This window comes from Streptomyces sp. NPDC048623, from assembly GCF_040650755.1.
Taxonomy (GTDB): Bacteria; Actinomycetota; Actinomycetes; order Streptomycetales; family Streptomycetaceae; genus Streptomyces.
Genome location: NZ_JBEZHV010000013.1, coordinates 1 through 223325, shown reverse-complemented (window position 1 = coordinate 223325; position 223325 = coordinate 1). Strand labels below are relative to the sequence as shown.

Sequence of the window (223325 nt, the reverse complement as noted above, 5' to 3'; positions counted from 1 at the left end):
AGCGCCTCCTGCGGGAACCGGCCCTCCTCGTCCACCGCAGCCGCGAACGGAGCGATCTTCGCCTCCGCCAGCGCACGCACCGTCTCCCGGAGCATCTCGTGCTCCTCGGCAGGCCGGTACAGGTCGAAATCAGTCGATCCCGCCACGCTCACTCACTCCCAGGCTTGCTGCTTGCTAACTACCGTTAAGTAACAGAAATGGTAGGGCGAGACCGGGCGCCGATCCAGGGCGCCACAGCGCACGACTATGCTCGGGCAGGCATTCGCCCGACCTCGACTCCTCACTGGAGACCGCATGGCCCTGAAGATCACCGTGATCGGCACCGGCTACCTCGGCGCCACGCACGCCGCGGCCATGGCGGAGCTCGGCTTCGAGGTGCTCGGCCTCGACGTGGTCCCCGAGAAGATCGAGATGCTCGCGAGCGGCCGGGTCCCGATGTACGAGCCGGGTCTCGAGGAGCTGCTCGCGCGGCACATCGAGGGGATCGAGGGCTCCAGCGGGCGGCTGCGCTTCACGACCTCCTGGGAGGAGGTCGGCGCCTTCGGCGACGTGCACTTCGTCTGCGTCAACACCCCGCAGAAGCACGGCGAGTACGCGTGCGACATGAGTTACGTCGACGCCGCCTTCGCCTCCCTCGCCGGGGTCGTACGGGACGGGGCCCTGGTCGTCGGCAAGTCGACCGTGCCGGTCGGCTCGGCGCAGCGGCTCGCGGGTGTGCTGCCGGAGGGCGTGGAGCTGGCCTGGAACCCGGAGTTCCTGCGCGAGGGTTTCGCCGTGCAGGACACCCTGCACCCGGACCGGATCGTCGTCGGCGTGCCGGACGGCGCGCGCGGCGAGCGGGCCGAGAAGGTGCTGCGCGAGGTGTACGCGGTGCCGGTGGCGGAGGGCTCGCCGCTGGTGGTGACGGACTATCCGACCGCCGAACTGGTGAAGACCGCCGCGAACTCCTTCCTCGCCACCAAGATCTCCTTCATCAACGCGATGGCGGAGGTGTGCGAGGCGGCCGGCGGTGACGTGGCGAAGCTCGCGGAGGCGATCGGGCACGACGAGCGGATCGGCAACAAGTTCCTGCGGGCCGGGATCGGCTTCGGCGGCGGCTGCCTGCCGAAGGACATCCGCGCCTTCATGGCGCGGGCCGGTGAGCTGGGCGCCGACCAGGCGCTGACCTTCCTGCGCGAGATCGACTCCATCAACATGCGGCGCCGGGCGTCGATGGTGGAGATGGCGCGGGAGGCGCTCGGGGGCGGCTTCCTGGGCAGGCGGGTCGCCGTGCTCGGCGCGACCTTCAAGCCGGACTCGGACGACGTCCGCGACTCGCCCGCGCTGAACGTGGCCGGCCAGATCCACCTCCAGGGCGGGCAGGTCACGGTCTACGACCCCAAGGGCATGGACAACGCGCGCCGTCTCTTCCCGACCCTCGGCTACGCGCCGACCGCGCTCGACGCGGTGCGGGGCGCGGACGTGGTCCTCCACCTGACCGAGTGGCGCGAGTTCCGCGACGCGCTGAACCCGGCGGAACTGGCCTCCGTCGTCGCGTCCCCCGTCATCCTCGACGGCCGCAACGCGCTGGACGCGGAGCGGTGGCGCGAGGCCGGCTGGACGTACCGCGCGATGGGCCGCCCGCGCGCCTGAGTACGACTGAGGGGCCCGGTGCCACAGGCACCGGGCCCCTCCGCGTTTCCGGGCCCCCCGCGCGTTTCCGTCAGGCCGCCGCCTTCAACCGCGTCGCCCTAGACCTGAACTCCGTCTCCCGCAGCGCTCGCGTGATGTTGCCGTGGGCCAGGGACACCAGGTCCGGGGCCTGCCAGTCGCGGTGGAGGAGTTCGGTGAAGAGGGGGACGTAGCCCGTGGGCGGGTGTTCGGCGTGGGAGAGGCCGAGGGCGCGGGGGCCCGCGAGGGCGCGGAGGCGGTCGAGGGTGTCGGCCGTGGCCGAGGCGTCCCGGGTGACCGGGATCATGCAGACGCCGCCCTTCTCACCGAGCAGCCGCAGGACGTCGTCCGGCAGGGCCTCCGGGTCCGCGCGGGTGAGCAGGACCGGGGCCCGGCTCACCGCGAGGGTCTGGCGGACGGTGTCCGTGTCGGCGCCCGCCAGGTCGATCGCCAGCCCGAGCCGGTTCATCTCCCGGACCGCCTCGCGGGCGAAGCGGTCGTAGCGGGTCAGGCCGACCGCCCGTACACCGAGCGCGTGGTACGCCCGGAGCGTGGCCGGCGAGCCGCCGACCGCCGCCCAGCTCACCGCGCCGAGGACGACGGCGACCCGGCCGCAGTTGCGGGCGTGCTCCATCTCCGAGGTGGTGTGCGCGAGGCGCAGGTCCTCGGGGCAGGCCGCCACGAGCGCGCGGACCGCGTCGATCCGGCGCAGCGTGCCGAGGACGCCCTCGTCGGCGTCCACACGCAGCGACCAGAGCTGTGCTCCCGCCTCCGCGGCCCGTACCGGCGGAAGGTCCTCCGGGTCGGTGACGGGCGGCGGTTCCGTGTGCCCCTCGACGACCGGCTGCGCGGCGAGCAGCGCGCGTGCCCGGGTCGACTCGTCGAGGGGCCGGGGATGTTCGGGGGGATCGGCGTCGCCCGCCGAGACGGCGTGGGCGACGGTGAAGGTGGTGGTGGGATCGTCGAGCAGATCTGCCATGGGTGGCTCAACTCCGTACTGCTGCACTGCTGTACTCACTGCCGCACTACCGGGCAGTACGGCAACCGTCCCACCGGCCCCCGCGCCGGGCGCGCCGTACTAGGCCGTCCGGGGGACGCGGCCCCGGGTACGACGAAGGCCCCCGCCGGAGCGGGGGCCTCGCTGACGCCACGTCAACTCAGCTTCGGCTTCAGCCGGCGTAGCCGCCGATCGTCGCGATCGACGCGCCCCGCAGCGCCTGCTGCTCGCGCGCCACCGCCTCCGCGTCCCGCAGCACCCGTACCGCGTTCGACCACGTCAGCTTCGCCAGGTCCGCAGGCGACCAGCCGCGCACGAGGAGCTCCGCGACCAGGTTCGGGTAGCCGGCGACGTCGTCGAGGCCGGACGGGGTGAAGGCCGTGCCGTCGTAGTCGCCGCCGATGCCGATGTGGTCGATGCCGGCGACCTCGCGCATGTGGTCGAGGTGGTCGGCGACCGTCGCGGCCGTGGCGACCGGGCGCGGGTTCTCCGCCTCGAAGGCGCGGTGGATCGCCATCGCGTCGGCGGTGGTGGCCAGGTGGTGCAGGCCGTGGGCGCGCATGTTCTCGTCCGCGCGGTTGGTCCACTCGACCGCCGCGGGCAGGATGAACTTCGGCACGAACGTCGCCATTGCCACACCGCCGTTGGCGGGCAGCCGCTCCAGGACGTCGTCCGGGATGTTGCGCGGGTGGTCGCAGACCGCCCGGGACGAGGAGTGCGAGAAGATCACCGGCGCGGCGCTGGTGTCCAGCGCGTCCCGCATGGTCGTCGCCGCCACGTGCGAGAGGTCGACGAGCATGCCGGTCCGGTTCATCTCCCGGACCACCTCGCGGCCGAAGGCGGTGAGCCCGTCGTGCCGCGGGGCGTCGGTGGCCGAGTCCGCCCAGTCGTTGTTCTCGTTGTGGGTAAGCGTCATGTAGCGCACGCCCAGGGTGTGCAGGGCGCGCAGCGTGGCAAGGGAGTTGTTGATCGAGTGGCCGCCCTCGGCGCCCTTGAGCGACGCGATCCGGCCCTCCTTACGGGCCGTCTCCATGTCGTCGGCGGTCAGCGCGGGCGCGAGGTCCGCCGCGTACCGCTCGACCAGACGGTCGACCGCGTCGATCTGCTCCAGGGTGGCGCTGACCGCGTGGTCCCCGGTCAGCCGGCCCGGCACGTACACCGACCAGAACTGGGCGCCGACGCCGCCGGCCCGCAGCCGGGCGAGGTCGGTGTGGAGGGAGGCGGACTGGTCGCCGGCGATGTCGAGCTTGTCGAGGTCGTAGCCGCAGTGCTCGCGCAGCGCCCAGGGCAGGTCGTTGTGCCCGTCCACGACCGGGGTCACGGCGAGCAGCTCCCGCGCCTCCGCGAGCCGGTCGGCGGCCTGAGGCCCGGCGGTCACTTGGCGAATCCGAACGCGCCCACGCCCTCGACCTTCTGCCGGAGCCGCCTGCCCTTCTCCGTCGCCTGGTCGTTGAGCTCCTGCTGGAACTCCTTCATCCGGGCGAGCAGTTCCGGGTCGTGCGCGGCGAGCATCCGGGCCGCGAGCAGGCCCGCGTTGCGCGCGCCGCCGACCGAGACGGTGGCGACCGGCACACCGGCCGGCATCTGCACGATGGAGAGCAGCGAGTCCATGCCGTCGAGGTACTTCAGCGGCACCGGCACGCCGATGACCGGCAGCGGGGTGACCGAGGCGAGCATGCCCGGCAGGTGGGCCGCGCCGCCGGCGCCCGCGATGATCGCCTTGAGGCCGCGGCCGGCGGCCTCCTCGCCGTACGCGATCATCTCGCGGGGCATGCGGTGCGCGGAGACGACGTCGACCTCGTACGGGATCTCGAACTCGTCCAGGGCCTGCGCGGCGGCCTCCATGACGGGCCAGTCCGAGTCGGACCCCATCACGATGCCGACCAGCGGGTTCGCGTTCTCGTTCGACGCGGCCGGATTACTCAACGATCGTCCCTCGCAGGTAGTCGGCGGCGTGGCGGGCGCGCTCCAGCACGTCGTCCAGGTCGTCGCCGTAGGTGTTGACGTGGCCCACCTTGCGGCCGGGCTTCACGTCCTTGCCGTACATGTGGATCTTGAGCTGCGGATCGCGGGCCATGCAGTGCAGGTACGCCGAGTACATGTCCGGGAAATCGCCACCCAGAACATTGCACATCACGGTCCACTTCGCGCGCGGGCGCGGATCGCCCAGCGGAAGGTCGAGCACGGCCCGGACGTGGTTGGCGAACTGCGAGGTGACCGCGCCGTCCTGGGTCCAGTGGCCGGAGTTGTGCGGGCGCATGGCCAGCTCGTTGACGAGGATCCGGCCGTCGCGGGTCTCGAACAGCTCGACGGCCAGGTGGCCGACCACGTCAAGCTCCTTGGCGATCCGCAGCGCCAGCTCCTGCGCCTGCCCGGCCAGCTCGTCGTCGAGCTCGGGCGCGGGCGCGATCACGGTGTCGCAGACGCCGTCGACCTGGCGGGACTCCACCACCGGGTACGCCACGGCCTGGCCGTGCGGGGAGCGGACGATGTTCGCGGCGAGCTCGCGCGCGAAGTCGACCTTCTCCTCGGCGAGCACCGCGACACCGGCCTTGAAGGCGTCGTGGGCGTCCGCCTCGGAACGTACGAACCAGACGCCCTTGCCGTCGTAGCCGCCGCGCACCGTCTTCAGGATGATCGGGAAGCCGTCGCCCCCGCCCTCGCCCACGCCCTCGGCGGCGAAGGCCACCGCGTCGGCCGGGTCGGCCACGATGCGGTGGCGCGGGCTGGGCGCGCCGATCGCGTCGAGCCTCGCCCGCATCACCCCCTTGTCCTGGGCGTGCGCGAGGGCCGCGCGCCCGGGGCGGACGACGATGCCGTCCGCCTCCAGGGTCGCGAGGTGCTCCGCGGGCACGTGCTCGTGGTCGAAGGTGATCACGTCACAGCCGCGCGCGAAGTCACGCAGCGTGTCCAGGTCGCGATAGTCGCCGACGACGACCTCGCTCACCACCTGGGCCGCCGAGTCCTGCGGGGTGTCACTGAGGAGCTTGAACTGGATGCCGAGCGGGATGCCTGCCTCGTGCGTCATACGCGCGAGCTGACCGCCGCCGACCATGCCGACTACCGGGAACGTCACCCTCTTAGGGTATCCGCACAAGTTCCGGGGCCCTGTCGGGCTGTGTCTTGTCACAGCGGGAGTGGGCTCGCACACGGATCGCGCACGGATCGCGCGCATCCCGGGCGTACGCCCGGGGGGCTGGTTAGCATGGCTGGGTTGACGCCGTCCCGGCGTCGGCCGAACGCATCCGGAACGGACGGGACAGAGCGATCACGATGAGCGATCACGATGAGTGAACCCGGCGCGCTGCGCACGCGAGTGGACCGGCTCGTCCGCGAGGTCGCCAAATTCGGCGTGGTCGGCGGTCTCGGCGTCCTGGTGAACCTGGGCGTCTTCAACCTGGTGCGCCATGTCACCGAGCTCCCGGTGGTGCGGGCGAGCATCATCGCCACCGTCGTGGCGATCCTCTTCAACTACGTGGGGTTCCGGTACTTCACGTACCGCGACCGCGACAAGTCCGGCCGTACGAAGGAACTGGTGCTGTTCCTGCTGTTCAGCGTGGTCGGCCTGGTGATCGAGAACGGCGTGCTCTACACGGCGACGTACGGCTTCGGCTGGGACACCCCGCTGCAGAGCAACTTCTTCAAGTTCTTCGGCATCGGCGTCGCGACCCTGTTCCGCTTCTGGTCGTACCGCACCTGGGTGTTCCAGGCGCTGCCGGCGAAGGAGGCGGTGCACACCGCCGAATCGTTCCTGGAGCAGGCGCCGCGCCAGGCCACGCGCAAGCAGCCCGACCGGGTCTGAACCCGGTCTCGCAGTCCTGAAAGGCCCTACCGGACCGGGCGCTCCGGTTCCGTACGGCTCCTGACCTCGCGGCTCAGGAAGAGCGCGAACACCGGCGGATGCTGCTGGAGCAGTTCGAGCCGCCCGCCGTCCGCCTCCGCGAGGTCGCGGGCCACCGCGAGGCCGATCCCGGTGGAGGAGCGGCCGCTGACCGCCCGCTCGAAGATCCGCGCGCCGAGGTCCACGGGCACGCCCGGGCCCTCGTCCGTCACCTCGATGACCGACTGGTTGCCGGTCACGCGGGTGCGCAGGGCGACCGTGCCGCCGCCGTGCATCAGGGAGTTCTCGATCAGCGCGGCGAGCACCTGGGCGACCGCGCCCGGGGTGCCGACGGCCCGCATGCCCTGTTTGCCGGAGCGGACGATGGCCCGGCCCGCGCTGCGGTAGGCCGGCCGCCACTCCTCCAGCTGCTGCTTGATCACCTCGTCCAGGTCGAAGGCGACCGCGGAGCCGGTGCGCGGGTCGCGCGAGTTGGTGAGCAGCCGCTCGACCACGTCGGTGAGCCGCTCCACCTGGGTGAGCGCGATCGTCGCCTCCTCGCGCACCGTCTCCAGGTCGTCGGCGAAGGCGACCTCCTCAAGGCGCATGGACAGCGCGGTCAGCGGCGTACGGAGCTGGTGGGAGGCGTCGGCGGCGAGCCGGCGCTCGGCGGTGAGCATCCGCGCGATCCGCTCGGCGGAGGCGTCGAGGACGTCCGCGACCCGGTCGAGCTCGGGCACCCCGTACCGCTTGTGCCGGGGCCGCGGGTCGCCGGAGCCGAGCCGCTCGGCGGTCTCGGCGAGGTCGGTGAGCGGGGACGCCAGCTTGTTGGCCTGCCGTACGGCGAGGAGGACGGCGGCCACCACGCACAGCAGCGCCACCCCCAGGATGATCAGGAGCGTGCGGCCGACCTCGCCCATGACGACCGAACGGGCCTCCTCGACGACCACGGTCTCGCCGCGCTCGCCCTCGGCGAAGCCGCGGATCACACTGCCGTCGGGCCGTGAGCCGATCTCGATGGGCTCGCGGCCGGGGATGCGGATGACCGCGTGCCGCCGGGCGCCGCTCCGGTCGGCCAGGATGCCGGGCAGCACGTCGGGGTTGACCGGCTCGCCGCCGAACAGCCGGCTGTCGACGATGGCGGCGATCCGCACCGCCTCGGTGTCCACCTTCTCCTGCGCGCCGGCGGAGGCCGTGCGGGTCTCGACGATCACCAGCGAGCCGCCGAAGACGGCGATGACGACGAGCACCACGGCGAGTGTGGAGTTGATCAGACGGCGGCGCACGAGCGGCTGTACCTAGCTCTTCTCGGGGTGTTCTCGACCATGAGCGGGGAGCGGGTCAGCTCTTCTCGAAGCGGAAGCCCACGCCCCGGACGGTGGCGATGTAGCGCGGGTTGGCCGCGTCGTCGCCGAGCTTCTTGCGCAGCCAGGAGATGTGCATGTCGAGGGTCTTGGTGGAGGACCACCAGGTGGTGTCCCAGACCTCGCGCATCAGCTGGTCGCGGGTGACCACCCGGCCCGCGTCGCGGACCAGGACGCGCAGCAGGTCGAACTCCTTGGCGGTGAGCTGGAGCTCCTCGTCGCCCATCCAGGCGCGGTGCGACTCGACGTCGATCCGTACGCCGTGGGTGGCGGGGGCCGCGGCCGGCTCGGCGGCGCCGCGCCGCAGCAGGGCCCGGACCCGGGCGAGCAGCTCGGCGAGCCGGAACGGCTTGGTCACGTAGTCGTCGGCGCCGGCGTCCAGGCCGACCACCGTGTCGACCTCGTCGGCGCGGGCGGTGAGCACCAGGATCGGCACCGTGTGCCCGTCCGCGCGCAGCCGCCGGGCGACCTCGAGTCCGTCCATGCCGGGCAGGCCCAGGTCGAGCACGACCAGGTCGACTCCGCCCTGGAGTCCGGCGTCGAGCGCGGTCGGGCCGTCCTCCCTGACCTCGACCTCGTACCCCTCCCGCCGCAGGGCGCGGGCCAGCGGTTCCGAGATGGAGGCGTCGTCCTCGGCGAGCAGTACACGGGTCATGAGGTGATGGTAGTCCGCACGGGCGCACCGCCGGGGCGTGATCCACAGGGGCGGGACACCCCCACCGGACCCTCCTTGGATCTTGGTCTGGAATTTGCTCATGACCTTGGAATGAAGGAAGTTGGTTCCATCGTCACCTGTGATCCATCTCTCAAGTCCTTCCATATCCGGCAGTGTCGTGTCGTATGGTGGCGAGAGTTCTGTAGCGGTAAACGGGGACCTTTGGCCGGATGTACGCCAAGGGTCTCTTTTCTGCACGAGGCAGCCGTCGGCGGTCTCGAGGACGTGAATGACCTGTGGGCCGGGTCCCGGTGCGATGCAGCACCTGGGCGTGGATCCCGGCAGAGCGCCACCGCGCTCCCGCCGGTGCCGGCTCCCCCACCGGGCGCCCCCGCTCACGAAGCGCGCGTCCCGACAGAGCAAGGATCGACATGGCGTCCAGCCTCGCGACGGCTTCCTCCGGAACCTCCGGTTCCGAGAAGACGTTCTTCGGCCACCCCCGCGGCCTGGCCACCCTCTTCATGACCGAGATGTGGGAGCGCTTCTCCTACTACGGCATGCGGGCCCTTCTGGTCCTCTACCTGGTCTCCGGTGGCGTCGACGCCGCCAAGGGCGGCCAGGGCGGCGGCCTCGCCATGACGGCGGCCACGGCCACGGCGATCTACTCCGTGTACGTGTCGATGGTCTACCTCATGGCCATGCCCGGCGGCTGGTTCGGTGACCGCGTCTGGGGTGCCCGCAAGACGGTCACCATCGCCGGTTTCGTGATCATGGCGGGCCACACCGCGCTGGCGATCCCGGGCCAGGCGGCGTTCTTCGCCGGCCTCGCGCTCGTCGCCGCCGGTTCCGGTCTGCTCAAGGCCAACATCTCCACGATGGTGGGTCACCTCTACGACGGCCCGGACGACCCGCGCCGTGACGGTGGCTTCACGCTCTTCTACATCGGCATCAACGTCGGTGCCTTCCTCGCGCCGCTGGTCATCGGCACCGTCGGTGAGAGCTACAACTGGCACCTGGGCTTCCTGCTCGCGGCCGTCGGCATGGCGATCGGCCTGGCCCAGTTCCTCTTCGGCACCCGCCACCTGAGCGAGAAGAGCAGCCTGGTCCCGAACCCGCTCTCCGCCGCCGAGCGCAAGGCGGTCATCGTCAAGGTCGCCGTGGTCCTGGTCGTCGCCGCCGTCTTCTACGGCGCGGTCGTCGCCCTCGGCATGTACACCCTGAACTGGGCCCTGGTCCCGATCACCCTCGCCGGTCTGATCATCCCGATCGCCGTCCTCGTCCGCATCAAGCGCGACAAGGACCTCGACAAGGCCGAGCAGTCGAAGGTCTCCGGCTACATCTGGTTCTTCGTGGCCGCCGCCGTCTTCTGGATGATCTACGACCAGGGCGGTTCGACGCTGTCCCTCTTCGCGGACAGCAAGACCAGCGACCACATCGGCCCGCTGAGCTTCCCGGCGACCTGGTTCCAGTCGCTCAACCCGCTCTTCGTGATGGCCCTCGCTCCGGTCTTCGCCTGGCTGTGGCTGTGGCTCTCCCGCCGTAACGGGGAGCCGAGCACCATCGTGAAGTTCTCGCTGGGTCTGCTGGGCATCGGCATCTCGTTCTTCGTCTTCCTCGCCCCGATCGGCATGGCCGGCGGCGACGCCAAGGTCAGCCCGATGTGGCTGGTCGGGATCTACATGATCCAGACGATCGCGGAGCTGTGCCTTTCTCCGGTCGGCCTCTCCGTCACCACGAAGATGGCGCCGCAGAAGTACGCCTCCCAGATGCTGGGTGTCTGGTTCCTCGCCGTCACCGCCGGTGACTGCACCACGGGTCTGCTCTCCCTCGCGGGCGTGGACCTGAACGGCACCGGGATCATCGCCCTGCAGGCCGCGGCCGCCACCGTCGCCGCCGTCGCGGTCTTCATGTACCGCAAGAAGGTCAAGGCGCTCATGGGCGACGTCCACTGACGGGCGTACCCGCCTGACGTACGTACGGAGGGCCGCCGCACCGGGTTCGGTGCGGCGGCCCTCCGCCGTTTCCACGCCGTGTCAGCGCCGGAGCCGCGCCCACGGGGTGAAGGTGAACACCGCGCCGCCGAGCAGGATCACGGTGCCCGCGACCAGGGCGAGGGCGCGCAGGGCGCCGCCGTCCTCGGCGCCGGTCTCGGCGAGGTTGCCGCCGCCCGAGGCGCCGCCGGACGTGGTGGCCGAGCCGCTGTCACCGCTGCCGCCCGCGGCGCCGCCGGCCTGCTTCTCGGTGTCCAGGGTCAGCGAGGCCTGTACGGCGCCCTTGACCCCGCACGGGATGACGATCGGGGAGCCGCCGAGCGACACGCTGATGGTCAGCTTGCCGGGGCTGAGTGTGGCCTTGCCGCTCGCGCCCGGCTTGTACGTGCCCGTCATGTCCGTCAGGTCGACCGGCTTGCCCGCCTCCAGCGGCTCGGGGTTGGGCGCGCCGGTGACGGTGACCGTGCCGCTGTCCGCGCCGCCGATCTTCACGGCCATGGACGGCTTGAGGGCGCCCTTGGGGAGGGCGGCCGGGCTGTTCATGACGCCCTTGGCGGTCCTGACGGTGAGGGCGTACGAACCGCCGCTCTTCCTGGCATTGATGGTCACCTTGGAGCTGATGGAGGCCGGTCCGGGGGCCTGGCAGGCGAAGGCGACGGAGACTTCCTTGCCGGGGAAGTCGGTCTGACCTCCGCCCCCGCCGCCGGTCGAGGACGAGCCGCCGGAGGTGCCGCCGGACGTGGTCGTGCCGCCCGAGGCGGTCGCACCGCCACTGGTCGTCGTACCCCCGCTCGTCGTCGTACCGCCGCCGGCCGTCGTACCCCCGCTCGTGGTCGTACCACCGGACGAGGTGCCCCCTCCGGACGAGGTGCCGCCACCGGACGAGGTGCCGCCACCGCCGGCCGTCACCTTGATGGTGGCGGCGACCGCGACCGTCTCCTTCGGGGAGCACGTGGTGTCCGTCGACATCGGCTTGGAGACGTTGATCGTGTACGCGTCCGGCGTCAGCGTGATCTCGCCCGCCTTGTCGAGCTTCAGCCTGCCCTTCATGTCCGGCAGGACCATCGGGCTGTTCTTGGGGATCGGCGGGTTCTGGCGCGGGCCCTCCACGGCGAGGGTGCCGCTCGCCGCGCCGCCGATCTTGATGACGCCGGTCGGCTTCACCGTGTCCTTGTCGAGGTCGAGGATGTCCGGGTTCCTGGACGCGGCCTCGACCGTCTTCCAGACCACCTCGACCTCGTCGCCGACCTTGGCCTCCGCGGGCGCGGTGACCTGCACCTTGGTGGTGCCCTGCACCGGCGGCAGGCCGGAGATGGCGGGCGGGATGCACTCGGTCCTGTACGAGACCTCCGCCGCCAGGGCGGGGGCGGCGGTCAGCAGGATCCCCGCGCCGCCGAGCATCAGCGCGACACCCGTCGCACCGATCCTCCGTGTCGTCGTGCGTGTCGTACTCACGCCTGTCCCTTCGTCGTCGGGCTGGTCTCTGACGGTGCGGAGTCAGGTACGGAGTCAGGGGTGAACCACGGCAGGACCGCGGTCGGTTCGTCGGACACGGGAGCGGGTGTACGGCCCCGGGCACGCGGGCGCCGGGGGGTACGGGCCTCCGGGCGGACCCGGTCGACGACCGCCATGCCGATACGGAAGAGGGCGGCCGGGACGACGACCGCGAGCAGCACCCAGAAGACCGTCACGCCCCACGGGCGGCCGACGCCCCAGGGCTGTTCGACGAGGACCTTCCCGCCGTACCGCACGGACACCTGGTAGTCCCCGTGCGCGCCCGCGGTCAGTTCGACGGGCAGCTTCACCAGGGCCTTGCGGCCCGGTTCGATGGCGCCGCGCCACTGCCGTTCCTCGTACTGCGGCGCGAACACCCCGTGGCTGGTGCCGACCTCGAAGACGGGGTCCCTGACGGTGGTCTGGCCGAGGTTGCCGAGGGTCACCACGATCTCGCGCCGGGCCGGGGCGCCGAACCAGACGAGGACCCCGCTGGAGCCCTCCAGGCGGGCCGAGGTGAGCACCACGAGCCTGCCCGTGCCGGAGGCCTCGGGCAGCGGGGCGGTGGGGTGGCCCGCGACGGTGAACGCGGCGTCCACGGAGTCCTGTTGGCCGGTCACCCCGGCGACGTGCACCACGCAGGGACAGGGCACGGGCGGCTCGGCGACCGGCAGTTTCCGGCTGAAGGCGCCCTTGGCGTCAACCGTTGCCGCCCGGCCGTCGGTGTTGGCGCAGGAGTTGGTGCCGCCGATGACGCCCTTGCCGGGCGCCGCCTGTCCGCAGATCAGCAGCATGAGCAGGGCGCCCGGCTTCCAGCCGGAGCCGCTGACGGTGATCTCGCCGCCCTTGCCTCCCTCGGTCCGCGAGAGCGCGACCCGCGGCGCCTCCGCGGCCGTGGCGGCAGCGACGGCGGTGGCGGTGGCCGGCGGCAGGGCGAGCAGCAGCGCGGCGAGCAGCGCGCCCGCCGCCGTACGCAGGTGCGTCATCGTCTCCTCCGTCGTATCGCGGGGATCGCGTACGCGGTCGTGCCGGCCGCCGCGAGGAGGGCGGCCGCCAGGACGCCGACGCCCGCCCGGGAGGCGAGGAAGACGTCCGCGCGGGCGGTCGCGGGGGCCGCGCCGGGGGCGGCGGCCGTCAGGCGCACGGTGACCGAGTCGAGCGCGGGCGGGTCGGGCCAGGGGTCGGTGCGGGTGAGGCGCTCGCCGGGGCGCAGGGTGACCGGCAGCGCCCGCTCGGGGCGGTCGAGGACGGCGCCGAAGAGGCCCTCGGCGCGTACGGCGAGGCGCGGGGCGAGCACGGTGTTGCCGCGGTTGACCAGGGTGTAGCGCAGGGCGCCGGAGCGCTCGACGCGCACGTCCTCGACGGTGAGCGCGGAGAGCTGGGGCCCGCTCACCCGCAGGTGCAGCGGGACGACGGTGGCGCGCCCGGCGGCCTCGGCCCGTACCGCGCCGCGGTGGTCTCCGGGCGGGGTGTCGGCGGTGACGGTGACGGCGAAGGGCACGTCCGCGCGGGTGCGGGCGGGCACGGTCACGGTACGGGCGGCGAAGGCGACGGGCGTACCGCCCTGGCCCGTGAGGCGGACGGTGAGGGGCTCGGTGGTGGGGTTGGTGACGGAGAGGGTGTCCTGGAGGACGCTGCCGGCGGCACCCTCCAGGTAGACGTACGGGCGGCCGGCGGCGGGCGCGGCGGTCCAGGAGGGCCCCGGGGCGGCCTGTGCGGGGGCCACCGCGGCCGCGCCGAGGAGGACGACGGCCCCGAGCCCGCCCCGTACCGCCCGTACCGCCCGCATCAGCGGGCCGTGTGCCGTGCCGGGCGCCGGGTGAGCCAGAGCACTCCGGCCGCGCCGGTCAGCAGGACGGTGCCGCCGAGGGTGCCGAGCGCGGTGGCGGAGTCGAGGGGCCCGGTCTTGGGCAGTTGCCCGCCGGAGCCCGTACCGCCGGAGCCCGTACCGCCGGAATCGCTGGAGCCGGCAGCCGTCACGTCCAACTCCAGGGACGGCTTGGGGCTGTTGGTGGGCTTGCAGGTGGCGGCGTCCATGCCGAGCGCGTGGACGACGAGGGTGCCGGCCGTGAAGGTGACCTTCCCACTCTTCCTCGGCGTGTACGTCCCCGTCAGCTTCCCTATCTTGATGGGGGTGTTGGGCGGAATCGCGACCGCGTTCGGCACACCCTTCACCTGCACCCTGCCGCTGTCCGCGCCGCCGACGACCAGCTCGGCGCGCGGGGTCATGACCCCCTTGGGCAGCTCGACCGGGCTGTCCGAGACGCCCTTGTCGAAGGACATCGTGATCGTGTACGAGCCGCCGTTCTTCTCGGCCTTGATGTCGACCGGCGAGACCGCGCTCTTCGGCCCGATCTTCGTCTCGCAGGCGTAGTCGACGTCGACGACGGCGGCATGGGCGGCGGGTGCCGAGAGCAGCACGGCCGAGCCGGCCACCGCCGTCGCCGCCGTCAGCCCCCAGGCAGTTCTCCTCCGGTACGGCACCTCAAGCACCCCTCACCGCAACGCGACGTTACTGACGGTCTATCAGATGGGCCGTCAAGGTACGCCCGAGCCCTTGTGGAGGGAAGAGAGAGGGGTGTGAAAGTCCTATGCGGGGGCGGCAAGTTCGGCCCAGACCGTCTTGCCGGGGGCGCCCGAAACCCGGTCGATGCCCCAGGTGCGGCAGAGCCGCTGGACGATGAACATGCCGTGTCCGCCGGGGCGGCCGGCCCGGTGCGGGGTGCGGGGCGCGGGCTGCCCGGCGCCGCGGTCGGCGACTTCGAGGCGCAGCACCTCGGCGAGGCGCAGCACGCGCAGGCTCTCCGGGCCCTCGGCGTGCAGGCAGGCGTTGGTGACCAGTTCGGAGACGACGAGCAGGACGTCCTCGGCGGCGGCCCGGCGGTCCGCGGTGGCGGCCGGCAGCCAGCCCCATTCGTGGAGCAACGCCCTGGTGAAGTCGCGGGCGAGCGGCACGGTGCCACTGGTCGAACCGAGGGCGAGGGTGTGGACCTCGGGGTCGCCGGAGGCGGTCTCCTTCAACGCTTCACCTCTCACCGTTCAACCGATCAACCGATGGACGAGTTCAGGACAGGGCCGGGCGGGCGCCAGAGGTACGGGGGGCGCTCAGGGTGCTCAGGATGCGCTCAGCCGGGGTGCGGGAGCGCGGTGTCGAGCGAGTCGTGGAGGGTGAAGACCGCCTCCGCGCCGGTGATCTCGAAGACCCGCGCCACCGGTGGCCGCATCGCGGCCAGATGGACCCCACCGCCGCCGGCGTCCGCCCGGAGCCGGGCGGCCAGCAGGACGTTGAGGCCGGTGGAGTCGCAGAACTCGAGGCGTGAGCAGTCGAGTACGAGATGTGTGCGGCCCTCGTCGAGCGCGTGGTCGAGTGGCGCACGCAACAGTTCGGCGGTGTGGTGATCGAGCTCACCCACCGGGGTGAGCACCTCGCTCGCCCCCACGGTCCGGACCTCGACCCGAAACCGCTCGGGTGCGCTGCCGATGTGCTGCCGGTACATGCGTCGAACCATACAAGCGCACCCCCGCGCACCGCACACAAGCTCCACCTCGAAACGTAACAAAGCAGACAATTGCCACTTGCAACCATCAGGGTCGAGCAGGTAGGGCTAGAGGACCACCTGTCCCACGGCCGGCTTCGGAGGCGCCGCAAACCGCAGCAAGAGACAACCCTGGAGGAGACCCATGTCCCCCCGCCTCGACGTACCCCTCGACACAGCTCCCGGGGTGCCGGAACGCGCGGAACTCCCGCGTATCCCGCCCGTCGACGAGATCGCGCCGTACGACGCGCGCGCCCTGTCGAAGACCCTCTTCGCCCGCCTGGGCGACCTGGAGGAGGGCACCCACGAGTACGCGTACGTCCGCAACACCCTGATCGAACTCAACCTGGCCCTGGTCAAGTTCGCGGCCTCACGGTTCCGCACCCGCAGCGAACCGATGGAGGACATCGTCCAGGTCGGCACGATCGGCCTGATCAAGGCGATCGACCGCTTCGAACTGGCCCGCGGCGTCGAGTTCCCCACCTTCGCGATGCCGACGATCATCGGCGAGATCAAGCGCTTCTTCCGCGACACCTCGTGGTCGGTGCACGTCCCGCGCAGGTTGCAGGAGCTCCGCCTCGACCTGGCCAAGGCCGGCGACGAACTCGCCCAGCGCCTGGACCGGGCGCCCACCGTCGACGAGCTGGCCCGTGAACTGGGCATCGGCGCGGACGAGGTGGTCGAGGGCATGGCCGCGGCCAACGCGTACACCGCGAGCTCGCTCGACGCCCCGCCGGAGGAGACGGACACGGACGGCGTCACGCTCGCCGACCGCCTCGGCTACGAGGACCACGGCATCGAGGGCATCGAGTACGTCGAGTCCCTGAAGCCGCTGATCGCCTCCCTTCCGGCACGCGAACGCCGCATACTGTCGCTGCGGTTCACGGCCGGCCTGACCCAGTCGGAGATCGGCGAGGAGCTGGGCATCTCGCAGATGCACGTGTCGCGGCTGCTCTCGCGGACGCTGGCGCGACTGCGCAGGGGCCTGACGGCGGAGGAGTGACGGGTGGCACGCGCGCGCGTGATCGGTACGGGCCGTTCGGCCGACGTGTACGAGGCGGGCGAGGGCTGGGTGCTGCGGCGCTACCGGGACGGGACCGACGCCGCCCGGGAGGCCAGGATCATGCGGGCCCTCGCCGCCCACGGCTTCCCGGTGCCGCGCGTGGCCCGCGCCGAGGGCCCCGACCTGGTCATGGAACGCCTCACCGGGCCCACCCTCCTGGAGGCGGCCATGACCGGCACGACCACCCCGGAGGCCGCCGGCGCCCTGCTCGCCGACCTCCTCGTCCGCCTCCACGCCACCCCGTGGATCCACCTGGACCTGCACCCGGACAACGTGATGCTCACCCCGGCGGGCCCCGTCGTCATCGACTGGCTCACCGCCCGCGAGGGCCCGCCCGGCCTGGATCGCGCGATGTCCGCCCTCCTCCTCGCGGAAGCCGCCCTCTCCCCCGCTCCCTACGCCCTCGGTGCCCGCGCCGCCCTGGCCTCCCTCCTCGCCCACCTCACGTCCCCGGTCACCCCGCACCTCCCGGAGGCGACGACCCTCCGCGCGTCGAACCCCCACCTGTCGGAGGCGGAACGGGCCGGGGTGGGGGCGGCGGGAGAACTGGTCAGCTCCCTGGCGGGCTAGGAATTCCTCGGGAGCACCGTGCATTGCACCCGCCCGATCCCGCGGCCGACCGGGTCGAGGCTCGCCGCCCCCTCTGACAGGACCGGCCCCTACCACCCGATGCGCGCCTCGCCGAGCAGCTCGCACCCGGCGAGTACGGCCAACTCCCGGACCCGCTCGGGCGGGCAGCGCTTGTCGACGTGCAGGAAGACGGTGTGCGTGGCGGCCGGCCGCTCCGCCGCCGGCTCCACATCGTCACTGTGGAACGACACCTGCACCCCGTCGTACTGCCTTGCCCCGTACGGCCCCGACCAGCGCCCACCCCAGCCCATCGCCGCCGGGTCGTCCCCGACGGCCCGCAGGAACGGCAACTCCACGTCCGCATGGGCACGTTCCTCAAGCGCCGACACCGGAAACCGCGCCACCGCCCGGCGCTCGCCCCAGGGGTCGTACCTCTCTCCGTCGGCGTCCGCGAGCCAGATGCCCGGCACCACCTGCGCGACACTCCACACCCGCTCCGGCGTCCCGAGCTCCGCCTGCACCCACATCTCGCCCTCGACCACCTCCAGCCCGCCGCACAACTCCTTGCCCCGCGCGTACGCCTCGTCGGCGTCGACGCTCCTGAAGACGGGATAAGCCCGCGAGTGCCCCATGCCGCCAATCTCGCACGCGACCGGTCACCGCCGCTCCGGTCTGTGGCTGGCGTGAGCACTCGGCTCACCGCGGGCGCGGCGGCGTGCCCTCGTGGGTCTGGGAGCCCTTGAGGGCGAGGCCCACGACCGCCGGGTCCGCCGTGGCCAGGCGGACGAACTCCTCGTACGTCCCGTACGTCGTCACAAGGGTCAAGCCAGCCGCGCCCTCAGACCGTCCGCACGCCCTTTCGCCACACCTCCGCGACCAGCGGCACGCCCGGGCGGTACGCCAGGTGCACGTGGGACGGGGCGTCCAGGACGATCAGGTCGGCGCGGGCGCCGGGGGTGAGGCGGCCGATGTCGGTGCGGCGGAGGGCCGCCGCGCCGCCGGCGGTGGCGGACCACAGCGCCTCGTCGGGGGTCATCAGCATGTCGCGGACCGCGAGCGCGATGCAGAACGGCATCGAGGATGTGAAGGAGGAGCCGGGGTTGCAGTCCGTGGAGAGGGCGACGGTGACGCCCACGTCGAGCAGCCGCCGCGCGTCCGGCCACACCGCGCGGGTGGAGAACTCGGCGCCCGGCAGCAGCGTCGCCACCGTGTCGCCCTGGGCGAGCGCGTCGATGTCGGCGTTCGTCAGGTGGGTGCAGTGGTCGGCGCTCGCCGCGTCGAGCTCGACGGCGAGCTGCACGCCTGGGCCGTACGACAGCTGGTTCGCGTGCACCCGCGCCTGCAGGCCCTTCGCCTTGCCCGCGGTGAGGATCGCCCGCGCCTGGTCGCCGTCGAAGGCGCCCTTCTCGCAGAAGACGTCGACCCAGCGGGCGTACGGCGCGCACGCGTCCAGCATCTCGCCGGTCACCAGCTTCACGTACCCGGCCGGGTCGTCCGCGTAGTCCGGCGACACGATGTGCGCGCCGAGGTAGGTGACCTCCTCGGTGTGCTCGGCGGCGATGCGCAGCGCGCGGGCCTCGTCCTCGACGGTCAGGCCGTAGCCGGACTTGGTCTCGAAGGTCGTGGTGCCCTGGCGCAGCGCCTCCCACATGTAGCGGGCGACGTTGGCGGAGAGTTCGGCGTCGGTGGCGGCGCGGGTGGCGGCGACGGTGGTGCGGATGCCGCCCGCCTTGTACGCCTGCCCGGACATGCGGGCGTTGAACTCGGCGGTCCGGTCGCCCGCGAAGACGAGGTGGGAGTGGGAGTCGACGAAGCCCGGGACGACCGCCCGGCCGCCGACGTCGACCCGGTTGTCAGTGGCCGGTGCTTTGCTTGTCTCACCGACCCAGACGACGCGGTCGCCGTCCACGACGACGGCCGCGTCCTGGATCAGACCGAGTGGCGAACCATCACCGAGGGAGGGGTCGTTGGTGACGAGACTGGCAATGTTGGTGATCACCGTGGCGGTCGTCGCCACGGCGCTGTTCGCGCTCGTGGGGCCGGAGCTCGCCGCCGGGTTGTTCGTCGCCGCGGGGCCCTTGTTCATGGTCAGGGGTCTCTCTTTCAGCCGCGCAGGGCGGCGATCGAATCCGCGAGGGCCTGCGCCACGTCGGGGACGGATCCGTGGACCCCGTCCCGGACGACCTGGCGTCCGCCCACGATCGTGTGCCGTACGTCCGCGGCCGACGCTGCGAATACCGCCGTCTCGGCTGCCAGACGCGGTACCGGCCCCGCTGTCCTGACGGAGTCGAGCGCGATCGTCGTGAAGTCGGCGAGCGCGCCCGCCTCCAGGCGGCCGGCGTCGGTCCAGCCGAGGGCGGCGTGGCCGTCCACGGTGGCGGCCCGGAGCAGCGCCGCCGCCGTCCAGTGGCCGCGGGTGCGGGTGCGCAGGCGCTCGTCGAGCTCCATGGCCCGCGCCTCTTCCAGAAGGTCGATGACGGCGTGGCTGTCGCTGCCGAGGGAGAGCGGGGAGCCGGCCCGCTGGAGGGCGACGGCCGGGCCGATGCCGTCGGCCAGGTCGCGCTCGGTCGTCGGGCACATGCAGGTGCCGGTGGCGGACCCGCCGATGAGGGCGATGTCGGCGTCCGTCAGGTGCGTGTTGTGGACGCCCGTCGTCCGCGCGCCGAGCACGCCGTGGTCGGCGAGCAGCTGGGTCGGGGTGCGGCCGTGGGCCGCCTGGCAGGCGTCGTTCTCGGCGGTCTGCTCGGAGAGGTGGACGTGGAGGGGGGCCTCGCGGTCCTGGGCCCAGCGGGCCACGGTGGACAGCTGGGCGGCCGGGACGGCGCGCACGGAGTGGACGGCGGCGCCGATCCGTACGCCCTCGCGCTCCTTGAGCGCCGAGACCCGCTCGGCCCAGGCGTCGGCCGTGCCGTCGGAGAAGCGGAGCTGGTGCGGCTCGGGCGCCGCGCCGAAACCGGAGGAGAGGTAGGCGGTGTCGAGGAGGGTGATACGGATGCCGGCGTCGGCAGCGGCCGCGATCAGGGCCTCGCCCATGGCGTTGGGGTCGGCGTAGGGCGTGCCGCCTGGGGCGTGGTGGAGGTAGTGGAACTCGCCGACGGAGGTGATGCCGGCCAGGGCCATCTCCGCGTACACGGCCCGGGCGAGGGCGAAGTAGCTGTCGGGGGTGAGCCGTTGGGCGACGCCGTACATGACCTCGCGCCAGGTCCAGAAGGTGCCGGAGCCGACCTGGACGGTGCCGCGCAGGGCGCGGTGGAAGGCGTGGCTGTGGGCGTTGGCGAGGCCGGGGATGGTGAAGCCGCGCAGGACGACGGCGCCGGGCGGCGGGGCCTCGACCCCCGTCCGTACGGCGGTGATCCGGCCGTCGGCCACTTCGAGCAGCACGCCCGGCTCGACGTGGGTGTCGAGCCAGGCATGCTCCAGCCAGTACGTCACCTGCACGCGAGGCCCTCCAGTACGTCGGCGAGTGCGCGGACGCCCGCCACGCAGTCGTCCTCGGCCGCGAACTCGGCCGGGGAGTGCGAGACGCCCGTGGGGTTGCGTACGAACAGCATGGCGGTCGGGATCGAGGCGGACAGAATACCCGCGTCGTGTCCGGCGCCGGTGCCGAGGACCGGGACCTTGGCGCCGGTGCTGTCGCCCAGGATGCGGCCGATCTCCTCGCGCAGGGCGTGCCCGAACTCGACGATCGGCGTGAAGGATTCGCGTACGACGGCGAGGTCGACGCCCCGGCTCGCGGCGTGGTCGCGGGCGGCGGCCTCGATGCCGGCGACCACGGCGTCCAGGGCCTCCTGGTCGGCGGCGCGGGCGTCGAGCCAGCCGCGGACGAGCGACGGGATGGCGTTGACGCCGTTGGGCTCGACCGCGATCTTGCCGAAGGTGGCGACGGCGCCCGCGAGTTCGGCCTCGCGGCGGGCCGCGAGGACGGTCTCGGCGTACGGCAGCATGGGGTCGCGCCGGTCGACGAGCCGGGTGGTGCCCGCGTGGTTGGCCTCGCCGTGGAAGTCGTACCGCCAGCGGCCGTGCGGCCAGATGGCGGAGGCGATGCCGACGGGGTCGCCGGACAGGTCGAGGGCGCGGCCCTGCTCGACGTGGAGCTCCACGAAGGCGCCGATGCGGGCGAGCCGCTCGGGGTCGTGGCCGATGGCCTCGGGGTCGTAGCCGGCGGCCTCCATGGCCTGCGGGAGGCTGATGCCGTCGGCGTCGCGCAGTTCGAAGGCCTTCTCCTTGGTCAGCTGTCCGGAGGTGAGCCGGGAGCCGACGCAGGCGAGCCCGAAGCGGGCGCCCTCCTCGTCGCCGAAGTTGACGATGGCGAGGGGCCGCTTGAACGAGACGCCGCGGGCGCGGAGTTCGTCGAGGGCGGCGAAGGAGGACACGACGCCGAGCGGGCCGTCGAAGGCGCCGCCGTCGGGGACGGAGTCCAGGTGGGAGCCGGTGACGACGGCGTCGCCCGCGGTGGGGTCGCCGAGCCAGGCCCACTGGTTGCCGTTGCGGTCGGTCTCGACGTCGAGCCGGCGCGCCTCGGCCTGCATCCGGAACCAGAGACGGCAGTCGGCGTCGGCGCCGGTCCAGGAGTAGCGGCGGTAGCCGCCGGAGGCCGCGTTGCGGCCGATTCCGTGGAGGCTGCGCCACATGGCGTGGAACGAGGGGGAGTCCCCCCGCCCCGCCGAGGCGGCCCGGACGGAGCCGCGGGGCGCCTCGGCGGGGGCGTCGTGGGACGAGGTCACGCGTCGTCACCCTCGCGCATCGGGACGCGGACGCCCTTCTCGTCGGCGACCCGCTCGGCGATCTCGTAGCCGGCGTCGACGTGGCGGATGACGCCCATGCCCGGGTCGTTCGTCAGCACGCGGCGGATCTTCTCGCCGGCGAGCTTGGTGCCGTCGGCCACCGAGACCTGGCCGGCGTGGATGGAGCGGCCCATGCCGACGCCGCCGCCGTGGTGGATGGAGACCCAGGAGGCGCCGGAGGCGACGTTGACCATGGCGTTGAGCAGCGGCCAGTCCGCGATGGCGTCGGAGCCGTCGCGCATGGCCTCGGTCTCGCGGTACGGGGAGGCCACCGAGCCGCAGTCGAGGTGGTCGCGGCCGATGGCCAGCGGGGCGGCGAGGGTGCCGTCGGCGACCATGTCGTTGAACATGGCACCGGCCTTGTCGCGCTCGCCCTGGCCGAGCCAGCAGATGCGGGCGGGCAGGCCCTGGAAGTGGACGCGCTCGCCGGCCATCTTGATCCAGCGGTGCAGGGACTCGTTCTCGGGGAAGAGGTCGAGGATCGCCTTGTCCGTCTTGTGGATGTCGGAGGCCTCGCCGGACAGGGCGGCCCAGCGGAACGGGCCCTTGCCCTCGCAGAACAGCGGGCGGATGTAGGCAGGGACGAAGCCGGGGAAGGCGAAGGCGCGGTCGTAGCCGGCCAGCTGGGCCTCGCCGCGGATCGAGTTGCCGTAGTCGAAGACCTCGGCGCCGGCGTCCATGAAGCCGACCATGGCCTCGACGTGCCTGGCCATCGACTCGCGGGAGCGCTGTGTGAAGCCGGCCGGGTCCTTGGCGGCGGCGTCGGCCATGTCCTCGAAGGCCAAGCCGACGGGGAGGTACGACAGCGGGTCGTGGGCGGAGGTCTGGTCCGTCACGATGTCGATCGGCGCGCCCTCGGCGAGCATCTGCGGGAGCAGCTCGGCGGCGTTGCCGAGGAGGCCGATGGAGAGCGGGCGGCGGGCGTCGCGGGCCTCGGTGGCGAGCTGGAGGGCGTGGGCCAGGTTGTCGGCCTTGACGTCCAGGTAGCGGTGCTCGATGCGGCGCTCGATGGCGCGCGGGTCGCAGTCGATGCAGATGGCGACGCCGTCGTTCATGGTGACGGCGAGCGGCTGGGCGCCGCCCATGCCGCCGAGGCCGGCGGTGAGGGTGATCGTCCCGGCCAGGGTGCCGTTGAACTTCTTCGCGGCGACGGCGGCGAAGGTCTCGTAGGTGCCCTGGAGGATGCCCTGGGTGCCGATGTAGATCCAGGAGCCGGCGGTCATCTGGCCGTACATGGTGAGGCCGAGGGCCTCAAGGCGCCGGAACTCCTCCCAGTTGGCCCAGTCGCCGACCAGGTTGGAGTTGGCGATGAGGACGCGCGGGGCCCACTCGTGGGTCTGCATGACGCCGACCGGGCGGCCGGACTGGACCAGCATGGTCTCGTCCTGCTTGAGGGTCTTCAGCGTGCGGACCATGGCGTCGAAGGAGCGCCAGTCGCGGGCGGCCTTGCCGGTGCCGCCGTAGACGACGAGCTTGTCGGGGTGCTCGGCGACCTCGGGGTCGAGGTTGTTCTGGAGCATCCGGAGGGCGGCTTCCTGCTGCCATCCCAGGGCGCTCAGTTCCGTACCGCGCGGTGCCCGTACGGGTCGGGGTCCTGACATGGCGGTGCCTCCTCGAATGTGGTTCAGATATTCACATCCTGACCGGCTGAATAGTCTTAGTCAACAGCTGCGCCGGTCTCCCACCCGATGGTGGGATGGATTCATGGTTGGACCCATGGCTTCCACCCCTCGGGAACAGGCGCGTGACCGGGCCGTCCGCGCCGCCGTCGAGCAGGGCCTCCTCTCCCCCGCCGAGCCCGTCACCGCGCTCCTCGACACCACCGGCATCCGCGCCTCCGCCGCCGCCCTGACCAGTGCTTTCGCCGCCGTCACCGACGCGCCCGTGCTGCACGCCTTCGCCGTCAAGGCCTGCCCGCTCGTCCCCGTACTCCGGCTCCTGTACGAGGCGGGACTCGGCGTCGAGGTGGCCAGCCCCGGCGAACTGGCCCTGGCCCGCGCCGCCGGGGTCCCCCCGTCCCGTACCGTCCTCGACTCCCCCGCCAAGACCCCCGCCGAACTGCGCCAGGCCCTCGCCCTCGGCATCGCCGTCAACGCCGACAACCTCCAGGAACTGGCCCGGCTCGACACCCTCGTCCGCTCCGCGCCCACCGCCTCGTCGCTCGGACTGCGGGTGAATCCGCAGGTCGGCGCCGGTTCCATCGGCGCGCTCTCCACCGCGACCCCGACCTCCAAGTTCGGCGTGGCGCTGCGCGACGAAGGCGCCCGCGAGGCCGTCGTCCAGGCGTACCTCGACCGTCCCTGGCTCACCCGCCTGCACACCCACACCGGCTCCCAGGGCATCCCGCTCGCCCTGATGGCCGAGGGCGTCGGGGCGGTGTACGCGCTCGCCGAGGAGATCAACACCAAGGCCGGCCGGCAGCAGATCGACACCCTCGACCTCGGCGGCGGCCTGCCGGTCAACTTCGCCTCCGACGAGGAGACCCCCACCTACGCCGAGTACGCGGAACTGCTCGCCGCCACCGTGCCCGGACTGCTCGACGGGCGGTACGCGCTGGTCACCGAGTTCGGGCGCTCGCTGCTCGCCAAGCACGGCACCGTCCTCGCCCGCGTCGAGTACACCAAGACCTCCGGCGGCCGCCCCATCGCCGTCACCCACGCCGGCGTCCAGCTCGCCACCCGCACCGTCTACGCCCCCGAGTCCTGGCCGCTGCGGATCCTCGCGTACGACGCCGAGGGCCGCCCCCGCACCGGCGAACCGGCCGTCGTCCAGGACGTCGCCGGGCCCGCCTGCTTCGCCGGGGACCTGCTCGCCACCGGCCGCGCCCTGCCGCCGCTGCGCCCCGGCGACGTGGTGGCCGTGCCGGACACCGGCGCGTACTACTTCGCCCACCACTACGCGTACAACAGCCTGCCCCGCCCCGCCGTGCACGGATTCACCCCGACGGACGACGGCGGCATCGTCTTCGCGACCGTGCGCACCGCCCAGACCCTCGACGAGATCGTGGCCGAGTCCGGCGGCGCCCGGGCCGACGCGCTCGTACGCGAACCGGTGCACGGAGCCGTGCGCGAACCAGTACGCGAATCGGCGTGCGAACCGATGCGCGGACCGGCGCCGGATGCTCCCATGGAGCCATGACAGCCGGCAGCACCTCCGTCGTCGTGGAACGCCGTGTGGCCGCATCGCCCGGCCGCGTCTGGGAGTCGATCACCGATCTGCCCGAGCTGCCGCGGCTGCTCTCGGGCGTCGAGAAGGTCGAGGTGCTCACCGAGGGCGGCTTCGCGGTGGGCACCCGCTGGCGCGAGACCCGGCGGATGCTGGGCAGGACCGCCACCGAGGAGATGACGGTCACCGTCTGCGAACCGCCCGAGCGGTACGTCACGGTCGCCGACTCGCACGGCATGCACTACGTCTCCGAGCTCACCCTGCGCCCCGAGGGCCCGGCGGCCGCCGCCACCGCGACCGTGCTCCGGATGACCTTCACGGCCCGCCCCGCCCTCGACCGCAGACCGGGAGCGCTCACGCGGCTTCTCGCCCGCTTCGGCGGGCGGGCGGTGGCGCGGGCGCTCGGCAAGGACCTGGACGATCTGGCGCGGGCGGTCGAGAGCCGCTCCTGAGGCCCGAAGGCCGCCAGGAAGGCACCTGGGAGGCCCCGTACGGGGTTCCTGGTCCTGGTCCTGGTCCTAGTCCACGAAGAGGCCGCGCGCCGCCGCCTTGGCGTCGAACTCCTCCAGGCGCGCCTGCGCGTCCGGCAGCTCGTCCGCCATGGCCTCCAGGAGCACCCGGCCGAGCAGCATGGGCCCGCACGCGGTGTCGAAGGCCAGACCGGTGCCGACGGCGGCCGGGATGAGCAGGTCGCTGTGGACGGCGACGGGCGCGAACGCGGACTCCGCGACGGTCACCACCGTCAGACCGGCCGCACGCGCGTGTGCGAGGGCGTCGACGACCTCGCGCGGGTGCCGGGGCAGCGCGAAGCACAGCAGCGCCGAGGCCCCGGCCCGTACGGCCGCGTCGATGCGGTCCTCCAGCATCGTGCCGCCCTCGTCGAGCAGCCGGACGTCGGGGTGCACCTTGCCGGCGAAGTACGCGAAGCCGCGGGCCTGCGAGGAGGCGGCGCGCAGCCCGAGGACGGGCAGCGGACGCGAGGCGGCGAGGAGGCGGCCGGCCCGCTCGACCGGGGTGGGGTCGGCGAGCAGCTCGGCGAGGTGCCTGAGGTTCTCGATCTCGCCGAGCACGGCCTGCTGGTACTCGTTGTGGGCGGCGTGCTCCTCGGCGACCGCGGGCACGCTGTCGCGCAGGTGCTTGCGCAGCGCCGGGTAGCCGTCGAAGCCGAGGGCCACGGCGAAGCGGGTCACGGAGGGCTGGCTGACGCCGGCGAGCTCGGCCAGCTCGACGCTGGACAGGAACGGCACGTCGGCGGCGCGCCGCACCATGCAGTGCGCGATGCGCCGCTGGGTGGGTGTCAGCCGGTGCCCTTCGAAGAGCGCCTGCAGCCGTCCGGCCGGGCTGTCGCTCATGCCTGCCGTCCCCCTTCCGCCTGTCCGTCTATTCACTCACCTGGAACTCTGCATGAAGATATGCAGACAGGCAAGGAGAGGGACCACGGAAGGAGATCACGGGAAGAGGATTGCGCGGGGACCGCCGCACCCCCGAAACCGGGGGGCGGGACGACGGCGGTCCCCGCGAGGGACACGGGCCCGGGTCAGGGCCGGTCCGCGTCCGACGGCGTTGCCTGGAGGTCCGGGAGCCGCTCCGGAGGTCCGTGACGCCGATGGGTCATACTCTGCAGCCCTCTTGTTAAGGGGGTGCTGCGGGTACGTGTCGCGCTCGTACCGTTTGCGCGAACGTACCCGCGCGCACCCGCGCACCTGGCCGGCCCGGCGGGGCCGGCAGGTCCCCGCAGGTCAGCGGGCCGACAGGTCAGCGGGCCGGCAGGTCAGCGGGCCGGCAGGTCAGCGGGTCAGTGCTGCTGCTTGGTGCCGCCGCTCGCGGCGAGGAAGGCCAGCAGGTCCTGGCGGCTGACCACACCGGTCGGCTTGCCCTCGACCAGGACGATCGCGGCGTCCGCGTCGCCAAGCACCGACATGAGGTCGGCCACCGGCTCGCCCGAGCCGACCTGCGGCAGCGGGGCGGACATGTGGTCCTCCAGCGGGTCGTCCAGGGCGGCCTTCTGGGTGAAGAGCGCGCTCAGCAGCTCGCGCTCGACGACGGAGCCGACGACCTCGGCAGCCATCACGTCGGGGTGGCCGGCGCCCGGCTTCACGATCGGCATCTGGGAAACGCCGTACTCGCGCAGCACCTCGATGGCCTGGCCGACGGTCTCGTCCGGGTGCATGTGGACGAGCGAGGGAACGTCGCCCGACTTGTGGACGAGGACGTCGGCGACGGTGGCGGAGGAGGTGTCCTCCAGGAAGCCGTAGTCGGCCATCCACTCGTCGTTGAAGATCTTCGACAGGTAGCCGCGGCCGGAGTCCGGCAGCAGCACGACCACGACGTCCTCGGGGCCGAGGTCCTTGGCGACCTCCAGGGCCGCGACGACCGCCATGCCGCAGGAGCCGCCGACGAGCAGGCCCTCCTCCTTGGCGAGGCGGCGGGTCATCTGGAAGGAGTCCTTGTCGGAGACCGCGACGATCCGGTCGGCGACGGTGCGGTCGTAGGCGGTGGGCCAGAAGTCCTCACCGACGCCCTCGACCAGGTACGGACGGCCCGAGCCGCCGGAGTAGACCGAGCCCTCGGGGTCGGCGCCGATGACCTGGACACGCCCCTCGGAGGCGTCCTTCAGGTAGCGGCCGGTGCCGGAGATGGTGCCGCCGGTGCCGACGCCCGCGACGAAGTGGGTGATCTTCCCCTCCGTCTGCTCCCACAGCTCGGGACCGGTGGACTCGTAGTGCGAGCGCGGGTTGTTCGGGTTCGAGTACTGGTCGGGCTTCCAGGCGCCCGGGGTCTCGCGGACGAGCCGGTCCGACACGTTGTAGTACGAGTCCGGGTGCTCCGGGTCGACGGCCGTCGGGCAGACGACGACCTCGGCACCGTAGGCACGCAGCACGTTGATCTTGTCCGTGGACACCTTGTCCGGGCAGACGAAGATGCACTTGTAGCCCTTCTGCTGGGCCACGATCGCCAGGCCGACGCCGGTGTTGCCGGACGTGGGCTCGACGATGGTGCCGCCGGGCTTGAGCTCACCGCTCTCCTCGGCCGCCTCGATCATGCGCAGGGCGATGCGGTCCTTGACCGACCCGCCCGGGTTGAAGTACTCGACCTTGGCCAGGACGGTCGCCTGGATGCCGGCCGTGACGCTGTTGAGCTTCACCAGCGGGGTGTTGCCGACGAGGCTGATCATCGAGTCGTGGAATTGCACCGTAATCTCCGGGGTCTCCGTAATGGTGCTGCCAGCGTATTCCGTGGAATGCGTAGCCGGAGCCGGTTACGGGGCAGGAGTAACCGAGACGGCTCGGATACGGCCTGAAGGGGACGTCCCGAGCCGGACGCCTGAAGCCTGAAGGAGGTGGCGGCCCGGATGTCCAGGGCGAGGGTGGCGCGGCGGATCGCGGCGGGTGCGGCGTACGGCGGCGGGAGCATCGGCCTGCTCGGTGTGGCGGCCGTCGGGGTGCTCCTGGCCGAGGTCGCACTGGCCAAGAAGTCGGTCGGGGGCGGGGTGGCGCCGCTGCCGCCCGGATCGGACGGACGGTACGGGCGGGAGTACGGCTCCGAGGAGCCGCTGCGACTGGCCCTTCTGGGTGATTCCACGGCGGCCGGGCAGGGGGTGCGGCGCGCCGGGCAGACCCCGGGGGCGCTGATCGCCTCGGGGCTCGCGGCGGTGACGGAGCGCCCGGTGGACCTGCGGAACGTGGCCCTGTCCGGGGCGCGCTCGGACGACCTGGAGCGGCAGGTGTCGCTGCTGCTCGCGGCGCCGGCCGGGCCGCCGGACGTATGCGTGATCATGATCGGCGCGAACGACGTCACCCACCGGATGCCGGCGACCCAGTCGGTGCGCTGCCTGGCCGCGGCGGTGCGGCGGCTGCGCACGGCGGGAACGGAGGTGGTGGTCGGCACCTGCCCTGATCTCGGCACGATCGAGCCGGTCTACCAGCCGCTGCGCTGGCTGGCCCGGCGGGCCTCGCGCCAGCTCGCGGCGGCGCAGACGATCGTGGTGGTCGAGCAGGGCGGACGGACGGTGTCGCTCGGCGACCTGCTCGGCCCGGAGTTCGCGGAGAACCCGCGCGAGATGTTCGGCATCGACAACTTCCACCCCTCGGCCGAGGGGTACGCGACGGCGGCGATGGCGGTGCTTCCGACGGTCTGCGCGGCGCTCGGGGTGTGGCCGGAGGCCGACCGTCTCGACGTGGCGCGGCACGAGAACATGCTGCCGGTGGCGAAGGCGGCGGCCGAGGCGGCGAAGGAGGCCGGCACCGAGGTCACGGCGGCCCGGGCGCCGTGGGCGCTGCTCAAGCACCGCAGGCGGCGGAGGCTGCCGGTGCCGGGGGCGTCCGCGACACCGGGAGTGGAGCCGGGGACGGAACCGGGGGCGGAACCGGCGGCGGAACCGGGGGCGGAGCCCGTACTGCCGGAGGAACGCGGGCAGGACAATGGACAGCGGGACACCTCCGCGCCACTCCCTCAGGACTGAGCGGGCGCTTAGAAAAGAGGCCCGCATCACACACCGTGGGCGGTGACCCGCGCGGTACGTGCAGGTAACTTCCCTTTCTGTCCGCCCTCTCCGCCCCCTCCGCACCTCCTGGAGCCGTGATGCCCGAAGCCGTCATCGTCTCGACCGCCCGCTCGCCGATCGGCCGGGCCTTCAAGGGCTCCCTGAAGGACCTGCGGCCCGACGACCTGACCGCCACGATCATCCAGGCCGCCCTCGCCAAGGTCCCCGAGCTGGACCCGCGCGACATCGACGACCTGATGCTCGGCTGCGGTCTGCCCGGCGGTGAGCAGGGCAACAACCTGGGCCGCATCGTGGCCGTGCAGATGGGCATGGACCACCTCCCCGGCTGCACCGTCACCCGCTACTGCTCCTCCTCGCTGCAGACCTCCCGCATGGCCATGCACGCGATCAAGGCGGGCGAGGGCGACGTCTTCCTCTCGGCCGGTGTCGAGATGGTGTCCCGCTTCGTGAAGGGCAACTCGGACTCGCTGCCCGACACGCACAACCCGCTCTTCGCCGAGGCCGAGGCCCGCACCGCCGAGGTCGCCGCCTCCGAGGGCTCCACCTGGCACGACCCGCGCGAGGACGGCCTGGTCCCCGACGCGTACATCGCCATGGGCCAGACCGCCGAGAACCTGGCGCGCTGGAAGGGCATCACCCGCCAGGACATGGACGAGTTCGGCGTCCGCTCGCAGAACCTGGCCGAGCAGGCCATCAAGAACGGCTTCTGGGAGCGCGAGATCACCCCGGTGACGCTCCCGGACGGCACGGTCGTGTCGAAGGACGACGGCCCGCGCGCCGGCGTCACCCTGGAGGGCGTCTCCGGCCTCAAGCCGGTCTTCCGCCCCGACGGCCTGGTCACCGCCGCCAACTGCTGCCCGCTGAACGACGGCGCCGCCGCGCTCGTGATCATGTCCGACACCAAGGCGCGCGAGCTCGGCCTGACGCCGCTGGCCCGGATCGTCTCCACCGGCGTCTCCGGCCTCTCCCCCGAGATCATGGGCCTCGGCCCGGTCGAGGCGTCGAACCAGGCCCTCAAGCGCGCCGGTCTCACCGCGAGCGACATCGACCTGGTCGAGATCAACGAGGCCTTCGCCGCGCAGGTCATCCCGTCCTACCGCGACCTCGGCTTCGACCTGGACAAGGTCAACGTCAACGGTGGCGCCATCGCCGTCGGCCACCCCTTCGGCATGACCGGTGCCCGCCTGACCGGCACCCTGATCAACAGCCTCCAGTTCCACGACAAGCAGTTCGGTCTGGAGACCATGTGCGTGGGCGGCGGCCAGGGCATGGCCATGGTCATCGAGCGCCTGAGCTAACCCCTCGCGTCCAAGCCGTGACCGAATCTCCCCCAGGATGTGACATACATCCCGGGGGAGAGTCGTTTTCCCAGGTCACAGGGGTTCTGGTGCTAAACGTCGAGTGGAAATACCTGTCCATTTCGTGACGTAATGCACTGACAGCCCGCACCACCTCAGGTCACTCTGATGTAGGAAGTCGGGGGATCGACTCGAATCGGGAGTACGTCAGTGAGCGCTCTGTCTCTTGCCCTGCTGGTGACCACCGCCGCTGCCACGGCCGTGGGCGCCGCGGCCCTGCACTCCGCGCACGCCCTCCGTAAGCAGATCATCGCACTGCGTGGCGATATCGCAAGCGCGCAGGGTGCGGCGACCGTTCCCCAGGCCCGTCAGACGCCCGCCGCCGAGATACGGGCCGCGGTCGCCGAGGCGCTGGCCGAGGAGCGCGAGCGGGAGCTGGCCGAGGCGCGCGCCTTCTGGGCCGCGCAGGAGGCCCGGGACGCCGCCGACGCCCCGTCGCTGCTCGGCGGCGTGGCCGGCCCGGCCGAGGAGGGCCCGTACTTCGTCCCGCGGCAGGCCGACTTCGTGGGCCTGGAGGCGATGGCCCTGGAGGCCATGGAGGCGGAGGCCGCCGCGCTCGACGGCCGGGAGGTCCCGGGCGGCGTCGGGCAGGACCCGCTGGACGTCTTCGACACGTTCGACACCTTCGGCGCGCTCGACGAGTTCCCCGAGCTGACCGCCGCCGGTGAGCGCGCCGGCGAGCTCACCGGGGCCGGCGACCACCCGGAGGACTCCCCCGAGCTGGCCGCGGCCCGCCGCCGCCACCCGTCGCACCCCGACTTCGTGCCGGTCCGCACGCCCGTGGTCACCGACCACGAGCGCACGGTGGCGCGCCTGGAGGAGCTGGCCGACACCCGTACGGCGCTCACCGACGTGCGTCCGGGCCCGCTGGGCACCCTCGACGTGTACGTCTTCGCCGACGGCACCACGCTGTGCATGACCCCGGGCCACCGCGAGACCGCCGAGCGCCTCGCCGAGGCCCTGCGCACCGGCCGCACCCCGGTCCTCCTCGGCGGCTCGGGCGTCTCCGGCGCCTACGCCCTGACCTTCTCGTGCGGCGAGGCCCCCGAGGACAACGTGTACATCCTCGCGGACCGCGTGATCGCCAGCATGTGACCCCGGCGGGCGGAAGCGGGGGCGCCTGACGGCGGTCCCGCGAGCCTCAGCACGGGCCCGATGGCGGGCACGGGAATGCCTGACGGCGGTCCGGCGAGCCCCAGGCCGCGAACCCGGCCCGGCCCCGCCTGCGGCGCCGAAGGCCGCCGCGAGCCGCGGCGGGCGTCAGAGCCCCGACCGCGCCTCCGCCGCCCGTACGAGTTCCACGGCCTCGTCCAGGTCCCCGCCCGGGGCTCCTGCCGGGGCCGTACGCATGCTTTCGGCCAGATCCGCGGCGGCGACCGCGAGTTGGTCGGCGACCGCGAACACGCCCGCGTCGGGCATGATCCGCGGCTCCCGTTCCGGGTTCTCGAGACGCTGCGCCCGGGCGGCCAACTCCCTGGCCAGAGCGAGCCCTTCGGCGGCCGCGCCGCGCTGGAGGCGGCTCTGCGGGGCGGCGCGCAGCCGGTCGGCGAAGCGCTCGGCGGCGGCGGTCAGTTCGGTCGTATCGCGCACTCCGCGACCCTACGCGCCGTCCGGGGACCATTGCCAACAGGCGAACGCTCGGGCACGGTGGCGTGAAGGAGCACAGGCACAACGCGTCCGGAGGCGCCGATGTCCCACGCATTCTCCGAAGAGACCCATCGCAATCTGCTGGCCCGCATCCCCCGTTGCACCGGTCGTGAGATCTCCGACTGGCTGAAGGCCGTCGAGGACGGCCCCTCGCTCGTCCGCTTCGAAGAGAAGGTCAGCTGGCTGCGCGGCGAGCACGGGCTCGCCTACGGGCACGCCAAGGCGATCATCCACGAGTACGACCTGCGGAGAGCCGCCCGCCGCATGCTGTAGACCGTGGCGGCGGAACCGCAGCGGCTCACTTCCCGACGTGCCGGCCGAGGAAGTCGCGGACCAGCTCCGCGATCTCCTCGCCGTGCGTCTCCAGGGCGAAGTGCCCGGCGTCGAGGAGATGGATCTCGGCGTCCGGCAGGTCGCGGGCGAAGGCCTCGGCGCCGGCCGGGCCGAAGATCTCGTCGTGGCGGCCCCAGGCGGCGAGCAGCGGGGGCCGGTGGGTGCGGAAGTACTCCTGGAAGGCCGGGTAGCCGTCCAGGTTGAACTGGTAGTCCCAGAACAGCTGGAGCTGGATCTCCTGGTTGCCCGGCCGGTCGAGGCCCGCCTGGTCGAGGGTCCAGGTCTCCGGGCCGATCCGGTCGAGCCGGGCGGCCGGGACGCCGTGGGTGTACTGCCAGCGGGTGGCCTCGGGCGTGAGCAGCGCCCGTACGCCGTCCTCGTTGGCCTTCCGGTCCTTGGCGTGGGCGAACAGGACGTCCCAGAAGGGCGTGAAGCCCTCCAGGTAGGCGTTGCCGCTCTGGGTGACGATCGCGGTGATCCGCTCGGGGTGCCGGGCGGCGATGCGCAGGCCGATGGGCGCGCCGTAGTCCTGGATGTAGAGCGCGAAGCGGTCCGCGCCGATCCGGTCGAGCAGCTTCAGGGTGATCTCGGTGAGCTGGTCGAAGCTGTAGTCGAAGGCGTCCACGGCGGGCGCGGCGGAGGCGCCGAAGCCGATGTGGTCGGGCGCGATGAGGTGGTACGAGTCGGCGAGCGCGGCCATCAGGCCCCGGTACATGTGCGAGCTGCTCGGGAAGCCGTGCAGCAGCACCAGGGTGGGCCTGGACGGGTCGCCGGCCTCCCGGTAGAAGACCTCCAGACCGTCGACGGTCTCGGTGCGGGCGCGCAGGGCGAATGCGGACATGGGACCTCCCCGGTCGAGGGAGAACGATCGTTCTCCCCATGCCCTGTAGAGTAGGAGAACGATGGTTCTCCATGCAAGCCGCCTTCCGAGGAGTGATCGGTGATGGACGCGGACACCGCGGAGCTGAAGCTCCTGGAGACGGCCGAGAAGCTGTTCGACGAGAAAGGCGTCCAGGCCGTCGGCATGGACGCCATCCGCAGCGCCTCAGGGATCTCCCTCAAGCGCCTCTACCAGCTCTTCCCGTCCAAGGACCACCTGGTCTGGGCGGTGCTCAAACGCCGCGACACGGCGGTGCGCGAGGCCATCGCCGCCCATGGCGCCACCCACGCCACCAACCCGTACCAGCGCGCGCTCGCGGTCTTCGACTACCTCGGCGCCTGGTTCGCCGACCCCGCCTTCCGGGGCTGCGCCTTCATCAACACCTTCGGCGAGATGGGCGGCATCTCCCCCGACATCGCCGAGATCGCCCGCGGCCACAAGGCGGCCCTGCGGGACTACTTCGCCGAGCAGACCAAGGCCATGAACGCCCCGCCCGCCCTCGCCGACCAGCTGGCCCTGCTCGCCAACGGCGCGATGGTGGTGGCCGGCATCAACGGCACCTCGGAGCCTGCCTCCCAGGCCAAGGACGCTGCCCGGGTCCTGCTCGACGCGTACGTGGACTGAGGCCATCCCACTCAAAACGCGGAAGGGCCCGCCCGGCGGATGCCGGACGGGCCCTTCCCAGGTCGTGCGATGCGTCAGTCGTCGCCCTGAAGGATCGACAGCAGACGCAGGAACTCCATGTAGATCCACACCAGGGTCATGGTGAGGCCGAAGGCCGCCAGCCAGGACTCCTCGCGCGGAGCGCCGTACGTGATGCCGTCCTCGACCTGCTTGAAGTCCAGGGCCAGGAAGCAGGCGCCCAGGATGATGCCGATGACACCGAACGCGATGCCGAGGCCGCCGCTGCGGAAGCCGAGGCCGTCACCGCCGCCGATGACGGCGAACAGCAGGTTGACCGCCATCAGCAGCACGAAGCCGATCGCGGCCGCGATCACGAAGCCGTAGAAACGGCGGGTGACACGGATCCAGCCCATCTTGTACGCGATCAGCACACCGGCGAAGACCGCCATGGTGCCGAGCACCGCCTGGGCGACCACGCCGTCCGCGATGTACGTCGAGACGGCGGCGGAGATCACACCGAGGAAGACGCCCTCGAAGGCCGCGTAGGCCAGGATCAGCGCCGGGACCGGCTTGCGCTTGAAGGACTGGATGAGCGACAGGACGAGCGCCACCAGACCCGCGCCGACGCCGATGGCGTACGACTTGTTCACGTTCGCCGGGTCGACCGGCAGCAGCAGCCAGGACAGCACGGCGGTCACGACGACGGTGCCGAGCGTCATCGCCGTACGGCTGACCACGTCGTCGATCGTCATCACATTGCCGCGCACCTGCTGCGGCGCGCCGAACTGGGCGTCCTGCGGCGCGTACGGGTTGGTCGCGTACGGGTTCGCCGCACCCTGCTGGGGCTGGGCGTAGGGGTTGCCGGTCGCGTACGGGTTGCCCCCGGCCTGCGGCTGCTGCGCGCCCGCGTAGGCGTTGTCGCGGCTGAACCCCCGTCGCGAGAAGACCGGGTTGCTGCTCCTCATCTCACTCCTCCATGGCCGCACAGCGCGGCCTTGCGACAAGAGTAATAGGAAGGCAAAAGGAACTCCCTCGTGCTCGGGGAGGATCTTTATACGATCGTGTCGCACGCGGCGACGAGCGGGAGCCTGCCGAGACGTGCCGCCAGAAGTGCCCGGAACCGGATTCGAACCGGTACGGCCCGAAGGCCAGCGAGGTTTAAGCTCGCCGTGTCTGCATTCCACCATCCGGGCGTGCGCGAAGCTCCGCGTTGGCACAGGAGCCTATCGGGGCCCGTCGCCCGTTCAGTCGAACGATGGCTCGATGTTGTCTTATTTTATTGACGCCTGAGGGTGTGTCAGCGCAGGTGGGGGCCATGTGACGAAGTGTGACCTGGGTCGCGCCGGCAAAGACGCGGGGGGTGGATTGACGAAAACTCGCCGCCGTCGCGGCCCGACTCCGTCACCTCCACGGCGGCCCTGCGGCGCCCCCGCGGTGGGCCCGTAAGCGGGTCCCCGACCGGGCCCCCGACCGGCTCCGCCCTCCCTCTCCCGTCTCAGGGTCGCGGTCATACCTCAGGATGACGGGGCGGTATCCCGGTCCGACTCCAGAGGGCCACTCGAACGGGCACGTGGACGGACGTCCCGGGCTTCAACGCCCGACACGATGGAGTGGTTCCCGATTCGTCGCAGTGACAGGAGTCGCCCTCGTGACCACCACCCCCACCGTGCACCGCTCGACCGCGGTGGCCGCCCGCGCCACCGACCTCAGCAAGGTCTACGGACAGGGCGAGACCCAGGTGGTCGCCCTCGACCGGGTCAGCGTCGCCTTCGGACAGGGCGAGTTCACCGCGATCATGGGCCCGTCCGGCTCCGGCAAGTCGACCCTGATGCACTGCGTCGCGGGCCTCGACTCCTTCTCCTCCGGCTCGGTCCGGATCGGTGACACCGAGCTCGGCACCCTCAGGGACAAGCAGCTCACCCAGCTGCGCCGGGACAAGATCGGCTTCATCTTCCAGGCGTTCAACCTGCTGCCGACGCTGACGGCCCTGGAGAACATCACGCTGCCGATGGACATCGCGGGCCGCAGGCCCGACAAGCAGTGGGTGCAGCAGGTCATCGACATGATCGGCCTGTCCGGCCGGCTCAGCCACCGCCCGGCGCAGCTCTCCGGCGGCCAGCAGCAGCGGGTGGCCGTGGCCCGCGCGCTCGCCTCCAAGCCCGAGATCATCTTCGGTGACGAGCCGACCGGAAACCTCGACTCGCGCTCCGGCGCCGAGGTCCTCGGCTTCCTGCGCAACTCGGTGCGCGAACTCGGCCAGACCGTGGTGATGGTGACCCACGACCCGGTCGCCGCCTCCTACGCGGACCGCGTGATCTTCCTGGCGGACGGCCGGGTCGTCGACGAGATGCTCCACCCGACGGCGGACGGCGTGCTCGACCGCATGAAGGCCTTCGACGCGAAGGGCCGTACGAGCTGAGCCGAGGCGGCCGCGCCGCCTCGCCCACCTCCGGGGCTCCGCCCCCGACCCCCGCGAGCCCGGCCCCCGCGATCCCGTCGGCCGCGGCCGGAACCGGATCCGAACCGGTACGGCCGGCGCCGCCACGCGCCCGCACCCACGCCCACGGGCCGTACCGCCCTCGCTCTTCCGACCCCTCCCGCGCGCCGCGCGCCTCAGGCGCCGCCCGGGACACACCCCAGGACCCGTCATGTTCCGTACCGCCCTGCGCAATGTGCTCGCGCACAAGGCCAGGCTGCTGATGACCGTGCTCGCCGTCATGCTCGGCGTGGCCTTCGTCTCCGGCACCCTGGTCTTCACCGACACCCTCTCCAACGCCTTCCGCAACCAGTCGGCCAAGAGTTACGACGACGTCGCCGTGGCCGTCACCGCCGCGCCGAACCAGAAGGACCCGAACGCCACGCCCGGCCTGTCCGAGCAGACCCGGCAGAAGATCGCCGCGCTCGACGGCGTCGCCTCCGCCACCGGTCGCGTGAGCGGCTTCGCCGGCGTGCCGGACAAGGACGGCAAGCTGATCGGCGCCGGCTGGTCCAACAAGGGCACCAACTTCTCGCCCGGCAAGGACGGCAAGGACGCCGCGTACACCTTCACCGCCGGCGACGGCCCGGCGAAGGACGACGAGATCGCGCTCGACAAGGAGACCGCCGGCAAGGGCGGCTACCAGGTCGGCGACCAGGTCCGGGTGGCCACCAACGGCCCCGTCGAGACGTACACCCTCGCCGGTGTCTTCACCACCGAGGACGGCGCCGTCAACGCGGGCGGCAGCCTGGTCCTGTTCGACACCGCGGTCGCGCAGAAGCGGTACCTGAAGCCGGGGCACTTCCTCGACATCACCGTGACCGCGAAGCCGGGCGCCGACGCCGACAAGATCCTCGCCGCCGTGAAGCCGGTCGTCGGCGACACCGCGGACGCCCAGACCGGCAAGCAGCTCGCCGACGAGCAGGCGAAGGACATCGAGAACGGTCTGAGCGACATCAAGAAGATGCTGCTCGGGTTCGCCGCCATCTCGCTCTTCGTCGGCATCTTCCTGATCTCCAACACCTTCACGATGCTGGTCGCCCAGCGCACCAAGGAACTCGCGCTGATGCGCGCCGTCGGCGCCTCGCGCAAGCAGATCATCTACTCCGTGCTCATGGAGGCCGGTCTGGTCGGCCTGGTCGCCTCGGCCGTCGGCTTCGTGCTCGGCATCGGACTCGCCGCCGGACTGCGCTCCGGCATGGACGCCTTCGATCTCAAGGTCCCCGCCGGTGACCTGGTCGTCGGCGCCACCCCGCTGATCTCGGCGCTCGTCGTCGGCGTCTTCGTCACGATGCTGGCCGCCTTCGTGCCGGCCGGTCGCGCCGCGAAGATCCCGCCGGTCGCCGCGATGGGCAGCGTCCACGCGGTCGCCACCACCAAGTCCCTGGTCGTGCGCAACACCGTCGGCGGGATCATCACCGCCCTCGGCGGGGGAGCCATCGCCTTCGGCGCCTCCCAGGGCGGCGACAACGGCCGGATGGTGATCGCCGGCGGTGCCTTCCTGGCCCTCATCGGCGTGATCGTGCTGATCCCGCTGCTCGCCCGCCCCGTGATCGCCCTGTCCCGCCCGGTCCTCAAGGCCTTCGGCGTGGCCGGCACGCTGGCCGGCCAGAACGCGGTCCGCAACCCGCGCCGCACCGGCGCCACCGGCTCCGCGCTCGCCATCGGCCTCACCCTGGTCACCGGTCTCTCGGTGCTCGGCGTCTCGGTCGGCGCGGCCGTCGACCGGATGACGACGGACCAGATCAAGGCCGACTACCTGATCACCATGGCGAGCGGCGAGGGCCTCAGCCAGGCCGCGCTCGACGCGGTGCGGAAGGCCCCGGGCGCCACCGCGGTCTCCCCGCAGCAGGCCGGCTGGCTCGACATGCAGGGCCACTTCGCCTCCGTCTCCGGCGTCACCCCCGGCGACGTCGAGAAGGTCCTCAACCTCAAGGTCGTCGACGGCTCGCTCGCCACCCTCGCCGAGGGCAAGGTCGCGGTCGACGACAAGACCTCCGCGAAGCGGGGCTGGAAGGTCGGCTCGACGCTGCCGGTGGAGTTCACCGACAAGAAGAAGGGCACGCTGACGGTCGGCGCGGTCTACGAGGCCGGCGAGTTCGTCTCGCCGCTCCTCCTGGACACCAAGGTGCTGAACGCGCACGACCCCAAGCCGTACATCCCGCAGATCTTCGTGAAGATGGACGGCGGCCCGTCGGCCGCGGCCGAGAAGGCCGTGATGAAGTCGCTCGGCGACAACCCGGCCATCACGGTGATGGACCAGAAGGACATCCGCGACATGTTCGGCGGCGCCATCAACATGATGCTGAACATCATGTACGGCCTGCTCGCGATGGCCCTGATCATCGCGGTGCTCGGTGTCGTCAACACGCTGGCGATGTCGGTGTTCGAGCGGCAGCAGGAGATCGGCATGCTGCGGGCGATCGGTCTCGACCGGCGCCGGGTGAAGCGGATGGTGCGTCTGGAGGCCGTGGTCATCTCGCTGTTCGGCGCGGTGGTCGGCATCGCCCTCGGCTCGTTCCTGGGCTGGGCGATCGGCGAGACCCTGAAGAGCAGCCTGCCGGACTACGCGCTGGTCCTGCCCTGGGGCCGGATCGGGATCTTCGTGCTCCTCGCCGGACTGGTCGGCGTCCTCGCCTCGCTGTGGCCGGCGCGCAGCGCGGCGAAGCTGAACATGCTGGCCGCGATCAAGGCCGAGTAGCGCACGCGTGGTGCGCCGAGGGCCGGGCTCCCCTGGGGGAGCCCGGCCCTCCCGCGTACGCCGTCCTACGCCTCCGTCCACTCCCGCGACCGCAGCGGCAGCCCGCTCGCGCCCGAGACCGGGGTCTTCACCGCCAGGAACTGGTTGACGCCGATCCGGTTGCGCTCGAAGGAGACCGCCGAGGCCGCCATGTACAGGCGCCAGATCCTCGCCCGGCCGGGCGAGGTCAGCCGGACCGCCTCGTCCCAGTGCGCCTCCAGGTTGGCGACCCAGCGGCGCAGCGTCAGCGCGTAGTGCTCGCGGAGCACGTCGACGTCCCGCACCTCGAACCCGGCTTCCTCCAGGGTCGTCAGGGTGCGGCCCATCGGGGCCAGTTCGCCGTCCGGGAACACGTACGCGTCGATGAACGGGTCCACGTGGTACGCGTCCTCGTCGGCCTCCGGGCGGCGGGCGATCTGGTGGTTGAGCAGCCGCCCGCCCGGCTTCAGGAGCCGGTGCAGTATGTCCGCGTACTCCCGGTACTGCACCGCCCCGACGTGCTCGGCCATGCCGATCGAGGAGATCGCGTCGAACGGCCCGTCGGTGACGTCCCGGTAGTCCTGGACCCGGATCTCGATCCGGTCGGTCAGGCCCTCGTCGGCGATCCGCTTGCGGGCGTACGCGGCCTGCTCGCGGGAGAGGGTGATGCCGACGACCCGCGCGCCGTACTCCTTCGCCGCGTGGATGGCCATCGAGCCCCAGCCGCAGCCCACGTCGAGCAGCCGGTCGCCCTCCTTGAGGCCCAGCTTGCGGGCGATCAGGTCGAGCTTGTCGCGCTGGGCGTCCTCAAGGGTGCCCGTGTCCGTCCAGTAGGCGCACGAGTAGACCATCGACGGGCCGAGGACCAGCGCGTAGAACTCGTTGCCCACGTCGTAGTGGTGGCTGATCGCCTGTTTGTCGCGGCGCCTGCTGTGCCGGGCGCCGCTGCGGCCGCGGATCTCCTCTGCCGGCGGCTTCGGCGGCGGGAACGGGCCCGCCAGCCTGAGCATCGCCTTCGCGGCCGCCCTGACCTTCGGGTCGCGTACGGTCTCCAGGGCGCCGCGGGTCTCATCGGTGCGCTCCCACAGGAGCCCGGCGAGCCGGTCCAGGACCGCGTAGAGGTCGCCTTCGACATCGATCTCGCCGGCCACCCAGGCCCGGGCGAGCCCCAGCTCGCCCGGCTTCCACAGCAGCCGCCGCAGCGCACGGCGCTCGCGCACGATCAGTACGGGGCCGTCCGCGGGCCCAGCTTCGCTGCCGTCCCAGGCCCGCAGCCGCACCGGGAGCCTCGCTCCCAGGACGTCCTCGGCAAGGGCGGTCAGCCGCGACGCGGCGTCGGCCATGGTGCAACACCTCCGTGATCTCGTGCCCCAGAAATGCCTGTCACCAGGAGAACACCGTCGGTAGGCGAAGCCATCCCCACACATGCGTAAACACCGTGAAAAACACGCGAAGGGCCGTCCGCACCACGGATGGCGGACGGCCCTTTTACGGCCTTGCGTGTACTACGGGTACTTCTGTGGGGTACTGCTGTGGGGACCTACGAGGTCAGGAGGCCTTGGCCTTCTCCGGGGCCGGGGCCGCGGCGGCGGGCGCCGGGGCGGGCTTGGCCGCCTCGTAGAACTCCTCGCGCGGGGTCTCCATGGCACCGAGGGAGACGACCTCACGCTTGAGGAACATGCCCAGGGTCCAGTCGGCGAAGATGCGGATCTTGCGGTTCCAGGTCGGCATGGCCATGCCGTGGTAGCCACGGTGCATGTACCAGGCGAGCCGGCCCTTGAGCTTGATCTTCATCTTGCCCATGACGATCATCGCGACGCCCTTGTGCAGGCCGAGACCCGCGACGGCGCCCTTGTTGGAGTGCGAGTACTCCTTCTGCGGGAAGCCGCGCATGCCGGCCACCACGTTGTCGCCGAGGACCTTCGCCTGACGCAGCGCGTGCTGGGCGTTCGGCGGGCACCAGGCGCGCTCGGCCGGGACGCCGGCCTTGATCGCGGCCACGTCCGGGACCTGGGCGTTGTCGCCCGCGGCCCAGACGTAGTCCATGCCCTGGACCTGGAGCTTCTCGTTGGTGTCCACGTGGCCGCGGGGGCCGAGCGGCAGACCGAAACGGGCGAGCGCCGGGTTCGGCTTCACACCGGCGGTCCAGACGATCGTGTTGGAGTCGACCTCAAGGCCGTTCTTCAGCACGACGTGGCCGTCGACGCAGGAGTCCATCGACGTCGAGAGGTAGATCTCGATGCCGCGGCCCTCAAGGTGCTCCTTGCCGTACTGGCCGAGCTTCGGGCCGACCTCGGGAAGGATCTTGTCGGCGGCGTCGACCAGGATGAAGCGCATGTCCTCGCGCTTCACGTTGGTGTAGTACTTCGCCGCGTCGCGGGCCATGTCCTCGACCTCGCCGATGGTCTCCGCGCCGGCGAAGCCGCCGCCCACGAAGACGAAGGTCAGCGCCTTGCGGCGGACCTCCTCGTCGGTCGTCGAGTCGGCCTTGTCGAGCTGCTCGAGGACGTGGTTGCGCAGGCCGATGGCCTCCTCGATGCCCTTCATGCCGATGCCCTGCTCGGCGAGACCGGGGATCGGGAAGGTGCGGGAGACGGCACCCATCGCAATGACCAGGTAGTCGAACGGCAGCTCGTACGCCTCGCCGACGAGCGGCGCGATCGTGGCGACCTTGCGGTCCTGGTCGATGGTGGTGACCCGGCCGGTGAGCACCTCCGCTCCGCGCACGACGCGTCGCAGCGGGACGACGACGTGACGCGGGGAGATGCTGCCGGCGGCGGCTTCGGGGAGGAAGGGCTGGTAGGTCATGTACGACCGCGGGTCGACGACCGTGACGGTCGCCTCCGCATAGCGCATCTTCTTGAGGATGCGCCGAGCTGCGTACAGGCCTACGTACCCGCCGCCTACTACGAGGATCCTGGGACGCTCCGTGGTGCTCATGCATCCGAGTATCCACCCCCTCCGAGGGGGTGGCTCGTGCGCCCCTTCACAAGGTTCCGGGATACCAGTGTTACACTCCGCCGCCCACGTGACCGAGATCATGATCCAGCAAAGGAACCACAGTGCACTGGGGAACGTTGTTCACCCCTTGTGAACTGGTCCGGAGAGCCTTCCTTAACGCTGAACCGCAGGGCACGTTCACACGAAGGAAACATCGAGCGAATCGCCGCCCACGCCTGCGAAAGGGCCCTGAGGACCCCCTCGGAGGGACCAAAGACCCTCAGACGGCTCCCACAGGGCCCATTTCCTTGTGAAGAACTTCACGAACCTTTTCCCGAAGGGGTCCCCAGGGGCCCGTCCAGGGGTCCTTCCGGACCCCTGGCAGGCCTCTCACAGGGGCTCATAGCCGACCGCTATGCGACGGATAGCGCGATCCCATCGAGGATGTCGTGCTCGCTGACCACGACCTCCGCCGCTCCGGTGCGCTCCATGATCTCGGCGAGGACCAGGGCTCCGGCGACGATCACGTCGACCCGCCCGGGGTGGATGACCGGGATCGCGGCGCGCTCGTCGTGGGTGGAGCCGAGCAGCCGGGCGACCACCTCGTCGACCTGCGCGCGGGAGATACGGGAGTGGTGGACGCGCTCGGAGTCGTACTCCGGCAGCCCGAGGGCGATGGCGGCGACCGTGGTCACCGAACCGGCCAGGCCCACCAGGGTCTCGGCCTCGGTGATCGGCACGGTCCCGGCGGCCAGGTCCATCGCGGCGCGCACATCGGCGCGGATCGCGGCGATCTCCTCGGCCGTCGGCGGGTCGTGCCGGACGTGCCGCTCGGTGAGGCGGACGCAGCCGATGTCGACGGAGCGAGCCGCCTCGACGTGCTTGTTGCCGACCACGAACTCGGTCGAGCCGCCGCCGATGTCCACCACCAGACGCCGGTCGGCGCCGTGCAGCTCACCGGTGGCGCCGGTGAAGGAGAACTCGGCCTCCTGGTCGCCGGTGATCACCTCGGGCTCGACGCCCAGGATCCCGACGACGCCCTTGACGAAGTCCTCGCGGTTCTCGGCGTCGCGGGAGGCGGAGGTCGCGACGAAGCGCAGCCGCTCCGGGCCGACCCCCAGCTCCCTGACGACCTCGGCGTACTCGCGGCAGGCGGCGAAGGTCCGCTCCAGGGCCTCGGGCGCGAGCCGGCCGGTCTTGTCGACGCCCTGGCCGAGCCGGACGATCGTCATCCGCCGGTCGAGCTCGATCAGCTCGCCCGTCTCAGGGTGCACGTCGGCGACGAGGAGGCGGATGGAGTTCGTACCGCAGTCGATTCCGGCGACCCGGGTCACTTCTCGTCCCCTTCTTCCTCTTCTTCCTCCGCCTTGTCGGCACACGGGGTGACGCACGGCCCCTTCGCCCACCACTCCGGCAGCATCGCGAGCGCCTCGTCGCCGAACGGGTTCACGCCCGGTCCCGCCACCAGCGAGTGGCCGACCAGCACATGCAGGCACTTGACCCGGTCGGGCATGCCGCCGGCACTGGGGAAGCCCTCCAGGACCTCGATCGCGTCGCGGCGCGCGATGTAGTCCTCGTGCGCGGCCCGGTAGGCGGCGGCGAGCTCCGGGTCGGTGGCGAGCCGGGCCTGCATCTCCTTCATGACCCCGTTGGCCTCCAGGGTGCCGATGGCGGAGGCGGCGCGCGGACACGTCAGGTAGTACGTGGTCGGGAACGGCGTGCCGTCGGGCAGCCGCGGCGCGGTCTCGACGACGTCCGGGTTGCCGCACGGGCAGCGGTGCGCGATGGCGCGCAGGCCGCGCGGCGGCCGCCCGAGCTGGGCCTCGAACGCGGCGACGTCCGCGTCGGTGGGCTCGGTGCGTTCGGTCTGCGGAGGGGGCGTTTCCATCATCGATCCTGGTTGCTCAGTGGCGGTCGGCGTTGTCGACGCCGTCCCACAGGTTGTCGTACCAGGGGCGGTCGTCCGCCGCCTCCTGGTCGGCGCGGGGCCGCTGCTCCGCGTCGGGGTCGTTCACGGTGAAGCCGGTCTCGCCGGGCATCACGTAGTGCAGGTGCTCACGGGCGAGGCGCCGGACGTAGGCGGGGTCCTGGAGGCGGGCCTTCTCGTCCCGCAGCTCCTCGACCCGGCGGGCGGCCTCGGCGGCCTTGCGCTCCTGGTCGGCGATCTCGCCCTGCTGGGAGACGTACTGCCGCATCGGGTAGGCGAGCGCCACCACGAGCGAGCAGACCACGAGGGCCAGGAAGGCCGCGCGTCCGGTGAGCCGGGAGCGGCGGGCCTGACGGCGGGTCTGGGAGCGGTAGACACGGGCGGCGGTCTGCTCGCCGAGCAGCCTGATCCGGGTAGCGGTCGAGAACCGGTCCCGGTTCTTCACGGCCATGTCCTGCGCCTCCCCTGGTCAAACGTGCGTCCCCGCACACGGTACGGGACCGAGTGCGGGGACGTACGGAAGCTGCCTTACGGAAAGGCTCAGCCCTTGAAGCGCGGGAAGGCGCTGCGGCCGGCGTAGACCGCGGCGTCGTCGAGGATCTCCTCGATGCGCAGCAGCTGGTTGTACTTGGCGACGCGCTCGGAGCGGGCCGGGGCGCCGGTCTTGATCTGGCCGCAGTTGGTGGCGACGGCGAGGTCGGCGATGGTGACGTCCTCGGTCTCGCCGGAGCGGTGCGACATCATGCACTTGAAGCCGCTGCGCTGGGCCAGCTCGACGGCGTCCAGGGTCTCGGTCAGCGAGCCGATCTGGTTGACCTTGACCAGGAGGGCGTTCGCGGAGCCCTCCTCGATGCCGCGGGCGAGGCGCTCCGGGTTGGTGACGAAGAGGTCGTCGCCGACGAGCTGCACCTTGCCGCCGAGCTTGTCGGTGATGACCTTCCAGCCGGCCCAGTCGTCCTCGAACAGCGGGTCCTCGATGGAGACGAGCGGGTACGAGGCGACGAGCTCCTCGTAGTACTCGGTCATCTCGGCGGCGGAGCGGGACTTGCCCTCGAACTCGTACAGGCCGTCCTTGTAGAACTCGGAGGCGGCGCAGTCGAGCGCGAGCGCGATGTCCTTGCCCGGGACGTAGCCGGCCTGCTTGATGGCCTCCAGGATGAGGTCGAGCGCGGCGCGGTTGGACTCCAGGTTCGGGGCGAACCCGCCCTCGTCGCCGAGACCGGTGGAGAGGCCCTTGCCCTTCAGGACGGACTTGAGGGTGTGGTAGACCTCGGTGCCCCAGCGGAGGGCCTCGGAGAAGGACTCGGCGCCGATCGGCGCGATCATGAACTCCTGGATGTCCACGTTGGAGTCGGCGTGCGAGCCGCCGTTCAGGATGTTCATCATCGGAACGGGCAGCAGGTGCGCGTTCGGGCCGCCGAGGTAGCGGAAGAGCGGCAGGTCGGAGGCCTCGGAGGCGGCGTGCGCCACGGCGAGGGAGACACCGAGGATGGCGTTGGCGCCGAGCGAGGACTTGTCCGGGGTGGCGTCCAGGTCGAACATCGCCTGGTCGATCAGGCGCTGCTCGGTGGCGTCGTAGCCGACGAGCTCCGGGCCGATCTGCTCGATGACGGCGAGAACGGCCTTCTCGACACCCTTGCCCTGGTAGCGGTTGGGGTCACCGTCGCGAAGCTCGAGGGCCTCGAACGCACCGGTGGAGGCACCGGACGGAACGGCAGCACGACCGGTGCTGCCGTCGTCGAGGCCGACCTCGACCTCGACCGTGGGGTTGCCTCGGGAGTCCAGGATTTCCCGGGCTACGACGACGTCGATGGACGGCACGAGCATCTCCTTCTGGGATGTGACGCTGGGTGTGACGCATGCGGCAAGGTCTCGTTCGCCTTGCGACAAGAGCCTAACCGGCTCGGGGGCTCCAGCCAGCCGGGCGCCCGCCCCCTGGGACGAAAAAGGACCCAACGGCAGGCATACAAGGACGAAAGACCTGGCTACCGGCGGGTACGAAACCGGCCCGGAGCGGGATGCTCCGGGCCGGTCTCCCGGTCACCGCGGGGAGGGCGAGGAGGGAGGGGAGGGAGTGGACGGCCGCCGGACCGTCCTCTCGTTCCTTCCTTCCTTGCTTCCTTACTTCAGGTGAAGCTGCTGACCCGGGTAGATCAGGTCGGCGTCCTGGACGATGTCCTTGTTCAGCTGGAAGAGCTTCTCCCAGCCACCCTTGACGTGGTGCGCCTGGGCGATCTTGCTCAGGGTGTCGCCGGAGACGACCTTGTACTCGCCGTCGCCCTTCTTGACCTTCTTGCCGGTCGGGGTGGTGACGGTCTTGGCCGCGGGCTTCGGCGCGGTGCGCTTCTCGCTGCGGGTGGCCGGCTGCTCGGCGGCGCGCTGGGTGGTGGCCTTCGGCGCGGCCGGCTTCGGGGCCGGGGCCGGAGCCTCGGCGGCACCGCCGTCGTACGAGGCGCTGGAGAGACCCACGCCACAGCTCGGCCAGGCACCCTTGCCCTGGCCCGCGAGGACCTTCTCGGCGATGGCGATCTGCTGGGACTTCGAGGCGAGGTCCGCGCGCGGTGCGTAGGCGGTGCCACCGAACGCGGCCCAGGTGGAGTTGGTGAACTGCAGGCCGCCGTAGAAGCCGTTGCCGGTGTTGATGGACCAGTTGCCGCCGGACTCGCACTGGGCGACGGCGTCCCACTCGGAGCTGGTGGCGGCCGAGGCGGAGCCCGCGGTCAGCAGCGGGGCGGCGACGGCGACACCGGCGACGCCGGCGAGTGCGACGAAGCGGGTGGCCTTGGCGGCACGACGGTGTTTGCCCTTGCCGGAAAGCAGCATGGAAGTTCTCCTCACCGACGCCTGCGAGGTGAGCTGTCGGGTTCGGGCGAGTGAGTTGCCCGGCCGCGTGTCCTTGCACGCGGCTTCACCCCAAGCCGGTCGTCGGCCGTCTGTCTCAACGGCCGGGACCGGCACTTACCTTGGGTCCCCCGCTCCTGCCTTCGGCGCTTGCGCGACGACTGTTCCCATCGGATCGGCGGCAGGACTCGGCGTTCCGGTCGACGGGGCCCGCGGTGGCGAGCGGTCCTGACCGTAGACACAGACCCGGGGGAAGTTCAAAGACCCTCAACCCGGAAAAATCGCCCTTACTTGCACTCCGTCAGGCCCTGTTTGCGCAGGTCGGGAGTGCGGTGAGCAAAGTTTGCGGGCGTGACACGCCAGTTCGGCAAGAGAGACTCATGTCTCACTGGAGCAGAACCGGACATTCAGTCCCGAACTACCCCTGGGAGTCGCTTGCGCCGAGCCCCAACTCAAGGCTCTGACCAGGGAGGATGAGGTCGGGGTCGGCCCCGACCGTCTCCTTGTTGGCGTCATAGAGGGCCGCCCAGCCGCCGTGCAGACCGTTGTCCTGTGCAATGTCCGACAGGCTGTCACCCGGCTTGACGGTGTATTCGTCCGCCTTGTCCGTCTTGTCTGCCGTGACGGAGCCCTCGGCCGCACCGGCCGCGCTCCCGCCGCCGGTTGCGTCGCCCGCCACCCCGTCGGACGGGGCGGCGTGACGTCCGGATTCGCGCGCGGTGTCCGAGTTGCCGGTTTCATCCGTCGCGGCGTCACCACGGTGCTTGCCCGCGCCGGTCGCATCGGTGACACCAGGAGTGCCGGGGAGGGTCTCGGACACATCGGGCGTACCCGGCGTTACGGGCATTCCGGGCGTGGTGGAGGTGCCGGGGGCCGTCGGGGTGACGGTGGCGCTCGGGGACGCCGGAGTGGAGGAGGAGGCGGACGGCGAGGGGGACGCGGGGGTCTGGGTGACACCCCGGAACAGGCCCTGGGCGTCGCCGCCCTCGGTGGCGCCGGTGGTGGGCAGGCCGTCGGTGCGGTTCGACTCCGGCCGGGGGCCGGTGGACTCCTTGGGCGTGACGCCGGGGCCCGGGTCGACGCCGGGGGTCTTGCCGTCCTTCTTCAGGCCGGCGATCGGCGCGCAGGTGGCCCACTGGGTGTCACCGGCGGCGAAGGCCTTGTCCGCGACGACGATCTGCTGGGAGCGGCTCGCGAGGTCCGCGCTCGGCGCGTAGGCCAGGCCGCCGTGCTTCTCCCAGCCCTCCTGGGTGAACTGGAGGCCGCCGTAGAGCCCGTTGCCGAAGTTGGCGCTCCACGCGCCCCCCGACTCGCACTCGGCCACCCGGTCCCAGGTCTGGGCGTCGGCGGCGGAGGCGGAACCGGTGGCGAGCAGCGGCAGCGCCATGGCCGATCCGGTCACACCCGCTGCGACGACGAGCGCGGGGGCCTGGCGGGGTCTGCGGTGACGTCCGTTCCCGGAGCGCATACGGAGTGCCTTTCGCGTGACTGCTGAGACTGCCGGTGAAAGTAGCGGCATTCGAACGCACATCACAAGTCGATGCAGCGGGGATCACGCGAAGATCACAGTATTGACGGTCCGTCAGCCACGGGCGCCTTTGTGGGAAACATTGAACTCCACCGGAAGCGTGCGCAGGCCACGCATGATCAGCCCACCGCGCCACCGCAGTTCCGCCGGATCGGCCCCAAGTCGCAGGTCCGGCGGGAGGTTCAGGGGCGACAAATCGTCCGGACCAGGGGGTCGTCCCTGAGCCGACCAGTCACGAACAGCTGCGGGAGGGTCGGCCGCCGGTACGCGGGCACACCCCGCTCCTTGGCATGGAGCACCTCCATGACCACAGGCCACACCCCCCGCTTCCACCAGGCCAGCTGCCGCTCGCGCACCGCGCCGGCTGGTCCCCAGGTGTCCGGCATCTCGGCCCAGGACAGGCCGTGACGGAGGCGATGAAGCATCCCTTTGAACTGCTCGTGGATGTCGTACTTGCTCGTGAAGTGCCTGGCTGCGAAGCGAGGCTTCACCACCGCGACAACCGACTGCCACTCCTCGTCCGTGGGGTCTGGCGGCACGAGCACGTCGTTGTCCCAGTGCCAGGCGGTCACCTGGCACTGGAGGCCGGGCTTCTGAAGGTGGGTGACATCTCCGAAGGTGACGCGGATGTCGAGCATGTCGAACACCTCCTTCTTCTCCTCCAGCGTCATGCCGTCGAACCGGCCCTCGGCGCCGGTCACGAGCGCGGCCAGGTTGCGGGCCCGCCCCTCCAGCTCTTTGTAGTTGTCCAACCACTCCTTGGCGATCTTGCGCTGCTCCTCCATGTCATCCATCTCGTCCTGGAGTCTCCGCGTAGCGGCGGTGGCAACGGCGGGATCCATGCCGGCCTGGATGTACTTCGGGACTTCGGTGCGGATCAGCAGTTCCTGCTCATTGATCTCGCGCTCCAGCTCGTGCACACGGGCGGCGTACCTCTCCTTGTCGCCGGGCAGGCTGAGCACCCACTTCTTCACCGCGGCGTGGAAACGGATCTCGTCCTTGAGGAACGTCCCCAGTTCGTCCCAGACCGCCTTCTCGATCGCTTCGGCATTGAAGTACGGCTCGGCGCAGGACTTGGCCGTGGTCCCCGTCTCCTTGCCCTTCCTCGGGGTGAGACCTTGGCAGCGGTAGCCGCGGTGCGCTTCGGAGCCTTGGTTGCTTCCGGTGAAGACGAGTCCACAGTGCCCCTGGATGCGACCACTGAGCGGGTAGACACGGTCCTTGTTGCGGCCGTTCCGGAAGCCGATCTCGGACATGGCCGCCGCGAGGGCTTCGGCACGCTCGGCGGTGACGATACGGGGGACACCGATCTTGACCTGGTCACCATGGACCGGCGTGCCGTCGTGATGGCGGAGGGTGGTGTTCCTGCCCTTGCCGCGATCGGTCCTGCGGTAGAGCACGTAGCCGTCATGCAGACTTTCATGGCGGAGGCGGCTTCGCAGGTTGGCGGCGCTCCAGGGGACGCCACTGCGAGTGAGGAAGCCGCAACGGTTGAGCTTCCCGGCGGCTTCAGTGAAGTTCATGCCGTCGTCGACGATGAACCTGATCGCCAAGGAGAGAGTCATGGCTTCGCGGTCGTCGGAGACGAGAACGGACATCTTCTTGCGCCCGATGCCGCTGCTCTCGTCATTCGCGATCCGATAGCCGTACGGGGCGGGGCCACCGGGCCAGCCGCCGTAGCTGATCTTGAGTTCCCTTCCGGCAGACGTGCGCTCCTTGATCCGGCGCCATTCCATCTCAGCGAACTGCACGTACTGGGCGAACATCTGCCAGCCTTCGTCAGTGCTGGTGTCGATGCCCTCCTTGGCCGAGATGAAGTGGATGCCGATGTCTCCCATCTGCCAGGCCCAGTTGAAGGCGGTGCGGGCGGTACGACCCACGCGGTCGACGGAGGGGACGAGGATGCGGTTGAAGCCGCCTTCGGCAGCATCGGAGACGAGGTGGTCCATGCCCGGGCGGGATTCGAGGGTGCCGGACACGGCTTCGTCCGCATAGTCACCGAAGACGACTGCTTCGGGGTTGCGGGTGAGCCAGTCGTTACAGAGTGCGTACTGGACTTCGAGGCCGAATCCGTCGAGCTGATCCGCTGTCGAGACTCGTCGGTACACGGCGACGGTGATCGCCGCTGCCGCATGCGGGCGCGGGCGTGCCAGAATGGGCATGTCACTCCCTCCAGAGTGGCCGTACCTCGGGGTGGTCAGAGACCCGCGAGGCAGGTTGAGGCCCCTGCGCTGCCGGCGCGGGGCCTTGATCGTTTCAGGGAGTGTATGCCGCCAGGCAGGCCCCTGAGGAGAAAACGGCGAAAGAGGAAACCAAGGCCGAATCGGGCGATCGCCGGCGTCGGGATACGGTCGAAGCCATGCATGACCGATCAGTCCCCGAGCCGCCGGACCTCTTCAGCTGGGAGTTCGCCGCCGATCCGTACCCCGCGTACGCCTGGTTGCGCGAGCACGCGCCCGTGCATCGGACCAGACTGCCCAGCGGGGTCGACGCTTGGCTCGTGACACGGTACGCGGACGCCCGCCAGGCTCTTGCCGACCAGCGGCTGTCGAAGAATCCGGTACACCACGCCGAACCCGGCAAGACCGGGATCCCGGGCGAGCGCAGCGCCGGCCTGATGACGCATCTGCTCAACATCGACCCACCGGACCACACCCGTCTGCGCCGGCTGGTGTCGAAGGCCTTCACCCCGCGCCGAATCGCCGAGTTCGCACCCCGGGTGCAGGAGCTGACGGACCGACTCATCGACGGCTTCGAGAAACGGGGAAGCGCGGACCTCATCCACGAGTTCGCCTTCCCACTGCCCATCTACGCGATCTGCGACCTGCTCGGCGTGCCTCCTGAGGACCAGGACGACTTCCGCGACTGGGCCGGAATGATGATCCGCCACGGCGGCGGGCCGCGCGGCGGGGTGGCCCGTTCCGTGAAGAAGATCCGCGGCTATCTTGCCGAGCTGATCCACAGGAAGCGGGAGCATCTCGGTGACGACCTGATCTCCGGGCTCATCCGCGCTTCGGACCACGGCGACCATCTCACCGAGAACGAGGCCACGGCCATGTGCTTCGTGCTCTTGTTCGCCGGTTTCGAGACGACCATCAATCTCCTCGGCAACGGCGCCTACACACTGCTCCGCAACCCAGGACAGCTCGCGCGGCTGCGAGCGTCCCTGGCAGCCGGAGAGACCGGTCTACTCGAAACAGGCATCGAGGAACTGATCCGCTACGAAGGGCCGGTGGAGCTGGCGACCTGGCGGTACGCGACCACGGGCCTCACCATCGGTGGGCAGGACATCCCCGCCGGCGATCCGGTCCTCGTCGTGCTCGCCGCCGCCGACCGGGACCCGGCACGCTTCGACGGACCGGACACTCTCGACCTCGCACGGCGCGACAACCAGCACCTCGGTTACGGACACGGCATCCACTACTGTCTCGGGGCCCCTCTCGCGCGCCTCGAAGGCCAGATAGGGCTCCGCACGCTCCTGACCCGGCTTCCAGATCTGCAGCTCGCGGTGGACCCCTCGGACTTGCGCTGGCGGGGCGGGCTCATCATGCGGGGGCTGCGGGAGCTCCCCGTCCGGTTCTAGGTCGCCATGACCACGAACAAGGTGCTCTCCGCCGACGGCTCACTCGTTCGGCGGACCCTCTCGCGTTCCTGGTGGGTACGCTTACCGTACGCGCCAGACTCCGTCGCATGGGAGCGCTGATGAGTGCCGCAGCCGATGATGAGCGGGTAGAGCAGTACGTATTTCCGACGCCGCCGGCCGGTGGGTGGACTGCGGACGACCTCGACCGGATTCCGGGTCTCCCGCCGCACACCGAGCTGATCGACGGAGGACTGTTCTTCGTGAGTCCGCAGACCTACTTCCACATGGCCACGACAGACCTGTTGGTGAGCACGCTACGGGCGCAGGCGCCAGCGGATCTCGATGTCGTGCGGGAGATGACCACCAAACTGGGGGATCGGGACCGGCCGGAACCCGATCTGATGGTCGTCCGCCTCGGCGCGGATGACCCCGATCAGACCTGGTTCAAGCCCGAGGACATCGTCCTGGCCGTGGAGATCGTGTCCACCGAATCTCTCGAACGTGACCGGGAGATCAAGCCCCGTAAGTACGCCGCTGCGCGCATCCCGCACTTCTGGCGGGTGGAGAGGAACGACGGACAGCCCATCGTGTTCGTGTACGAGCTCGACCCCGCGACCAACATGTACGCGGTCACCGGCATCCACCACGACCGGCTCAAGGTCACCCTTCCGTTCGAGATCGACATCGATCTCACCGCCGTGAACCGGCGGCGGGGCGCTCAGGCCTGAGCCCCGGTGCCCGGGAGCTCGCCGCCGCGGCCACCCGACGCACGAAGCTGACATACGACGGGCCGACCGCGCCGGAGAATCACGAAGTCCGCACGTGCGGTGACACTGTGTGGCTTAGATTCACGGCGTGGATGCCCAGTTGCTCAGGAGTGTGTTCGCGGTCGTCGAACGGCGGGCCGAGCACGCCGTCGCGTTCTTCTACTCGCACCTCTTCTGGCACAACCCCGGCGTGCGCGAGCTGTTCCCCGAGGACCTGGCGCCCCAGCGGGACCGGCTGTTCGCCGCGCTCACCCATGTGGTCACGCGCCTGGAGGACCCGGAGCTCGCGCACTACCTGGGGCAACTGGGCCGGGACCACCGCAAGTTCCTCGCAACGCCCGCGCTCTACAGCGTGGTCGGCACCAGCCTGCTCGCCGCGTTCGCGCACACCGCCGGCGCCGCCTGGACGATCGAGGCGGAGAAGGAGTGGACCGAGGCGTACGGGCGGGTCGCCGAGCTGATGCTGGCCGGCGCCCAGGAATCGGTCACGGCCGGGGAGCCCGCGTGGTGGGACGCGGACGTCGTCGCACACGAGCGGTACGGGGAGGACCTGACGCTGCTCACCCTGCGCCCGCGCCGCCCGTACCCGTACGCCCCCGGGCAGTACGTCAGCGTCAGCACCCTCCATGTGCCCCGGGTCTGGCGCACCTACTCCCTGGCCAACGCGCCGCGCCCGGACGGCACCCTCGACCTGCACGTGAGCCGGATACGCGGCGGGCTGATGAGCACGGCCCTGACCGAGCGCCTACGGGTCGGCGAGACGCTGCGCCTGAGCTCCCCCGGCGGCGCTCTGACGGCCCGCACCCCGCCCGGCAAACCCCGCACCTACATAGCCGGCGGCACCGGCTGGGCACCCGTGCGGGCCCTGCTCGAAGAGGCGGCCCGGGACGAACCCGGCCTTGAGGGGCGCCTGTTCATGGTGGCGCGGGCCAAGGAGTACCTGTACGGGCGGGCCGAGGCGCAGCGCCTGTGCGGGCTGCTCCCCGGTCTGCGCGTCACCTGCATCACCGCGGCCCCCGGCCGCCCCCGCGACCAGGCCACCGACCGCCTGGTCCAGGCCCTGCGGGCGGGCGTGAACTGGCCCGCCCACGACGTCTACCTGGCCGGCCCGCCGGGCCTCCTCGGCGAGGTCACCGAGGAGCTGGCCGCACTCGGCACGGACCCGGCGCGTATCTTCCACGACCTCCTGCCGCCCGCCGCCCGCTTCCCGACCCGCCCCGCCACCCGCGCGGAGTGGCTGATCGACCCGCCGCGGCTCCACTGGCACAACCCCGAGGCCCGCGCCCCGCGCGAGCCCTAAAGGGGGTCCACGCCCTCCGCCGCGCGGATCGCGTCCCGGTAGATCCGGCCCGCCGCGCGCAGCGCCGCCTCCGGGTCGACCCCGGCGGCCTCCGCCCGTACCGCCAGGGCGAGCAGCTCGTACCCGATGCCGTCACCGGCCGGCAGCGGCACCTCCAGACCCGCGGTCCGTACCCGGCCCGCGAGCTTCGACGCGAGCGCGAGGCCCGGCTGGCCGAGCGGGACGCCGTCCGTCACCGACTCGCGCTGCTTCTCCGCCGCCTTGGTGCGCAGCCAGTGCTCCTTGACGTCCTCGGGGGTCTCGGCGGTCGCGTCGCCGAAGACATGCGGATGCCGGTGGATCAGCTTCGCCACGATGGTCCCGGCCACGTCGTCGACCGAGAACGGCTCCTCGGTGTCCTCCTCCGCGATCCGGGCGTGGAAGACCACCTGGAGCAGCACGTCGCCGAGCTCCTCGCGCAGCGCGTCGCGGTCGCCGTCCTCGATGGCCTCGACCATCTCGTAGGCCTCCTCGATGCCGTACTTGGCGAGGCCCTCGTGGGTCTGGCGCGAGGACCACGGGCACTCGCGCCGGATGCGGTCCATGACCTGGACGAGGTCGAGCAGACGGGCGCCGGGCAGGTCGTACGAGCCGGGCAGCAGCTCCAGGTCGGGCATGGTGACCCGGCCGGAGCCGGCGAGCCGGGCGAGGCCGTCGGTGAGCGCCTGGTCGCCCTCGCCGGAGGGCAGCACGAGCACCGTGCGGCCCCCGGCGCAGGCCTCGACCAGTTCCTCGGCGGCGGGCCGCAGGACTTCGACCGCGACCCCGGCCTCCTTCAGATAGGGCAGCTGGGGGTGGTCCGCGTCCGGGCAGAGCACCCGGTCCGCCGCGTGCAGCGCCTGCCAGGCCGGCCAGGAGAGCAGCCCGGGCGCCACCCGGTGGCTGGCGGTGAGCAGGACGATACGACCAGGGTTCTCAGCGTTCACCCCTCGACCCTACGTCGTCGCCGACGGTCGCCGAGGAGCGCCGAGGGCCGACGAGGGAGCGCGGTCAGGCGCCGGCCTCCACGGCAGCCGGCCTGCTGATCTGCCGGACCCACGGCGCCGTGTACGTACCGAGCTGGATCTTCTCGTCGTCCCAGCTGCCGTAGCGCGGGTTCACATCGATCCTCAGCTCCTTGGACGCCTTGCTGAAGGCCTCCTGGAGCTTCTTCTGGCCCTCGGCGGTGTTCGTGACGCCGAGCGTGGCCGCGATCTTGTTCATGAGCACGGCGCGGCGGGCGACGTCGTCGATCTGGCCGGGCGCCACGCCGCGCTGCTGGAGCAGGGCGGTCGCCATCTGCTCCTCGCCGCCGCTCTGCCGGACGAAGTCGCTGCGGGCCTGCTGGACCTCGGCGCGGCTGACGGTGACCCCGTTGTTCTCGGCGACCTTCTCCGCCACCTTGTCGAAGATCATGTCGTGCAGCTTCTGGCGGCTGAGGTCGCCGGTCTGGTTGATCAGCTGCGCCGCGTTCGGCGAGGCCTGCTGCGCCGAGCGCACGTCCTTGACCTGGGCCTGGAGGCTGGACACCTCGATCCGCTGCCCGCCGACGACGGCCGCCGCGCCCGGGTGGGCGTCACTGCCGCAGGCGGTGAGGAGCGGGGCCACGGCCAGCAGAGCGGCGGCGGCGGAGACGGAGAGCGCTGTGCGGCGGTGCAAAGGAGCCTCCCGGCGTGGGTCGTGCGTCAGTGGAACGACCGTGCGGTGATCGATGTTAGGCAGTCGCCGCGGCCCGGGCCACTCCTTCGCCCTACTTCGCGACGACTGGCTCGGTCGATTCGGTCGCTTCAGTCGATTCGGTCGACTCGGTCAACGACTCACGTGTTCGGGTGGTGTCGGGTCCCAGCATGATCGTCCGGGAGAGAACGAAGGTGACGGGGATCGCGGCCGCGGCGGCGAGCAGCGGCGCGTAGGTGCTGTCGACGTCCATGAGGTCGACCAGGACGTAGACGCCGACCGTGGTGATGACGAAGTTCGCCGCGTTGGTCAGCGGGAACAGCAGGAACTTCTTCCAGGTGGGGCGGGTGCGGTAGGTGAAGTACGAGGTGAGGAAGAAGGAGCCGACCATGGACAGCGCGAAGGCGAGGACATGGGCGGCGATGTACGGCACCCACAGCCCGAAGAGCAGGTAGAGCCCGTAGTACGTGCCGGTGTTGACGACGCCGACCAGTCCGAACCGCACCACCTGCCAGGTCGTCTTCATCGTCTTCACCGTCTTCACCGACCTCATCGACCTCATCGACCTCATCGGCGCAGAAGCTCCTTGTCGCCGGTACGCGCGCGCGGCACGGCCGTGTTGGTCGCCTTCACCAGGTAGTGCGGGCGCCGCTTGACCTCGTAGTAGATGCGGCCGACGTATTCGCCGACGAGCCCGAGCATCACCATCTGGACGCCGGCGAGCGCCGTGACCGTCACGAGCAGGGTGACATAACCGGGTGTGTCCACGCCGTTCACCAGGGCGACACCGACGATCCAGGCGGCGTACGCGAATGCCACGGAGACCAGGGTCATTCCGAGATAGACGGCGGCCCGGAGCGGCTTGTTGTTGAAGGAGAGAAGACCGTCGAGGCCGTAGTTGAGCAGCTTTCCGAACGTCCATTTCGAACGTCCCTGCTCACGCACCGCATTCTCGTACTCGAAGGTCGTGGACTTGAATCCGACCCAGGCGAAGAGTCCCTTGGAGAAACGGTTGTATTCGGTCAGTCCGAGAATGGCGTCGACTGTACGGCGGGAGAGCAGCCGGAAGTCGCCGACGCCGTCGACCAGCTCGACGTCCACCAGGCGGTTGATCGCCCAGTAGTACGCGCGGGCGGTCAGGGTGCGGGTGACCCGGTCGCCGGTGCGGGTGCGCCGGGCGATGACCTGGTCGTATCCCTCGGTGTGCAGCGCCAGCATGCGGTGCACGAGCTCCGGCGGGTGCTGGAGGTCGGCGTCCATGATCACGACGGCGTCGCCGGCCGCGTGCTGGAGGCCGGCCAGCATGGCGGCCTCCTTGCCGAAGTTTCGACTGAAGGAGACATAGCGCGCCCGGGGATCGCCTTCGGCGATCCCTTCGAGAAGGAGGAGCGTCCGGTCACGGCTTCCGTCGTCCACGTAGACGATCTCGAATTCTCCGTCGAAGCGGGAGAGTTCGGCCGTCACATGGTCATGGAAGCGACCGATGATCTCTTCTTCGTTGAAGCACGGAACCACGATCGAGAGCAGCACGGACCACACGACAACCGGTCCGGATGTCGCCGCCGGATTCCACCGGTGACGACGAGGCGACCATTGAATGAACTGCCCGGCGCCGTGGACGATTTCGTGATCGGCCCTGTCATATTCGACACCACGATGAACATCAGGAACAGGATCAGGGAGAGCCGCGCTGGTGCGCCCGGCCTGGCGGCGCTTCTCGCCGTCGTCGCCGTGTGCGCGGGGGACGCGGTCGCCACCACCTTCCCGTTCGGGCACCACCGGCGCGCGGTCAACGACCTGGGCAACCAGTTCCTGCCGTTCCACGCGCGCCTGTGGGACCTGCTGCACGGGCGGGCCGACGGCGGGCTCCTTCTCAACTGGCAGTCGGGCTGGGGCACCAGCTTCCTGCCCGATCTGGCCACGTATCTGACCAGCCCGTTCGCGCCGCTCGTGGCCCTGGCGCCGCGCGCGGACCTGGCGTACGCGCTGTACGCGATCACGCTCCTCAAGACGGCGACGGCGGCCGCGGCGATGGCCTTCCTGCTGCCCCGGCTCCAGCCGGCGTCGCGTCCGGTGAGCGGCGGCCGGGCGCCCTGGTGGGCGGCGGGGGTGCTCGGCGCGGCGTACGGCCTGTGCGGCTGGGCGATCCTGGAGGCCGTCTACAACCCCATGTGGATGGACGGCCTGATCTCGTTCCCGCTCCTGTGCCTGGTGGGTGTGTGGGTACGGGAGGGGCGGCGGCCACTGCTCGGCCCGCTGGTCGTCGCGGTCTGCTGGACCGCCAACTTCTACACCGCGTACATGGCGACGCTCGGCGCGGCCCTGGTCCTGATCGTGACGGCCCCGCGATGGCGGGTGATCCTGCGCGGCGCGCTGACCGTGCTCCTCGGCGTCGGTCTCGCGACGCCGGTCCTGGTGCCGGTGTTCCTGGGGACGCGGTACGCGTACCCCGGCGTCGTCCGGGACTTCGCACCGGCCGGCGGCGCGGACCTGGCGGCCCGCCTGATGCCCGCCACGTACGGCTTCTCCACCCCGGCTCTCTTCGTGTTCACGGCGGTCCCGGTGCTCGCCGCCTCTCTCCTCTTCCGGCGCCGGTGGCTGTGGCCCGCGGTGGTGGCGGGGGTCGCGCTGTCGTTCCAGTTCGGGCCGACGCACCTGGTGTGGCATGTCTTCGCGACGCCGAACGGCAGCCCGTACCGCCAGACCTTCGTCCTCGCGGGTGTGCTGGTGATCGCCGCGTGGACGGCGGTCGCGGACGGCCTGCCGGACCGGCGGTCGGTGCTGGGCGGCGTGGCCGTGGTCGGGGTGCTCGCGCTCGCGGCGCTCGGCAGCGGGGAGGCGACGCCGTGGGGCTGGATCCTGTTCGCGGCGGGCCTCGCGGTCGTGCTCGTCCTCGTACGGCATCGGCGGCTGGCCCTGCCCCTGCTCGCGGCCGTCCTCGTGGCGCAGGCCGCGGCGACGACGGCGTGGGGTGACAAGGAGCGGCTGCGGCGGCTCGACGACTACCCGCCGTGGAGCGCGGCCGACACCCGGCGGTACGACGCGCTCGCCGGGGCGGACGGCTGGCCCGCGTACCGCGTGGACTCCGGCCGCCCGCAGACCACCGGCAACGAGCCGATGATGCTCGGCGGCCAGGGCGGCTCCTACTACAGCAGCCTCACGCCCGACGTCCTGACCCGGACCATGGCGGCGCTCGGCGTCGGCTGGACCTCCCGCGGCCGCAACCTCCAGAGCCTCGACAACCCGGTCACGGACGCCCTGTTCGCGGTCGGCGCGCGCCTGCGGGACGGCGCCCTCGTGCGTACGGGCCCGGCGGCCCCGCTGGTGACGGTACGGCCCCCGGGCCCGCCCCCGGTCTACGGCCCCTCCCCCTTCCGCAACCAGGAACTCCTCCTGGGCGCCCGGGTGTACGAGCCCCCGACGGCCTCCGGCGCCTGCCGCGTCGGCACCGAGGTCTTCCTCTGGTCCCCCGACCACACGGGCCCGGCCGCCCTCGGTGACCGCACGGTGAAGATGCGCGGCCAGCTGCCCAAGTGGCGCGCGGCGCTGGTGTCCCTGGGCACCCAGAAGGTGCCCGGCCTCCGCCCCTCGATCCCCCCGAAGAGCGAACTCGCCTGCCTGGACCACGCGCGCCTCGCCGCCGCCGTCGCCTCCCTCCGCGCCACGGCCCCGACGGCGATCGACGTCACCTCCACCGGCTTCCACGCCACCCTCCGTCCCGGCACGACCGGCACCCTCGTCCTCTCCGCCCCGCGCATCCCCGGCTGGCGCTGCGACGGCGCCCCGGCGCTGTCGTACGGCGGCCTGGTCGCCGCCCCGGTGACCGCGGACCAGCACGAGGTGACCTGCGACTTCCGGCCCCCGGGCCTGCGGCTGGGGCTGGCGGGGGCGGGCGCGTCGGTGCTGGCGCTCGCGGGATGGGTGCTGTGGGACCGGCGTCGGCGGCGGAACCCGGGGCGGGAGGGCGAGCCCGCGGAGGCGCCGAGGCCGCACGAGAGGGAAGCGACGCCGGTCCAGCGCGGCCTCGGGTGATCGACGAGTCCGGTCGCTACAGCTCGTAGTCCTGGGCCAGCTCCTCCCACCGAATGCCGCGAAGCCCAGGATCAGCGTCCTCACCCGCCGGTACCACCGGCGCCGGCTGAAACCAGGTGACGACGAGGGTGGAACCGTCCATCGCCGGGTCGAGCGCCATGGAGTCGAAGACACCGACGCAGGCCACGGCGGGCAGCACCTCAACGGGACCGAAGGCGCCGGCGGACTCGTCCGGGTGCTCGCGGGAGGGCGGGACACAATGCACCGGCAGGGAGGGATACGCGCGCTCCGCCAGCCGCTGGAACCAATCGATCTTCCGGTCGTTGACGCGCTGGCACGGGTAGCCCTCCAGCATCCCCGCGTAGGTCGAAGACATCCGCAGCTCGGTGAGCCGGATCGAACGACCGGAGGTGAGGACTATGCGACCCAGTGACATGCCGAAACCCTATGCGCACGTCTCACCTCCGATACACGGCCTGGCGGTCTGGCGCAGCCCGACGGCCCCGGATCTATGATCTCCGCGTCGGGAAAGCGCGCGACGACACGCCTCTCCACCGGCAGCGTCGCACCAGGGGGGAGCGGCCATGGCTGCGGGAACGAACGACGACGCGCCTTCGCGTGGAGGGCGGATCGGCTGCATGCTGCTCATGGGCGGGGCGGCCGTGGTCCTGATCGGCTCGGTCACCGCCGGATGCCTCGCCCTCACGGGCCGCTTCCCGGGCGATTCGATGGACATCGCGTGGGAGACTCCCGCGGACAGCAAGGACTCCGAGCACGGCAACGGGGCCTGGCTGGCCGGTGACACCCTGGTGCGCAGCCGCTTCGACGCGGTGACCGGCTACGACCCCGGTACCGGCAAGCGGGTCTGGGAGTACCGGCCGCCCGGCCGTTCCGAGATCTGTACCGCCGAGGCCGACACCGACAACGCCATCCTGCTCGTCGCACGCGACGACGAGAAGCGGCCCGCCTCCGCCAAGCGCGAACTGTGCACCACCGCCGCCGCGATCGACATGAAGAACGGTCGCGAGATCTGGCACGTCCCGATCCCCGCCGACTCCGACAACGGCCGCCTCCATCAGGCCCCGGTGACCGCGGGAGGCGGTCTGGCCGTGCTCGCCGACAAGGGCCTGCGGGCCGTGGACGTGCGCACCGGCAGGTCCCGCTGGACGGCGGCCGTCCCCAAGAACTGCGTCCCGGGCGAAGCCGCGCCCGCCGAGCGACACGTCGCCGCCCTCCTCGCCTGCGGCCCCGGGAAGCCGCGGAGCAACGGCATACCCGAGGACGCCGAACTGCACGCGGCCGCCTTCGACCCGGCTACCGGCGCGCTCCTGTGGTCCACCCCGCTCGGCGACCGCGAGGCGGTCAGGTGGGACGTGCGCGCGTCCGTCGTCTCGGCCGACCCGCTGGTCGTCTCCGCCTCGTACTCCGGCGACTCGGAGATCGGGGCGTACTACTCCTTCGGCGAAGACGGCCGGCCCCATCCGCCCATCGACTATCGCGGCGACTACGGCGACCTCAACGACAAGATGTCCGTGGCGGCGGTGGACGACACCAGGCTCTACTCTCTGGCCGGCTACTACAAGAAGGGCGGCACCCGCCACCGCGCGGTCGCCTTCGACCTGGCCACCGGCCAGTTGGCGTGGAGAACCGACCTCGACGACCAACCGGGCCTCGGCCTGACCCTTCAGGACGGCACGATCACGGTGCTGGCCAGGGGCAGCGCGACGTCGCCGGTCCCGGACGAGGACCTGTACGTCTTCGACGCCGCCACCGGCAAGGAACGCGACGTCCGTGACTTCCACGACGACGTGTCGGCGGAAACGATCTTCGAGTACCAGGGCCTGCTCATCGCCGCCCGCCCTGGTTACGCGTCGGACCCTCCCTTCACCGCGTACGAACGCTCGTGACGCGGTGGGCCGTGCTTCAGGGGGTGTTCAGTTTCTGCGTGGTGGTGTTGCCGGCGCCGGGGCTGTTGATGTTGTTGCTGGTGCTGATGTTGTTGAACATCGGGAGGATGCCGCTGAGGTTGATGGGCAGGATCGAGCCGGAGCCGTTGCCTCCCCCGTTGTTCCCTCCCGCCTGCTCGTAGGTGATGGTCACCGAGGCCGGACCGGTGGCGGGTCCGGAGGTACCGCCCGCCGGGACGCGGTTGGACCCGCCACCGCCGCCTCCGGGCCCATAGGTCCCATCGCCAATCGCGTTGCAGCCGCCGCCACCCCCGCCGCCGAACCAGCCGGCTCCGCCGCCTCCGGCGGAGTAGGGGTCACCGCCATTGCCGCCGGTACCGGCGCCACCGGGGGCGCCGGGTGTGCTGGTCACGGGGCCGACGTAGGCGCATGCGGCTCCACCCGCGCCGGGGGTCGTCTGGGTTCCGCCGCCTCCCCCTCCGCCGCCGTTGGGCCTGCTGCCACCCGTCTGGCCGGTGACTCCGGCGTCTCCTCCGGTCGCCTCGGGGGCGGGGTACAGGTCATTGCCGGCTCCTCCGCCTCCTCCGCCGCCCGCGACGATCAGCCGGGGGTCGGTGGCCGTGTTGCCGGTGAGGAAGCAGCTGGGGTTGGTGGAGTCGCAGGTGCGCACGTCGCTGGCTCCCCCGCCGGCGCCGCCCTCCTGGAACGAGCCGCCCGCTGTGCCTCCGCCCGTGTCGACGTTGACGTAGAGGGTGGTGGTGCCCGACGGCACGTTGACGGTGCCGGTGACGGTGGAGCCGGCGCCGCCCACGCCTCCGGTGGTCCCGTTCTGCCCCGCGGCGCCAGTGGCGGTGATGGTCAGCTGGGTGACACCGGAGGGGACGGTGAAGGGCTGGTTGGCGCCAGGGGTGAAGGTGACGCTCACGGGCGCCGCCTCTGCGGGCGTGGCCAGGGGCCCCACCAACGCCGCCGGCAGCACCGCCGTCGCGAGCAGGACGGCGCTGCGCCGGACAGGATGCCGCAGCCGTTCGGCTGTGGTCCCGGCGCCACGTCGTGGGGATACCGCATGATGCATGGTCAGTCTCACGCTCGGGACTCCTCGACGGGGGATGCCGAATGGGGTGGACGTTCCGGCCCCTGCCCGGGACCGCGCCCAACGATCAAGCCACAGCGGGCCGGTGCCGGTCAGGCGGACACACCGACGCGTCACTCCGCGACGAATAGTCCTCAAGTCGGAGAAACTCGCCGCTGAGCGCCGCCTCCAGACCGAGCCGGAGCAGCCGGCCTTCCAGCAGCACGTCGCGCGCTTCCCATCCGCCTCCGCCACATGGCCCAGGCCCTTCCCCCCGCGCCACGACCGGTGTCATGATCACGCCGTCGGCGGGCACGGGCCCGCCGCCCAGGGGGAGAAACCATGAACCTGTACCTCGCCATACCGCTCGTCCTCGCGGCCCTGCTCTTCGTCGCCTCCGGCATCGCCGCCGTCACCCGCGGCTGGGTGCTTCCCATGAACCGCCGCCATGTCCGCAACACCCGCGTCTACGGCTGGGGCCAGCTCGTCGTGGCCTTCGCATTCTGCTGGCAGCTGGTCTTCGGGCTGGTGATCAGCGATTCCGCCGCCAAGGCGTCGGGAACCGTGATCGGCGGCGTGCTTCTCCTCGCCGGCCTCGTCACCATGCTGGTGGGCCAGCTCTCCCGTGGTGACGGCGGCCGCTCCACCACGTGACCCAGGTCACATCGGAGGCTGTCACACACGCTCCGGCCATCTCGTCATAGGGGTGTAGCGACGATGAGAACGGCACAAAGGAGCCCATCATGGAACCCCGCGTCAACCCCTTCACCAGCCCGACCGCCGGCAAGCTCATCAAGCACCTCGCAGCCGCCGGCAACGCCGTCACCGCGTCCGGCGTGCCCGTCTCGACGCAGGAACTGGTGAAGATCCGCGCCAGCCAGATCAACGGCTGCGCCTTCTGCCTCGACATGCACACCAAGGAGGCCGAGGCGGCCGGTGAGACCACGCAGCGGCTGATCATGGTCGGTGCCTGGCGCGAGGCCAACGTCTTCACCGACGCCGAGCGCGCCGCGCTCGAACTGGCCGAGCTCGGCACCCGTATCGCCGACGGCACCGGCATCCCGGACGACGTCTGGCAGAACGCCGCCAAGTACTACGACGAGGAGCAGCTCCTCGGCCTCGTCGGCCTGATCGCCCTCATCAACGCGTTCAACCGCATGAACGTCCTGCTCCAGGTCCCCGGCGGCGACTACCGGGTCGGCCAGTTCGCCTGACCCTCGCCCGCGCCCGCGTGCTCCTTCGCCAGATGCCGGCGAAGGAGCACGTTCGCGTCCGCCTCCGCGCTCCCGTCGTACGCCACCCTGGCCGCCCGCCGTCGCCCGTCAAGCCCGTCACACTCCGCACACCCCGGTACGGGCTCGGGCGGCGGCGGCAACTGCACATCGAGCAACGCCACCGCCGCCGCCCGCGCCCGCTCGTTCACCGCCCGCACCCCGGCACTCAGCCGCTCGTCCAACGTCGCGAGCCGGATGTACGCGGGGTCAGCCTGCCACTCGCGCCCGCCACCGATGGGCCGGAGCATCACGTAGGGTCCGGCGTGGCCCCGGAACTCCCCTACCACACAAGCGACTTCGTCGTACACAAAAGCGCCGCACTCCATGACAACTGCTCCTGTTGTTGGACTACCCTCCGTGATGGGGCATGTCGAGGATGGACCCGGGGCAGGTTGGGGAAGCCGGTTTCGCGGCCGTAGTTCCCCGTCGAAGTTCCGGTACTTCCACACCTTCCGGTAAGGAGTGCTGATGCCACCGAGACGAGTGGTCACCGGCCGCAGCCAGGAGCCGCGCAAGCGTTTCACGGAGGAGCTGCGACATCTGAGGCTGGAACGCAAGCTGAGCTTCCGGGCGTTGGGGTCGGCGCTTGGCTGGGACGCGACACTGTTCTCGAAGATGGAGAAGGGCGAGACGCTGGGCGGCCCGGAGGTCGTCCAGGGCTTGGACACGTATTACGGGACGCCGAACCTGTTACTGGTGCTGTGGGAGCTGGCGGCGGGCGACCAGTCGCAGTTCAAGGAGCGGTATCGGCGGTACATGGCGCTGGAGGCCGAGGCACTGAGCCTGTGGCACTACGCGGTGAGCATCGTGCCCGGCTTGCTGCAGACCGAGGCCTACGCGCGCGACGTACTCGCGCTGGGCGGCGCGAGCGGCGACGCCTTGACCCGCGAGGTCGACGCCCGCATAGGGCGTCGCGAGTTGCTGGTCGGGGACGCCGCTCCGACGTTCCGCTCCATCCTGTGCGAGACCGTCCTGCGCACGCCCCTGGGCGACCGAAAGGAATGGCGCGAACAGCTGGAGCATCTGCTGGAGATGGGCGAACGCCGCAATGTGACGATCCAGGTCCTGCGGCATTCCGCAGGGCTGCCTGCCCTGACCAACACGCAAAGCATGTTCCTGAAGCTCACGGACGGCCGCACCGTGGCATGGGTGGAGACCGCGCACTCGGGCGATCTGGTCGAGGAAACGGCCTCGGTCGAGCGACTTCAGCTCGCGTACGATCAGGTCCGTGATCTGGCCCTTTCCCCGGCAGAATCACGGAAGTTCATCATGCAGATGTTGGAGGAAGCAGCGTGCGATCCGTCGACCTGAGCAACGTCACGTGGCGCAAGAGCTCCTACAGCAACCCTGACGGCGGCGAATGCCTGGAGGTCGCCGACCCCGGCACCGCCGCTCTCCCCCTCGTCCCCGTCCGCGACAGCAAGAACCCCACCGGCCCCGCCCTCCTCTTCGCGGCCCCCGCCTGGTCCGCCTTCGTCAGCGGGGTCAAGGCGAGGCACTGAGGGAGGCGCAGGTCACCGCGCCACGCCGCGGCAACCATGCGGCGGCCGGCGCGGAGGCGTTGCATGCTCGTTGATCATTGAGACGAGCGGCCGGGGGGCGCCATGTGGTCGAGGTTGTCATCGGGAGCACTCCCACCGCGAGAGCGGTTCGACTGGTTCTCGGACCTCGTCTCGCGGGAGGTGATCCCCACCGCGCTCAGCTCCGAGTGCCCCGCCGACTTCGAGGCGGAGGCGGCCGTGCTGGCGCTGGGGGAGGACGTCAGGGTGGCGAGGTTCGCGTTCTCGCCGCTGCGGTCGAGACGCACGCCGGCCCTGATCCGGCGAGGTGACCCCGAGCAGTACCAGCTGGGGCTGATCCGCGCGGGTGCGGCGTCCTTCTCCCAGCACCGCAACGACTGCGGTGTGACGGCCGGGGACTTCGTGTTCTGGGACACCTCGCGGCCGTCCGAGGCGGTGATACCCGTACGCGCCCGCTCGGTCGAGCTGCTGATGCTCCAACTGCCCCGGCACGTCCTTCCGTTGGGCGCACACCACACCGACCGCCTGCTGGCCCGCCGCATACCGGGCGATCGCGGCACGGCGGCGGTCCTGGCCGGCTTCCTGCGGTCCCTGGAAGCACACGCCGCCGAGTGCGCGTCGCAGCGGGAGCTGGGGCGGCTCGGTTCGATCGCCGTCGACCTGCTGGCGGCCGGCCTGGCGCAGCACCTGGACGTCGAGGAACAGCTCCCCGCCGAGGCGCGCACGCAGGCACTCCTCCGGCGCATCCACACCTTCGTCGACGACCACCTCGGCGATCCGGACCTCTCCCCCGCCACGATCGCGGCCGGGCACAACATCTCGGTCCGTACGCTCCACCAGCTCTTCCAAGGGACGGGGGAGACCGTCCAGGCCCGCATCCGGCGGCGCCGCCTGGAGCGGTGCCAGGCCGACCTCGGCAAGGCCGGTCTCCTTGAGCATCCGATCGCGGTGATCGCCGCCCGCTGGGGGTTCAGCGGCCCGGCCGTGTTCAGCCGTGCCTTCCGGGAGGCCTACGGAATGAGCCCGACCGAGTTCCGCGCGCTCAGCGTCAAGGAGGCCCGCACTCGCCGCACAGTCCGGTGCTCGCCCGCTGCCTAGTCTCCTTTCGCGAGCTCGTCACCGCGGCCCGGCCCGGCCCGTTCCGGCCCGGCCGCCACGACCCGCGTCAGCCGACCACATCGCAAGGGGGACTCCGTATGTTCTCGTCGCTCCGCTCCCGAACCGGCGCGGCCGCCGTCTCCGTCGCCGGTGCCGCTCTGGCACTCGTGGCGACCGCGACACCCGCCTCCGCAGGCACCAACGGCCAGCAGATCGAGTTCTTCGACCGTCAGTCGTCCGTCTACTCGATCTGGATCAACGGCTTCAACCAGTACGGCCAGCAGGTCACCCACTGCGTCAACACCCCCGGTGAAACCACCTGGGTGTCCGGCTGGTGGTGGAAGGGCCAGAACTCCGTCGTCGGCTTCAACCGGTCCGACTGCAACGGCGATGCCATCTGGTCCACCCGCAACGACATCCCCGTCAGCCAGCCGTCCGACTGGTACCTCGTCAGCGACTGACCCACTCCATCCGAGCACAGGACACCGACAAATCATGTCCCTGCGAGTCACCATCGCACGCGGCATCACCACAGCCGCCTTCGCCGCCGTCCTCGCCACCGGCTTCGCCGCCCCGGCCTCCGCCGGAACCAACGGCCAGCAGATCCTCTTCACCGACGACCGCGGCGACACCTACTCGGTCCTGATCTCAGGCCACAACCAGGACGGCCAGCAGGTCAGCCACTGCTTCAGCACCCCCGCAACCGACAACTACCTGTCCGGTTGGTGGTGGAAGGGAACCGTCGCCGTCACCGGCTACGCCGGCTCGGCCTGCTCCGCGGAGCTGTACAACTTCGGCTTCACCGTCCCCACCAACTGGTCCAGCGACTACTACCAGGTATGGGACTGACCGTGATCCGCAACCTCACCAAGGCAGGCGCCGCACTCGCACTGGGCGCCGGCGCTCTCCTCCTCGCCTCCGCCCCCGCCTCCGCCGGGACCAACGGCCAGCAGATCCGCTTCTACGACCAGCGCGGCGACGTCTACTCGGTGTTCCTGTACGGCACCAACCAGGACGGCCACACGGTCGCCGGGTGCTTCGACACCCCCAAGACGGACAACTACATCAGCGGCTACTGGTGGAAGTACGACCTCTCGGTCACCTGGTATCCGCAGTCCGGCTGCAACGGAACCGCCATCGAGCCCAGCCCCGAGACCTTCAGCATCCCCGTGTCCCAGTCCTCCGACTGGTACACCATCTACGACCTCTGAGAGCCCCGGTGAACCTTCGCAGGACCACAGCAGCGATAGGCGGGGCGCTCGCCACCGCCACCGCCCTCACCGCCCTGACCGCCGCGCCCGCGTTCGCCGGCACCAACGGGCAGCAGATCGCCTTCAACGACCGCCAGGGCACCGTCTACTCCGTCCAGATCTCCGGACAGAACCAGAACGGCGACTGGACCGTGCACTGCTTCAACACCCCCAGCACGAACAACTACCTGTCCGGCTGGTGGTGGAAGGGCACCACGCACATCGTCGCCAACACCGACGGCAACTGCGGAGCGGACGGCGGCGTGGAGAAGGCCAACTTCTACACCGACGTTCCGTTCTCCCAGTCCGGCGACTGGTGGTGGGTCAGCGACTGATGCGCGCCCTCGGCCCGACCATCTTCAGCGACTGACCTCCAGCACACCCACCGCAACCAGAAGGAACCTCTGCCATGAGCATCAAGACGAAGATCGCCAAGCTCGGCGCGGTCGTCGCCACCGGAGCCGCCCTCACCGTCCTCGGCTCCGGCGCCGCGTTCGCCGGGTCCAACGGCCAGCAGCTGAAGTTCTACGACCACCAGGGCGACACCTACTCCATCTCCGTCGCCGGGTACAACCAGAACGGCCAGTGGACCACCGCCTGCTTCAACACCCCCAACACCGACAACTACATCGGCGGCTGGTGGTGGAAGGGTGACCTGACCTGGACCGGCCACAGCCAGAGCAGCTGCTCCGGCTACGACACCACCCCGCAGAAGTGGACCACCGTCCCCGTGTCCCAGTCCTCCGACTGGTGGGGCATCACCCAGTAGTCACGATGCGGTTCGCGGCGTCGTGCACCGCCGTGCGGTGCGCGATGCCGCTGCCGAAGCAGCGCCGGGCGAAGACGGATCGCGTCAACCTACGGGTGTCAGAACCCGGTGTAGCGCCCCGGCCGGTGGTTGAGCGCCAGGACGACGTTGAGGACGATGGCGCCGACGGCGGAGATGAGGACCTGGAGCGGGGAGACGACCGCGAGGGACGCCGCCACGACGAGGACGTCGAGGACCATCTGGACGTAACCGGCGCGCACACCGAAGCGTTCCTGCATGATCAGGGCGAGGATGTTGAAGCCGCCGAGGCTGGACCGGTGCCGGAACAGGACGAGGAGGCCGACGCCGGCGAGCAGGTTGCCGACGAGCGCGGCATAGACCGGGTCGATGTCGATCTCGGCGATCTCGGCGGGGTGGAGGGACGCCAGCAGAGAGACGAGGCCGACCGACAGCGCGGTGCGGATCGTGAAGTCCCACCCCTTCTTCCGTACGGCGAGTGCGAAGAAGGGCAGGTTGACCGCGAGGAAGATCACCCCGAACGGGACGTCGACCGCGTAGCTGAGCAGGAGCGCGAGGCCGGCGGTGCCGCCCGTGACGGTCCCGCTGGTCCGCAGGAGGAACAGCCCGAGCGACGCGATGAAGGTTCCCGTGAGGATCCCCACGACGTCCTCGACCCGGCTGTGCTTCACCGGACCGGCGGCGGCCACGGTGGTCGGGGTGGCGGGGGTGGCGGGGGTACTCGGTATCGCGGTCGCGGTCGTGGCTGCATCGGTCATAACGGCCATACTCGAAGCGAACCGGGCGGAATCACAAGCTCCGGGCTCCGGACTGGGACGGATGCACGCCTGAAGGAAGAATTCCGGGCAGAATGACAAGCGTGACGACGATCGACCCGCTTGATGCCCGGATCCTGCTCGCCCTGGACGATCACCCGAGCGCGACGATCCTGCAGCTGGCGAAGGTGCTCGGGGTGTCCCGCAACACCGTGCACGCGCGCCTCCAGCGGATGGAGCGCGCGGGGACGCTGCTCGGTTTCAGCCAGCGCGTGTCGCCGGCGTCCATGGGCTACACCCTCGTCGCGTTCGTGTCGCTCGCGATCAGCCAGAGCGAGGGGACCAGCGCGATGACCCTGCTTGAGGACATTCCGGAGGTCGTCGAGGTGCACGCGACCACCGGCGAGGCCGATCTGCTCGCCAAGGTCGTCGCGCGGGACACGGCGGACCTGCACCGCATCAACCAGACCATCCTCCGCATCGACGGGGTGGTCCGCTCCAGCACCGCCGTCTCCCTCTGGGAGGCCATGCCCAACCGGACCCGGGCCCTGCTGGAGTCGGTCGCGCACGGCCCGGCCGACTCGTAGAGCCGACCGGGCCACGCCATCTCGAACGCGTCGCGTCAGCCGACGAGCATCGCGCTGAAGCGCGACTCGACCGCGTCGTACTCGGTCACGCGCACGCGCACGGTCGCGCCGACCGCGGCACGACCACCACGGACGAGCCCCGGCACACCGGAATCGGACTCGATCAAGAGCCCGAACGGCTTGGCGGACGTGACGGCGGCATCGACCTCGTCACCGGCCTTCAGGAGGGTTCCGGACATACGGCTCACCCCCTCTCCACATCCTCGGGGTGCGTCGGCCAGCGGTGCGCACGCGGCCCCAGGTTCCTTCTGTCGCGGGGCGGCGCGGGCGCCGGACTCTGCCCGGACGTCACAGAGCGGATGGTACAGGCCGAGGTGCGGCGAGGGTCTTCTCCCGCAGGGTGAAGGACTTCGGCGGGCCACCTGGCTGCGGCTTGCCCGCCACGCTGCCGACGGCGCGGTAACCGGCGTCCTGGTAGTAGGCGTTGAGGGGCGCGTTGTCGGCCAGGCAGTCGAGACGGACACGGGTGCGGCCGGTCGCGGCGACGCGGTGTTCGGCGGCGGCCAGGAGGAGGCGGCCCGTGCCGGGTGCGGCGGTCGTCCGGTCGACCATGAGCCGGTGCACGTACCCGGCCACGGGCGGCTGCACACCCCACGCGGCCTCGTCGTCCCACCACAACTCCCAGGCCCCGGCGACCCCGCCCTGCTCCGTCTCCGCGATCCACACCTCGCCGCCGCCGGCCATCACGCGACGGAAGTGTTCCTCCTTCAGCTCCCCCGGCCGCCACTGGCCGGTGACGCCACGCGCCAGCATCCATCGGGCGGCGTCGTCCCGAAGCCGTACGAGGGTGGGAAGGTCGGCCTCGGCCGCGAGCCGCACGCGAAGATCGTTCACGCGGGGGATGCTCGCACATCCGCGCGGTCGGGTAGCCGGGGTTCAGTCGTCCACTCCTCGCCACCGGGAGTGATCAGCGGGGCATGCATCCCGACCCTAAGACCGCCATCAGTCGCCGAGTCGGGCCCCAGCCACCCCATTTCACCTCGGCGCACCCCTAAACGGCGGGGAAGTGGTCCTCAGGCAGCAACCGCGAACCGAGCCCCCACCCACCGGGCAGCAGAACGCCCCCGGCGCGGAGCACTCGGAAAGAGGGCGGCCGCACCAGAGACCCACGCAGGACGACAGGCCCTCTGCTCCCCGTCACGCGGCGTGCTCCGCCATCAGGCAGCGCCACTCGCCGCACAGGCCCCGTTCCGGGGCCCGGAAGGCCCGCTCGCAGATCTCGCACGACTGGTACGGGTGGAGGGGCGGAGGCGGGGCGGGGAGTGGGGGTGGGATCAGGCGGGTGAGGCGGTGGCGGAGAAAGCCGGCCGGGTACTTCAGCGGGTCCGGGAGGGAGTCCGTGAGGGCGCGGCGTACGGCGTCCGGCTTGCAGCCGCGGTCGAACCAGTCCTCCACGAGGGGCACCAGGCGGTGGACGTCCCGTACGGACAGCAGCAGGCCGGGGTGGCAGGAGCGCAGGCCGAGCAGCAGATCGGCGGCCGGGCCCGTAGGGGGCTCCTCCGGGGACGTCTCCGGCGGGGTCGCTTCCCGTACGCGTACGGGCTCGGGGGCCGGCAGCCGTACGGGCTCGGGCGCACCGCCACCCGACGGCGGCCCCGGATCGGGGTCAGGGTCAGAGTCGGGGTCGGGCTCCGGGTCCCACCCCGGGTCGGGCTCAGGCGCCGGCCCAAGGCCCGCCTCCGACTCCGACTCCCGCTCCGGCTCGGCGGCGGAGTCCAGCGGCATCCAGCGGGCGTCCGGGTGGTTGTACGAGGTCGTCTGCGTGACCACCCGGCCGTTGGGGAGGCGCACCCGGGTGCGCTCTAGGTAGCCGTACTCCTCCAGCTCCCGCAACGCGGCGGCGATGCGGATATGGCCCTCCTCGGGGGAGGCGGCGGCAAGTGCGCGGATGGAGACGTCGGAGCCCTCGGGCAGCGACTGGATGTAGGCGGAGAGCGATCTGGCGAGGAACGACAACCGCCGGTCCTGGATCAGCTCGTTCTCGATGATCGTGAAGCCACGGCTCCGCTTGATTTTCATGTGTCCAACACCGGATCGGGTGGTAGTCCGGGGAGTCCCGGGCGCGGCGCAGCGGCGACCGCTAAGGTTCTTGTCATCCATCAGGAAGGTCTCGCTTCCTCGTTGGTCAGGCCCTCGCCGGGAGTGCTAGTCCCGGACGGGGGCCGAACTTTTTTCTGGCTCGCCGTGAGCATATGCCAGGCAACACGCCCCGAATCCAGCCCAGTTGGATCAATTCGCTCATGTGGGTGACAGGCGACATTTGTGTTGCCGAGGGGGTCTGCAGACGCAGGGGGCGGGGGGTGGGTTGGGTGGGTTGGTTCTTTCCCAAGTACTTGGTCTTTGATCGCCAAACCCACCGGATCCGGGCCCGCCACGATTCGGCCGCAATGGTTCCGGCGGTTCCGGGAAGACGCAAAACCCGCAGGTCAGCCGCCCGGCCGTGCACCGGCACGTACGACCGGCACGCAGCCGCCCACGATCCGGCTCGCACTGGCACATACGTAAGGGGCCGGTCCCATAGGACCGGCCCCTTACCGACGTCTCGCGGCGAAGACTTACTTCGCGGAGACCTCCTCAAGGCAGAGCACGAACTTGTCCGGGCCGTACTGCTGTGCCAGCGCCCCGTACTTGTTCTCGTCGCACTTGTTCAGATCGAAGGTGCCCTTGTGCACCTGGGCGACCTTGAACAGGTCCGGCTTGCCCGAGGAGCAGTCCTGGGTGTCGACCTTGGGCTTGTCGTCCGGGCCGGTCACGGTGACACAGTCGCCGACCTCGGCGTGGACCGGGGTCTTGCCGGCGAGGAAGTCGAGGCCGAAGCGCGCGCCGTACGCCACGCCGACCTTCACGATGCCGATGACCACGAGGAGCACGACGAAGACGATGATCGCCTTCAGCTTGCCGCCCTTCTTCTGCGCGGGCTGCTCGGGCTGGGGCGCGGGCTGGCCGGGCGCGGCGGCGAACGGGTCGGACGGCTGAGGCGTGGTCATCTCGGGATCCTTGAACGGCGTGGACATGATCGAACGCGCACGTTACACAGCGCAAAATCACCAAATCGGACCAATCGCTTCCGTTTCCCATTCCGGTACGCACTCGTGACCCTGCCGCACTGTCAGAAAACCGCCACAAGATCATCTATTTCGTCCCTGAAAAGGGCCGAACGGCCCTTCCCACCAGGGACTTTCGACAGCACACAGGGGCCGGTCGCCCCGGGGCTCCACGTGAACATCGCGTGATCGGATCGCGAAGGAGAACTGTCCACCGGCATTCAGGGAGACACGGAGCTGTGGGGATGAGCGGGCACCAGGACGACTACCACGCCTTGCTCGCGCGGCACGAGGCGATGCGGCTGCGCAACCAGCTGCGGTCGTCCGGCCGCGCCGACGACGGCGGGCGGCGGCCTGCGGTGAGAGCGACCGTAGCGGCAACGGCCGCGGGAGTCGAGAGTTATGACGGAGCTGCCGATCAGGCGCTCATCGGGAGGCACCTGGCGGCCGTCACCCCGTTCGGGGATCTGATCGACCGGCTCTACGCGGCGCTGTTCGGCCGCCACCCCTACCTCAGGCGCCTGTTCCCCGACTCGATGGAGTTCCAGCGCTCCCATCTGGAGCGTGCCTTCTGGTACATGATCGACCACCTCGACCGGCCCTCCGAACTGGCCGCCGAGTTCGCCCGCCTGGGGCGTGAGCACCGCAAGCTGGGCGTGCTGCCGGTGCACTACGAGGTGTTCGAGGCCTCCCTGGTCGACGCGCTGCGCCGGACCGCGGGCGGCGCGTGGAACGCGGAGGCGGAGGGGGCCTGGATACGCATGCACCGGTTCGTCGCCGCGTCCATGGTGGCGGGCGCCGACGACGCCCTGGGCGAGCCCGTCGCCTGGAACGCCACCGTCACCGGGCACGAGCGGATCGGCGCCGACCTGGCGATCCTGCGGGTGCGGCCCGCCGAGCCGTACCCGTACCGCGCCGGGCAGCACGCGCGCGTGGAGACGCCGCTGCTGCCGCACACCTGGCGGCCGTACACCCCGGCCTGTGTGCCCGGCGAGGAGCTGGAGTTCCATGTGCGGCGCACCGGGCCCGGCGGGGTCAGCGACGCGCTGGTCACGCACACCGGCGTCGGGGACGTGCTGAAGCTCGGCGCGGCGCAGGGCACCGCCACGCTGGAGGAGGACCCGGTCCACGACGTCCTGATCGTCGCGGGCGGCACCGGCTGGGCGCACGCCAAGGCGCTCCTCGACGAGCTCTCCCGGCGCCGCCCGGCGGGCGTGACGGCCCGTCTCTTCCTGGGCGCCCGCGACGCCTCGGAGTTCTACGACCAGGCGGCGCTCGAACGCCTTGAGGCCCGCAGCCCGTGGCTGGAGGTGACGCGGGTGGCCGAGGCCCCCGGGGGCGGCACGGCGGGCGCGGAGGGCCGCAGCGCGCTCCTGGACGCCGTCCTCGGCTCCCGTACGGACTGGTCGAAGCACCTCGCGTACGTCAGCGGCCCCACCGGCCTCGTCGCCGCGGCGGCCTGGCACCTCACGGAGGCGGGCCTGCCGCCCTCGCAGCTGCGCCACGACCCGATGCCGGTCGCGTCCACGGCGGCGCACGCCCTCCAGGTGTAAGGGGCGCGGCGGGCGATCAGCCGTAGTAGCCCGTCCCGTGGGCGCCCCGCGGGTCCATCTGCCGCTGCCGGTCGAGCACGCGCCGCAGGTCGGCGGCGAGCGGGTGGTACGGGCCCTGGTCGCGCTCCACGTCGTAGAGCAGCGCGGTCAGGTGGGACACGGCGGCGGGCTGCTCGCCGGTGGCGAGCATGAGCAGACCGATGCGGTGGCGGATGTCGAAGGCCCGCTGCCGCAGTTCGGGGTCCGCGGCGGCGCCCTGCTCGTGGTACGGCAGAAGCGCGCGGAACTCGGTGAGCGCCGCCGCCGGGTCGCCGAGCTGCTCCAGGCACAGCGCCGCGTCGTAACGGAAGCGCAGGGTCTGCGGGTCGTACGGGCCGGCCTCGGCCACCCGGTCCTCGGCGAGGCGGCGCAGCTCGGGCAGCGCCCGGCGGTACTGGCCGTCGTCCATCAGCGTCGTCGCGTACTGCTTGCGCAGGATGCGGACGACCGGCGAGCGCTCGCCGTGCTCGGCCGCGGCGGCCGGGAGGATGGCGCCGAGGACGTCCACGGCCTGGGTGATCGAGCCCTCGCCGAGGAGCCGCTTCACCTCGTCGACGGCGGCGGCCACGTCCGGCCGGGCGCCGGGCGCCGGGGGCACCGTCGGCGGCGCGGGCACGGGCACGGGCGAGGGCGCCGGGATGGCCGCCCGGTCGGGCCACGGCGCGTGCGGGCGGCGGAAGGGGCGGGTCGGGTCGAGCGGCCCAGTGGAAGGGCTGCCGGACAGGCCGCCGGACAGGCCACCGGACGAGCCGAAGGCGGGGCCCGGCATGCCCGGCACCCCCGGCGCAGGCAGCAGCGGAAGCAGTCCCTCGTACACCTCCTGGGCGCCGGACGGGCGCGCCTGCGGGTCCTTGGCGAGCAGCCGGAGCACCAGCGCCTCCAGGGCCTCCGGCACCTCGGGACGCACCTGGCGGACCGGCACCGGCGCGTCGTGGAGGTGGCGGTGGAGCACGCCGAGGGCGGTGGAGCCGGCGAACGGCACGTTGCCGCTGAGGAGTTCGTGGAGCAGCACGCCGAGCGCGTAGAGGTCGGTGTACGGGCCGACGACGCCGCCCATGGCCTGCTCGGGCGCCATGTACGCGGGCGTGCCGATGGGTGAGCCGGTGTGGGTGAGGCGGGTGGTGTCGGTGTCGAGGACGGACGCGACGCCGAGGTCGAGGACGGTGACGGTGCCGTCGGGGCGGACCATCACGTTCCGCGGCTTGAGGTCGCGGTGCACGATCGGCACCGCGTGCACGGCGGCGAGCACCGCGCACAGCTGGGCGGCGACGGACACCGCCCACGGCCAGGGGTACGGGTCGTGCTCGGCGAGGTGGTCCGCGAGGTCGGCGCCCTCCACGTACTGCATGACCAGATACAGCTCGTCGCCGTCGCTGCCCGCGTCGTGGACGGTGACGAGGCCCGGGTGGTCGACCTGTGCGGTCACCCGGCACTCGCGCACGAAGCGGCGGCGCAGCTCGTCGGCTGCGGTCGCGGGGCCGCTGATGGCGGTCGGGCTGAGCAGCTTGACCGCGACCCGGCGGTCGAGGCGTCCGTCGTACGCCGTCCACACCTGGCCCATGCCGCCCTGGCCGATGAGGGTGGCCAGCTCGTAGCGCCCGCCGACGACCCGGCCGTTCATCTACTGCCGTCCCGGGGGTCCTTGCGAAGGAGGTCGCTGAGCTCGTCGAGCTCGGCGCGGACCTGGTCGATGCGGGGGCTGGGAGGCGTGAGGGGCTGCGGCTGGGGCGTGGGCTGCGGCTGGACGGGCGGGAAGCCGTAACCCTGCTGAGGCTGCTTGGCCTGCTGGGACTGCTGGGGGACCTGGTGCTGGTGCCGCGGCATGGTGGGCGCGTACGGGTTGTACGGGGCGGGCGGCGGGACGGGGCCGCGCAGGCGTATCCGGTCGTGGCGGATGTCCACCACCAGGTAGTACGCGGTGAACGCCGCCGCGGTCAGCAGGATCGTCGCCACGACGATGTCGGCCTGGGTCGTCTCGATGTCCTCGCCCTCCGGCATCAGCACGATGCAGGCGCCGAGCACCACGATCGAGACGCCGAACAGGATCCAGTCGATCACCCGCCGGGTCAGCAGGGCGATGCGCAGCGCCGTCGCCCAGGTGAGGAAACCGATGCTGAACAGCGGCAGCAGGGTGAACAGCACCCTCAGCACGATGACCGACGCCGGCACGCCCTGCCGCTGCGGCGGCGTGGCGGGCGGCGGGTACCCCTGGCCGTACATTCCTGCTCCTGGTGACCTGAAAAGCCCGACTGTCGGAGATGAGCGTATACACCGACTCCGACAGGCACCCAGGGGTTGTGCATAACCGTGTTCGGGCCGTTGTTCAGGGCGCGACCGTGCCGTCCGCGAGGCCGTCGTACATGCCCTGCACCAGCTGTTCGCCGAGCCGTCCGGCGAGCCGCAGCGCCTCCTCGAACTCGGCGAGCGCGCGGAACCGGGCGCCGTAGCGCCGCTGTTCGGCGAGCGGCAGGCGCGGCAGCTGGAGGCGCCGTACGTCGAGCCGGGTGGCGGTCGAGGCGTACGAGCTGGCCTGCCGCTTGTTGGCGGTGGCGCGCAGGAAGCCGGCCAGGAACCAGGGGTCGACGGCGGCCGGGTCGGGACGCAGGAGGTGCACGTTGCGGCCGAGGGCGGCGCCCGCGGTGGCCGCGTCGACGACCCGGGCGACGGCGCCGCCGCCGAGGACGGGGACGACGACGTCGCCGGCGGCGAGCAGCACCGGTTCCTCGGCGGGCTCGCCGGGCGGGGCCTCGGGGAGGGTGCCGGAGGGCGGCTGGGCGGCGAGGACGTCGGTGTCGGTGAGGACGGGGACGCGGACGGGGGTGCCCGCGGCGGCCGAGCCGGTGCCGCCGGCGTGGAGGGTGAGCGCGCCCGCGCGGGCGAGTTCGCCGACGGTCGTCGCGGTCCGGTGGACGCCGAGGGCGCCGACCGCGCCGTCGATGTCGGTGGCGGGCGGCGGGGTCAGCTCGCGGGTGCGGCGCAGGGTGGCCGTGAGGCGGTCGCGTACGCCGTCGAGCTGGGCCGCGCCCTCGGCGGCGGCGGGCGGCGGGAGATGTCGGGCGGGGGCCAGGTCGACGTCGTCGTCGAGGAGTTCGATGACGGGCACGGAGCGGCTCGCGCCGGGGGTCTCGGCGAGCGTGCCTTCCTGGTCGAAGGGGTGCCAGGCGGCGAGGACGGCGGTCTCGACGGCGGGCCAGTCGAGCCGGTCGCGGCCGGTGGCTCCGCCGGCACCTCCGGCGCTGCTTTCGGGCGCCGTGTCGACGAGGAGCAGCTCGGCGGGCGGGCGTTCGCCGGGGACGGGCTTGCGCAGCACCCAGAGGTGGAGCGGGATGCCGTACGGGGGTGCCGCGCCGGCCGGCAGGGCGACGACGGCCCGCAGCGCGCCGCGGCGCAGCAGGTCGGCCCGGATGCGGCGGCCGGAGCGGCGGGAGGCGGCGGCGGGCGGCATGAGGAGGACGGCGGTGCCGCCGGGGCGCAGCCGGGCCAGGGCGTGCTGGACCCAGGCCAGCTCGGACTCCGTACGGGCCGGGAAGCCGTACTCCCAGCGCGGGTCGTAGGCGAGCTCGTCGTGGCCCCAGTTGCGCTCGTTGAACGGCGGGTGGCAGACGACGGCGTCGGCGGCGAGGGCGGGGAAGGCGTCGGCGCGGAGGGTGTCGCCGGGGAGGACGTGGACGGCGGGACCCTTGCCTGCCTTGCCGGTCCTGCCGGCCCGGCTCGCTCTGCCTGTCTCGCCGCCGAGGGCGAGGCGGAGAGCGGTGAGGGCGGCGAGGTCGGGGTCGGCGTCCTGGCCGTAGAGGGCGGCTGCGGGGCTCCCGCTGTCGGCGCGGGTGGCCGCGCGGAGGAGGGCGCCGGTGCCGCAGGCGGGGTCGAGGACGGTGGCGGCGGGGCCGGCGAGGGCGGCCATGAGGGCGGCGGGGCCGGGCGGGGTGAGCGTGTACTGGCGCGGGTTGGCGTCCAGGTGACGCCCGAGCAGGAACTCGAAGGCGTCGCCGGGGCTCGTCTCGGCGACCAGTTCGGCGGCGCCGCGCAGGAGGGGGACGGACGGGACGAGCTCGTGGGCGGCCGGGGTGCGGACGGAACGGGTGGCCCCGAGGCGCTCGGTCAGCGTCTCCTCCAGGGGTACGGGGAGGAGTTCGGCGAGGCGGGCGTCGGGCGCCGCGGCGAGGGTGGGCCAGGCGCCGGCCCGGTCGCGGACGAGGAGCAGCGCGCAGCCCGCGTGCACGAGGGCGGTGACGGCGCCGGCGGGGTGGCCGGCGACCTGCTGCCAGACCCGCTCGCCGAGCGGGACCTCGGCGAGCTTGCCCTGGGCGCGCAGCCAGGACTCGACGTCGCCGAGGGCGAAGGACGGGCTGGTCTCGGTGCCGCCGACCGGCTTGGGGAAGTCGGCGTGGCGGCGGCGCCAGTTGCTCACGGCCGCCCGGCCGACTCCCGCGAGGCGGGCGATGCCCGCGGCGGTCACCTCAGCTGCGCTCTCCGGCACGTGCCTCATCTCCCCGTCCGTGGGTCCCTGGCTCCAGTGTGACGCCGATCTTACGCGCGAACACCCGATTCACTACTTCACAGTGTGAGCCGATCAGTTTTTTGTGAACCGTGTTGACTCGGTTCACAGTCTCTGCTGTGATTGACCCATCGCAAACGGAGTTCACAGCAGCCCCGGAAGGTGCCTCAGTCATGTCTCAGAACACGAACGGCCAGCAGGAGCAGCGCAACTGGTTCGCCCGCCACAAGGTGCTCACCGCGGTCGGCGCGGTCGTCGCCGTCATCGTGATCGGCTCGGCGGTGGGTGCCGGCGGCGGCAGCGGTGACAGCGACTCCCCGAAGGCCGGCGGTCAGCAGGAGCCGGCGAAGAAGGGCGCGGACAAGAAGGACGGCGCCACGGGCGGTGCCGGGAAGACCGAGGAGAAGAAGGCCGTCACGGTCGACGGCGACGGCGACCACGAGGTCGGCAAGGACGTGAAGCCCGGCCTCTACCGCTCCACCGGGAACGGTGACGACGCTGGCTGCTACTGGGAGCGCGCCAAGGACTCCTCGGGCGAGACCGACTCGATCCTCGCCAACGACAACGTGACGGGCACCAGCTACGTCCAGGTGGCGGCCACGGACAAGATCTTCAAGTCCTCCGGCTGCAAGTCCTGGGAGGCCGTGGACCCGAAGGCCACCGGCACCCCGAAGAACGAGCTCAAGGGCAACGGCGGCATGTTCAAGGTGGGCGTCGACATCGCCCCCGGCACGTACAAGTCGACCGGCAACAAGGACGACGCGTGCTACTGGGAGCGCGCGAAGGACGCCAGCCACAGCACGGACGCGATCCTCGCCAACGACAACGTCTCGGGCACGGCGATCGTCAAGGTCTCCGCCTCCGACGCCTACTTCAAGTCCACGGGCTGCGGCGACTGGGTCAAGACCGGCTGACCCGGCGCGCCCCCGCGCCCGGCGGGGGCCGGCCGGCCCGGGGCCCCGCACCTCTCCCCCCGTACCCCTCTGACACCCGCACTCCCCCGCACTCCCCCGTAACCCCCGTACTCCCCCGTACGACCCCCATCCCCCCTCGGAGAACCGAACCGTCATGTCTGCCACCGTCCGCGCCCGCCGGGCCGCCCTCGCCGCCACCCTCTGCGCCGTCGTCACGCTCGGCGCGACCGCCTGCGGCCCCTTCTCGGACTCCACGCCGCCCAAGGCCTCCGGCCCCTTCGGGGAGCTGACCGGCCCGCAGATCGTCGACAAGGCGATCGCGGCGACGAAGACCGCGAAGTCGCTGAGCATGGACCTCGACCTCAAGACCTCGGACGGCCCCCTGAAGGGGTTCGTGTCCACCGACGTCCAGGGGCAGTGCGCGGGGACGCTGACGATCGGCACGACGGGCACCGCCGAGCTGATACGCCCCGCGGACAAGGCGGTCTACCTCCGCTTCGACGAGGCCTTCCTCAAGGAGCAGTCGAAGGGCGAGTCGGCCGACGTGCAGGCGGCCGTGCTCAAGGAGATGAAGGGGCGCTGGGTGAAGACCGACGCCAAGGACCCCGACGCCAAGGACATGCTCGACCTGTGCGACCTGAAGGCGCTGCTCGCCGACTTCGAGCAGGACACGGCCGGCACAGTGCAGGGCGAGGAGACGACGGTCGGCGGCGCGAAGGCGCTGACGCTGACGCAGACGTACCAGGGCGGCGAGAAGGACACGTTCTACGTGGCCACGGAGGGGAAGCCGTACCTGCTGAAGATCGTCACGACGGGCGGGGACGAGCCGGGCACGATCGTCCTGTCCGGCTACGACAAGCCGGTCACGGCGAAGGCGCCGGCGAAGAAGGACGTGGTGGTCACGGACTGACTCCGAAGCGAGTCAGCCGGCAGGAACGCGAAAGGCGTGACGGCCTCCGGAGGGGGGCGGCCGTCACGCCTTTCGCCTGCGTGGGCCGGGGTCAGAGCACGTGCCGGACCCAGATGTTCGGCTCGACGTAGACCGCGTAGCCGCGGGCGGTGTCGCAGTGCACCGGCACCAGGGCGCCGGGGACCTCGACCGGCCCGTCGGTGTCGAAGGCCAGCCCCGTCCAGGACCGCCACTGCTCCACGGACCCGCCGATCGTCATCGACGCCGGCGCCACCTTGACGACGCTGCCGCCCGCGCGCACGTGCACGCGCAGCCACGGGTCGTGCGGCAGCCCGTCCGACTCGCGGGTGCGGTGGGCGTACTCGTGGATGGAGGCGGCGGCCTCCAGGTGCTTGCCGTTCGGGCGGAGCGGGGCGACGAGCTCGGCGTGCCCGAGGCGGCGGGCGTTGTCGCGCATCGCCGAGAGCATGCGGTGCGACAGACCCTGGCCGAGCGCGCCGGTGTCCACGGTGATCTCGATCGCGCTCACCGTGTCCGGCGTCCGCCCGTGCCGCAGATCCGAGAACGCCCACAGCAGCACCTGGTCCCACCCGGTGTCCGGCAGCTCCCCGCGCCCCTCGGCCTTCAGCGCGAACGGCACGCTGAACCCGCGCGCCACGACGTCCTCGCCGTCGGGCCCGTCGGTGGCGACGAGCACGTACTCCGGGAACTCGGCCACGATGCGCCCGATGTGGCTCCAGCCCACCGGGTCGTACATCATGAACTCCGGCCAGAGGTCCTTCATCTGCCACAACTTCCCGGCGAGAGCGGGCCGCTCGGCGAGGGTGGTGATGTACACGTCCATGCCGGTGAGGCTAACCGCCCTCCGCCGCCTCGTCGTCAGGTTTTCGCCGCGGAACGGGACGCCCGGCACCCGCTCGACGCGGGTCCAGCCCCTCCAACCACGCGTTTCGCCTCCGGACTGCTCGGTTCCGGCGGAGGTGCGGGTTCCGCTCAACTCTCCGACAATGAAAGGGAATAGCCCGGGTCGATCACGCCTTGTCCCTGTCACACGCAGTCACGCCGGCAACGGCGGCAGCAACGACAACGGGGGACCGGACATGACCAGCCGCACCACGCTTCGGAGCGCAGGGCTCGCCCTGCTCGCCGCACTGACCCTCACGAGCACCCTCACCGGCACGCCCGCCGCCGCGGCGCAGCCTGCCGGGCAGGGTGGCGCCTGGCAGGGCGCCTGGGCCACCTCGCCGCAGGCTCCCACGGCCCCGTTCGGCCCGAACTGGTCCACGCAGGGCTTCGCCGACCAGACCGTGCGCCAGGTCGTGCGGGTCACGTCGGGCGGCACCAGGGCCCGGATCGAGCTGAGCAACCGCTACGGCGGCGCCCCGCTGCGGATCACCGGTGCCACGGTCGCCAAGACCGCCGGCGGAGGTGCCGTGCAGCCCGGTTCGGTGCGCGCGCTGACCTTCGGCGGCGGCCGCGGCTCCGTCACGATCCCCGCGGGCGGCACCCTGGTCAGCGACGGCGTGCCGTTCAGGACAAGCGCCCTGGAGTCGGTGACCGTCACCCTCTACCTCGCCGGGCCGACCGGCCCCGCCACCTTCCACCACTTCGCGGGTGCCACGAGCTACCGCGCGACCGGCGACCACCGGTCCGACGCGTCCGGAGCGGCCTTCACCGAGCGCAGCGCCTCCTGGTACTACCTGTCCGGCGTCGAGGTCTCCGGCGGCCCGCGGGGCCACCGGGACCGCGACGGCATCGTCGCCTTCGGCGACTCCATCACCGACGGCGTCGGCGCCGCCCCCGACGCCGACAACCGCTACCCCGACGAGCTCGCCGAGCGCCTCGCCGACACCGGCCGCCCGCGCCCCGTCCTCAACCACGGCATCGGCGGCAACCAGGTCACCAACGACGTCACCTGGGCGGGCGAGGCCGCCACCGCCCGCTTCCGGAAGGACGTGCTGACGGAGAAGGGCGTCGGCACGGTGATCCTCCTCGAAGGCATCAACGACATCGGCGGCAGCGGCCCCGCCTTCCCGGGAGGCCCCACCCCCGAGGTCTCCGTGAACCGTCTCATCGAGGGCCACCGCACCCTCATACGCCAGGCCCACGCCCACGGCATCAAGGTCGTCGGCGCGACCCTCACCCCGATCAAGGGCTCGTTCTACGACACCCCGGAGAACGAGGCCAAGCGGGACGCGTTCAACGCGTGGGTCCGCACCTCGGGCGCGTACGACGCGGTCGTCGACTTCGACCGGGCCGTCGCCGACCCCGCCGACCCGGACCGCATCCTGCCCGCCTACGACTCCGGCGACCACCTCCACCCGGGCGACGCGGGCTACACCGCGATGGCCGGGGCGCTGGACCTCGACGAGCTGTAGGCCCGACCGTGCCGGTGCGGCACCCCGTACGCCCTCACGGGGCGGGGTGCCGCACCAGCCACTCCTGGAACTCACGGTGGCGGAACTGGTAGACGGCGCCGGAGGTACGCATGAGCCCCGCGGCGACGGACCAGTCGAGGAAGCGGACGAGGCGGAGCGGCAATCGGTGCACGTTGCGCAGACGGAACAGGCCGTAGGCGAGGAGCCTGGCCATGAACACCATGCTCAGAAGAACCAGCGCGGGAACGAGGGTGAGATCCTCCGGCGACAACGAGCCCCCGGAGGGCAGCAGGTACACGAAGGCCGGGACGGCGCCGGCCAACAGCAGCAACATGAGGAACTGGCCGCGGAGTTCAGCGACCGGACCCGCAGTCGCGCGGTCGACCTCCTCCAGGGTCGCGTAGCCGAGGACGAGGGCGAGCCCCAGCGTCGTGACCCCCACCAGCAGCGCGATCTCTTCACCGCCGAGCTCCCCCGTTCCGAGCTGCCACACCGAGACCAGCACGACGGTCAGCATCGCGAAGCCCCGGAAGCTCCGGGTCAGCCTGCGCACCGCCTGCCGCAGACTCAACCACCACTGCCGGCTGCCGAGCCGGGGCACGGCAAGGAACCGGGGCGCCTCCGCCCCGCTGCTGAGAAGCACCCCCACACCGGCCCCGCCCGCCATCAGCACACCGGCGCACATCGCCACCGACCGGAGGGCCATGCCCAGCTCGGCCTGCCAGAGGGACAGCACCAGCCACAGCCACACCGAACACACCGCCCCGACCAGCGGGACGCGCACCGCCCACCTCGGCACCCGGTTCCCGAGGTCGAGCAGCACCAGATCCGTCCGCGCCGCGCTCCCCTCCCCCAGCAGCTCCGCCAGCGTCCGCAGCCCCCGGTGTATCCGCTCCGGCGCGTAACGCCCGGCGCCCACCAGGGTGTTCGCGGACGAGGCGGCGATGAAACGGGAGAGCAGCAGGTCCCCCGCCTCCGCCTCCGTACCGGCGCGCAGCAGTTCGCCCGGGTCGCCGTCCCAGTCGTACGCCACCGCCGCGAGCGTCAGCCGCCACGGCGTGGACAGGGTCCGGGCGAGCACGCCGCCGGGGCGGTCGCGCAGTTCGTCGAGGAGCGGCTGCCACAGGGCGGGACGGCGGGCCGCGCCGCGGGCGGCGAGGAAGTCGCGGGCCCGGTCCGCGGTGACAGGATCGATCGCGATGCGGGCCGCGTCGAGGACATGGCCGCCTCCCGTCTCCTGGGCGTCGTAGGCACGGGTACGGCAGGTCAGGACGAACGGCGCGGGTTCGGTGCCGTCCTGGTGGCGGGCCAGGACCTCCAGGGCGCGGCCGGCCCGGGAATCGGCCCTGGTGACGCCCTCCTCGCCCTCCTCGTCCATCTCGTCGAGGCCGTCGAGCACGGGCAGCACCATGCGGGCCGCGACGACCTGCCCGGCGGACTTCGCCGACAGCCCGTAGTCCCGCCGCAGGCGCCGGGTCAGCCAGTCCCGCAGCGGTTCACGCGTGTCCCAGTCCGCGAGGGAGACCAGGACGGGCACGGGTTCGTCCTCGGCCCGCACCCGGTTGAGCTCCATGACGAACTTGCGCGCCAGGACGGTCTTCCCGGCGCCCGGTTCCCCGGTGATCACGAGACGCCGTGGCCGTAGCCGCCGGAAGTCCTCCACGACCTTCTCCAGCCGGCCCTCCGGGCTCGCCGGCAGCCGCGCCGCCCGGGCGCTCGCGTACCGGCGGAAGGTGAAGGTGACGTCGATGGCCCTGAGGTCACCGCCGAGCGAACTCATCCACTGCGGCTCACCGGCCGCCTTCACCTCGCGGGCGAGCCGCGCGACGGCCGCCGCCTCGCCGGACTCGCTCCGCGGCCACACCGCGACGGCCAGGACCACGGCGGCCACGCCCGCCGCCATCGCGACGAGGTCGGTCCGGTCCCCCAGGCCCAGGGCGTCCTCCTCCCGGCCCGCCAGGGCCCAGAACACCGTCGGCACGACCAGGACCGCCACCGCGATCCCGGTCAGCCACGCCCGTCTCGTCGCGCTCCCGCGCCCCCCGTCCGACATGGACGCCATGCTGCCGGACGGGGACCGCGCGACGCATCAGGATCCGAGGATGTCCGCCAGGAACTCGCCCGTCCACGCGAGCAGTTCGCGCCCCACCACCGGCTTGCCGCCGATCTTGCCCGTCGTCGGGCGCGGGACCAGGATCTGGTGGACGGCCGGCTTGATGACCGTGCGCGGGTGGAGGCGCTTCAGGCGCAGTTCCTGGGACTCGCGGAGTTCCACCGGGGCGAAGCGGATGTTGGGGCCCTGGAGGACGATCTCGCCGACGCCGCAGGCGCGGGCCAGCATGCGCAGGCCCGCCACGAGGAGGAGGTTCTCAACGGGCTCGGGCAACTTGCCGTAGCGGTCGGTGAGTTCCTCGCGTACGGCCTTGATGTCGGCCTCCGAGTTGGCGGAGGCGATGGCGCGGTAGGCCTGGAGGCGCAGGCGCTCGCCGGGGGCGTAGTCGTGGGGGACGTGGGCGTCGACCGGGAGCTCGATCTTGACCTCCAGCGGGGCTTCTTCCTCCTCGCCGCCCTCCATCTGCGCCCGGTAGTCGGCGACGGCCTCGCCGACCATGCGGACGTAGAGGTCGAAGCCGACGCCCGCGATGTGGCCGGACTGCTCGCCGCCGAGCAGGTTGCCCGCGCCGCGGATCTCCAGGTCCTTCATCGCCACGTACATGCCCGCGCCCATCTCGGTGTGCTGGGCGATCGTCGCCAGGCGCTCGTGGGCGGTCTCCGTGAGCGGCTTCTCCGGCGGGTAGAGGAAGTACGCGTAGCCCCGCTCGCGGCCCCGTCCGACGCGGCCGCGCAGCTGGTGCAGCTGGCTGAGGCCGAAGTTGTCGCCGCGCTCCACGATCAGCGTGTTCGCGTTGGAGATGTCGATGCCGGACTCGACGATCGTCGTCGAGACGAGCACGTCGAACTTCTTCTCCCAGAAGTCGACCACGACCTGTTCCAGGGCCTGCTCCGACATCTGGCCGTGCGCGGTCGCGATCCGCGCCTCGGGCACGATCTCGCGCAGGCGGGCGGCGGCCCGGTCGATGGACTCGACACGGTTGTGGATGTAGAAGACCTGGCCCTCGCGCAGGAGTTCGCGGCGGACGGCCGCGCCGATCTGCTTCTCCTCGTACGGGCCGACGAAGGTGAGGACCGGGTGCCGCTCCTCCGGCGGGGTGGTGATCGTCGACATCTCGCGGATGCCGGTGACCGCCATTTCGAGCGTACGGGGAATGGGGGTGGCCGACATGGTCAGGACGTCGACGTTGGCCCGGAGCTTCTTCAGCTGCTCCTTGTGCTCGACGCCGAAGCGCTGCTCCTCGTCGACGATGACCAGGCCCAGGTCCTTGAACTTCGTCTCGGAGGAGAACAGGCGGTGGGTGCCGATGACGACGTCCACCGCGCCGTCCTTCAGGCCCTCCAGGGTCGCCTTCGCCTCGGCGTCCGTCTGGAAGCGGGACAGTGCCTTCACGCTGACCGGGAACTGGCCGTACCGCTCGGAGAAGGTGCCGAAGTGCTGCTGAACGAGCAGCGTCGTCGGGACGAGGACGGCGACCTGCTTGCCGTCCTGGACGGCCTTGAAGGCGGCCCGTACGGCGATCTCGGTCTTGCCGTAGCCGACGTCGCCGCAGATCAGGCGGTCCATCGGGACCGTCTTCTCCATGTCCTCCTTGACCTCGGCGATGGTCGACAGCTGGTCGGGCGTCTCCGCGTACGGGAAGGCGTCCTCCAGCTCGCGCTGCCAGGGGGTGTCGGGGGCGAAGGCGTGGCCGGGCGCCGCCATCCGGGCGCTGTAGAGCTTGATGAGGTCCGCGGCGATCTCCTTGACCGCCTTCTTCGCGCGCGCCTTGGTCTTCGTCCAGTCCGCGCCGCCGAGCCGGTGCAGTGTCGGCGCCTCGCCGCCCACGTACTTGGTGACCTGCTCCAGCTGGTCGGTGGGGATGTAGAGGCGGTCGCCGGGCTGGCCGCGCTTGGCGGGGGCGTACTCCACGAGCAGGTACTCGCGGGTCGCGCCCTGGACCGTGCGCTGGACCATCTCGATGTAGCGGCCGACGCCGTGCTGCTCGTGGACGATGTAGTCGCCGGCCTCCAGGGTCAGCGGGTCGATCGTCTTGCGGCGCTTGGCCGGCATCCGCTGGCCGTCCTTGCCGGCCGCCTTCTGGCCGGACAGGTCGGTCTCGGTCAGGACGGCGAGCTTGAGCGCCGGGTCGACGAAGCCGTAGTCGATCGAGCCGCACGCCACGTGCACGACGGACGGGGCGATCTCGGCGAGGTCCGCGTCGAGGCGGGCGGCGATGCCCTCGCCGCCGAGCACCTCGACGGTACGGGAGGCCGGGCCGTGCGCCTCCGTCACGTACACCGTGCGCCAGCCGTCGGCCAGCCAGCCCTTGGTGTCGGCGAGCGCGCGGGCGGTGTCGCCGCGGTACGTCTCCGGGGCGTGCATGCCCAGCTTGAGCGTGTCCTTGTCGAGGTCGGCGTCCGCCGCGAACGGCGACACCGACCACCACATCATCCCCAGCTCGCGCGCCCGGTCCCGGACGTCCGCGATCCCCCACAGCGAGGCCGCGCCGACGTCGATCGGGGCCTCTCCCCCGCCGGCCGTCGCCGCCCACGAGGCCTGCAGGAACTCCTGGCTGGTGGCCACCAGGTCGGCGGCCCGGGTGCGGACCCGCTCGGGGTCGCAGACCACGGCCATCGAGCCCTTGGGAAGGACGTCGAGCAGCAGCTCCATGTCGTCGACGAGGACCGGGGCGAGGGACTCCATGCCCTCGACCGCGATGCCCTCGGCGATCTTGTTGAGCAGCTCGCCGAGCTCCGGGTGCTGCTCGGCGAGGGCCGCGGCCCGCTCCCGTACGGAATCGGTGAGGAGCAGTTCACGGCAGGGCGGCGCCCACAGACCGTGCTCGGCGACTTCGAGCGAGCGCTGGTCGGCGACCTTGAAGTAACGGATCTCCTCGACGTCGTCGCCCCAGAACTCGATCCGGAGCGGGTGCTCCTCGGTGGGCGGGAAGACGTCCAGGATGCCGCCGCGCACGGCGAACTCGCCGCGCTTCTCGACCAGCTCGACCCGGGAGTACGCGGCGGCCGCGAGGCCCTCGATGATGCCGTTCAGGTCCGCGGTCTGCCCGGTGCGCAGCGCCACGGGCTCCAGGTCGCCGAGGCCCTTGACCTGCGGCTGGAGCACGGAGCGGATGGGCGCGACGACGACGCTGACCGGGCCGGCGGCCGGGTCGTCGGCGGACGGGTGGGCGAGGCGGCGCAGCACGGCGAGGCGGCGGCCGACCGTGTCGGAGCGGGGGGACAGGCGCTCGTGCGGGAGGGTCTCCCAGGACGGGTAGTCGACGACCCGGTCCGGGTCGAGGAGCGAGCGCAGGGCCGCGGCCAGGTCCTCGGCCTCGCGCCCGGTCGCGGTGACGGCGAGCACGGGCCGGCCGGCCTCGCGGGCGAGCGCGGCGATCGCGAAGGGGCGGACGGCGGGCGGGCCGACCAGGTCGACGTGCATGCGGTTGCCGTCCGTGGCGGCCTTGACCGCTTCTGTGAGTGCGGCGTCCTTGACGACGGCGTCCAGCAGACCGTGCAGGCTCATGAAGGGTCCATCCCGGCGAAGGTGGGCAACGCGAACGACCCGACACGTCTCACGGGCCGGGGGCTCCCAGCCTACGACGCGCCACGGACACCCGCCGCCGAGCCGGGGCCGTACAGACGCGGGCCCGGCCCCGCCCCGTACGCCACTCGGGCGGGTACGGGGCGGGGCCGGGACCGGGACCGGGACCGGGAGCGCGGGCTGCGGGCGGGACGGCGGCGTACCGCCGGACAGGCCCTAGTCCGTCGCGATCGCGTTCAGGACGTTCATCCGGCCCGCGCGGAACGCCGGGACCAGGGCCGCGAAGAGGCCCACGAAGGCCGAGCCGACGAAGACCGCCGCGATCGTCGGCCACGGGATCTCCAGGACGCCGAGGCCCTCCAGGGCGAGCAGCTTCTGGGCCGCCGTGCCCCAGCCCATGCCGAGGCCCAGGCCGAGCAGGGCGCCGAAGAGGGCGATGACCACCGACTCCAGGCGGATCATGCGGCGCAGCTGGCGGCGGGAGAGGCCGATGGCGCGCATGAGGCCGATCTCGCGGGTGCGCTCGACGACCGACAGGGCGAGGGTGTTCACCACGCCGAGCACGGCCACGACGATCGCGAGGGCGAGGAGCCCGTACACGATGTTGAGGAGCTGGCCGACCTGGTCCTGGAGGTCCTTCTTGTAGTCGGCCTGGTCGGCGACCTTGTACTGCGGGTACGGCTTGAGCGCGTCCTTGAGGGACTGGTAGGCGGCCTCCTCCTGGCCGTTCTTCGCCGTGGCGAAGACGATCATGCTGCGGGGCAGCTTCTCCGCCGGGACGTACTGCGCGGCGGTGGTGACGCTGGTGTACTTCACGCCCTTGTCGATGTTGTTGTCGTCGGACGTGATCGCCGCGACCCGCAGCGTCGCCCGCCGGCCGCCGGCGAAGGCGACGGTGAGCCGGTCGCCGAGCTTCACGCCGTGCTCGTCGGCGTACGTGCTGCCGACGGACATGGCGCCCGGCCCGTACGCGTCGGAGAGGGTGCCGGCGGTGGTGTCGCGGCGCACGTCCTGGGCGTACGAGGGGTCGGCGGCGACCAGGCCGGTCTTGTCGCTCCTCCCCTTCGGGTCGGTCACGGTGGCCTCGACCCACTTGTACTCGGTGACGTGGTCGAGTCCGGCCGCCTTCTCGACGGCGGCCTGCGCCTGCGGGACGACCGGCTGTCCGTTGGTGGACTGCACGATGAAGTCGGCGCCGACGGAACGGTCGAGTTCCTCGGTCGCGGAGGCGACCATGGAGGAGTCGACCACGGACAGGCACGCGACGAGCGCGAGGCCGATCATCAGGGCGGCACCGGTGGCGCCGGTGCGGCGCGGGTTGCGCAGGGCGTTGCGCTCGGCCATCCGGCCGACCGGCCCGAAGATCCGCAGGACGAGGACGCCGAGGACGCGGACGACGACGCCGGAGAGCAGCGGTCCGACGACGACGAAGCCGAGCAGCGAGAGGACCACGCCGAGGCCCAGCCACATCGAGCCGGGGCCGGCCTCGTCGGCACGGGTCGCGGCGAACAGCGCGGCGGCGCCGGCGGCGGTCAGGACGAGCCCGAGGGCGCCGCGCACCCGGCCCGCCCTGGCGTCGGCGGGGGTGCCCGCGTCGCGCAGGGCGGCCATCGGGGAGACCTTGGCGGCCCGGCGGGCGGGCACGAAGGCGGCGAGGAGGGTGACGACGACTCCGAGGACGATGCCGACGACCGGGGTGGTCCAGCGGACGGTGAGGTCCTGGGTGGACAGCTCCATGCCCATCTGCGACATCAGGTTCATCAGGCCGACGGCGAGGCCGACGCCGGCGGCGACACCGGCCGCCGAGCCGACGAGGCCGAGGAGCAGTGCCTCGACGAGGACGGAGCGGTTGATCTGGCGGCGGCCGGCGCCGATGGCCCGCATGAGGCCGATCTCGCGGGTGCGCTGGGCGACCAGCATCGAGAAGGTGTTGACGATGAGGAAGATGCCGACGAGGAAGGCGATTCCGGCGAAGCCGAGCATCGCGTACTTCATGACGTCGAGGAAGCCGGCCATGCTCTCGCGGCCGGCGTCGGTGGCCTCGGCAGCGGTCTGCAGCTTGTAGTGCTCGCCCTTGGGGTCGCCCAGCTTCGCGGCGACGGCGGCCTTCAGCGTCTCGTCGCTCACGCCGTCCGCCGCGTCGACGGTGATCTGGGTGAACAGGCCTTCCTTGCCGAGGAGTTCGCGCTGGGCGGTGACGGTGTCGTAGTAGACGAGGGTGGCGCCGGGGTTGGTGACCTTGAACTCGACGATGCCGGAGATCTTCGCGGTGAAGTCGCCGGTGACGGCGATGGTGCGCAGCTCGTCGCCGATCTTCAGGTGGTGCTTGTCGGCGGTGCCGGAGTCGACGAGGACCTCGGTGGGGCCGCGCGGCGCGTGGCCGGAGGCGATGTCGACCGAACGCAGTTCGACGGGCGTCCAGTTGGCGGCGATGGTGGGGGCGCCGGAGGTCGGACCGACGTTCTCGCCGTCGGCGTCGACGACGGTGACGGACATCGAGATGACCGAGCCCTGGACGTTGCGGGCGCCCTGGACGCCCTTGATCTGCTCGACGAGCGAGGCGGGCAGGGTGGCGGGGCGGCCGCTCTGCGGGATCTCGTCGTTCGCGGTGGCGTCCTTGGGGTTGACGCTGACGTCGGAGGCGGTGGTGGCGAAGAGCTTGTCGAAGGTGGTGTTCATGGTGTCGGTGAACACCAGGGTGCCGCAGACGAACGCGACGGAGAGGAGGACGGCGACGGCGGAGAGCGCCATGCGGCCCTTGTGCACGAAGAAGTTGCGCAGCGAGGTCTTGAGGACGGTGCCGCTCATGAGGTCCGCCCGCGCGCGTCGAAATCCTTCATGCGGTCGAGGACCTGGTCGGCGCTCGGGGAGCGCATCTCGTCGACGATGCGTCCGTCGGCGAGGTAGAGGACGCGGTCGGCGTAGGAGGCGGCGACGGGGTCGTGGGTGACCATGACGATGGTCTGGCCGAGCTCGTCGACGGACTGCCGCAGGAAGCCCAACACCTCCGCTCCGGCACGGGAGTCGAGGTTTCCGGTCGGCTCGTCGCCGAAGATGATCTCGGGCCGGGCGGCGAGCGCGCGGGCCACGGCGACGCGCTGCTGCTGGCCGCCGGACAGCTGGTTGGGCCGGTGCGCGAGGCGCCCGGCGAGGCCGACGGTGTCGACGACCCGGTCGAGCCACGCCCGGTCGGGTCTGCGGCCCGCGACGTCCATGGGCAGCGTGATGTTCTCCAGCGCGCTGAGCGTGGGCAGCAGGTTGAAGGCCTGGAAGATGAACCCGATCCGGTCGCGCCGGAGCCGGGTGAGCTTCTTGTCCTTCAGGCCGGTGATCTCGGTCTCGTCGAGGAAGATCTGCCCGGCGGTCACGGTGTCGAGCCCGGCCAGGCAGTGCATGAGCGTGGACTTGCCGGAGCCGGACGGCCCCATGATCGCGGTGAACCGCCCGCGCTCGATGTCCACGTCGACATGGTCGAGCGCGACGACCCGGGTCTCCCCGGAGCCGTAGGCCTTGACGACCTGCCGCGCCCGAGCGGCGACGGCCGTCCCCCCACCCGTATCCCCGTGCCTGGGGATGGTCACAGCCGAAGTCACGGTATGTCTCCTATGTCTGCTGTCTGCGTATACGCGTCGGTGTTCCGCGTTCGAGTCTGGCCGGGGAGCGGGGGCCGGAGCACTGGTGCCAGGCGCACTCTTCGCCCTGGGGTTATCCGCAGGGCCGAAGGGGCGCTTCCCGTAAGAACAAGCTAAGGAGGGAAGGGGCCCCGGCTCGTCCTCCGCCGGGACGAAGCGTCCCTGGGCTGCATGGGGGAGGAGCCCCTAGGGGTTTCTCCACCCCTGGTCGGGGTGAGAGGCTGATCCGGGCGCACTTAGATGTACGAAGCATCCGTCTTGCGCAGGGGCGGGAGAGGGGACGTGGTGTCCGAGGCGACCACGAGACAGACGGCGGCAGCAGGAGGAGGGGGAGGAACGGGAGCGGGAAGCGCGGACGGGACCCGGCGCGGGCCGGTCGTCGCGGCGCTGATGCTGGCCATGGCGCTCGCCTCGCTCGACGGGACGGTCGTGTCGACCGCCGTGCCGCAGATCGTCGGCGACCTCGGCGGGCTCTCCGTCTTCTCCTGGCTGTTCTCCGGCTATCTGCTCGCCGTGACCGTGACCCTCCCGGTGTACGGCAAGCTCAGCGACACCTTCGGCCGCAAGCCGGTCCTCATCGCCGGCATCGTGCTGTTCCTGATCGGCTCGGTGCTGTGCGCGTCCGCGTGGAACATGGGCTCCCTGATCGCCTTCCGGGTCGTCCAGGGCCTCGGCGGCGGCGCGCTCCAGGGCACGGTGCAGACGATCGCCGCCGACCTCTACCCGCTGAAGGAACGCCCCCGTATCCAGGCCCGGTTGTCCTCCGTGTGGGCCACCTCCGCCGTCGCGGGACCGGCGGCCGGCGGGCTGCTCGCCGGGTACGCGGACTGGCGCTGGATCTTCCTGGTCAACCTGCCCGTGGGCGCGGCGGCGCTGTGGCTGATCGCCCGCTATCTGGTGGAGCCGGGGGCGCCGGCGGTACGGGCCGGGGCCGGCGCGCAGGGTGACGGCGGACGCGGTGGCGGCGAGCCCGGGGCCGGCGGACGCGGGCGCGCGCGGGTGTCCGTCGACTGGGCCGGGGCGCTCGCCATCTTCGGCGCGGGCACGCTGCTGCTCACCGCCCTGGTGCAGGGCGGGGTGGCCTGGCCGTGGCTCTCGGTGCCGTCGCTCGGCCTGTTCGCCGGGTCGGCGCTGCTCACCGCCCTGACCGTCGTCATCGAACGGCGGGCCGCCGAGCCGATCATCCCCGGCTGGGTGTGGCGTCGGCGCACCATCGCCGCCGTCAACCTCGCCCTCGGCGCGCTCGGGCTCCTGATGGTCGCGCCGACCGTCTTCCTGCCCACGTACGCGCAGGCCGTCCTCGGCCTCGGTCCGATCGCGGCGGGGTTCGTGCTCTCCGCGATGACCCTGAGCTGGCCGGTCAGCGCCGCCTTCTCCAACCGGGTCTACACCCGCATCGGCTTCCGCCAGACCGCGGTCCTCGGCATGGGCCTCGCGCTCCTGGTCCTGCTCGCCTTCCCGCTGCTTCCCTTCCCCGGCGAACCCTGGCAGCCCGCGCTCCTGATGCTCGCGCTCGGCGCCGCGCTCGGCTTCTTCCAGCTGCCGCTGGTCGTCGGGGTGCAGTCGACCGTCCCGTACGAGGAGCGCGGCACGGCCACCGCGTCCGTGCTGTTCGTCCGCCAGGTCGGACAGAGCGTCGGCGCCGCGCTGTTCGGCGCCGTGGCCAACGGCGTCCTCGCGGCGCGCCTCGGCGGCGGGGTCGGCGGCGCCGGGGGCGGCGGGGGCGGCGATCTGGACGGTCTGATCAGCGCCCTGGAGACCCCGGGCGCCCTGACCGGCCCTGCCGCCGACCAGGTGCGCCGCGCGGTCGACGCGGCCGTCGACTACGTCCACCTCGGCGCGGCGGGCGCGGCCGCCCTCGCGCTCCTCGCCCTGCTCACGATCGCGCCGCGCCGCTTCCCGGTCCTGAAGGAACAGGAGGCACAGGAGGCACAGGCGGAGGAGCAGGAGCCGACCGCGAAGACCTGAGCGCGTTATCGCCTTGCCGCGCCGGTGAGGTCCCGTGGATGCTGGGCCGATGCCAGGGCAACGGAAGAGAAAGCGGCAGCGGGAGAGGGCGCGGCAGACCGCCGCGCGCCTCGCACAGCAGACCGGCACCTGGGACGTACGGTTCGTGACCCAGGACCCAGAGGAATTCCACGCCTACGTACGCCAGTTGCGGGAGTCGGAGCCGAACCTGGACTGGGAGACGGTGCGCCTCGACCACTTCTGCGGGCGTCTGGTGCACCCGAACACGTACCGGCTGAGCGTGTTCGTGCCGGACTCCCCGTAGGGGAGCCCGCGCGGACCCGTAGGGGGAGCCCCTAAGGCTTCACGCCGTCTCCTCCCCGGGATCGGGCTCGGGCTTCGGGCCGGTCACCCGGCCCGTCAGGGCCGCGAGGGACGAGCGGATGTGGTCCATGTGGGAATGGATCTGGTCGCGGGCCCGCTCGTGCTCCCGCAGCACCCGCTCCGTCGCCCGCTCGATCCGCTCCTGATCGAGGCGCGCCGCGGCCAGGAGTTCCGCCGCCCGGGCCGCCGCGTCCTCCTCCCGGTGGCGGGCGTCCTCCCGGGTCCCGGCGAGGTGCCGGTCGGCCTCGGCCCGTACGCCCTCGGCGCGTTCGTCGAGCTCGGCGTGGCGGGCCTGCTGCTCGGCGAGCCGGGCCGCCGCCGCGCGCTCGGCCTCCTCCCGTACCGCCGTCTGCTCCTCGTCCTGCCGCGCGAGCAGCTCCGCGGCCTCGCGCTCGGTGGCCTCGAAGGCGGTACGGGCCTCCTCCCGCTGCTCCTCGGCGTCGCGGCGGGCGGCATCGGTCAGCTCCGCGGCGCGCTCGCCGGCCGCCTTCAGGGTCGCGCGGGCCGTCGCGTCGGCCGCCGAGCGGACCCCTTCCGCGTACGCCTCCGCCGCCTCGGCCGCCTCCCGGGCCGCCGCGTCCGCCGCCTCGGCGAGCGCTTGGGCCGCGGCCTCCGCGTCCCGTACCAGCGTCTCGCCCTCGGCCTCCGCGAGCTCCAGGATCTTCCGGGCCCGCGCCCCCAGGGACTCGTAACGCTGCGGGGCGAGCCCGGCGACGGTCTCGCGCAGCCGGGCCGCCTCCGCCGCCCTCTCCTCGGCCAGGACGCTGAGCCGCGCCGCCCGCTCCCCCGCCTCGTCGCACTCGGCGGACAGCGCGGCCAGGAAGCGGTCGACCTGCTCGGGCCGGTAACAGCGCCCGCGCCCGAAACCTCCGGAGAATCCGACCGAGAAACTCATCCCTGACGCCCCTTCGACGCTGCGATGCCGCGACGCTTCGACTCCCTTATGTCCTCAAACATCAAGGATGCGGCATCAGAACGGACAAAAGGCGCCTGATGTGGATACACATCGAGCGCCCTTCGTCACATTGCGTCCATGCTCCTCGCTACAGCAGGCCGTCCCACATCTGTTCGAGCAGCACCGACCACCAGCTCTCCGGCGACGACAGCGCCGCCGGGTCCAGCATCGCCAGCTGCGCCTGGAAATCGGTCGTCCAGCGGCCCGCCTGCTCCGGGTTGAGCCCGAACCGCAGCCGCCACATGCGCCCGAGCAGCGCCAGACAGCGCACGAACTCCGGAAGCCCGGTGTTCACGAACTGCGGCGGCACCGACTGCCCACCAGGACCGGCCTCCACCGGTACGGCCACGATGTTCGCCGTCCCGTACTGGACACAGATCGCCCGGCCGAAGTCCGAACCGAGCACCAGGTACGAGCTCGCGTCCGGCGCCGGCTGCACCTGCCGCTGCGCCGCCAGCTCCGCGAGCGTCGGCACCACCGGCATCGCCGGCTGCGCCCAGAAGAACGGACCGAAGTCGGCCGGCAGGCCCGCCCACACGAGCGTCACCGCCACCAGCTCCGGCACGCCCTGCCGCGACACCGCGCGCTGGTCGAAGCGCAGGATGCCCGGGCCGAACGCCCCGGCCAGCTCCTGCGCCACGCCGTCCGGCGGCAGCGGCGGCGCCGGCTGCACCTGCGGCAGCGGCGCCCGCACCGGCGCGGGCCGCGCCGGGCCGTCCGCGACCTGGTGCAACTCGCCCTGGTGGGTGAGCAGTTGCCGCATGCCCTGCTGGCGTCCGGCGTGATCCCGGCCGTACGGCGCGATGTTGGTGATCCGCGCCTGCGGCCAGGTCTCCCGGATCATCCGGGCGCAGTAACCGCCCGGCAGCTCGCAGGACTCCAACTCCGTGTGCAGTTCCAGCACTTGCTGCGGCGGCACGTTCATGGCGCGCAGCTCGTGCAGGATCTGCCACTCGGGGTGCGGGGTGCCCGGCGCGGAGCGGCGGATGAGCTGCTGCTCCGAACCGTCGGGCGCGCGGTAGCGCAGCACGGCCTGGTAGCCGGGGCCGACGGTCGGCACACCGGCCGGCATGCCCGGCTGGGGGTAGCCGTACGCGCCACCGGGGCCGGGGCCCTGCTGCGGACCGGGGCCCTGCTGCGCGAGCGGCGCGGGCGCCGGTCCCGGCGGCGGGGGCGGCCCGGCCTGACCACCCATCTGGCTCGGCTGCGCCAGCATCGTCGCGGCATGCGCGATACCGCCCGGAGGCGTACCGCCACCACCGCCCGGGACACCCGGCGGCGGGGGCGGGGGCGGCGGCGTACCCGGACCGCCCGGACCCATCTGGTCAGGGTGCGCCAGCATCGTCGCCGCGTGCGAGACCCCGCCCGGAGGCGTACCGCCACCGCCACCCGGAACACCCGGCGGCGGGGGCGGAGGCGGCGGCGTACCCGGACCGCCCGGACCCATCTGATCGGGGTGCGCCAGCATCGTCGCCGCGTGGTGCACGGCCGGCGGCGGGGTCGGCGGACCGGGCGGCGCCGGCGGGCCGTCGGGCAGCTGCGACACCAGCTGGGTGCGCACGTAACCGCCGGGCGGCGGCGTGGCCTTGCTCGTCGCGGCATCGGCGATGTCCGCCGCACCGGCGGGCCCGGGCGGGGGCCCCGGCGGCTGCGAGGGCGGGGCGACCTGGCCGCCCTGGCCGAAGGTGCCGTCCGCGTTCAGGCGCGGCGCGATGGCGGTCGCCGGCAGCGCGCTCCCGCCCTTCATCAGCGCGGTCGGCGCGTCCGCACCCACCACGGGCCGCGGCGCATCCTCGTCATCCGCCCCCGAAAGCGGCGGCGCGAACACCGTCGCCGGCAGCGGTACGGCCCCGTCGGCCCCGCCCGCACTCGCGTTGGCGTCGGCCCAGGGGCTCTGGCTCTGCGGGGGGATGGGGGCGGGGGGCGTACCGGGCGCCGAAGAAGCACCCGGCCACGCGGGCGCGACCGCGTCCGAGGCCTCCTCGGACGGAGCCGACGCCGGAGCCGCGGACGCGGCGGGCGGCGTGGCGCCGACGGGCGCAGCAGGCGAGGCGGGGGCGGGCTGCCCGGCGGTCTGCGCCGAGCCGGGCGCCGAAGAAGCACCCGGCCAGGCGGGCGCGACCGCGTCCGAGGCCTCCTCGGACGTGGCCGACGCGGGAGCCGCGGAGGCGGCGGGCGGCGCCCCGGTCGGCAGGCCCGTCGTCGGCATCGACGAAGAAGGCACCGGCCCGGCGTTCGGTCCAGCGGCGGCGCCGGCCAGCGGCGCAGCGGTCCCCGCGCCGGCACCCGGCTGACCGGCCTCCGGGGTCGGCGACGCGGAACCCGGCGCTGCCCCGGTCGGCTCGGCGCCGGCCAGCGGCGTGGACGACGACGATGAACCGGGCCCGGCGTCCGGCCCGGCGGCAGCCGGCGTCCCGGTCGAAACCCCTGCCGCAGGGGTCGCCGACGCAGGAGTCGTCCCCGCGGCGGCACCCGCCGCCGGCGTCGACGACGAAGAACCCGGCGTGACAGCCGACGGCCCGGTCGGCTGGCCAGCCGCCGGGGTCGACGGAGAACCGGACGCGCCGCCCGGCGCCCCGGCACCCGCCGACGGCCCGGTCTGCGCCGCGCCCGCAGGCGCCCCGCCACCCGGCACCCCAGCGGATCCGTCGGCCGCGGCGGCAGCCGACGGCATGCCCGGCGCCGCACCGGCACCCGGCCCGGCCGGTGCCGCACCCGGCACACCTGGCGCCCCAGCCGGCCCAGCGGTCGCAGCAGCGGCCGACGGCACGCTCGGCGCCCCGCCCGGCACACCCGCCACCGGCGTCGACGGCCCGGCCGACGCGGCACCAGCACCCGGCCCGGTCGGCACCGCACCCGCCGGAGCGGCACCCGGCGCACCCGGCCCGGCCGGCGCCTCACCCGGCACACCCGCCGCCGGCGTCGACGGCCCGGCCGACGCGGCACCAGCGCCCGGCCCGGCCGGCACCGCACCCGCCGGAGCGGCACCGGGCGCACCCGGCCCACCCGCCGACCCCGTCGGCAGACCCGCCGCCGGGGTCGGCGACGCGCCCTCCGGTGACGCGTCCGCCGACGCCTGCGACACGTTCGACTCCACCGGCGGCAGGCCGATCTTGTCCGCGGCCTCCTGGAGCCACTCCGGCGGGCTCAGCAGGAAGGACGTCTGGTTCAGGTCGATCCGGGCCGACGGGGCCGGCACCGGGGCGGCCGCCTGCGCGGCGGCGCCGTACTCCTCCTCGTAACGGCGGATCACCTCACCCACCGGCAGTCCCGGCCAGAGCGTCGCCTCGCCGCTGTCCCGCGCGATGACCAGGCGCTGCCGGCCCCCGTCCGGGGTCGGCGCCTCCTCCCGGTCCTCCGCCCAGACCACGAAACCGAGCCCGAACTCCCGTACCCGCACCTCTCGGTGCAGATACGCCGGCACATCGCCGTTGATCCACTCCTCGGCGCGCTCCTGCGCCTGCGCGAACGTCACCACAGCCAGTTCACTCCCCCACCGGGACCACGGGCACGGCGCGCGCGAAGCCGCCGTCCACCATCAGGTTCGCCACCGTCTCCAGCTCCGGCGGACTGCCCGCGAGCCGCAGCAGGAACGCGTCGAAATCCGCGCCGCAGGGCAGCAACAGGCGCTCCACCCGCTCGTTCACCGTCCACGCGGCCGCCAACTCGCCGCCGTCGCGGGCGTCGTCGTACGGGCAGAACCACACCGAACCGGTCGCCTCGCCCCGTACCTTCACCGCGAGCAGACCGCCCTGCACGAACGCGACGCCCAGATAGTCCTTCGTCAGATGGTCGCGCAGGCACTTGTTGACGTAGACCAGGTCGTTGATCCCCGCCTCCTCGCGCAGCGTGAAGAACGGCTGGTCCACGAGCAGTCCCAGCTCCGCGTCGAGCGCCGTGCCCACCGGGGCGCAGCCGCCCGCCGCCTTCAGGAACGCGCGGTACGCCCCCGGCAGCCGGTAGCCCAGGTCCTCCTCCACGCCCTGCACCTGCTGCTCCGACACCGCGGCCGCGCGCTTCGGCAGCCCGAAGTGCACCGGCCGGGTCTCCTGCAGCGGCCGCGTGCCGCGCTTGGCCTGGTCCACGCCCTGGGCCGTCGCGACCCCGCCGTGGTGCCGCAGCAGCGCCTTCACCTCGACCGGGACGAGTTCGAGCCGCCGGGTGCCCGCCACGTGGTGCCACGTCCAGCCGTGCGGCGTCGCCACCGCCGGGATCGTGTCCCACAGCTCGTGGCCGGTCGCGGCGAGCGCCGCGTTCGCCGACACGTAGTCCGTCAGACGCAGCTCGTCGACGCCGAAACCCTCCGGCGGATCGGCGATCTCCGCCGCCGCACGCGCGTACGGGGAGAAGTCCGGATAGCCGCGCTCGTCCACCCGCACCCCTCTCGGATGACGGGAGGCCCGGACCGGGTCCGGGAAGTGCACGACCTGCCCGGCGTACGCCGCGTTCGGCGGCGGCGCGATGTGCTGGCCGAGCCGACCTGTCGTCATGGCGGTTGCCCCCTGAGTGGCTGTGCCTGCTACTGCGTGGCTGCTTCTGGTTTTCCTGGCTGGTCCGCACAGCCTAAGCGCTGCCCGTGACTGCCGACCCGGCCCGCCCCGGCCCCGGACCGGTCCTCCCCCGCTCCTGCCCGTAACCCACCCCGGATCAGCGCCGGATCAGTGCCGGATCGGTGCCGCACGGTGACCAAGTGTCACGACGGCATGACAGCCGCACCATGATCGCGACACACCGAAAGGACGTTTCCGCGCCCCAGCTTCCCCATCGGGCAGCGTGTTTGGCAGGCTGTTCACGCAACTCGGGGGATTGCAGGAGGGGAAGACCAGCACCATGCACGCAAGCACCACATCAGCACCAGCGCCCACGCAGGGTGACCCACGCCTCAACTGGGGCCATGACGCGGACACCCACCGCGCCCCCTTACTGCGTCACCGCCGCGACGGCATCCTGCCCACCGTCGGCGCCGCCCTCTCCGTCCGCGGCGAGACGACCCTCACCTGTACCGCCTCCCGCGGCGAGACGGCGCCCACGCTCCACCCGCTCGTCCAGGACTTCCTCGACACGCTCACCAGCGGCCAGCGCGAACGCTTCACCGGGCGCTGCCCCGAGGCCATCCTGCTGTCCCGGCATCTCACCGCCGCCGAGGGCACCCGTTCCAAGCGCGCCCAGCGCAAGCCGCTCACCCACAGCGAGGCCCGCCGCTCCCTGAAGTACGCCAAGCTCACCGCCCGCCGCATCCGCGAGGACGGCGACCCGCTGCACGGCAGCTACGCCGCGCCGTGCCGCTCCTGCACCGCGATGCTCGCGCACTTCGGAGTCCGTACGGTCGACCCGACCGCCACCACCGCCACCACCGCCTAGAACAGCTGACCGCCATCCCATGCCCGATCTCAGCAGCACCCGATTCCCCGTCAACGTCGACGCCGCACTGCGCGAAGCCGGCTGGCAGCCCGGCCGGTGGGACATGAAGCTCGCCGAACAGTGGGCCGACACCCTGCGCGGCCATGTCTCGCCCGGCGGCGACCGGCACGCCGTGTTCCCCGCCGTCGTCGAGGCCTGGGCCGAGTTCGGCGGCCTGCGGATCACCGCGCCCGGCCACGGGCGGCAGATAGCCCCCGCCACCGTCCGCTTCGACCCGCTCGCCGGCCTCCACCTCGCCCGCACGCTCGGCGACCTCGGCCGCGCGCTCGGCACGGAGCTGGCGCCGCTGGGCGAGGAGGGGGACGACAGCGAACAGCGGGCCGTCCTCGCGATGGACATGGAGGGACGGGTGTACAGCGTCGACCACACCGGGGACTGGTACCTGGGCCGGGACATCGACGCGGCGCTGGGGACGCTGGTCACGGGGACGCTGCCGACGCGGCTGGTGACGGGCGACTGACGGCCTCGGGGTCACGGGCGGGGCTACGGGTTCCGGGTCGGGGCTACGGGCCAGGGGCTACGGGTCCGGGTTACGTGTTCCGGGCCGGGGTTCCGGCTACGGGTCCGGGGGCCGGGGCTACGGGTTCCGGCTCCAGGTCGGGGCTACGGAGAGGGGCGCGGGGCGCGGCTAGGCGAGCCGCTGCCGTACGACCCCGGCCGCCCCGGCCGCCCCGGTCCCCTCGGCGGCGCCGACACCCCCGGCGTCCTCCGTACTTTCCATCACCGGCAGCACCGCGCTCACGCGGAAACCGCCCGCGTCCGTCGGCCCGGACACGAACACACCGCCGAGCCGGGTCACCCGCTCCCGCATCCCCACGAGCCCGTTGCCGCCGCTCGGCAGATGCGCGTCCGCCGCGGCGGCGTCCGATGGACCGTTCTCCACCTGCACGGCAACCTCGGCCTCGCGGTGCGCGAGCCGCACCACGACCTCGGCACCGGCCGCGTGCTTGTGGACGTTCGTCAACGCCTCCTGCACCACGCGGTACGCCGTCTGCTCGACCTCGGCGCCGTACGCGCGGGCCTCGCCCATCACCACGAACTCCACGACCGCACCGGCCTGCCGGGACTGCTCGACCAGATCCGGGAGCGCGTCCAGACAGGGCCCGCCCGCACCGTCGCCGTCCTGCGCGGCCGCCTCGGCCGCCGCGGCGGCGGCACGGCCGACGGCGGCGAGCGGCGCCGCGACGGAGGCCGCGGGCGCGGCGGGCGCCTCCTCGCGCAGCACCCCGAGCATCTCGCGCAGCTCCGTCAGCGCCTGCCGGCCCATGTCCCCGACCAGCGCCGCGTTCTTCACGGCCTTCTGCGGATCCTTCAACGCCACCGCCTGCAGCGCCGCCGCGTGCACCACCATCAGCGACACCCGGTGCGCCACCACGTCGTGCATCTCGCGCGCGATCCGCGTCCGCTCCTCCTGCCGCGCCCACTGCGCACGCTGCTCGGCACGGTCGGCGAGCAGCGACAGCTCCTGCTCCAGGCTGTCGGCGCGCTCCCGCAGCGACTCCATGAGCCGCCGCCGCGCCCCTATGTAGAGGCCGAGGAGGAGGGGCGGGGCGTTGAGCCCCAGGGTGAGGAGCAGCGACATGAGCGGCACGTACCAGCCGCTCGGATCGAAGTCCGGCTGCCCGGCGTCCGCCTGCGCGACGTCCTGCTGTGTCCGGAGCACGGTCACGATGTACACGGCGGCCGTCGACATCCCGGCGAGCCCCACCGTGAACCGCCGCGGCACCTCGGAGGCGGCCAGCGAGTACAGGCCGACCAGGCCCATGAGGAAGCCCATCTCGGCGGGCGTGATCGCGATCGAGACCAGCACCACGGTGATCGGCCACCGCCGCCGTACGAGCAGCACGGCCCCGACGACCAGCCCGAACAGCACCCCCACCGGCACCGGCAGCGCCGCCTTCTCGGCGAACCCGACCCCTTCGAGCCCGCACTCCAGCGCCGACACCACGGCCAGCGAGACATCGAGCACCGCGCTGCGCCGTCTCCCCCACCACCACCAGCCCCGCCGGCCACTCCCCGCGCCCGCCGCGTCCCGGTCTGCCCCCGTTGTGGTCATGCCTTCCACCCTACGGGCGAGGGCCACCGATTTTCCCGCCCCTGCGGTGCCGCGGTGCGCCGCCCGTGACGGGGCACGCAGCGGTCGGTGTTCGCCGAACCTGGGCCTGTACCGTCGCGTCGGGGGAGCCCGGTGCGGCATAGTAGGGGCTGCCTCCGCGAGGTCCGAGAAATTCGGGCAAAGCGGTATTCCCGGATCGTCTAAGGGCAGGACAAATGGTTTTGGTCCATTGAATGAGGGTTCGAATCCTTCTCCGGGAGCCTTGCGTTGGGGCCCCGACCTCCCAGGTCGGGGCCCTTCCTCGTTCCCCGCTCGGTACCCCCCGGTATCCTTCGGTGGTCCAGCACCCGAAGCCGAAGGGCATCCCCGTGAGCGCCAACCGCCCGGCCGCCGTCGTCGTCCTCGCAGCGGGTGAGGGCACCCGCATGAAGTCGAAGACTCCCAAGGTTCTGCACGAGATCGCCGGGCGTTCGCTCGTCGGGCATGTCGTGTCCGCCGCCCGTGAGCTGGAGCCCGAGGACCTGGTCGTGGTCGTCGGGCATGCGCGGGAGCAGGTGAAGGGGCACCTGGACGAGCGCTACGCGGGGACGCGGACCGCCGTGCAGGAGGAGCAGAACGGGACCGGGCACGCGGTGCGGATGGCGCTGCGGGAGCTGGGGCGGACGCCCGAGGGGACCGTGGTCGTGGTGTGCGGTGACACGCCGCTGCTGTCCGGCGAGACGCTGCGGGCCCTGGCCGGCACGCACGCCGCGGACGGCAACGCCGTGACCGTGCTGACCGCCGAGGTGCCGGACTCGACCGGTTACGGGCGGATCGTGCGCGACCCGGCGTCGGGCGCCGTGACCGAGATCGTGGAGCACAAGGACGCCACGGACGCGCAGCGGGCGATCAAGGAGATCAACTCCGGCGTCTTCGCGTTCGACGGCGTGCTGCTCGCGGACGCGCTCGGCAAGGTGCGGACGGACAACAGTCAGGGCGAGGAGTACCTGACGGACGTGCTGTCGATCCTGCGTGAGGCCGGGCACCGGGTGGGCGCCTCCGTGGCCGCCGATCACCGGGAGATCCTGGGGATCAACAACCGGGTGCAGCTGTCCGAGGCCCGCGCCCTGCTGAACGCGCGCCTGCTGGAGCGGGCGATGCTCGCGGGCGTGACGGTCGTCGACCCGGCGTCGACGTTCGTGGACGTGACGGTGACGTTCGAGGCGGACGCGACCGTACTGCCGAACACCCTCCTCCTCGGCGCGACGCACATCGCGGAGGACGCGGTCGTGGGCCCGAACACGCGCCTGAAGGACACGACGGTGGCGCGCGGCGCCCGCGTGGACAACACGGTCGCCGACACCGCCGTCGTCGGCGAGGGCGCCTCGGTGGGCCCGTACGCGTATCTGCGTCCGGGGACGAAGCTCGGCGCGAAGGCCAAGGCGGGTACGTACGTCGAGATGAAGGCCGCCGTCATCGGTGAGGGCACGAAGGTCCCCCATCTGTCGTATGTCGGCGACGCGACCATCGGCGAGTACACCAATATCGGTGCGGCGAGTGTCTTCGTGAACTACGACGGTGAGACCAAGCACCACACGACCGTGGGGTCTCACTGCAAGACGGGTTCGGACAACATGTTTGTGGCTCCTGTCACGATCGGGGACGGTGCCTACACCGCCGCCGGGTCCGTCATCACCAAGGATGTGCCGGCCGGCGCACTGGCCGTCGCCCGTGGCCAGCAGCGGAATATCGAGGGTTGGGTGGCCCGGAAGCGGCCGGGAAGCGCGGCCGCGCAGGCCGCTTCGGCGGTCACCGAGAAGCCCGAGGGCGAGAACTGATCGGAAACGGCTACGCCGAACTCGGCGTACCGTGATACGTGCACACAAATTCGGCTGGCTCGCACGCGCGCACGGGAGCGCGGGGATCCGCGGCCAGAGAAACCGTCGAGGAGACAGTGCTGTGACCGGGATCAAGACGACCGGCGAGAAGAAGCTGATGCTCTTCTCCGGCCGCGCCCACCCCGAGCTGGCCGAGGAGGTCGCGCACCAGCTGGGTGTCGGGATTGTTCCGACCAAGGCGTTCGACTTCGCCAACGGTGAGATCTACGTCCGCTTCCAGGAGTCCGCGCGCGGCGCGGACTGCTTCCTGATCCAGAGCCACACGGCTCCGATCAACAAGTGGATCATGGAACAGCTGATCATGATCGATGCGCTGAAGCGGGCCTCGGCCCGGAGCATCACCGTGATCGTTCCGTCGTACGGCTACGCCCGTCAGGACAAGAAGCACCGCGGCCGTGAGCCGATCTCGGCCCGTCTGGTCGCCGATCTGCTGAAGACGGCGGGTGCGGACCGGATCCTGACCGTGGACCTGCACACGGACCAGATCCAGGGCTTCTTCGACGGCCCGGTGGACCACCTCTCGGCCCTGCCGGTCCTCGCGGACTACGTGGGCGCCAAGGTCGACCGCTCGAAGCTCACGATCGTGTCCCCGGACGCCGGCCGCGTGCGTGTCGCCGACCGCTGGTGCGACCGTCTGGACGCGCCGCTGGCGATCGTCCACAAGCGCCGTGACAAGGACGTCGCCAACCAGGTGACCGTCCACGAGGTCGTCGGTGACGTCAAGGGTCGCGTCTGTGTCCTGGTGGACGACATGGTCGACACCGCCGGCACCATCTGCGCCGCGGCGGACGCCCTGTTCGCGCACGGTGCGGAGGACGTCATCGTCACGGCCACGCACGGCATCCTGTCCGGCCCGGCCGCGGACCGTCTGAAGAACTCCAAGGTGAGCGAGTTCGTCTTCACGGACACGCTGCCCGACCCCAGCTCCCTGGAGCTGGACAAGATCACGGTTCTCTCGATCGCCCCGACGATCGCCCGCGCGGTCCGCGAGGTCTTCGAGGACGGCTCGGTGACGAGCCTGTTCGAGGAGCACTGAGCATCCTGAGCACGTGAGGGCCGCTTCCCCCTGGGGGAGGCGGCCCTTCGCCGTTGCTCCACGGTGATCCATTTGGGCCCGGGTGGGCGGGCCGCTAGACTGTCGTGGTTGCTCGGCGAGGGAGGCCGGACGCGCGTACGGCGTACGCACGGTTCCGGCGGTCCGTTATCGACGCGCTCTTCGTAGCAGGCCCACGCCAGTCGGGCCGGGTGACAGTCGCATCCGTCACCGCACACACGAGGAGTGCACATGTCCGAGGTGAAGCTCACCGCGTCCGTCCGCACCACGTTCGGCAAGGGCGCCGCCCGCCAGCTGCGTCGCGCCGCCCAGGTTCCCGCCGTCCTGTACGGCCACGGCTCGGACCCGATCCACCTGGCCCTGCCGACCCACGAGACCGGCATGGCGCTGCGTACCCCGAACGTCCTGCTGTCCCTGGACATCGAGGGCAAGGGCTCCGAGCTGGCCATCCCGAAGGCCGTCCAGCGCGACGCCGTGAAGGGCTTCCTGGAGCACATCGACCTGCTTCTCGTGAAGCGCGGCGAGAAGGTCACCGTCGAGGTTCCGGTCGTCGCCGAGGGCGAGCTGGCCGCCGGTGGCAACCTGCTCGAGCACGTCCTGAACACCCTCTCGGTCGAGGCCGAGGCCACCCACCTGCCCGAGTCCTTCACGGTCTCCGTGGAGGGCCTGGAGGCCGGTGCCTCCGTCCTGGCCCAGGACATCGTCCTGCCGGCCGGCGTGACCCTGGTGACCGAGGGCGACGCCGTCGTCCTGCAGGTCCTGGCCGCGCAGGCCGAGGAGCCGGCCGCCGAGGGCGAGACCGAGGCCGCCGAGGGCGCCGAGGCCTGAGCCGTAGGCTCTGCTTGACGCGACGGGGTGACGGGCCACGGCCCGCCACCCCGTTTCCGTCTGTCCACACAGGCACACGGGCACACAGGCACACAGGCACACAGGCACGGATACGAGGAGACGAGACGCAGATGACGGACGACGCGAACGCCCCCTGGCTGATCGTCGGCCTCGGCAACCCGGGCCCGGAGTACGCGGGCAACCGGCACAACGTGGGCTTCATGGTCGCGGACCTGCTCGCCGACCGGATCGGCGGCAAGTTCAAGCGCGCGGGCAAGGCGCAGGCGCAGGTCGTGGAGGGCCGCATGGGCCCGCCCGGGCCGGCCAACCGCCGCGTGGTGCTTGCGAAGCCGATGTCGTACATGAACCTGTCGGGCGGCCCGGTGACGGCGCTGCGCGACTTCTACAAGGTGCCGACGGCGCACATCGTGGCGATCCACGACGAGCTCGACATCGACTACGGCGTGCTGCGTCTGAAGATCGGCGGCGGCGACAACGGGCACAACGGTCTGAAGTCGATGACGAAGTCGATGGGCGCGGACTACCACCGGCTGCGGTTCGGCATCGGCCGACCGCCGGGCCGGATGCAGGTCGCGGACTTCGTCCTGAAGGACTTCTCGTCGACCGAGCGCAAGGAGCTCGACTACTTCGTGGACCGGGCGGCGGACGCGGTGGAGTGCCTGGTCGCGGAGGGCCTGGAGCGCGCGCAGTCCGCGTACAACGCGTAGGCCCCCTCTTCGGAACGTACGACTGTACGATCGCGGGTCATGACCCACGCCCGTAACGCCGCCATGGCCCTCGTCGCCCTGCTGCTCGTCGTCGCCGGCGCCTGGACGTCCTGGGAGACGGCACAGCATGTCCTGCTGTCGAAGGGGCGCGAGCACGGTGTGCTGACCGTGACCGGCTGCAACGAGGAGACGTGCAGCGGGCGTTACGTGCCGGACGACCCGGCCGACCCGGCCGACCCGGCCGCCTCGCAGCGGCGCACGGCGACGATCGCGCACACGGTGGCGGCGGAGAAGGGCCAGACGCTGACGGTGGTCCTCAAGCCGGGCACGGACGAGGCGGTCCGTACGGGCTGGGGCGGCGGCCTCCACGCGTGGCTGCCGCTGGGCGGCGCGCTGTTGCTCGCGGCACCGCTGATCGGCGGCGGGATGCGGCTGGTGCGGACGGGGTGGTCGGTGGCGGGGGTGGGGGCGGTGCTGTTGCTGGGGGCGTTCTTCGCGTTGTAGTTGTTATCGGACGCTGCTGCCGGTTCCCCCAGAATCGTTATCGTCCCTTGGGTTTAGGGTGACTTGGAGCGATGGATAGGCTGCCCCCGCCACCTCCCACGGCATCTCTCATCCCTCACCAGATGGACGACTGCACATGCGACGATCCCTCATTCCCGCCGGCGCGCTTGTCGCGGCCATGGCGGGCTCCCTCGTGCTGGCACCCAGCGCCTCGGCGACCGACAGCCCGGTGACCCTGCCGCTGCACCAGCCCACTCCGATCAGCGCCGCCGACTTCGGCAAGGACGGCGACTGCCCGACCATTCCGTCCGACCAGGACGGCTGGCACTTCGTCATCCCCGGTAATGGGGTGGTGTTCACCAAGCTGACCGTGACCTTCGACAACGGCGCCCCCATCGTCATCACCAAGTTCGGGCCGCCGAAGGACGACCACGCCTACGTGGCGTCGGCGCCGGGCGCGAAGCTGACCTCGGCCGTGGCCGAGGTCTCGGGCGAGGTCGACCAGGGCTGGTTCAACCTGTCCCACACCTGCCCGGCGACCGTGAAGCCGACCCCGTCCGGCACCCCCTCGGGCACGCCGTCCGGCACCCCGTCGACGTCGGAGTCCCCGAGCTCCTCGGTCTCCCCGTCGACGTCGGAGTCCCCGAGCTCCTCCGTCTCCCCGTCCGCCTCGGAGAGCGGTGCCGCCGGCGGCCAGCCGACGCCGAGCTCCTCCAGCTCCGCGGGCGCCGAGGGTGACCTCGCCGAGACCGGCTCCAGCGCCCCCGTCGGCATCATCGCCGGTGTCGCCGTGGCCCTCGCGGCCGCCGGTGCGTTCCTGGTGACCCGCCGTCGCAAGGCCCAGCAGCACTGACGTCACGCCTCACGCACAGGCGCCGTCATGGCAGTGCCCCCACGGGGATCCCGTGGGGGCACTGTCGTGTCGAACGCGGATCAGCAGATCAGCCGGTGTTGCGCAGGCCCGCCGCCACACCGTTGACCGTGAGCAGCAGGGCCCGCGAGAGCAGCGGGTCGGGCTCCTCGCCGCGTTCGGCGGCCGTGCGCTGACGGGACAGCAGGGCCACCTGGAGGTAGGAGATCGGGTCCAGGTAGGCGTCGCGGATGGCGAAGGTCTGCTGGAGGACCGGGTTGGAGTCGAGCAGGCGCTCGCCGCCCGTCACCTTGAGGACCTCCGCGACGGTGAGCGCGTGCTCGGCCTCGATGTCGGCGAAGACGTGCTTGAGCTCGTCCGGGACGAGCGTGTCGACGTAGTGGCGGGCGATCCGCAGGTCCGTCTTGGCCAGCGTCATCTCCACGTTGGAGAGGAAGTTGCGGAAGAAGTGCCAGCGCTCGTACATCTCGCCGAGGACGGCGTCGAGGCCGGCCTCGCGCAGGGCCTTGAGGCCCGAGCCCACGCCGTACCAGCCGGGGACGATCTGGCGGGACTGGGTCCAGCCGAACACCCAGGGGATGGCGCGGAGTCCGTCGAGGGAGACGCCGGAGCCGGGGCGGCGCGAGGGGCGCGAGCCGAGGTGCAGGTCGGCGAGCTGGTCGACGGGGGTGGAGGCGAGGAAGTACGCCGGCAGGCCGGGGTCCTCGACGAGCTTGCGGTACGCGGTGTGGGCAGCCTCCGAGACGGTGTCCATGGCCGCGTCCCAGCGGGCCAGGGCGTCGTCGGACTGGCGCGGCGCGGTGTGCAGGGCGGAGGCCTGGAGGGTGGCCGCGACGGTGAGTTCGAGGTTCTCGCGGGCCAGGGACGGGATGAGGTACTTGTCGGAGATGACCTCGCCCTGCTCGGTCACCTTGATCTCGCCCTCCAGGGTGCCCCAGGGCTGGGCGAGGATCGCGTCGTGCGAGGGGCCGCCGCCGCGGCCGACGGTGCCGCCGCGGCCGTGGAAGAGCCGGAGCCGTACGCCGTAGCGGTGGGCGACGTCGCGCAGGCGGCGCTGGGCGCGGTGGATCTCCCACTGCGAGGTCGTGATGCCGCCGAACTTGGAGGAGTCGGAGTAGCCGAGCATGACCTCCTGGACGTCGCCGCGCAGCGAGACGAGGCGCCGGTAGGAGGGGTCGGCGAGCATGTCGTTGAGGATGACGTCGGCGGCGCGCAGCTCGTCGGTGGTCTCCAGGAGCGGCACGATGCCGATCTTGGCCCAGCCGGCGTGCAGGTCGACGAGGCCGGCCTCGCGGGCGAGGACGGCGGCGGCGAAGACGTCGTCGGCGCCCTGGCACATCGAGATGATGTACGACTCGATGACCTCGGGCCCGAAGACCTCCAGGGCCCGCTTCACGGTCTGGAAGACGCCGAGGGTCTTCTCGCCGGCGGCGTCGAGCGGGGCCGGGGTCGGGGCGAGCGGGCGGCGGGAGCGGAGTTCCTTGGCGAGCAGCTTCTGCCGGTACTCGCGGGGCATGTCGGCGTAGCGCCAGGACTCCTCGCCGAGCCGGTCGAAGAGCTGGCCGAGGGCGTGGTGGTGGGCGTCGGCGTGCTCGCGTACGTCCATGGTGGCGAGCTGGAGGCCGAAGGCGGCGAGGGTGCGGATGGTGCGGTCCATCCGGCCGTCGGCGAAGAGGCCGCCGCGGTGGGCGCGCAGGGAGGTCTGGATCAGGGTGAGGTCGCGGAGGAGCTCGGCGGTGCCGAGGTAGTCGCGGCCGTCCTGGTGGGGGGTGCCGTTCGCGAGGCGCTCGCGGGTGTTGAGGAGCTTCTGGCGGACGCAGGTGACCTTGAGCCGGTACGGCTCCTCGGCGTTGAGGCGCTTGTAGCGGGGGCTGATCTCGGGCAGCCGTTCCAGGTCGGCCTGGAGGGACTCCAGAAGTTCCTGCGTGGCGCCGGCGTAGCGGATGGAGTTGGAGAGGAGGCCGCGCAGGGAGTCGACGAGTTCGAGGGCGTCGGTGATGCCGTGCTCGTGCTGGAGGATCAGGACGTCCCAGGTGACCTGCGGGGTGACGTTGGGGTTGCCGTCGCGGTCGCCGCCGATCCAGGTGCCGAAGGTGAGCGGGCGGGTGCCGGCGGGGAGTTCGAAGCCGACGCGCTCCAGCTCGGCGGCGAGGTCCTCCAGGACGTCGCCGACGGCCTCGGCGTGCAGTTCGTCGAGGTAGTAGATGGCGTTGCGGGCCTCGTCGGCGGGCTCGGGGCGGACGACGCGGAGTTCGTCGGTCTGCCAGACGAGGTCGATGTTCTCGGCGAGCCGGAGGTCGACGCGGCGCCGGTCGGAGGCGGTGACCGGGGTCTCCAGGAGCGCGCCGATGCGGCGCAGCTTGTTGAGGACGGAGCGGCGGGCGGCCTCGGTGGGGTGGGCGGTGAACACCGGCCGTACGTTGAGGTGCTTGATCGTCTCGCGTACGTGGGCGGGGTCGCCGTCCTTGAGCATGTCGGCGGTGCGGGCGAGGCTGCCGCCCTCGGCGGCGCGCTTCTCGCGCAGCTCGCGGCCGCGGTGCACCTGCTCGGTGACGTTGGCGAGGTGGAAGTAGGTGGAGAACGCGCGCACGAGGCGGGCGGCGGTCTCCAGCTCGACTCCGCGCAGCAGCTCGGCGGCGGCCTCGCCGTCCTCGCGGGTGAGGCGGCGGACCTTCTCGACGAGTTCCAGGAGCTCCGGGCCCTCCTGGCGGACGAGCGTCTCGCCGAGGAGGTCGCCCAGTCGGCGGATGTCGGAGCGCAGCTCGGCGCTGGCGGTGGGAGTCTGGTCGGCACTGCTCACAGGTGCGGCTCCTTGCAGTGTTTGAGCACGTCTGGAGGGGTACTGGAGGCTTGCGGACCGCGCTGTCCGACGCACCCAGGATAGGTGCCGGTTCCCGCGGCACGGGCCACGCCCCGCCCTGGGCACTCTTGCCGCGCGCCGCGGCGCTGCCATACTTACGACGCCGTAGGTTACGGGACCGTAGCCAAGGGCTCCTTTTCGTACGTACCGCTCGTTCTTCTCCCTCACCCTCACCCCCAGGGGACACCCATGACCACAAGCAGCCCCGAGGTGACCTCGGAGCCCCGGGACCTCACTGCTCAGGACCTGCCCTCCGCCACGCTCGGCGGGGACAACAAGCGTTCGATCGAGCAGATCACGCTGCTGCTGTTCATCACGGTGCCGTTCCTCGCCCTGGTCGCGGCGGTGCCGATGGCGTGGGGGTGGGGGGTGAGCTGGCTGGATCTGGGGCTGATGACGGCGATGTACTTCATCGGCTGCCACGGGATCACGATCGGCTTCCACCGCTATTTCACGCACGGCTCGTTCAAGGCGCGGCGTCCGCTGCGGATCGCGCTGGCGATCATGGGGTCGCTCGCGGTGGAGGGTCCGCTGGTGCGGTGGGTGGCGGACCACCGCAAGCACCACAAGTTCTCGGACGTGGAGGGCGACCCGCATTCGCCGTGGAAGTACGGCGAGACGGTCCCGGCGCTGCTCAAGGGGCTGTGGTGGGCGCACATCGGATGGATGTTCGACGAGGAGCAGACGCCGCAGCACAAGTACGCGCCGGATCTGATCAAGGACCCGGCGATCCGGACGATCTCGCGGCAGTTCGTGCTGTGGACGGTGGTGTCGCTCGCGGTCCCGCCGCTGGTGGGCGGTCTGGTGACGATGTCCTGGTGGGGCGCGTTCACGGCGTTCTTCTGGGGCTCGCTGGTGCGGGTGGCGCTGCTGCACCACGTGACGTGGTCGATCAACTCGATCTGTCACGCGGTGGGCAAGCGCCCGTTCAAGTCGCGTGACCGCTCGGGCAACGTGTGGTGGCTGGCGGTGCTGTCCTGCGGCGAGTCCTGGCACAACCTGCACCACGCGGACCAGACGTCGGCGCGGCACGGGGTGCTGCGGGGGCAGCTGGACTCCAGCGCGCGGCTGATCCGCTGGTTCGAGCTGGCGGGCTGGGCGTACGACGTGCGCTGGCCGGGCCGGGACCGGATCGACGCCCGGCGCCAGAGTGCGCCCGCCGACGCGGCATGATGGAAGACGTGGCGATCGACGGCAGTGCAGGCAGTACGGGCAGTCCGGGCAGTGTGAGCGGCGCGGGCGAGCAGAAGCCCCGGCGCGGTGGGCGCCGGGTGAGGATGACGGGCGCCGAGCGGCGCGAGCAGCTCCTCGACATCGGTCGCACGCTGTTCGCGGAGAAGGGCTTCGAGGGCACGTCGGTGGAGGAGATCGCGGCGAAGGCCGGGGTCTCCAAGCCGGTGGTGTACGAGCACTTCGGCGGCAAGGAGGGCCTGTACGCGGTCGTGGTGGACCGGGAGATGCGCCAGCTCCTGGACATGGTGACGGGCGCGCTGACCGCGGGCCATCCGCGTGAGCTCCTGGAGCAGGCCGCGTTCGCGCTGCTCGACTACATCGAGCGCTACACGGACGGCTTCCGGATCCTGGTCCGCGACTCGCCGGTCGCCCAGTCCACCGGCACGTTCGCGTCGCTGATCAGCGACATCGCCACCCAGGTCGAGGACATCCTGGGCCTGGAGTTCAAGGCCCGCGGCTTCGACCCCAAGCTGGCCCCCCTCTACGCCCAGGCCCTGGTCGGCAGCGTGGCCCTGACCGGCCAGTGGTGGCTCGACGTCCGCAAGCCGAAGAAGGCCGAGGTCGCGGCCCATCTGGTGAACCTCGCCTGGCACGGCCTGGACGGCCTGGAACAGAAGCCGCGCCTGATAGGACACCGCAAGAGCTGACCCGCGCGAGCCGGTGATGACGGGGGCGGGGCGCCGCGTGCGGCGCCCCGCCCCCGTGTCAGCAGCCGTCGCGGGCCGCGAGCCCGGGGGGTTTGGGGATCGGGGCAGGGGGCTCGGGGATCCCGGTCCCGCCGAGGGCGCTCGCGCAGGACGCCCGCAGGAGGTCCTCGCTGCCGGCCGGGGCGGCGAGCCGGACGTGGTCGACGGCGGCTAAGGACATCAGGCGGCCTTTCTCGCGACGGCGAAGATCCTTCGGAACGGGAACGCGGTGCCGTGCGGGCCCCGCGGGTAGGCCTCGCGCAGGCGGTCGCGGTACTGGGCGAGGAAGGCATCGACGGCCTCCTGGTCGTCGCCCAGGGCGGTGAGGACGGGGCGCAGGGCGGTGCCCTTCACCCAGTCGAGGACGGGGTCCTCGCCCGGCAGCATCTGGAGGTACGTGGTCTCCCAGACGTCCGTCTCGCAGCCGAGGTCCGAGAGCCGCTGCAGGTAGTCGACGGGGTCGAGGATGTGGACGTAACGCCGGCCCTGGTCGCCGACGCGGTCGCGCCACTCGGGGCTCTCGCACAGTTCGCCGAGCAGGGCGTGGCTGGGCGCGGTGAAGTTGCCGGGCACCTGGAAGGCGAAGGTGCCGCCGGGCCGCAGGCCGTCGAGCCAGACGGCGAAGGACTCGGGGTGGTTGGGCACCCACTGCAGGGCGGCGTTGGAGACGATCAGGTCGTACGGCTCGTCGGGCGTCCAGTGCGCCGCGTCGGCGGCCCGGAAGTCGAGCCAGCCGCCCCCCGCGGTGGTGCCCGCCCAGTCCTTCTCCGCGCGCTCCAGCATCTCCGGCGAGAGGTCGAAGCCGGTGATGTGCGCGTCGGGCCAGCGGTCGGCGAGCAGGACGGTGACATTGCCCGGCCCGCAGCCCAGGTCGGCGATGCGGGCGGGGCGGTCGTGGTTCGGCAGCCGCGGTATTCGTGCGAGCAGATCGAGGAACGGCCGGGTGCGGTGTCCCGAGTGCCGCAGGTACTGCTGTGGGTCCCACGTCGGTGCGGCGGAGTCCACGGAATGCATGTTCGAAGCCCCCTTGCTGGAACGAGTTGCCGAAACGGAACGGAGTTCCGGCCCGGTCCCTTCCCCATAGTCAAGAAGACTATATCTCGACATCAAGATACTCGCCATAAAGAAACTCGATCTCAAGAGGCTTTACATCGACAGACCCTCTACACTGATCGTCATGGAGGACGAGGTCGACCGATTGGTCGCTGCATGGCGCCGCGAGCGCCCGGACCTCGACGTGGAACCGCTCGAGGTGCTCAGCCGCGTCTCACGCCTGGCCCGCCACCTCGACCGCGCTCGTCGACTCGCGTTCTCCGAGCACCAGCTGGAGCCCTGGGAGTTCGACGTCCTGACGTCGCTGCGCCGGGCCGGCGCGCCCTATCAGCTCTCCCCCGGCCAGCTGCTCACCCAGACCCTGGTCACCTCGGGCACCATGACCAACCGCATCGACCGGCTCGCCAAGAAGGGCCTGGTCGAGCGGCTGCCCGACCCCAGCGACCGGCGCGGCGTGCTCGTCCGCCTCACCCCGGAGGGCCGCGACCGCGCCGACCAGGCGCTCGCCGGACTGCTCAGCCAGGAGCGCGCCATCCTGGGCCGCCTCACCGGCCCCCAGCGCGGCGAACTGGCCGACCTGCTACGCCAGTTGACCGCCCCGTTCGACAACGTCCCCGGCTAGGGCGGGTCCCGGCACACCGGCCGGCTCCGGGTCCTCCGCCGGGTCGACCCCGGCCCGCCGGGCCAGCGCCACCGCGGCGAGCGTCGAGTGCACGCCCAGCTTTCCGAGGACGTTCTGCATATGCGTCCGCACCGTATGGGGCGACAGGAAAAGGCGCTCGGCGACGGCCTTCCTGCCCAGCCCCGCCACCATGCACCGCAGTACTTCCCGTTCCCTCGGGGTCAGCGACTCCACGAGCCGCTCGCTCTCCGTACGGTGCCGGCGGGCCTCGGTCAGCTCCCGCAGCACGCCGGTGAGCAGCGCCGGCGGCAGATGCGTCTCGTCCCTGAGCACCCCCCGCACGACCGCGAGCAGCCGCTGGAGCGAGGAGTCCTTGGCCACCCAGCCCCAGGCCCCGGCCTGCAGGGCGTGCGCCGCACGGCGGGCGTCGTCCCTCTCGGCGAGCACGACACCACGCAGCCCCGGCCGGCCCTCCCGGAGCTGCCCGACCAGCTCGATCCCGTCGCCCGAGCCCAGATCGGCGTCGACGAGCATCACGTCGAACCGCCGTCCCTCCGCGGCCGCCCGGTCCAGGCAGCGCAGCGCGGCGGGACCGCTGCCCGCCGCGGCGACCTCGACATCGGGCTCCGCCGCGAGTGCGGCGGCCAGCGACTCTGCGAAGACACGGTGGTCGTCCACCACCAGAACCCGGATACGGGCCACGGACACCCCCAACTGGTCGAGGAACGGTCCCGGCGCGGGTACGGCGCCGGGGCGCGGGCCGTCCGTCGCACGGCCGCCGCCGTGCCAGGACAGTTACCCCGCCCCGGGCGCCGTACCCGGCGGGTCTCGATACCCCTGATCAGCACCGGCCCCCACCGGCACTGCGACCAGACTAGGGGCGCCCCTCGCACCCCGCGGGAAAATCGCGGAACTCCACCCGCACGCGCGACACGCGCGGGAGCGGCCCCCGCGTCACCGAAGCCGACGCGCACCGGCCGCCGCAACCGCGGCGAACACCCTGGGCTCGGCGAACCCCGCCGCCGCGAACGCCTTCGTCACCGCGCCGGCCACCGCCTCGGCATCCGCCTCCTCGACCAGCACCACCGCGGCCCCCCCGAACCCGCCCCCCGTCATCCGCGCACCCAGCGCACCGGCCGCGACCGCCGACTCGACCGCGAGGTCCAGCTCCGGGCAGGACACCCGCAGATCGTCGCGGAGCGAGGCATGGCCCTCGACGAGCAGCGGGCCGGCCGCGCGCGGGTCGCCGGCGTCGAGCAGCGCGATCGTGCGGGCCACCCGTTCGTTGTCGGTGACCACATGCCGTACATACCGGCGAACCGTTCCGTCGCTCAGACGCCCGAGGGCTTCGGGCAGATGCGCGACCTCCACGTCACGCAGCGCGCGTACGCCGAGCGCCCGCGCGCCGGCCTCGCAGCCGGCGCGCCGCTCCGCGTACGCGCCGTCCCCGAGGGCGTGCTCGACCCGGGTGTCGACGACGAGCAGCCGCAGGCCGTGCCCGGCGAGGTCGAAGGGCACCTGCCGGTACGACAGGTCGCGGGTGTCGAGATACAGGGCGTGGCCCTCGGCGGCGCAGGCGGAGGCCATCTGGTCCATCACCCCGCAGGGCACGCCGACGAAGCCGTTCTCGGCGCGCTGGGCGAGCCGGGCCAGTTCGGGGCGGGTCAGGCCGAGCCCGTACAGCTCGTTCAGGGCGAGCGCCGTGACGACCTCCAGGGCCGCCGAGGAGGACAGGCCCGCCCCGGTCGGCACGGTGGACGCGAGGTGCAGGTCCGCGCCGCCCACCGGGTGCCCGGCCTCGCGCAGCGCCCACACCACGCCGGCCGGGTAGGCGGCCCAGCCGGTGCCCGTGCCCGGCGCGAGAGCGGCGACATCGAGCCGTACGACCCCGCCGGGCACGTCGCGGGAGTGCAGCCGCAGCAGCCCGTCGTCGCGCCGGGACACCGCGGCCACGGCGGTGTGCGGCAGGGCCAGCGGGAGCACGAGGCCCTCGTTGAAGTCGGTGTACTCACCGATCAGGTTGACCCGTCCGGGCGCGGCCCAGACCCCCTCGGGCGCGGCCCCGTACAGCTCCTGGAACTCCGCGGCGACGCCCGCCCCGACCGCACTGGTCATGCCCTCTCCTGCTCCTTCTTCCGTGCGAACGCCCACGCGTCCTCGACGATGGCCGCCAGATCCGGGCGGGACGGGGTCCAGCCGAGCCGCTCGCGGGCGGTGTCGGCGGAGGCCACGAGCACGGCCGGGTCGCCGGGCCGGCGCTCGGCCATGACCTCGGGCACCGGGTGGCCGGTGACCTCGCGGACGGTCTCGACGACCTCGCGGACGGAGAAGCCGCTGCCGTTGCCGAGGTTGCAGATCAGGTGCTCACCGGCGGTCATCGCGTCGAGCGCGGCCAGGTGGGCCTCGGCGAGGTCGGCGACATGGATGTAGTCGCGGACGCAGGTGCCGTCCGGGGTCGGGTAGTCGTCGCCGTAGACGTTGATCGCGGCCCGCTTCCCCAGGGCGACCTGGAGAACCAGCGGGATGAGGTGCGACTCGGGGTCGTGGCGCTCGCCGCACTCCTTGTAGGCGCCGGCCACGTTGAAGTAGCGCAGCGAGACGGCGGCCAGACCGTGGGCGGCGCACTCGCCGCCGATCATGTGGTCGACGGCCAGCTTGGACGCGCCGTACGGGCTGGTCGGCGCGGTGGGCGCGGACTCGGTGATCGGCACGGTCTCCGGCTCGCCGTAGGTGGCGGCGGTGGAGGAGAAGACCAGCCTGCGCACCCCGGACTCGCGCATGGCGGCGATCAGCGCCATGGTGCCGCCGACGTTGTTGTCCCAGTACTTCTCCGGCCTGGCGACGGACTCGCCGACCTGCGAGAAGGCGGCGAAGTGCAGCACCCCGTCGAAGGACGCGTCGAGCCACTTCGCGGCGTCCTGGATGCGCCCCTCGATGAACTCAGCGCCGGCGGGCACGGCCGCGCGGAAGCCGGTGGACAGGTCGTCGAGGACGGTGACCTCGTGCCCCGCCTCAAGGAGGTGGGCCGCGACCGTGCTGCCCACATAGCCGGCCCCGCCCGTCACCAGGTATGTGCTCAACCGCCTGCCACCTCTCGGAGTCTGTCGGCCGCCGACTCCGGCGACACGTCGTTCATGAACGCGCCCATGCCGGATTCGGTGCCCGCGAGGTACTTCAGCTTGCCAGGGGCCCGCCGGACGGTGAAAAGCTCCAGGTGCAGCGCGAACTCCTCGCGGCCCGCGCCGGTGACCGGCGCCTGGTGCCAGGCGGAGATGTACGGGGTCGGGGGCGCGTCCGGGCCGAAGAGCCGGTCGAAGCGGCGGAGCAGCTCCAGATAGACGGCCGGGAACTCGGCGCGGGCCGCCGCGTCGAGCCCGGTGAGGTCGGCGGTCCGCCGGTGCGGCTGCAGATGCACCTCGTACGGCCAGCGCGCGGCGTACGGCACATAGGCGGTCCAGTGCTCCCCGGCGAGCACCACCCGCTCGCCCGCCCGCTCCTCGGCGAGCACGTCCTCGAAGAGGTTGCGGCCGGTGCGGGCGCGGTGGGCGGTGGCGCTGCGGAGCATCGTGGCGGTGCGCGGGGTGGTGAAGGGGAAGGCGTAGATCTGCCCGTGGGGGTGGGCGAGGGTGACGCCGATCTCGGCGCCGCGGTTCTCGAAGCAGTAGACCTGCGCGACGCCGGGGCGGGCGGACAGCTCGGCGGTGCGGTCGGTCCAGGCGGCGAGCACGAGCGCGGCGCGCTCCTCGCTCAGCCCGGCGAAGGAGGCGCCGTGGTCGGAGGTGAAGCAGACCACCTCGCAGCGCCCGTCGGCGCCGGACAGGGACGGGAAGCGGTTCTCGAAGACGGCGACCTGGTAGTCGGCGGCCGGGATCTCGCTGTGCCAGGCCCCGGTGGACGGGCAGAGCGGGCAGCTGTCGGCGGGCGGGTGGTAGATGCGGCCCTGCCGGTGGGAGGCGATGGCGACGGGCTCGCCGAGCAGCGGGTCGTGGCGGATCTCGGAGGCGGAGACGACGGGGTCGAGGGGGTCGAGGGGGCGGGAGTCGACGGCGGTGCGCGCCCCGCTCGCGGGTGCGGCGTGGTCGAAGTAGATGAGCTCGCGCCCGTCGGCGAGGCGGGTGACGGTCTTCTTCACGGCGGGCGGCTCCCTCGGCATCCAACAAACAGAACCACCCATAAAAAAGCACAATCAAACATCGACGCGCAACACTCAGCCATATCCGTCCCTCGGACCGATACGGAAAGGGGGTTACGGGGGTCAGGCCCGCGGCAGCGGCACGCGCACCGGCTGCGCCCGGTCGAGCAGCCCCGTCCGCGCCGCGAGCGCCGCCGCCTCCAGGCGCGAGCCCACGCCCAGCTTCATCAGCACCCGCTGCACATGGGTGCGCGCCGTGCTCGGCGCGATCGCCATGCCCGCCGCGATCACCCGGGTGTCCTCGCCCTCGGCCACCCGGACCAGGACCTCCGCCTCCCGCGGCGTCAGCAGCCGCAGCAGCCGCTGCCCCTCGTCGTCCGGCTGCGCCGCCGGGTTCAGGAGCTCCGCGAAGGCCCCCTGGATCAGCTGCGGCGCCACCGCCGCCTCGCCCGCGCGCGCCTTCGCCAGGGCGCGCTCGACGCCCTCGATCCGCTCGTCGTGCCGCACGTATCCGGACGCCCCGGCCGCGAACGCGGCGGCGATCCCGCGCGGCGACGGCACGGGCCCCAGCACCACCACCGCGATCTGCGGCCGCTCCCGCTTGATCCGCACCACCGGGTCGAAGGTGCCCGGCTCGGCCGGCGCCGACGTGCCGAGCAGACAGACCTCGGGCGCGCGGCTCACCACCAGCTCCGCGGCCCCGGCGACCGGCGCCGCCGCGGCGAGCACCCGGTGCCCGCGCAGCTTCAGCGCCGAGGCCAGTGCCTCCGCGTGCAGTCGGTGGTCGTCGACCACCATGAGCCGTACGCCCATCGTTCGCTCCCCCATCCCCGGGCCGGCCGTCCCCCGGCCTCCCTGCCCGGCAAGCTACACACTCCCCCGCCCCGCTTTGCCCCAATCGCGCGGAACCCGCGAAACGCCCGTGGGGCCCCTCCGCCAAGGAGGGACCCCACGGGTCGGGACATATGCAGGTCGCCGGTGGTCCGGTCAGCCGCCGATGCGGAAACCCACGGCCAGATACTGCTTGGACACGGACGACGAGGAGTTCTCGCTGACCATCCGCCCCGACACGAAGAACCGCCCGTTCGCGTAGAGCCACTCGGCGCTGAGCGAGCTGTAGCTGGTCTCGGCGTCCCGCACCGTCTTCTCCGACGGGTTCTCCATCAGCAGCGTCGACTTCATGGTGCCGCCGTCGATGGAGACGATCTGCCCGCCCTTGTCGTACGGCGGGAGCTTGTACGCGATCACGTTGCCGCCGTCCATGCGGAGCGGGAGCAGGGTGTAACGGTCACCGGCGTCCGCCTTGTTCGGCGTCAGCTGACCGGTGTTGAGGTCGAAGGCGACGATCTCGTTGGTCTCGTCGCCGTACTCGCCCGTGCTGCCCTCGTGCTCCTCGGTCGGCACGTACAGGCGTCCGTTGCCGACGACCGCCTGCGTGCAGGACTCGACCTCGGACGAGCGGCAGCGGGCGGCGTAGCGGTCCGGGTCCGCCGTGATCTTCGCCTTCAGCTTGCCGGTCTTCTCGTCGATCGAGAAGAAGTCCGAGATGCCGCTGCCGTCGCCGTCGACGTCGCCGACCTCGGCCGCGACCACCAGCGGCTTGGTGGACACGATCGACGCCCACTCGACGCCCGTCGGCATCTTGAACTGCGAGAGCGGCTGGCCGGACATCGGGTCGAGGTTCTGGATCGTCACGGTCGGGTCGTCGGACGAGCCGCACTTGCGGACCGCGACCAGGCCCTCGCCGCCGCCGTAGCCCAGGTCTCGGCAGTTGTCCGCCGCGGCCTGCGGCTTCCAGCGCGGGTTGCCGTTGGCCAGGTCGAAGGCCGCGCCGCCGTCCAAGCCACCGGCCGCGACGGTCTGCCCGTGCAGGGTGATCTCGGCGAAGGTGACCTTCTTGTCGCCGGCGGTGCCGCCGGTGAGGGACTTCGTCCACACGATCTTGCCGGTGGTGAGGTCGACCAGGCCGACCTCGGTGCACGGCTGGTAGTACTTCGGCGCCGTCCGCTTGGCGGCCTCGAAGAGGATCGGCAGCTTGTAGTCGGCCGTGATGTGGCGCGAGGCGCCGCAGACCTGACCGGTCAGCGGCAGCGTCCACACGACCGTGCCCTTGTCCAGGTCGTAGCCGGTGATCGAGTCGACGCCCGTCTTCACGAACGCCTTGTCGGTCAGCCAGGAGCCGGCGATGTTCGTCACGTCCGGCACCTTCGGCACCGGGAGCTGGAACGAGGCGACCGACTTCGGGTCGGCCGGGACCTTCTCCTTGCCGCCCCCGCCGAGGCCGCCGGCCCCGCCGTCCTGGCCGCCGTTCTGACCGGCGCTCGCCCCGCCCGAACCGCCCTTGGCGGGGGTGTCCGGGTCGTCGGAGCCGGAGTTCGCGTACCAGAGGCCCGCGCCGACGATCAGCACGATGGCGACGACCGCCGCGATGATGATCTGCGCCTGCGCGGACAGCTTCTTGCGGCCGCCGGAGCCGGGGACCGGCGGGGGCGGCGTCTGCTGGTACATCGGCTGCGTCGGGTAGCCGTAGGGCTGCTGGGGCTGGCCCTGGGGCTGCTCCTGCGGGTACCCGTACGGGGGTTGTACGGGCTGCTGCACGGGCTGGCCGGGCTGCGGGTAGCCGTACGGAGGCTGGGCCGGGGGCTGCGCCGGCGGCGGCGGGGTGGGTACCCCGAAGCCTCCGGACTGGGGATCCTGCGGTGCGCCGAACCCGCCCGGGGGCGGCCCCGGGGGCTGGTTCGGCGGGGGCGGCGGCTGGGTCATGGCTGAGGACACCTCGGTCGGGTCGGGAAGGGGGCGGCGGAACGAGCGAGGGTCTGTCCGGCCAACCGTTCCCGGTCCGCCGGACAGACCCCGGGCGTCACTTGGCGTACGCCATCATCGTCTTGGTCTCCTTCTCCGACTTGTCGTTGGAGGCGGAGACGCGGCCGGCCGCAATCACGAACGAGCCGTTGGAGTAGGCGTACCCGGCGTCGTAGAAGGAGGTCTCCACCGAGGAGACCGCCGCCTGGTGCTGGAGCAGCACCTTCGGCGCGCCACCGGTCGGGGCGATCGTCGCGACCGCGCCGCCCGTGTCGTACCGCGGCTCGACGTAGAGCAGGACGTCCGAGCCCTCCATGCGCAGCGGGGTCATCTGCTGCTCACCGGGCGCCTTGGAACGCCACTTCGCCTTTCCGGTGTTCAGGTCGAAGGCGATGACCTCGTTGGGCGTGCCGTACGCGGTCTCGGTCGCCATGTAGAAGGTGTTCGCGTCGGCGGCGACGCCGGTGCAGCCCTGGAGGTTCTTGCCGAAGATGACGAAGCTGCCGCCGCAGCGCGGGGCGAACTTGTCGGTGCCGCCCTGGATCTGCGAGCGCTCCTTGCCGTTCGCGGTGAGCGAGAAGATCGCCCACTTCTTCTGCTCGCGCTGGGTGGCGGAGACGACCAGCGGGTCCACGGAGTAGACCTTGTCGACCTCCCAGGTCGCCTGCAGCTTGAAGCTCCACTTGGCCTTGCCCGTGGCGGGGTCGACCTCGCTGATCTCGTGCTGCTCCTTGTTCACGTCGCCCGAGGGGCACTTGGAGGCGGCGATCAGCTTGCTGCCGCCCGCGTACGCGTAGGGCTTGCAGCCGCTGGTGGGACCGGTGAAGAGCTGGTGGCCGTCGGCGAGCGAGAAGCCGTAGGCGGAGCTGGAGCCGGAGGCCGTCACCGTGCTGCCGCTGATGGCGAGGGTGTTGTCGGAGAAGGCGAAGAGGCCGGTCGGCTTGGGGATGGACTTCTTCCAGCCCGCCTTGCCGGTGTTGAGGTCGACCTGCTGCATCTCCAGGCACTTGGCCTTGTCGCCCGCGCTGTCCTTGTACGCGAAGACCATGAGGCCCTCGGCGTTCGGCTGCGGCGGCGCGGCGCACAGCTCGTTCGGCACGTCGATGTGCCACTTGCTGGAGCCGTCGGCCAGGCTGTAGCCGTCGATGCCCTTGTACATCGCCTTGACGACGGTGTCGCCGACGATCCACGGGCCGTAGACGTCGGAGCCGTTGCGGGGCAGGTCGACGTTGTTCTTGAGCAGCCAGCTGATCTTGGCCTCGCCGTCCTTGCGGCCGGAGTTGAGGTCCTCGGGGCCGCCGTTCTCACCGTCGCCGGTGCCGTCGCCCTTGTCGACGGAGGCGGTCGGCTTCGGCCCGTTGCTCGTGGACTGGGTGGGCTGGGCGACCGGGTCCTTCTCGTCGTCGCCGCTGAACGCGAACCAGGAGCCGAGGCCGATGACGAGCGCCGCGGCGACGGACGCCGCCACGATGATGCCGGTCTTGCTCTTGAAGAAGTTGTTGCCACCGCCGCCGGGCGCCGGGGGCATCGGGGCCGTCGGGTAGGCGCCGTACGGGCCGGGCTGCGGCTGCCCGTAGGGGCCGGGCTGCTGCGCGTAGGGCCCGGGCTGCTGCGGGTACCCGTAGGGGCCCGGCTGCTGCGGCGCCTCCTGCGGGTAGCCGTACGGGCCCTGCTGGGGCGCCTGCTGCGGCGCCTGCTGCGGGTACCCGTAGGGGCCGGGCTGTGCGGGCGGGGCCTGCGGCGGCTGCTGCGGCTGGGGCGCCTGCGCCGGGGGCGCGGTCCGCGGGTCGACCGGCGGCGCGGCCGGCATGGTCGGCGGAGCGGTGGGCGGGACCGGCGGTGCCTGCGGCGGCATCGGCGGGACCGGCGGGACGTTCGGGTCCGGAGCGCCGAAGCCCCCCGGCGGCTGGTTGCTGGGCGGCTGGGTCATCAGCGCTTCCCCCTTTTGTGAGCGGGTTTTCTTTCTACCACTCACCGGATGGCGCAAAAGCGACCGGTCCGCCCCTTGTTCCCAAGGGAGGACCGGTCCGTGATGCCAGCGTTACGCGTCTTCTACGACATCTCTACGCGTCTTCGGCGAGTTCGAGCCAGCGCATCTCCAACTCCTCGCGTTCACCAGCGAGTTCCCGGAGCTCCGCGTCCAGTTTGGCCACCTTTTCGAAGTCCGTGGCGTTTTCGGCGATCTGAGTGTGCAGCTTGCTCTCCTTCTCGGAGATCTTGTCGAGCTGTCGCTCGACCTTCTGCAACTCCTTCTTCGCGGCGCGGGCGTCGGCGGCCGACACACCGGCCTTGGCGGAGGCCGCGGGAGCGGCCGGGGCCGGGGTGGCGGCCTCGATCATCCGCTGCCGCCGCTCCAGGTACTCGTCGATGCCACGCGGCAGCATCCGCAGCGTGCGGTCGCCCATCAGCGCGAACGTGCGGTCGGTGGTGCGCTCGATGAAGAAGCGGTCGTGGGAGATGACGACCATCGAGCCGGGCCAGCCGTCGAGCAGGTCCTCCAGCTGGGTCAGCGTCTCGATGTCGAGGTCGTTGGTCGGCTCGTCGAGGAAGAGCACGTTGGGCTCGTCCATGAGGAGGCGGAGCAGCTGGAGCCGGCGGCGCTCGCCACCGGACAGGTCACCGACCGGCGTCCACTGCTTCTCCTTGCCGAAGCCGAACTGCTCGCACAGCTGGCCCGCGGTCATCTCGCGGCCCTTGCCGAGGTCGACCCGGTCGCGGATCTGCTGCACGGCCTCCAGGACCCGCAGCTCGGCGGGGAGTTCGGTGACGTCCTGCGAGAGGTAGGCGAGCCGCACGGTCTTGCCGACCACGATCCGCCCGGCGGCGGGCTGGATGTCCCCCTCCGTGACGGCGGCGTCGGCGAGCGCCCGCAGGAGTGAGGTCTTGCCCGCGCCGTTGACGCCGACCAGACCGATCCGGTCGCCGGGTCCGAGCTGCCAGGTGAGGTGCTGGAGCAGGGTCTTGGGACCGGCGGTGACGGTCACGTCCTCCAGGTCGAACACGGTCTTGCCGAGCCGGGCGTTGGCGAACTTCATCAGCTCGCTGCTGTCGCGCGGCTCCGGCACGTCCGCGATGAGCGCGTTGGCCGCCTCGATGCGGAAGCGCGGCTTCGACGTACGGGCGGGGGCGCCGCGGCGCAACCAGGCCAGCTCCTTGCGGACCAGGTTCTGCCGCTTGACCTCCTCGGTCGCGGCGATGCGCTCACGCTCGGCGCGCGCGAAGACGTAGTCGGAGTAGCCGCCCTCGTACTCGTAGACCGTGCCGCGCTGCACGTCCCACATCCGGGTGCAGACCTGGTCGAGGAACCAGCGGTCGTGGGTGACGCAGACCAGCGCCGAGCGGCGCTCGCGCAGGTGCTTGGCGAGCCAGGCGATGCCCTCGACGTCGAGGTGGTTGGTGGGCTCGTCGAGGACGACCAGGTCCTGCTCCTCGATGAGCAGCTTGGCGAGCGCGATGCGCCGCCGCTCACCGCCGGAGAGCGGCCCGATGACGGTGTCGAGGCCCTTCTCGAAGCCGGGCAGGTCGAGCCCGCCGAACAGCCCGGTGAGCACGTCGCGGATCTTGGCGCTGCCGGCCCACTCGTGGTCGGCCATGACGCCGATGACCTCGTGCCGGATGGTCGCCGTCGGGTCGAGCGAGTCGTGCTGCGTGAGCACGCCGAGGCGCAGCCCGCCGCTGTGGGTGACGCGGCCGGTGTCGGCCTCCTCCAGCTTGGCGAGCATCCGGATGAGGGTGGTCTTGCCGTCTCCGTTGCGGCCGACGACGCCGATCCGGTCCCCTTCGGAGACGCCGAGGGAGACCCCGTCGAGCAGCGCACGGGTGCCGTACACCTTGCTGACGGACTCGACATTGACCAGGTTGACGGCCATTTCACTCCTGTACGGGGCTTGCGATCGACGTCCCAGGGTACGTCCCCCGGCACGGCTCCGGCCTCCTACGCCCGGCCCGCCGCCCGGCCCGCCGTCCGGCCCGGCGCCCGCCCCGCCCGCTCCACCAGGAACCAGCCCGCCAGGGCCATCGCCACCGCCGCCGGGGCGGTGACGCGGACGGCGATCAGGGTGGCCGTGTGCCCTTCCAGGAGGCCGGCGAAGCCGGTCATGGAGAGGGCCAGGACACCGAGGAGGGACAGGGTGATGCCGAGGGCGGCCAGCGGTGCGCCCCGGTCGGTGGCGGGGGCAGGCGGTGCCGGGAGTTCGCAGCGGCGGAAGACGGCCACCAGGAGGGCGGTGAGGGCGGCCGCCGCGGCGAGGCGGAGCGGGACCTGGGCCCACCACGCGGCGGTCGCGGGCGCCGGGAGGCGGACGCCGAGGGCGAGCAGCGCGCCGTACACGCCGAGCATGGCCGTCAGGTGCCAGAGGAAGGCGGTCATGGCGATCCCGTTGGCGGCGACGACCGTGCGCCAGACCCGGGTCCGGGCCGTGAGGCGGGCCCCCGGGCCCTTGAGGAGCTCCACCGCGCCGACCAGCCACAGTCCGTGGCAGAGCAGGGCGAGCGTGGGCGGGGCCATGTTCGAGACCGCCTCGCCCGGCATGCCGACCATCGACAGCGGATACGGGCCGAGGGCCACGAGCAGCCCGGCACCCACCAGACCCGCCGCCGCGAGCAGCGCCGGGCGGCGGATCATGCCGTCGGCGCGCAGGAAGCCGAGCTGGTGGACCGCCAGCCACACCAGCGCGAAGTTGAGGAACTCGACGTACGGCACACCCACCGCGAACCGCAGCACGTCCACCAGGACCGCCCCCGCCACGAGCCCGCCGAACGCGCCCCACCCGTACCTCCCGTGGAGCTTCAGGAGCGGCGGCGTGAGGGCCACCATCGCGAGGTAGATACCGATGAACCACAGCGGCTGGGTGACCAGACGCAGCGCCACCCCGGTCAGCCCGCCGTCCGCGCCGAGCAGCTGCACCACGAGCGCCAGCGCGCCCCACACCCCGATGAAGACCATGGTCGGCCGCAGCAGCCGCTGCAGCCGGGCCCGCAGGAAGGCGGCGTAGCGGGGGCGCGAGCGGTGGGCGAGGGCGTGCGAGAAGCCGCCCACGAAGAAGAAGACCGGCATGACCTGGAGCGCCCAGGTCAGGATCTGCAGGCCGGGCACCACGGCGAGCAGGTTGCCGACCTGCCCGTCGGAGGTGACGGCGGCCATCAGCCAGTGGCCGAGGACGACCACGGCGAGCGAGGCGACCCGGAGCAGGTCGACGTAGCGGTCGCGGCCGGCCGGTGTCGCGGCCGCGAGGTCACGCGCGCTGATTCCCATACGAGCACGGTGCCGGGACGGAACGGGGCGCCGGCAGCGCTCAGGTACTCAACCGCGCATGAGTACGAACCGGAGGAGCGGCGAGGCGGACGAGCGGCCGTCCCGGGCCGGTACGAGGGGTGCGGATGGGGGGAGCACGCTCCACCGCGCGGGCGACCCCACGGCCGGGGCTCGGGCGCCCGGCCCGACGGTCCGTCATCTTCGTCTGGAGTCGCCCCACGACGGGGTGCGCCCCCCCCACAAGGAGAGACCCATGGCACGACTCCCCCTGCATCCCCTGCATCCCCTGCATCCACGGCAGTCACCGCAGTCACGGCAGTCACGGCAGTCACGGATTCCCCGACTCGCCGCCGCGGCCGCGGCCGGCACCGCCCTCACCGTGCTCGCCGCGGGCCCCGCGGCGGCCGGCGACCCGACCGTGACGAACCCGCACATCGTCGCCCACTTCGACTTCGCCGCCGGCCAGAACGCGGAGAACATCGCCCTCGAACCCGACGGCTCCGCCGACATCACCTTCGCCTTCGCCCATCAGGTCGCCCGCGTCGGCCAGGACGGCGGCACCGAGATCCTCGCCACCCTTCCCGAGGTGCCGGGCGCGGTGACACTCGTCGGCGGGGCCATCGCCACCGGCATCGCCCGTGCCCACGACGGCACGCTGTACGTCAACTACGTCACCGGCAAGCGGGAGACCGGCATCTGGCGCCTCTCGCCCGACGGCGATCTGCGGCAGATCGGTTTCTTCCCGGCGAACGCCGTCCCCAACGGGCTCGCCCTCGACGAGGAGTGCGGCACCCTCTACACCGCCGACTCGGCGCTCGGCACGGTGTGGAGCCTCCCGGTGACGGGGGGCGAGCCCACGGCCTGGGCGACCGGCGACGCTCTCGAACCCACCGCGGAGCTCCCGTTCGGCGCCAACGGCCTCAAGGTCCACGACGGTGCCGTCTGGGTGTCCAACAGCGCGCGGGGCACGCTGCTGCGGATCCCGATCGGCCCCGGACCCGACCACGCCGCGGGCCCGGTCGAGACCCGGGCGACCGGGCTCACAGCCATCGACGACTTCGCGTTCACCGGGCACGGCGACACGGTCCTCGCCGCGCTGATCCAGGCGAACAAGCTGGAACTCGTACGGCCCGACGGCACCCACAAGACGGTGCTCACCGACAAGGACGGGCTCGACAACCCGACCTCCGTGGCGGTGCACGCCAAGAAGGTCTACGTGAACAGCGCCGCCTACTTCAACACGCTGGACCCGGACCCGAACCTGCTGCTCGCCCGGATCTCCAAGAACAAGCTCTGACCTACCGGGCCAGGACGGTCGCCCCGGGCGCCGGGGAGGTCGCCACGCGGGCCGTCCGGCAGGTGCCGGAGGCGATCAGCGCGGCGGCGACCGACTCGGCGGCCTCCGGGTCCTTCACCAGGAACGCGGTCGTCGGGCCCGAGCCGGAGACCAGGGCCGCGAGCGCGCCCGCGTCCGTGCCGGCCGCGAGCGTCGCGGCGAGCGACGGCCGCAGGGACACGGCGGCCGGCTGGAGGTCGTTGGCGAGGGCGCCCGCGAGCGCGGTGACGTCGCCGGTGCGCAGGGCGTCGAGCAGGACGGGCGAGGCGGCCGGCTCCGGCACGGTCACGCCCTCGTTGAGCCGGTCGAACTCGCCGTACACCGCCGGGGTCGACAGACCGCCGTCGGCGACCGCGAACACCCAGTGGAAGGCGCCGCCGACCGGCAGCTCCGTCAGCCTCTCGCCGCGGCCGACGCCGAGCGCGGCGCCGCCGACCAGGCTGAACGGCACGTCGGAGCCCAGCTCGGCGCAGATGTCGAGGAGTTCGGCGCGGGGCGTGTTCAGGCCCCACAGCGCGTCGCAGGCGAGCAGCGCGCCCGCGCCGTCGGCGCTGCCGCCGGCCATGCCGCCCGCGACCGGGATGTCCTTGACGATGTGCAGGTGCACGTCGGGGGCGATGCCGTGGCGGGCGGCGAGCAGCTCGGCGGCGCGCGCGGCCAGGTTGGTGCGGTCGAGCGGCACCTTGTCGGCGTCCGGGCCCTCGCAGGTGATCGTGAGCGCGTCGGCCGGGGTCGCGGTGACCTCGTCGTACAGCGAGACGGCGAGGAAGACGTTGGCGAGGTCGTGGAAGCCGTCGGGGCGGGCGCCGCCCACCGCGAGCTGGACGTTGACCTTCGCGGGCACGCGTACGGTCACACTCACTGCTGGTCCCCCTGTACGGGCTTGTTCTCCGCGGGCTTGTTCTCGGCGATCCGGGCGAACTCCTCGACCGTCAGCGCCTCGCCGCGCGCCTGCGGCGAGATCCCGGCCTTGACCAGGGCCTCCTCGGCGGCGGCCGGTGACCCGGCCCAGCTCGCGAGCGCGGCCCGCAGGGTCTTGCGGCGCTGCGCGAAGGCCGCGTCGACGACGGCGAAGACCTCGGCCTTGGACGCCGTCGTGGCGATCGGCTCGGTGCGGCGCACGAGCGAGACGAGGCCGGAGTCGACGTTCGGCGCGGGCCAGAACACGTTCCGGCCGATGGCGCCGGCCCGCTTGACCTCCGCGTACCAGTTGGCCTTGACCGACGGCACGCCGTACACCTTGTTGCCCGGGCGGGCGGCGAGACGGTCGGCGACCTCGGCCTGCACCATGACGAGGGTCCGCTCGATGCTCGGGAAGCGGTCCAGCATGTGGAGGAGCACGGGGACGGCGACGTTGTACGGCAGGTTCGCGACGAGCGCGGTCGGCGCCGGTCCCGGCAGCTCCTGGACGTGCATGGCGTCGGAGTGGACCAGCGCGAAGCGGTCCTTCTTCTCCGGCATGCGCGCGGCGATCGTCGACGGCAGGGCCGCGGCGAGGATGTCGTCGATCTCGACGGCCGTCACCCGGTCCGCGGCCTCCAGGAGCGCGAGGGTGAGGGAACCGAGCCCGGGCCCCACCTCCACGACCACGTCGTCGGGCCGCACCTCGGCCGTGCGGACGATCCGCCGGACGGTGTTGGCGTCGATGACGAAGTTCTGGCCCTTCTGCTTCGTGGGGCGCACGCCGAGGGCGGCGGCCAGCTCACGGATGTCGGCGGGGCCGAGAAGGGCGGCGTCGGGGCTGTCGGGGCCGGTGGTGGTGCTCACCGGTACAGCGTAGGGCCTGCCCGGGCCGGGGCGGGCCGGGGCGGGCCCGGAGCCCGCCGCCTGGCCTGCCGGGGGCGGGGCGGAGCCCGCCCCCGCCCCGCCGGGACCGGCGCCGGGCGCCCGTGGCCGGAGGCCCGGGCCATGCCCGCAGCCTCGGCGTGGCCACGAGGCCCAGCGCGGGATTCCGGCCGCGGGGCACGTCCGCAGCGTCGGCGTGGGCGCGAGGCCGAGCGCGGGATTCCGGCCCGGGGCGGGGCCCGCCGGGGCCGGGGGTCGATGCCCGTGGCCGGAGGCCCGGGCGTCCACCCGTCGGCGCGAGGCCAGGGGCCGGGGCCCGGCCGCCGCCGTGGGCCATGGGCCCGGCGGCCGCCAGGGCGCCCTCGCGCCCCGCCGGGACCGGCGTCGGGCGCCCGTGGCCGGAGACCCGGGCCGGGCCCGGCCCGGCCCGGCCCCTGGCCGGGCCGCACTCACTGGTGCAGCCGGCGCCCGCAGTGCGGCCAGGGGCTCGCGCCCCGCTGTACGTACAGCTTCTTCGCGCGGAAGGTCTGCTCGGTGGCCGGGGCGTCCTGGGCGACGCCGGTGCCGCCGAGGGCGTGCCAGGTGCCGGGGTCGAACTGGTAGAGGCCGCCGTAGGTGCCGGAGGGGTCGACGGCGTCCGGGCGGCCGCCGGACTCGCAGGCGGCGAGGGCGCCCCAGTTCAGGCCGTCGGCGCCGGCGACCGAGGTGGGCAGCGGGCGGGTGCCGACGCGGACGCGCTGGGCGACGGGTTCACGCACGGTCTCCTCGCGGAGGCGGCGCGGCCGCTGCCGTACCCCGTTGACCGTCCGCAGGGCGTACGTGACCCGGCGCACGCCCGGCACGCCCTGCCGTTCGACCAGCTCGATGCCGGTGAAGAGCTCCGGGTCGCGGGTCCGCTCGACCGCGAAGGGCACCGGCTCCTCGCGGATCTCCTGGGTGCCGGTGATCCGCAGCACGGCGACGGTCTGCCCGTCGCGCGGGAAGGAGTCCAGCGGTACGGAGGTGGTGTCCTGCCCGGCGAGCGCGATCCCGGCCTCCTCGGCGGCCTCGCGGACGGTGGCCGCGTTGGTGCGCACGGTCCGCTCCCGCCCGTCGGCCAGGAAGGTGACGGCCCGCTCGGTGCGCACGTCGAGGGCGAGGCCCTGCCGGGAGATCGGCGCCGAGCGCGAGACCGAGAGATACGCGCCCTCCGCCCGCACCCCGAGCTGCCGCAGCGCCCCGTCGACCGTGTGCGCGGTGGTCCACACCTGGCGCCGCCGGCCGTCGAGGTTCAGGGAGACCGGGCGCCCGTAGCGGACCACGATCTCCTCGCCGTCGGCCAGGGCGGCACCGGGGCCGGGGGCGACGATGTCGTGCGCGCCGACCTCGACGCCCTCGTCGGCGAGCAGCTCCTCGACGTCGTCGGCGAAGGTGTGCAGCGTGCGCGGGACCCCGTCGACGGACAGCCTGACGGCCTTGTCGTCGGCGACGAACGCGCTGGTGCCGCCCGCGAGGAACGCGACGACCAGGGCCTGCGGGACGATCCGGCGCAGGCCCTCGGCGGCGGGCGGGTTCGCCTTGCGGCGGCGGGCGCCGCCGGCCCGGTGCCCCTGGGGAGTGCTCACGAGGCCGGGACCCTAGCCCCGATACCGGTCACTCTCCAAAGCGACCCGACTACATGACGTAACCGTTATGGATCAGTAATCGAACGCGCGGGCCGTGTTCACGGCGATCGCCCCGGCCAGCTCCTCCTCCGTGATCCCGCGCACCGCGGCCATCGCCCGCACCGTCACCGGGATCAGGTACGGGGCGTTGGGGCGGCCGCGGAAGGGGGCCGGGGTGAGGAAGGGGGCGTCGGTCTCGACGAGGACGAGCTCCAGCGGCGCGACGGCGAGGGCGTCACGCAGCGGCTGGGCGTTCTTGAAGGTGACGTTGCCGGCGAAGGACATGTAGTAGCCCTTGGCGGCGCAGATCCGAGCCATCTCCGCGTCGCCGGAGTAGCAGTGGAAGACCGTCCGCTCGGGCGCGCCCTCCTCGTCGAGGACCCGGAGGACGTCGGCATGGGCCTCGCGGTCGTGGATGACCAGTGCCTTGCCCTGCCGCTTGGCGATCTCGATGTGGGCGCGGAAGGAACGCTCCTGCGCGGCCATGCCCTCGGGGCCCGTGCGGTAGTAGTCCAGGCCGGTCTCACCGACGGCGCGTACGTGCGGGAGGGCGGCGAGCCGGTCGATCTCGGTGAGCGCGTCGTCGAGCGCCGCGTCGCCGCCCGCCTCCCGGGCCCCCTGACGGGACCAGCCGTCGGGGTCGCCCAGGACGATGCGCGGCGCCTCGTTGGGGTGCAGGGCGACGGCCGCGTGCACGTGCTCGTGCGCGGCGGCGGTCTCGGCGGCCCACCGGGAGCCCTTGAGGTCGCAGCCCACCTGGACCACGGTCGTGACGCCGACGGCGGCGGCCTTGACGAGGGCCTCCTCGACGGTGCCGGACTGCATGTCGAGATGGGTGTGCGAGTCCGCGACCGGGACCGGGAGGGGCTCGGGCAGCGGCGGCGGGGCGTCCTTGGAACTCATGGCCCGATCGTACGAGGGCCATGAGTTCCGCCGCGAAGGATTACCGGCGCGATGAGCGGCCTACGCGCGGCCTACGAGCGGGAGCGGCGCGGGTGGAAGAGGTCGGAGAGGCGCCAGTGGTGGGGTACGGGAGCCTGCTCGGGCCCCGCGGCCCCCTCCGGGCCGTCCTCGATCAGCTCCTGGCCGATGGGCCCGGCGATCGACACCGGCCGGGTCGGCCGCGCGCCGCGGGCGTGGCGCTCGACCGCGGCCACCGTGTCGAGCACGGAGGACACCTGTCCGGCACGCATGATGCGGACGACGTGGCTGCCGCAGTTCATGCAGCTCGGCCGCGACAGCGGGGACGGCACCCGGGCTCCGTCGGCCTTGTAGACGACGAACTCGTTTCCCCGGGCGTCCACGTGGTGCTCGATGTCGTACGCCTGCTCCCAGCCGTATCCGCACCTCATGCAGGCGAAGGCGTAGGCCTCGTGCGCGACCTCGTGGGCTCCCTCGCGAGCACTCTCACGGGCGCTCTCGCGGGCGACGGGCGGCGTTCCGGTGCCGGTGATCTCACTCATTCCAGCTCCTCTCCACTGATCCAGTGGACGCCTTTTCGGGCCGGACCGCATCAGCGCCGGAGAAACCATGGACGCTCTTTGGCGTTTCCTTGCCCGAAGGCCTTCGAGCGGGCCCATCGCCGGGTTTCCGCTTTGCCTTTCAGATTAGTCCTTTACCGTTTCCGGGGCCCGGTCCGGCCGCGTTCTTTGCCGCCACGACGGCATCGAACACCTCCCGCTTGGGAAGCCCCGCCTCCGCGGCGACCGCCGCGATGGCCTCCTTGCGCCGCTCCCCCGCCTCCTCGCGCACCCGTACCCGGCGCACCAGCTCCTCGGCGTCGAGCTCGGCGGGCCCGGTCTCCGGGGCGCCCTCGACGACCACGGTGATCTCGCCCCGTACCCCTTCCTTCGCCCACTGCGCGAGCTCGCCCAGGGGACCCCGCCTGACCTCCTCGTACGTCTTGGTCAGCTCGCGGCAGACGGCGGCGCGGCGGTCCTGTCCGAAGACCTCGGCCATCGCGGCGAGGGTGTCGTCGAGGCGGTGCGGGGCCTCGAAGTAGACGAGGGTCCGGCGCTCGTCCGCGACCTCGCGGAGCCGGCCGAGCCGCTCGCCCGCCTTGCGGGGCAGGAAGCCCTCGAAGCAGAAGCGGTCCACGGGCAGCCCGGACAGGGCGAGCGCGGTGAGCACGGCGGAGGGGCCGGGCACGGCGGTGACCTTGATGTCCCGCTCGACGGCGGCGGCGACCAGGCGGTAGCCGGGGTCGGACACGGACGGCATGCCGGCGTCGGTGACCAGGAGCACCCGCGCGCCGCCGGCCAGCGCCTCGACCAGCTCGGGCGTACGCGCCGACTCGTTGCCCTCGAAGTACGACACCACCCGGCCCTGGGTGTGGACGCCGAGCGCGCGGGTGAGTCCGCGCAGCCTGCGGGTGTCCTCGGCGGCCACGATGTCCGCGTTCTCCAGTTCGGTGGCGAGCCGGGGCGGAGCGTCCGCGATGTCGCCGATGGGGGTGCCTGCGAGTACCAGCGTTCCTGTCACAGGTCTCATCCTCCCAGCCCGGACAGGCGACGCGCACAGGCGCGTTCCCTACGATGGCGCGGTGACCAGAACCGCACCCGAGGCCCTGGAGGGTCAGCACCCCATGGATCCCAGGGACCCCATGGCTCCCATGACCCCCGTGGGCCCCGTGGACCCCGCCGGGGCCGAGCTCTCGTCCTGGCAGCAGCGGCTGCGGCGCTTCGGCTACCGCCCGTCCGCCGTGGGCTCCCTGTCCATCGGCCTGCGGGACCGGCTCGTGCCGCCGTACACCCGGCCCTCGCCGCGGCTGTGGTCGCTGCTCGGCGTCGGGCCGGTGGGCGCCGAACGGGTGTGGCGCTTCGCGGCGTGGGGCGGGCCGCTGCTCGTCGCCCTGGTCGCGGGCGTGCTGCGGTTCTGGAACCTGTCCAGGCCGAACGCGGTGATATTCGACGAGACGTACTACGCGAAGGACTCCTGGGCCCTGATCAACCAGGGCTACGAGGGCGCCTGGCCCAAGGACATCGACAAGACGATCCTGGCGAACCCGGACTCGGTGATCGTCCCGACGGAGCCGGGCTATGTGGTCCATCCGCCGGTCGGCAAGTGGATCATCGGCATCGGCGAGAAGATCTTCGGCTTCGAGCCGTTCGGCTGGCGCTTCATGGTGGCGCTGCTCGGCACCCTGTCGGTGCTGATGCTGTGCCGCATCGGGCGGCGGCTGTTCCGCTCGACGTTGCTCGGCTGTCTGGCGGGTCTGCTGCTCGCCGTGGACGGGCTGCACTTCGTGATGAGCCGCACGGCGCTGCTCGACCAGGTGCTGATGTTCTTCGTGCTCGCCGCCTTCGGCTGCCTGGTGATCGACCGGGACCGGGCGCGGGCCCGGCTCGCCGGGGCGCTGCCGGTGGACGAGGAGGGCGTGCTGCGGCCGGACGCGGAGGTCGCCGGGACGCTGGGGCTCGGCTGGCGGCCCTGGCGGCTCACGGCGGGCGTGATGCTGGGCCTGGCGGCCGGCACCAAGTGGAACGGTCTGTACATCATGGCCGCGTTCGGCCTGATGGCCGTGCTGTGGGACCTCGGCGCGCGGCGTACGGCGGGCGCGGTCCGCCCGTACGCGGCGGTGGCGCGCCGCGACCTGGTCCCGGCCTTCGTGTCGGTCGTCCCGGTGGCCATCGCGACGTATCTGGCCTCCTGGTCGGGCTGGATCCTCACCGACAAGGGCTACTTCCGGAACTGGGCCGCCGAGCAGGACAAGATCGGCGGCAGCGGGACATGGGGCTGGATCCCGGACTGGCTGCGCAGCCTGTGGCACTACGAGACCGAGGTCTACAAGTTCCACGTCGGCCTGAGCTCCCCGCACACCTACGAGTCCAACCCGTGGAGCTGGCTCGTCCTCGGCCGCCCGGTCTCCTACTTCTACGAGTCCCCCGCCCCCGGCACCGCGGGCTGCCCGGCCGACGCCAAGGAGAAGTGCGCCCAGGAGGTCCTGGCCCTCGGCACCCCGCTCCTGTGGTGGGCCGCCTGCTTCGCCCTCCTCTACGTCCTCTGGCGCTGGGCCTTCCGCCGCGACTGGCGCGCCGGCGCGATCGCCTGCGGCGTCCTGGCCGGCTGGGCCCCCTGGCTCCTCTACCAGGAACGCACCATTTTCCTTTTCTACGCGGTGGTGTTCGTCCCGTTCCTGTGTCTCGCGGTGGCGATGATGCTCGGGGCGATCGTGGGCCCCGCGGGTTCCTCGGAAAGACGACGGACTTTCGGTGCGGTGGCGGCGGGAGTGCTCGTCCTGCTCATCGTGTGGAATTTCATCTACTTCTGGCCGCTGTACACGGGGACGGCTATTCCGCTGGATCAGTGGCGGAATCGGATGTGGCTGGACACGTGGGTGTGATTGCCTAGGGGGCTTCTTCGCCGAGCGGAGCGAGGCAGAGGGTGAAGCCTCTGCGGCCGGTCTCGGAGTACTCGGCGTAGCGGCTCTGGTCGCAGTGGGCGTAGCCGCTGTCGTGGCGCTCCGCGACCCGGTAGTCCGCCTCGGCGGAGGAGCAGTCGACGACCACGACGTTCGGGAACATCTCGCTGCCCTTGTTGTGGACGCAGGAACCGACCTCGGCGGTGCTCGCGGCGTCTCCGAAGGCGTAGGCCAGCACGCCGACGATGGCGAACGGCAGCAGGACGCCGAGTGCCTCGACTCGGCGGACGACCGGGCGGCCGGGGTTCGCCGGGGGCCGCACGCCGCCGGCGGGCGGGGCCAGGCGGCCGAGACGGATCCGCTGGACGAGATTGAGCACCAGGACGACGAACGTGTAGAAGAACGAGGCAGGCCCCCACCAGCCCTGATAGAGCGTCCGGGCCGTCATCTCCCGGTGCAGGGCGATCCCGCAGTTCCGGCAGAGCGTCTGGCGGTTCTTGAAGGTCCGCATGAGGAGGACGAAGCCCTGGTGGGCACGGACGGTGGTGCGGAGGGCGGGCTGCGCTCCGCAGATCTGGCAGCCGTCGACGGCGAGTTCGGGACCGGCGGGCTCGGACAGCGGTGCGGACATGGTGAATTCCCCCCCGGGAAACAGAAATGGTGGTACGTGAGCGGCTGAAGAGTACGGCCCCGCACCGACACATGGTCAGCTCACCGGATCGCTATCCGGTAACAACCGTCCCGGCTCTCACTCCTGACAGGCAAGGCGCCGCATAGGCTGCCCTGGGGCCATACCTGGGGGAGGGAGGCGCAGCCATGCGCAGTGGTGCCAAGGTCGCTATCGTCGGAGGGGTCTTCGTCGTCGTCGCGAGCGGGGTGGGATACGGGGGTTACAACCTCTGGAACGGGATCAGCGGAGGGTCCGGCGGAACGACGTCGACCTCCGGCGCCAACAGCAAGAAGACCGGGCCCGTCACCGGCGAGGAGGTGACGGCGACCGCGAAGGACTTCCTCGCGGCCTGGGCCGGCGGCGAGTCCGACGCGGCCGCGCAGCTGACCAACAACCCGGTCTCCGCCGGCCCCGCGCTGCTCGGCTTCCGCGAGGAGGCGAAGGTCACCGGCGCGCAGATCACGGCGGGCGCGGCGACCGGGACGACGGTGCCGTTCACGGTGAAGGCGACCGTCACGTACGAGGGCGTCTCCAGGCCCTGGACGTACGCCTCGCAGCTCACCGTCGTCCGCGGCCTCACCACCGGCCGCCCGCTGGTCGACTGGAAGCCCACCGTCCTGCACCCGAAGCTGACGCCGGGCGGCTCGCTGCGCACCGGCGGCGCGAGCTCCGGCGAGATCGAGGCCGTGGACCGCAAGGGCCGGGTCCTGACGGCTCAGAAGTACCCGTCGCTCGGCCCGGTCCTCGACCAGCTGCGCGAGCGGTACGGCTCGACGGCGGGCGGCAAGCCGGGCATCGAGGTGTACGTCGACTCCGGCTCGGAGGGCGTGCCCGACACCACGCTGCTGACCCTCCAGAAGGGCGAGCCGGGCAAGCTGGAGACGACGATCGACGCCGATGTGCAGGCGGCTGCGGAGAAGGCCGTGGCCCGGTACGGGACGGCGTCCGTGGTGGCGATCCAGCCGTCGACGGGCGCGGTGCGGGCGGTGGCGAACAGCCCGGCGAACGGATTCAACACGGCGTTCCAGGGCAAGACGATGCCCGGTTCGACGATGAAGATCGTGACGGCGGCGCTGCTGCTGGAGAAGAACCTGGTGAAGGCGGACCAGGTGACGGACTGCCCGTCGAGCGCGGTGTACAACAGCCGGACCATCAGGAATCTCGACGACTTCTCGCTGGAGGGCAAGACCTTCGGGTACGCCTTCGCCAAGTCCTGCAACACCGCCTTCATCAAGAAGATCGACGATGTGAAGGACCTTGAGGGCGACGACTTCGGGCTCGCGCGGGAGGCACGGGAGGTCTTCGGCATCGGCCTGGACTGGAAGACCGGTATCAAGTCGGAGGACGGCAGCGTCCCGGAGGTGTCGGACGCCGCGGCCGCGGAGCAGTACATCGGCCAGGGCACCGTCACGATGAATCCGCTGAACATCGCGTCGATCACGGCGACCGCGAAGGACGGCACCTTCCGGCAGCCGTATCTCGTGGCGGCGGGCGTCGACAACCGCGAGTTCGCGAAGGCCGAGCGGAAGTTGTCGCTTTCGGTCGCGCGGCAGCTGCGCGACATGATGCGGACCACCGCGACCGCGAGCTACGGCACGGCCACGGGCGCCATGGCCTCGGTGGGCGGCGACAAGGGCGCGAAGACCGGTTCGGCAGAGGTCGACGGCCGGCAGACCTCGGACTCCTGGTTCACCGGCTTCTCGAACGACCTCGCCGCGGCGGCGTTCGTCCAGAACGGCGGCCACGGCGGGACGGCGGCCGGACCGGTCGTGGCGCAGGTGCTGAGGGCCGGGTAGCGGTGCCGTAACCCGGTCGCCTGCCCCGTACACGTACCGCTAGCGTGAGCGCCCATGACGACGTCGCACGCACTCGCCCACCCCCAGTTCGCCGCGGCCCTGACGGAGCTCGGTCTCGATGTCGAGGTCCGGCGCTTCCCGGACGAGACGCGGACCGCGCAGCAGGCCGCCGAGGCGATCGGCTGCGGGGTCTCGGAGATCGTGAAGTCGCTGGTCTTCGCGGCGGACGGGGTGCCGGTTCTCGTCCTGATGGACGGTTCCTCGCGGGTGGACGTGGAGCGGGTACGGCAGGAGCTGGGCGCCGGGGCGGTCACGCGCGCCGACGCGCGGGTCGTCCGGGAGACGACGGGGTACGCGATCGGGGGCGTCCCGCCCTTCGGGCACCGCAGCCGGACCCGGGTCCTGGCCGACCGGGGGCTGCTCGACCACGAGGTGGTGTGGGCGGCGGCGGGCACCCCGCACAGTGTCTTCGCCCTCGACCCGAAGACGCTGATCGCGCACGCAGGCGGCACGCTGGTGGACGTCCGCGAGCGCTCCGACGAGCGTTCGGCGTGACGCCGCTGGTCGTCACGGCGGTACTGCTCGCCGCTGTGACGCACGCGAGCTGGAACGCGATCGCCGCACGCATCCACGACCAACTGCTCTCCTTCACGCTGATATCCGGCGGCGGCGCGCTCATCGGTCTCGCCGGCGTCTGCCTCACCCCGCTGCCCGCCTCCGGCGCATGGCCGTACCTGGTCTCCTCGGCGGTGCTGCACGTGGCGTACTACGCGCTGCTCATGAAGTCCTTCGCGCTCGGTGACTTCGGCCAGATGTACCCGATCGCGCGCGGAACGGCGCCGCTGGTGGTGACGCTGCTCGCCGCGGTCTTCGTGGGCGAGGTCCCGGACGCGGGGCAGCTCGCGGGCGTCGCCGTCGCCTGCGCGGGCCTGACCGGCCTCGCCCTGTGGGGCATCCGCGGCAAGGGCGCCCGCCCGCACTGGCCGGCGCTGCTCGCCGCGGGCGCGACGGGCCTGTCGATCGCCGCGTACACCGTCGTGGACGGCGTCGGCGTCCGTGCCTCCGGCACCCCGCTCGGCTACATCGCCTGGCTGATGCTCCTGGAGGGCCTGGTCATCCCGGCCTACGCCCTCGCCCGCCGCGGCCCGGCCCTCGCCGGCGAACTCCGCCCCTTCGCCACCCGCGGCCTCCTCGGCGCCGCGATGTCGGTCGCCGCCTACGCCCTGGTCCTCTGGGCCCAGACCAAGGCCCCCCTGGCTCCGATCGCGGCCCTCCGCGAGTCCTCCATCATCGTCGGCGCCGCCATCGGCGCCCTTCTCTTCAAGGAACGCTTCGGCGGCCCGCGGGTGGCCGCCGCGGGCCTGATGGTGGTGGGCATCGGCCTTATGCTGTACGCCAGTTGAGGCGCATGTGCCGGCGGAGGGGGCCGGGGTGGACGGCAGTGTGTTCCGGAGCGAGGAACTGCCCGCGGCGGACAGGTTCGAGGCCTGGCGGGAGTGGATGGGGCAGGCTCGGGGCAGCGACATGACCCCCGTGCCCGCGGCGGAATTCTGGGCGCAGTCCCGGGTTCTCGGACTCGGGACGCTCACGGCGATGTCGATGGCGTCGCAACCGATCCGCTACTGGCGCAGCCCCCGGATGGCGCGGCGGACCGACACCGACTCGTATCAGCTGACACTGCTGCTCGAGGGCGAATTGGCCCTCGATCACGGCGGAAGCACGTGCACGTTCGGGCCGCGGGATCTGCATCTGCTCGACAGCGCACGGTCCTTCGACCTGCGACCGGCGGGCGACAGGGAGCACCGGATCGTCAGGGGGATCGGCGTGGACTTCCCGAAGGCCCTGCTGCCCCTGCCGCCGCGCCAGGTGGGCGCCTTGCTGGGGCGGCGGCTGTCGGGGCAGGAGGGCGTCGGCGCGCTGCTCGCGGGGTTTCTCGTGGGCCTGGACCGGCAGGCCGGAGGCATGCGGCTGCCGGAGCCGGACCTCCTGGGCAAGGCGTTGCTCGGCCTCGTGGCGGCCTGCCTCGCCGAGGCGCTGGAGGAGGAGTCGGTCCTGCCGGAGGAGACCCGCCGGCAGGTGACGGCCAGGCGCGTCCGGGCGTTCATCCGGCAGAACCTTCACGACCCGGAGCTGACGCCGCCCGTGGTGGCCGCCGCTCACCACATCTCCCTCAGCTATCTGCACCGGATCTTCCAGCAGGAGTCACCCGGCGAGACGGTCGCCGCCTGGATCCGCGCCCGACGCCTCGAAGGCGCCCGCCGCGACCTGGCGGACCCCGCGCTGCGCGGCCTGCCGGTCCACGCCCTCGCCGCCCGCTGGGGCTACCCTCGCGCCTCCGACTTCACCCGCGCCTTCCGCTCCGCGTACGGCCTCCCGCCGACGGAGTACCGGCAGTTGGCGCTGGCTTGTGGCGGTGCCTAGTTGGAGATCCACTGGCCGTAGTCGTTCCAGACGGTGTTGAGCTCCAGCCACCCCTTGCCCTGGGCTATGGAGCTGCCGACGTGGTACGTGGGCCCGTAGCAGCCGCGCGTGTAACCGGGGTTGAGCGTGGAGGCGGCACACATCGCCACTTCGTTGTGCCCGCCTCCCTGGAACTGGACCTCGCCGCCGATCGCCACCGCCACGCTCGCCCTGTTCTGCACGACCAGCACGGTCTGAGCGTCGTTGTTCGCGTTGCGGACGACGCAGATCTTGAAGCTGACGTAGTCGGAGACGGAGTGGTTCTTGTAAGCACCGCAGTTCCAGTTGGAATTGGTGCTCACGGTGCCCCAGTTCTGCGCCGCACTCGCAGGCGCCGTGCCCAGCGCGATGGTGCCGATCGCCGCGGCCGCCACGGCCAAAGCCTTGTAACGCATGGGGGGTTCCTCCCTCGTGTGCCGCTCCGCGATCACGGAGCGGTCGGTCGCGAACGAGGATGCCCGCAGCGCCGTACCGCTGTCGTTGGCGGACGGTCCACAGTTCCCATGCACTGCGTGCACACCCAGGACGGTGCCCCAGGGCTCAGAGGGCCGCGCGCACCGCCCGTATCAGCGCCTGCGCCCGCGGGTCCGCCGTCACCGTCTTCCGCATCCCGTTGGTGACGTAGCCGAAGGCGACGCCCGACTCCGGGTCGGCGAAGGCGAGGGAGCCGCCGCGGCCGGGGTGGCCGAAGGAGGTGGGGCCGAGGAGGGGGGAGGCCGGGCCGTGGAGCATGTGGCCCAGGCCGAAGCGGGTGCCGACGATCAGCACGCGGTCCGGGCCGGCGGACTCCTCCGTACGGGCCAGGGTGAGGGTGGACGGGGCGAAGAGACGGTCGCCGCCGCCGTCGACCGGGCCGAGGGTGGCAGCGTAGAAGCGGGCGAGGGAGCGGGCGGTGGCGACACCGGCGGAGGCGGGCAGTTCGGCCGCCCGGTACACCGGGTCGTTCTCGTCGGGCCTCGGGTCGATGACCTCGAAGGCGCGCCGGGTCAGCGACATCGGGTCCTTGTAGGCCGCCGTCACCGACGGCTTGGGGCGCAGCTTGAGCATCGGGCTGTCGGCCGGCTCGATCTCCTCGACCGGGGCGAGGCGGCCGACCCGGTGGGCCTCCTCCTCGGGCAGTCCGATCCACAGGTCGAGGCCGAGCGGGCGGGAGATCTCCTCGGCGACCCAGCGGCCTATGGTGCGGCCGGTGACCCGGTGGACCAGGCCGGCGAGCAGCCAGCTGAAGGTGTGCGCGTGATAGCCGTGGGCGGTACCGGGCTCCCAGACCGGGGCCTGGGCGGCCATCGCGGCCGTCGCGGTCTCCAGGTCGACCGCCTCGGCGAGGGTCAGCGGCCGGTCCAGGACCGGCACGCCCGCCCGGTGCGCGAGCAGCTGCCGTACGGTCACCCGTTCCTTGCCCGCCGCCTTGAACTCCGGCCAGTACGCCGCGACCGGCGCGTCCAGGTCCAGCTGGCCGCGCTGGTGCAGCAGCAGCGGGACGGCCACGGCGACGCCCTTCGTCGCCGAGCGCACGACCTGCGCCGTGTCCGCCGCCCACGGCGCGCCGCCCTCGCCGTCGCGGCCGGCGTCGGCATCGGCGTCGGCATCGCGGGTGCCCGCCCACAGGTCGACGACCTTCGTCCCGTCGCGGTAGACCGCGACGGCCGCGCCGCGCTCCCCGCGCTGCTCGAAGTTGCGCAGGAACGCGTCCCTGACCGGCTCGAAGCCCGCCGCTACCGTGCCCTGGACGTCCACCTGAACCCACGCTTCCTCTCGTACAGCCACTGAACCGTTCCCATGGTGCAACGTGGTCCCCGCCGAGCGGATTCCGGGGTCGGGGGCAGGTCAGGGACGGATCGGGGTCACGTCAGGGACGAGCCAGGGGCGGGCATGGGTCGGGCCAGGGTCAGGCGACCGCGCTCGGCACGAAGCCGAACGGCAGCTCCAGGCGGTGCCGCGCCATCAGCTCCTCGTCCGAGAGGATCTCCGCCGTCCGCCCGTCGGCGGCGATCACGCCCTCGCTGAGGATCACCGAGCGCGGGCACAGCTCAAGCGCGTACGGCAGGTCGTGCGTGACCATGAGGACGGTGACGTCCAGGGCGCGCAGGATGTCGGCGAGCTCGCGCCGCGAGGCCGGGTCGAGGTTGGAGGACGGCTCGTCGAGGACCAGGATCTCCGGCTCCATGGCGAGGACGGTCGCCACCGCGACCCGCCGCCGCTGTCCGAAGGACAGATGGTGCGGGGGCCGGTCGGCGAACTCCTCCATGCCGACCCGGGCCAAGGCCTTGCGCACCACGGCCTCCAGCTCGGCGCCCCGCAGCCCGGCCGCGGCCGGCCCGAAGGCCACGTCCTCGCGGACCGTGGGCATGAACAGCTGGTCGTCGGGGTCCTGGAAGACGATCCCGACCCGGCGCCGGATCTCGGCCAGGTGCTTCTTCCCGACCGGCAGCCCGGCGACGGTCACCGCGCCCGCGCCGCCGGTCAGGATGCCGTTGAGGTGCAGGACCAGGGTGGTCTTGCCGGCGCCGTTGGGGCCGAGCAGCGCGACCCGCTCGCCGCGCTCCACGGTCAGGTTCACGCCGAAGAGGGCCTGGTGCCCGTCGGGGTACGCGTACGCGAGGCCGCGCACGTCGAGCGAAGGGGGAGAAGTGGTGGTCATGGGGTCGTCCATCCGAGGAGGCAGATCAGGAGGGCGGCGAGCGGCAGCGCGGCGGCCTGCCGCCACTGGGCGGCGCTCGCGGTGACCTCGTCGATGACGGGCATGGTGCCGGTGTAGCCGCGGCTGACCATCGCGAGATGGACCCGCTCCCCGCGCTCGTACGAGCGGATGAAGAGGGCTCCGGCGGACTTCGCGAGGACGCCCCAGTGCCGTACGCCGCGGGCCTCGAAGCCGCGCGAGCGCCGGGCGATCGACATCCGCCGCATCTCGTCGGTGATGACATCGCCGTAACGGATCATGAAGGAGGCGATCTGGACGAGCAGCGGCGGCAGCTTGAGCCGCTGGAGGCCGAGGAGCAGTTCGCGCAGTTCGGTGGTGGCGGCGAGCAGCACGGAGGCGGCGACGCCGAGGCTGCCCTTGGCGAGGACGTTCCAGGCGCCCCACAGGCCGGGGACGGACAGCGAGATCCCGAGGACCTCCGTCTGTTCGCCGGGGACGACGAACGGCATGAGCAGCGCGAAGGCGACGAACGGGATCTCGATGAGCAGCCGCTTCAGCACGAACCCGGCCGGGACGCGGGCCCGCGCGGCGACGGCGCCGAGCAGGACCGCGTAGAGGGCGAAGGCCCACATCGCCTCGCGGGGCGTGGCGACGACCACGACGACGAAGCCGAGGACGGCGGCGAGCTTGGTGTGCGGGGGCAGCTCGTGGACCGGCGACCGCCCCCGCCGGTAGAGCTTGTGCGCGTGCCCTGCCCCCATGTCAGGCCGCTTCCGCTGCGGTACGGCGTCGCCGGACGACCCAGAAGGCGCCGGTGCCGACCGCGAGGGTCGCGCCCACGCCGATGACGCCCGCGAGGCCGCCGGACAGGCGCGCGTTCGACACGTCCTTGACGCCGTAGTCGGCGAGCGGCGAGTCGGCGGCGGCGTGCGGCCGCACCTCGCTGTCGATGCCCTGGTCGGCGGCGACCTTCTCCAGGCCGTCGGGGCTGGCGGAGGCGTAGAAGGAGACGAACCCGGCGAGGACGAGCGCGGTGACGACCCCGCCGATCCACAGCTTCTTCGGCGAGCGGGCGGCGCCGGGGACCGGGGCGCCGGCCGGGCGGGCGACCGGCCGGGCCGTCGGCGTCGCGTCGACGAGCTCGCCGTCCACGCGCAGCTTGAGCGGGGTGGTCAGGCCGCGGGCGCCGTACACGAGGTCGGGGCGGACGGCGACGACCGCGCCGACGGTCAGCATGGTGATGACCGCCTCGCCGATCCCGATGAGGACGTGCACGCCGACCATCGCCGTGAGCACCTTGCCGAGCGGTACGTCGGTGGTGCCGCCGAGCCCGTAGATCACGGTGAAGGCGGTGGCCGCGGCCGGTACGGAGACGAGCGCGGCGACGAAGGACGCCACGGTCACCGAACGGCGGGTGCGCGGCAGCACGAGGACCAGGCCGCGGAAGAGCGCGTACGCGACGACCACGGTCACCAGGCCCATGACGGTGATGTTGACGCCGAGCGCAGTCAGACCGCCGTCGGCGAAGAGGACGCCCTGCATGAGCAGGACGACGGCGATGCACAGGACACCGGTGTAGGGGCCGACGAGGATCGCCGCGAGCGCGCCGCCGAGCAGGTGTCCGCTGGTGCCGGCCGCGACGGGGAAGTTGAGCATCTGCACGGCGAAGATGAAGGCCGCGACGAGGCCGGCCAGCGGGGCCGTGCGCTCGTCCAATTCCTTACGGGCTCCGCGCAGGCCGACGGCGACGGCGCCGGCGGCGACGACACCGGCGGCGGCCGATACGGGGGCGTTGATGAATCCGTCAGGTACATGCACGCCCGAATGATAAAGCCTTCCTGCGAATGGTTTGCAAGAGCGTGTAGAGGTCAGGAGTGGAGTGAGAGGACTTCCCCGGCCGGGCGCACGTCCCGGAAAAGTGGGACATTGAGGACTGAGCGCGCGAACGTGTGTCGCGTACGAGTGTGAGGAGCCGCCCGATGGCCCGCGCCGTAGCTGACCGAGAAGTCGAGGACCACGCCAAGGGCCGGATCATCAGCGACGCGCCGCTCTCGCGGCCGGTGCCGGTGTCCCTCCGCTTCGACCCCGGCGTCGAACCCGCGACCATACGTTTCGTCTTCCCCGGCGACATCGAGTGGTCCTTCCCCCGCAGCCTTCTGGAGGCCGGACTGCGCGCGCCCGCCCGGCGCGACGAGATCGGCATCTGGCCGTGCGGCCGGGTGCAGACGGTGGTGGAGTTCCACACGGACGACGGGGTCGGGGTCGTGCAGTTCGACACCACCGCGCTGATCCGCTTCCTCAAGCACACGTACGCCGTCGGCGCGGCCGTGTCGGCGCGCTGACGGCGTACGGGCCGCGCAGGATCCCCGTCCCCACAGGTCCCGGCGCGGTCCGGGACGCACCGCCCGCTCAGCGGCGGCCCCGGAGTCCATCGGACGGCTGACACCCGGTGTCGGGCGTCAGGCCCTTGGTCAGGCCCTGGCCAGCTCCTTCTCGGGCTCGGCCGGCGGGGCGGCCGCGGCACCGGGAGCGGCGGCCGCCAGGCCCTCGCCCTCGACGTCCACGTTCGGCAGCACGCGGCCGAGCCACTTCGGCAGCCACCAGGCCTTGTGGCCGAGCAGCGCGAGCACCGCCGGGACGATCGCCATCCGGACCACGAAGGCGTCGAAGAGGACGGCGACGGCGAGACCGAAGCCGATCATCTTCACCATCTGCTCGCTGGAGCCGATGAAGCCGGAGAAGACCGCGATCATGATCACCGCGGCGGCGGTGACCACCCGGGCGCCGTGCCGGAAGCCGGTGACGATCGCCTCGCCGGGGCGCGCCCCGTGGACGTACGCCTCACGCATCCGGGTGACCAGGAAGACCTCGTAGTCCATGGCGAGGCCGAAGACCACACCGATCATGAAGATCGGCATCATCGACATGATCGGGCCGGTCTGCTCGACGCCGAACAGGCTGCCCAGCCAGCCCCACTGGAAGACCGCGACGACCGCGCCGAGGGCGGCGACCACGGAGAGCAGGAAGCCGAGGGCCGCCTTCAGCGGGACCAGAACCGAGCGGAAGACCACCATGAGGAGCAGGAAGGCGAGGCCGACGACCAGGGCCAGGTAGGGCAGCAGGGCGTCGTTCATCTTCTGCGAGAAGTCGATGTTCATCGCGGTGGCGCCGGTGACCAGGACGTCGTCGCCGGTCGCGCCGCGGATGTCGTGGACCAGGTCCTCGGTGGCCGCGGAGGAGGGGCGCTCCTTCGGGATCACCGTGATCATCGCGGTGTCGCCGGCCTTGTTCGGGGTCGGCGGGGTGACGGCGACGACGCCGTCCAGGCCCTTGATGGCGGTGACGGTCTTGTCGGCTGCGGCCTTGTCGCCGTCGACGACCACGAGCAGCGGGCCGTTGAAGCCGGGGCCGAAGCCGTCGGACAGCAGGTCGTACGCGCGGCGCTCGGTCGCGGAGACGGGCTTCACGCCGTCGTCCGGCAGGCCCATCTCCAGGGAGGTGGCGGGTACGGCCATGGCGCCGAGGCCGAGCACTCCGACGAGCAGCACGATCATCGGGCGGCGGATGACGAAGCGCGCCCAGCGGGTGCCGGCATTGCCCCTGGCGCCCTTGGGGTCCGCGGCCTCGGTGGTCTGCGCGGCGCCCTTGGCGTTCTCGGCGTCCGCCTTGCGCTGCTTTCGGCTCACGGCCTTGTCGCCGGCGAAGCCGAGCAGCGCGGGGATGAGGGTGAGCGCGATGAGGACGGCGATCACGACCGTGCCGGCCGCGGCGAAGCCCATCTTGGTGAGCATCGGGATGTTGACGACGGCGAGGCCCACGAGGGCGATGACCACGGTCAGACCGGCGAACACGACGGCGGAACCGGCGGTGCCGACGGCGCGCCCGGCGGCCTCCTCCTTCGCCCGCCCCTCGGCGAGCTCCGCGCGGTAGCGGGAGACGATGAAGAGCGCGTAGTCGATGCCGACCGCGAGGCCGATCATCGTCGCGAGGGTGGAGGTGGTCGATCCGAGGTCGAGCACACTGGCCAGGGCCGTGATCGTGGAGACACCGATGCCGACACCGATGATCGCGGTGAGCAGCGGCAGTCCGGCGGCGACGAGCGAGCCGAAGGTGATGACGAGCACGACGCCCGCGATGACCACGCCGACGATCTCTCCGGCGCCGGTCTCCGGCATGGTCTGGAGCGCGTCACCGCCGATCTCGACGGTCAGCCCCTGTCCCTGCGCGGCCTCGCCGGTCTCCCTGAGCGCGTCACGGGTCTCGTCGGTCAGCTCCATCGCGTTGACCTTGTACGCGACGGAGACGTACGCGACCCGGCCGTCACGGGAGACCGCCTGGGCCGTGTACGGGTCGGTGACGCGGGCGATCTGGTCGGAGCCGGACTGCAGCGCGGCCACGGTCTTGGCGACCTTGGCCTTGTTCGCCGGGTCCTGCATGCTCTGGCCGGCCGGGGCCTCGAAGACCACGCGGGCGGTGGCACCGTCGGCGTTGCTGCCGGGGAAGCGCTGTTCGAGCAGGTCGAAGGCGCGCTGGGCCTCCGTGCCGGGAATCGAGAAGGAACCGGAGGTGGCGGCGGGCGCGGTGGCGGCACCGACTCCGGCGAGCGCGAGCAACGCCACCCAGAGGAGGGCGACGAGCCTGCGGCGCCGGAAGGCGGAGCGGCCGAGCTTGAAGAGGAACGTGGCCACGGGGGCGTACTCCCTGTTTGGGGCGGGACAAGGGCATGGGGAGCCGGCCCGACGGCGTGAGCGGTGCGCAGCGTCAGGTGGTGCGGGGTGGTGCGGAGTGGTGCGAGAGTGCGGTCAGACGCCGAGTGCGGGGAACACGACGGCGTCGAGGTAGGTCATCAGGAATTCCTGGTCGAGCGGCTTGTCGTCGATCAGCTGGCGGGTGACCACCGCGCCGATCAGCATGTGCGGCACGAGCTTCAGAGCCGGGTTGCCGGCGTCGGCCTCTCCCCGCTCCACCGCTCGGCGCAGCAGTTCGTCGAGGCCGGTCATCTCGGGCGCGATCAGCAGCTCACGGAGCGCCTGATGGAGGTCGGGGTGCTGGGTGACGGCGTGGGCGAGTCCCCGCATCAGCGCGGAGTCCCTCTCCAACTGGCAGGTGTCGCTGCGCTCCAGCATCAGCCGGAGGTCGCCGCGCAACGAGCCGGTGTCGATCTCGGCGACACTGCCGGGCTTGGCGTGCCGCAGAGCCTTGGCGACCAGCTCGGGCTTGCTCCCCCACTGGCGGTAGAGGGTGGCCTTGCTGGACCGGGTGCGGGTGGCGACGGCGTCCATGGTGAGGGCGTCGTAACCGACTTCGCGCAGCAGGTCGAGCACGGCCTCGTACAGCTCGGCCTCCCGCTCGGGGGTGAGCCTGCTGCGCGCTGCCATGACCGGCCTCCTCACGTTCGACCGAGCCGAACGAAACGGTTTCGTACACCACGACCATACCCGCGGCCCCAACGAAACGAAACCGTTTCGTACGTGTCGTGAAACACAGCCCCGGCACTCAACCGTGGACTGACGTACGAGTTGCTTCACCCCCTTCCGGCGGAAAGCATGAGGAGGTGACGGACGACCGCGCGTATCTCCGCTTCCCGCACCTCCACGGCGAGCTGCTGTGCTTCGCGGCCGAGGACGACCTCTGGGTCTCCCCCCTCGTGCCCGAGGGCCACCGGCCCGGCCGCGCCTGGCGGATCACCGCCGACCGGACCCGGGTCGGGCACCCGCGGTTCTCTCCGGACGGCCGCCTGATCGCGTACACGAGCTGGCGCAGCCTCGACCCGGAGATCCATCTCGCACCGGTGGACGGCGGCCCCTCCCGGCGGCTCACCTACTGGGGCTCCACCGACACCCGGGTCTGCGGCTGGTCGCCACCCGACCAGGACGGCCGGTCCGACATCCTCGCGGTCTCCTCCCATGGCCAGCCCTTCTCGTACGTCTCCTGGGCCTACACCGTCCCCACCGACGGCTCCCCCGGCGCCAAGCTGCCCTGGGGCCCGGTCTCCGACATCGCCGTCGCCGATCTCGACAGCGGCACTCCCCCGGCCGAAGGCTCCGGATCCGGAGGACACCGGCGCACCCTCCTGCTCACCGGCACCCCGCCCCACGAACCCGCCTCCTGGAAGCGCTACCGCGGCGGTGCCATGGGCCGGCTGTGGCTGCACGGCAAACGGCTGCTCCCCGACCTCGGCGGGCACCTGGACACGCCGATGTTCGTCACCGCCCCACCCGGCGAGGACGGCGGTTCCGGCCCCGGCGCCGGAACCCGGATCGCCTTCCTCTCCGATCACGAGGGCATCGGCAACCTCTACTCCTGTCTCCCCGACGGCACCGACCTGCGCCGCCACACCGACCACGACGAGTTCTACGCCCGCAACGCGTCCAGCGACGGGCAGCGGGTGGTCTACCAGTGCGCCGGCGAGCTGTGGATCGTCGACGAACTCACCGCCGGCTCCCGGCCCCGCCGCCTCGACGTACGCCTCGGCGGCCCGCGCACCGGCCGGCGCCCCTACCAGGTCCCCGCCGCCCACCACGTGGACTCCCTGTCCGTGGACGAGACCGGCCGCGCCAGCGCCGTCTCGGTGCGCGGCAGCCTCTACTGGCTCACCCATCGCGACGGCCCCGCCCGCACCATCGCCGACACCGCCGGGGTCCGCGTCCGGCTCCCCGAGATGCTGGGCAGCGGCGGCCAGGTCGCCTATGTCACCGACGCGGAGGGCGAGGACGCCGTCGAGATCGCCTATCTGCCCCGGGCCAGCGGCGACCGCCCACCCCGCCGCCTCGCCTCCGGCGAACTCGGCCGCGTCGAGGAACTGGTCTCCGACCCGGACGGCGAACGCCTCGCCATCGCGTCGAGCGACGGCCGGCTGCTCCTCATCGACACGACGGAGGACGACGAGGCGCAGGCCGCCGTCGAGCCGCCCGAGGCCCAGACCCCGCCGGCCCCGGCGGAGGACGCCCCCGGGGCGGCGGACGCCACCACCCCGGGCACCGACTCAGGCGCCTCCGGGACCACCGGGACCTCCGGCGGGGATGCCCCCAACTCCCCGAATCCCGACGCCTCCGGCGCCCCCGGTACGGCCGAGGACACCGTCACCCCCGCCACGACCAGGGTCACCGAGCTCATCCGCTCCCTCAACGGCCCGGTCCGCGACCTCGCCTTCTCCCCCGACGGCGCCTGGCTCACCTGGTCGCACCCGGGCATCGGGCGCTCCCTGCGCTCCATCAAGATGGCCCGCATCGCCGGCCCCGGCGCGCCCGCCATCATCGACGTCACCAACGGGCGCTTCGAGGACGAGAACCCGGTCTTCACCCGCGACGGGCGCTATCTCGCCTTCCTCTCCTGGCGGGGCTTCGACCCGGTGTACGACGTGCACACCGGCGACCTGTCCTTCCCGCTGGGCTGCCGCCCTTATCTCGTACCGCTCTCCTCCGCGACCCCCTCTCCTTTCGCGCTGCTTCCCGACGGGCGGCCCGCCGCCGGCGGCATGGACCCCGCCGACGAGGAGGCGGGCGCCGGGGACGGCACGGTCACCGTCGAGATCGAGGGACTCCCCGACCGGGTCACGCCCTTCCCCGTGACCGCCTCCAAGTACTCCGCCCTCAAGCCGGTGGCCGGCGGCGGCCTGGTGTGGCTGCGCTGGCCGATCTCCGGCGCCCTCGGCGAGACCTTCGCCAACCCCTCCGATCCCTCCCCCCGGCCCACGCTCGAGCACTACAACATCCCCAAGGCCCGCAAGACCGAACTCGTGGGCCATCTCGACTGGTTCGCGGTCAGCGGCGACGGCTCCCGGCTCGTCGTGGTCGACGAGGGCGAGCTGCGGGCCGTCCCCTCCACCGAGTCCGGCGACAGCGACTCGACGGTCTATCTCGATCTGCGGCGCATCGTGCACGAGGTCGACCCGGCCGCCGAGTGGCGGCAGGCCTTCGACGAGGCGGGCCGGATCGTCCGCGCCTACTTCTGGGAGCCGGGCATGGGCGGCGTCGACTGGCCGGCGATCCTCGACCAGTACCGCCCGCTGGTCGAACGGGTCGCCTCCCCCGACGAGTTCGCCGATCTGCTGCGCGAGGTGATGGGCGAGCTCGGCACCTCGCACGCGTACGTCAGCCCCGCCCGCCGCAACGAGGGCCCCGCCCACTACCAGCGCGCACAGGGCCTGCTCGGCGCCAACCTCGTGCCCCGCGAGAACGGCTGGACGGTCAAGCGGATCCTGCCCGGCGACTCCTCCGACTCCAAGGCCCGCTCACCGCTCGCGGGCACCGGCATCCGCCCGGGCGCCGTCCTCACCCATGTCGACGGCCGCCCCGTCGACCCCGTGGCCGGCCCCTATCCCCTCCTCTCCGGCACCGGTGGCACCACCGTCGAACTCACCTTCACCCCCGCCGGCGGCGAGGGCGGCCCCCGCCGGGTCGCGGTCGTCCCCCTCGTCGACGAACGTCCGCTGCGCTACCAGGACTGGGTGAGCAAGCGGCGCGCGGTCGTACGGGAGATCAGCGGCGGGCGCTGCGGCTATCTCCACATCCCGGACATGGGCGGCTCCGGCTGGGCCCAGTTCAACCGCGACCTGCGGATGGAGGTCTCCCGGCCGGCCCTCATCGTGGACGTGCGCGGCAACGCCGGCGGCCACATCAGCGAGCTGGTGATAGAGAAACTCACCCGCAAGATCCTCGGCTGGGACCTCACCCGCAACGCCCAGCCGGTCAGTTACGCCTCCAATGCCCCGCGCGGCCCGGTCGTCGCCCTCGCCGACGAGGCCACCTCCTCCGACGGCGACATGATCACCGCCGCGTTCAAGCTGCTCGGCCTCGGCCCGGTCGTCGGCCAGCGCACCTGGGGCGGTGTCGTCGGCATGACGGGCCGCCACACCCTCGGCGACGGCACCGCGATCACCGTCCCCATGAACGCGGCTTGGTTCCCCGAGTTCGGCTGGTCCATCGAGAACCACGGCGTCGCCCCGGACCTCGCCGTGCTGCGCACCCCCCTCGACTGGGCCGAGGGGCGGCACGCACAGCTCGACGACGCCGTGGAGATGGCACTGGCGCTGCTTGAGGAGAACCCGCCGGCGAGCCCGCCCGGTTACGACGACGTGCCGAACCGCTCCCGGCCCAAACTGCCGCCGAGGTCCAGCTCGTAGGCGATCCCCGGCTGGTCGCCGTCGAGCGTCACCCCGCCCACCGCACCGAAGCCGACCCGGGCGAGCACCGCCCGGGACGCCGCGTTGCCGAGGGTCGTGGCCGCGGTCAGCCGGCTCAGCCCGTACTCCTCGCGGGCCCGGACGCACAACTCCCGTACCGCCGCGGTCGCCACCCCGCGCCCGGTGGCCTTCTCGGCGACCCGGTAGCCGAGTACGGCGCTGCCGTCGGCTATGTCCACGAGGTTGAACCGCCCGACTATCTCCCCGTCCCCCGCCACCAGCACATGGAAGCGGATCGTCCCGATCTCCTCTTCCGCCAGCAGAGCCGCGTGCCGCTCGGCGAACCTCTCGAAATACGCGTCCCCGCGGTCGGGCACGGACGCGGCGAAGAAGGCCCGGTTCTCCCGCTCGAAGGCGAGCAGGGCGGGCGCGTGGTCAGGTCGCAGCCGCTCAAGTACGAGCGTCATTGCCTCGGTTGCCTCAGTCTCGGACATGAGGATCACGGTACGTAACTTCGCGATTCCGTGCAGGAAGTTATCCACAGGCCCGCCCCCACGTGCGAGAGCGCATACGCGAAGGCGCACCCGGCGTCCCGGGTGCGCCTTCCTCACAGGACGGCGTCAGGCGTCGTAGTCCATGTCGAGGCGGTCCTGGTCCTCCTGCTGCCGGCGCCGCTCGTCCTCGGACCGCGCACGGTCCTTGGCCTGCGACGCGCGCTCGGAGGCCCGGTCCTTGGCCCCGCCCATCGCGTGCTGCGCCTTTTCCCTGGCCTGCTGCGCCTTGCCCTGCATGTCGTCCTTGATGCCCATGAAGGTTCACTCCTAGAAGGGTGTGAGGGAGACGGGGCGTGTCGCCCCTTGGGCCTCGACCAGACTGACACGACGGAACATCCCGTGCATTTCGATCAATTACGGACAGTCACCGCGCGGCGGTCACACCCGCTCCTGCCGCGCCTGCTCGTCGGCCGCGCCTCCCGCACCTACCAGCCCCTTGCCGACGGTCCCGAGGCGCGGCTCGAAGCGCCGCATCTCGCGCTGTCCGACACCGGCGATGATGCCGGGCAGATAGCCGCGGGTGGACTGCATGCCGCGCAGCCACCACTGGGCGTAGACATGGGCCGAGCGGCGCTCGATGCCCGCGACGATCCGGTCGACGGCCGGGCCGAGCGGGTAGGTGCGGTTGGCCGGCCAGGGCAGCCGGGAGCGCAGCTCGCGCATCACGTCGTCCTGGTCCGCGCCCCGCACCATGTCGGTGTCGGTCCAGGAGAGGTAACCGACGCCGACCTTCACCCCCTTGTACGCGACCTCGGCGCGCAGGCTGTGCGCGAAGGCCTCGACGCCGGACTTGGAGGCGCAGTACGCCGTCATCATCGGCGCCGGGGTCATCGCCGCGAGCGAGGCGATCTGCAGGAAGTAGCCGCGGGACTCCATGAGGACGGGCAGGAACGCGCGGGCCGTGACGGCGCCGCCGATCAGGTTGACCTCGATGACCCGCCGCCAGGCGACCGGGTCGGAGTCGGTGAACGGACCGCCCGCCGCGACACCGGCGTTGGCGACCACGATGTCGACCTTGCCGAACCGCTCCTTCACCTCCTGCGCGACCCGCGCCATCGCCACGTGGTCGGTGACGTCCGCGTGCCACCAGTCGGCCTCGGTGTGCAGCCGTCCCGCGACCTCCTTGAGGAGCTCCGGCTCCAGGCCGACCAGCGCGATCTTCGCGCCACGCGCGGAGAGCTTGCGCGCGAGCAGCTCACCGACGCCGCGGGCGCCGCCGGTGACGACCGCCACCTGTCCTTCCAGGCTCACCCTGCTCATGCCTCTGCCTCCTTCTTGGCCCCGAGATACGTCATGGTCAGCTCGCGGATCTGCGCGGTGACGGCCTCCGGGGCCTCCACCGGTGTCATGTGCCCCATGCCGGCCAGCTCGACCAGGCCCGTGCAGTGCGACAGCGCACCCGCCATCACCCGCGAGTGGCGCGCCGGGGTGAGCCGGTCGGCGGTGCCGACGAGCACGGCCACGGGCAGCCGCAGCTCCCGCAGCCCGACCTCCAGGTCGAGCGCGGCGAGCACCTGCGACCAGCCGTATCGGGCGCCGCGCGGGCAGGCGTGCACGATCCGGGCGCACACGTCGACCCGCTCGGCCGCCGAACCCGGCCCCATCGTCGCGTACCTGAGGATCTTCTTCGACACCGCCGTGACCGGGCCGAGCGGCAGCTTCGAGCCGAGGACGGCGGCGGTGAGCCGGGTCCGCAGTCGGCCCGGCGCCATCGGTACGACCGTGGCCTCCTCCGTCAGCCGCGAGGGCCCGGTGGAGCAGAGCAGCGCGGCGGCGGCGTGCTGCCGGAAGACGGCCCGCCGCGAGGCGGCCATGATCGTCATGCCGCCCATGGAGTGCCCGGCGATCACGGCCCGTTCGCCCGGCCCGAGGGTCGCGGCGAGCACGGCCTCCAGGTCGTCGGCGAGAGCCTCCGTCGAGTAGCCGCGGCCGGTGCCGTCGACCGCCGGTGCCGACACGGGCGCCGGCGCAGGCGTCGGTGCCGGGGAGCCGCCGTGGCCGCGCTGGTCGTAGGCGATGACCCGGTGGTCGGCGGCCAGGTCCCGTATCTGCGCGTCCCAGAAGCGGGCCGAGCAGGTCCAGCCGTGGGCGAGGACGACCGCGGGGGCGCCCTCGGGGCCGTACACCTCGACATGGATCGCCGATCCGTCGGCGGAGGTGACGGTGAGCTCGCCGGCCGTACGCGTCACTGGACGGCCTCCTTCCTGCGGGAGGCGCGGCGGCCGGCGGCGGGCTTCGCGGGAGCGCGCAGCACCTCGTACTCGGACAGGTCGACGGTCCGCGTCTCGCGGCGGAACTCGCCGGTGGTGCCCGGCCACAGGGTGGTGTTGCGGCCGTTGGCGTCGAGGTACCAGCTGTCGCAGCCGCCCGCCTTCCACACGGTCTTCTCCATGCGGGCCTGGACGCGCCGGTTCCAGGCGTTGACGGCGGAGGGCCGGACGGCGAGGGCGGCGCGGCCGCCGAGCACGTTCAGCTGGCGCAGGTAGTCGGCCATGTAGTTCAGCTGGGACTCGATCATCAGGATCATCGAGGAGTTCCCGAGGCCGGTGTTGGGGCCGATGATCGTCATCAGGTTGGGGAAGCCGGCGGCGGTCGCGCCGCGCAGCGCCTCCATGCCGCCCTTCCAGTGCTCGGCGAGCGAGCGTCCGTCGGCGCCGATGACGCGCGGCGCGATCGGCATGTCGGTGACGTGGAAGCCCGTACCGAAGACGATCGCGTCGACCTCGGTCTCCGTGCCGTCGGCAGCGACCACGACATTGCCGCGGACCTCCTTGAGGCCGGACGCGACGACGTCGACATTGGGCTGGGCGAGCGCCGGGTAGTACACGTTGGAGAGCAGGATCCGCTTGCAGCCGAGGCGGTACGAGGGGGTCAGCTTGGCCCGCAGCACCGGGTCCTTGATCGCCCGAGCGATATTGGCCTTGGCGAGCCGCTCGACCAGGCCGAGCTCGTCGGGCCGCTTGGTGAACGCGCTGACCTGGAGCTCGCGGATGCCCCAAAGGATGCCGCGGCGGGCGGTCGCGGTGAACGGCAGCTGCCGGTGGAGCCAGCGCTCGGGGGCGCTGATGGCCCGGTCCATACGGGGCATGACCCACGGGGCCGTGCGCTGGAAGAGGGTGAGCTTCCCGACCTTCGGCTGGATCGACGGCACGATCTGGATGGCGGAGGCGCCGGTGCCGACCATGGCGACGCGCTTGCCGCTCAGGTCGTAGTCGTGGTCCCACTGCGCGGAGTGGAAGATCTTGCCGGTGAAGTCGGCGAGTCCCGGGATGTCCGGGATCTTGGGATCGGAGAGCGGCCCGGTGGCGGAGACGACGACGTCGGCGGAGAAGCCGCCGCGGCTGGTCTCGATGTCCCAGCGCAGTTCGTCCTCGTTCCACGTCATCTTCATGACCTCGTGGTTCAGGCGCAGATGCGGCCGGATCCCGAAGGTGTCGGTGACGTGCTCCAGGTACGCGCGGATGTGCCGCTGGCCGGAGAAGGTGCGGGGCCAGTCGGGGTTGGGGGCGAAGGAGAAGGAGTAGAGATGGGAGGGCACGTCGCAGGCACAGCCGGGGTAGCTGTTGTCGCGCCAGGTGCCGCCCACGGAGTCGGCCCGCTCCAGGACGACGAAGTCGGTGATCCCCTCGCGGCGCAGCCGGACGGCGGCTCCGAGTCCGCCGAATCCCGATCCGATCACCGCCACCCGTACGTGCTCGTGCTTCGCCATGCCGCCTCCCGTGCGCCCGGCCAAGATTCCGCCAGCAATCACTGGCACAATCGGGACTGTAGAGCAGCGGCATACCGAGCGGTAGAGGTAAGGCCGGGGAAAGTTACCGGCGGTACAACATAGGCTGGCGTGCGTGGCAGAACGATCGGGAGACCAGACGGACCGGGCGGACAGGGTGCAGACGGCGGACGCGGCGGACGCGGCGGAGCACACGGGTACGCCCGGAGGGTCGGCGGGCGTCACGGACGGGCCCGCGCCGCACGAGTACCGCATGGCCGACCTGGCCGCCGCCGCCGGGATCACCGTCCGCACCCTCCGCTTCTACCGCGAGCGCGGGCTGATCCCGCCGCCCCGCCGCGAGGGCCGGATCGCCTGGTACGACGAGCGTCACCTGGCCCGGCTGCGCACCATCTCCGCGCTCCTCGAACGCGGCCACACCCTCAACGGCATCGCCGACCTCACCGCCGCCTTCGAGTCCGGCCGGAACGTCGGCGAGGTGCTGGAGCTGGGCGCCCCCACCGAGGAGGAACCGGTCCGCCTCACCCCCGAGGAGCTCGCCGACACCTTCGCCGGCGAGGTCACCCCGGAGAATCTGGCCGCCGCGCTCGACCTGGGCTATCTGGCCACCGACGGCGAGGACATCGTCCATGTCAGCCGCCGCCTGCTCGACGTCTCCGCCGCGCTGGTCCGGGAGGGCATCCCGCTGGCCGCCGTCCTGGAGGCGGGCGGCCGGGTCCGCGAGCACGTGGAGGCGATGGCGGAGCTCTTCACCGAGCTGCTCGGGAAGTACGCCGGCGAGCAGGACGTGCAGCGGCTGCGCCCGCTGGCCAAGAGCGTGGTGGAGGCGGAACTCTCGCTCGCCCTGGACCGCCGGATGCACGGCACGCCCTGAGCCCGGGCCACCCTGCCCCCGCCCTGCCCCCGCCCTGCCCCGCAGCCGTGTAGGCGCGTGGCGCGGGCTAGAGCTCGTAGACGGCGGTGACGGGCGCGTGGTCGCTCCAGCGCTCCGCGTGGGTGGCGGCCCGCTCGACGTACGCCTTGACCGCCTTGGCGGCGAGCCCGGACGTGGCCACCTGGTAGTCGATGCGCCAGCCGCTGTCGTTGTCGAAGGCGCGGCCGCGGTAGGACCACCAGGAGTAGGGACCTTCCTGGTCGGGGTGGAGGGCGCGGACGACGTCCACGTACCCGCCGTCGCCCTCGTCGAGGACGCGGCCCAGCCACTCGCGCTCCTCGGGCAGGAAGCCGGCGCTCTTCCGGTTGGCCTTCCAGTTCTTGAGGTCGGCCTCGCGGTGGGCGATGTTCCAGTCACCGCAGACGACGACCTCGCGGCCGTCGGCGGCGGCGCGCTCCCTGAGCTCCTTCAGATACGGCAGGAAGGCGTCCATGAAGCGGATCTTCTCGTCCTGCCGCTCGGTCCCGACCTCACCCGAGGGCAGATAGAGGCTGGCGACGGTGACGCCGGGCAGGTCGGCCTCGATGTACCGGCCGCTGTCGGCGAACTCCGCGACGCCGAAGCCGACGCGTACGGCATCGGGCTCACGCCGCGTGTAGAGCGACACCCCGGCGCGCCCCTTGGCGGCGGCGGGGGCGTGCGCGGTGAACCAGCCCTCGGGGGCACGCACCTCGGCGGGCAGCTGCGCCTCCTCGGCGCGCACCTCCTGGAGGCAGACCACATCGGCCGAGGACCCCGCCAGCCATTCGACGAAGCCCTTCTTGGCGGCGGCACGGATCCCGTTGACATTCGCGGTCGTCACAGTGAGCATCCCGGGAGAATACCGACAACCGACGTCGGCATCCCTGCACCGCATCGCACAGACATACGATGGACAGCATGGACATTCGCCCCACCGCCTTCGACCACCCCGACGCCGTCAAGCTCAACGACGCCGTTCAGCTGGAATACGCCGAGCGCTATGCGGACGACGACGGCGAGGGTGAGGGGGATCTCACCCACCTCGAAGCGTCCATGTTCGCCCCGCCGCAGGGCCTCTACCTCCTCGCGTACGACCCTGAGGGCCGCCCCGTCGCGACCGGCGGCTGGCGCACCCAGGACGCCAACCACGAGGGCTACTCCGACGGCGACGCCGAACTGAAGCGCATGTACGTGATCCCCGAGGCCCGCGGTCTGGGCCTCGCGCGGCGCATCCTGGCCGCCCTGGAGGCCGACGCCCGCGAGGCCGGCCGGATCCGCATGGTCCTGGAGACGGGCACCGCCCAGCCGGAGGCCATCGCGCTCTACACCTCGTGCGGCTACGAGCCGTGCGAGAAGTTCGGCTTCTACCGGGACTACCCGAACAGCCGCTGCTTCGCGAAGGCGCTGTGACGCGACAGCTCCCCCCGCGAGCCCCGCACGGCGACCGTCGGCCCCTCGGCCCCCGCCTTCAGGCCTCATGACGAGCTGACGGCCCGGCACCCGCGCCCGTCACACCGGCAACGCCCCCACGGGATGGCCGTGTTCCCGGCCGCAGGCGGTCAGGGCGAGGACTCCGTGGCCGGTGACCGTGGTGGCCGGGCCGAGGCTGCCCGGGTCGACCGAAAGGCGGGCGGCGATGTCGTCGGCGTAACAGGTCTCGGGTATGCCGAGTTCCTGCCGAATCTGCTCGCAGCGGGCGGGAAAGTCCTCGGAGCCGGGGTCCAGGTCGTCGAAGGCGTCCTCCGGGAAGCCGTCCTCGTGCGGGAGGAGAAAACCGGCCTCGGCGGGGTGACGCGCGCCGTCGCCCTCGTCCTCACCGTCCTCCTCCGCCTCGAACGCGTCGTAGTACCGCACCACTTCGCCGTCCTCCGCGATGCACCACGCGGTCCAGCCGTCGCCGCAGCTCATGCCGTACCACTGGGCGGCCCCGAAGCGGCGGCTGAGGGCCGCGCACCGCTCCCGTACGACCTCGGCACGGACCTCGCTCGCCTCACCCTCGTCATCCTCGTCGTCAGCGGCGTCCCACACCGCCGTGATCCGGTGGGCGTCCTGCGAGGGGTCGCCGAAGACCAGCGTCCAGCCGTCCAGGGCGGGACTGACGAAGACCCGGGAGCAGCCCTGGTGTGCGCGGTTGCGATCGAAGTCGTGCTGGTCCCGGTTCCACGCCGCCGCGCCGGTCCGCAGGGTGACCGGCACCGGGTCCGCCAGGTCGAATGCGGCCAGGACCGCGTCCTGGTCGTCGGTGGGCACCGCGTACCAGGAGCCGCACAGATGCATGCCCTCCGGCACCTCGTCCCGGAGTCTGATGCCCGTCAGCCGGTGCCAGGCCGCGAGGTCCTCGGCGTCGAGGCCGGCGGGGCCGGCTATCTCCGCGAGCGCCTCCAGTGCTCCGGCCCGCACTCTCGGCGCGGGCGCGGGCGCGTACCCACGCCGTGCGCGCCGTAGCTCGGGCACGGCCGCGGCACCGATCGCCCGGAACGTCACGACCGCTCGCCGCCGCACTTCCGGGTCCGGGTCGCCGAGCAGTGGGATCAGCAGCCTGGTGTACTCCTCTTCCTCGTCACGGCACCGGAAGGCGTCGAGGGCCTGCTCGCGCGCCTTCGGGTGGGGGTGGGACAGCAGCGGCGCGTAGGCCTCCGGCCCGTCGACCTCCAGGGTCCGCAGCGTCCACGCCACCTCCCGGGCCACCTCGGGCGACGCGGTCACCGTGGCCGCCTCGGCCAGCGGCAGCAGCGCGGGCTCCCCTATCCTCCGCAGCACATCGGCGCAGAGGACCCGGTCCACGGGCGACTCTTCGTCGCACAGCAGGGCGAGCACCGGCCCCACGGCCTCCGCCCCCTGCGCCACGAGGGCATCACGGGCCGCCCGAGTGCGCTTCCAGGAGCCGGAGAGCGACGCGATCAGCAGTTCCCTGTCCATGGAAGATCACGCTAGCGAGCCTCACTGACAGCGGGCCTTCCTCGCATACAGCGAAGAGCCCGTCCGATCTGATGATCGGACGGGCTCTTCGTGTCTGTGGACCTGAGGGGATTCGAACCCCTGACCCCCTCGATGCGAACGAGGTGCGCTACCGGACTGCGCCACAGGCCCCTGCGACGTGTGAAACATTAGCATCCCGACCGCAGTACGAGGAAATCCGTTCCCCCGCAGGTCAACGAGCCGGTCATTCGTTGGCCGCGCGGGGGCGGTCGTCGTCCGCGTACTGGTCGAAGAGCGGGGTGCGGCCGTGGTCGCGGCGGGGGCGGGGCTGGCCGGTGCGCTGGCGCGGGGCCGGGGCGGGGGCCGGAGCGGGGTCGGCCGCCGTGGAGGAGCGGGCCGAGCTCCAGGTCTCCGGGTCCGTGATGTCGACGCCGCCCGAGGCGCGCGGGGCGACCGGGGCCGTGACGTACGTGGGGAGCGGGACCGGGACCGGGTCCCAGCTGTCGCCGCGGGCCGGGCCGCGCTCACGCTGCTGGTCGACCCACTCCGCGTGATCCGTCTGCTCGACCAGCGCCCGGCGGTCCGCCTCCTGCGGGGAGACGGCCGGCTCGGCGGCCGGCGCCGACGAGGGCTCCGGCTCGGGCTTCGGGGCCGGGCGGCGGCTCTCGCGCAGCCGGGCGGCGGCCTCCTCGGCGTTGCGGCGGTCCATCACGTACACGAAGCGCCGCCGCTCCTGGACGCGCAGATAGACGATGTACGCGCTCAGGAGCAGGGCCGGGACGGCGGGCGCCCACAGGAAGGCGATACCGCCGACGGCCGCGACCACCGCGCCGAGCGTGAAGGCGAGGAAGAGGAGCACGGTGGTGCGCCGGCGCCGGGCGAGGACCTTGCTTCGGCGGGCCCGCTCGGCCGACACGCCGGCCGCACGCCGGGCCGGGGCAGGCGCGGGGGCCGGGGCCTTGGGGGCGGGAGCCTTGGCGGCCGGGGCCTTGGGCGTGGCGGCCTTGGGCCCCGCCTCCGGCACCTCCAGACGGGCTTCCGTTCTGGTCGCGGGCGCGCAGAAACCCCGGACGTCGACCGAGCTCAGATGCTCGGTCACCGCGTCCGGGTCGACGTCGGGCGCCGGGTCGTCGGCCGCGCGGTCCCGGTCCCTCAGCTCCTTGGCGTAACGGCGCTCCATGCCCGCCCGTCCGGACAGCAGCCGGATGGCGGTGCTGAAGCGTTCCGTCGGACGGGCCTCGTTCAGCTCGTCCTGCCTGCGGAGCCACATCGGCACCAAGTAGGCGGCCCAGGCCCCGACGATGACTGCGTAGATGAGGCCGCTGCTGCTCACGCCTCACACGGTAGAGGGATTCGGGTGAGGGCATCGGCCAATCGGCCCGGTGTGTCGCACGATCTGGCTGATATCACTGAACTTTTTTGTGATTGTTCCGATCGATTGGCACCCAACTGCCGATTAAATTCGAACACTTATTGCAATTACTGGTGCTGGCGACGTGCCTGGTGCCATCTCCGCAACAAGCCCTCCGGCACCTCCTCCGCCGTCAGCGCGAAGACCAGATGGTCACGCCAGGCGCCGTCGATGTGGAGGTAGCGCGGACGCAGCCCCTCCTCCCGGAATCCCAATTTCTCCACGACCCGCCGCGAGGGCCCGTTCTCCGGACGAATGCAGACTTCCATCCGGTGCAGTCCGACCGTGCGGAAACAGTGGTCGACGGCGAGCGCCACCGCCGTCGGCATGACGCCGCGGCCGGCCACGTCGCGGTCCACCCAATAGCCCACATGGCCCGAACACATCGAGCCCCAGGTGATTCCCGCCACCGTCAACTGCCCGACCAGACGCCCCTGGTACTCGATCACGAAGGGCAGCATCCGCCCCGCGTTCGCCTCCGCCCGCAGATGGCGCACCATCTGACGGTACGTGGGACGCTGCGTCACCGGTCCGCTCGGGCCGGGCGGCGGGACGGTCGCCTCCCAGGGGCGCAGCCAATCGCGGTTGCGCCGGTTCACCTCGCGCCAGGCCCGCTGGTCGCGCATCTTTATCGGGCGGAGCACCACGTCGCCGTCGACCAGGACGACGGGCCAGGACGGAATCATGACGCCGGGCCCGCTTCCGCCGCCGGTCTCGGGTGGTCGCCGCCCCGTATCTGGTCCACCGCGTGGACGAGCAACGGCTCCAGGACGGCGAGCCCGTCCCGTACCCCGCCCGCCGAACCGGGCAGATTGACGATCAGCGTGCCCTTCGCGACCCCGGCGAGGCCGCGCGAGAGCGCCGCCGTGGGCACCTTCTCCCGGCCGTACGCGCGGATCGCCTCCGCGATGCCCGGGATCTCCCGGTCCAGGACGCGCCGGGTGACCTCGGGGGTCTCGTCGGTGGGCGAGATGCCCGTACCGCCGGTGGTGACGACCGCGTCGTAACCGGCCTCGACGGCCGCACGCAGCGCCGCCTCGACGGGCGCGCCGTCCGGGACGACCTGCGGGCCGTCCACGGCGAAACCGAGACCGCGCAGCGCCGCCGCGATCAGCGGGCCGCCCTTGTCCTCGTAGACGCCGGCCGCGGCGCGGTTGGAGGCCGTGACGACGAGGGCGGCGTACGGGGCGCCCGGCTCCCGCAGCCCGGCGGCGGCCTGCGCCACGTGCCCCTCGTGCGCCTCGTGCCCCTCGTGTTCGTGGGCGCCGGTCACCCTGCCCGCGCGCGTCACGCCTCGCTCCGTTCGCTCCGCGTCCAGTGGCCGGACTTGCCGCCGGTCTTCTCCTCCACCCGTACGTCGGAGATGACCGCGCCCTTGTCGACGGCCTTCACCATGTCGACGACGGTCAGCGCCGCCACCGACACCGCCGTCAGGGCCTCCATCTCCACGCCCGTCCGGTCGGTGGTCTTCACCGTCGCGAGGATCTCCACGGCGTCGTCCGCGACCGCGAGGTCGAGGGTCACGCCGGAGACCGCCAGCGGGTGGCAGAGCGGGATCAGGTCCGGGGTCCTCTTGGCACCCATGATCCCGGCGATCCGGGCCGTGGCGAGCGCGTCGCCCTTCGGCACGCCCTCGCCGCGCAGCAGCTCGATCACGCGCGGCGAGACGAGGACCCGGCCGCTGGCGCGGGCGGTGCGGGCGGTGACGTCCTTCCCGGAGACGTCGACCATGCGGGCCGCCCCCGCCTCGTCGATGTGGGTGAGTCCTTGCTGCGTGCTCATGGCGGTGACACTCCCGGTCGCTGTGTGGGACGACACGGTACCCCCACCGGCGCGGGTGCACCGGACGAGGCCCGACCGGTGAAACGGGTGGTCGGCCGGGTCCGCGCCCGCCCGGGCCTGCGGTCACCCCAGCAGGAGCACCTCCAGCTCGGTACCGGGCTCGACCGCGGTCACCTCCTCCGGTACGACGAGGAGCGCGTCCGCGTGCGCGAGCGCACCGATCAGGTGGGAGCCGGCGCCGCCCACCGGGCTGACCGCGCCGGACTCCGCGTCGTACGTCCCGCGCAGGAACTGGCGCCGGCCGGCCGGCGAGGAGATCGCCCGGTCGGCCTTGAGCACCGCGCGCACCCGGGGCCGGTGCGCGTCGGGGCGGTCGCGGAGACCCATCAGGGCGCGGATCGCGGGGCGGACGAACAGCTCGAAGGAGACGTACGAGGAGACCGGGTTGCCCGGCAGCGCGAGCAGCGGGGTGTGGTCGGGGCCGATCATGCCGAAGCCCTGCGGCTTGCCGGGCTGCATGGCGAGCTTGCGGAAGTCGACCTCGCCGTCGGCCGTCAGCGCCTCCTTGACCACGTCGTAGGCGCCGACGCTGACGCCGCCGGTGGTGACGATCAGATCGGCGCGGATCAGCTGGTCCTCGATGGCGGCGCGCAGCGACTCGGCGTCGTCGGCGACGGCGGGGACCCGGTAGGCGAGGGCTCCGGCGTCACGGGCGGCGGCGGCGAGCTGGAAGCTGTTGGAGTCGTAGATCTGTCCCTCGGCCAGCGGCTCGCCGGGCTGGGTCAGTTCGCTGCCGGTGGAGATCACGACCACGCGCGGGCGGGGGCGCACCCGCACGGTGCCGCGGCCGATCGCGGCGAGGAGGCCGATCTGCGGCGGGCCGAGGACGGTGCCCGCGGCGAGCGCGAGCTCGCCGGCGGTGACGTCGCTGCCGCGGGCCCGGACGTGGGCGCGGGCCTCGGCGGGGCGGTGGACGCGGACCTCGCCGGACGCGCCCTCGGGAGCCGCGCTGGCCGGACGCATCCCGCCGGCGACGCCCCCGCCCGTACCGCCGTCGGTCCACTCGACGGGGACGACGGCCTCGGCGCCGGGCGGCAGCGGGGCGCCGGTCATGATCCGGGCGGCCTGGCCGGGGCCGACCTTGGGCAGGCCGCCGGCGCCGGCCGCGACGTCGCCGATCACGGTCAGGACGGCGGGGAACTCCTCGCTCGCCCCCGCCACGTCGGCGACCCGCACCGCGTACCCGTCCATGGAGCTGTTGTCGAAGGGCGGCAGCGCGACCGGGACCGTGACGTCCTCGACGAGCACGCAGCCCTGGGCGTCGGCCAGTTGCAGCTCGATGGGCTCGAGCGGGGAGACCGCGGCGAGGACGTCGGCCAGGTGCTCGTCGACGGACCACAGGCCCGCGGCCGGGCCCGCGCAGGGGTCGCCGGGACCGTGGCCGTGGTCGCCGCCGGGACCGTGGCCGTGGTCCGACGGTGCCGTACCGCTGCTGCTCAAGGTGCTACATCTCCTCGCTGACGTAACTGCGGAGCCAGGACCGGAAGTCCGGCCCCAGATCATCACGTTCGCACGCCAGTCTGACAATGGCACGCAGATAGTCCCCGCGGTCGCCGGTGTCGTAGCGGCGCCCCTTGAAGACGACGCCGTGCACCGGCCCGCCCGCCTGCTCGTCCTGGACGAGCTTCTGCAGCGCGTCCGTCAGCTGGATCTCGCCGCCGCGGCCCGGCTCGGTCTCCCGCAGTATGGCGAAGACGGCGGGGTCGAGGACGTACCGCCCGATGATCGCCAGGTTGCTGGGCGCCTCGGCCGGCTCCGGCTTCTCCACCAGGCCGGTCACCTTCACCACGTCCGACTCCCCGGTCGGGCCGACGGCGGCGCAGCCGTAGAGGTGGATCTGCGAGGGCTCGACCTCCATCAGCGCGATCACGCTGCCACCGAAGCGCTCGCGGACCTCGACCATGCGGGCGAGCAGCGGGTCGCGCGGGTCGATCAGGTCGTCGCCGAGGAGCACGGCGAACGGCTGCTCGCCGACGTGCGGGGCGGCGCAGAGGACGGCGTGGCCGAGGCCGCGCGGGTCGCCCTGGCGCACATAGTGCATGGTGGCCAGGTCGTTCGACTCCTGGACCTTGGCGAGCCGTTCCTCGTCGCCCTTGCGGACGAGCGCCTCCTCCAGCTCGTAGTTCCGGTCGAAATGGTCCTCAAGAGGGCGTTTGTTGCGGCCCGTGATCATAAGGACGTCCGAAAGGCCGGCGGAGACCGCCTCCTCCACCACGTACTGGATGGCCGGTTTGTCGACGACCGGCAGCATCTCCTTGGGCGTCGCCTTGGTGGCGGGCAGGAACCGGGTGCCGAGACCGGCGGCCGGAATGACAGCCTTGGTGAGGGACGGCGTCTGAGTCATGCGCTGCACCCTAGCCGTTCGGTTATGGGAGGAAGGTAAGGATCACATGAGCTTTCTCAACTCTCGTACCGCTACCGCCCGATACAAGAGGAATACGAGCCACTGTGCGCACCGAACCGCCTGAGAACCCGGCCGAGAACGTGACGGAGGTCCTGACGGAGATCGTGACGGAGAACGCCACCGAGAAGGCGCTTCTGCGCCGGGCGCTGCTCGGCGCCCGGGCCGCCCTGACCGCCGAGGAGCGGGAGCACGCCGCCGCCGCCCTGGCGCGGACGGCGCTGGACCTCCCGGAGCTGGCGGAGGCGGGCACGGTCGCCGCGTATGTCTCGGTGGGGCGCGAACCGGGGACGCGCGCGCTGCTCGACGTACTGCGCGCGCGGGGCGTACGCGTGCTGCTGCCGGTCCTGCAGCCCGACAACGACCTCGACTGGGCGCCGTACGAGGGTCCGGAGCGGCTGGCGAAGGCGGGCCGCGGGCTGCTCGAACCCGTCGGCGAGCGGCTCGGCCCGGAGGCGGTGTGCGGGGCGGACGCGGTGCTGCTGCCGGGCCTCGCGGTCGACGGGCGGGGCATGCGGCTCGGGCGCGGCGGCGGTTCGTACGACCGGGTCCTCGCCCGGCTCGTCCGGGCCGGTGCGGACCCGGCCCTCGTCGTGCTCCTGTACGCGAACGAGGTGGCCGCGCGGGTCCCGGAGGAACCGCACGACCACCCCGTGCACGCGGTGGTGACCCCGGAGGGGGTCCGGCGTTTCAGGCCTTGAGGCCCTCAGGGCCTGAGGGCCGGGGCTAGGGCTCCAGCTTCAGGGCGTCCTGGGTGGTGGCCTCGACGGCCGCCTGCCCGTAGGACCAGTCGAGCAGCTCGCCCTTGACCCACTTGTCCGTCTGGTCGGTGTAGTGGCCGGCGAAGGCGTGACCGGAGGCGCCGGTGAGGTTGATCCACCGGGACTTGTCCCAGTCGCCGACGTTGACCACCATCCGCATGGACGGCACCCAGACCACGTCGTAGCCGCCGGCCGCGTTCCAGCCGGTGGCGTCGACGGCCGCCTCGCCGCCGCCGAGGTTCCACGGGCCGCGGTTGAGCAGCGACTGCACGGCGCCGGGGCCGGCGGTGCCGAGGGTCTGGTTCTTCAGGGTCAGCTGGTGCAGCCGGCCCCAGCTCCAGGTGGAGACGTCCTTGCCGAGCTTGGCCGTCAGCTCCCAGCGGGCGTCCTTCATGGCCTGCGCGAGCAGCTGGTCACGAGTCTCGGTGGCGGCGTTCAGCCGGTCGCCCGGGGTCTTCCACCACTCGCTCTTCTCGTCCTTGAGGAGCGGGCGGACCACCTCGTACCAGCGGTCGCCGCCGTCGGGCTGCGCGGTGTCGGGGTCGCGCTCGCCGCACTCGGCGACCAGCTTGTTCTGCTCGTCGACCGGGCCGGTGGCGTCGGAGACGCGGACGTTGATGCACTCGCCCTCGACGCGCAGCTCCTTGGGCAGCTTGTTGCCGAAGGCGAGCTTGAGGACGTTGCGCCACACCGCGTTGAAGTACGCGGCAGCGGCCGAATCCGGCTCCTGGGTGTAGTCCCAGCCCTCCAGCAGCTTCTGTGCCTCGCGGACCTGCGGGTCGGAGATGTCGACCTTCAGCAGCAGCGGGTTGAGCAGGGTCGCGATCTCGCTGCGGTTGTCCATCTGCATGGTCTGCATGTCGTCCGGCGAGATCTTGCCGCCGTCCTTGAGCTTGGACTCGATCAGATCGTTGATCCGCTGGCTGCGCGAGCCGTAGCCCCAGTCCCGGGTGAGGAGGTAGGGGTACTTCTTCTCGTCGATGACGGACTGGTTGGCCGTGACGATGTAGCCGCGCTTGGGGTTGTACTCGTAGGGCAGCTCGGCGTAGGGGACGTACCCCTTCCAGTCGTACGAGGAGTCCCAGCCGGGCGCGGGCAGGGTGCCGTCGTAGGCGGCGCCCTTGGTGCGGACCGGGATCTTGCCGGGCGCCTGGTAGCCGATGTTGCCGGCGGTGTCGGCGTAGATCAGGTTCTGGGACGGGACCTCGAAGTCCTTGGCGGCGGCCCGGAAGCTCGTGAAGTCCTTGGCGCGGTTGAGCGCGAAGACGGCGTCCATGGACTTGCCGGGCTGCAGGGCGGTCCAGCGCAGGGAGACGCCGTAGCCGGTGCCGCGGTCGGGGGCCGCGTTGCCGACGGGGGCGGTCTGGCCGACCTTCTCCAGCTCGGTGGAGCGGTCGGAGACCAGCGGGCCGTGCTCGGTGGAGCGGATGGTGATGGGGCGGTCGTCCTCGCCGGCGACCTTGATGACCTCGTCGCGGGTGATGAACGGCTTGGTCTTGCCGTCGACGACGTAGCCGTCGGTGCCGATCTTCTCCAGGTAGAGGTCGGTGACGTCGGCGCCGAGGTTGGTGAAGCCCCAGGCGATGGAGTCGTTGTGGCCGATGATCACGCCGGGCATGCCGGAGAAGGTGTAGCCGGCGACGTCGTAGCGGCAGGTCGCGGAGACCGAGCGGCAGTGCAGGCCCATCTGGTACCAGAGGGACGGCAGCATCGGCGCGAGGTGCGGGTCGTTGGCGAGCAGCGGCTTGCCGGAGGTCGTGTAGTCACCGGAGACGACCCAGGAGTTCGAGCCGATGCCGTTGCCGTTGGGGCCGATCAGCGCCGGGATCTCGTCGAGGGTGTCGGAGAGGGCGGCGAGCTGGGACTGGATGCCGTTCTGCCCGCTGCCGGTGCCGCCCGCGGCCGTGTCGCCGCCGCTCTTGGGCTCGGCCTCGGGGTCGAACTTGCCGGTGACCTTGTCGACGGCGCCGCGGTCGACGATCGGCTGGTGCAGGTCGTACGGGTACCCCGGGTAGAGGTCCTTGATCTGCTGCGGCTTCAGCCGGCTGGTCATCAGGGAGCGGTCGATCTCGTCCTGCATGTTGCCGCGCAGGTCCCAGGCCATGGCCTTGAGCCAGGCCACCGAGTCGACCGGGGTCCACGGCTCGATGGTGTAGTCGCTGGTGAAGGCGAGGGCCGCGTACTCGACGGAGACGTCGGACGGGTCCCGGTCCTTCAGGTAGGCGTTGACGCCCTCGGAGTAGGCCTGGAGGTTCTTCTTGGTCTCCGCCGAGAGGACCTTGTCGTACTCCTCCTGCGCGACCCGGCGCCAGCCCAGGGTGCGCAGGAAGGCGTCGGTGTCGACCTGGCTCTTGCCGAACATCTCGGAGAGGCGGCCGGCCGTCGTATGGCGGCGGACGTCCATCTCGTAGAAGCGGTCCTGCGCCTGGACATAGCCCTGGGCCCGGAACAGGTCGGCCTCGTTGTCGGCATAGATCTGCGGGATGCCGTTGGCATCGCGCTTGACGTCGACGGGGCCGGAGAGTGCGTCGAGCCGGATCGTTCCCGTGGTCTGCGGGAACGAGGCACGGACAGTGCTGACGCCCCAGTACGCCCCGTATCCGAAGCCCGCGATCAGCGCGAGCACCAGGACGAGGACGATCAGGCGGGCTCGCCGTCCCTTCTTCTTCTTGGCAGGGGGCGCGGTCGTGTTGGAGGGCATCGCTGTCCTTCGAGGGGCAGGGTGATCCTGGGAGTACGGGAGCAACCTTAGGCGCAGCGTCCGGAGGGCCTGGACGCGGTGTCAGGAAGAGATCCGTTCCTATACGCACTGTTGTGCGATCACATACCAAGAGGGCGTCAAGAATGCGTTAAAGATTAGGTAAGGTAACGAAGTACCGGCGCCGGAGGAACGATCCGGCCGACGACGATCCGGCCGACGACCCGCCCGCCGCGCGGATGCCCGGATCGCCTTGAGGGGAAGGAACGGCCACTGACTGTCCACCAGCTCAACGAACTCCTGCTCGTCTGCTCGCTCGTACTGCTCGTCGCTGTCGCGGCAGTGCGGATCTCGTCCCGCAGCGGGCTCCCCAGCCTGCTCCTCTACCTCGGGATCGGGATCGCCATCGGGCAGGACGGCATCGGCAACGTCGCCTTCGACAACGCCGAACTCACCCAGGTGATCGGCTATGCCGCCCTGGTGGTGATCCTGGCCGAGGGTGGTCTGGGCACCAAGTGGAAGGAGATCGAACCCGCGTTGCCCGCGGCGGTCATGCTGTCGACCGTCGGCGTCGCGGTGAGCGTGGGCATCACGGCGGCGGGGGCGCACTACCTCGTCGGCCTGGGCTGGCAGCAGTCTCTGATCATCGGCGCCGTCGTCTCCTCCACCGACGCCGCCGCCGTCTTCTCCGTGCTGCGCAAGGTGCCGCTGCCATCCCGGGTCACCGGCGTCCTGGAGGCCGAGTCCGGCTTCAACGACGCCCCCGTCGTCATCCTGGTCGTCGCCTTCTCCACCGCCGGGCCGGTCGACGCCTGGTACATCCTGGTCGGCGAGATCGCCCTGGAGCTCGCGATCGGCGCCGCCATCGGCCTCGCCGTCGGCTTCATCGGCGCCTACGGGCTGCGCCACATCGCCCTGCCGGCCTCCGGCCTCTACCCGATCGCCGTCATGGCCATCGCCGTCGTCGCCTACGCCGCCGGCGCCCTGGCCCACGGCTCGGGCTTCCTCGCCGTGTACCTGGCCTCGATGGTGCTCGGCAACGCCAAGCTGCCGCACGCCCCGGCCAACCGCGGCTTCGCCGAGGGCCTCGGCTGGATCGCCCAGATCGGCATGTTCGTCCTGCTCGGTCTGCTCGTCACCCCCCATGACCTCGTCCACGACTTCTGGCCGGCCGTCGTCATCGGACTCGTCCTCACCGTGGTCGCCCGCCCCATGGAGGTCCTGGTCAGCCTCCTTCCCTTCCGTATCCCCTGGCAGGAGCAGGCCCTGATGTCCTGGGCCGGCCTGCGCGGCGCCGTCCCGATCATCCTGGCCACCATCCCGATGGTGGGCGAGATCGAGGGCAGCGAGCGGATCTTCAACATCGTCTTCGTCCTGGTCGTCGTCTACACCCTGGTCCAGGGCCCGACCCTGCCCTGGCTCGCCAGGGCCCTGAAGCTCGGCGACCAGGGCGAGGCCGCCGACCTGGGCGTCGAGTCCGCACCCCTGGAGCGACTGCGCGGCCATCTGCTCTCCGTCGCGATCCCGAAGGGCTCCCGGATGCACGGCGTCGAGGTCGCCGAGCTCCGGCTGCCCCACGGCGCCGCCGTCACCCTGATCGTCCGCGAAGGGCAGAGCTTCGTCCCCGGCCCCGCCACCGTGCTGCGGCGCGGCGACGAACTGCTCGTGGTCGCTACCGACCCGGTCCGCGACGCCACCGAACGCCGGCTCCGGGCGGTCGGCCAGGGCGGCAAGCTGGCCGGCTGGCTCGGCACCGGCCGTACGGTCGTCGCCGCCCCAGACCACGCCCCGACCGCCTTCCGCCGCCCCTTCCGAAAGCCACCGCGGCAAACATCCGGTTAATCCCAGGCATCATTTCGGACCGGCGAACGTTTTCACAGGCGGGAAGATGCCCTTCCCTGTACCATGAAGGCACCCAGATCGAACCAACTCTGCCTGACGCAGAGCTGGCGCGACCGTATGGCGGCCGGGGCGCCCCTCTCAGTGGAGCCCGGTATCTACCGCAGTTCCGCGCAAGAGGACAGCTCTCGGCGACGCCCGCACCACCATGCCCGGGCCCGCTACCAGGTGGCAGAAAGGCATGGACCGTGGCATCCACGGTCGTCACCGAGAAGCGTCCCGGTTACGGACAGCTCCTCCGTACCCCCGGTGCGCTCTCCTTCCTGCTGCCGGGCTTCGCCGCCCGCCAGCCGTTCGCGATGCTCACCATCGGCATCGTTCTGCTCGTCCAGCACACCACCGGTTCCTACGGCAGCGCCGGTGCCGTCGCCGCCGTCACCGGTGTCTCGATGGCGCTATTCGCCCCGCAGAGCGGCAAGCTCGCCGACCACTTCGGCCAGCGGGCCGTCCTCGTCCCCGGTGTGCTGATCCACACCGCTTCCGTCTCCCTCCTCGTCGCACTGGCGCTCTCCGGCGCCCCGATGTGGGCCCTGTTCCTCGCGGCCATCCCCTCCGGCGCCTCGGTGCCCCAGGTGGGCCCGATGGTCCGGGCCCGCTGGGCCGCCAAGCTGGATGGCACTCCCCTGATGCCGACCGCCGCCGCCTTCGAATCGGTCACCGACGAGTTCACCTTCGTCGTCGGCCCGGTCCTCGCCACCGCCCTGTGCACCGGCGTCCACCCGGCCGCCGGTTTGATCACCGAGGCTGCGCTCACCCTGGTCGGTGGCCTGTTCTTCGCCGCCCAGCGCCGCACCCAGCCCGCCCACGGCGCGGCTGCCGCGGCCGGCCTCGCCGACGGCGAGCCGCGCCGCTCGGCCCTGTCCGTGCCCGGCGTGCGGGTCCTGATCGTCGCCTTCCTCGGCATCGGCTCGGTCTTCGGCGGCATGCAGGTCTCGCTCACCGCCTTCACCGAGGAGATCGGCAACCCGGGCGCCAACGGCCTGCTGTACGGCATCTTCGCCGCCGGCAACATGCTCGCCGGCATCGCCATGGGTGCCGTCGCCTGGAACATCGGCCCGCGCCGACGGCTGATCCTCGGTTACGCCGGTCTCACCGTCGCCGCCTCCCTTCTGTGGTCCGTCCACTCCGTCCTGCTGCTCGGCGCCCTCGGCCTGGTCGTGGGCCTGTGCATCGCCCCGGCCCTGATCACCGGCTACACGATCGTCGAGACCCTGGTCCCGGCGACCTCCCGCACCGAGGCCTTCACATGGCTGACCGGTGCCGTGGCGCTGGGCCAGGCCGCGGCCGTCACCGTCGCCGGCCGGCTGGCCGACGCGCACGGCGCGAGCACCGGATTCCTGGTGCCGATGGCCGGCACTCTGCTCGCTCTGATCACCCTGGTCGCCCTCCGCGCACGGCTCGCACCCCACGCCGCGAGCCGGGTCGCGGCACGTGGTATCGGTCACCGAGTTCCCGTGCCGGTGGACTGAACCCGCGGAATACGTCACTATGGATCGTCGTTAGCACTCGATGAGTGTGAGTGCCAGGAGGAAGACAAGTGCCGACCTACCAGTACCAGTGCACCGAGTGCGGCGAGGGCCTCGAGGCGGTGCAGAAGTTCACGGATGACGCCCTGACCGAGTGCCCGAACTGCAAGGGACGCCTGAAGAAGGTGTTCTCCGCGGTCGGCATCGTGTTCAAGGGTTCCGGCTTCTACCGCAACGACAGCCGCGGCTCGTCGTCCAGCAGCACGCCGGCCTCGTCGAAGTCCTCCTCGGCTTCGTCGTCCTCCTCGTCGTCTTCGACGGCGACGTCTTCCTCGTCCTCCTCGGACTCGAAGCCCGCGTCGTCCTCAAGCTCCACGTCGGCGGCCTGACCTCCGTCTCTCGCGTTCTTCCCGCTGCCCCCGCCGCCTCGCGCGACGGGGGCACCGGCGTTTTTCGGACGTCCTCAGGCGAGTCGGGCGGCCGGGGCTCGTCGATAGCGACTCCCTCTTCCTCGGTGAGGTCGCCGGCCGGCGGGTCGCCTTCCTCCCCCGGCACGGCCGCGACCATCGGCTGCCACCGCACCGGATCAACTACCGCGCCAACCTCTGGGCCCTGCGCTCGGTGGGCGTGCGCCAGGTCCTCGGGCCGTGCGCGGTCGGCGGGCTGCGCGAGGAGTACGGACCCGGCACCCTCGTCGTGCCCGACCAACTGGTCGACCGGACGAAGACCCGCGCGCAGACCTACTTCGACGGGACGCCCCTGCCCGGCGCCTGGGGCGGGGGCCGTGCCGAACGTGGTTCACGTGACCTTCGCCGATCCCTACTGCCCCGACGGGCGGCGGGTGCCCTGAAGGCCGCCCGGGGGCGGGGCTGGGAGCCGGTCGACGGCGGCACGCTGGTCGTCGTCGAGGGCCCCGCTTCTCCACACGCGCCGAGTCGCGGTGGCATGCGGCCGCGGGTTGGTCGGTGGTCGGCATGACCGGCCACCCCGAGGCCGTCCTCGCCCGGGAACTGGGACTCTGCGACACCTCCTTCGCACTGGTGACGGATCTGGACGCCGGCGCGGAGACCGGGGACGGGGTCTCGCACACCGAGGTTCTGCGTGTGTTCGGCGAGAACGTCGGCCGGCTGCGCGACGTGCTCTTCGACGCGGTCGGCGCGCTCCCCGCGACGCTCGACCGGGACTGCCTGTGCAAGCGGGCCCACGACGGGTGGGACCTGGGGATCGAACTGCCCTGAGCCTCGGGGCCGGGGGTCGGGCCGGGTGAGGGCCGGCCGCCCGCGAAGCTCTGACTCGTTCCAGCGTCCTCGCCTCGCGCCCCGGCGGCAATCGCTCGCCGGGGTGAGGAAGTTATCCACAATCACCTGGTTGTCCACAGGCCCGAGCGGGATCGCGGCGGGTGCGGGACGGTGGACCCGGTTCGCCGCACGGCGGGCCCCGCTCGCCGGACGGTCCGGCGAACGGACGTGTCACGACAGGCGGTTGCGCGATGACCACGAACTCCTGCCTCACCCACACCCCGGCCTCGGTGCCCGCGCCGTGCGGGGTTCCCGCCTTCGATCCCCTGCGAGTGCACGGCGCGCGGCTGCGGCTGCGGCGGGCGTTGCGCCGCAGGCGCCGAGCGCCCGCCGCGGTACTCGCGATGACGGCGGCCGCGCTCGCGGCGGCCGGCGTGGCCGGGGCCGACGACCCGGCTCCCCAGCCCCCTCCGTCACCGGTGCGCGAGACGCACCGGCCGGCCGCCGTGCCGCTCGTGGCCGCTCCGGTGCGGATCGCCGACGCGGCGACCGTGCGGCTACTGCGGCCCGGCGACCGGGTGGATGTGATCGCCGCGCCCAACTCCGTGGCGGGTGTGGCGGGAGAGGCCCGGGTGGTGGCCTCGGGCGCTCGGGTTGCCGAAGTGCCACGGGCGGGCAAGACCCGTCCGGACGGCGGGGCTCTCGTCGTCCTGTCCGTTCCGCGGTCGACGGCGACAGCACTCGCCGGAGCGGGAATGACGTCCCAATTGGCGGTGACACTGTGCTGATTCGCACGAACGGACTGTCAAGTCACCGTCCCGTGTGTACGGATTGGACGCGTTCGCGCCGGGCGCGGCGTAATGGCTCCGCACACTGCACACGCGACGAAAGGCACCTTGGTGGCCGAGAAGAAGGAAAGCTTGCTGGGAGGCTTCAAGGCCTTCCTGATGCGCGGGAACGTGATCGACCTGGCGGTGGCAGTCGTCATCGGTGCCGCGTTCACCAACATCGTGAACTCGGTGGTCAAGGGCATCATCAACCCGCTCGTCGGAGCCTTCGGCACGAAGAACCTGGAGGGCTACGCCTCCTGCCTCAAGGACCCCTGCAAGATCGTGAACGGCGAGATGCAGGGCATCCAGATCCAGTGGGGTCTGGTCCTCAGCGCCGTCCTCAGCTTCCTGATCACGGCGGCCGTCGTCTACTTCATGATGGTCCTGCCGATGGCCAAGATCCTCGCCAAGCGTGCCGCGCACGACCGGGTGAAGGAGGGTGTGCAGGAGACCCTGGAGGTCAGCGAGCTGGAGGTGCTCAAGGAGATCCGCGACCACCTTGTCGCCCAGCGCGGCCCCAGCTCGGGCTCGACGGCGGGTTCGGGCACCGGCGGAGGCGGCGGGGCGCACCCCACCTCCTGACCGACCGTCCTGGCCGGCGTCAGAGGTGGTGCGGCGGCTTCTCGTCGAGGAAGCGCGCGAGGTCGGCGGCGCTGCCGCCGGCCGGAGGCCGCTCGCCCCACCCGCGGTCCGTGTCGTCCGCGGACTGCTGGTCCAGCGGATCGTCGAAGATCAGGGCCGGCCTGGGTCGGGAATCGGTGTCGTTGTCGGCCCGCTTCGCTGCTCGCGGTCCGTGGGCGGGGGCGGTGCTCATGTTTTCAGGGTACGCCCGGAGCACCGCCCCGTACCCCTCCGATCCGGGGTCTGATCAGCGCGATTCCGCTCAGCGGTCCTTCGGGTCGAGCAGCCAGAGGCCGAGGACCACGAGGAACGACAGGGCCAGGAAGCCCGCGCCCCACCAGGCGGTCCCGGTGTCGCCGGCCATCCACTCGTCGACCACGACGGTGAGGCCCCACAGCTGGCCGATGACCACGGTGAGGGCCAGGGCGAGGCGGGCGGAGAGCTTGGAGGACCGTTCGGGTTCCTGCTCGGTGCCGGCGCCCGGGCCGGGGCCGGTGTGCCGGATACGGGGGTCGCCGTAGCCGCTGGTGGGGCGGATCTGGGGGTAGCGCTCGTGCACCGGGCGGTTGAGCCGCGGCTGGGCGCTGCCGGGGGTGTAGTCGGGGCGGGGCGGCAGGTTCTCGTGAGTCCCGGCAGGATCGCCGGGGGCGGCCGGGTCCTTGGGGAACGGAGCGTCGGTCATGTCCGTCGGCTCCTCTCCGCCGGGGCACCGGCGGCGCCCGGGCAGCCGAGGCGCTCGGCGAGACCGGGGCGTTCGTCACCGAGCTGGCGGCACAGGCCCTCGCGGACTCCCTCGCCGGAGCGTGTGGTGCCGACCGCCCAGACGCTGCCGTCGACCTCCTCGACCAGGAGGACCTTCGGCAGGGCGCGGGGCGGCGGGCCCGCGGTGACCTCTCCGGTGCGGGCGTCGAAGACGCCCTCGTGGCAGGGGCAGTACAGCTCTCCCTCGCTCCCCCGGTCCTTGCGCCAGAGCACGGCGCAGGCGAGGTGGGTGCAGACGGCGGAGTAGCCGGCGAGGGTGCCGTCGGCGAGGCGGACGGCGACGGCACGGTCCTCCTCGTCGGGGTAGCGGAAGGCGATCGAGTCGCCGGGGAGCAGCCGGTCGGCGATCTTCCTGGGCTCAGGGGCACCGTCGTCGCTGTCGCCGTGGCGGTGCAGGATGCCGGAGGCGACGCCGATGCCGCCGACGGCAAGGCCGCCGGAGACGGTGGCGACGATCCGCAGGTAGTCGCGGCGGCTGGTGAGCGAGTCGGCGGCGATCCGGTCGTGGAGGGCCGCGTGGGCCGCGTCGGCGGGCCGGTTCTGGTCGTCCGGGTCGGTGGCCGTGCCGGCGCCGTTGTCCGGGGGCGGTTCGGTGAGGCTCATCGGACATCCACTCCGTTGACTTCGACGATGGGCAGACCGCCGGGGACCGGCCACTGGACCCGGTCGGCGGGGACGACCATCGCCACGCCGGTGGAGATGGTGGTGGACCCGAAGGTGAAGGAGTCGGCGACCTCGACGCCGGGGCGTTCGGCACGGAGTTCATCGAGGGTTCCGTAGAAGAGGGCGCCGGTGGGGCAGACCGTGGCGCACATGGGGGCGAGGCCGTAGGCGGTGCGGTCGTAGCAGAGGTTGCACTTCATCTGGAGCTTCGCCTGGAGGTCGATCTTCGGGACACCGAAGGGGCAGGCGTTGACGCAGTTGGCGCAGCCGATGCAGCGGGTGGTGTCGGCCTGCTGCACCACGCCGTCGGCGGTCACCAGGATCGCGTCGGCGGGGCAGACCTCGGCACAGGGGGCGACGGGGTCCTCGCAGTGCATGCAGACGGTGGGTAGGGAGGCGACGGAGTGGCCCTCGTCGGGGTAGTCGAGGTGGATCATCGACTTGCCGCGGTGGGAGTCGCATTCACGGCAGGCGGAGACGCAGGCCTGGCAGCCGATGCAGCGGCCGGGGTCGATGAAGATCGTGCGGCCCATCATCGCGGCGTCAGCTCCTCTCCGCGGTGCCACGGCCCTGGGGGGACGTGGGCGGCAGGGGGTCGTCGCGGGAGACCTGGGTCTCCGGGTAGGCGACGTGGCCGGGGGCGGTGGGCGGTGCGGGGACCTCGTCGATCCGTTCGGCGGCCTCGATGCGGGCGGCGCAGACCTTGTACTCGGGGATCTTCGACCGGGGGTCGAGGGCGTCGATGGTCAGGGCGTTCGCGGCGGTGGGCACGGGCCAGTGGTAGGGGACGAAGACGGTGTCGGGGCGGATGGCCTCGGTGACCAGGGCGGGGAAGACCTCGCTGCCGCGGCGGGTGACGACGCGCACCGGGTCGCCGTTGCGGAAGCCGTGGGAGGGGTGGACCTCGACCCAGGGGCGCGGGGTCTGTTCGACGAGGGCGCCCAGACGGCGGGTCTGGTTGCCGGAGAGGAAGTGGGCGACGGTGCGGCCGGTGGTGAGCGAGAGGGGGTATTCCTCGCTGTACGGGTCCATGGGCGGGTGCCATTCGACGACCTGCAGATGGATCTTGCCGTCGGGGTGATAGGTCCGGCCGTCCTCGAAGAGGCGGGGGGTGCCGGGGTGGTCGGTGGAGGGGCAGGGCCAGGCGATGCCGCCGGTCTCCTCCAGACGTTCGTAGGTGATGCCGTAGTAGTCGTTGACCGTGCCGGCGGACGCGGTGCGCAGTTCGTCGAAGACGGCGCGGGAGTCGGGGAAGGCGAACTTGGCGCCGGCGCCGAGCCGTCTGGCGAGTTCGCAGATGACCCAGGTGTCGGTGCGGACGCCGACCGGGGGTTCCTGGGCCTTGTTGTGCTTGACGACGCGGGCCTCGGCGTTGGCCATGACGCCTTCGTCCTCGGCCCACACGGTGACGGGGAAGACGACGTGCGCGTTGGCGGCGGTCTCTGAAAGGAAGAAGTCGAATTGGGCGTGGAACTCGACGGTGTCGTAGCCGTCCTTCACCGTGGCGTAGTTCGGGAGGGAGACGAAGGGGTTGTTGCAGATGCCGATGAGGCCGCGGATCTCGCGGCGCTGCATCTGCCAGACCATCTCCATCATGGAGGTGCCGGCGGGCGGGAGTTCGGACTCCTCGATGCCCCAGATCTCGCAGATCTGGCGGCGGTGCTCGGGGTTGGAGATGGAGCGTCCGCCGGGCAGGAGGTCGGACTTCTGGCCGTGCTCGCGGCCGCCCTGGCCGTTGCCCTGGCCGGTGATGGTGCCGTAGCCGGCGCCGGGGCGGCCGATGTTCCCGGTGGCCACGCACAGGTTGATGATCGTCAGGCAGTTCTCGACGCCCTGGGAGTGGTGCTCGACGCCGCGGGCGTGCCAGGCCATGGCCCTGTCGGCAGTGGCGAACATGCGGGCGACCTGGACGATCTGTTCTTCGGGGACGCCGCAGATCTCGGCGGCGCGGGCGGGCGGGTACTCGGCGACAGTCTGCTTCACCTCCTCCCAGCCGGTGGTGTGGGCGGCGAGGTAGGCCTCGTCGGTGAGGCCCTCGGCGACGACGACGTGGAGGACGGCGTTGAAGAAGGCGGAGTCGGTGCCGGGTCTGAGCGCGACATGGATGTCGGCGGTGCGGGCGATGGCCGTCTCGCGCGGGTCGATCACGATGAGGGAGGCGCCGCGGTCCCGGGCTCCCCAGAGGTACTGGGTCATCACGGGGAAGCATTCGCCGACGTTGGAGCCGGCGATGAGCAGGCAGTCGGTGAGGAGGATGTCGGAGAACGGGTTGCCGGCCCGGTCGATGCCGAAGGCGAGCTTGTTGGCTCCGGCGGCGGAGACCATGCACAGGCGCCCGTTGTAGTCGACGTGCCGGGTCTTCAGGGCGACCCGGGCGAACTTGCCGACGAGATAGGTCTTCTCGGAGAACAGGCTGGCGCCGCCGAGCAGGCCGAAGGCATCGTTGCCGTAGTCGGTCTGGATGCGGCGGATCTCGGAGACGGTGAAGTCGAGCGCCTCGTCCCAGCCGACCTCGCGGAAGGGCTCGTCGCGGTTGCGGCGCATGAGCGGGGAGGTGAGCCGGTCGGGGTGGTTGACCTGCTGATACGCGTTGATGCCCTTGGGGCAGAGCCGCATGCGGTTGATGTCGTGGTTGCGCGGCTCGACGCCGAAGACCTTGCCGCCGCGGTCGACCCGCAGATACATGCCGCACTGCACGCCGCAGAAGCAGCAGTGGGTGGGGACGAGCGTCTCACCGTTCTGGTCGGCGTGCCAGCGGTCGGCGGGGATACCGCCGGCGTCCCGGAAGTTGCGGGTGCCGGGCGGGGCGACGGAGGGGTCAAGAGGCAGCGGGGAGGTCACTTGAAGCCCTTCTTGACGTGGGTGAGGTAGGCGGTTCCCCGCAGGACGCGCTTGCAGCGGGGGCAGTACTCGGCCCATTCGTCGAAGTCGAGCCGGAGATCGCGCATGGTCCCCCGGAGGTTCTCGACATAGGGGGCGGTGTCGATGGGCCGGCCGCAGCGGCGGCAGCCGAGCAGCCCGTCGGTGCTCACCTCGCCGGGGACTCCGGCCGCGGCGGCGGCGCCGGTCACCGCCCCGGCCGTGGCGGCCGGCTCGCCCTTGCGGCGGGCGGTGTACTTGAACAGCTGCATGCCGACGGCGGCGGGCCGCTGCACGATGTGGAAGAACTTCCCGAACGGGATGTAGATGAGGGTGAAGACCACCGACACCATGTGCAGGATCGCCAGGAACTGGTAGCCGCCGCCGTGCAGGAAGATCGAGGAGAAGGTGAGCAGCAGGCCGGTGACCGAGATGACGATGAGGGCGATCAGCGGCACGAGGTCGTAGGCGAAGCGCTGGCCGGTGATGGCTCCGCGGTCCTTCATGCGACGCCAGAGGAAGTAGGAGGCGCCGGGGATGACGAGGACGGCGGCGATGTCCAGGCCGTGGAACATGAGCCAGCCGACGGCGTTCAGCGCGTCGAATCCGATGATCTTGAAGCCCCAGATCCGCATCTCGTAGCCGGGTCCCGAGCCGGTGGAGGAGGTGAAGGTGAACCAGCCCCAGGTCAGCGGGAAGGTGATGAGGGCGGCGAGGACACAGCCCCAGAAGATCAGCTGGTGAGCCGCCCAGCGGGCGTGCGAGCGGGCGCCGAGGAACTTCTGGAAGCCGAGATAGGTCGCGATCATCCGGGGCAGGGCGGTGGGCGCCCTGCGGAAGTTCTCGGCGGAGAAGAAGGCGCGCCAGCCCTGTCTGAAGAGGCGCCGGGCGCCGGGGGCGGAGACCCACACGGTGTAGCGGTAGGCGACGCCGAAGGCGAGGAAGACGGTGGCCACCGCGTACGGGAGGAGGGCCGAGTCGAAGTCACTCAGCAGCCGGCTGCCGAAGACGATAGCGAGGATCAGCAGCACGGCGACGGCCACCCCCGCGAGGGCCGCTCGGCGACGCACCTGGGCGGGGGTCTGCGGCGGCCGGGCGGCGGCGACAGGCGGCGGCGCGGCGGGGGCCTGCGGTGGCTCGGTCACGCGGCCACCATAGGGCCGAATAAACCCCTACGCCCGTTTTGCGAGGTCGGCGGGTGAGTCCCCTCGGCGCGCCTCGGCTCAGACCGCGTACAGCCCGTGGGCGCGGAAGATCTCGCGGGCCGAGGCGAGCTGTTCCGCGGTCGGCGACGGAGTGTTGTGGAGCCTGAACGGTTTGGCGAGTGCTTGCCACTTCGCTTCGCCGAGCTTGTGGAAGGGGAGGATGTCCACGCGGGAGACATTGCCGAGGCCCCCGGCGAAGGCGGCGATCCCCTCGATGTTGGCGGGGGCGTCGGTGAGCCCGGGGACGAGCACGAAGCGGACGTGGACCTCCTGGCCGAGGTCGGCGAGGCGGCGGGCGAAGTCCAGGGTCGGCTGGAGCGGCCGGCCGGTCACCTTCTTGTACGTGTCCGCGTCCCAGGACTTGATGTCGAGAAGGACCAGGTCGGTGTCGCGCAGCAGGGCGTCGGTGGCCCGTGCGCCGAGGAAGCCGGAGGTGTCGAGCGCGGTGTGCAGACCGAGCTCGTGCTTCATCCGGTGCAGCAGCTCGCCGGTGAAGACGGGCTGGAGCAGGGGTTCGCCGCCGGAGATGGTGGCCCCGCCGCCGGAGGCGGAGATGAAGCGGGTGTATTTGCCGGCCTCGGCGATGACGGCGTCGGCGGAGGTGCGCTTGCCGTTCCGCATCCGCCAGGTGTCGGGGTTGTGGCAGTAGAGGCAGGTGAGGGGGCAGCCGGAGAGGAAGGTGACGAAGCGGGTGCCGGGGCCGTCGACGCCGGTGGACAGGTCCCAGGAGTGCACCGAGCCCTCGGCGGGGCGGTGGGTCGCCGCGGCGGCCGGGGTGACGGGAAGGTTCGGGGTGTCCGAGCCGAGGAGTACGGCCATGGCAGGGCCTCCTGTCCGGGAGGAGCGAAGAAAGGGGGTGGGGCCTGGGGAACCGAGCGCCCGGGGGTCGACGAGCTGATGGGGCGAGAGGGTTCGCGCGGCGCCGGGGTGGTGAGGGACAGGGGACAGACCCCGGGCCGCGCGGGCGGCCGGGGGCCGGCCGGTGAGGGCGGCCGGCCCGCGGACGGCTACAGGGAACCGTGGAAGGTGCGGTTCAGGACGTCGAGCTGCTGCTCGCGGGTGAGCCGGACGAAGTTCACCGCGTATCCGGAGACCCGGATGGTCAGCTGCGGGTAGTTCTCCGGGTGGGCCATGGCGTCGAGCAGGACGTCCCGGTTGAGGACGTTGACGTTCATGTGGAAGCCGTCGCTGGCCATGTAGCCGTCGAGGACTCCGGCGAGGTTCTTGATCCGCTCCTCGGGGGTGCGGCCCAGGCCGTCGGGGGTGACGGTGTTGGTCAGCGAGATGCCGTCCTCGGCGTCCTCGTACGGGAGCTTGGCGACCGACAGGGCCGAGGCGACGTAGCCGTGGGTGTCGCGGCCGTTCATCGGGTTGGCGCCCGGGGAGAACGGCTCGCCGGCGCGGCGCCCGTCGGGGGTGTTGCCGGTCTTCTTTCCGTAGACGACGTTGGAGGTGATGGTCAGGACGGACTGGGTGTGTTCGGCGTTGCGGTAGGTCGGGTGCTTGCGCACCTTCTTCATGAACTCCTCGACCAGCCACACGGCGATCTCGTCGGCCCGCTCGTCGTTGTTGCCGTACGCCGGGTAGTCGCCCTCGATCTCGTAGTCGGTGGCCAGACCGGTCTCGTCGCGCAGGGCGGTGACCCGGGCGTACTTGATGGCGGCCAGCGAGTCGGCGGCGACCGAGAGGCCGGCGATGCCGCAGGCCATGGTGCGGCGCACGTCGCGGTCGTGGAGGGCCATCTCCAGGCGCTCGTAGGCGTACTTGTCGTGCATGTAGTGGATGACGTTGAGGGCGTGGACGTACACGCCGGCCAGCCACTCCATCTGCTCGTCGAACTTGCGCATCACCTCGGCGTAGTCGAGCACGTCGGCGGTGACGGCGCCGGTGTCAGGGCCGACCTGGGCGCCGGACTTCTCGTCGCGGCCGCCGTTGATCGCGTAGAGGAGGGTCTTGGCGAGGTTCACGCGGGCACCGAAGAACTGCATCTGCTTGCCGACGGGCATCGCGGAGACGCAGCAGGCGATGGCGGTGTCGTCGCCGAAGCGGGGCCGCATCAGCTCGTCCGACTCGTACTGCACGGAGGAGGTGTCGATCGAGACCTTGGCGCAGAACTCCTTGAAGCCCTGGGGGAGCTGCGGCGACCAGAAGACGGTCATGTTCGGCTCGGGGGCCGGCCCGAGGTTGTAGAGGGTCTGCAGGTAGCGGAAGGAGGTCCTGGTGACCAGAGGACGCCCGTCCTCGCCCATGCCGGCGAGGGACTCGGTGACCCAGGTGGGGTCGCCGGAGAACAGCTCGTCGTACTCGGGGGTGCGCAGGAAGCGGACGATGCGCAGCTTGATGATGAAGTCGTCGACCAGCTCCTGGGCCTGCTCCTCGGTGAGGAGGCCGGCTTCGATGTCGCGCTGCAGATAGACGTCGACGAAGGTGGAGGTGCGGCCCAGGGACATCGCGGCGCCGTTCTGCTCCTTCACGGCGGCGAGGTAGGCGAAGTACAGCCACTGGATCGCCTCGCGGCCGGTGCGGGCCGGGCCGGAGATGTCGTACCCGTACGAGGCGGCCATCGTCTTCAGTTCGCCGAGGGCGCGGATCTGCTCGGCGAGCTCCTCGCGGAGGCGGATGGTCTCCTCCAGCGAACGGCGGTCGGCGGGGAGGGTGTTGAGTTCCTCCTTCTCCTCCCGCTTCACGGCTATGAGGCGGTCGACGCCGTAGAGGGCGACCCGGCGGTAGTCGCCGATGATGCGGCCGCGGCCGTAGGCGTCGGGGAGTCCGGTGACGATGCCGGCCTTGCGGGCGGCGCGGATCTCGGGGGTGTAGGCGTCGAAGACACCGGCGTTGTGGGTCTTGCGGTACTCGGTGAAGACCTTCTCCAGCTCCACCGATACCGGATAGCCGTAGGTCTCCAGGGCGCCGGCGACCATGCGCCAGCCGCCGAAGGGCATGATCGCGCGCTTGAGCGGGGCATCCGTCTGGAGGCCGACGATCAGGTCCTTGTCGCGGTCGATCCAGCCGGGGGCGTGGGCGGTGATCGTGGAGGGGATGTCGTACGCGACGTCGTAGACGCCCTTGGCGCGCTCCTCCGGGAACTTGTCCGTGATCGCCTGCCACACGGCGGTGGTCCGCTCGGTGGGGCCGGCGAGGAAGGAGTCGTCGCCCTCGTACGGGGTGTAGTTCTGCTGGATGAAGTCGCGGACGTCGATGGCGTCGCGCCAGAGGCCGCCCTTGAAGCCCTTCCAGGCGCCGTCGTTCACCGTTGCTTCAGCAGGGGTCGCAGTCACTGCCCGCACCACCTTTGTTCGAATCAATCGATCGCGTTGTCGCTTGCTTCCATTGCACTCCCTCTGATCGATCAAATGGGTCGGCAATGGTCACGACTCGACGGCCGTTGGTCCCGGCCCCGGCATGCGGAAAGGCCCCGCCGGGGCGGGGCCTTCGCCGAGGGGCGCGGGGCCGGTCAGCTGGGGGCCTCGGCGCCCTTGCGGGCGTAGAACCACCAGGCGACGACGACGCAGCTGGCGTAGAAGCCGACGAATCCCCACATCGCGCTGGTCACGGCCACCGAGCCGAAGAGGGCCGGGATGAAGAAGAAGCCGTAGGCCGCGATGGCCGAGGTGAAGCCGGTGACGGCACCGGACTCCATCTCCGCCTGCTTCAGCGCCCGGGCGTATTCCGGGGTGCCCTCCGTCAGGCCCTTCAGCTGGGTGCCGCGGAAGATCACCGGGATCTGGCGGAAGGTCGAGCCGTTGCCGATGCCGGAGAAGAAGAAGGCCGCGAGGAAGCAGAAGAAGAAGCCGTAGAAGGAACCGCCGTCACCGCCCGAGGGAAGGAAGGTGATCACTCCCATGATGGCCGCCGCCATGCCCACGAAGGACAGGATCGTGACCCGTGCGCCGCCCCACTTGTCGGCGATCCAGCCGCCCGCCCACCGGGCGAGGGCGCCGACCGCCGGGCCCATCCAGGCGTAGGTGGCGACGGAGTAGTCCGGGAAGGTGGTCTTGATCAGCATCGGCAGGGCCGCGGCGAAGCCGATGAAGGAGCCGAAGGTGCCGACGTACAGCCAGGTCATCAGCCAGTTGTGCTTGCGCTTGAAGATGACCTTCTGCTTGCTGAACGGGGTGGAGGCGACCTTCAGGTCGTTCTGGCCGAACCAGGCGACGGCGGCCAGGACCAGGACGATCGGGACCCAGACGAAGGCGGCGTTCTGGAGGTGGACCGGGGTGCCGTCGGCCTTGTGCTGGACGGAGCCGATGGCGATCGTCGACCAGGTGATCACGATCGGGGTCAGCAACTGGACCACGGAGACGCCCAGGTTGCCGAGGCCTCCGTTGATGCCGGCCGCGCTGCCCTTCTTGGCCTTCGGGAAGAAGAAGCCGATGTTGGCGAGAGAGGAGGCGAAGTTCGCGCCGCCGATGCCGCACAGCGCGGCGATGCCCACCATCACCCCGTACGGCGTCGACGAGTCCTGGATGGCGATGCCCAGCCAGATCAGCGGGATCACCAGGACCACCGTGGACAGGGCGGTGAAGCGCCGCTGCCCGATCATCGGGCCGAGGAAGGTGTAGAAGATCCGGGCCGTGCCGCCGGTCAGACCGGGGATGGCCGTCAGCCAGAACAGCTGGGAGGTGGAGAAGGTGAAGCCGACGTCCTTCAGATTAGTCGCGGTGACCGACCACACCTGCCAGACGACGAACGCCACGAGCAGCGCCGGCACCGCGATCCACAGGTTGCGGCCGGCGACCTTCTTGCCGATGGACTTCCAGAAGAGCTCGTTCTCCGGCTCCCAGTCGGTGATCGGCCTGCCGGGCCTGTACTGCTCCGTGTCGTACGAGACGGGTGACGACCCGCCCGTCGCTCTGCTGTCCTGGACTACGGAACCCATGGCATTTCCCTGACTTCCCCGAGCTTCCTCGAACGTGCCTGAACCGGCCTGAAATTGCCCGCGCACCGGTGCGCGGGGCCCGTGTGGGGCTTCCTCGCTGCCCCTCCAGACTCCGCTCGCACCCGGGGCCCGCGTGAGTGCCGATGGTCGGGGGAGCGAGTGGGCCTAGGTCCCTTCCTCCCCGGGCCCTAGGGACGTCGGGAAGGGGCACACCGACCCCTGGGGGGTGGGGACCTCCCCGGAGGCCGAGGCCCCGAGGCTGAGGCGGATGGTGTCGCTGCTGTTCGAGGGGCGCGCGGGCGTGCTGTGCTGTCCGGTATGACGACTCCCCTTCTTCCGCTCATCGCGCGGTCGCGTGACGAGGCGCACCGGGCCGCCACGCCGCTCGAGTTGTTCTTCGACCTGTGCTTCGTCGTGGCCGTCGCGCAGGCCGGGGCCGAGCTCGTGCACGCCGTCGCGGAAGGGCACACCGGGTCCGGGATCCTGAACTACGCGATGGTCTTCTGGGGCGTGTGGTGGGCCTGGATGAACTTCACGTGGTTCGCCTCGGCGTACGACAACGACGACGTGCTCTACCGGGTCGTCACCCTCGTGCAGATCGCCGGTGTGCTGATCCTCTCCGCCGGGGTCTCTCGGGCGTTCGAGGACCATGACTTCCTGGTCGTGTACATCGGGTACGTCGTGATGCGGCTAGCGCTCTCCTCGCAGTGGCTGCGCGCCGCGCACCACGCCGCCGACCCCGCCGAGCGCACGATGTGCCGCCGCTACGCCGCCGGGGTCGTGGCCTGTCAGATCGGCTGGACGGCGCTGCTGATCGTGCCGGAGGACACACGGCCGTGGGTGTTCCTGGTGATGGCGCTGGCCGAGATGGCGGTGCCGGTGTACGCGGAGAAGGACATCAACACGCAGTGGCACCCGCACCACATCGCCGAGCGCTACGGCCTGTTCACCATCATCGTGCTCGGCGAGTCGATCGCCGCCGCGACCGTCGCCGTGAAGTCGGGGGTCACCGAGAACGACGCCCTGGCCGAGGTACTGCCCATCGCCGCCGGCGGGCTGCTCATCGTCTTCGCCGCCTGGTGGATCTACTTCGTGGTGCCCGCCCACGACCGGCTCGCGTCCAACCGGCAGGGCTTCCTCTGGGGCTACGGCCACTATCTGATCTTCACCTCGGCCGCCGCGATCGGCGCGGGCATCGAAATCGCGGTCGAGCAGGCGGTCGGGAAGGCCCACATCACCACCCTCGCCGCGTCCTCCGCCGTGACCATCCCGACCGCGGTCTTCCTGATGAGCGTGTGGCTGCTGCACGCCCGCTACTTCAAGGTCGGGCTCGCCCAGCAGGCCGTGCTGCCGGTGGCTTCCCTCGCGATCCTGATGTGCTCCTTCGCCGGGCACTGGGCCGTGTTCGCCGCCGGTCTCGTCGCCGCCGCGACCGTGGCCGTGGGCGTGACCCTGACCGCGACCAATCCGGCCACCCGGCCGCGCCCGCGTCCCACCCCCGGTCCCTGAGCCGGATCCGTGCTACGCAGGACGCATGACTGAGCAGCAGCGCAAGGGAACGCTCGACGCCCTCACCGACGTGGCCGGCCTCCGGGTCGGCCACGCGCGCGTGGTGGGGGAGAACGCGTTGTCCGGCACCACGGTCGTGCTCGCGCCCGAGGGCGGGGCGGTGGCCGCCGTGGACGTACGGGGCGGCGGGCCGGGCACGCGGGAGACGGACGCGCTGGATCCGCGCAATGTGGTGCAGCGGATCGACGCCGTGGTCCTGACCGGCGGCAGCGCGTACGGGCTCGACTCGGCGGGCGGGGTGATGGCATGGCTGGAGGAGCAGCGGCGCGGGGTGCGGGTGGGGCCCGATCCGGCGCACGTGGTGCCGGTCGTGCCCGCCGCCTGTGTCTTCGACCTGGGCCGGGGCGGGGACTTCGCGGCCCGGCCCGACGCCGCGACGGGGCGGGCGGCGGTGGCGGCGGCCGCCGCGAGCGGGTCGCACGCGCGCGTGGAGACGGGTGCGGTGGGGGCGGGGACCGGGGCGGTCGTCGGCGGCCTGAAGGGCGGGGTGGGGACGGCGAGCACCGTCCTGGAGTCGGGGATCACGGTCGGCGCGCTCGTCGTGGTCAACGCGGTCGGGTCGGCGGTCGACCCGGCGACGGGTGTGCCGTACGGCGCGTACTTCGCGGGCGGGCGTCCCGTCCACCCGGAGCCAGCCGTGCACGAGGCGGCGCAGCGGCGGCTCGCCGAGGCCCGGGCGAAGCTCGCCCCGCCGCCGCTCAACACCACGCTCGCGGTGGTCGCGACGGACGCGGCGCTGACCCGGGCTCAGGCGCACAAGCTCGCGGGTACCGCGCACGACGGCATCGCACGCGCCGTCCGTCCGGTGCATCTCCTGAACGACGGCGACACCGTCTTCGCCCTCGCGACGGGGGCGCGCGAACTGCCGTCCGCGCCGGGGCCGCTCGCCCTCAACGAGATCCTCGCGGCGGGCGCGGACGCCGTCACCCGGGCCATCGTGCGGGCGGTGCTCGCGCCTGCCACCGGGACCTACGGTCCTGGTGGGGACTTCCCGGCGTACCGGGAGCTGTACGGCGGCCCGCACGACGACTAGCCCGCACCGCTGACTGCCGGTATACCGGGGGGAGTTGGGGAATATGCCACAGGGGCGTGGGAACCGATTGCGCGCCCCCGTACGTTTTCCTGAACGCCGGACACGATGTCAGACCCAGGGACTACGTTTAGCAAGCAGCACGTGACATGCGGCGACGGCGACGGCCTGGAGACCCTCTTGAACGATCCGCAGGATCAGCCACACGATCCGTACGAGACGACCGAGACCCACCTTGAGCGACTCCTCGGCCGGGCGCTCAACTCCTTCGACCTGCCCGACTCCACGATCGAACGCCTGGAGACGGCCCTCGCCCACTCCACCGCGCTGTACTCCTCGCACCACAGCGCGTCGCTGCACCGCACCACCTACCGCCACACCTATCTGCTCCCGGACGGCACGGCGCCGAGCCTGTGGGAGCTGGTCCACAACTCCGGCCGGGACGGGGCGGAGCAGCACGAGCTGTATCTGGAGGAGGCCGAGGCGCGGCTCGCCGCGACGCGGCTGCCGGCCGGGCCGTCGCTGGGCTGGACCGTGGAGCGCGCCGACGGCACGCCCCTCGACGAGGACGAGGACCTGGAGGTCCTGAGCACCCTGCTCGCCCGTCCGATACCGGCCCAGCCGAGGATGTACGTGCCGGACAACTCCGCCGACCACGCGCGCCGGGTGCTGCGCCGCGCGGAGAACGCGGACCGGCCCGGCGAGGCCACGGCGCGCCGGCTGCAGCTCGCGTTCGCGCACCACATCACGCAGGCCCTCGGGCGCCACTGCCCCGTGGAGAGCGGCCGGGACGCCGGCTTCACCCTCTACGAGCACCAGTTCCTGCTCATCGACGGCAGCGAGCTCAGCCTGTGGGAGGTCGAGCACACGGCGACCCCCGACGGGCGTCACATGTGCGAGGTGTACGAGGAGGAGCGCGCCGCGCGCGACGCGATGGAGACCCGCGCCCGGGTCCGCTGACGGTCCCGGGCGGCATGACCGCACGACGAAGGGGCGGCGCGCAAGGTCTGCGCGCCGCCCCTTCTCGTACCCCTAGAGTCCTTCGACGTCTTTCGCCGGGGTCAGGAGACCAGCTCGGGCTCCTTCGTCATCGGGGCGTCCGCGGTGTCCGAGGCGTCCTCTTCGCCGCCGCCCTCCAGGTGCTGCTTCGGCTTCGCCGGGAGTGCGAACATCACCAGGAAGATGCCGGCGAGCACCACGGCCGCCCAGCCCAGCGAGTTCTGGAAGGCCTCGGTGAAGGCCTTGCCGGTCTCCTGCGGGAACGCCTTGAGCCGCTTCTCGTCGATCGTCCCGAAGAACACCACGGAGACGAGACCCAGACCGAGCGCGTTGCCCATCTGGCCGGTCGTGTTGATCAGGCCCGAAGCAGATCCGGCGTGCTCGCGCGGCACCTCGGACAGCACCGCGTCCGTCAGCGGCGCCACGATGAGGCCCATGCCGAGTCCCATGATCACCAGGGCCGGGATCATCTGCCAGGGGTGGATGTCGGTGCCGTAGCGGCCGGCCAGGAAGAAGTAGAGCAGGATGCCCGCGCCCATGGTCAGGGCGCCCGCCTGGAGGACCTTGCGGCCGAAGCGCGGCACGAGCTGCTGGACCGACAGGCCCGCCGCGGTGGACACGGCGATGGAGAACGGCACACCGGTCAGACCGGCCTTGAGCGGGGTCCAGCCGAGTCCGATCTGCATGTAGAGCGTCCAGACCAGGAAGAAGATGCCCATCACGACGCCGAAGGTCAGCTGGACGGCGATGCCGCCGGCGAAGGACTTCACCTTGAACAGCGACAGCTCGACGAGCGGCGAACCGTCCTTCCGCGTCTTGTGCTTCTCGTACGCGACGAGGGCGCCGAAGACGAGGACGCTGCCGGCCATCATCAGGTGGCCCCACAGCGGCCAGCCGAGCTCACGGCCGCGGGTCAGCGGGTAGATCAGCATCAGCAGGGCGACCGTCACCAGGAGCACGCCGACCATGTCGAGCTTGAGCGCCTTCGGGGCCTTGGACTCGATGATGAAGCGGCGGCCGAGGAGCAGGGCGGCGATGCCGACCGGCAGGTTGATGAGGAAGATCGGGCGCCACTCCAGGCCCGCGATGTTCCACTGGGTGAGCAGCGCGCCGAGCAGCGGGCCGGACACCGCGCCGAGGCCGATGATCGCGCCGAACATGCCGAAGACCTTGCCGCGCTCGTGCGCCGGGAAGGTGACGTGCACGATCGACAGGACCTGCGGCACCATCATCGCGGCCGCCGCGCCCTGGAGGAGGCGGGAGCCGACCAGCATCTCCTGGTTGGCGGCGAAGCCGCACAGCGCGGAGGCGAGGGTGAAGCCGGCGGTGCCGGTGAGGAAGAGGCGCTTGCGGCCGTAGATGTCGCCGAGGCGGCCGCCGGTGATCAGGCCGGCGGCGAACGCGAGGGCGTAGCCGGCGGTGATCCACTGGATCGCCCCGAAGGAGGCGCCGAGGTCCCGCTCGATGCTGGGGATCGCGATGTTGACGATCGTGGCGTCGACCAGGTCCATGAAGGCGGCGGTCATGACGATGGCCAGGGCGATCCAGCGTCGTCTGTCTGCGGTGTCCGCGGCTTCCGCGGCTTCCGCGGCTTGCGGGTCGGTCGGTACGGCGGCGGGGGCGGCGTCGTGTGAACTCATGCGAGAAAAGTAGAGGCCATATAGGTCAGCTCACGTCCTCATTGACCCTCATGCTGGACGACATGACGGACACACCGGCACGACTCCTGAATCTGCTGTCGCTCCTGCAGACCCCGCGCGAGTGGCCCGGCAGCGAGCTGGCCGAGCGGCTCTCGGTCTCGCCGCGCACGATCCGCAGGGACATCGACCGGCTCCGCGGTCTCGGCTATCCGGTCGAGTCGAGCAGGGGCGCGGTGGGCGGCTACCGCCTCGTCGCCGGCACGGCCATGCCGCCGCTGCTCCTCGACGACGAGGAGGCCGTGGCCATCGCGGTCGGCCTGCGGGCGGGGGCGGGGCACGCCATCGAGGGCGTCGAGGAGGCGTCCGTACGGGCCCTCGCCAAGCTGGAGCAGGTGCTGCCGTCCCGGCTGCGGCACCGGGTCTCGACCCTCCAGAACGCGACGATCCCGCTCACCCGCGGGGACGGCGCGACCGTCGCGCCGCAGACGCTGACCGCGCTGGCGGGCGCGGTGACCGGGCAGGAGAAGCTGCGCTTCGGCTACCGGGCGGGGGACGGGACGGAGAGCCGGCGGCTCGTGGAGCCGTACCGGCTGGTGTCGACGGGGCGGCGCTGGTACCTCGTCGCGTACGACCTGGGGCGGGAGGACTGGCGGACGTTCCGGGTGGACCGGGTGACCGAGCCGTTCCCGACGGGGGCGCGGTTCGCGCCGCGGGAGCTGCCGGCGGGGGACGCGGCGGCGTACATGGCGCGGTCGATGGCGCGGGCGCGGGGGGAGGTGGAGGTGGAGCTCGACGTGGAGTTCGCCGCGCCCGCGGAGTTCGTCGTGGCGCGGCTGCCGGCCCATCTGGTGCCGGTCGCCACCGGGCCGGACCGGTGCCGGCTGCGGGCGCGGGTGACGGACTCGGTGGAGTGGCTGGCGGTGCGGCTCGCGCTGATGGACGTCGAGCTCGTGGTGCGGGCGCCGGATCCGCTCATCGCGTACATGCGGGACCTGTCGGAGCGGCTGGCCGCGGCCACGCGAGGGTGACCGTGGCAGCCGCCCCTTGCCATACGCCCTACGCCACCGCGTCGAAGCCCGTGTCGCGGGCCATCTTCTTCAGTTCCAGGAGGGCGTGCTTCTCGATCTGGCGGATGCGTTCACGGGTGAGGCCGTGTTCCTTGCCGACCTCCGTGAGGGTGCGTTCGCGGCCGTCCTCGATGCCGTAGCGCATGCGGATGATCGAGGCCGTGCGGTGGTCGAGCTTGTCGATCAGGTCGTCGAGCTCCTCACTGCGCAGCAGGGTGAGAACGGACTGTTCGGGCGAGATCGCGGAGGTGTCCTCCAGGAGGTCGCCGAACTGGGTCTCGCCCTCGTCGTCCACGGACATGTTGAGCGAGACCGGGTCGCGGGCCCAGTCGAGGACGTCGGTGACGCGCTCGGGGGTCGAGCCCAGCTCGGTGGCGATCTCGGCGGGCTCCGGCTCGCGGCCGTGCTCGCGGTTGAACTCGCGCTGGACCCGGCGGATGCGGCCCAGCTCCTCCACCAGGTGGACGGGGAGCCGGATGGTGCGGGACTGGTCGGCTATGGAGCGGGTGATGGCCTGGCGGATCCACCACGTCGCGTACGTGGAGAACTTGAAGCCCTTCGCGTAGTCGAACTTCTCGACCGCGCGCACCAGGCCCGCGTTCCCCTCCTGGATCAGGTCGAGCAGCGGCAGGCCGCTGCGCGGGTAGCGCCGGGCCACGGCGACGACGAGTCGCAGGTTGGACTTGATGAAGAGGTCCTTGGCCCGCTCACCCTCGGCATACAGTGCCTCGAGCTCCTCGCGGGTCGCCCCGGTCTCGCTCTCGCTCTGTCCGTCGAGGATCTGCCGGGCGTAGACGCCCGCCTCGATCGTCTGGGAGAGCTCGACCTCCTTGGCGGCGTCGAGCAGGGGCGTGCGCGCGATCTCGTCGAGGTACATGCCGACCAGGTCGCGGTCGGCGATCTCCCCGCCCACGGCGCGAACGCTGCTTGCCCGGCCGTCTCCGCTCGCGGCGGACGACTGACGACGGGCGACGGCACGGGTTGCCATGCGTGCTCCCTTGCTGAGTAGGTCGCGACACCCTCGCGGGTGCCCTGCATCCGACGGAAACAACGACTGGAATCAGGACAGAATTCCCACCCGGCTCATGGATTTTCGCGATCATGCAGTATCCTGCGCCGCCGACACGTCGTCGGCATGTTGTCCCACCAGCCGCCGCGACCCACGGACGTGCAGGTCAGGGCGGGCGAAGCGGGTGTTCCGGGCCGCCCGCGGGGCTTGCCGCCGCGATGTCACCACGGCCGCGACGAGACGGCCGTCACACCCGGAGCAGGGACACCCTCGGCCCCGCTCCACTCCCGAAGACGCCGCCACCGGCTTCCCGGTTGCCCGCCCCTGCCCCCGCCCCCGGAGGACCCCGCTCAGCCGAACTGCACCGACCGCTTCGCCAGACCCATCCAGAAGCCGTCGATGACGCTGCGCTCCTCGTCCAGGTCGCCGGCCGCGTCCGCCGCGCCCATCGTGACGAAGAGCGGGGCGAAGTGTTCGGTGCGCGGGTGGGCGAGACGGCCGGCCGGGGACTTGCGCTCGAAGTCGAGCAGGGCGTCGACGTCGTGCGCGGCGAGCGCCTCGCGGCCCCAGGCGTCGAACTCGGCCGACCAGCCGGGCACGCCGGGGCCGGTGTGCCGCAGGGCGGCCAGGTTGTGGGTGAAGAAGCCGCTGCCGACGATCAGGACGCCCTCGTCGCGCAGCGGGGCGAGCTTGCGGCCGAGGTCCATCAGCCGGCGCGGGTCGAGGGTGGGCAGGGAGATCTGGAGCACGGGGATGTCGGCACCGGGGTACATCTCGACGAGCGGCACGTACGCGCCGTGGTCCAGGCCCCGGTCCGGGATGTCCTGCACGGGCGTGCCGGGCGCGCGCAGCAGCTTGCGGACCGACTCGGCGAGCTCCGGCGCGCCGGGCGCGGCGTACTGCACGCGGTAGTAGTGCTCGGGGAAGCCCCAGAAGTCGTAGACGAGCGGGACGGGCTCGGTGGCGCCGAGGGCGAGCGGAGCCTCCTCCCAGTGCGCGGAGACCATGAGGATCGCCTTGGGGCGGGGCAGACCGGCGGACCAGGCGGCGAGTTCGCCGGGCCAGACGGGGTCGTCGGCGAGCGGCGGGGCGCCGTGCGAGAGATAGAGGGCGGGCATCCGCTCCGGGGCCGGGGTCCGTTCGAGCGTCGCGTCGTTCATGGCGTCCGCCTCCTTGCTGCGTGGCACATAGCGGGAGCACGATCCCCGGAGAGGGGACTCCCGGAGAGGGTGATTCTTGAAGTTTCAAGCTCAGTGCTCACGCACAGCCTAGACCCCATCTAGTTCAACATTCAAGAATCGGTCCGTACCATGGATCCCATGACCGAACCCCGCTGGCTCAGCGACGAGGAACAGCGCGTCTGGCGTTCCTACCTCCACGCCACCACCCTCCTGGAGGACCATCTCGACCGCCAGTTGCAGCGCGACGCCGGGATGCCCCACATCTACTACGGACTGCTCGTCAAGCTCTCCCAGGCGCCCCGCCGCCGGATGCGGATGACGGAGCTGGCCAAGGACGCGAAGATCACCCGCTCCCGGCTCTCGCACGCCGTCGCGCGCCTGGAGAAGAACGGCTGGGTGAGCCGCGAGGACTGCCCCTCCGACAAGCGCGGCCAGTTCGCCGCGCTGACCGACGAGGGGTACGAGGTGCTGCGCCGCACCGCGCCCGGGCACGTCGGGGCCGTACGGCAGGCACTCTTCGACCGCCTCTCCCCCGACCAGGTCGAGCAGCTGGGCGCGATCATGCGCACCGTCGCCGAGGGGCTCGAGCCCACGGGCCCGGACGCGGACCTGCCCTGGCTCCGCTGAGCGAGAACGCCGAGCGGAACCAGGGCAGGCAGGGCAGGGTGCGCCGAGAGGTGGCCCCCGGGGGACGGCGTCCCCCGGGGGTGGTGCGTCAGTGCGCGATGACCGGGATCTTCACCTCGTCCTCGGCCTCGGCGCCGGCGCCCGGACCCGAGGCGGCGACCACACCGGTGCCCGGCTTGCCCGTGGTGATCAGGGTGAGGGCGATGGTCGCCGAGACGGCCAGGATGCCGACCGCCCACCAGATGGCGGCCGAGTAGCCCTCGACCATGCCCTGGAGCTGGAGCAGCTTCTGCGCCGCCGGGGTGGTGGCGCCCGCCGCGTGGTCCACCAGGTAGGCGGTGGTCGCCGAGGCGGCGATCGTGTTCAGCAGGGCCGTGCCGATGGCGCCGCCGACCTGCTGCGAGGTGTTCACCATCGCGGAGGCCACACCGGCGTCACGCGGGTCCACGCCGTGCGTGGCCAGGGACATGGCCGGCATGAACGCCGTACCCATGCCGAGGCCGAGCAGCAGCTGCGCCGGCAGGATCAGACCGGCGTACGACGAGCCGATCTCCAGCTGCGTGAGCAGCAGCATGCCGACGGCGGCGGTCAGGAAGCCGGGGCCCATCAGCCAGCGCGGGGCGACCCGGGTCATCAGCCGCGCACCGATCTGGGTGGAACCGGTGATCATGCCCACGATCATCGGCAGGAACGCGAAGCCCGTCGTGACCGGCGAGTACCCCTTCACGACCTGCAGGTAGTAGGTCAGGAACAGGAACAGACCGAACATCGCGATGACGGCGAGGCCGAGGGAGAGGTAGACACCGCCGCGGTTGCGGTCGGTGACGACGCGCAGCGGAAGCAGCGGGGACTTCACGAGCGACTCGGTGACCGCGAAGCCGACGAGCAGCACGATCGAGGCGCCGAACAGGCCGAGGGTGACCGGGTCGGTCCAGCCGTCGGACTCGGCGCGCGTGAAGCCGTAGACCAGGGAGACCAGGCCGAGGGTGGAGAGCAGCACGCCGGGGATGTCGAGCGGCGAGCGGTTGCGGCCGCCGGCCGGCTCGCGGATCACGAAGTAGGCGCCGAGCGCGGCGACGACCGCGAACGGGATGTTGACGAAGAAGGTCCAGCGCCAGTTCAGGTACTGGGTGAGGAAGCCGCCGAGGATCAGACCCACGGCGCCGCCGCCACCGGCGATCGCACCGTAGATGCCGAAGGCCTTGGCGCGCTCCTTGGCGTCGGTGAACATCACCGCGAGCAGCGAGAGGGCGGCGGGCGCGAGCAGCGCGCCGAACGCGCCCTGCAGCGCGCGGGCGCCGAGCATCATCGCCTCGCCGGTGGCCGCGCCGCCGAGGGCGGAGGCCGCGGCGAAGCCGATCAGACCGACCACGAAGGTGCGCTTGCGGCCCCACAGGTCGGCGACACGGCCGCCGAAGAGCAGCAGACCGCCGAAGGCGAGCGCGTAGGCCGTGATGACCCACTGCCGGTTGCCGTCGGATATCCCGAGGTCCTGCTGGGCGGAGGGCAGCGCGATGTTCACGATCGTGGCGTCGAGCACGACCATCAGCTGGGCGAGGGCGATGAAGACCAGGGCCTTCCAGCGGCTCGGGTCCGCCTGCACGGGCGGGGCGGGGGCGATTTTTGACATGGGGGTAGCCACCTCTTGGCGCGAAATGATCAAAAAAGGACGTAGGTAACGCGGGGCACTGGGGTTACGGGGCAGACGGCGGGGTCACGAGCGGGAGGCCGGCGTCACGGGCGGGACGTCACCGGCACCGCCTCACCCGCGGGCGTTGCAGGAATCACTCCTCAGGCTCTCCAGGGTCGCGGCGGCACCCGGCAGCTCGGAACGCCGTGGCGCCTCAAGACCGTCCAGGAACACCTGCAGATGGCGGTGCACGAAGCGGTCCATGGTGAGGCAGCCCGTCCCGGGCAGCGGCCGGGTCAGCTGGGAGACCGCGACCATCAGGTCTCCCACGCCGACGTCGGCGCGCATCCGGCCGGCCGCCTGCGCCCGGTCGACGAGGCCCTGGACGGCCTCCTCAAGACGCGAGCGCTCGGCCAGCAGATCGGGGTGGTGCTTGTCGAAGTCGCCGTCGAGCATCGGACACAGGGCGCCGACCCGCTCGTCGGCGGCGGCATGGGTGAAGCGGCGGAGGGCGTCGAAGGGATCGCTCTCCTCCTCGGCGGCCTCGTGCGCCCGCTCGGTGACGCGGGCGGTGAGGGAGAGGACGACCTCGCGGAAGAGGTCGGCGCGCTCGGGGAAGTTGCGGTACAGCGTGGCGTTGCCGACGCCGGCCCGGCGGGCTATCTCGTCGAGCGGCACCTGCGCGCCGAACTCCACGAACATCTCGCGGGCCGCGGTGACGATCCGCTCGCGGTTGCGCAGGGCGTCCGCCCGGGGCCGGGGCATCCGGCGGGCCGGGGCGACGGGCGCGGCGAGCGCGTCGGCGACTGCCGTTTCAGCGGGGCTGGTGCTCACTGCCGTACCTCTCCCAAGTCATGTCGAGCGATCCCGAGCGATCCGGGGAACGAGTCCCCACTTCGTCGAACACAGGGGTAAACGGGGACTGCTTCCCCGGTTATTTCCCCACGCGGTTGTGACCTGCGTCACATCCCCCGGTCGGGCCACCCGGCGCGCGCCTCCCGATCACCCGCCACAGGCTGATCACACGGCGCCGCTCCCCCCATCGGCGCAGATCGGAGAGGCCACCGCATGCAGGAGACCCGCCGACGGATACGCAGACCCATCGCCCTGGCCTCGGCGGCCGCCCTCGCGATCGCCGCCCTGGCAACGGCCAGCACGACCCTGCCCGGACCGGCCCCCGCCTCGGCGGGCCCGGTGGCCGCCGGTTCCGGGGAAGCACCGCTGGGACCGTGCCGGATCGCCACGACGATGGGTGTGCAGATGTCGGAGGGACTGCCCACCGCCCCCGGCTACGCCCGCTCCACCGGCCGGATCAGGGCCCTCACCCTGATGGTCGACTTCCCCGACGCGCCCGGTCAGGGCACCGCGATGAGCCGCTTCCGCGAGTTCTTCCCGAAGACCTCCGACTGGTTCCGGGTCAGCTCCTACGGGCGCCTCCGCTACGACCCCGACACCCCGATACCCGACTGGCTGCGGATGCCCCGCCCCTTCTCCTCGTACGGCCTCGAGCGCGGCTCACCGTACGAACCGGGCTACCGCGGGCTCGTCCAGGACATCGTGAAGGCCGCCGACGCACGGGTGGACTTCAGCCTGTACGACCTGGTCAACATCCTGGTCACCCCGAACGCCGGGCCCTCGGCCCTCGACACCGTGCTGTCCGTGACCTTCTCCGGCAACGACGACGCCCCTTACGCGGACGGCGTCCCGCTCTCCAACACGTCCTTCGTCTACAGCCGCCAGGACGACGGCTCCGGAAGCTACGCGGACACCGGCTACCGGGTCCTGCCGCACGAGAACGGACACGTCTTCGGGCTGCCCGACCTCTACACCGCCGACGGCGGCGGCACCGTCGGGCACTGGGACATCATGTCCGAGGACTGGGGCGCCAACAACGACCTGCTCGGCTGGCACAAGTGGAAGCTGGGCTGGCTCGACAACGACCAGGTCGGCTGCGCCTCCCGGCCCGGCGACTTCGAGTACACCCTCACCCCGCTCGCCACCAGCGGCGGCCACAAGCTCGCCTTCGTCCCGCTCTCCGGCACCTCCGGCTACGCGGTCGAGGCCCGCACCCGGGAGGGCAACGACGAGGCGGTCTGCAAGAGCGGCGTCCTCGTCTACCGGGTCGAGACCGACGTCGACACCGGGCACGGCCCGGTCACCGTCGCCGACAGCGACCACTCCAGCGGCGGCTGCACCCGGCGCCCCAATGTGCACGCCGAACTGTCCGACGCGCCCTTCGGACCCGGCGAGACCTTCACCGACCGGACCAGCGGCATCCGGATCAGCGTCCTCGACGAGGACGCGGCGACCGGCGGCTACCGGATCCGCATCACTCGTTCCTGAGGCGGGGGCCTACTCGGGCACCCGCAGCTCGCGCTTGAGGATCTTGCCGGCGGCGTTGCGGGGCAGTTCCGCCACCCGCACGCGCACGCGTGCGGGCACCTTGAAGGCGGCGAGCCGGGCCCGTACATGCGCCCGCAGCTCCTCCGGACCGGCCGTCGCGCCCGCCCGGAGCCGGACCACGGCGGCGACCTCCTCGCCGAGGACCGGGTGCGGCACGCCGAGCACGGCGGCCTCGACGACGTCCGGGTGGGCGTGGAGCACGCCCTCGACCTCGACGCAGTACACGTTCTCGCCGCCCCGTATGACCATGTCCTTGATCCGGTCGACGACCGTGACCCGGCCGTCCCGCACCCGGGCCAGGTCGCCCGTACGGAACCAGCCGTCGGGGGTGAAGGCGGCACGGGTGGCGGCCTCGTCGCCCCAGTAGCCGCGGATCAGCGACTGGCCGCGCAGCAGCAGCTCGCCGACGCCCTCGGCGTCCGGCCGGTCGATCCGCGCCTCCACGGCGGGCGCGGGCCGGCCCACGCTGTCCGGATGCGCCCGGTACTCGGCGCCGAAGTTGGCGAGGACGCCGCCGCAGGTCTCGGTGAGGCCGTAGCCGTTGCGGGGCTCGATCCGCTCCCCGTACGCGGCGGTGATCCGTGCCGCGATCTGCGGCGGGGCCGCCGCTCCCCCGGTGTTGAACATCGTGAGGCTGGTCAGCGGGTCGCCGGTGCGCTCGGCGAGGTCGAGCAGCTGGAGCGCGGTGGTGGGCACGCCCGCGTAGTGGGTGACGCCGTGGGTCCGGATCAGTTCCAGAGCCTTCGCCGGGTCCCACTTGCGCATGAGGACGAGCGTGCCGCCGGCCGCCATGACCCCGTAGAAGGAGGTGAAGGCGGCGACATGGAAGAGGGGGTACGTGGTGAGCGAGACCGGCACCGGCCCGGCGCCCGGCCGCTCGCCGCGCCGCAGCGCGGACGCGGCGGCGAACCAGCGCGGGTGCATCGCCGCCCCCGCCTGCGCGAGGTGGGTCGCGACGGCGCCCTTGGGGCGGCCCGTGGTGCCCGAGGTGTAGATGATCGTGGCGTCCTGCTCGGGCAGCACGTCGACGGGCGGCGGGCCGAGGTGCGGGTCGGTGTCGGGGACGTACGCCTCGAAGCCGCCGGGATTCCCGATCCTGTCAAAGCTCTCGAAGCCGCCGGGGTCTTCGGAGCCGTCGGGGTGTACGAGACCCTCGCCGTGGAAGACGATGCCCGGTACGGCGTGGGCGCGTGCCCAGGCGGCGACCTGGGGCACCCGCTCGCCGTCGACGAGCAGCACGCGCGGCGTGCAGTCGTCCAGGGCGTACGCGAACTCCTCCTCCGTCCACCAGGCGTTGAGCGGCACCGCGACGAGGCCGGCGAGCTGGGCGGCCCAGAAGGCGATCATCCACTCGGGGTGGTTGCGCATCGCGACGACCGCGCGGTCACCGGGGCGCAGTCCGTGGACGTCGACCAGGCGGCGGGCGAGGCCGCAGGCGGCGTCGAAGAAGGCGCGGTAGCCGAGGACGCCGTCCTCGGAGACGAGGAAGGGCCGGTCGCCGTAGCCCCAGGTGGCCTCGACGAACTCACGCAGGGTCCGCGGCCCGCCGGTGTACACACCGTCCGCGACGACGAAGGGCGCGCCGGGCGCGGTGAGCGCCGCCGCGGACGGATCCATGTGCGCGCTTGCCACCGCGCCCCTCCCTGCGTCCTTGTCCTTGGACCCCGTTTTCCGAGCCCGGCGACGCTATCAGGGGCATGTGGTCAGGAACGAAGCTCCGCCTGTACGGACTCCTGGTCGTCCCGTACGGACTCCTGGTCGCCCGACGCCACGAACAGGCCCACCCGCGCGGCGCCCACCACCCGCGGCAGCAGGAAGGCCCAGAAGCGGGTGAGCGGGGCGCGCTCCAGCCAGCGCGGGTCCTGGTGGCCCAGGGCCTCGTGGCCCGCCGCGACCGCCACCACCGCCGACGCGACGTCGCGGGAGGTGACATCGGGCGCGAGCAGTCCCGCGCGCTCCGCGCGGAGCACGATGCCCTCGACCCACTCGCACCACAGCCGGCGCAGGTCCCGGTCCGGTGTGGTGCTCAGCGCGAAGCCGGCGCGCAGCACCGGGTCGGAGCGCAGCCCCTGGACGAGCTCGTGGCTGGCGTCGATCAGGATCTGCAGCGGCAGCGCCTCGCGCTCCCGGGTGATCCGCAGCAGCCGGTCGCCGGCCGCCGCGACCACCGCGTCGGCCAGCACCGCCTTGCTGGGGAAGTGGAAGTGCAGGGCTCCGCTGCTGACTCCGGCGCGTGCGCTGATGGTCGCGAGCGACGCCACCTCGAAACCGTCCCGGTCGAAGAGCGCCGCCGCCGACTCGACTAAGGCGTTGCGGGTCCGGATCGCCCGCTCCTGCTTGGCCAAGGGACCTCCGTCACCGACTGTGGCGATACCGACGCCGTACGTCACACTTCCTTGACTGTAACAAACCGGGTCAGCGGTTTCTGAGTGAACAAAACAGACCGCCGAGGCCTCTGACGGCCCCCGACGGCCCTCGTCCGCGGCCGGCTCAGCCGCGTACGGGGAGCCGTACGGGCAGCGCCCCGTACCCGTTCAGGAGGAAGGTCGGGAGCGGCGCGAGCTCCTCGGCGGGGCAGGCGAGTTCGAGGTCGGGGAAGCGCTCGAAGAGGGCTTCGAGGGCGATCGTCGCCTCCAGGGTGGCGAGCGGAGCGCCGAGACAACGGTGCACACCATGGCCGAAACCGAGCGGGTCGCGGTCGGTGCGCAGGACGTCGAAACGGTGCGCGTCGGGGCCGTGGCGGTCGGGGTCCACGCCGCCGGCCGCGAAGTTGACGAGGATCGGGTCGCCCTGGGTGATCTTCACCCCGTCCAGTTCGAGGTCCTCGACGGCGAAGCGCAGCGGCGACCAGGCGGCCGGGCCGTGGGTGCGCAGGGCCTCGGCGACCACGTCGTCCCAGGTCGCGCGGCCGGCCCGGACGTGGGCGAGCTGCTCGGGGTGGGCGAGCAGGGCGGCGGCGGCGTTGACCATGAGCGCGGCGGTGGTGTCCTGGCCGGCGGCGATCAGGAGGTAGAGGGAGCCGAGGAGTTCGTTCTCGGTCAGGGCGTCGTCGCCGTCGCCGTCGCGCGCGGCGATGAGCGAGGAGGTCAGGTCGTCGCCGGGCACCTCGCGGCGGGCCGCGACCAGGCCGCCGAGCAGCCGGAACGCGGTGCCGCGCGCGGCCTCCATGGTCTCGGCGGACACGCTGGAGCTGAACACGGTGCGCAGCGCGGCGGTGAGTTCGGCGCGCCCGGCGCCCTCGGCGACGCCGAAGAGCTCGCAGATGACCTGTAGGGGCAGCGGTTCGGCGTAGCCGGTGCGCAGTTCGACCGGTTCACCGGAGGAGAGGCGTTCCGCCAGGCCGTCGAGGAGCCCGGCGCTGATCTCCTCGATACGGGGGCGGAGCGCGGCGGTGCGGCGGGCGGTGAACGCGGCGGCGACCAGGCGGCGCAGGCGGGCGTGCTCGGCACCGTACGAGAAGAGCATGTTCTCGTTGGCGACCCAGGGGTAGAGCGGCCACTCGGGGGTGATCCTGCCCTCGGCGAAGGCGGGCCAGTGGCGGCGGGCGTCCTTGGAGACGCGCGGGTCGACGAGCAGCCGCTCGACGTGCTCCTGACGGACGACGGCCCAGGCGGCGACGCCGCCGGGCAGCTCCACGGGGACGGCGGGACCCTGCTCCCGGAGGGCGGCGGCCTCGCCGGGCAGGTCGCGGCCGGTCACATCGAGGGCGTACGGGCAGCCGCCGGCGCTGAGGCCAGTGCCGGTGCCGGCGCCGGCGCCGGTGCCGCTGCCGGTCCCGGTGGCCGCGAGGGTGACGGGGCTGTCGGTGCGCTCGTCGCGCCGGGCGTCGGTGCGCTCGTCCATGCGGTGTTCTCCGTCTTCAGGTGGCGGGTACGTCTCGCGCGTGCCCCCACCCGCACGCGCGACCGAGGAGAACAGGACGTCCCCTCCCCCTGATTGACGAGTTCGAACGGTCCGTTCGTCAACCCGATCGCCGGTCCGACCGCCTGTCCGGCCGCCGGTCCGGACGTGTCGGTACGGACGTCAGTCGGACGTGGCGGCGAACGCGGTGGTGCCGGTCTCGCGCGCCCGTACGGCTTCCTCGTAGGCCGGCTTCGCCCGCGCCGGGCTGAAGTCGAGGCGGACGAGCACGCCGGGTACGGCGAGGGCGCTCACCATGGTCCTCATGAGGTCGGCGACCCGCTCCACCATGTCGGCGTGCCGGGTCATGATCTTCGACAGCACCTGGACTCCGGTGAAACTGCCGGTGAACAGGGTGGCGGCGGAGGCGACGTCCACATGGGGCAGCAGCTCGCCGGCCGCCTTCGCGCGGGCCAGGACCTCCGTGTTGTGGTCGATCCAGCCCTGCATCGGTACGCCGCGGTCGAGTCCGTCGTACGGCGAACCCTGGTCGACGGTGAGGCGGACGCTGCCGCGCACCATCGGGTCGCCCACGTGCAGCAGGTGGGCGAGGACCAGCGCCTCGTCGGTCAGCTGCTGCAGGAAGAGCTCACGCTCCGGGACCGCGGGCAGGGCGGCGACCTGCCCGGCGAGCACCTCCTGGGCGAGCTCCTCCTTGGAGGCGAAGTGGAAGTAGAGCGCTCCCTTGGTCACGCCACACCTCTTCAGGACCTCGGAGATCGTGGCGGCCTCGTATCCGACCTCGTCGAACAGCTCCGCTGCCGCGAGCACGATCTTCTGACGTGTGCGGATGGCTCGTTCCTGTTGTGCCACTACATCCTCCGTACCTCACGGCCGCAAGGAGACCGGGAGGCTGGTATTCCAACGGCTCGCATGGAGCGATGAGTCGACGACCGGGCCACTGCGACCCCGTCGACAGTAGGGTGAGCCCGGCGAGCCCGGCTTTCTTCACACGTCCACATTTGAAGAATAAAACCATCCAGCCGGTTTGACAAGGGGAATTGAAACAAAACCGGTTGGTACGTATCTTGTGGGACAAGGTCGTCACCTCTTCCCAGCCGGTCACACTCTTACGGGGGAGCCGATGCTCCAGCACGCGGAGGCACCACTCGGACACGGCGTCGTCGACGCCGTCCACGACAACGTCGGTACGGTCGGCACGGTCGTCGACGCGGGCGCCGACGGCACGCTCGTCGACGGCAGAGTCATCGGCGGTGAGACCGTGGAGGAGCTCACCCGGCTCCTCTTCGACGGGGAGGACCGCGACCGGGTGCACCGCCCCTGGCGCCGGCTGATCGCGACCGAGGACTTCGCGCACCGGCCCGGCCTCGCCCACGCCGAGCGCGCCGCCCTCTCGTACGAGCGCCTGCGGCTGGTCAACGACACGGTGACCGGCCCCGCCGCGGAGGCCCTGGCCTACGACGCGCGCCGGCTCGCCGCCCTGCACGAGTGGACCGGATTCGTCGACGGCGGCGTGTGCACGCTCGCCAGCATCCACTACAACCTCTTCCTCGGCAGCCTCCTCGACCACGACGGCTACCGCCGCGACCTGACGGACTACACGTCGATGGAGCGCCTCGGCACCTTCCTGTGCACCGAGCTGGCACACGGCAACGACGTCGCCGTCCTGGAGACCACCGCGACGCCGGATCCCGAGACCGGCGGCTTCGTGCTGCACACCCCGAACCCCGGGGCCCGCAAGTTCATGCCCAACACCAGCCTCACCGGCGGCCCCAAGACCGCGCTCGTCGCCGCCCGGCTGCTCGTCGACGGCGAGGACCAGGGCGTCTTCCTCTTCCTCACCCCGCTCAGCGACGCCGGAGGGCATCTGCCGGGCGTGCACGTGCGGGCGCTGCCCGAGCGCACCGGCACGCCGGTCGACCACTGCATGACCTCCTTCGAGCACGTACGACTCCCCCGCGAGGCCATGCTGGAGGCCGCGCACGGCCGGCTGGACAAGGACGGGCAGCTCGTCAGCAACCTCGGCAACCGGCGCAAGCGGTTCCTGCGCTCCGTCGGCCGGGTCACCATGGGCAAGCTCTGCATGAGCGGCGGCACCCTCGGGATGGCCCGCGCCGCGCTCGCCATCGCCGTCCGCTACGCCCACCACCGCGAGGTCGCCGCGCCCCGGGCCGGCGAACGGATACCCCTGAGCGCACACCGCACCCACCACGGGCGACTGCTGCGCTCCCTCGCCACCGCGTACGCCATGACCTTCCTGCACCGCGCCGTCCTCGACCGCTGGTGCGCCCACGAGCCCACCGACCCGCGGCAGCGCGAGGAGGCCGAGCGGCTGATCGCCGTCGCCAAGGGCTGGATCACCTGGCAGGCCCGCGACCTCACCGTCGAGGCGCGCGAACGCTGCGGCGCACAGGGCCTGTTCCCCGCGAACGGCATCTCCGACCTGCTGTTCAACGTCGAGGGGGGCATCACCGCCGAGGGCGACAACCTGGTGATCTGGGCCAAGGCCGGCTCCGAGCTCGTCTTCGCCCACGAGGCCGGCCCCGGCCCCGACCACACGCCCGCCGGCGACCTCACCGACCTGCGCTTCCTGCGCGACCTGCACGCCTGCGTCGAGCGCGGCTGGCAGACCCGCGCCCGTGCCGCCCTGCGCGGCGGACCCTCCGGCGACCCCGTCGGACGCTGGAACGAGACCTCGGGCGCCGCCCTGGACATGGTCGCCGCGCACGCGCGCGTCGCGGCCGCCGACGCGTTCCTGGCCGCCGTCGACCGCGCCGCCACCCCGGAAGCGCGCCTGCTCCTGGAGCAGTTGGCCCGCCTCTTCCTCCTCCACGAACTGCGGCCCCACACCGGCGACCTGCTCGCCGCGGGCCACCTCACCCCGGCCCAGGTGGAGGACCTGCATCCCACGACCGACCGCACGATCGCCGCGCTCGCCCCGCACCTGATGCCCCTGGTGGACGCCTTCGACCTCCCGCCGGAGTTCCTGGCGACGGCGCCGATCGCGAACGCGGACTACCTGGACCGGTTCGGCGACTGAGAACTCCCGTCAATACCGGAATTCCGCCGCCGTTAAACCCGCCAGTAGCCGGCACTCCCTCATGATCGTGTTTCGGCAAGGGTGCGCATCCGGTTTCGGCCAGATCTCGGAACGCCTCGCCATGGGGGATGTCCGACAATTATCGTGACTGCGGCACGTTCGAGCCTCAGTACGCCGAGCCGGGCGCGAAGCAATGCACGAGCAAAAACCTGACCAAAAGCGCGAGCACAACCCGATCAACACGCGACGTCCATGCGGAGCCCATGCTCGCGTTACCGGCAGGTGCGACACGTAGGAGTGTCCACGTACTCGCGCCCAGGTGCGTGCTCCGAGCACGACGCCGCAAGCAGCCGTGCACAGAAGGGGGAAGAGAGAATGCCCAGGTTAGGCCGCTCACAAACCCGGCAACGGAATACGCATACAGGGATCGGCGGTACAGGATCCACGGAATGAACCGGATCCCTCGTCGCGAGAATCCCACCTCCAGTGCATTCTCCGGGTTATATCGCGAGTTGAGCGCCGACCGTCTGCGTTTTCAGGCCGAGAAGGAAAGCGAACGCCTCATCGCTTCCATGCCACTCCCGGATCCCTTCGATTTCGACCAGCTGGTCGGGAACATCGCGGAGGCCAACGGCCGGCGGATCGTCATGAAGCCGATTCCGAGCCATCTGACCGGACTCGACGGCACCTGTGGGCTTCTCGTCAGACACCACTCCCGCCCGGTCGATCTGATACTCCACCGCGAGGGCCGTTCCCCGTCCCATGAACTGGAATTGAAGGTCCACCAGTTGGTGCATCTCTGGGCCGGGGACAACACCGGCCTCGTGAGACCGTCGGATGCCGGGGACCCCGTGGCCGGGCCCGTGCCCGATCCCGGAGCCGGAGGCGGTCCCGCAGGCCCCATGGGCCCGGTAGGCCCCGCAGGTCCGGTACCCGGGGGCGCCCTCCCCCTCCCCGTACCCGGGGTGCGTGACGCGCTCGTCGAGCTGCGAGCCGACAACGTCGTACGGCTCATCGGCCGGGCGCAGAGACCCGGCCCGGCCGACGGGGCGCGGCCGCCGGGCTCCGTCCCGTACCTCGACGGAGCCCCCTGCCGGCCGTGAGAGCGGGCACGCCACGCCGGGCGTCTCACACCGCGTGGGCGTCTCCGTCGTCGTCGCCGCTGTCGCCACTGTCTCCGCTGTCGGCGTCGCCGCCGTCACCGCTCCCGTCGTCGTCGGAGAGGATCTCCTCCATCGTCTCGCTGATGAAGTCGCGGAGCTGGTCCCAGGATTCCTTCGGCATGTCCTGGCCCGCGCCCCGCGCGACCATCACGGTGAACCTGTCGCGCAGCGCCCGTGCCTGCAGGATCAGCGCGTCGATCTCCGGGTCGTCCTGCCGGAAGTAGACCGGCGGCACCCCGTGGGCGCGTGCCAGGGCGTCGAGGGCCGCGTCCTCGGGTTCGGCGATCTCACCGGCCCGCAGGGCCCGGACCGTCGTCTCGGTGAGCGCCGCGGAGCCGCTCCTGCGGTTCCCCTCGGACGCCAGGTGCGCGTCCGAGGGCGCCACCCCTCCGTAGACCTCGGTACGGAGCGACTCCAGCTTGTGCGCCACGCGCGCGGCGGCGGGCGCCGGGCTCTCCTTCGGCTCCTCGGGCTGCCCGAAGGAACGCCGCTGCGCCGCGAGCAGCTCGGCGCGGGTCACCTTGTAGGCGGCGGCCAGCGCCGTCACGGCCTCGTCGGACAGCGGCCGCCTGCCCTGCTCGGCGGCCCGCACCGGCATGGGGGACCGGGTGTTCGTGTAGCTCGCCGTGTCCGCCTGGGTCATCCCCGCGTCGCAGCGCAGGTCCGCCAGATTCGGCAATTCCGTGCGCGGAAACAGCTCGTCGAGCCCGACATCCAGAAATGCGGCAATTGCCGACAATCGCTCCGGAGGCGGAGACGCCAGACCGTTCTCCCAGCGGTAGACGGCATTCACCTTCACGTGAAGCCCCATGGCCAGACTGCTCTGCGACAGGCCTTTCATCACACGACGGTTACGCAACTCACCGCCGTCGAACACTCGGTCGGGCATAGGCATGCTCCACAAGATGGGGGTTGAAAGGATTGTAGGGGGCGGGTCGGCAGAGGATGTTGAAATCAGTGATATCGGCAGACACTTGCCACCGTCGCCGGAGTTGTACCCGCCTCCTGTGATCGGCGCCCACCCCACCCCCCGGACTGCCCGGCTTGCCCGCCTTTGCCGGCATCCCGGCGCCGGCCATCCCGCGGTGACGACCCAGGGGGGACCCAGGGGCGGCCCCAGGGTGGCCCAGGGATGACTCAGCGGCAGCCCGGAGGCAACCCACCCTTGAGCGATCCCGGAGCTTGACTGGATCGCCAGAAGTAGATAAATTCACCTTCGAGTGATCGGGGCTGGGGAGCAGAGCCTAGCTCAGGGAGACACCTCCTCCCAGGTCCCCGACCGATCCTGTCCGCATCTCGACCGCACCGCGCTCCGCCCCGAAGGCCGCGTGCCACAACGCCGGATCCTCTCGGGTGTATCGGCCGACAGTCAGGACGGCAGAAGTCGCCGTCCACAGCGTTCGCACCATCCGCGGCGTTCGCAATTCCCGGCCGGCGCTTCCGATTTCGCGCGTCCCAGTACCTCACGTACTTCAAGCATCCCCAGGCATTCCTCTTCACGTCGTCACAGGAGGCGATCCGTCATGCCCACGATCTCCGTCGGTAATTCGCGTGTCCACTACACCGTGACGGGCTCGGGTCCGGCCCTGATGCTGGTGCACGGCGTGGGCAAGGGCGGCCAGGTCACCTTCGGCCACCTCCTCGAGGAGTTCGCCCGGCGCAACACCGTCATCCTTCCCGAGCTGTCCGGCAGCGAGACCGCCACGGACGACGGCACTCCGCTGACCGTCAAGCAGCTCGCCGACGAGTGCGCCGCCGTCATCAAGGACGCCGGCCTCGGCCCCGTGGACCTGGTGGGCTTCTCGCTCGGCGGGGCCATCGTCGCCGCCACCGCCGCCCTCCACCCGGAGCAGGTCCGCCGGCTGATCCCCGTCGGCGGACTGGTCAAGGCGGACCTCTACATCGAGAACCTGATCGGTCTGACCCTGAGCCAGAAGCACGACCCGCTGGCCTTCGGCCGCGTGCTCAGCACCACGGCCTTCAGCCCGCGCTTCGTCCGCAGCCAGCCCAGCCTGAAGGACGTCGAGAACCTCGGCGCCGAGCTGAGCCCCTCCAGCGGCCGGATCCGCCAGCTCGAACTGCTCGTCCAGGTGGACATCCGCGACCTGGTCGGCAAGGTCCAGGCCGAGACCCTCGTCCTCGCCCCGTACCCGGACTCCGCCGTGCCCGCCGAGCACTCCCGCGAGCTGGCCGCCGCCATCCCGAACGCGCAGTACACCGAGATCGACAGCGGCCACATGGTCATCTTCGAGAAGCCGGTCGAATTCGTGAAGCTCGTCCAGGACTTCATCCACAAGGCCTGACGCCCGCACCCCGGCGCCGCCGCGGCTGGACCGGTCCCACCCGGACCGGTCCCACCCGGGCCCGGCGCCCCGCTCTCCACGAAGTACTCCACGCAGCCCAGTCCCATCAGCCAGCCAGCCAGCCAGCCAGCCAGGAGGAAGCATGGCCAGGATCCTGCTTGCCGTCAGCAGCCACGACACCTTGGGGGACACCGGCAACAGAACGGGCTACAGCGTCTCCGAGGCGGCCCACCCCTACAACGTCTTCATCGGCGCCGGCCACGAGGTCGACTTCGTCTCCGTGCGCGGCGGCGAGCCGCCGGCCGTCGTCTTCGACGGCGAGGAGAACGACCCGGAGATCACCGGCTTCCTCGCCGACGAGACCGTCAAGGCCAAGCTGGTCGCGACCCGCCGGGCGGCGGACGTGGACCCGGCCCCGTACTCCGCGATCTTCTACGTCGGCGGCCACGGCGCCATGTGGGACTTCCCCGGCTCCCCGGACCTGGCCCGCATCGCCATGGACATCCACGGCCGCGGCGGCGTCGTCTCCGCCGTCTGCCACGGCCCGGCCGCCCTCGTCGAGCTGCGCCTGCCGGACGGCACCCCGCTCGTACGCGGCAAGCGCGTCGCCTCCTTCAGCAACGAGGAGGAGCAGTCGCTCGGCCTCGTCGACGTCATGCCCTTCCTCCTGGAGGACCGGCTGAAGGAGACCGGCGCCCTGCACACCAAGGCGCCCATGTACGAGGCCCACACCGAGAGCGACGGCCGGGTCATCACCGGGCAGAACCCCGCCTCCGCCGCCCCCGTGGCGCGGCTCGTCGTCGCCGAGCTCGACCGGTCCGCCGGCGTCGGCGCGGGCGCGGGCGAGCGCTGAGCCGGCCCGTCGCACCGGCCGGCCCCGGCCCCGGCCCCGTAACACCCCGTCGTCACCGGACGAATCCCACCGCAGATCGGCCCCGGCTCGGACCGCCGCGGCCCAAGGAGGCAGACATGTACGGCTTGATCCAGGTCGCGGGCGTCATCGACCAGGCCGAGGCGGACCTCATCATCGAGGAGGGCGCCGACTGGCTCGGCTTCGCCCTGCGCCTGCCGGCCAAGAACGAGGACCTGACAGAGCCCGAGGCCGCCGCCATCGTCAAGGCGATCCAGCCCGCCACCAAGGGCGTCATCATCACGTACCTGACCGACGCCGACGAGATCGCCGCCTTCTGCGCCGAGATGGGCGTCGGCGCGATCCAGCTCCACGGCGACGTCGAACCGGCCGAGCTGCGCCGGCTGCGCACCCTGGCCCCGGACCTCTACGTCCTCAAGAGCCTCGTGGTGAAGACGGACAACATCGACGAGCTCCGCAAGGTCGTCGCGACCTCCGCCGAGTGGGTCGACATGTTCATCACCGACAGCTTCAACCCCGCCACCGGCGCCAAGGGCGCGACCGGCCTGACCCACGACTGGGACATCAGCGCCGAGCTCGTCCGGATCTCCCCCAAGCCCCTGATGCTGGCCGGCGGGCTCACCCCGGAGAACGTCGCCGCGGCCATCCTGGCCGTCCGCCCCGCCGCCGTGGACGCGCACACCGGCCTGGAGGACCCCGCCACCCGGCGCAAGGACCGCCAGAAGGTGCGCACCTTCGTGCAGGAGGCGCGCGCCGCCTTCGCCCGGGTGGCCGCGGAGGACGGACGGAGCGGGTCCTGATGACCACGCGAACCGCAGGATCCGCAGGATCCGCAGGAGCCACGGAGACCGCGCGGACCGAGCCGCCCCGGGGCGTGACCCATCTGCTGCCCCAGACCAACCGGCTGCGCGCCCTGCACGCCGTCGTCCGCGACCACCAGGCCCGGCGGGAGGACTTCGTCCCCACCGCCAACCGGATCATCCGCGGCCTCCTCGACGCCGCGCTCGACCTGCTCCCGTACCAGCCCCGCGAGGTCCGTACCCCCGTCGGGCGGATCTACCACGGTCTGTCCCTGGCCTCGCAGGTGTACGGCGTCTCCATCGCCCGGGCCGGCGACAGCATGGAGTCCGAACTGCGCCTGATGGCGCCCGAGACGCGCCTCGGCAAGATCCTGATCCAGCGGGACAAGGTCACCAAGCTCCCGCATCTGCATTACGCGGCGCTGCCCGCCGGCATCGACAAGGGCCATGTGCTGCTCCTCGACCCCATGCTCGCCACCGGCGGCACCGCGCTCGCCGCGATCGGTGTGCTGCTCGACCACGGCGTGCCCGAGGAGCACATCGTCTTCGTGAACCTGCTCTCCTCCCCCGAAGGCATCAAGGCCGTCCACGACCGTCACCCCATGGTGCGGATCGTGACCTCGTCCATCGAGGAGCGCCTCAACGAGCAGGCGTTCATGCTCCCCGGCATCGGCGACTTCGGTGACCGCTACTTCGGAACCGACATCCCCTCGAACTGAGGACGAACTGAGAAGGAGCACTCCCCGTGTCCACCACGACGAAGATCTCGATCGTCTACTACTCGGGCACCGGCAACATCCACAAGCTGGCCGTGGCCGCGGAAGAGGCCGCCGTGAAGGCGGGTGCCGAGGTCCGGCTCCGCCGGGTCCCCGAGTACGTCGAGGCCTCCCTGGCCCCCGAGTTCACCGAGTGGACCGAGGCGTGGCGGGAGAACACCGCGGCCATCGCGGACGTCCCCGCCGGCAGCGCCGACGACCTCGAGTGGGCCGACGCGATCCTGCTCGGCGGCCCCGGCCGGTTCGGGATGATCGCCGCGCCGCTCAAGCACTTCATCGACCTCGCCTGGCCGCTCAACGCACGTGGCGGTCTGGCCGGCAAGGTCATGTCGTCCTTCACCTCGACGGGCGCCCCGCACGGCGGCCAGGAGGCGACGATCCTGTCGCTCAACACCGTCTTCTACCACTGGGGCGGGATCATCGTGCCGCCCGGCATCACCGACGAGATCATGACGGCGCCCAGCAACGGCAACCCCTACGGCGTCAGTTCCGTCTCCGGCCGGCAGGCGATCCCGGGCCGGCTCGCGGAGAACGTCACCGAGGACAACCTCGCCGCCATCGCGCACCAGACCCGCCGCATGCTCGACGTCGCCGACGCCCTGCGCCGGGGCCGGCAGGCCACGCCCCACCGCTGACCCCCGCTCAGCGACTCGGCACCGCACCGCACCGCACCGCACCGCAGCACACCACGCTGCACCGCCACGGAACACGGAACACCCGGCCGGTCCGCGCGTCGGCCGGGTGTCCGCCACGGACGGGTGACCACCGCCGTACCCGCCCACCACACGGCACACACGCACCCCCAGGGGGACTCACATGACCACCGACGCGCCCGACCGGAGCCCGACCCACCGCCCGCTGCTGCCCGAACTGCTTCTGCGCACCGCCGCCGAACGCCCCGCCGACCCGGCGGTGATCAGCGGCGACGAGACCGTGACCTTCGCCGGGCTCGTCGGAAGAAGCCGAGGCCTGGCCAGACGTCTGCGGGACCTCGGCGTGACCGCCGACCAGTGCGTGGGGGTGTTCGCCGAGCCCTCGTCCGAGCTGGTGTCCGGGGTCTGGGCGATCCTGTTCGCGGGCGGCGCCTATCTGCCGCTCGCGCCGGAGTACCCCGAAGAGCGGCTGCGCTACATGATCGAGCACTCGGGTACGAAGGTGATCGTCGCCCAGGGCCATCTCGTGGAGCGTCTCACGGCGCTCGCCCCCGCCGGCACCGTGATCGTACGGGTCGAGGACGCCGCCGACGGGGAAGCCCCGGGCACGGACGCGGACGGGGACGCGGGCGCGGACGTGAACGCTGCCGCGGGCGCGGACGTGGACGGGGACGTTGCCGCGTACGCCGACATCGCGCCCGACTCCCTCGCGTACGTCATCTACACCTCGGGCAGCACCGGCCGGCCCAAGGGCGTCATGATCGAGCACCGCAGCATCGCCCACCAGATGTCCTGGCTGCGCACCGCCCACGGCATCGACCACACCCGGGTGATCCTGCAGAAGACGCCGGTCAGCTTCGACGCCGCCCAGTGGGAGATCCTCGCCCCGGCCGTCGGTTCCGTCGTCGTGGTGGGCGGTACGGGCATCCACCGGGACGCCGAACGGCTGCTGCAGGCGATCAGGACCCACTCCGTGACCACGCTCCAGTGCGTCCCGACGCTGCTCCAAGCCCTCCTGGACACCGAGGAGTTCGACTCCTGCACCTCGCTCGACCAGGTCTTCACCGGCGGCGAGGCCCTCTCCAAGCCCCTGGCGCGCGCCTTCCTCGACGCTCTCCCGGACTGCGCCCTGATCAACCTCTACGGGCCGACCGAGTGCACGATCAACGCCTCGTCCTTCACCGTGTCCCCGGCCACCCTCGGCGAGGGCCCGAACTCGATCTCCATCGGCACCCCGGTCGACGCCACCGAGTACCACATCCTGAAGCCCGCGGATCCCGAGAATCCCGACGGCCCCGAGGGTCCGGACGATCGGCGCGAGCTGGCCGTGGGCGAGATCGGCGAGCTCTACATCGGCGGCGTCCAGGTCGCCCGCGGCTATCTCAACCGGCCCGACCTGACCGAAGAGCGTTTCACGGACAACCCGTTCGGCCCCGGCCGGCTCTTCCGGACCGGCGACCTCGCGTACTGGAACGCCGACGGCACCGTGCAGTTCACCGGCCGCGCCGACAACCAGGTCAAGCTGCGCGGCTTCCGGGTGGAGCTCGACGAGATCAGGCTCGCCATCGAGACCCACGACTGGGTCCGGCACGCGGCCGTCCTGGTCAAGGACGACCTGAAGACGGGCTTCCAGAACCTGATCGCCTGCGTCGAGCTCGACCCGAAGGAAGCCGCCCTGATGGACCAGGGCAGCGCGGGCGCGCACCACCAGTCCAAGGAGAGCAAGCTCCAGGTCAAGGCCCAGCTGTCCAACCCGGGCATCCGGTCCGGGACCGAGCTCGCCGGCCTCCCCGCCCTCGACCTGCCCGGTCGGACGCCGACGCCGGCCCAGCGCGCGCTCGCCTTCGCGCGCAAGACCTATCGCTTCTACGAGGGCGACGCCCCGGTCGTCGAGGCCGACCTGCTGAACCTGCTCGCCCGCCGCCCCGCCAGCGCGCCCGGCCGGGAACTCGCCGCGCTCGGCGCCGACGAGCTCGGCACGATCCTGCGCACCCTCGGGCCGCACCAGAGCCCGGAGCGACTGCTCCCCAAGTACGCCTACGCGTCGCCCGGTTCGCTGTACGCCACCCAGGTGTACGTGGAGATCAGCGGCTTCCCCGGTATCCCCGCGGGCATCCACTACCACCACCCGGTCCACCACCAGCTGGTGCTGGTCTCCCCGGCACCGGAGGTTCCCGGTGCCGCTCCCCGCGTCCGGCTGCACTTCCTCGGCCGCCACCGCGCCATCGAGCCCGTCTACAAGAAGAACATCAAGGAGGTCCTGGAGATCGAGGCCGGCCACATGGTCGGACTCCTCGAAGAGGTCCTCCCGCAGCACGGACTCGACATCCAGGCGGCCCCGTTCACCCCCGAGGTCAAGGACCGGCTGCGGGTCGCCGACGAGGACCACTACCTCGGCGCCTTCGACCTGGTGCCGCACCGGGGACCCCGTACGGACGCCGGCAACGGAGACGACAACGGCAACGGCAACGGCAACGACATCGACCTGTACGTCCAGATCCACCCCGGCAAGGGGTCGGACCTGGCGGCCGGGCAGTACCACTACGACGGCGGCCGGCTGCACCTCGTCTCCCCGGACGTGGTCCTGCGCAAGCAGGTCATCGCGATCAACCAGGCGGTGTACGACCGGGCGGGCTTCGGGATCTCGGTGATCAGCCGCAGCCCCGAGGAGTGGCGCCGCTACATCGACCTCGGCCGCACGCTCCAGCGCCTGTCGATGAACGACCTCGACATCGGCTTCATGTCCTCCGGCTACAGCTCCCAGAGCGGCGACGACCTGCCCTCCGCCCGGCGGATCGACGGCGTCCTGCGCGAGCTCGGCCGGCCCGGCGGCGCCTCGTACTTCTTCGTCGGCGGCCGGGTGAGCAAGGAGCAGCGGCGGCACGAGGGCATGCGGGAGGACTCGGTCCACATGCGCGGGCCCGCGGAGCTGATCCGCGACGACCTCGTCAACTACCTGCCGGACTACATGATCCCGAACAAGGTCGTGGTGCTCGACGCGCTCCCGACCACCGCCAACGGCAAGATCGATCTCAAGGCGCTCGCCGCCTCCGACAAGGTGGACGTCGGCGCCGCCGACCGCCCCTTCGTCGCTCCCCGCAACGAGACCGAGCGCGGGGTCGCGGCGCTGTGGAAGCAGGCGATGAAGCGCGAGAGCGTCTCCGTGCAGGACGACTTCTTCGCCTGCGGCGGCAACTCCCTGCTCGCCGTCTCCCTGATCAACCGGATCAACCGCACGTTCGGGGCCGACCTGCCCCTTGAGGCCATCTTCTCCTCGCCGACCGTGGAGGGCCTGGCCCGCCGGATCACCGGCGAGGAGGCGACCAGCGACACCTCGCGCCTGGTCCCCCTCCAGCCGGAGGGCGCCGGCCGCCCCGTCCACTGCTGGCCGGGCCTGGGCGGCTACCCGATGAACCTGCGGCTGCTCGGCGAACGGCTCGGCACGCAACGCCCGTTCCTCGGGGTGCAGGCGTACGGGATCAACCCGGGCGAGACGCCGTACCAGACCATCAGGGAGATGGCCGCCGAGGACGTCAAGGCCCTCACCAGGCAGCAGCCGGAGGGGCCGTACACGCTCTGGGGCTACTCCTTCGGCGCCCGGGTCGCCTTCGAGGCCGCGCACCAGCTGGAGCAGGCCGGCCACACCGTCGACCATGTCTTCCTGATCGCGCCGGGCTCTCCGAAGGTGCGCACGGAGGGACCGGAGCGGCGCACCGCCTCGTACACCGACCGCACCTTCGTCTCGATCCTGCTCTCGGTCTTCACCGGGCGGATCGACGAGGAGATGGCGGCGCAGTGCCTGGCGGTCGCCGGGCCCGGCGGCGAGCTCGCCTTCGCCGACTTCGTCGCCGAGCGGGTGCCCGGCACCGACCGCGACTTCGTCCTGCGGATCATCCGGGTCGTCGCGCTGACCTTCGAGTTCAGCTACACCTTCCGCGAACTGCGGGAGCGGCGGATCTCGGCGCCCATCACGATCTTCAAGGCGCAGGGGGACGAGTACTCGTTCCTCGACAGCAGCAGCGGCTACTCCTCCGCCCCGCCGACCGTCGTCGAGCTCGCGGCCGACCACTACTCCCTGCTCCGGGAGCCGGACGTCGACGAACTCGTGACCGCCATCCGCCGGCGCCTCGGCCCGGACCGGGACCTGTGCATCGGGAAGGACACCGTCGTGCCCCATGTCAACATCAAGCATTTCCCGACCGCGCTCAGCGACGAGAAGCAGTCCGCGCTGGTGTCGGCGGTGACCAAGGCCGTCACCGACGCCTTCGGCTGCGACGAGGGCGTGGTGTCGATCGCGATCGAGCCGGTCGACGAGGGGCTGTGGGAGGAGAAGGTCTACATCCCGGAGATCGTCAACCGCAGACACATCCTCAGCAAGGTCCCGAACTACGGCCCCGACACCACCCCCTGAGCCCGCTGAGCTCTGAGCTCTGAGCCCTGAGTACGGAGGAGGCGGCTGTGGCCGCGACGACCGCACATTCCCACCCGGCCCACCCGGCCCACCCGGCCCACCCGGACATCCCCCTCGTCTTCAGCGAGGAGGTGGCCGACGCGCTCCACGAGGGCCGCCCGGTGGTGGCCCTGGAGTCCAACGTCATCACCCACGGCCTGCCCTACCCGGACAACGCCGCGACCGCCAGGAAGGTCGAGGAGGCCGTACGGGCGGGCGGCTCGGTCCCGGCCACGATCGCCGTGGAGGGCGGCCGGATCGTGGTCGGCATGACCGACGCCGACATCGACCGGTTCGCGTCGACGCCCGGCATCCCCAAGGTCAGCAGCCGGGACATGCCCGTCGTCCTGGCCCAGGGCCGGATGGGCGCCCTGACGGTCGCCTCCTCCCTGGTCGCGGCCGAGCTCGCCGGCATCCCGTTCTTCTCCTCCGCCGGGATCGGCGGGGTGCACCGGGGTGCGGCCAGGACCATGGACGTCTCCTCCGACCTGATCCAGTTCACCCGCTCCAAGGTCGCGGTGGTGTGCGCCGGCGCGAAGAAGATCCTGGACCTCGGGCTGACGCTCGAGTACCTGGAGACCCAGTGCGTACCGGTCGTCTCGTACCGCTCGGACGACTTTCCCGCCTTCTACTGCACGTCCAGCGGCTTCCGCAGCCCGATGCGGCTGGACGACGACGAGGTGATCGCCCGGTCGATCGAGAACCACTGGGCGCTGGGCAACCCCGGCTCGTTCCTGATCACGACGCCGGTACGGCCGGAGGAGGCGATCGACGCGGACGAGGTCGACGCCGCGATCACCGAGGCCATGGCCGCCGCCGACCGGGACGGCATCCGGGGTCAGGCGATCACCAAGTACCTGATGCGCGCGGTCGACGCGGCCACGGAGGGCCGCTCGTCCAGGGCCAACATGGCCGTGCTCGTCAGCACGGCCGAGGTCGGCGGCCGGCTGGCCGCCGCGCACGCCCGGTTCCGGGCCGCGACCGGGACCGCGACCAGCAGCGCCGCCGGGACCGCCACCGGGACCACGTCCGGGACCGCGACCGCGACCGCCTGACAGATTCCCGCCCCCTTGCCCCACTCCTCACCCCACTCCCAGAACGGATACGCACGTCATGACGAAGCTCGACCACCAGTCCACGTCCGACGCCGAGTCCTACCGCCCGCTCGCCAACCAGCAGCGGGTGCAGGAGATCAAGGAACTGCGCCAGGCCATCACCTCCGTCGGCGGCGGCCCGGAGGGTGAGCAGACGGTCCCGTTCCTGGGCCTGACCCTGCGGGTCCCCTCCGAGGTCATGACCCCCTGCCCGGTGTCCCCGATGCTCGGCGGCGCGGTCTTCGCCGAGGTCCGGCCGGGCGACCGGGTCCTCGACATGGGTACGGGCAGCGGTTCGCTGGCCCTGATCGCCGCGAAGAAGGGCGCCGACGTCCTCGCCGTGGACCTCAACCCGCACGCCGTGGCGGCCGTCCGGACCAACGCGGAGCTGAACGGCGTCGCCGAGCGGGTCGAGGCGCGCGAGAGCGATGTCTTCGAGTCGGTCGAGGGCCGCTTCGACCTGATCGTCTTCAACCCGCCGTTCCAGTGGTTCGCGGCCACCGACTACGCGGACGTGGCGGGCACCGACGCCGGTTACCAGGCGCTGACCCGCTTCTTCCGCGAGGCCCGCGCCCATCTGACGGAGCAGGGTCGCATGATCCTCTTCTTCAGCACCATGGGTGACGTGGAGTACTTCGAGAAGCTGGTCGCCGACGAGGGCTTCGCTCACAAGGTGGTCTTCTCCACCACGCAGCCCGTGTTCGACCAGCAGATCGAGTTCACGGTGCACCGCCTGTCCTGATCCCGTACCGCCTTCCGTCGGGGCCGCCCCCTCCCTTCCCGGGGCGGGGCGGCCCCTACCGCCCCCCCGCCGGTTCCACCCGCCCCCCGCCGGTTCCACCCGCGCCCATCCCGTACGACAGGAGCATCACGCCGTGTCCAAGCGTCTGTTCACTTCCGAGTCGGTGACCGAGGGCCATCCCGACAAGATCGCCGACCGGATCAGCGACACCGTCCTCGACGCCCTGCTCTCCCAGGACCCGCGGTCCCGGGTGGCCGTGGAGACCCTGATCACCACCGGCCAGGTGCATGTGGCCGGCGAGGTGACCACCACCGCCTGGGCCGACATCCCCGCGCTGGTGCGCGACGCCGTCCTGGAGATCGGTTACGACTCCTCCGTGAAGGGCTTCGACGGCGCCTCCTGCGGCGTGTCGGTGTCCATCGGGTCGCAGTCCCCCGACATCGCGCAGGGCGTCGACACGGCGTACGAGTCCCGGGTCGACGGCGACGAGGACGATGAACTGGCCGCGCAGGGTGCCGGTGACCAGGGCCTGATGTTCGGCTACGCCTCGGACGAGACCCCGGAGCTGATGCCGCTCCCGATCCACCTGGCGCACCGCCTGTCGCGCCGCCTGACCGAGGTGCGTAAGGACGGCACCGTGCCGTACCTGCGCCCGGACGGCAAGACCCAGGTCACCATCGAGTACGACGGCGACCGGCCGGTCCGCCTCGACACGGTCGTCGTCTCCTCGCAGCACGCCTCCGACATCTCGGTCGAGGGCCTGCTGACCCCGGACATCCGCGGGTACGTCGTCGAGCACGTGCTGAAGCAGCTCACCGAGGACGGCATCAAGCTCGACACCGACGGCTACCGGCTCCTGGTCAACCCGACCGGACGTTTCGAGATCGGCGGCCCGATGGGCGACGCCGGTCTGACCGGCCGGAAGATCATCATCGACACGTACGGCGGCATGGCCCGCCACGGCGGCGGCGCGTTCTCCGGCAAGGACCCGTCGAAGGTGGACCGTTCGGCGGCGTATGCGATGCGGTGGGTCGCGAAGAACGTGGTCGCGGCCGGGCTCGCCTCGCGCTGCGAGGTGCAGGTCGCGTACGCCATCGGCAAGGCCGAGCCGGTCGGCCTGTTCGTGGAGACCTTCGGCACCCACACGATCGAGACCGAGAAGATCGAGCACGCCATCACCGAGGTCTTCGACCTCCGCCCGGCCGCGATCATCCGCGACCTCGACCTGCTCCGCCCGATCTACGCCCAGACCGCCGCCTACGGCCACTTCGGCCGCGAACTGCCGGACTTCACCTGGGAACGCACCGACCGCACCACGGCCCTCCGCACGGCCGCCGGGCTGTGACCACGGGCATGGACGCGGAAATGGACGCGGAAATGGACGCCGACATGGGCCTGGGCACGGGCCTGGGCCTGGGCATGGGCATCGCCGTCACCGGTTCCATCGCCACCGACCATCTGGCGACCTTCCCGGGGCGCTTCGCCGACCAGATCGTCGCCGAGCAACTCGCCACGATCTCCCTGTCGTTCCTCGCCGACGACCTCCAGGTGCGCCGCGGCGGCGTGGCCGCGAACATCTGCTTCGGCCTCGGCCTGCTCGGGCTCGCCCCGGTCCTGGTCGGCGCCGCCGGCACGGACTTCGCCGACTACGACGCCCGGTTGCAGGCCTCCGGCGTGGACACCAAGTCCGTACGGCTCAGCGCCACGCGCCACACCGCCCGCTTCATGTGCACGACCGACGACGACCACAACCAGATCGCCACCTTCTACCCCGGCGCCATGGTGGAGGCCGAGGAGATCGACCTGGCCGAGGTCGTGGCCCGGGTCGGCGCCCTCGGTCTGGTCCTGGTCGCTCCCGACGTGCCGGCGGCGATGGTCCGCCACACCCGGGCCGCGCACGCCGCCGGCATCCCGGTCGCGGCCGACCCCTCGCAGCAACTGGCCCGGCTCGACCGGGAGTCGGCCCGGCTGCTCGTGGACGGCGCCCGGTATCTGTTCACCAACACGTACGAGAGCGCGCTGCTGCGGCAGTTGACCGGGTGGGACGAGGCCGAGGTCCTCGCGCGCGTCGGCGCGTGGATCGTCACCCGGGGCGCCGACGGGGTCTCGATCCTGACCGCCGACGGACCGGCCGAGCACATCCCGGCCGTCGCGACGGACCGGCCCAGCGACCCCACCGGCGTGGGCGACGCCTTCCGGGCCGGCTTCCTCGCGGGCCTGTCCCGGGGGCTGCCGCGCAGCCGCGCGGCCCAACTCGGCTGCGCCGTGGCCACGATCGTCCTCGAGTCCGTCGGCACGCAGGAGTACGAGCTGGCGCCCGGGGACCTGGAGGAACGGCTGCTGCGGGCGTACGGGCCGGAGGCGGTGGCGGAGATCGGCGCGTGGCCCGGCCGGCCGGCGGCCGGATAGCGGCCGGATAGCGGCTCGCGAGCCAGGGGCGTACGAACTCCTGGGCCCGCGTCCGCATCGAACAGGGCAAGGTCGAATCCGTCCTCCCGCGCACCGGCATCACGGACGTCGACCTCATCGTCCTCGACCCCCCGCGCGCC

197 protein-coding genes, 3 tRNA genes, 1 pseudogene and 1 riboswitch are annotated in these 223325 nt (G+C 72.0%); of the genes and pseudogenes, 82 read left to right on the top strand and 119 right to left on the bottom strand.

Features of this window, described 5'->3' with window-relative positions:
• Positions 1-146, bottom strand: a 146-nt coding sequence (locus AB0C73_RS20800; RefSeq protein ID WP_362532067.1) for an acyl-CoA dehydrogenase family protein, incomplete at its 3' end; no start/stop codon positions are given.
• 148 nt (positions 147-294) lie between these two features.
• Between AB0C73_RS20800 and AB0C73_RS20795 the strand changes: the two genes are divergently transcribed.
• Positions 295-1632 carry a UDP-glucose/GDP-mannose dehydrogenase family protein gene (locus tag AB0C73_RS20795; RefSeq protein WP_362532014.1) on the top strand — a complete coding sequence of 446 codons (1338 nt, stop codon included), beginning with the start codon at positions 295-297 and terminating at the stop codon, positions 1630-1632.
• 70 nt (positions 1633-1702) lie between these two features.
• On the opposite strand, the gene AB0C73_RS20790 is transcribed toward AB0C73_RS20795, so the two are convergent.
• The 4 genes from AB0C73_RS20790 to AB0C73_RS20775 all read right to left on the bottom strand — a co-directional run bounded on the left by AB0C73_RS20790 (position 1703) and on the right by AB0C73_RS20775 (position 5723).
• On the bottom strand, positions 1703-2629 hold the full coding sequence (locus tag AB0C73_RS20790; protein ID WP_362532012.1) for a membrane dipeptidase: 927 nt from the start codon (positions 2627-2629) through the stop codon (positions 1703-1705).
• A 190-nt stretch (positions 2630-2819) separates the two neighbouring features.
• The gene (locus tag AB0C73_RS20785; RefSeq protein ID WP_362532009.1) at positions 2820-4025 is read right to left on the bottom strand and encodes a dipeptidase; all 1206 of its coding nucleotides are present in this window, start codon (positions 4023-4025) and stop codon (positions 2820-2822) included.
• Entirely contained in the window at positions 4022-4519 is a 498-nt protein-coding gene (gene purE / locus AB0C73_RS20780; RefSeq protein WP_362532065.1) for a 5-(carboxyamino)imidazole ribonucleotide mutase, read from the bottom strand. The genes AB0C73_RS20785 and purE overlap by 4 nt, the downstream gene beginning before the upstream one ends.
• A gap of 46 nt (positions 4520-4565) precedes the next feature.
• Entirely contained in the window at positions 4566-5723 is a 1158-nt protein-coding gene (locus tag AB0C73_RS20775; protein ID WP_362532006.1) for a 5-(carboxyamino)imidazole ribonucleotide synthase, read from the bottom strand.
• A gap of 210 nt (positions 5724-5933) precedes the next feature.
• Between AB0C73_RS20775 and AB0C73_RS20770 the strand changes: the two genes are divergently transcribed.
• Positions 5934-6449, top strand: a complete 516-nt coding sequence (locus tag AB0C73_RS20770; protein WP_362532003.1) for a GtrA family protein — start codon at positions 5934-5936, stop codon at positions 6447-6449.
• 26 nt (positions 6450-6475) lie between these two features.
• On the opposite strand, the gene AB0C73_RS20765 is transcribed toward AB0C73_RS20770, so the two are convergent.
• Together AB0C73_RS20765 and AB0C73_RS20760 are read right to left on the bottom strand one after the other, a co-directional pair.
• Positions 6476-7753, bottom strand: coding sequence for an ATP-binding protein (locus AB0C73_RS20765; protein WP_362532000.1), 1278 nt, complete (start codon positions 7751-7753; stop codon positions 6476-6478).
• Positions 7754-7808: 55 nt separating this feature from the next.
• Positions 7809-8486, bottom strand: coding sequence for a response regulator transcription factor (locus AB0C73_RS20760; RefSeq protein ID WP_362531997.1), 678 nt, complete (start codon positions 8484-8486; stop codon positions 7809-7811).
• 431 nt (positions 8487-8917) lie between these two features.
• Between AB0C73_RS20760 and AB0C73_RS20755 the strand changes: the two genes are divergently transcribed.
• A complete protein-coding gene (locus AB0C73_RS20755; RefSeq protein ID WP_362531994.1) occupies positions 8918-10438 on the top strand; it encodes an oligopeptide:H+ symporter in 1521 nt (506 codons plus the stop codon).
• Positions 10439-10519: 81 nt separating this feature from the next.
• On the opposite strand, the gene AB0C73_RS20750 is transcribed toward AB0C73_RS20755, so the two are convergent.
• The 6 genes from AB0C73_RS20750 to AB0C73_RS20725 all read right to left on the bottom strand — a co-directional run bounded on the left by AB0C73_RS20750 (position 10520) and on the right by AB0C73_RS20725 (position 15468).
• Positions 10520-11878 carry a hypothetical protein gene (locus AB0C73_RS20750; protein WP_362532062.1) on the bottom strand — a complete coding sequence of 453 codons (1359 nt, stop codon included), beginning with the start codon at positions 11876-11878 and terminating at the stop codon, positions 10520-10522.
• Between the two features lie 50 nt (positions 11879-11928).
• Positions 11929-12957: a hypothetical protein gene (locus AB0C73_RS20745; RefSeq protein WP_362531991.1), complete on the bottom strand. Its 1029-nt coding sequence runs from the start codon at positions 12955-12957 to the stop codon at positions 11929-11931.
• The gene (locus AB0C73_RS20740; RefSeq protein WP_362531989.1) at positions 12954-13760 is read right to left on the bottom strand and encodes a hypothetical protein; all 807 of its coding nucleotides are present in this window, start codon (positions 13758-13760) and stop codon (positions 12954-12956) included. The genes AB0C73_RS20745 and AB0C73_RS20740 overlap by 4 nt, the downstream gene beginning before the upstream one ends.
• Entirely contained in the window at positions 13760-14455 is a 696-nt protein-coding gene (locus AB0C73_RS20735) for a peptidase (protein WP_362532059.1), read from the bottom strand. Before AB0C73_RS20735 ends, AB0C73_RS20740 begins: the two co-directional genes overlap by 1 nt.
• Positions 14456-14560: 105 nt before the next feature.
• Entirely contained in the window at positions 14561-14992 is a 432-nt protein-coding gene (locus tag AB0C73_RS20730) for an ATP-binding protein (RefSeq protein ID WP_362531986.1), read from the bottom strand.
• 104 nt (positions 14993-15096) lie between these two features.
• Entirely contained in the window at positions 15097-15468 is a 372-nt protein-coding gene (locus AB0C73_RS20725) for an STAS domain-containing protein (RefSeq protein ID WP_362531983.1), read from the bottom strand.
• 184 nt (positions 15469-15652) lie between these two features.
• Between AB0C73_RS20725 and AB0C73_RS20720 the strand changes: the two genes are divergently transcribed.
• Positions 15653-16510, top strand: coding sequence for an RNA polymerase sigma factor SigF (locus tag AB0C73_RS20720; RefSeq protein WP_362531980.1), 858 nt, complete (start codon positions 15653-15655; stop codon positions 16508-16510).
• Between the two features lie 3 nt (positions 16511-16513).
• Positions 16514-17140 (top strand): phosphotransferase, encoded by a 627-nt coding sequence (locus AB0C73_RS20715; protein ID WP_362531978.1) that lies wholly within the window; start codon positions 16514-16516, stop codon positions 17138-17140.
• 89 nt (positions 17141-17229) lie between these two features.
• Here AB0C73_RS20715 and AB0C73_RS20710 read toward each other — a convergent pair whose 3' ends face one another.
• The 6 genes from AB0C73_RS20710 to hutU form a co-directional block, all read right to left on the bottom strand.
• Entirely contained in the window at positions 17230-17772 is a 543-nt protein-coding gene (locus tag AB0C73_RS20710) for a hypothetical protein (RefSeq protein WP_362531975.1), read from the bottom strand.
• 64 nt (positions 17773-17836) lie between these two features.
• Positions 17837-17965, bottom strand: coding sequence for a hypothetical protein (locus AB0C73_RS20705; RefSeq protein ID WP_362531973.1), 129 nt, complete (start codon positions 17963-17965; stop codon positions 17837-17839).
• Positions 17966-17978: 13 nt separating this feature from the next.
• Positions 17979-19226 carry an imidazolonepropionase gene (hutI, locus tag AB0C73_RS20700; RefSeq protein WP_362531970.1) on the bottom strand — a complete coding sequence of 416 codons (1248 nt, stop codon included), beginning with the start codon at positions 19224-19226 and terminating at the stop codon, positions 17979-17981.
• Positions 19227-19243: 17 nt separating this feature from the next.
• Positions 19244-20578, bottom strand: coding sequence for a formimidoylglutamate deiminase (locus AB0C73_RS20695; RefSeq protein ID WP_362531967.1), 1335 nt, complete (start codon positions 20576-20578; stop codon positions 19244-19246).
• Positions 20569-21771 (bottom strand): allantoate amidohydrolase, encoded by a 1203-nt coding sequence (locus tag AB0C73_RS20690; protein ID WP_362532056.1) that lies wholly within the window; start codon positions 21769-21771, stop codon positions 20569-20571. Before AB0C73_RS20690 ends, AB0C73_RS20695 begins: the two co-directional genes overlap by 10 nt.
• 89 nt (positions 21772-21860) lie before the next feature.
• Entirely contained in the window at positions 21861-23525 is a 1665-nt protein-coding gene (gene hutU, locus AB0C73_RS20685; RefSeq protein ID WP_362531964.1) for a urocanate hydratase, read from the bottom strand.
• A gap of 115 nt (positions 23526-23640) precedes the next feature.
• Between hutU and AB0C73_RS20680 the strand changes: the two genes are divergently transcribed.
• Both AB0C73_RS20680 and AB0C73_RS20675 read left to right on the top strand, forming a co-directional pair.
• Positions 23641-25062 carry a diaminopimelate decarboxylase gene (locus tag AB0C73_RS20680; RefSeq protein ID WP_362531961.1) on the top strand — a complete coding sequence of 474 codons (1422 nt, stop codon included), beginning with the start codon at positions 23641-23643 and terminating at the stop codon, positions 25060-25062.
• The gene (locus tag AB0C73_RS20675) at positions 25059-25541 is read left to right on the top strand and encodes an SRPBCC family protein (protein ID WP_362531958.1); all 483 of its coding nucleotides are present in this window, start codon (positions 25059-25061) and stop codon (positions 25539-25541) included. The genes AB0C73_RS20680 and AB0C73_RS20675 overlap by 4 nt, the downstream gene beginning before the upstream one ends.
• Before the next feature lie 66 nt (positions 25542-25607).
• On the opposite strand, the gene AB0C73_RS20670 is transcribed toward AB0C73_RS20675, so the two are convergent.
• Together AB0C73_RS20670 and AB0C73_RS20665 are read right to left on the bottom strand one after the other, a co-directional pair.
• A complete protein-coding gene (locus AB0C73_RS20670; protein ID WP_362531955.1) occupies positions 25608-26441 on the bottom strand; it encodes a MurR/RpiR family transcriptional regulator in 834 nt (277 codons plus the stop codon).
• Positions 26442-26884: 443 nt separating this feature from the next.
• On the bottom strand, positions 26885-28282 hold the full coding sequence (locus tag AB0C73_RS20665) for a cystathionine beta-synthase (RefSeq protein WP_362531953.1): 1398 nt from the start codon (positions 28280-28282) through the stop codon (positions 26885-26887).
• A gap of 159 nt (positions 28283-28441) precedes the next feature.
• Here AB0C73_RS20665 and AB0C73_RS20660 point away from each other — a divergent pair, with 159 nt between their 5' ends.
• The 3 genes from AB0C73_RS20660 to AB0C73_RS20650 all read left to right on the top strand — a co-directional run bounded on the left by AB0C73_RS20660 (position 28442) and on the right by AB0C73_RS20650 (position 32046).
• The gene (locus AB0C73_RS20660) at positions 28442-29551 is read left to right on the top strand and encodes an SGNH/GDSL hydrolase family protein (RefSeq protein WP_362531950.1); all 1110 of its coding nucleotides are present in this window, start codon (positions 28442-28444) and stop codon (positions 29549-29551) included.
• Between the two features lie 119 nt (positions 29552-29670).
• Positions 29671-30891, top strand: coding sequence for an acetyl-CoA C-acetyltransferase (locus AB0C73_RS20655; RefSeq protein WP_362531948.1), 1221 nt, complete (start codon positions 29671-29673; stop codon positions 30889-30891).
• A gap of 210 nt (positions 30892-31101) precedes the next feature.
• Positions 31102-32046 (top strand): hypothetical protein, encoded by a 945-nt coding sequence (locus AB0C73_RS20650; protein WP_362531945.1) that lies wholly within the window; start codon positions 31102-31104, stop codon positions 32044-32046.
• Between the two features lie 165 nt (positions 32047-32211).
• Here AB0C73_RS20650 and AB0C73_RS20645 read toward each other — a convergent pair whose 3' ends face one another.
• Positions 32212-32541, bottom strand: a complete 330-nt coding sequence (locus tag AB0C73_RS20645; protein WP_362531943.1) for a hypothetical protein — start codon at positions 32539-32541, stop codon at positions 32212-32214.
• Positions 32542-32640: 99 nt separating this feature from the next.
• Between AB0C73_RS20645 and AB0C73_RS20640 the strand changes: the two genes are divergently transcribed.
• Complete coding sequence (locus AB0C73_RS20640; RefSeq protein WP_362531940.1) at positions 32641-32871, top strand: DUF4287 domain-containing protein; 231 nt, start codon at positions 32641-32643, stop codon at positions 32869-32871.
• Between the two features lie 25 nt (positions 32872-32896).
• Here AB0C73_RS20640 and AB0C73_RS20635 read toward each other — a convergent pair whose 3' ends face one another.
• On the bottom strand, positions 32897-33772 hold the full coding sequence (locus AB0C73_RS20635; protein ID WP_362531938.1) for an alpha/beta hydrolase: 876 nt from the start codon (positions 33770-33772) through the stop codon (positions 32897-32899).
• A gap of 102 nt (positions 33773-33874) precedes the next feature.
• On the opposite strand from AB0C73_RS20635, the gene AB0C73_RS20630 reads away from it, so the two are divergent.
• On the top strand, positions 33875-34435 hold the full coding sequence (locus tag AB0C73_RS20630; protein WP_362531936.1) for a TetR/AcrR family transcriptional regulator: 561 nt from the start codon (positions 33875-33877) through the stop codon (positions 34433-34435).
• A 74-nt stretch (positions 34436-34509) separates the two neighbouring features.
• Here AB0C73_RS20630 and AB0C73_RS20625 read toward each other — a convergent pair whose 3' ends face one another.
• On the bottom strand, positions 34510-35400 hold the full coding sequence (locus tag AB0C73_RS20625) for a Bax inhibitor-1/YccA family protein (protein ID WP_362531934.1): 891 nt from the start codon (positions 35398-35400) through the stop codon (positions 34510-34512).
• A 146-nt stretch (positions 35401-35546) separates the two neighbouring features.
• A tRNA-Leu gene (locus AB0C73_RS20620) sits at positions 35547-35628 on the bottom strand.
• A 455-nt stretch (positions 35629-36083) separates the two neighbouring features.
• On the opposite strand from AB0C73_RS20620, the gene AB0C73_RS20615 reads away from it, so the two are divergent.
• Both AB0C73_RS20615 and AB0C73_RS20610 read left to right on the top strand, forming a co-directional pair.
• Positions 36084-36854, top strand: coding sequence for an ABC transporter ATP-binding protein (locus AB0C73_RS20615; RefSeq protein WP_362531931.1), 771 nt, complete (start codon positions 36084-36086; stop codon positions 36852-36854).
• Positions 36855-37083: 229 nt separating this feature from the next.
• A complete protein-coding gene (locus AB0C73_RS20610; protein ID WP_362531929.1) occupies positions 37084-39612 on the top strand; it encodes an ABC transporter permease in 2529 nt (842 codons plus the stop codon).
• Between the two features lie 65 nt (positions 39613-39677).
• On the opposite strand, the gene AB0C73_RS20605 is transcribed toward AB0C73_RS20610, so the two are convergent.
• The 9 genes from AB0C73_RS20605 to AB0C73_RS20565 all read right to left on the bottom strand — a co-directional run bounded on the left by AB0C73_RS20605 (position 39678) and on the right by AB0C73_RS20565 (position 51028).
• Positions 39678-40973, bottom strand: coding sequence for a cyclopropane-fatty-acyl-phospholipid synthase family protein (locus AB0C73_RS20605; protein ID WP_362531926.1), 1296 nt, complete (start codon positions 40971-40973; stop codon positions 39678-39680).
• 205 nt (positions 40974-41178) lie between these two features.
• Positions 41179-42570 (bottom strand): NAD(P)/FAD-dependent oxidoreductase, encoded by a 1392-nt coding sequence (locus AB0C73_RS20600; RefSeq protein WP_362531924.1) that lies wholly within the window; start codon positions 42568-42570, stop codon positions 41179-41181.
• Positions 42571-42983: 413 nt separating this feature from the next.
• Positions 42984-43904, bottom strand: coding sequence for a Ppx/GppA phosphatase family protein (locus AB0C73_RS20595; protein WP_362531921.1), 921 nt, complete (start codon positions 43902-43904; stop codon positions 42984-42986).
• Positions 43901-44458 carry a DUF501 domain-containing protein gene (locus AB0C73_RS20590; protein WP_362531918.1) on the bottom strand — a complete coding sequence of 186 codons (558 nt, stop codon included), beginning with the start codon at positions 44456-44458 and terminating at the stop codon, positions 43901-43903. The genes AB0C73_RS20595 and AB0C73_RS20590 overlap by 4 nt, the downstream gene beginning before the upstream one ends.
• 16 nt (positions 44459-44474) lie before the next feature.
• On the bottom strand, positions 44475-44948 hold the full coding sequence (locus AB0C73_RS20585) for a septum formation initiator family protein (RefSeq protein WP_362531915.1): 474 nt from the start codon (positions 44946-44948) through the stop codon (positions 44475-44477).
• A gap of 89 nt (positions 44949-45037) precedes the next feature.
• Positions 45038-46324: a phosphopyruvate hydratase gene (gene eno, locus AB0C73_RS20580; RefSeq protein ID WP_362531913.1), complete on the bottom strand. Its 1287-nt coding sequence runs from the start codon at positions 46322-46324 to the stop codon at positions 45038-45040.
• A gap of 294 nt (positions 46325-46618) precedes the next feature.
• On the bottom strand, positions 46619-47320 hold the full coding sequence (locus tag AB0C73_RS20575) for a transglycosylase family protein (protein WP_362531910.1): 702 nt from the start codon (positions 47318-47320) through the stop codon (positions 46619-46621).
• Between the two features lie 3 nt (positions 47321-47323).
• Positions 47324-47497: riboswitch (cyclic di-AMP (ydaO/yuaA leader) on the bottom strand.
• A gap of 259 nt (positions 47498-47756) precedes the next feature.
• Positions 47757-48806: a transglycosylase family protein gene (locus tag AB0C73_RS20570; RefSeq protein WP_362531907.1), complete on the bottom strand. Its 1050-nt coding sequence runs from the start codon at positions 48804-48806 to the stop codon at positions 47757-47759.
• A gap of 242 nt (positions 48807-49048) precedes the next feature.
• Complete coding sequence (locus AB0C73_RS20565; protein WP_362531905.1) at positions 49049-51028, bottom strand: recombinase family protein; 1980 nt, start codon at positions 51026-51028, stop codon at positions 49049-49051.
• 197 nt (positions 51029-51225) lie between these two features.
• On the opposite strand from AB0C73_RS20565, the gene AB0C73_RS20560 reads away from it, so the two are divergent.
• From AB0C73_RS20560 to AB0C73_RS20550, 3 genes are all read left to right on the top strand, one after another.
• The gene (locus AB0C73_RS20560) at positions 51226-52449 is read left to right on the top strand and encodes a cytochrome P450 (RefSeq protein ID WP_362531902.1); all 1224 of its coding nucleotides are present in this window, start codon (positions 51226-51228) and stop codon (positions 52447-52449) included.
• A 107-nt stretch (positions 52450-52556) separates the two neighbouring features.
• Positions 52557-53177, top strand: a complete 621-nt coding sequence (locus tag AB0C73_RS20555; protein WP_362531899.1) for a Uma2 family endonuclease — start codon at positions 52557-52559, stop codon at positions 53175-53177.
• A 127-nt stretch (positions 53178-53304) separates the two neighbouring features.
• Entirely contained in the window at positions 53305-54516 is a 1212-nt protein-coding gene (locus AB0C73_RS20550; RefSeq protein ID WP_362531896.1) for an FAD-binding oxidoreductase, read from the top strand.
• Here AB0C73_RS20550 and AB0C73_RS20545 read toward each other — a convergent pair.
• The 4 genes from AB0C73_RS20545 to AB0C73_RS20530 all read right to left on the bottom strand — a co-directional run bounded on the left by AB0C73_RS20545 (position 54513) and on the right by AB0C73_RS20530 (position 57741).
• Positions 54513-55481, bottom strand: a complete 969-nt coding sequence (locus AB0C73_RS20545) for a nucleoside triphosphate pyrophosphohydrolase (protein WP_362531893.1) — start codon at positions 55479-55481, stop codon at positions 54513-54515. The two genes, AB0C73_RS20550 and AB0C73_RS20545, sit on opposite strands and share 4 nt — an antisense overlap.
• A gap of 64 nt (positions 55482-55545) precedes the next feature.
• Positions 55546-56193 (bottom strand): SurA N-terminal domain-containing protein, encoded by a 648-nt coding sequence (locus AB0C73_RS20540; RefSeq protein WP_362531891.1) that lies wholly within the window; start codon positions 56191-56193, stop codon positions 55546-55548.
• A gap of 91 nt (positions 56194-56284) precedes the next feature.
• Positions 56285-56737 (bottom strand): GtrA family protein, encoded by a 453-nt coding sequence (locus AB0C73_RS20535; protein WP_362532054.1) that lies wholly within the window; start codon positions 56735-56737, stop codon positions 56285-56287.
• A 41-nt stretch (positions 56738-56778) separates the two neighbouring features.
• Positions 56779-57741 (bottom strand): glycosyltransferase family 2 protein, encoded by a 963-nt coding sequence (locus AB0C73_RS20530; protein WP_362531888.1) that lies wholly within the window; start codon positions 57739-57741, stop codon positions 56779-56781.
• Between the two features lie 84 nt (positions 57742-57825).
• Between AB0C73_RS20530 and AB0C73_RS20525 the strand changes: the two genes are divergently transcribed.
• Positions 57826-60243: a YfhO family protein gene (locus tag AB0C73_RS20525; RefSeq protein WP_362531886.1), complete on the top strand. Its 2418-nt coding sequence runs from the start codon at positions 57826-57828 to the stop codon at positions 60241-60243.
• 16 nt (positions 60244-60259) lie between these two features.
• On the opposite strand, the gene AB0C73_RS20520 is transcribed toward AB0C73_RS20525, so the two are convergent.
• A complete protein-coding gene (locus tag AB0C73_RS20520) occupies positions 60260-60679 on the bottom strand; it encodes a hypothetical protein (RefSeq protein WP_362531883.1) in 420 nt (139 codons plus the stop codon).
• Between the two features lie 148 nt (positions 60680-60827).
• Between AB0C73_RS20520 and AB0C73_RS20515 the strand changes: the two genes are divergently transcribed.
• Entirely contained in the window at positions 60828-62150 is a 1323-nt protein-coding gene (locus AB0C73_RS20515; RefSeq protein WP_362531881.1) for a PQQ-binding-like beta-propeller repeat protein, read from the top strand.
• 16 nt (positions 62151-62166) lie between these two features.
• On the opposite strand, the gene AB0C73_RS20510 is transcribed toward AB0C73_RS20515, so the two are convergent.
• Complete coding sequence (locus tag AB0C73_RS20510) at positions 62167-63075, bottom strand: hypothetical protein (protein WP_362531878.1); 909 nt, start codon at positions 63073-63075, stop codon at positions 62167-62169.
• A 489-nt stretch (positions 63076-63564) separates the two neighbouring features.
• Between AB0C73_RS20510 and AB0C73_RS20505 the strand changes: the two genes are divergently transcribed.
• Entirely contained in the window at positions 63565-63876 is a 312-nt protein-coding gene (locus tag AB0C73_RS20505) for a hypothetical protein (RefSeq protein ID WP_362531876.1), read from the top strand.
• 89 nt (positions 63877-63965) lie between these two features.
• On the top strand, positions 63966-64436 hold the full coding sequence (locus tag AB0C73_RS20500; protein WP_362531873.1) for a carboxymuconolactone decarboxylase family protein: 471 nt from the start codon (positions 63966-63968) through the stop codon (positions 64434-64436).
• On the opposite strand, the gene AB0C73_RS20495 is transcribed toward AB0C73_RS20500, so the two are convergent.
• Entirely contained in the window at positions 64412-64744 is a 333-nt protein-coding gene (locus AB0C73_RS20495) for a hypothetical protein (RefSeq protein WP_362531870.1), read from the bottom strand. The genes AB0C73_RS20500 and AB0C73_RS20495 overlap by 25 nt on opposite strands.
• Positions 64745-64964: 220 nt before the next feature.
• On the opposite strand from AB0C73_RS20495, the gene AB0C73_RS20490 reads away from it, so the two are divergent.
• The 8 genes from AB0C73_RS20490 (at position 64965) to AB0C73_RS20455 (ending at position 69133) form a co-directional block, all read left to right on the top strand.
• A complete protein-coding gene (locus tag AB0C73_RS20490) occupies positions 64965-65807 on the top strand; it encodes a helix-turn-helix transcriptional regulator (protein ID WP_362531867.1) in 843 nt (280 codons plus the stop codon).
• Complete coding sequence (locus AB0C73_RS20485) at positions 65789-65998, top strand: DUF397 domain-containing protein (protein WP_362531864.1); 210 nt, start codon at positions 65789-65791, stop codon at positions 65996-65998. The genes AB0C73_RS20490 and AB0C73_RS20485 overlap by 19 nt, the downstream gene beginning before the upstream one ends.
• A 102-nt stretch (positions 65999-66100) precedes the next feature.
• Positions 66101-67114 carry a helix-turn-helix domain-containing protein gene (locus tag AB0C73_RS20480; protein WP_362531862.1) on the top strand — a complete coding sequence of 338 codons (1014 nt, stop codon included), beginning with the start codon at positions 66101-66103 and terminating at the stop codon, positions 67112-67114.
• Between the two features lie 98 nt (positions 67115-67212).
• Positions 67213-67575, top strand: coding sequence for a hypothetical protein (locus AB0C73_RS20475; RefSeq protein ID WP_362531860.1), 363 nt, complete (start codon positions 67213-67215; stop codon positions 67573-67575).
• A gap of 34 nt (positions 67576-67609) precedes the next feature.
• Positions 67610-67963: a hypothetical protein gene (locus tag AB0C73_RS20470; protein ID WP_362531858.1), complete on the top strand. Its 354-nt coding sequence runs from the start codon at positions 67610-67612 to the stop codon at positions 67961-67963.
• Entirely contained in the window at positions 67954-68325 is a 372-nt protein-coding gene (locus AB0C73_RS20465; protein ID WP_362531855.1) for a hypothetical protein, read from the top strand. The genes AB0C73_RS20470 and AB0C73_RS20465 overlap by 10 nt, the downstream gene beginning before the upstream one ends.
• An 8-nt stretch (positions 68326-68333) precedes the next feature.
• Entirely contained in the window at positions 68334-68699 is a 366-nt protein-coding gene (locus AB0C73_RS20460) for a hypothetical protein (RefSeq protein ID WP_362531852.1), read from the top strand.
• A 74-nt stretch (positions 68700-68773) separates the two neighbouring features.
• Positions 68774-69133, top strand: a complete 360-nt coding sequence (locus tag AB0C73_RS20455) for a hypothetical protein (RefSeq protein ID WP_362531850.1) — start codon at positions 68774-68776, stop codon at positions 69131-69133.
• A gap of 98 nt (positions 69134-69231) precedes the next feature.
• On the opposite strand, the gene AB0C73_RS20450 is transcribed toward AB0C73_RS20455, so the two are convergent.
• Positions 69232-69909 carry a YitT family protein gene (locus tag AB0C73_RS20450; protein ID WP_362531848.1) on the bottom strand — a complete coding sequence of 226 codons (678 nt, stop codon included), beginning with the start codon at positions 69907-69909 and terminating at the stop codon, positions 69232-69234.
• A 92-nt stretch (positions 69910-70001) separates the two neighbouring features.
• Between AB0C73_RS20450 and AB0C73_RS20445 the strand changes: the two genes are divergently transcribed.
• Positions 70002-70493 carry an Lrp/AsnC family transcriptional regulator gene (locus tag AB0C73_RS20445; RefSeq protein WP_362531846.1) on the top strand — a complete coding sequence of 164 codons (492 nt, stop codon included), beginning with the start codon at positions 70002-70004 and terminating at the stop codon, positions 70491-70493.
• Between the two features lie 35 nt (positions 70494-70528).
• Here the strand turns inward: AB0C73_RS20445 and AB0C73_RS20440 are convergent, their stop codons facing one another.
• The 4 genes from AB0C73_RS20440 to AB0C73_RS20425 all read right to left on the bottom strand — a co-directional run bounded on the left by AB0C73_RS20440 (position 70529) and on the right by AB0C73_RS20425 (position 73540).
• Entirely contained in the window at positions 70529-70732 is a 204-nt protein-coding gene (locus AB0C73_RS20440; RefSeq protein WP_362531843.1) for a hypothetical protein, read from the bottom strand.
• A gap of 109 nt (positions 70733-70841) precedes the next feature.
• On the bottom strand, positions 70842-71387 hold the full coding sequence (locus tag AB0C73_RS20435; protein WP_362531840.1) for a GNAT family N-acetyltransferase: 546 nt from the start codon (positions 71385-71387) through the stop codon (positions 70842-70844).
• A gap of 303 nt (positions 71388-71690) precedes the next feature.
• Positions 71691-72572, bottom strand: a complete 882-nt coding sequence (locus AB0C73_RS20430) for a helix-turn-helix domain-containing protein (RefSeq protein WP_362531838.1) — start codon at positions 72570-72572, stop codon at positions 71691-71693.
• Positions 72573-73108: 536 nt separating this feature from the next.
• On the bottom strand, positions 73109-73540 hold the full coding sequence (locus tag AB0C73_RS20425) for a hypothetical protein (RefSeq protein ID WP_362531836.1): 432 nt from the start codon (positions 73538-73540) through the stop codon (positions 73109-73111).
• Between the two features lie 302 nt (positions 73541-73842).
• Between AB0C73_RS20425 and AB0C73_RS20420 the strand changes: the two genes are divergently transcribed.
• Positions 73843-75150 carry a globin domain-containing protein gene (locus AB0C73_RS20420; RefSeq protein ID WP_362531833.1) on the top strand — a complete coding sequence of 436 codons (1308 nt, stop codon included), beginning with the start codon at positions 73843-73845 and terminating at the stop codon, positions 75148-75150.
• 16 nt (positions 75151-75166) lie between these two features.
• On the opposite strand, the gene AB0C73_RS20415 is transcribed toward AB0C73_RS20420, so the two are convergent.
• From AB0C73_RS20415 to AB0C73_RS20405, 3 genes are all read right to left on the bottom strand, one after another.
• The gene (locus AB0C73_RS20415) at positions 75167-76810 is read right to left on the bottom strand and encodes a serine/threonine-protein kinase (RefSeq protein ID WP_362531830.1); all 1644 of its coding nucleotides are present in this window, start codon (positions 76808-76810) and stop codon (positions 75167-75169) included.
• Entirely contained in the window at positions 76807-77409 is a 603-nt protein-coding gene (locus AB0C73_RS20410; protein WP_362531827.1) for a hypothetical protein, read from the bottom strand. Before AB0C73_RS20410 ends, AB0C73_RS20415 begins: the two co-directional genes overlap by 4 nt.
• Positions 77410-77512: 103 nt before the next feature.
• Positions 77513-79666, bottom strand: a complete 2154-nt coding sequence (locus AB0C73_RS20405) for an N-6 DNA methylase (protein WP_362531824.1) — start codon at positions 79664-79666, stop codon at positions 77513-77515.
• Between the two features lie 191 nt (positions 79667-79857).
• On the opposite strand from AB0C73_RS20405, the gene AB0C73_RS20400 reads away from it, so the two are divergent.
• Both AB0C73_RS20400 and AB0C73_RS20395 read left to right on the top strand, forming a co-directional pair.
• Positions 79858-80598, top strand: a complete 741-nt coding sequence (locus tag AB0C73_RS20400) for a hypothetical protein (RefSeq protein WP_362531821.1) — start codon at positions 79858-79860, stop codon at positions 80596-80598.
• Positions 80599-80752: 154 nt separating this feature from the next.
• Positions 80753-81508, top strand: a complete 756-nt coding sequence (locus AB0C73_RS20395) for a hypothetical protein (protein WP_362531819.1) — start codon at positions 80753-80755, stop codon at positions 81506-81508.
• Positions 81509-81599: 91 nt separating this feature from the next.
• Here the strand turns inward: AB0C73_RS20395 and AB0C73_RS20390 are convergent, their stop codons facing one another.
• Positions 81600-82352, bottom strand: a complete 753-nt coding sequence (locus AB0C73_RS20390) for an N-acetyltransferase (protein ID WP_362531817.1) — start codon at positions 82350-82352, stop codon at positions 81600-81602.
• Between the two features lie 256 nt (positions 82353-82608).
• Between AB0C73_RS20390 and AB0C73_RS20385 the strand changes: the two genes are divergently transcribed.
• Positions 82609-83886 carry an SGNH/GDSL hydrolase family protein gene (locus AB0C73_RS20385; RefSeq protein WP_362531815.1) on the top strand — a complete coding sequence of 426 codons (1278 nt, stop codon included), beginning with the start codon at positions 82609-82611 and terminating at the stop codon, positions 83884-83886.
• Positions 83887-83920: 34 nt separating this feature from the next.
• On the opposite strand, the gene AB0C73_RS20380 is transcribed toward AB0C73_RS20385, so the two are convergent.
• The 4 genes from AB0C73_RS20380 to AB0C73_RS20365 all read right to left on the bottom strand — a co-directional run bounded on the left by AB0C73_RS20380 (position 83921) and on the right by AB0C73_RS20365 (position 93117).
• Complete coding sequence (locus AB0C73_RS20380) at positions 83921-85939, bottom strand: NACHT domain-containing protein (protein WP_362531812.1); 2019 nt, start codon at positions 85937-85939, stop codon at positions 83921-83923.
• Positions 85940-85975: 36 nt separating this feature from the next.
• Entirely contained in the window at positions 85976-89506 is a 3531-nt protein-coding gene (gene mfd, locus AB0C73_RS20375; RefSeq protein WP_362531810.1) for a transcription-repair coupling factor, read from the bottom strand.
• A gap of 234 nt (positions 89507-89740) precedes the next feature.
• Positions 89741-92332: an FtsX-like permease family protein gene (locus tag AB0C73_RS20370; RefSeq protein ID WP_362531807.1), complete on the bottom strand. Its 2592-nt coding sequence runs from the start codon at positions 92330-92332 to the stop codon at positions 89741-89743.
• Complete coding sequence (locus AB0C73_RS20365) at positions 92329-93117, bottom strand: ABC transporter ATP-binding protein (RefSeq protein ID WP_362531804.1); 789 nt, start codon at positions 93115-93117, stop codon at positions 92329-92331. Before AB0C73_RS20365 ends, AB0C73_RS20370 begins: the two co-directional genes overlap by 4 nt.
• 324 nt (positions 93118-93441) lie before the next feature.
• Between AB0C73_RS20365 and AB0C73_RS20360 the strand changes: the two genes are divergently transcribed.
• Together AB0C73_RS20360 and AB0C73_RS20355 are read left to right on the top strand one after the other, a co-directional pair.
• Positions 93442-95124 (top strand): MFS transporter, encoded by a 1683-nt coding sequence (locus AB0C73_RS20360; protein WP_362531802.1) that lies wholly within the window; start codon positions 93442-93444, stop codon positions 95122-95124.
• 49 nt (positions 95125-95173) lie between these two features.
• Positions 95174-95428 (top strand): hypothetical protein, encoded by a 255-nt coding sequence (locus AB0C73_RS20355; RefSeq protein WP_362531799.1) that lies wholly within the window; start codon positions 95174-95176, stop codon positions 95426-95428.
• Between the two features lie 39 nt (positions 95429-95467).
• On the opposite strand, the gene AB0C73_RS20350 is transcribed toward AB0C73_RS20355, so the two are convergent.
• From AB0C73_RS20350 to AB0C73_RS20340, 3 genes are all read right to left on the bottom strand, one after another.
• Complete coding sequence (locus AB0C73_RS20350; RefSeq protein ID WP_362531796.1) at positions 95468-96382, bottom strand: cellulose-binding protein; 915 nt, start codon at positions 96380-96382, stop codon at positions 95468-95470.
• A gap of 148 nt (positions 96383-96530) precedes the next feature.
• Positions 96531-99116 carry an SUKH-4 family immunity protein gene (locus tag AB0C73_RS20345; protein WP_362532051.1) on the bottom strand — a complete coding sequence of 862 codons (2586 nt, stop codon included), beginning with the start codon at positions 99114-99116 and terminating at the stop codon, positions 96531-96533.
• Positions 99117-99927: 811 nt separating this feature from the next.
• Positions 99928-100932 carry an SMI1/KNR4 family protein gene (locus AB0C73_RS20340; RefSeq protein ID WP_362531793.1) on the bottom strand — a complete coding sequence of 335 codons (1005 nt, stop codon included), beginning with the start codon at positions 100930-100932 and terminating at the stop codon, positions 99928-99930.
• Between the two features lie 340 nt (positions 100933-101272).
• Here AB0C73_RS20340 and AB0C73_RS20335 point away from each other — a divergent pair, with 340 nt between their 5' ends.
• Together AB0C73_RS20335 and AB0C73_RS20330 are read left to right on the top strand one after the other, a co-directional pair.
• On the top strand, positions 101273-101803 hold the full coding sequence (locus tag AB0C73_RS20335; protein ID WP_362531791.1) for a YwqJ-related putative deaminase: 531 nt from the start codon (positions 101273-101275) through the stop codon (positions 101801-101803).
• 19 nt (positions 101804-101822) lie between these two features.
• Positions 101823-102323, top strand: a complete 501-nt coding sequence (locus tag AB0C73_RS20330) for an SUKH-3 domain-containing protein (protein WP_362531788.1) — start codon at positions 101823-101825, stop codon at positions 102321-102323.
• Between the two features lie 168 nt (positions 102324-102491).
• Here the strand turns inward: AB0C73_RS20330 and AB0C73_RS20325 are convergent, their stop codons facing one another.
• Positions 102492-103919 (bottom strand): histidine kinase, encoded by a 1428-nt coding sequence (locus AB0C73_RS20325; RefSeq protein ID WP_362531785.1) that lies wholly within the window; start codon positions 103917-103919, stop codon positions 102492-102494.
• Between the two features lie 189 nt (positions 103920-104108).
• Here AB0C73_RS20325 and AB0C73_RS20320 point away from each other — a divergent pair.
• The 7 genes from AB0C73_RS20320 to AB0C73_RS20290 all read left to right on the top strand — a co-directional run bounded on the left by AB0C73_RS20320 (position 104109) and on the right by AB0C73_RS20290 (position 109763).
• Positions 104109-104179, top strand: a tRNA-Gln gene (locus AB0C73_RS20320).
• Positions 104180-104287: 108 nt separating this feature from the next.
• The gene (gene glmU, locus AB0C73_RS20315) at positions 104288-105736 is read left to right on the top strand and encodes a bifunctional UDP-N-acetylglucosamine diphosphorylase/glucosamine-1-phosphate N-acetyltransferase GlmU (protein WP_362531782.1); all 1449 of its coding nucleotides are present in this window, start codon (positions 104288-104290) and stop codon (positions 105734-105736) included.
• A gap of 121 nt (positions 105737-105857) precedes the next feature.
• A complete protein-coding gene (locus AB0C73_RS20310; RefSeq protein WP_329421212.1) occupies positions 105858-106832 on the top strand; it encodes a ribose-phosphate diphosphokinase in 975 nt (324 codons plus the stop codon).
• 249 nt (positions 106833-107081) lie between these two features.
• A complete protein-coding gene (locus tag AB0C73_RS20305) occupies positions 107082-107678 on the top strand; it encodes a 50S ribosomal protein L25/general stress protein Ctc (protein ID WP_362531779.1) in 597 nt (198 codons plus the stop codon).
• Positions 107679-107809: 131 nt separating this feature from the next.
• Positions 107810-108406: an aminoacyl-tRNA hydrolase gene (pth, locus tag AB0C73_RS20300; RefSeq protein WP_362531776.1), complete on the top strand. Its 597-nt coding sequence runs from the start codon at positions 107810-107812 to the stop codon at positions 108404-108406.
• Between the two features lie 39 nt (positions 108407-108445).
• Positions 108446-108910, top strand: a complete 465-nt coding sequence (locus AB0C73_RS20295) for a hypothetical protein (protein ID WP_362531773.1) — start codon at positions 108446-108448, stop codon at positions 108908-108910.
• A gap of 136 nt (positions 108911-109046) precedes the next feature.
• Positions 109047-109763, top strand: a complete 717-nt coding sequence (locus AB0C73_RS20290) for an LPXTG cell wall anchor domain-containing protein (protein ID WP_362531770.1) — start codon at positions 109047-109049, stop codon at positions 109761-109763.
• A gap of 88 nt (positions 109764-109851) precedes the next feature.
• Here the strand turns inward: AB0C73_RS20290 and ppc are convergent, their stop codons facing one another.
• Complete coding sequence (ppc, locus tag AB0C73_RS20285; RefSeq protein WP_362531768.1) at positions 109852-112581, bottom strand: phosphoenolpyruvate carboxylase; 2730 nt, start codon at positions 112579-112581, stop codon at positions 109852-109854.
• Positions 112582-112830: 249 nt separating this feature from the next.
• Here ppc and AB0C73_RS20280 point away from each other — a divergent pair, with 249 nt between their 5' ends.
• Together AB0C73_RS20280 and AB0C73_RS20275 are read left to right on the top strand one after the other, a co-directional pair.
• The gene (locus AB0C73_RS20280; RefSeq protein ID WP_362531766.1) at positions 112831-113814 is read left to right on the top strand and encodes a fatty acid desaturase; all 984 of its coding nucleotides are present in this window, start codon (positions 112831-112833) and stop codon (positions 113812-113814) included.
• Entirely contained in the window at positions 113811-114521 is a 711-nt protein-coding gene (locus tag AB0C73_RS20275) for a TetR/AcrR family transcriptional regulator (RefSeq protein ID WP_362531763.1), read from the top strand. The genes AB0C73_RS20280 and AB0C73_RS20275 overlap by 4 nt, the downstream gene beginning before the upstream one ends.
• Before the next feature lie 58 nt (positions 114522-114579).
• On the opposite strand, the gene AB0C73_RS20270 is transcribed toward AB0C73_RS20275, so the two are convergent.
• Complete coding sequence (locus AB0C73_RS20270) at positions 114580-114741, bottom strand: hypothetical protein (protein ID WP_362531761.1); 162 nt, start codon at positions 114739-114741, stop codon at positions 114580-114582.
• Positions 114741-115574 carry a trans-aconitate 2-methyltransferase gene (locus tag AB0C73_RS20265; protein WP_362531758.1) on the bottom strand — a complete coding sequence of 278 codons (834 nt, stop codon included), beginning with the start codon at positions 115572-115574 and terminating at the stop codon, positions 114741-114743. Before AB0C73_RS20265 ends, AB0C73_RS20270 begins: the two co-directional genes overlap by 1 nt.
• Before the next feature lie 163 nt (positions 115575-115737).
• Here AB0C73_RS20265 and AB0C73_RS20260 point away from each other — a divergent pair, with 163 nt between their 5' ends.
• Complete coding sequence (locus AB0C73_RS20260; protein WP_362531757.1) at positions 115738-116235, top strand: MarR family transcriptional regulator; 498 nt, start codon at positions 115738-115740, stop codon at positions 116233-116235.
• Here AB0C73_RS20260 and AB0C73_RS20255 read toward each other — a convergent pair.
• The 9 genes from AB0C73_RS20255 to AB0C73_RS20215 form a co-directional block, all read right to left on the bottom strand.
• On the bottom strand, positions 116194-116937 hold the full coding sequence (locus AB0C73_RS20255) for a response regulator transcription factor (RefSeq protein WP_362531754.1): 744 nt from the start codon (positions 116935-116937) through the stop codon (positions 116194-116196). The genes AB0C73_RS20260 and AB0C73_RS20255 overlap by 42 nt on opposite strands.
• 252 nt (positions 116938-117189) lie before the next feature.
• Positions 117190-118350: a galactokinase gene (gene galK, locus AB0C73_RS20250; RefSeq protein ID WP_362531752.1), complete on the bottom strand. Its 1161-nt coding sequence runs from the start codon at positions 118348-118350 to the stop codon at positions 117190-117192.
• Positions 118347-119315 (bottom strand): UDP-glucose 4-epimerase GalE, encoded by a 969-nt coding sequence (gene galE, locus AB0C73_RS20245; RefSeq protein ID WP_362531749.1) that lies wholly within the window; start codon positions 119313-119315, stop codon positions 118347-118349. The genes galK and galE overlap by 4 nt, the downstream gene beginning before the upstream one ends.
• Positions 119312-120367, bottom strand: coding sequence for a galactose-1-phosphate uridylyltransferase (galT, locus tag AB0C73_RS20240; RefSeq protein ID WP_362531746.1), 1056 nt, complete (start codon positions 120365-120367; stop codon positions 119312-119314). The genes galE and galT overlap by 4 nt, the downstream gene beginning before the upstream one ends.
• 123 nt (positions 120368-120490) lie before the next feature.
• Complete coding sequence (locus tag AB0C73_RS20235) at positions 120491-121180, bottom strand: response regulator transcription factor (protein WP_362531743.1); 690 nt, start codon at positions 121178-121180, stop codon at positions 120491-120493.
• 174 nt (positions 121181-121354) lie between these two features.
• Complete coding sequence (locus AB0C73_RS20230; RefSeq protein ID WP_362531740.1) at positions 121355-123130, bottom strand: PQQ-binding-like beta-propeller repeat protein; 1776 nt, start codon at positions 123128-123130, stop codon at positions 121355-121357.
• Positions 123131-123227: 97 nt separating this feature from the next.
• The gene (locus AB0C73_RS20225) at positions 123228-125099 is read right to left on the bottom strand and encodes a hypothetical protein (protein ID WP_362531737.1); all 1872 of its coding nucleotides are present in this window, start codon (positions 125097-125099) and stop codon (positions 123228-123230) included.
• 133 nt (positions 125100-125232) lie between these two features.
• Positions 125233-127038: an ABC-F family ATP-binding cassette domain-containing protein gene (locus AB0C73_RS20220; RefSeq protein WP_362531734.1), complete on the bottom strand. Its 1806-nt coding sequence runs from the start codon at positions 127036-127038 to the stop codon at positions 125233-125235.
• Between the two features lie 65 nt (positions 127039-127103).
• Entirely contained in the window at positions 127104-128423 is a 1320-nt protein-coding gene (locus AB0C73_RS20215) for an acyltransferase (protein WP_362531731.1), read from the bottom strand.
• Positions 128424-128676: 253 nt separating this feature from the next.
• Here AB0C73_RS20215 and AB0C73_RS20210 point away from each other — a divergent pair, with 253 nt between their 5' ends.
• Positions 128677-129720 carry a hypothetical protein gene (locus AB0C73_RS20210; RefSeq protein WP_362531728.1) on the top strand — a complete coding sequence of 348 codons (1044 nt, stop codon included), beginning with the start codon at positions 128677-128679 and terminating at the stop codon, positions 129718-129720.
• 1 nt (position 129721) lies between these two features.
• On the opposite strand, the gene AB0C73_RS20205 is transcribed toward AB0C73_RS20210, so the two are convergent.
• The 6 genes from AB0C73_RS20205 to rsmI all read right to left on the bottom strand — a co-directional run bounded on the left by AB0C73_RS20205 (position 129722) and on the right by rsmI (position 135677).
• Positions 129722-130621 (bottom strand): 4-(cytidine 5'-diphospho)-2-C-methyl-D-erythritol kinase, encoded by a 900-nt coding sequence (locus AB0C73_RS20205; protein WP_362531726.1) that lies wholly within the window; start codon positions 130619-130621, stop codon positions 129722-129724.
• Positions 130618-131526: a 16S rRNA (adenine(1518)-N(6)/adenine(1519)-N(6))-dimethyltransferase RsmA gene (gene rsmA, locus AB0C73_RS20200; RefSeq protein WP_362531724.1), complete on the bottom strand. Its 909-nt coding sequence runs from the start codon at positions 131524-131526 to the stop codon at positions 130618-130620. The genes AB0C73_RS20205 and rsmA overlap by 4 nt, the downstream gene beginning before the upstream one ends.
• A gap of 467 nt (positions 131527-131993) precedes the next feature.
• Positions 131994-133148 (bottom strand): ubiquitin-like domain-containing protein, encoded by a 1155-nt coding sequence (locus AB0C73_RS20195; protein ID WP_362531721.1) that lies wholly within the window; start codon positions 133146-133148, stop codon positions 131994-131996.
• Positions 133149-133220: 72 nt separating this feature from the next.
• The gene (locus tag AB0C73_RS20190) at positions 133221-134090 is read right to left on the bottom strand and encodes a TatD family hydrolase (protein WP_362531718.1); all 870 of its coding nucleotides are present in this window, start codon (positions 134088-134090) and stop codon (positions 133221-133223) included.
• Positions 134091-134161: 71 nt separating this feature from the next.
• A complete protein-coding gene (locus AB0C73_RS20185; RefSeq protein ID WP_362532049.1) occupies positions 134162-134539 on the bottom strand; it encodes a hypothetical protein in 378 nt (125 codons plus the stop codon).
• A 250-nt stretch (positions 134540-134789) separates the two neighbouring features.
• Positions 134790-135677, bottom strand: a complete 888-nt coding sequence (gene rsmI, locus AB0C73_RS20180; protein ID WP_362531716.1) for a 16S rRNA (cytidine(1402)-2'-O)-methyltransferase — start codon at positions 135675-135677, stop codon at positions 134790-134792.
• 121 nt (positions 135678-135798) lie between these two features.
• On the opposite strand from rsmI, the gene AB0C73_RS20175 reads away from it, so the two are divergent.
• Positions 135799-137529, top strand: coding sequence for a phospholipid carrier-dependent glycosyltransferase (locus tag AB0C73_RS20175; RefSeq protein WP_362532046.1), 1731 nt, complete (start codon positions 135799-135801; stop codon positions 137527-137529).
• A gap of 4 nt (positions 137530-137533) precedes the next feature.
• Here the strand turns inward: AB0C73_RS20175 and AB0C73_RS20170 are convergent, their stop codons facing one another.
• The gene (locus tag AB0C73_RS20170) at positions 137534-138178 is read right to left on the bottom strand and encodes a hypothetical protein (RefSeq protein WP_362531713.1); all 645 of its coding nucleotides are present in this window, start codon (positions 138176-138178) and stop codon (positions 137534-137536) included.
• A gap of 185 nt (positions 138179-138363) precedes the next feature.
• On the opposite strand from AB0C73_RS20170, the gene AB0C73_RS20165 reads away from it, so the two are divergent.
• The 4 genes from AB0C73_RS20165 to AB0C73_RS20150 are packed head-to-tail and all read left to right on the top strand — an operon-like array spanning position 138364 to position 142434.
• Positions 138364-140013 (top strand): penicillin-binding transpeptidase domain-containing protein, encoded by a 1650-nt coding sequence (locus AB0C73_RS20165; protein WP_362531710.1) that lies wholly within the window; start codon positions 138364-138366, stop codon positions 140011-140013.
• 54 nt (positions 140014-140067) lie between these two features.
• Positions 140068-140568 carry a YbaK/EbsC family protein gene (locus tag AB0C73_RS20160; protein WP_362531707.1) on the top strand — a complete coding sequence of 167 codons (501 nt, stop codon included), beginning with the start codon at positions 140068-140070 and terminating at the stop codon, positions 140566-140568.
• Positions 140565-141416: a DMT family transporter gene (locus tag AB0C73_RS20155; RefSeq protein ID WP_362531704.1), complete on the top strand. Its 852-nt coding sequence runs from the start codon at positions 140565-140567 to the stop codon at positions 141414-141416. The genes AB0C73_RS20160 and AB0C73_RS20155 overlap by 4 nt, the downstream gene beginning before the upstream one ends.
• Positions 141417-141444: 28 nt before the next feature.
• Positions 141445-142434 (top strand): helix-turn-helix domain-containing protein, encoded by a 990-nt coding sequence (locus tag AB0C73_RS20150; protein ID WP_362531702.1) that lies wholly within the window; start codon positions 141445-141447, stop codon positions 142432-142434.
• Here AB0C73_RS20150 and AB0C73_RS20145 read toward each other — a convergent pair.
• The 5 genes from AB0C73_RS20145 to AB0C73_RS20125 all read right to left on the bottom strand — a co-directional run bounded on the left by AB0C73_RS20145 (position 142431) and on the right by AB0C73_RS20125 (position 146932).
• Entirely contained in the window at positions 142431-142868 is a 438-nt protein-coding gene (locus AB0C73_RS20145) for a hypothetical protein (protein WP_362531700.1), read from the bottom strand. The genes AB0C73_RS20150 and AB0C73_RS20145 overlap by 4 nt on opposite strands.
• Positions 142869-143013: 145 nt before the next feature.
• Complete coding sequence (locus tag AB0C73_RS20140; protein ID WP_362531697.1) at positions 143014-144210, bottom strand: serine hydrolase domain-containing protein; 1197 nt, start codon at positions 144208-144210, stop codon at positions 143014-143016.
• 151 nt (positions 144211-144361) lie between these two features.
• The gene (locus AB0C73_RS20135; RefSeq protein ID WP_362531694.1) at positions 144362-145114 is read right to left on the bottom strand and encodes an ABC transporter ATP-binding protein; all 753 of its coding nucleotides are present in this window, start codon (positions 145112-145114) and stop codon (positions 144362-144364) included.
• Positions 145111-145875: a cobalt ECF transporter T component CbiQ gene (cbiQ, locus tag AB0C73_RS20130; RefSeq protein ID WP_362531691.1), complete on the bottom strand. Its 765-nt coding sequence runs from the start codon at positions 145873-145875 to the stop codon at positions 145111-145113. The genes AB0C73_RS20135 and cbiQ overlap by 4 nt, the downstream gene beginning before the upstream one ends.
• Before the next feature lies 1 nt (position 145876).
• Positions 145877-146932, bottom strand: coding sequence for an energy-coupling factor ABC transporter permease (locus tag AB0C73_RS20125; RefSeq protein WP_362531688.1), 1056 nt, complete (start codon positions 146930-146932; stop codon positions 145877-145879).
• 161 nt (positions 146933-147093) lie between these two features.
• Between AB0C73_RS20125 and AB0C73_RS20120 the strand changes: the two genes are divergently transcribed.
• On the top strand, positions 147094-147456 hold the full coding sequence (locus tag AB0C73_RS20120) for an SsgA family sporulation/cell division regulator (RefSeq protein ID WP_362531685.1): 363 nt from the start codon (positions 147094-147096) through the stop codon (positions 147454-147456).
• A 129-nt stretch (positions 147457-147585) separates the two neighbouring features.
• On the opposite strand, the gene AB0C73_RS20115 is transcribed toward AB0C73_RS20120, so the two are convergent.
• A complete protein-coding gene (locus tag AB0C73_RS20115) occupies positions 147586-149802 on the bottom strand; it encodes an MMPL family transporter (RefSeq protein WP_362531682.1) in 2217 nt (738 codons plus the stop codon).
• 114 nt (positions 149803-149916) lie between these two features.
• A complete protein-coding gene (locus tag AB0C73_RS20110) occupies positions 149917-150492 on the bottom strand; it encodes a TetR/AcrR family transcriptional regulator (RefSeq protein ID WP_362531679.1) in 576 nt (191 codons plus the stop codon).
• 176 nt (positions 150493-150668) lie between these two features.
• On the opposite strand from AB0C73_RS20110, the gene AB0C73_RS20105 reads away from it, so the two are divergent.
• Entirely contained in the window at positions 150669-154238 is a 3570-nt protein-coding gene (locus AB0C73_RS20105; RefSeq protein ID WP_362531676.1) for a S41 family peptidase, read from the top strand.
• Here AB0C73_RS20105 and AB0C73_RS20100 read toward each other — a convergent pair.
• From AB0C73_RS20100 to AB0C73_RS20080, 5 genes are all read right to left on the bottom strand, one after another.
• Entirely contained in the window at positions 154181-154732 is a 552-nt protein-coding gene (locus tag AB0C73_RS20100) for a GNAT family N-acetyltransferase (RefSeq protein ID WP_362531673.1), read from the bottom strand. The genes AB0C73_RS20105 and AB0C73_RS20100 overlap by 58 nt on opposite strands.
• 126 nt (positions 154733-154858) lie before the next feature.
• The gene (locus AB0C73_RS20095; protein ID WP_362531671.1) at positions 154859-155047 is read right to left on the bottom strand and encodes a hypothetical protein; all 189 of its coding nucleotides are present in this window, start codon (positions 155045-155047) and stop codon (positions 154859-154861) included.
• A 123-nt stretch (positions 155048-155170) separates the two neighbouring features.
• Positions 155171-156052 (bottom strand): SDR family oxidoreductase, encoded by an 882-nt coding sequence (locus AB0C73_RS20090; RefSeq protein ID WP_362531668.1) that lies wholly within the window; start codon positions 156050-156052, stop codon positions 155171-155173.
• The gene (locus AB0C73_RS20085; RefSeq protein WP_362531665.1) at positions 156049-156981 is read right to left on the bottom strand and encodes an alpha/beta hydrolase; all 933 of its coding nucleotides are present in this window, start codon (positions 156979-156981) and stop codon (positions 156049-156051) included. The genes AB0C73_RS20090 and AB0C73_RS20085 overlap by 4 nt, the downstream gene beginning before the upstream one ends.
• Positions 156978-158501: an NAD(P)/FAD-dependent oxidoreductase gene (locus tag AB0C73_RS20080; RefSeq protein ID WP_362531662.1), complete on the bottom strand. Its 1524-nt coding sequence runs from the start codon at positions 158499-158501 to the stop codon at positions 156978-156980. Before AB0C73_RS20080 ends, AB0C73_RS20085 begins: the two co-directional genes overlap by 4 nt.
• Before the next feature lie 271 nt (positions 158502-158772).
• Between AB0C73_RS20080 and AB0C73_RS20075 the strand changes: the two genes are divergently transcribed.
• The gene (locus tag AB0C73_RS20075; RefSeq protein WP_362532043.1) at positions 158773-159393 is read left to right on the top strand and encodes a MerR family transcriptional regulator; all 621 of its coding nucleotides are present in this window, start codon (positions 158773-158775) and stop codon (positions 159391-159393) included.
• 67 nt (positions 159394-159460) lie between these two features.
• On the opposite strand, the gene AB0C73_RS20070 is transcribed toward AB0C73_RS20075, so the two are convergent.
• Positions 159461-160264 (bottom strand): exodeoxyribonuclease III, encoded by an 804-nt coding sequence (locus AB0C73_RS20070; protein WP_362531659.1) that lies wholly within the window; start codon positions 160262-160264, stop codon positions 159461-159463.
• Between the two features lie 68 nt (positions 160265-160332).
• On the opposite strand from AB0C73_RS20070, the gene AB0C73_RS20065 reads away from it, so the two are divergent.
• Positions 160333-160824 (top strand): GNAT family N-acetyltransferase, encoded by a 492-nt coding sequence (locus AB0C73_RS20065; protein WP_362531656.1) that lies wholly within the window; start codon positions 160333-160335, stop codon positions 160822-160824.
• 99 nt (positions 160825-160923) lie between these two features.
• On the opposite strand, the gene AB0C73_RS20060 is transcribed toward AB0C73_RS20065, so the two are convergent.
• From AB0C73_RS20060 to galU, 8 genes are all read right to left on the bottom strand, one after another.
• Positions 160924-162333 carry a HEAT repeat domain-containing protein gene (locus AB0C73_RS20060; protein WP_362531654.1) on the bottom strand — a complete coding sequence of 470 codons (1410 nt, stop codon included), beginning with the start codon at positions 162331-162333 and terminating at the stop codon, positions 160924-160926.
• A gap of 97 nt (positions 162334-162430) precedes the next feature.
• A tRNA-Ala gene (locus AB0C73_RS20055) sits at positions 162431-162504 on the bottom strand.
• A 73-nt stretch (positions 162505-162577) separates the two neighbouring features.
• Positions 162578-163666, bottom strand: a complete 1089-nt coding sequence (gene glpR / locus AB0C73_RS20050; RefSeq protein ID WP_362531651.1) for a gephyrin-like molybdotransferase receptor GlpR — start codon at positions 163664-163666, stop codon at positions 162578-162580.
• A gap of 146 nt (positions 163667-163812) precedes the next feature.
• Complete coding sequence (locus AB0C73_RS20045) at positions 163813-164430, bottom strand: GNAT family protein (protein WP_362531648.1); 618 nt, start codon at positions 164428-164430, stop codon at positions 163813-163815.
• On the bottom strand, positions 164427-164969 hold the full coding sequence (locus tag AB0C73_RS20040; RefSeq protein WP_362532040.1) for a MogA/MoaB family molybdenum cofactor biosynthesis protein: 543 nt from the start codon (positions 164967-164969) through the stop codon (positions 164427-164429). The genes AB0C73_RS20045 and AB0C73_RS20040 overlap by 4 nt, the downstream gene beginning before the upstream one ends.
• 62 nt (positions 164970-165031) lie before the next feature.
• Positions 165032-165526, bottom strand: a complete 495-nt coding sequence (gene moaC / locus AB0C73_RS20035; RefSeq protein WP_362531646.1) for a cyclic pyranopterin monophosphate synthase MoaC — start codon at positions 165524-165526, stop codon at positions 165032-165034.
• Between the two features lie 123 nt (positions 165527-165649).
• Complete coding sequence (gene glp / locus AB0C73_RS20030) at positions 165650-166927, bottom strand: gephyrin-like molybdotransferase Glp (RefSeq protein ID WP_362532037.1); 1278 nt, start codon at positions 166925-166927, stop codon at positions 165650-165652.
• A 103-nt stretch (positions 166928-167030) separates the two neighbouring features.
• Positions 167031-167930, bottom strand: a complete 900-nt coding sequence (gene galU, locus AB0C73_RS20025; RefSeq protein ID WP_362531644.1) for a UTP--glucose-1-phosphate uridylyltransferase GalU — start codon at positions 167928-167930, stop codon at positions 167031-167033.
• Positions 167931-168094: 164 nt separating this feature from the next.
• Here galU and AB0C73_RS20020 point away from each other — a divergent pair, with 164 nt between their 5' ends.
• Positions 168095-168688, top strand: coding sequence for a 5-formyltetrahydrofolate cyclo-ligase (locus AB0C73_RS20020; RefSeq protein ID WP_362532034.1), 594 nt, complete (start codon positions 168095-168097; stop codon positions 168686-168688).
• Between the two features lie 25 nt (positions 168689-168713).
• Here the strand turns inward: AB0C73_RS20020 and AB0C73_RS20015 are convergent, their stop codons facing one another.
• Positions 168714-171449, bottom strand: coding sequence for a penicillin acylase family protein (locus AB0C73_RS20015; RefSeq protein ID WP_362531642.1), 2736 nt, complete (start codon positions 171447-171449; stop codon positions 168714-168716).
• Between the two features lie 270 nt (positions 171450-171719).
• On the opposite strand from AB0C73_RS20015, the gene AB0C73_RS20010 reads away from it, so the two are divergent.
• The 6 genes and pseudogenes from AB0C73_RS20010 to mscL all read left to right on the top strand — a co-directional run bounded on the left by AB0C73_RS20010 (position 171720) and on the right by mscL (position 177461).
• A complete protein-coding gene (locus AB0C73_RS20010) occupies positions 171720-173288 on the top strand; it encodes a potassium/proton antiporter (RefSeq protein WP_362532031.1) in 1569 nt (522 codons plus the stop codon).
• Between the two features lie 245 nt (positions 173289-173533).
• Positions 173534-174814: an MFS transporter gene (locus AB0C73_RS20005; protein ID WP_362531639.1), complete on the top strand. Its 1281-nt coding sequence runs from the start codon at positions 173534-173536 to the stop codon at positions 174812-174814.
• Between the two features lie 68 nt (positions 174815-174882).
• Positions 174883-175200, top strand: a complete 318-nt coding sequence (locus AB0C73_RS20000) for an FmdB family zinc ribbon protein (RefSeq protein ID WP_362531636.1) — start codon at positions 174883-174885, stop codon at positions 175198-175200.
• Positions 175201-175366: 166 nt separating this feature from the next.
• Positions 175367-176049: pseudogene (locus tag AB0C73_RS19995) on the top strand (5'-methylthioadenosine phosphorylase); the annotation flags it as partial.
• Positions 176050-176300: 251 nt separating this feature from the next.
• Positions 176301-176837 (top strand): hypothetical protein, encoded by a 537-nt coding sequence (locus tag AB0C73_RS19990; protein WP_362531634.1) that lies wholly within the window; start codon positions 176301-176303, stop codon positions 176835-176837.
• A 72-nt stretch (positions 176838-176909) separates the two neighbouring features.
• Positions 176910-177461: a large conductance mechanosensitive channel protein MscL gene (mscL, locus tag AB0C73_RS19985; protein ID WP_362531631.1), complete on the top strand. Its 552-nt coding sequence runs from the start codon at positions 176910-176912 to the stop codon at positions 177459-177461.
• A gap of 19 nt (positions 177462-177480) precedes the next feature.
• Here mscL and AB0C73_RS19980 read toward each other — a convergent pair whose 3' ends face one another.
• The 9 genes from AB0C73_RS19980 to AB0C73_RS19940 all read right to left on the bottom strand — a co-directional run bounded on the left by AB0C73_RS19980 (position 177481) and on the right by AB0C73_RS19940 (position 187868).
• Positions 177481-177693 (bottom strand): hypothetical protein, encoded by a 213-nt coding sequence (locus AB0C73_RS19980; RefSeq protein WP_362531629.1) that lies wholly within the window; start codon positions 177691-177693, stop codon positions 177481-177483.
• A 69-nt stretch (positions 177694-177762) separates the two neighbouring features.
• Entirely contained in the window at positions 177763-178182 is a 420-nt protein-coding gene (locus AB0C73_RS19975) for a DUF6755 family protein (RefSeq protein ID WP_362531627.1), read from the bottom strand.
• Positions 178179-178865, bottom strand: a complete 687-nt coding sequence (locus tag AB0C73_RS19970) for a Rieske (2Fe-2S) protein (protein ID WP_362531625.1) — start codon at positions 178863-178865, stop codon at positions 178179-178181. The genes AB0C73_RS19975 and AB0C73_RS19970 overlap by 4 nt, the downstream gene beginning before the upstream one ends.
• On the bottom strand, positions 178862-179461 hold the full coding sequence (locus AB0C73_RS19965; RefSeq protein ID WP_362531622.1) for a 4Fe-4S dicluster domain-containing protein: 600 nt from the start codon (positions 179459-179461) through the stop codon (positions 178862-178864). The genes AB0C73_RS19970 and AB0C73_RS19965 overlap by 4 nt, the downstream gene beginning before the upstream one ends.
• Before the next feature lie 7 nt (positions 179462-179468).
• Complete coding sequence (locus AB0C73_RS19960; RefSeq protein WP_362531619.1) at positions 179469-181766, bottom strand: molybdopterin oxidoreductase family protein; 2298 nt, start codon at positions 181764-181766, stop codon at positions 179469-179471.
• Complete coding sequence (locus AB0C73_RS19955; protein WP_362532029.1) at positions 181763-182854, bottom strand: MFS transporter; 1092 nt, start codon at positions 182852-182854, stop codon at positions 181763-181765. The genes AB0C73_RS19960 and AB0C73_RS19955 overlap by 4 nt, the downstream gene beginning before the upstream one ends.
• Before the next feature lie 153 nt (positions 182855-183007).
• Positions 183008-183808, bottom strand: coding sequence for a pyruvate formate-lyase-activating protein (gene pflA, locus AB0C73_RS19950; protein ID WP_362531616.1), 801 nt, complete (start codon positions 183806-183808; stop codon positions 183008-183010).
• 188 nt (positions 183809-183996) lie between these two features.
• Positions 183997-186276, bottom strand: a complete 2280-nt coding sequence (gene pflB, locus AB0C73_RS19945; protein ID WP_362531614.1) for a formate C-acetyltransferase — start codon at positions 186274-186276, stop codon at positions 183997-183999.
• 167 nt (positions 186277-186443) lie between these two features.
• Positions 186444-187868: an MFS transporter gene (locus AB0C73_RS19940; RefSeq protein ID WP_362531611.1), complete on the bottom strand. Its 1425-nt coding sequence runs from the start codon at positions 187866-187868 to the stop codon at positions 186444-186446.
• A 318-nt stretch (positions 187869-188186) separates the two neighbouring features.
• Here AB0C73_RS19940 and AB0C73_RS19935 point away from each other — a divergent pair, with 318 nt between their 5' ends.
• From AB0C73_RS19935 to AB0C73_RS19925, 3 genes are all read left to right on the top strand, one after another.
• Entirely contained in the window at positions 188187-189377 is a 1191-nt protein-coding gene (locus tag AB0C73_RS19935) for a low temperature requirement protein A (protein ID WP_362531608.1), read from the top strand.
• 25 nt (positions 189378-189402) lie between these two features.
• Positions 189403-190470 carry a P1 family peptidase gene (locus AB0C73_RS19930; protein WP_362531605.1) on the top strand — a complete coding sequence of 356 codons (1068 nt, stop codon included), beginning with the start codon at positions 189403-189405 and terminating at the stop codon, positions 190468-190470.
• Between the two features lie 105 nt (positions 190471-190575).
• Positions 190576-191427 (top strand): DUF6227 family protein, encoded by an 852-nt coding sequence (locus AB0C73_RS19925; protein WP_362531602.1) that lies wholly within the window; start codon positions 190576-190578, stop codon positions 191425-191427.
• A gap of 101 nt (positions 191428-191528) precedes the next feature.
• Here AB0C73_RS19925 and AB0C73_RS19920 read toward each other — a convergent pair whose 3' ends face one another.
• Entirely contained in the window at positions 191529-192992 is a 1464-nt protein-coding gene (locus tag AB0C73_RS19920) for an MFS transporter (protein WP_362532026.1), read from the bottom strand.
• 176 nt (positions 192993-193168) lie between these two features.
• Between AB0C73_RS19920 and AB0C73_RS19915 the strand changes: the two genes are divergently transcribed.
• Positions 193169-194134: a YafY family protein gene (locus AB0C73_RS19915; protein WP_362531600.1), complete on the top strand. Its 966-nt coding sequence runs from the start codon at positions 193169-193171 to the stop codon at positions 194132-194134.
• Positions 194135-194162: 28 nt separating this feature from the next.
• On the opposite strand, the gene AB0C73_RS19910 is transcribed toward AB0C73_RS19915, so the two are convergent.
• Together AB0C73_RS19910 and AB0C73_RS19905 are read right to left on the bottom strand one after the other, a co-directional pair.
• Positions 194163-195161: a sigma-70 family RNA polymerase sigma factor gene (locus AB0C73_RS19910; RefSeq protein WP_362531597.1), complete on the bottom strand. Its 999-nt coding sequence runs from the start codon at positions 195159-195161 to the stop codon at positions 194163-194165.
• Positions 195162-195532: 371 nt separating this feature from the next.
• Complete coding sequence (locus tag AB0C73_RS19905) at positions 195533-196342, bottom strand: class III extradiol ring-cleavage dioxygenase (RefSeq protein ID WP_362531594.1); 810 nt, start codon at positions 196340-196342, stop codon at positions 195533-195535.
• 159 nt (positions 196343-196501) lie between these two features.
• On the opposite strand from AB0C73_RS19905, the gene AB0C73_RS19900 reads away from it, so the two are divergent.
• The gene (locus AB0C73_RS19900; RefSeq protein WP_362531591.1) at positions 196502-196990 is read left to right on the top strand and encodes a MarR family transcriptional regulator; all 489 of its coding nucleotides are present in this window, start codon (positions 196502-196504) and stop codon (positions 196988-196990) included.
• A gap of 88 nt (positions 196991-197078) precedes the next feature.
• Here the strand turns inward: AB0C73_RS19900 and AB0C73_RS19895 are convergent, their stop codons facing one another.
• On the bottom strand, positions 197079-198620 hold the full coding sequence (locus AB0C73_RS19895) for an MFS transporter (RefSeq protein ID WP_362531588.1): 1542 nt from the start codon (positions 198618-198620) through the stop codon (positions 197079-197081).
• Between the two features lie 132 nt (positions 198621-198752).
• Positions 198753-199385, bottom strand: a complete 633-nt coding sequence (locus AB0C73_RS19890) for a helix-turn-helix domain-containing protein (protein ID WP_362532023.1) — start codon at positions 199383-199385, stop codon at positions 198753-198755.
• 303 nt (positions 199386-199688) lie between these two features.
• On the opposite strand from AB0C73_RS19890, the gene AB0C73_RS19885 reads away from it, so the two are divergent.
• Positions 199689-200963 (top strand): M6 family metalloprotease domain-containing protein, encoded by a 1275-nt coding sequence (locus AB0C73_RS19885; RefSeq protein WP_362531585.1) that lies wholly within the window; start codon positions 199689-199691, stop codon positions 200961-200963.
• Between the two features lie 9 nt (positions 200964-200972).
• On the opposite strand, the gene AB0C73_RS19880 is transcribed toward AB0C73_RS19885, so the two are convergent.
• The 4 genes from AB0C73_RS19880 to AB0C73_RS19865 all read right to left on the bottom strand — a co-directional run bounded on the left by AB0C73_RS19880 (position 200973) and on the right by AB0C73_RS19865 (position 205736).
• Positions 200973-202640 carry a class I adenylate-forming enzyme family protein gene (locus AB0C73_RS19880; protein WP_362532020.1) on the bottom strand — a complete coding sequence of 556 codons (1668 nt, stop codon included), beginning with the start codon at positions 202638-202640 and terminating at the stop codon, positions 200973-200975.
• 86 nt (positions 202641-202726) lie between these two features.
• Positions 202727-203368, bottom strand: coding sequence for a ScbR family autoregulator-binding transcription factor (locus AB0C73_RS19875; protein WP_362531582.1), 642 nt, complete (start codon positions 203366-203368; stop codon positions 202727-202729).
• A 145-nt stretch (positions 203369-203513) separates the two neighbouring features.
• Positions 203514-204866, bottom strand: a complete 1353-nt coding sequence (locus AB0C73_RS19870) for a cytochrome P450 (protein ID WP_362531580.1) — start codon at positions 204864-204866, stop codon at positions 203514-203516.
• Between the two features lie 180 nt (positions 204867-205046).
• A complete protein-coding gene (locus tag AB0C73_RS19865) occupies positions 205047-205736 on the bottom strand; it encodes a ScbR family autoregulator-binding transcription factor (RefSeq protein WP_362531578.1) in 690 nt (229 codons plus the stop codon).
• 271 nt (positions 205737-206007) lie between these two features.
• Between AB0C73_RS19865 and AB0C73_RS19860 the strand changes: the two genes are divergently transcribed.
• Positions 206008-207924, top strand: coding sequence for an acyl-CoA dehydrogenase (locus tag AB0C73_RS19860; protein ID WP_362531575.1), 1917 nt, complete (start codon positions 206008-206010; stop codon positions 207922-207924).
• 500 nt (positions 207925-208424) lie between these two features.
• Here the strand turns inward: AB0C73_RS19860 and AB0C73_RS19855 are convergent, their stop codons facing one another.
• Both AB0C73_RS19855 and AB0C73_RS19850 read right to left on the bottom strand, forming a co-directional pair.
• On the bottom strand, positions 208425-208709 hold the full coding sequence (locus AB0C73_RS19855; protein WP_362531573.1) for a hypothetical protein: 285 nt from the start codon (positions 208707-208709) through the stop codon (positions 208425-208427).
• 343 nt (positions 208710-209052) lie between these two features.
• On the bottom strand, positions 209053-209976 hold the full coding sequence (locus AB0C73_RS19850; protein WP_362531571.1) for a helix-turn-helix transcriptional regulator: 924 nt from the start codon (positions 209974-209976) through the stop codon (positions 209053-209055).
• Between the two features lie 634 nt (positions 209977-210610).
• Between AB0C73_RS19850 and AB0C73_RS19845 the strand changes: the two genes are divergently transcribed.
• The 10 genes from AB0C73_RS19845 (at position 210611) to AB0C73_RS19800 (ending at position 223185) form a co-directional block, all read left to right on the top strand.
• On the top strand, positions 210611-211390 hold the full coding sequence (locus AB0C73_RS19845; protein WP_362531568.1) for an alpha/beta hydrolase: 780 nt from the start codon (positions 210611-210613) through the stop codon (positions 211388-211390).
• Positions 211391-211532: 142 nt separating this feature from the next.
• Positions 211533-212243 carry a type 1 glutamine amidotransferase domain-containing protein gene (locus tag AB0C73_RS19840; RefSeq protein WP_362531565.1) on the top strand — a complete coding sequence of 237 codons (711 nt, stop codon included), beginning with the start codon at positions 211533-211535 and terminating at the stop codon, positions 212241-212243.
• A 116-nt stretch (positions 212244-212359) separates the two neighbouring features.
• On the top strand, positions 212360-213061 hold the full coding sequence (locus tag AB0C73_RS19835) for a phosphoribosylanthranilate isomerase (RefSeq protein WP_362531562.1): 702 nt from the start codon (positions 212360-212362) through the stop codon (positions 213059-213061).
• On the top strand, positions 213061-213780 hold the full coding sequence (gene upp / locus AB0C73_RS19830; protein WP_362531560.1) for a uracil phosphoribosyltransferase: 720 nt from the start codon (positions 213061-213063) through the stop codon (positions 213778-213780). The genes AB0C73_RS19835 and upp overlap by 1 nt, the downstream gene beginning before the upstream one ends.
• Positions 213781-213806: 26 nt before the next feature.
• Entirely contained in the window at positions 213807-214472 is a 666-nt protein-coding gene (locus AB0C73_RS19825) for an NAD(P)H-dependent oxidoreductase (RefSeq protein WP_362531558.1), read from the top strand.
• A gap of 181 nt (positions 214473-214653) precedes the next feature.
• Entirely contained in the window at positions 214654-218901 is a 4248-nt protein-coding gene (locus tag AB0C73_RS19820; RefSeq protein WP_362531555.1) for an amino acid adenylation domain-containing protein, read from the top strand.
• 47 nt (positions 218902-218948) lie between these two features.
• Positions 218949-219995: a pseudouridine-5'-phosphate glycosidase gene (locus AB0C73_RS19815; protein WP_362531553.1), complete on the top strand. Its 1047-nt coding sequence runs from the start codon at positions 218949-218951 to the stop codon at positions 219993-219995.
• Between the two features lie 58 nt (positions 219996-220053).
• A complete protein-coding gene (locus AB0C73_RS19810) occupies positions 220054-220776 on the top strand; it encodes a HemK2/MTQ2 family protein methyltransferase (protein ID WP_362531550.1) in 723 nt (240 codons plus the stop codon).
• 133 nt (positions 220777-220909) lie between these two features.
• A complete protein-coding gene (gene metK / locus AB0C73_RS19805; protein WP_362531547.1) occupies positions 220910-222121 on the top strand; it encodes a methionine adenosyltransferase in 1212 nt (403 codons plus the stop codon).
• A gap of 74 nt (positions 222122-222195) precedes the next feature.
• The gene (locus AB0C73_RS19800; RefSeq protein ID WP_362532017.1) at positions 222196-223185 is read left to right on the top strand and encodes a carbohydrate kinase family protein; all 990 of its coding nucleotides are present in this window, start codon (positions 222196-222198) and stop codon (positions 223183-223185) included.
• Positions 223186-223325 lie beyond the last annotated feature (140 nt).

What these genes read in the sequence shown, in the direction of transcription:
- AB0C73_RS20795 (WP_362532014.1), top strand. Translation starts at nt 295, where the DNA reads ATGGCCCTGAAGATCACCGTGATCGGCACCGGCTACCTCGGCGCCACG.
- AB0C73_RS20790 (WP_362532012.1), bottom strand. Translation starts at nt 2,629, where the DNA reads ATGGCAGATCTGCTCGACGATCCCACCACCACCTTCACCGTCGCCCAC.
- purE (WP_362532065.1), bottom strand. Translation starts at nt 4,519, where the DNA reads ATGGGGTCCGACTCGGACTGGCCCGTCATGGAGGCCGCCGCGCAGGCC.
- AB0C73_RS20770 (WP_362532003.1), top strand. Translation starts at nt 5,934, where the DNA reads ATGAGTGAACCCGGCGCGCTGCGCACGCGAGTGGACCGGCTCGTCCGC.
- AB0C73_RS20760 (WP_362531997.1), bottom strand. Translation starts at nt 8,486, where the DNA reads ATGACCCGTGTACTGCTCGCCGAGGACGACGCCTCCATCTCGGAACCG.
- AB0C73_RS20755 (WP_362531994.1), top strand. Translation starts at nt 8,918, where the DNA reads ATGGCGTCCAGCCTCGCGACGGCTTCCTCCGGAACCTCCGGTTCCGAG.
- AB0C73_RS20750 (WP_362532062.1), bottom strand. Translation starts at nt 11,878, where the DNA reads ATGCTCGGCGGCGCGGGGATCCTGCTGACCGCCGCCCCCGCCCTGGCG.
- AB0C73_RS20745 (WP_362531991.1), bottom strand. Translation starts at nt 12,957, where the DNA reads ATGACGCACCTGCGTACGGCGGCGGGCGCGCTGCTCGCCGCGCTGCTG.
- AB0C73_RS20740 (WP_362531989.1), bottom strand. Translation starts at nt 13,760, where the DNA reads ATGCGGGCGGTACGGGCGGTACGGGGCGGGCTCGGGGCCGTCGTCCTC.
- AB0C73_RS20725 (WP_362531983.1), bottom strand. Translation starts at nt 15,468, where the DNA reads ATGTACCGGCAGCACATCGGCAGCGCACCCGAGCGGTTTCGGGTCGAG.
- AB0C73_RS20720 (WP_362531980.1), top strand. Translation starts at nt 15,653, where the DNA reads ATGTCCCCCCGCCTCGACGTACCCCTCGACACAGCTCCCGGGGTGCCG.
- AB0C73_RS20710 (WP_362531975.1), bottom strand. Translation starts at nt 17,772, where the DNA reads ATGGGGCACTCGCGGGCTTATCCCGTCTTCAGGAGCGTCGACGCCGAC.
- hutI (WP_362531970.1), bottom strand. Translation starts at nt 19,226, where the DNA reads ATGAACAAGGGCCCCGCGGCGACGAACAACCCGGCGGCGAGCTCCGGC.
- AB0C73_RS20690 (WP_362532056.1), bottom strand. Translation starts at nt 21,771, where the DNA reads ATGTGGCGCAGCCTCCACGGAATCGGCCGCAACGCGGCCTCCGGCGGC.
- hutU (WP_362531964.1), bottom strand. Translation starts at nt 23,525, where the DNA reads ATGTCAGGACCCCGACCCGTACGGGCACCGCGCGGTACGGAACTGAGC.
- AB0C73_RS20680 (WP_362531961.1), top strand. Translation starts at nt 23,641, where the DNA reads ATGGCTTCCACCCCTCGGGAACAGGCGCGTGACCGGGCCGTCCGCGCC.
- AB0C73_RS20675 (WP_362531958.1), top strand. Translation starts at nt 25,059, where the DNA reads ATGACAGCCGGCAGCACCTCCGTCGTCGTGGAACGCCGTGTGGCCGCA.
- AB0C73_RS20670 (WP_362531955.1), bottom strand. Translation starts at nt 26,441, where the DNA reads ATGAGCGACAGCCCGGCCGGACGGCTGCAGGCGCTCTTCGAAGGGCAC.
- AB0C73_RS20660 (WP_362531950.1), top strand. Translation starts at nt 28,442, where the DNA reads ATGTCCAGGGCGAGGGTGGCGCGGCGGATCGCGGCGGGTGCGGCGTAC.
- AB0C73_RS20655 (WP_362531948.1), top strand. Translation starts at nt 29,671, where the DNA reads ATGCCCGAAGCCGTCATCGTCTCGACCGCCCGCTCGCCGATCGGCCGG.
- AB0C73_RS20640 (WP_362531940.1), top strand. Translation starts at nt 32,641, where the DNA reads ATGTCCCACGCATTCTCCGAAGAGACCCATCGCAATCTGCTGGCCCGC.
- AB0C73_RS20635 (WP_362531938.1), bottom strand. Translation starts at nt 33,772, where the DNA reads ATGTCCGCATTCGCCCTGCGCGCCCGCACCGAGACCGTCGACGGTCTG.
- AB0C73_RS20630 (WP_362531936.1), top strand. Translation starts at nt 33,875, where the DNA reads ATGGACGCGGACACCGCGGAGCTGAAGCTCCTGGAGACGGCCGAGAAG.
- AB0C73_RS20625 (WP_362531934.1), bottom strand. Translation starts at nt 35,400, where the DNA reads ATGAGGAGCAGCAACCCGGTCTTCTCGCGACGGGGGTTCAGCCGCGAC.
- AB0C73_RS20610 (WP_362531929.1), top strand. Translation starts at nt 37,084, where the DNA reads ATGTTCCGTACCGCCCTGCGCAATGTGCTCGCGCACAAGGCCAGGCTG.
- AB0C73_RS20605 (WP_362531926.1), bottom strand. Translation starts at nt 40,973, where the DNA reads ATGGCCGACGCCGCGTCGCGGCTGACCGCCCTTGCCGAGGACGTCCTG.
- AB0C73_RS20600 (WP_362531924.1), bottom strand. Translation starts at nt 42,570, where the DNA reads ATGAGCACCACGGAGCGTCCCAGGATCCTCGTAGTAGGCGGCGGGTAC.
- AB0C73_RS20590 (WP_362531918.1), bottom strand. Translation starts at nt 44,458, where the DNA reads ATGGAAACGCCCCCTCCGCAGACCGAACGCACCGAGCCCACCGACGCG.
- AB0C73_RS20585 (WP_362531915.1), bottom strand. Translation starts at nt 44,948, where the DNA reads ATGGCCGTGAAGAACCGGGACCGGTTCTCGACCGCTACCCGGATCAGG.
- eno (WP_362531913.1), bottom strand. Translation starts at nt 46,324, where the DNA reads ATGCTCGTGCCGTCCATCGACGTCGTCGTAGCCCGGGAAATCCTGGAC.
- AB0C73_RS20575 (WP_362531910.1), bottom strand. Translation starts at nt 47,320, where the DNA reads ATGCTGCTTTCCGGCAAGGGCAAACACCGTCGTGCCGCCAAGGCCACC.
- AB0C73_RS20570 (WP_362531907.1), bottom strand. Translation starts at nt 48,806, where the DNA reads ATGCGCTCCGGGAACGGACGTCACCGCAGACCCCGCCAGGCCCCCGCG.
- AB0C73_RS20565 (WP_362531905.1), bottom strand. Translation starts at nt 51,028, where the DNA reads ATGCCCATTCTGGCACGCCCGCGCCCGCATGCGGCAGCGGCGATCACC.
- AB0C73_RS20560 (WP_362531902.1), top strand. Translation starts at nt 51,226, where the DNA reads ATGCATGACCGATCAGTCCCCGAGCCGCCGGACCTCTTCAGCTGGGAG.
- AB0C73_RS20555 (WP_362531899.1), top strand. Translation starts at nt 52,557, where the DNA reads ATGGGAGCGCTGATGAGTGCCGCAGCCGATGATGAGCGGGTAGAGCAG.
- AB0C73_RS20535 (WP_362532054.1), bottom strand. Translation starts at nt 56,737, where the DNA reads ATGAAGACGACCTGGCAGGTGGTGCGGTTCGGACTGGTCGGCGTCGTC.
- AB0C73_RS20520 (WP_362531883.1), bottom strand. Translation starts at nt 60,679, where the DNA reads ATGTCACTGGGTCGCATAGTCCTCACCTCCGGTCGTTCGATCCGGCTC.
- AB0C73_RS20515 (WP_362531881.1), top strand. Translation starts at nt 60,828, where the DNA reads ATGGCTGCGGGAACGAACGACGACGCGCCTTCGCGTGGAGGGCGGATC.
- AB0C73_RS20505 (WP_362531876.1), top strand. Translation starts at nt 63,565, where the DNA reads ATGAACCTGTACCTCGCCATACCGCTCGTCCTCGCGGCCCTGCTCTTC.
- AB0C73_RS20500 (WP_362531873.1), top strand. Translation starts at nt 63,966, where the DNA reads ATGGAACCCCGCGTCAACCCCTTCACCAGCCCGACCGCCGGCAAGCTC.
- AB0C73_RS20495 (WP_362531870.1), bottom strand. Translation starts at nt 64,744, where the DNA reads ATGCTCCGGCCCATCGGTGGCGGGCGCGAGTGGCAGGCTGACCCCGCG.
- AB0C73_RS20490 (WP_362531867.1), top strand. Translation starts at nt 64,965, where the DNA reads ATGCCACCGAGACGAGTGGTCACCGGCCGCAGCCAGGAGCCGCGCAAG.
- AB0C73_RS20480 (WP_362531862.1), top strand. Translation starts at nt 66,101, where the DNA reads ATGTGGTCGAGGTTGTCATCGGGAGCACTCCCACCGCGAGAGCGGTTC.
- AB0C73_RS20475 (WP_362531860.1), top strand. Translation starts at nt 67,213, where the DNA reads ATGTTCTCGTCGCTCCGCTCCCGAACCGGCGCGGCCGCCGTCTCCGTC.
- AB0C73_RS20470 (WP_362531858.1), top strand. Translation starts at nt 67,610, where the DNA reads ATGTCCCTGCGAGTCACCATCGCACGCGGCATCACCACAGCCGCCTTC.
- AB0C73_RS20465 (WP_362531855.1), top strand. Translation starts at nt 67,954, where the DNA reads ATGGGACTGACCGTGATCCGCAACCTCACCAAGGCAGGCGCCGCACTC.
- AB0C73_RS20455 (WP_362531850.1), top strand. Translation starts at nt 68,774, where the DNA reads ATGAGCATCAAGACGAAGATCGCCAAGCTCGGCGCGGTCGTCGCCACC.
- AB0C73_RS20450 (WP_362531848.1), bottom strand. Translation starts at nt 69,909, where the DNA reads ATGACCGATGCAGCCACGACCGCGACCGCGATACCGAGTACCCCCGCC.
- AB0C73_RS20445 (WP_362531846.1), top strand. Translation starts at nt 70,002, where the DNA reads ATGACAAGCGTGACGACGATCGACCCGCTTGATGCCCGGATCCTGCTC.
- AB0C73_RS20440 (WP_362531843.1), bottom strand. Translation starts at nt 70,732, where the DNA reads ATGTCCGGAACCCTCCTGAAGGCCGGTGACGAGGTCGATGCCGCCGTC.
- AB0C73_RS20430 (WP_362531838.1), bottom strand. Translation starts at nt 72,572, where the DNA reads ATGAAAATCAAGCGGAGCCGTGGCTTCACGATCATCGAGAACGAGCTG.
- AB0C73_RS20425 (WP_362531836.1), bottom strand. Translation starts at nt 73,540, where the DNA reads ATGACCACGCCTCAGCCGTCCGACCCGTTCGCCGCCGCGCCCGGCCAG.
- AB0C73_RS20420 (WP_362531833.1), top strand. Translation starts at nt 73,843, where the DNA reads ATGAGCGGGCACCAGGACGACTACCACGCCTTGCTCGCGCGGCACGAG.
- AB0C73_RS20415 (WP_362531830.1), bottom strand. Translation starts at nt 76,810, where the DNA reads ATGAACGGCCGGGTCGTCGGCGGGCGCTACGAGCTGGCCACCCTCATC.
- AB0C73_RS20410 (WP_362531827.1), bottom strand. Translation starts at nt 77,409, where the DNA reads ATGTACGGCCAGGGGTACCCGCCGCCCGCCACGCCGCCGCAGCGGCAG.
- AB0C73_RS20400 (WP_362531821.1), top strand. Translation starts at nt 79,858, where the DNA reads ATGTCTCAGAACACGAACGGCCAGCAGGAGCAGCGCAACTGGTTCGCC.
- AB0C73_RS20395 (WP_362531819.1), top strand. Translation starts at nt 80,753, where the DNA reads ATGTCTGCCACCGTCCGCGCCCGCCGGGCCGCCCTCGCCGCCACCCTC.
- AB0C73_RS20390 (WP_362531817.1), bottom strand. Translation starts at nt 82,352, where the DNA reads ATGGACGTGTACATCACCACCCTCGCCGAGCGGCCCGCTCTCGCCGGG.
- AB0C73_RS20385 (WP_362531815.1), top strand. Translation starts at nt 82,609, where the DNA reads ATGACCAGCCGCACCACGCTTCGGAGCGCAGGGCTCGCCCTGCTCGCC.
- AB0C73_RS20380 (WP_362531812.1), bottom strand. Translation starts at nt 85,939, where the DNA reads ATGTCGGACGGGGGGCGCGGGAGCGCGACGAGACGGGCGTGGCTGACC.
- mfd (WP_362531810.1), bottom strand. Translation starts at nt 89,506, where the DNA reads ATGAGCCTGCACGGTCTGCTGGACGCCGTCGTCAAGGACGCCGCACTC.
- AB0C73_RS20370 (WP_362531807.1), bottom strand. Translation starts at nt 92,332, where the DNA reads ATGAGCGGCACCGTCCTCAAGACCTCGCTGCGCAACTTCTTCGTGCAC.
- AB0C73_RS20355 (WP_362531799.1), top strand. Translation starts at nt 95,174, where the DNA reads ATGCCAGGGCAACGGAAGAGAAAGCGGCAGCGGGAGAGGGCGCGGCAG.
- AB0C73_RS20350 (WP_362531796.1), bottom strand. Translation starts at nt 96,382, where the DNA reads ATGAGTTTCTCGGTCGGATTCTCCGGAGGTTTCGGGCGCGGGCGCTGT.
- AB0C73_RS20345 (WP_362532051.1), bottom strand. Translation starts at nt 99,116, where the DNA reads ATGCCGTCGGCTGCCGCCGCGGCCGACGGATCCGCTGGGGTGCCGGGT.
- AB0C73_RS20340 (WP_362531793.1), bottom strand. Translation starts at nt 100,932, where the DNA reads ATGACGACAGGTCGGCTCGGCCAGCACATCGCGCCGCCGCCGAACGCG.
- AB0C73_RS20335 (WP_362531791.1), top strand. Translation starts at nt 101,273, where the DNA reads ATGCACGCAAGCACCACATCAGCACCAGCGCCCACGCAGGGTGACCCA.
- AB0C73_RS20330 (WP_362531788.1), top strand. Translation starts at nt 101,823, where the DNA reads ATGCCCGATCTCAGCAGCACCCGATTCCCCGTCAACGTCGACGCCGCA.
- AB0C73_RS20325 (WP_362531785.1), bottom strand. Translation starts at nt 103,919, where the DNA reads ATGACCACAACGGGGGCAGACCGGGACGCGGCGGGCGCGGGGAGTGGC.
- AB0C73_RS20305 (WP_362531779.1), top strand. Translation starts at nt 107,082, where the DNA reads ATGTCCGAGGTGAAGCTCACCGCGTCCGTCCGCACCACGTTCGGCAAG.
- pth (WP_362531776.1), top strand. Translation starts at nt 107,810, where the DNA reads ATGACGGACGACGCGAACGCCCCCTGGCTGATCGTCGGCCTCGGCAAC.
- AB0C73_RS20295 (WP_362531773.1), top strand. Translation starts at nt 108,446, where the DNA reads ATGACCCACGCCCGTAACGCCGCCATGGCCCTCGTCGCCCTGCTGCTC.
- AB0C73_RS20290 (WP_362531770.1), top strand. Translation starts at nt 109,047, where the DNA reads ATGCGACGATCCCTCATTCCCGCCGGCGCGCTTGTCGCGGCCATGGCG.
- AB0C73_RS20280 (WP_362531766.1), top strand. Translation starts at nt 112,831, where the DNA reads ATGACCACAAGCAGCCCCGAGGTGACCTCGGAGCCCCGGGACCTCACT.
- AB0C73_RS20275 (WP_362531763.1), top strand. Translation starts at nt 113,811, where the DNA reads ATGATGGAAGACGTGGCGATCGACGGCAGTGCAGGCAGTACGGGCAGT.
- AB0C73_RS20270 (WP_362531761.1), bottom strand. Translation starts at nt 114,741, where the DNA reads ATGTCCTTAGCCGCCGTCGACCACGTCCGGCTCGCCGCCCCGGCCGGC.
- AB0C73_RS20265 (WP_362531758.1), bottom strand. Translation starts at nt 115,574, where the DNA reads ATGCATTCCGTGGACTCCGCCGCACCGACGTGGGACCCACAGCAGTAC.
- AB0C73_RS20260 (WP_362531757.1), top strand. Translation starts at nt 115,738, where the DNA reads ATGGAGGACGAGGTCGACCGATTGGTCGCTGCATGGCGCCGCGAGCGC.
- galK (WP_362531752.1), bottom strand. Translation starts at nt 118,350, where the DNA reads ATGACCAGTGCGGTCGGGGCGGGCGTCGCCGCGGAGTTCCAGGAGCTG.
- AB0C73_RS20235 (WP_362531743.1), bottom strand. Translation starts at nt 121,180, where the DNA reads ATGGGCGTACGGCTCATGGTGGTCGACGACCACCGACTGCACGCGGAG.
- AB0C73_RS20230 (WP_362531740.1), bottom strand. Translation starts at nt 123,130, where the DNA reads ATGACCCAGCCGCCGCCCCCGCCGAACCAGCCCCCGGGGCCGCCCCCG.
- AB0C73_RS20225 (WP_362531737.1), bottom strand. Translation starts at nt 125,099, where the DNA reads ATGACCCAGCCGCCCAGCAACCAGCCGCCGGGGGGCTTCGGCGCTCCG.
- AB0C73_RS20220 (WP_362531734.1), bottom strand. Translation starts at nt 127,038, where the DNA reads ATGGCCGTCAACCTGGTCAATGTCGAGTCCGTCAGCAAGGTGTACGGC.
- AB0C73_RS20215 (WP_362531731.1), bottom strand. Translation starts at nt 128,423, where the DNA reads ATGGGAATCAGCGCGCGTGACCTCGCGGCCGCGACACCGGCCGGCCGC.
- AB0C73_RS20210 (WP_362531728.1), top strand. Translation starts at nt 128,677, where the DNA reads ATGGCACGACTCCCCCTGCATCCCCTGCATCCCCTGCATCCACGGCAG.
- AB0C73_RS20190 (WP_362531718.1), bottom strand. Translation starts at nt 134,090, where the DNA reads ATGAGTTCCAAGGACGCCCCGCCGCCGCTGCCCGAGCCCCTCCCGGTC.
- AB0C73_RS20185 (WP_362532049.1), bottom strand. Translation starts at nt 134,539, where the DNA reads ATGAGGTGCGGATACGGCTGGGAGCAGGCGTACGACATCGAGCACCAC.
- rsmI (WP_362531716.1), bottom strand. Translation starts at nt 135,677, where the DNA reads ATGAGACCTGTGACAGGAACGCTGGTACTCGCAGGCACCCCCATCGGC.
- AB0C73_RS20175 (WP_362532046.1), top strand. Translation starts at nt 135,799, where the DNA reads ATGACCCCCGTGGGCCCCGTGGACCCCGCCGGGGCCGAGCTCTCGTCC.
- AB0C73_RS20170 (WP_362531713.1), bottom strand. Translation starts at nt 138,178, where the DNA reads ATGTCCGCACCGCTGTCCGAGCCCGCCGGTCCCGAACTCGCCGTCGAC.
- AB0C73_RS20165 (WP_362531710.1), top strand. Translation starts at nt 138,364, where the DNA reads ATGCGCAGTGGTGCCAAGGTCGCTATCGTCGGAGGGGTCTTCGTCGTC.
- AB0C73_RS20160 (WP_362531707.1), top strand. Translation starts at nt 140,068, where the DNA reads ATGACGACGTCGCACGCACTCGCCCACCCCCAGTTCGCCGCGGCCCTG.
- AB0C73_RS20145 (WP_362531700.1), bottom strand. Translation starts at nt 142,868, where the DNA reads ATGCGTTACAAGGCTTTGGCCGTGGCGGCCGCGGCGATCGGCACCATC.
- AB0C73_RS20135 (WP_362531694.1), bottom strand. Translation starts at nt 145,114, where the DNA reads ATGACCACCACTTCTCCCCCTTCGCTCGACGTGCGCGGCCTCGCGTAC.
- cbiQ (WP_362531691.1), bottom strand. Translation starts at nt 145,875, where the DNA reads ATGGGGGCAGGGCACGCGCACAAGCTCTACCGGCGGGGGCGGTCGCCG.
- AB0C73_RS20120 (WP_362531685.1), top strand. Translation starts at nt 147,094, where the DNA reads ATGGCCCGCGCCGTAGCTGACCGAGAAGTCGAGGACCACGCCAAGGGC.
- AB0C73_RS20110 (WP_362531679.1), bottom strand. Translation starts at nt 150,492, where the DNA reads ATGGCAGCGCGCAGCAGGCTCACCCCCGAGCGGGAGGCCGAGCTGTAC.
- AB0C73_RS20100 (WP_362531673.1), bottom strand. Translation starts at nt 154,732, where the DNA reads ATGTCCGAGACTGAGGCAACCGAGGCAATGACGCTCGTACTTGAGCGG.
- AB0C73_RS20095 (WP_362531671.1), bottom strand. Translation starts at nt 155,047, where the DNA reads ATGGGCATCAAGGACGACATGCAGGGCAAGGCGCAGCAGGCCAGGGAA.
- AB0C73_RS20090 (WP_362531668.1), bottom strand. Translation starts at nt 156,052, where the DNA reads ATGAGCAGGGTGAGCCTGGAAGGACAGGTGGCGGTCGTCACCGGCGGC.
- AB0C73_RS20080 (WP_362531662.1), bottom strand. Translation starts at nt 158,501, where the DNA reads ATGGCGAAGCACGAGCACGTACGGGTGGCGGTGATCGGATCGGGATTC.
- AB0C73_RS20075 (WP_362532043.1), top strand. Translation starts at nt 158,773, where the DNA reads ATGGCCGACCTGGCCGCCGCCGCCGGGATCACCGTCCGCACCCTCCGC.
- AB0C73_RS20070 (WP_362531659.1), bottom strand. Translation starts at nt 160,264, where the DNA reads ATGCTCACTGTGACGACCGCGAATGTCAACGGGATCCGTGCCGCCGCC.
- AB0C73_RS20065 (WP_362531656.1), top strand. Translation starts at nt 160,333, where the DNA reads ATGGACATTCGCCCCACCGCCTTCGACCACCCCGACGCCGTCAAGCTC.
- AB0C73_RS20060 (WP_362531654.1), bottom strand. Translation starts at nt 162,333, where the DNA reads ATGGACAGGGAACTGCTGATCGCGTCGCTCTCCGGCTCCTGGAAGCGC.
- AB0C73_RS20045 (WP_362531648.1), bottom strand. Translation starts at nt 164,430, where the DNA reads ATGATTCCGTCCTGGCCCGTCGTCCTGGTCGACGGCGACGTGGTGCTC.
- moaC (WP_362531646.1), bottom strand. Translation starts at nt 165,526, where the DNA reads ATGAGCACGCAGCAAGGACTCACCCACATCGACGAGGCGGGGGCGGCC.
- galU (WP_362531644.1), bottom strand. Translation starts at nt 167,930, where the DNA reads ATGACTCAGACGCCGTCCCTCACCAAGGCTGTCATTCCGGCCGCCGGT.
- AB0C73_RS20015 (WP_362531642.1), bottom strand. Translation starts at nt 171,449, where the DNA reads ATGCCCTCCAACACGACCGCGCCCCCTGCCAAGAAGAAGAAGGGACGG.
- AB0C73_RS19990 (WP_362531634.1), top strand. Translation starts at nt 176,301, where the DNA reads ATGACCACGAACTCCTGCCTCACCCACACCCCGGCCTCGGTGCCCGCG.
- mscL (WP_362531631.1), top strand. Translation starts at nt 176,910, where the DNA reads ATGGCTCCGCACACTGCACACGCGACGAAAGGCACCTTGGTGGCCGAG.
- AB0C73_RS19980 (WP_362531629.1), bottom strand. Translation starts at nt 177,693, where the DNA reads ATGAGCACCGCCCCCGCCCACGGACCGCGAGCAGCGAAGCGGGCCGAC.
- AB0C73_RS19975 (WP_362531627.1), bottom strand. Translation starts at nt 178,182, where the DNA reads ATGACCGACGCTCCGTTCCCCAAGGACCCGGCCGCCCCCGGCGATCCT.
- AB0C73_RS19970 (WP_362531625.1), bottom strand. Translation starts at nt 178,865, where the DNA reads ATGAGCCTCACCGAACCGCCCCCGGACAACGGCGCCGGCACGGCCACC.
- AB0C73_RS19965 (WP_362531622.1), bottom strand. Translation starts at nt 179,461, where the DNA reads ATGATGGGCCGCACGATCTTCATCGACCCCGGCCGCTGCATCGGCTGC.
- pflA (WP_362531616.1), bottom strand. Translation starts at nt 183,808, where the DNA reads ATGGCCGTACTCCTCGGCTCGGACACCCCGAACCTTCCCGTCACCCCG.
- AB0C73_RS19940 (WP_362531611.1), bottom strand. Translation starts at nt 187,868, where the DNA reads ATGGGTTCCGTAGTCCAGGACAGCAGAGCGACGGGCGGGTCGTCACCC.
- AB0C73_RS19935 (WP_362531608.1), top strand. Translation starts at nt 188,187, where the DNA reads ATGACGACTCCCCTTCTTCCGCTCATCGCGCGGTCGCGTGACGAGGCG.
- AB0C73_RS19930 (WP_362531605.1), top strand. Translation starts at nt 189,403, where the DNA reads ATGACTGAGCAGCAGCGCAAGGGAACGCTCGACGCCCTCACCGACGTG.
- AB0C73_RS19925 (WP_362531602.1), top strand. Translation starts at nt 190,576, where the DNA reads ATGTCAGACCCAGGGACTACGTTTAGCAAGCAGCACGTGACATGCGGC.
- AB0C73_RS19920 (WP_362532026.1), bottom strand. Translation starts at nt 192,992, where the DNA reads ATGACCGCCGCCTTCATGGACCTGGTCGACGCCACGATCGTCAACATC.
- AB0C73_RS19915 (WP_362531600.1), top strand. Translation starts at nt 193,169, where the DNA reads ATGACGGACACACCGGCACGACTCCTGAATCTGCTGTCGCTCCTGCAG.
- AB0C73_RS19910 (WP_362531597.1), bottom strand. Translation starts at nt 195,161, where the DNA reads ATGGCAACCCGTGCCGTCGCCCGTCGTCAGTCGTCCGCCGCGAGCGGA.
- AB0C73_RS19905 (WP_362531594.1), bottom strand. Translation starts at nt 196,342, where the DNA reads ATGAACGACGCGACGCTCGAACGGACCCCGGCCCCGGAGCGGATGCCC.
- AB0C73_RS19900 (WP_362531591.1), top strand. Translation starts at nt 196,502, where the DNA reads ATGACCGAACCCCGCTGGCTCAGCGACGAGGAACAGCGCGTCTGGCGT.
- AB0C73_RS19895 (WP_362531588.1), bottom strand. Translation starts at nt 198,620, where the DNA reads ATGTCAAAAATCGCCCCCGCCCCGCCCGTGCAGGCGGACCCGAGCCGC.
- AB0C73_RS19890 (WP_362532023.1), bottom strand. Translation starts at nt 199,385, where the DNA reads ATGCCCCGGCCCCGGGCGGACGCCCTGCGCAACCGCGAGCGGATCGTC.
- AB0C73_RS19885 (WP_362531585.1), top strand. Translation starts at nt 199,689, where the DNA reads ATGCAGGAGACCCGCCGACGGATACGCAGACCCATCGCCCTGGCCTCG.
- AB0C73_RS19880 (WP_362532020.1), bottom strand. Translation starts at nt 202,640, where the DNA reads ATGGATCCGTCCGCGGCGGCGCTCACCGCGCCCGGCGCGCCCTTCGTC.
- AB0C73_RS19870 (WP_362531580.1), bottom strand. Translation starts at nt 204,866, where the DNA reads ATGGACGAGCGCACCGACGCCCGGCGCGACGAGCGCACCGACAGCCCC.
- AB0C73_RS19860 (WP_362531575.1), top strand. Translation starts at nt 206,008, where the DNA reads ATGCTCCAGCACGCGGAGGCACCACTCGGACACGGCGTCGTCGACGCC.
- AB0C73_RS19850 (WP_362531571.1), bottom strand. Translation starts at nt 209,976, where the DNA reads ATGCCCGACCGAGTGTTCGACGGCGGTGAGTTGCGTAACCGTCGTGTG.
- AB0C73_RS19845 (WP_362531568.1), top strand. Translation starts at nt 210,611, where the DNA reads ATGCCCACGATCTCCGTCGGTAATTCGCGTGTCCACTACACCGTGACG.
- AB0C73_RS19840 (WP_362531565.1), top strand. Translation starts at nt 211,533, where the DNA reads ATGGCCAGGATCCTGCTTGCCGTCAGCAGCCACGACACCTTGGGGGAC.
- AB0C73_RS19835 (WP_362531562.1), top strand. Translation starts at nt 212,360, where the DNA reads ATGTACGGCTTGATCCAGGTCGCGGGCGTCATCGACCAGGCCGAGGCG.
- upp (WP_362531560.1), top strand. Translation starts at nt 213,061, where the DNA reads ATGACCACGCGAACCGCAGGATCCGCAGGATCCGCAGGAGCCACGGAG.
- AB0C73_RS19820 (WP_362531555.1), top strand. Translation starts at nt 214,654, where the DNA reads ATGACCACCGACGCGCCCGACCGGAGCCCGACCCACCGCCCGCTGCTG.
- AB0C73_RS19810 (WP_362531550.1), top strand. Translation starts at nt 220,054, where the DNA reads ATGACGAAGCTCGACCACCAGTCCACGTCCGACGCCGAGTCCTACCGC.
- AB0C73_RS19800 (WP_362532017.1), top strand. Translation starts at nt 222,196, where the DNA reads ATGGGCATCGCCGTCACCGGTTCCATCGCCACCGACCATCTGGCGACC.